This is a genomic window from Cupriavidus sp. GW822-FHT02D05 (genome assembly GCF_058802485.1).
Window position 1 is genome coordinate 1 of record NZ_JBXAOE010000012.1, and the last position, 227751, is coordinate 227751.

207 protein-coding genes, 3 pseudogenes and 1 riboswitch (1 of these 211 only partly in view) are annotated in these 227751 nt (G+C 63.9%); of the genes and pseudogenes, 84 read left to right on the plus strand and 126 right to left on the minus strand.

Annotated elements, in window-relative coordinates:
• The 3 genes and pseudogenes from AC1RQK_RS17110 to AC1RQK_RS17120 all read left to right on the plus strand — a co-directional run.
• A pseudogene (locus AC1RQK_RS17110) lies at nucleotides 1-180 on the plus strand (ABC transporter ATP-binding protein); the annotation flags it as partial.
• A gap of 10 nt (nucleotides 181-190) precedes the next feature.
• Nucleotides 191-1075, plus strand: coding sequence for a branched-chain amino acid ABC transporter permease (locus tag AC1RQK_RS17115; RefSeq protein ID WP_492373752.1), 885 nt, complete (start codon nucleotides 191-193; stop codon nucleotides 1073-1075).
• Nucleotides 1072-2121 carry a branched-chain amino acid ABC transporter permease gene (locus tag AC1RQK_RS17120; protein WP_492810005.1) on the plus strand — a complete coding sequence of 350 codons (1050 nt, stop codon included), beginning with the start codon at nucleotides 1072-1074 and terminating at the stop codon, nucleotides 2119-2121. The genes AC1RQK_RS17115 and AC1RQK_RS17120 overlap by 4 nt, the downstream gene beginning before the upstream one ends.
• Before the next feature lie 38 nt (nucleotides 2122-2159).
• Here AC1RQK_RS17120 and AC1RQK_RS17125 read toward each other — a convergent pair whose 3' ends face one another.
• The gene (locus tag AC1RQK_RS17125; RefSeq protein ID WP_492810007.1) at nucleotides 2160-3017 is read right to left on the minus strand and encodes an IclR family transcriptional regulator; all 858 of its coding nucleotides are present in this window, start codon (nucleotides 3015-3017) and stop codon (nucleotides 2160-2162) included.
• A gap of 102 nt (nucleotides 3018-3119) precedes the next feature.
• On the opposite strand from AC1RQK_RS17125, the gene AC1RQK_RS17130 reads away from it, so the two are divergent.
• The 6 genes from AC1RQK_RS17130 (at nucleotide 3120) to AC1RQK_RS17155 (ending at nucleotide 11879) form a co-directional block, all read left to right on the plus strand.
• Nucleotides 3120-4115 carry a tripartite tricarboxylate transporter substrate binding protein gene (locus tag AC1RQK_RS17130; RefSeq protein WP_492810009.1) on the plus strand — a complete coding sequence of 332 codons (996 nt, stop codon included), beginning with the start codon at nucleotides 3120-3122 and terminating at the stop codon, nucleotides 4113-4115.
• Nucleotides 4116-4137: 22 nt separating this feature from the next.
• Complete coding sequence (locus tag AC1RQK_RS17135) at nucleotides 4138-5718, plus strand: class I adenylate-forming enzyme family protein (RefSeq protein ID WP_492810011.1); 1581 nt, start codon at nucleotides 4138-4140, stop codon at nucleotides 5716-5718.
• Nucleotides 5715-6512, plus strand: a complete 798-nt coding sequence (locus AC1RQK_RS17140) for a citryl-CoA lyase (protein WP_492373747.1) — start codon at nucleotides 5715-5717, stop codon at nucleotides 6510-6512. Before AC1RQK_RS17135 ends, AC1RQK_RS17140 begins: the two co-directional genes overlap by 4 nt.
• Nucleotide 6513: 1 nt before the next feature.
• Nucleotides 6514-7368, plus strand: a complete 855-nt coding sequence (locus AC1RQK_RS17145) for an SDR family NAD(P)-dependent oxidoreductase (RefSeq protein WP_492810013.1) — start codon at nucleotides 6514-6516, stop codon at nucleotides 7366-7368.
• Between the two features lie 485 nt (nucleotides 7369-7853).
• Nucleotides 7854-9428: a methyl-accepting chemotaxis protein gene (locus AC1RQK_RS17150; RefSeq protein ID WP_492810015.1), complete on the plus strand. Its 1575-nt coding sequence runs from the start codon at nucleotides 7854-7856 to the stop codon at nucleotides 9426-9428.
• A 75-nt stretch (nucleotides 9429-9503) separates the two neighbouring features.
• Nucleotides 9504-11879 carry a DNA polymerase II gene (locus AC1RQK_RS17155; RefSeq protein WP_492810017.1) on the plus strand — a complete coding sequence of 792 codons (2376 nt, stop codon included), beginning with the start codon at nucleotides 9504-9506 and terminating at the stop codon, nucleotides 11877-11879.
• 9 nt (nucleotides 11880-11888) lie between these two features.
• Here the strand turns inward: AC1RQK_RS17155 and AC1RQK_RS17160 are convergent, their stop codons facing one another.
• The 10 genes from AC1RQK_RS17160 to AC1RQK_RS17205 all read right to left on the minus strand — a co-directional run bounded on the left by AC1RQK_RS17160 (nucleotide 11889) and on the right by AC1RQK_RS17205 (nucleotide 21372).
• A complete protein-coding gene (locus tag AC1RQK_RS17160) occupies nucleotides 11889-12890 on the minus strand; it encodes an NADP-dependent oxidoreductase (RefSeq protein WP_492810324.1) in 1002 nt (333 codons plus the stop codon).
• A gap of 57 nt (nucleotides 12891-12947) precedes the next feature.
• The gene (locus AC1RQK_RS17165; protein WP_492373743.1) at nucleotides 12948-13757 is read right to left on the minus strand and encodes an oxidoreductase; all 810 of its coding nucleotides are present in this window, start codon (nucleotides 13755-13757) and stop codon (nucleotides 12948-12950) included.
• A 139-nt stretch (nucleotides 13758-13896) separates the two neighbouring features.
• Nucleotides 13897-14505, minus strand: coding sequence for a TetR/AcrR family transcriptional regulator (locus AC1RQK_RS17170; RefSeq protein WP_492810326.1), 609 nt, complete (start codon nucleotides 14503-14505; stop codon nucleotides 13897-13899).
• Nucleotides 14506-14669: 164 nt separating this feature from the next.
• On the minus strand, nucleotides 14670-15680 hold the full coding sequence (locus tag AC1RQK_RS17175) for a Bug family tripartite tricarboxylate transporter substrate binding protein (RefSeq protein WP_492810019.1): 1011 nt from the start codon (nucleotides 15678-15680) through the stop codon (nucleotides 14670-14672).
• A gap of 86 nt (nucleotides 15681-15766) precedes the next feature.
• Entirely contained in the window at nucleotides 15767-16624 is an 858-nt protein-coding gene (locus tag AC1RQK_RS17180; RefSeq protein WP_492810021.1) for an SDR family NAD(P)-dependent oxidoreductase, read from the minus strand.
• Nucleotides 16617-17159 carry a carboxymuconolactone decarboxylase family protein gene (locus AC1RQK_RS17185; protein WP_492373740.1) on the minus strand — a complete coding sequence of 181 codons (543 nt, stop codon included), beginning with the start codon at nucleotides 17157-17159 and terminating at the stop codon, nucleotides 16617-16619. Before AC1RQK_RS17185 ends, AC1RQK_RS17180 begins: the two co-directional genes overlap by 8 nt.
• 74 nt (nucleotides 17160-17233) lie before the next feature.
• Complete coding sequence (locus AC1RQK_RS17190; protein WP_492810023.1) at nucleotides 17234-18010, minus strand: citryl-CoA lyase; 777 nt, start codon at nucleotides 18008-18010, stop codon at nucleotides 17234-17236.
• Entirely contained in the window at nucleotides 18007-18726 is a 720-nt protein-coding gene (locus tag AC1RQK_RS17195; protein WP_492373738.1) for an SDR family NAD(P)-dependent oxidoreductase, read from the minus strand. The genes AC1RQK_RS17190 and AC1RQK_RS17195 overlap by 4 nt, the downstream gene beginning before the upstream one ends.
• Nucleotides 18723-20279, minus strand: coding sequence for an AMP-binding protein (locus AC1RQK_RS17200; protein ID WP_492373737.1), 1557 nt, complete (start codon nucleotides 20277-20279; stop codon nucleotides 18723-18725). The genes AC1RQK_RS17195 and AC1RQK_RS17200 overlap by 4 nt, the downstream gene beginning before the upstream one ends.
• A gap of 85 nt (nucleotides 20280-20364) precedes the next feature.
• Nucleotides 20365-21372, minus strand: coding sequence for a Bug family tripartite tricarboxylate transporter substrate binding protein (locus AC1RQK_RS17205; protein ID WP_492810026.1), 1008 nt, complete (start codon nucleotides 21370-21372; stop codon nucleotides 20365-20367).
• A 290-nt stretch (nucleotides 21373-21662) separates the two neighbouring features.
• On the opposite strand from AC1RQK_RS17205, the gene AC1RQK_RS17210 reads away from it, so the two are divergent.
• Nucleotides 21663-22682 (plus strand): LacI family DNA-binding transcriptional regulator, encoded by a 1020-nt coding sequence (locus AC1RQK_RS17210; RefSeq protein WP_492373735.1) that lies wholly within the window; start codon nucleotides 21663-21665, stop codon nucleotides 22680-22682.
• Nucleotides 22683-22805: 123 nt separating this feature from the next.
• Here the strand turns inward: AC1RQK_RS17210 and AC1RQK_RS17215 are convergent, their stop codons facing one another.
• Together AC1RQK_RS17215 and AC1RQK_RS17220 are read right to left on the minus strand one after the other, a co-directional pair.
• Nucleotides 22806-23438: a LysE family translocator gene (locus AC1RQK_RS17215; RefSeq protein ID WP_492373734.1), complete on the minus strand. Its 633-nt coding sequence runs from the start codon at nucleotides 23436-23438 to the stop codon at nucleotides 22806-22808.
• A 20-nt stretch (nucleotides 23439-23458) separates the two neighbouring features.
• Nucleotides 23459-23542, minus strand: a riboswitch (ZMP/ZTP riboswitch).
• A gap of 129 nt (nucleotides 23543-23671) precedes the next feature.
• Nucleotides 23672-24625, minus strand: coding sequence for a LysR family transcriptional regulator (locus AC1RQK_RS17220; RefSeq protein ID WP_492810328.1), 954 nt, complete (start codon nucleotides 24623-24625; stop codon nucleotides 23672-23674).
• 320 nt (nucleotides 24626-24945) lie between these two features.
• Here AC1RQK_RS17220 and AC1RQK_RS17225 point away from each other — a divergent pair, with 320 nt between their 5' ends.
• A complete protein-coding gene (locus tag AC1RQK_RS17225) occupies nucleotides 24946-25341 on the plus strand; it encodes a nuclear transport factor 2 family protein (protein WP_492373733.1) in 396 nt (131 codons plus the stop codon).
• A 45-nt stretch (nucleotides 25342-25386) separates the two neighbouring features.
• Here AC1RQK_RS17225 and AC1RQK_RS17230 read toward each other — a convergent pair whose 3' ends face one another.
• Entirely contained in the window at nucleotides 25387-25884 is a 498-nt protein-coding gene (locus tag AC1RQK_RS17230; protein WP_492810029.1) for a VOC family protein, read from the minus strand.
• Between the two features lie 64 nt (nucleotides 25885-25948).
• A complete protein-coding gene (locus AC1RQK_RS17235) occupies nucleotides 25949-26833 on the minus strand; it encodes a LysR family transcriptional regulator (RefSeq protein ID WP_492810031.1) in 885 nt (294 codons plus the stop codon).
• Nucleotides 26834-26984: 151 nt separating this feature from the next.
• Here AC1RQK_RS17235 and AC1RQK_RS17240 point away from each other — a divergent pair, with 151 nt between their 5' ends.
• Nucleotides 26985-28016: an NAD(P)H-quinone oxidoreductase gene (locus AC1RQK_RS17240; RefSeq protein ID WP_492810033.1), complete on the plus strand. Its 1032-nt coding sequence runs from the start codon at nucleotides 26985-26987 to the stop codon at nucleotides 28014-28016.
• Between the two features lie 149 nt (nucleotides 28017-28165).
• Here the strand turns inward: AC1RQK_RS17240 and AC1RQK_RS17245 are convergent, their stop codons facing one another.
• The 19 genes and pseudogenes from AC1RQK_RS17245 to AC1RQK_RS17335 all read right to left on the minus strand — a co-directional run bounded on the left by AC1RQK_RS17245 (nucleotide 28166) and on the right by AC1RQK_RS17335 (nucleotide 49235).
• The gene (locus tag AC1RQK_RS17245) at nucleotides 28166-28399 is read right to left on the minus strand and encodes an aldo/keto reductase (RefSeq protein WP_492810330.1); all 234 of its coding nucleotides are present in this window, start codon (nucleotides 28397-28399) and stop codon (nucleotides 28166-28168) included.
• Nucleotides 28374-28691 (minus strand): annotated as a pseudogene (locus AC1RQK_RS17250) (aldo/keto reductase); the annotation flags it as partial. The pseudogene AC1RQK_RS17250 and the gene AC1RQK_RS17245, both read right to left, overlap by 26 nt.
• 66 nt (nucleotides 28692-28757) lie before the next feature.
• Nucleotides 28758-30161 (minus strand): MATE family efflux transporter, encoded by a 1404-nt coding sequence (locus AC1RQK_RS17255; RefSeq protein ID WP_492810035.1) that lies wholly within the window; start codon nucleotides 30159-30161, stop codon nucleotides 28758-28760.
• A gap of 150 nt (nucleotides 30162-30311) precedes the next feature.
• Nucleotides 30312-32276, minus strand: a complete 1965-nt coding sequence (locus AC1RQK_RS17260; RefSeq protein WP_492810037.1) for a sigma-54-dependent Fis family transcriptional regulator — start codon at nucleotides 32274-32276, stop codon at nucleotides 30312-30314.
• Between the two features lie 125 nt (nucleotides 32277-32401).
• A complete protein-coding gene (locus tag AC1RQK_RS17265; RefSeq protein ID WP_492810039.1) occupies nucleotides 32402-33976 on the minus strand; it encodes a GMC family oxidoreductase in 1575 nt (524 codons plus the stop codon).
• Nucleotides 33977-34055: 79 nt separating this feature from the next.
• Nucleotides 34056-34640 carry a gluconate 2-dehydrogenase subunit 3 family protein gene (locus tag AC1RQK_RS17270; RefSeq protein ID WP_492810041.1) on the minus strand — a complete coding sequence of 195 codons (585 nt, stop codon included), beginning with the start codon at nucleotides 34638-34640 and terminating at the stop codon, nucleotides 34056-34058.
• Between the two features lie 136 nt (nucleotides 34641-34776).
• Nucleotides 34777-35559: a lipoyl protein ligase domain-containing protein gene (locus AC1RQK_RS17275; protein WP_492810043.1), complete on the minus strand. Its 783-nt coding sequence runs from the start codon at nucleotides 35557-35559 to the stop codon at nucleotides 34777-34779.
• Entirely contained in the window at nucleotides 35556-36293 is a 738-nt protein-coding gene (locus AC1RQK_RS17280; RefSeq protein ID WP_492373723.1) for a 2-oxo acid dehydrogenase subunit E2, read from the minus strand. The genes AC1RQK_RS17275 and AC1RQK_RS17280 overlap by 4 nt, the downstream gene beginning before the upstream one ends.
• Nucleotides 36290-36541 (minus strand): lipoyl domain-containing protein, encoded by a 252-nt coding sequence (locus tag AC1RQK_RS17285; RefSeq protein WP_276264419.1) that lies wholly within the window; start codon nucleotides 36539-36541, stop codon nucleotides 36290-36292. The genes AC1RQK_RS17280 and AC1RQK_RS17285 overlap by 4 nt, the downstream gene beginning before the upstream one ends.
• Nucleotides 36538-37611 carry an alpha-ketoacid dehydrogenase subunit beta gene (locus AC1RQK_RS17290; protein WP_492810046.1) on the minus strand — a complete coding sequence of 358 codons (1074 nt, stop codon included), beginning with the start codon at nucleotides 37609-37611 and terminating at the stop codon, nucleotides 36538-36540. Before AC1RQK_RS17290 ends, AC1RQK_RS17285 begins: the two co-directional genes overlap by 4 nt.
• A gap of 13 nt (nucleotides 37612-37624) precedes the next feature.
• On the minus strand, nucleotides 37625-38653 hold the full coding sequence (locus AC1RQK_RS17295) for a thiamine pyrophosphate-dependent dehydrogenase E1 component subunit alpha (protein ID WP_492810048.1): 1029 nt from the start codon (nucleotides 38651-38653) through the stop codon (nucleotides 37625-37627).
• Nucleotides 38654-38961: 308 nt separating this feature from the next.
• Complete coding sequence (locus tag AC1RQK_RS17300; RefSeq protein ID WP_492810050.1) at nucleotides 38962-40110, minus strand: hypothetical protein; 1149 nt, start codon at nucleotides 40108-40110, stop codon at nucleotides 38962-38964.
• 184 nt (nucleotides 40111-40294) lie between these two features.
• Nucleotides 40295-41368 (minus strand): 2,3-butanediol dehydrogenase, encoded by a 1074-nt coding sequence (locus AC1RQK_RS17305; RefSeq protein ID WP_416050472.1) that lies wholly within the window; start codon nucleotides 41366-41368, stop codon nucleotides 40295-40297.
• Nucleotides 41369-41712: 344 nt separating this feature from the next.
• Nucleotides 41713-43746: a sigma-54-dependent Fis family transcriptional regulator gene (locus AC1RQK_RS17310; protein ID WP_492810052.1), complete on the minus strand. Its 2034-nt coding sequence runs from the start codon at nucleotides 43744-43746 to the stop codon at nucleotides 41713-41715.
• Nucleotides 43747-44009: 263 nt separating this feature from the next.
• The gene (locus AC1RQK_RS17315; protein WP_492810054.1) at nucleotides 44010-44723 is read right to left on the minus strand and encodes an orotate phosphoribosyltransferase; all 714 of its coding nucleotides are present in this window, start codon (nucleotides 44721-44723) and stop codon (nucleotides 44010-44012) included.
• An 80-nt stretch (nucleotides 44724-44803) separates the two neighbouring features.
• Nucleotides 44804-46057, minus strand: coding sequence for a Zn-dependent hydrolase (locus AC1RQK_RS17320; RefSeq protein ID WP_492810056.1), 1254 nt, complete (start codon nucleotides 46055-46057; stop codon nucleotides 44804-44806).
• A 73-nt stretch (nucleotides 46058-46130) separates the two neighbouring features.
• The gene (locus AC1RQK_RS17325; RefSeq protein WP_492810058.1) at nucleotides 46131-47081 is read right to left on the minus strand and encodes a dihydroorotate dehydrogenase; all 951 of its coding nucleotides are present in this window, start codon (nucleotides 47079-47081) and stop codon (nucleotides 46131-46133) included.
• Nucleotides 47074-47922, minus strand: coding sequence for a dihydroorotate dehydrogenase electron transfer subunit (locus AC1RQK_RS17330; protein ID WP_492810060.1), 849 nt, complete (start codon nucleotides 47920-47922; stop codon nucleotides 47074-47076). The genes AC1RQK_RS17325 and AC1RQK_RS17330 overlap by 8 nt, the downstream gene beginning before the upstream one ends.
• A gap of 53 nt (nucleotides 47923-47975) precedes the next feature.
• Nucleotides 47976-49235, minus strand: a complete 1260-nt coding sequence (locus AC1RQK_RS17335) for an MFS transporter (RefSeq protein ID WP_492810062.1) — start codon at nucleotides 49233-49235, stop codon at nucleotides 47976-47978.
• A gap of 431 nt (nucleotides 49236-49666) precedes the next feature.
• On the opposite strand from AC1RQK_RS17335, the gene AC1RQK_RS17340 reads away from it, so the two are divergent.
• Nucleotides 49667-50365, plus strand: coding sequence for a TetR/AcrR family transcriptional regulator (locus tag AC1RQK_RS17340; RefSeq protein WP_477132673.1), 699 nt, complete (start codon nucleotides 49667-49669; stop codon nucleotides 50363-50365).
• A gap of 66 nt (nucleotides 50366-50431) precedes the next feature.
• On the opposite strand, the gene AC1RQK_RS17345 is transcribed toward AC1RQK_RS17340, so the two are convergent.
• The 3 genes from AC1RQK_RS17345 to AC1RQK_RS17355 form a co-directional block, all read right to left on the minus strand.
• Nucleotides 50432-51853, minus strand: coding sequence for a carotenoid oxygenase family protein (locus tag AC1RQK_RS17345; RefSeq protein ID WP_492810064.1), 1422 nt, complete (start codon nucleotides 51851-51853; stop codon nucleotides 50432-50434).
• 240 nt (nucleotides 51854-52093) lie between these two features.
• Nucleotides 52094-52687 (minus strand): G/U mismatch-specific DNA glycosylase, encoded by a 594-nt coding sequence (mug, locus tag AC1RQK_RS17350; protein ID WP_492810066.1) that lies wholly within the window; start codon nucleotides 52685-52687, stop codon nucleotides 52094-52096.
• A 13-nt stretch (nucleotides 52688-52700) separates the two neighbouring features.
• Nucleotides 52701-53690 carry an SLAC1 anion channel family protein gene (locus AC1RQK_RS17355; RefSeq protein WP_492810068.1) on the minus strand — a complete coding sequence of 330 codons (990 nt, stop codon included), beginning with the start codon at nucleotides 53688-53690 and terminating at the stop codon, nucleotides 52701-52703.
• Between the two features lie 174 nt (nucleotides 53691-53864).
• Here AC1RQK_RS17355 and AC1RQK_RS17360 point away from each other — a divergent pair, with 174 nt between their 5' ends.
• Nucleotides 53865-54773, plus strand: coding sequence for a LysR family transcriptional regulator (locus AC1RQK_RS17360; RefSeq protein ID WP_492810070.1), 909 nt, complete (start codon nucleotides 53865-53867; stop codon nucleotides 54771-54773).
• Nucleotides 54774-55211: 438 nt separating this feature from the next.
• Here AC1RQK_RS17360 and AC1RQK_RS17365 read toward each other — a convergent pair whose 3' ends face one another.
• A complete protein-coding gene (locus AC1RQK_RS17365) occupies nucleotides 55212-56114 on the minus strand; it encodes a LysR family transcriptional regulator (RefSeq protein WP_492810072.1) in 903 nt (300 codons plus the stop codon).
• 260 nt (nucleotides 56115-56374) lie between these two features.
• Between AC1RQK_RS17365 and AC1RQK_RS17370 the strand changes: the two genes are divergently transcribed.
• The 5 genes from AC1RQK_RS17370 (at nucleotide 56375) to AC1RQK_RS17390 (ending at nucleotide 61369) form a co-directional block, all read left to right on the plus strand.
• Entirely contained in the window at nucleotides 56375-57514 is a 1140-nt protein-coding gene (locus AC1RQK_RS17370) for an alpha-hydroxy acid oxidase (protein ID WP_492810073.1), read from the plus strand.
• 62 nt (nucleotides 57515-57576) lie between these two features.
• Entirely contained in the window at nucleotides 57577-58254 is a 678-nt protein-coding gene (locus AC1RQK_RS17375) for an RraA family protein (RefSeq protein ID WP_492810075.1), read from the plus strand.
• Entirely contained in the window at nucleotides 58251-59318 is a 1068-nt protein-coding gene (locus tag AC1RQK_RS17380) for a hydroxyacid dehydrogenase (protein ID WP_492810077.1), read from the plus strand. Before AC1RQK_RS17375 ends, AC1RQK_RS17380 begins: the two co-directional genes overlap by 4 nt.
• A gap of 66 nt (nucleotides 59319-59384) precedes the next feature.
• Nucleotides 59385-60395: a tripartite tricarboxylate transporter substrate binding protein gene (locus tag AC1RQK_RS17385; RefSeq protein ID WP_492810079.1), complete on the plus strand. Its 1011-nt coding sequence runs from the start codon at nucleotides 59385-59387 to the stop codon at nucleotides 60393-60395.
• Complete coding sequence (locus tag AC1RQK_RS17390) at nucleotides 60380-61369, plus strand: Bug family tripartite tricarboxylate transporter substrate binding protein (RefSeq protein WP_492810081.1); 990 nt, start codon at nucleotides 60380-60382, stop codon at nucleotides 61367-61369. The genes AC1RQK_RS17385 and AC1RQK_RS17390 overlap by 16 nt, the downstream gene beginning before the upstream one ends.
• A 252-nt stretch (nucleotides 61370-61621) precedes the next feature.
• Here the strand turns inward: AC1RQK_RS17390 and AC1RQK_RS17395 are convergent, their stop codons facing one another.
• Both AC1RQK_RS17395 and AC1RQK_RS17400 read right to left on the minus strand, forming a co-directional pair.
• Nucleotides 61622-62380 (minus strand): DUF4434 domain-containing protein, encoded by a 759-nt coding sequence (locus AC1RQK_RS17395; protein ID WP_492810083.1) that lies wholly within the window; start codon nucleotides 62378-62380, stop codon nucleotides 61622-61624.
• A gap of 197 nt (nucleotides 62381-62577) precedes the next feature.
• A complete protein-coding gene (locus tag AC1RQK_RS17400; protein WP_492373704.1) occupies nucleotides 62578-63174 on the minus strand; it encodes a helix-turn-helix domain-containing protein in 597 nt (198 codons plus the stop codon).
• Between the two features lie 88 nt (nucleotides 63175-63262).
• On the opposite strand from AC1RQK_RS17400, the gene kbl reads away from it, so the two are divergent.
• The 5 genes from kbl (at nucleotide 63263) to AC1RQK_RS17425 (ending at nucleotide 69160) form a co-directional block, all read left to right on the plus strand.
• The gene (gene kbl / locus AC1RQK_RS17405; RefSeq protein WP_492373703.1) at nucleotides 63263-64465 is read left to right on the plus strand and encodes a glycine C-acetyltransferase; all 1203 of its coding nucleotides are present in this window, start codon (nucleotides 63263-63265) and stop codon (nucleotides 64463-64465) included.
• Nucleotides 64462-65436: an NAD-dependent epimerase/dehydratase family protein gene (locus AC1RQK_RS17410; protein ID WP_492373702.1), complete on the plus strand. Its 975-nt coding sequence runs from the start codon at nucleotides 64462-64464 to the stop codon at nucleotides 65434-65436. The genes kbl and AC1RQK_RS17410 overlap by 4 nt, the downstream gene beginning before the upstream one ends.
• Before the next feature lie 474 nt (nucleotides 65437-65910).
• Nucleotides 65911-67329 carry an amino acid permease gene (locus AC1RQK_RS17415; protein WP_492373701.1) on the plus strand — a complete coding sequence of 473 codons (1419 nt, stop codon included), beginning with the start codon at nucleotides 65911-65913 and terminating at the stop codon, nucleotides 67327-67329.
• A 221-nt stretch (nucleotides 67330-67550) separates the two neighbouring features.
• Nucleotides 67551-68108: a sugar O-acetyltransferase gene (locus AC1RQK_RS17420; protein ID WP_492810086.1), complete on the plus strand. Its 558-nt coding sequence runs from the start codon at nucleotides 67551-67553 to the stop codon at nucleotides 68106-68108.
• Nucleotides 68109-68671: 563 nt separating this feature from the next.
• On the plus strand, nucleotides 68672-69160 hold the full coding sequence (locus tag AC1RQK_RS17425; RefSeq protein ID WP_492810088.1) for a GNAT family N-acetyltransferase: 489 nt from the start codon (nucleotides 68672-68674) through the stop codon (nucleotides 69158-69160).
• Between the two features lie 144 nt (nucleotides 69161-69304).
• Here the strand turns inward: AC1RQK_RS17425 and AC1RQK_RS17430 are convergent, their stop codons facing one another.
• On the minus strand, nucleotides 69305-69442 hold the full coding sequence (locus tag AC1RQK_RS17430) for a zinc-binding dehydrogenase (protein WP_492810332.1): 138 nt from the start codon (nucleotides 69440-69442) through the stop codon (nucleotides 69305-69307).
• A gap of 72 nt (nucleotides 69443-69514) precedes the next feature.
• Complete coding sequence (locus AC1RQK_RS17435; protein ID WP_492810090.1) at nucleotides 69515-70408, minus strand: LysR substrate-binding domain-containing protein; 894 nt, start codon at nucleotides 70406-70408, stop codon at nucleotides 69515-69517.
• Between the two features lie 159 nt (nucleotides 70409-70567).
• Here AC1RQK_RS17435 and argH point away from each other — a divergent pair, with 159 nt between their 5' ends.
• Entirely contained in the window at nucleotides 70568-72091 is a 1524-nt protein-coding gene (gene argH, locus AC1RQK_RS17440; RefSeq protein ID WP_492810092.1) for an argininosuccinate lyase, read from the plus strand.
• A gap of 31 nt (nucleotides 72092-72122) precedes the next feature.
• Entirely contained in the window at nucleotides 72123-73085 is a 963-nt protein-coding gene (locus tag AC1RQK_RS17445; RefSeq protein ID WP_492810094.1) for a Bug family tripartite tricarboxylate transporter substrate binding protein, read from the plus strand.
• Nucleotides 73086-73128: 43 nt separating this feature from the next.
• On the opposite strand, the gene AC1RQK_RS17450 is transcribed toward AC1RQK_RS17445, so the two are convergent.
• From AC1RQK_RS17450 to AC1RQK_RS17490, 9 genes are all read right to left on the minus strand, one after another.
• Complete coding sequence (locus AC1RQK_RS17450; RefSeq protein WP_492373696.1) at nucleotides 73129-73944, minus strand: shikimate dehydrogenase family protein; 816 nt, start codon at nucleotides 73942-73944, stop codon at nucleotides 73129-73131.
• A 36-nt stretch (nucleotides 73945-73980) separates the two neighbouring features.
• Nucleotides 73981-74958: a 2-hydroxyacid dehydrogenase gene (locus tag AC1RQK_RS17455; protein WP_492810096.1), complete on the minus strand. Its 978-nt coding sequence runs from the start codon at nucleotides 74956-74958 to the stop codon at nucleotides 73981-73983.
• A gap of 20 nt (nucleotides 74959-74978) precedes the next feature.
• The gene (locus tag AC1RQK_RS17460) at nucleotides 74979-75923 is read right to left on the minus strand and encodes a sugar kinase (RefSeq protein WP_492810098.1); all 945 of its coding nucleotides are present in this window, start codon (nucleotides 75921-75923) and stop codon (nucleotides 74979-74981) included.
• A complete protein-coding gene (locus tag AC1RQK_RS17465; RefSeq protein WP_492810100.1) occupies nucleotides 75920-76708 on the minus strand; it encodes a sugar phosphate isomerase/epimerase family protein in 789 nt (262 codons plus the stop codon). Before AC1RQK_RS17465 ends, AC1RQK_RS17460 begins: the two co-directional genes overlap by 4 nt.
• Nucleotides 76705-77439: an amino acid ABC transporter ATP-binding protein gene (locus tag AC1RQK_RS17470; protein ID WP_492810102.1), complete on the minus strand. Its 735-nt coding sequence runs from the start codon at nucleotides 77437-77439 to the stop codon at nucleotides 76705-76707. The genes AC1RQK_RS17465 and AC1RQK_RS17470 overlap by 4 nt, the downstream gene beginning before the upstream one ends.
• Nucleotides 77426-78076, minus strand: a complete 651-nt coding sequence (locus AC1RQK_RS17475) for an amino acid ABC transporter permease (RefSeq protein ID WP_150985829.1) — start codon at nucleotides 78074-78076, stop codon at nucleotides 77426-77428. The genes AC1RQK_RS17470 and AC1RQK_RS17475 overlap by 14 nt, the downstream gene beginning before the upstream one ends.
• Nucleotides 78073-78831, minus strand: a complete 759-nt coding sequence (locus AC1RQK_RS17480) for an amino acid ABC transporter permease (RefSeq protein ID WP_492373691.1) — start codon at nucleotides 78829-78831, stop codon at nucleotides 78073-78075. The genes AC1RQK_RS17475 and AC1RQK_RS17480 overlap by 4 nt, the downstream gene beginning before the upstream one ends.
• A gap of 55 nt (nucleotides 78832-78886) precedes the next feature.
• The gene (locus AC1RQK_RS17485) at nucleotides 78887-79690 is read right to left on the minus strand and encodes a transporter substrate-binding domain-containing protein (protein ID WP_183033517.1); all 804 of its coding nucleotides are present in this window, start codon (nucleotides 79688-79690) and stop codon (nucleotides 78887-78889) included.
• A 215-nt stretch (nucleotides 79691-79905) separates the two neighbouring features.
• Nucleotides 79906-80961 (minus strand): LacI family DNA-binding transcriptional regulator, encoded by a 1056-nt coding sequence (locus tag AC1RQK_RS17490; protein ID WP_492374928.1) that lies wholly within the window; start codon nucleotides 80959-80961, stop codon nucleotides 79906-79908.
• A 247-nt stretch (nucleotides 80962-81208) separates the two neighbouring features.
• Here AC1RQK_RS17490 and AC1RQK_RS17495 point away from each other — a divergent pair, with 247 nt between their 5' ends.
• Nucleotides 81209-82222 carry a serine hydrolase domain-containing protein gene (locus AC1RQK_RS17495; RefSeq protein ID WP_492810104.1) on the plus strand — a complete coding sequence of 338 codons (1014 nt, stop codon included), beginning with the start codon at nucleotides 81209-81211 and terminating at the stop codon, nucleotides 82220-82222.
• Here the strand turns inward: AC1RQK_RS17495 and AC1RQK_RS17500 are convergent.
• Nucleotides 82212-83132: a sterol desaturase family protein gene (locus AC1RQK_RS17500; RefSeq protein ID WP_492374931.1), complete on the minus strand. Its 921-nt coding sequence runs from the start codon at nucleotides 83130-83132 to the stop codon at nucleotides 82212-82214. The genes AC1RQK_RS17495 and AC1RQK_RS17500 overlap by 11 nt on opposite strands.
• Before the next feature lie 264 nt (nucleotides 83133-83396).
• Between AC1RQK_RS17500 and AC1RQK_RS17505 the strand changes: the two are divergent.
• From AC1RQK_RS17505 to AC1RQK_RS17525, 5 genes and pseudogenes are all read left to right on the plus strand, one after another.
• Nucleotides 83397-84353: pseudogene (locus tag AC1RQK_RS17505) on the plus strand (hypothetical protein).
• Between the two features lie 99 nt (nucleotides 84354-84452).
• Nucleotides 84453-84746, plus strand: a complete 294-nt coding sequence (locus AC1RQK_RS17510) for an EF-hand domain-containing protein (protein WP_492374933.1) — start codon at nucleotides 84453-84455, stop codon at nucleotides 84744-84746.
• Between the two features lie 46 nt (nucleotides 84747-84792).
• Complete coding sequence (locus tag AC1RQK_RS17515) at nucleotides 84793-85506, plus strand: response regulator (protein ID WP_492810107.1); 714 nt, start codon at nucleotides 84793-84795, stop codon at nucleotides 85504-85506.
• Nucleotides 85506-86897, plus strand: coding sequence for an ATP-binding protein (locus tag AC1RQK_RS17520; RefSeq protein WP_492810334.1), 1392 nt, complete (start codon nucleotides 85506-85508; stop codon nucleotides 86895-86897). The genes AC1RQK_RS17515 and AC1RQK_RS17520 overlap by 1 nt, the downstream gene beginning before the upstream one ends.
• A 235-nt stretch (nucleotides 86898-87132) precedes the next feature.
• Nucleotides 87133-87900 (plus strand): DUF4410 domain-containing protein, encoded by a 768-nt coding sequence (locus tag AC1RQK_RS17525; RefSeq protein WP_492810109.1) that lies wholly within the window; start codon nucleotides 87133-87135, stop codon nucleotides 87898-87900.
• A gap of 54 nt (nucleotides 87901-87954) precedes the next feature.
• Here AC1RQK_RS17525 and AC1RQK_RS17530 read toward each other — a convergent pair whose 3' ends face one another.
• The 4 genes from AC1RQK_RS17530 to AC1RQK_RS17545 form a co-directional block, all read right to left on the minus strand.
• On the minus strand, nucleotides 87955-88950 hold the full coding sequence (locus AC1RQK_RS17530) for an AraC family transcriptional regulator (RefSeq protein WP_492374935.1): 996 nt from the start codon (nucleotides 88948-88950) through the stop codon (nucleotides 87955-87957).
• A gap of 308 nt (nucleotides 88951-89258) precedes the next feature.
• Nucleotides 89259-89819 carry a peptidoglycan L,D-endopeptidase MepK gene (gene mepK, locus AC1RQK_RS17535; RefSeq protein WP_492374936.1) on the minus strand — a complete coding sequence of 187 codons (561 nt, stop codon included), beginning with the start codon at nucleotides 89817-89819 and terminating at the stop codon, nucleotides 89259-89261.
• Nucleotides 89820-89848: 29 nt separating this feature from the next.
• On the minus strand, nucleotides 89849-91465 hold the full coding sequence (locus tag AC1RQK_RS17540) for a L,D-transpeptidase family protein (RefSeq protein ID WP_492810112.1): 1617 nt from the start codon (nucleotides 91463-91465) through the stop codon (nucleotides 89849-89851).
• An 82-nt stretch (nucleotides 91466-91547) separates the two neighbouring features.
• Nucleotides 91548-92003 carry a universal stress protein gene (locus AC1RQK_RS17545; RefSeq protein ID WP_492810114.1) on the minus strand — a complete coding sequence of 152 codons (456 nt, stop codon included), beginning with the start codon at nucleotides 92001-92003 and terminating at the stop codon, nucleotides 91548-91550.
• Between the two features lie 274 nt (nucleotides 92004-92277).
• Between AC1RQK_RS17545 and AC1RQK_RS17550 the strand changes: the two genes are divergently transcribed.
• Genes AC1RQK_RS17550 through AC1RQK_RS17560 form a run of 3 tightly spaced genes read left to right on the plus strand, consistent with a single transcriptional unit; the run spans nucleotide 92278 to nucleotide 93924 of the window.
• Nucleotides 92278-92778, plus strand: coding sequence for a universal stress protein (locus AC1RQK_RS17550; protein WP_492374939.1), 501 nt, complete (start codon nucleotides 92278-92280; stop codon nucleotides 92776-92778).
• Nucleotides 92775-93383 carry a lipid-binding SYLF domain-containing protein gene (locus AC1RQK_RS17555; protein ID WP_492374940.1) on the plus strand — a complete coding sequence of 203 codons (609 nt, stop codon included), beginning with the start codon at nucleotides 92775-92777 and terminating at the stop codon, nucleotides 93381-93383. Before AC1RQK_RS17550 ends, AC1RQK_RS17555 begins: the two co-directional genes overlap by 4 nt.
• A 10-nt stretch (nucleotides 93384-93393) precedes the next feature.
• Nucleotides 93394-93924 carry a flavodoxin family protein gene (locus AC1RQK_RS17560; protein WP_492374941.1) on the plus strand — a complete coding sequence of 177 codons (531 nt, stop codon included), beginning with the start codon at nucleotides 93394-93396 and terminating at the stop codon, nucleotides 93922-93924.
• Nucleotides 93925-93949: 25 nt separating this feature from the next.
• Here AC1RQK_RS17560 and AC1RQK_RS17565 read toward each other — a convergent pair whose 3' ends face one another.
• Nucleotides 93950-95545 (minus strand): bifunctional aminoglycoside phosphotransferase/ATP-binding protein, encoded by a 1596-nt coding sequence (locus AC1RQK_RS17565; RefSeq protein ID WP_492810117.1) that lies wholly within the window; start codon nucleotides 95543-95545, stop codon nucleotides 93950-93952.
• A 204-nt stretch (nucleotides 95546-95749) separates the two neighbouring features.
• Between AC1RQK_RS17565 and AC1RQK_RS17570 the strand changes: the two genes are divergently transcribed.
• The gene (locus AC1RQK_RS17570; protein ID WP_492374943.1) at nucleotides 95750-96004 is read left to right on the plus strand and encodes a hypothetical protein; all 255 of its coding nucleotides are present in this window, start codon (nucleotides 95750-95752) and stop codon (nucleotides 96002-96004) included.
• On the opposite strand, the gene AC1RQK_RS17575 is transcribed toward AC1RQK_RS17570, so the two are convergent.
• From AC1RQK_RS17575 to AC1RQK_RS17585, 3 genes are all read right to left on the minus strand, one after another.
• Entirely contained in the window at nucleotides 96001-96282 is a 282-nt protein-coding gene (locus AC1RQK_RS17575; RefSeq protein WP_174425406.1) for a DUF1488 family protein, read from the minus strand. The genes AC1RQK_RS17570 and AC1RQK_RS17575 overlap by 4 nt on opposite strands.
• Before the next feature lie 279 nt (nucleotides 96283-96561).
• Nucleotides 96562-97362, minus strand: a complete 801-nt coding sequence (locus AC1RQK_RS17580; protein ID WP_492374944.1) for a helix-turn-helix domain-containing protein — start codon at nucleotides 97360-97362, stop codon at nucleotides 96562-96564.
• A gap of 114 nt (nucleotides 97363-97476) precedes the next feature.
• Nucleotides 97477-97908 carry a response regulator gene (locus AC1RQK_RS17585; RefSeq protein WP_492810119.1) on the minus strand — a complete coding sequence of 144 codons (432 nt, stop codon included), beginning with the start codon at nucleotides 97906-97908 and terminating at the stop codon, nucleotides 97477-97479.
• A gap of 273 nt (nucleotides 97909-98181) precedes the next feature.
• Here AC1RQK_RS17585 and AC1RQK_RS17590 point away from each other — a divergent pair, with 273 nt between their 5' ends.
• The 4 genes from AC1RQK_RS17590 to AC1RQK_RS17605 all read left to right on the plus strand — a co-directional run bounded on the left by AC1RQK_RS17590 (nucleotide 98182) and on the right by AC1RQK_RS17605 (nucleotide 102532).
• Nucleotides 98182-99555 (plus strand): PAS domain-containing sensor histidine kinase, encoded by a 1374-nt coding sequence (locus AC1RQK_RS17590; RefSeq protein WP_492810121.1) that lies wholly within the window; start codon nucleotides 98182-98184, stop codon nucleotides 99553-99555.
• Complete coding sequence (locus tag AC1RQK_RS17595) at nucleotides 99552-100196, plus strand: response regulator (protein WP_492810123.1); 645 nt, start codon at nucleotides 99552-99554, stop codon at nucleotides 100194-100196. Before AC1RQK_RS17590 ends, AC1RQK_RS17595 begins: the two co-directional genes overlap by 4 nt.
• 129 nt (nucleotides 100197-100325) lie before the next feature.
• Nucleotides 100326-101162 carry a universal stress protein gene (locus AC1RQK_RS17600; protein ID WP_492810125.1) on the plus strand — a complete coding sequence of 279 codons (837 nt, stop codon included), beginning with the start codon at nucleotides 100326-100328 and terminating at the stop codon, nucleotides 101160-101162.
• An 11-nt stretch (nucleotides 101163-101173) separates the two neighbouring features.
• A complete protein-coding gene (locus AC1RQK_RS17605) occupies nucleotides 101174-102532 on the plus strand; it encodes an MBL fold metallo-hydrolase RNA specificity domain-containing protein (protein ID WP_492810127.1) in 1359 nt (452 codons plus the stop codon).
• Between the two features lie 149 nt (nucleotides 102533-102681).
• On the opposite strand, the gene AC1RQK_RS17610 is transcribed toward AC1RQK_RS17605, so the two are convergent.
• Genes AC1RQK_RS17610 through AC1RQK_RS17640 form a run of 7 tightly spaced genes read right to left on the minus strand, consistent with a single transcriptional unit; the run spans nucleotide 102682 to nucleotide 110185 of the window.
• A complete protein-coding gene (locus AC1RQK_RS17610; RefSeq protein WP_492810129.1) occupies nucleotides 102682-104514 on the minus strand; it encodes an FAD-dependent oxidoreductase in 1833 nt (610 codons plus the stop codon).
• A complete protein-coding gene (locus tag AC1RQK_RS17615) occupies nucleotides 104423-104887 on the minus strand; it encodes a Zn-ribbon domain-containing OB-fold protein (protein ID WP_492810131.1) in 465 nt (154 codons plus the stop codon). The genes AC1RQK_RS17610 and AC1RQK_RS17615 overlap by 92 nt, the downstream gene beginning before the upstream one ends.
• Nucleotides 104884-106068, minus strand: coding sequence for a thiolase C-terminal domain-containing protein (locus tag AC1RQK_RS17620; protein WP_492810133.1), 1185 nt, complete (start codon nucleotides 106066-106068; stop codon nucleotides 104884-104886). The genes AC1RQK_RS17615 and AC1RQK_RS17620 overlap by 4 nt, the downstream gene beginning before the upstream one ends.
• Nucleotides 106069-106117: 49 nt before the next feature.
• Nucleotides 106118-107086, minus strand: a complete 969-nt coding sequence (locus AC1RQK_RS17625) for a Bug family tripartite tricarboxylate transporter substrate binding protein (RefSeq protein ID WP_492810135.1) — start codon at nucleotides 107084-107086, stop codon at nucleotides 106118-106120.
• 39 nt (nucleotides 107087-107125) lie between these two features.
• On the minus strand, nucleotides 107126-107848 hold the full coding sequence (locus AC1RQK_RS17630; protein ID WP_492810137.1) for a FadR/GntR family transcriptional regulator: 723 nt from the start codon (nucleotides 107846-107848) through the stop codon (nucleotides 107126-107128).
• 39 nt (nucleotides 107849-107887) lie between these two features.
• Nucleotides 107888-108847 (minus strand): PDR/VanB family oxidoreductase, encoded by a 960-nt coding sequence (locus tag AC1RQK_RS17635; protein ID WP_492810139.1) that lies wholly within the window; start codon nucleotides 108845-108847, stop codon nucleotides 107888-107890.
• 21 nt (nucleotides 108848-108868) lie between these two features.
• Entirely contained in the window at nucleotides 108869-110185 is a 1317-nt protein-coding gene (locus AC1RQK_RS17640) for a Rieske 2Fe-2S domain-containing protein (protein WP_492810141.1), read from the minus strand.
• Nucleotides 110186-110552: 367 nt separating this feature from the next.
• Here AC1RQK_RS17640 and AC1RQK_RS17645 point away from each other — a divergent pair, with 367 nt between their 5' ends.
• From AC1RQK_RS17645 to AC1RQK_RS17660, 4 genes are all read left to right on the plus strand, one after another.
• Nucleotides 110553-111818, plus strand: coding sequence for a CaiB/BaiF CoA transferase family protein (locus AC1RQK_RS17645; protein ID WP_492810143.1), 1266 nt, complete (start codon nucleotides 110553-110555; stop codon nucleotides 111816-111818).
• Nucleotides 111819-111836: 18 nt separating this feature from the next.
• Nucleotides 111837-113030, plus strand: coding sequence for a thiolase family protein (locus tag AC1RQK_RS17650; protein WP_492810145.1), 1194 nt, complete (start codon nucleotides 111837-111839; stop codon nucleotides 113028-113030).
• The gene (locus tag AC1RQK_RS17655; RefSeq protein WP_492810147.1) at nucleotides 113027-113452 is read left to right on the plus strand and encodes a Zn-ribbon domain-containing OB-fold protein; all 426 of its coding nucleotides are present in this window, start codon (nucleotides 113027-113029) and stop codon (nucleotides 113450-113452) included. The genes AC1RQK_RS17650 and AC1RQK_RS17655 overlap by 4 nt, the downstream gene beginning before the upstream one ends.
• Nucleotides 113453-113551: 99 nt before the next feature.
• Nucleotides 113552-114706, plus strand: coding sequence for an acyl-CoA dehydrogenase family protein (locus tag AC1RQK_RS17660; protein WP_492810149.1), 1155 nt, complete (start codon nucleotides 113552-113554; stop codon nucleotides 114704-114706).
• A gap of 196 nt (nucleotides 114707-114902) precedes the next feature.
• On the opposite strand, the gene AC1RQK_RS17665 is transcribed toward AC1RQK_RS17660, so the two are convergent.
• Nucleotides 114903-115376: a MaoC/PaaZ C-terminal domain-containing protein gene (locus AC1RQK_RS17665; protein WP_492810151.1), complete on the minus strand. Its 474-nt coding sequence runs from the start codon at nucleotides 115374-115376 to the stop codon at nucleotides 114903-114905.
• A gap of 3 nt (nucleotides 115377-115379) precedes the next feature.
• The gene (locus AC1RQK_RS17670; RefSeq protein ID WP_492810153.1) at nucleotides 115380-115958 is read right to left on the minus strand and encodes a DUF2889 domain-containing protein; all 579 of its coding nucleotides are present in this window, start codon (nucleotides 115956-115958) and stop codon (nucleotides 115380-115382) included.
• Between the two features lie 216 nt (nucleotides 115959-116174).
• On the opposite strand from AC1RQK_RS17670, the gene AC1RQK_RS17675 reads away from it, so the two are divergent.
• From AC1RQK_RS17675 to AC1RQK_RS17685, 3 genes are all read left to right on the plus strand, one after another.
• The gene (locus tag AC1RQK_RS17675; RefSeq protein ID WP_492810155.1) at nucleotides 116175-117296 is read left to right on the plus strand and encodes a CaiB/BaiF CoA transferase family protein; all 1122 of its coding nucleotides are present in this window, start codon (nucleotides 116175-116177) and stop codon (nucleotides 117294-117296) included.
• Nucleotides 117297-117388: 92 nt separating this feature from the next.
• Nucleotides 117389-118366: an NAD(P)H-dependent flavin oxidoreductase gene (locus tag AC1RQK_RS17680; protein ID WP_492810157.1), complete on the plus strand. Its 978-nt coding sequence runs from the start codon at nucleotides 117389-117391 to the stop codon at nucleotides 118364-118366.
• A 59-nt stretch (nucleotides 118367-118425) separates the two neighbouring features.
• Nucleotides 118426-119115 carry a nitroreductase gene (locus AC1RQK_RS17685; protein WP_492810159.1) on the plus strand — a complete coding sequence of 230 codons (690 nt, stop codon included), beginning with the start codon at nucleotides 118426-118428 and terminating at the stop codon, nucleotides 119113-119115.
• On the opposite strand, the gene AC1RQK_RS17690 is transcribed toward AC1RQK_RS17685, so the two are convergent.
• Nucleotides 119116-119925, minus strand: a complete 810-nt coding sequence (locus AC1RQK_RS17690) for a FadR/GntR family transcriptional regulator (protein ID WP_492810161.1) — start codon at nucleotides 119923-119925, stop codon at nucleotides 119116-119118.
• 49 nt (nucleotides 119926-119974) lie between these two features.
• A complete protein-coding gene (locus AC1RQK_RS17695; protein ID WP_492810163.1) occupies nucleotides 119975-120766 on the minus strand; it encodes a FadR/GntR family transcriptional regulator in 792 nt (263 codons plus the stop codon).
• A gap of 209 nt (nucleotides 120767-120975) precedes the next feature.
• On the opposite strand from AC1RQK_RS17695, the gene AC1RQK_RS17700 reads away from it, so the two are divergent.
• The 13 genes from AC1RQK_RS17700 (at nucleotide 120976) to AC1RQK_RS17760 (ending at nucleotide 135262) form a co-directional block, all read left to right on the plus strand.
• Nucleotides 120976-122136, plus strand: a complete 1161-nt coding sequence (locus AC1RQK_RS17700) for an acyl-CoA dehydrogenase family protein (RefSeq protein ID WP_492810165.1) — start codon at nucleotides 120976-120978, stop codon at nucleotides 122134-122136.
• Between the two features lie 10 nt (nucleotides 122137-122146).
• Entirely contained in the window at nucleotides 122147-123286 is a 1140-nt protein-coding gene (locus tag AC1RQK_RS17705; RefSeq protein ID WP_492810167.1) for an acyl-CoA dehydrogenase family protein, read from the plus strand.
• A gap of 32 nt (nucleotides 123287-123318) precedes the next feature.
• Nucleotides 123319-124848: an acyl-CoA synthetase gene (locus tag AC1RQK_RS17710; RefSeq protein ID WP_492810169.1), complete on the plus strand. Its 1530-nt coding sequence runs from the start codon at nucleotides 123319-123321 to the stop codon at nucleotides 124846-124848.
• Between the two features lie 369 nt (nucleotides 124849-125217).
• Nucleotides 125218-125991, plus strand: a complete 774-nt coding sequence (locus AC1RQK_RS17715) for an SDR family NAD(P)-dependent oxidoreductase (RefSeq protein ID WP_492810171.1) — start codon at nucleotides 125218-125220, stop codon at nucleotides 125989-125991.
• 2 nt (nucleotides 125992-125993) lie between these two features.
• The gene (locus AC1RQK_RS17720) at nucleotides 125994-126776 is read left to right on the plus strand and encodes a phosphotransferase (protein WP_492810173.1); all 783 of its coding nucleotides are present in this window, start codon (nucleotides 125994-125996) and stop codon (nucleotides 126774-126776) included.
• A 36-nt stretch (nucleotides 126777-126812) separates the two neighbouring features.
• Nucleotides 126813-127634, plus strand: coding sequence for an enoyl-CoA hydratase/isomerase family protein (locus AC1RQK_RS17725; protein ID WP_492810175.1), 822 nt, complete (start codon nucleotides 126813-126815; stop codon nucleotides 127632-127634).
• Nucleotides 127627-128505 (plus strand): MaoC/PaaZ C-terminal domain-containing protein, encoded by an 879-nt coding sequence (locus AC1RQK_RS17730; protein WP_492810177.1) that lies wholly within the window; start codon nucleotides 127627-127629, stop codon nucleotides 128503-128505. The genes AC1RQK_RS17725 and AC1RQK_RS17730 overlap by 8 nt, the downstream gene beginning before the upstream one ends.
• Before the next feature lie 76 nt (nucleotides 128506-128581).
• Nucleotides 128582-129331 carry an electron transfer flavoprotein subunit beta/FixA family protein gene (locus tag AC1RQK_RS17735; protein WP_492810179.1) on the plus strand — a complete coding sequence of 250 codons (750 nt, stop codon included), beginning with the start codon at nucleotides 128582-128584 and terminating at the stop codon, nucleotides 129329-129331.
• Nucleotides 129332-129348: 17 nt separating this feature from the next.
• Nucleotides 129349-130281, plus strand: coding sequence for an electron transfer flavoprotein subunit alpha/FixB family protein (locus tag AC1RQK_RS17740; protein WP_492810181.1), 933 nt, complete (start codon nucleotides 129349-129351; stop codon nucleotides 130279-130281).
• A gap of 426 nt (nucleotides 130282-130707) precedes the next feature.
• Nucleotides 130708-131694 (plus strand): PDR/VanB family oxidoreductase, encoded by a 987-nt coding sequence (locus AC1RQK_RS17745; protein WP_492810183.1) that lies wholly within the window; start codon nucleotides 130708-130710, stop codon nucleotides 131692-131694.
• Between the two features lie 25 nt (nucleotides 131695-131719).
• Nucleotides 131720-133003, plus strand: coding sequence for a cytochrome P450 (locus AC1RQK_RS17750; protein ID WP_492810185.1), 1284 nt, complete (start codon nucleotides 131720-131722; stop codon nucleotides 133001-133003).
• An 8-nt stretch (nucleotides 133004-133011) separates the two neighbouring features.
• The gene (locus AC1RQK_RS17755; RefSeq protein WP_492810187.1) at nucleotides 133012-134433 is read left to right on the plus strand and encodes an aldehyde dehydrogenase family protein; all 1422 of its coding nucleotides are present in this window, start codon (nucleotides 133012-133014) and stop codon (nucleotides 134431-134433) included.
• Between the two features lie 34 nt (nucleotides 134434-134467).
• On the plus strand, nucleotides 134468-135262 hold the full coding sequence (locus AC1RQK_RS17760; RefSeq protein ID WP_492810189.1) for an SDR family NAD(P)-dependent oxidoreductase: 795 nt from the start codon (nucleotides 134468-134470) through the stop codon (nucleotides 135260-135262).
• Here AC1RQK_RS17760 and AC1RQK_RS17765 read toward each other — a convergent pair.
• The 3 genes from AC1RQK_RS17765 to AC1RQK_RS17775 form a co-directional block, all read right to left on the minus strand.
• On the minus strand, nucleotides 135259-136272 hold the full coding sequence (locus tag AC1RQK_RS17765) for an AraC family transcriptional regulator (RefSeq protein ID WP_492810191.1): 1014 nt from the start codon (nucleotides 136270-136272) through the stop codon (nucleotides 135259-135261). The two genes, AC1RQK_RS17760 and AC1RQK_RS17765, sit on opposite strands and share 4 nt — an antisense overlap.
• Before the next feature lie 199 nt (nucleotides 136273-136471).
• The gene (locus AC1RQK_RS17770) at nucleotides 136472-136978 is read right to left on the minus strand and encodes a hypothetical protein (RefSeq protein ID WP_492810193.1); all 507 of its coding nucleotides are present in this window, start codon (nucleotides 136976-136978) and stop codon (nucleotides 136472-136474) included.
• A 208-nt stretch (nucleotides 136979-137186) separates the two neighbouring features.
• Nucleotides 137187-137555: a hypothetical protein gene (locus AC1RQK_RS17775; protein ID WP_492810195.1), complete on the minus strand. Its 369-nt coding sequence runs from the start codon at nucleotides 137553-137555 to the stop codon at nucleotides 137187-137189.
• 298 nt (nucleotides 137556-137853) lie between these two features.
• Between AC1RQK_RS17775 and AC1RQK_RS17780 the strand changes: the two genes are divergently transcribed.
• Complete coding sequence (locus tag AC1RQK_RS17780; RefSeq protein WP_492810197.1) at nucleotides 137854-138969, plus strand: porin; 1116 nt, start codon at nucleotides 137854-137856, stop codon at nucleotides 138967-138969.
• Between the two features lie 125 nt (nucleotides 138970-139094).
• On the opposite strand, the gene AC1RQK_RS17785 is transcribed toward AC1RQK_RS17780, so the two are convergent.
• The 8 genes from AC1RQK_RS17785 to AC1RQK_RS17820 all read right to left on the minus strand — a co-directional run bounded on the left by AC1RQK_RS17785 (nucleotide 139095) and on the right by AC1RQK_RS17820 (nucleotide 146180).
• A complete protein-coding gene (locus AC1RQK_RS17785; RefSeq protein WP_492810199.1) occupies nucleotides 139095-139373 on the minus strand; it encodes a tripartite tricarboxylate transporter substrate-binding protein in 279 nt (92 codons plus the stop codon).
• An 87-nt stretch (nucleotides 139374-139460) separates the two neighbouring features.
• Entirely contained in the window at nucleotides 139461-140258 is a 798-nt protein-coding gene (locus AC1RQK_RS17790) for an enoyl-CoA hydratase/isomerase family protein (protein WP_492810201.1), read from the minus strand.
• A gap of 10 nt (nucleotides 140259-140268) precedes the next feature.
• Nucleotides 140269-140670: a Zn-ribbon domain-containing OB-fold protein gene (locus tag AC1RQK_RS17795; RefSeq protein WP_492810203.1), complete on the minus strand. Its 402-nt coding sequence runs from the start codon at nucleotides 140668-140670 to the stop codon at nucleotides 140269-140271.
• 3 nt (nucleotides 140671-140673) lie between these two features.
• Nucleotides 140674-141849, minus strand: coding sequence for a thiolase family protein (locus AC1RQK_RS17800; RefSeq protein ID WP_492810205.1), 1176 nt, complete (start codon nucleotides 141847-141849; stop codon nucleotides 140674-140676).
• A 196-nt stretch (nucleotides 141850-142045) separates the two neighbouring features.
• Nucleotides 142046-143035 carry a Bug family tripartite tricarboxylate transporter substrate binding protein gene (locus tag AC1RQK_RS17805; protein WP_492810207.1) on the minus strand — a complete coding sequence of 330 codons (990 nt, stop codon included), beginning with the start codon at nucleotides 143033-143035 and terminating at the stop codon, nucleotides 142046-142048.
• Nucleotides 143036-143158: 123 nt separating this feature from the next.
• Nucleotides 143159-143500 carry an NIPSNAP family protein gene (locus AC1RQK_RS17810; protein WP_492810209.1) on the minus strand — a complete coding sequence of 114 codons (342 nt, stop codon included), beginning with the start codon at nucleotides 143498-143500 and terminating at the stop codon, nucleotides 143159-143161.
• Nucleotides 143497-145200 (minus strand): FAD-dependent oxidoreductase, encoded by a 1704-nt coding sequence (locus tag AC1RQK_RS17815; RefSeq protein WP_492810211.1) that lies wholly within the window; start codon nucleotides 145198-145200, stop codon nucleotides 143497-143499. The genes AC1RQK_RS17810 and AC1RQK_RS17815 overlap by 4 nt, the downstream gene beginning before the upstream one ends.
• 14 nt (nucleotides 145201-145214) lie before the next feature.
• Complete coding sequence (locus AC1RQK_RS17820) at nucleotides 145215-146180, minus strand: Bug family tripartite tricarboxylate transporter substrate binding protein (protein WP_492810213.1); 966 nt, start codon at nucleotides 146178-146180, stop codon at nucleotides 145215-145217.
• A gap of 367 nt (nucleotides 146181-146547) precedes the next feature.
• Between AC1RQK_RS17820 and AC1RQK_RS17825 the strand changes: the two genes are divergently transcribed.
• Nucleotides 146548-147726, plus strand: a complete 1179-nt coding sequence (locus AC1RQK_RS17825) for a 4-hydroxybenzoate 3-monooxygenase (protein WP_492810215.1) — start codon at nucleotides 146548-146550, stop codon at nucleotides 147724-147726.
• 40 nt (nucleotides 147727-147766) lie between these two features.
• Here the strand turns inward: AC1RQK_RS17825 and AC1RQK_RS17830 are convergent, their stop codons facing one another.
• On the minus strand, nucleotides 147767-148582 hold the full coding sequence (locus tag AC1RQK_RS17830; RefSeq protein ID WP_492810217.1) for a glutathione S-transferase family protein: 816 nt from the start codon (nucleotides 148580-148582) through the stop codon (nucleotides 147767-147769).
• Nucleotides 148583-148657: 75 nt separating this feature from the next.
• The gene (locus AC1RQK_RS17835) at nucleotides 148658-149410 is read right to left on the minus strand and encodes an SDR family oxidoreductase (RefSeq protein ID WP_416047273.1); all 753 of its coding nucleotides are present in this window, start codon (nucleotides 149408-149410) and stop codon (nucleotides 148658-148660) included.
• A gap of 127 nt (nucleotides 149411-149537) precedes the next feature.
• Between AC1RQK_RS17835 and AC1RQK_RS17840 the strand changes: the two genes are divergently transcribed.
• Entirely contained in the window at nucleotides 149538-150446 is a 909-nt protein-coding gene (locus AC1RQK_RS17840; RefSeq protein WP_492810219.1) for a LysR family transcriptional regulator, read from the plus strand.
• A gap of 48 nt (nucleotides 150447-150494) precedes the next feature.
• On the opposite strand, the gene AC1RQK_RS17845 is transcribed toward AC1RQK_RS17840, so the two are convergent.
• Entirely contained in the window at nucleotides 150495-150632 is a 138-nt protein-coding gene (locus AC1RQK_RS17845; RefSeq protein WP_492810221.1) for a hypothetical protein, read from the minus strand.
• A gap of 154 nt (nucleotides 150633-150786) precedes the next feature.
• Entirely contained in the window at nucleotides 150787-151275 is a 489-nt protein-coding gene (locus AC1RQK_RS17850; protein WP_492810223.1) for a phasin family protein, read from the minus strand.
• A gap of 306 nt (nucleotides 151276-151581) precedes the next feature.
• On the opposite strand from AC1RQK_RS17850, the gene AC1RQK_RS17855 reads away from it, so the two are divergent.
• Nucleotides 151582-152865, plus strand: coding sequence for an MgtC/SapB family protein (locus tag AC1RQK_RS17855; protein WP_492810225.1), 1284 nt, complete (start codon nucleotides 151582-151584; stop codon nucleotides 152863-152865).
• Nucleotides 152866-152909: 44 nt separating this feature from the next.
• Here the strand turns inward: AC1RQK_RS17855 and AC1RQK_RS17860 are convergent, their stop codons facing one another.
• The 4 genes from AC1RQK_RS17860 to AC1RQK_RS17875 form a co-directional block, all read right to left on the minus strand.
• On the minus strand, nucleotides 152910-155210 hold the full coding sequence (locus AC1RQK_RS17860; RefSeq protein ID WP_492810227.1) for a heavy metal translocating P-type ATPase: 2301 nt from the start codon (nucleotides 155208-155210) through the stop codon (nucleotides 152910-152912).
• Between the two features lie 51 nt (nucleotides 155211-155261).
• Nucleotides 155262-155597: an ElaB/YgaM/YqjD family protein gene (locus tag AC1RQK_RS17865; RefSeq protein ID WP_492374953.1), complete on the minus strand. Its 336-nt coding sequence runs from the start codon at nucleotides 155595-155597 to the stop codon at nucleotides 155262-155264.
• A 148-nt stretch (nucleotides 155598-155745) separates the two neighbouring features.
• Nucleotides 155746-156522, minus strand: a complete 777-nt coding sequence (locus AC1RQK_RS17870) for a COG4705 family protein (protein ID WP_492810229.1) — start codon at nucleotides 156520-156522, stop codon at nucleotides 155746-155748.
• 221 nt (nucleotides 156523-156743) lie between these two features.
• Nucleotides 156744-157235 (minus strand): flavodoxin family protein, encoded by a 492-nt coding sequence (locus AC1RQK_RS17875; RefSeq protein WP_416048444.1) that lies wholly within the window; start codon nucleotides 157233-157235, stop codon nucleotides 156744-156746.
• 311 nt (nucleotides 157236-157546) lie between these two features.
• On the opposite strand from AC1RQK_RS17875, the gene AC1RQK_RS17880 reads away from it, so the two are divergent.
• Entirely contained in the window at nucleotides 157547-158179 is a 633-nt protein-coding gene (locus AC1RQK_RS17880) for an acyloxyacyl hydrolase (protein ID WP_492810231.1), read from the plus strand.
• A gap of 266 nt (nucleotides 158180-158445) precedes the next feature.
• On the opposite strand, the gene AC1RQK_RS17885 is transcribed toward AC1RQK_RS17880, so the two are convergent.
• The 19 genes from AC1RQK_RS17885 to AC1RQK_RS17975 form a co-directional block, all read right to left on the minus strand.
• Complete coding sequence (locus AC1RQK_RS17885) at nucleotides 158446-158604, minus strand: hypothetical protein (protein WP_492810233.1); 159 nt, start codon at nucleotides 158602-158604, stop codon at nucleotides 158446-158448.
• A 94-nt stretch (nucleotides 158605-158698) separates the two neighbouring features.
• Nucleotides 158699-159982 carry a PDZ domain-containing protein gene (locus AC1RQK_RS17890; RefSeq protein ID WP_492810235.1) on the minus strand — a complete coding sequence of 428 codons (1284 nt, stop codon included), beginning with the start codon at nucleotides 159980-159982 and terminating at the stop codon, nucleotides 158699-158701.
• Between the two features lie 186 nt (nucleotides 159983-160168).
• The gene (locus AC1RQK_RS17895; RefSeq protein ID WP_492810237.1) at nucleotides 160169-161473 is read right to left on the minus strand and encodes an amidohydrolase; all 1305 of its coding nucleotides are present in this window, start codon (nucleotides 161471-161473) and stop codon (nucleotides 160169-160171) included.
• A gap of 212 nt (nucleotides 161474-161685) precedes the next feature.
• Entirely contained in the window at nucleotides 161686-164880 is a 3195-nt protein-coding gene (locus AC1RQK_RS17900) for an autotransporter outer membrane beta-barrel domain-containing protein (RefSeq protein WP_492810239.1), read from the minus strand.
• 386 nt (nucleotides 164881-165266) lie between these two features.
• Nucleotides 165267-166061, minus strand: coding sequence for a hypothetical protein (locus AC1RQK_RS17905; protein ID WP_492810241.1), 795 nt, complete (start codon nucleotides 166059-166061; stop codon nucleotides 165267-165269).
• Nucleotides 166062-166699: 638 nt separating this feature from the next.
• Nucleotides 166700-167578 carry a hypothetical protein gene (locus AC1RQK_RS17910; RefSeq protein WP_492810243.1) on the minus strand — a complete coding sequence of 293 codons (879 nt, stop codon included), beginning with the start codon at nucleotides 167576-167578 and terminating at the stop codon, nucleotides 166700-166702.
• A gap of 169 nt (nucleotides 167579-167747) precedes the next feature.
• Nucleotides 167748-169730, minus strand: a complete 1983-nt coding sequence (locus tag AC1RQK_RS17915; protein ID WP_492810245.1) for a two-partner secretion domain-containing protein — start codon at nucleotides 169728-169730, stop codon at nucleotides 167748-167750.
• 375 nt (nucleotides 169731-170105) lie between these two features.
• A complete protein-coding gene (locus AC1RQK_RS17920) occupies nucleotides 170106-171791 on the minus strand; it encodes a ShlB/FhaC/HecB family hemolysin secretion/activation protein (protein WP_492810247.1) in 1686 nt (561 codons plus the stop codon).
• 361 nt (nucleotides 171792-172152) lie between these two features.
• Nucleotides 172153-173127, minus strand: coding sequence for a fimbrial protein (locus AC1RQK_RS17925; protein ID WP_492810249.1), 975 nt, complete (start codon nucleotides 173125-173127; stop codon nucleotides 172153-172155).
• A 434-nt stretch (nucleotides 173128-173561) separates the two neighbouring features.
• Nucleotides 173562-174560, minus strand: a complete 999-nt coding sequence (locus AC1RQK_RS17930; protein ID WP_492810251.1) for a fimbrial protein — start codon at nucleotides 174558-174560, stop codon at nucleotides 173562-173564.
• A gap of 255 nt (nucleotides 174561-174815) precedes the next feature.
• Nucleotides 174816-175163: a hypothetical protein gene (locus AC1RQK_RS17935; RefSeq protein WP_492810253.1), complete on the minus strand. Its 348-nt coding sequence runs from the start codon at nucleotides 175161-175163 to the stop codon at nucleotides 174816-174818.
• Nucleotides 175164-175250: 87 nt separating this feature from the next.
• Nucleotides 175251-176285, minus strand: coding sequence for a fimbrial protein (locus AC1RQK_RS17940; RefSeq protein WP_492810255.1), 1035 nt, complete (start codon nucleotides 176283-176285; stop codon nucleotides 175251-175253).
• An 84-nt stretch (nucleotides 176286-176369) separates the two neighbouring features.
• Nucleotides 176370-177482, minus strand: coding sequence for a fimbrial protein (locus tag AC1RQK_RS17945; protein WP_492810257.1), 1113 nt, complete (start codon nucleotides 177480-177482; stop codon nucleotides 176370-176372).
• An 82-nt stretch (nucleotides 177483-177564) separates the two neighbouring features.
• Nucleotides 177565-178668 (minus strand): fimbrial protein, encoded by a 1104-nt coding sequence (locus AC1RQK_RS17950; RefSeq protein WP_492810259.1) that lies wholly within the window; start codon nucleotides 178666-178668, stop codon nucleotides 177565-177567.
• A 221-nt stretch (nucleotides 178669-178889) separates the two neighbouring features.
• Nucleotides 178890-181514: a fimbria/pilus outer membrane usher protein gene (locus tag AC1RQK_RS17955; protein ID WP_492810261.1), complete on the minus strand. Its 2625-nt coding sequence runs from the start codon at nucleotides 181512-181514 to the stop codon at nucleotides 178890-178892.
• Nucleotides 181515-181691: 177 nt separating this feature from the next.
• Nucleotides 181692-182438: a fimbrial biogenesis chaperone gene (locus AC1RQK_RS17960; protein ID WP_492810263.1), complete on the minus strand. Its 747-nt coding sequence runs from the start codon at nucleotides 182436-182438 to the stop codon at nucleotides 181692-181694.
• Between the two features lie 146 nt (nucleotides 182439-182584).
• Complete coding sequence (locus tag AC1RQK_RS17965) at nucleotides 182585-183136, minus strand: fimbrial protein (RefSeq protein ID WP_492376523.1); 552 nt, start codon at nucleotides 183134-183136, stop codon at nucleotides 182585-182587.
• A 234-nt stretch (nucleotides 183137-183370) separates the two neighbouring features.
• The gene (locus AC1RQK_RS17970; protein ID WP_492376524.1) at nucleotides 183371-184027 is read right to left on the minus strand and encodes a response regulator; all 657 of its coding nucleotides are present in this window, start codon (nucleotides 184025-184027) and stop codon (nucleotides 183371-183373) included.
• Nucleotides 184028-184672: 645 nt separating this feature from the next.
• Nucleotides 184673-185827 carry an EAL domain-containing response regulator gene (locus AC1RQK_RS17975; protein WP_492375079.1) on the minus strand — a complete coding sequence of 385 codons (1155 nt, stop codon included), beginning with the start codon at nucleotides 185825-185827 and terminating at the stop codon, nucleotides 184673-184675.
• A gap of 435 nt (nucleotides 185828-186262) precedes the next feature.
• Between AC1RQK_RS17975 and AC1RQK_RS17980 the strand changes: the two genes are divergently transcribed.
• Nucleotides 186263-186940 carry a response regulator gene (locus tag AC1RQK_RS17980; RefSeq protein WP_492810266.1) on the plus strand — a complete coding sequence of 226 codons (678 nt, stop codon included), beginning with the start codon at nucleotides 186263-186265 and terminating at the stop codon, nucleotides 186938-186940.
• Nucleotides 186941-187369: 429 nt separating this feature from the next.
• Here AC1RQK_RS17980 and AC1RQK_RS17985 read toward each other — a convergent pair whose 3' ends face one another.
• Nucleotides 187370-187495 carry a hypothetical protein gene (locus tag AC1RQK_RS17985; protein WP_492375077.1) on the minus strand — a complete coding sequence of 42 codons (126 nt, stop codon included), beginning with the start codon at nucleotides 187493-187495 and terminating at the stop codon, nucleotides 187370-187372.
• Between the two features lie 208 nt (nucleotides 187496-187703).
• Entirely contained in the window at nucleotides 187704-187910 is a 207-nt protein-coding gene (locus AC1RQK_RS17990) for a hypothetical protein (RefSeq protein ID WP_492375076.1), read from the minus strand.
• A gap of 414 nt (nucleotides 187911-188324) precedes the next feature.
• Here AC1RQK_RS17990 and AC1RQK_RS17995 point away from each other — a divergent pair, with 414 nt between their 5' ends.
• From AC1RQK_RS17995 to AC1RQK_RS18010, 4 genes are all read left to right on the plus strand, one after another.
• Nucleotides 188325-190049 (plus strand): hybrid sensor histidine kinase/response regulator, encoded by a 1725-nt coding sequence (locus AC1RQK_RS17995; protein WP_492810337.1) that lies wholly within the window; start codon nucleotides 188325-188327, stop codon nucleotides 190047-190049.
• A 240-nt stretch (nucleotides 190050-190289) separates the two neighbouring features.
• A complete protein-coding gene (locus tag AC1RQK_RS18000) occupies nucleotides 190290-190682 on the plus strand; it encodes an RT0821/Lpp0805 family surface protein (RefSeq protein ID WP_150985900.1) in 393 nt (130 codons plus the stop codon).
• Nucleotides 190683-190727: 45 nt separating this feature from the next.
• On the plus strand, nucleotides 190728-191027 hold the full coding sequence (locus tag AC1RQK_RS18005) for an SMR family transporter (RefSeq protein ID WP_492810339.1): 300 nt from the start codon (nucleotides 190728-190730) through the stop codon (nucleotides 191025-191027).
• Between the two features lie 219 nt (nucleotides 191028-191246).
• Complete coding sequence (locus tag AC1RQK_RS18010; protein WP_492810269.1) at nucleotides 191247-191591, plus strand: DUF2950 family protein; 345 nt, start codon at nucleotides 191247-191249, stop codon at nucleotides 191589-191591.
• 380 nt (nucleotides 191592-191971) lie between these two features.
• On the opposite strand, the gene AC1RQK_RS18015 is transcribed toward AC1RQK_RS18010, so the two are convergent.
• The gene (locus AC1RQK_RS18015) at nucleotides 191972-192280 is read right to left on the minus strand and encodes a hypothetical protein (RefSeq protein ID WP_492810271.1); all 309 of its coding nucleotides are present in this window, start codon (nucleotides 192278-192280) and stop codon (nucleotides 191972-191974) included.
• On the opposite strand from AC1RQK_RS18015, the gene AC1RQK_RS18020 reads away from it, so the two are divergent.
• Nucleotides 192280-193704, plus strand: coding sequence for an aminotransferase-like domain-containing protein (locus AC1RQK_RS18020; RefSeq protein ID WP_492375074.1), 1425 nt, complete (start codon nucleotides 192280-192282; stop codon nucleotides 193702-193704). The genes AC1RQK_RS18015 and AC1RQK_RS18020 overlap by 1 nt on opposite strands.
• 74 nt (nucleotides 193705-193778) lie before the next feature.
• Here AC1RQK_RS18020 and AC1RQK_RS18025 read toward each other — a convergent pair whose 3' ends face one another.
• From AC1RQK_RS18025 to fdhD, 4 genes are all read right to left on the minus strand, one after another.
• On the minus strand, nucleotides 193779-194036 hold the full coding sequence (locus tag AC1RQK_RS18025) for a MoaD/ThiS family protein (protein WP_416048496.1): 258 nt from the start codon (nucleotides 194034-194036) through the stop codon (nucleotides 193779-193781).
• 43 nt (nucleotides 194037-194079) lie between these two features.
• Nucleotides 194080-194658, minus strand: a complete 579-nt coding sequence (locus AC1RQK_RS18030) for a molybdenum cofactor biosynthesis protein MoaE (protein ID WP_492810341.1) — start codon at nucleotides 194656-194658, stop codon at nucleotides 194080-194082.
• Between the two features lie 46 nt (nucleotides 194659-194704).
• The gene (gene moaA / locus AC1RQK_RS18035) at nucleotides 194705-195763 is read right to left on the minus strand and encodes a GTP 3',8-cyclase MoaA (protein WP_492810343.1); all 1059 of its coding nucleotides are present in this window, start codon (nucleotides 195761-195763) and stop codon (nucleotides 194705-194707) included.
• A 283-nt stretch (nucleotides 195764-196046) separates the two neighbouring features.
• Nucleotides 196047-196916: a formate dehydrogenase accessory sulfurtransferase FdhD gene (fdhD, locus tag AC1RQK_RS18040; protein ID WP_492810274.1), complete on the minus strand. Its 870-nt coding sequence runs from the start codon at nucleotides 196914-196916 to the stop codon at nucleotides 196047-196049.
• A gap of 481 nt (nucleotides 196917-197397) precedes the next feature.
• Between fdhD and AC1RQK_RS18045 the strand changes: the two genes are divergently transcribed.
• The 3 genes from AC1RQK_RS18045 (at nucleotide 197398) to AC1RQK_RS18055 (ending at nucleotide 200856) form a co-directional block, all read left to right on the plus strand.
• The gene (locus AC1RQK_RS18045; RefSeq protein WP_492810276.1) at nucleotides 197398-198798 is read left to right on the plus strand and encodes a cytochrome ubiquinol oxidase subunit I; all 1401 of its coding nucleotides are present in this window, start codon (nucleotides 197398-197400) and stop codon (nucleotides 198796-198798) included.
• A gap of 4 nt (nucleotides 198799-198802) precedes the next feature.
• On the plus strand, nucleotides 198803-199810 hold the full coding sequence (gene cydB, locus AC1RQK_RS18050; protein ID WP_492375081.1) for a cytochrome d ubiquinol oxidase subunit II: 1008 nt from the start codon (nucleotides 198803-198805) through the stop codon (nucleotides 199808-199810).
• A gap of 125 nt (nucleotides 199811-199935) precedes the next feature.
• Entirely contained in the window at nucleotides 199936-200856 is a 921-nt protein-coding gene (locus AC1RQK_RS18055; protein WP_492810278.1) for a bestrophin family protein, read from the plus strand.
• Between the two features lie 90 nt (nucleotides 200857-200946).
• Here AC1RQK_RS18055 and AC1RQK_RS18060 read toward each other — a convergent pair whose 3' ends face one another.
• Nucleotides 200947-202005, minus strand: a complete 1059-nt coding sequence (locus AC1RQK_RS18060) for a Dyp-type peroxidase (protein ID WP_492810280.1) — start codon at nucleotides 202003-202005, stop codon at nucleotides 200947-200949.
• Between the two features lie 205 nt (nucleotides 202006-202210).
• On the opposite strand from AC1RQK_RS18060, the gene AC1RQK_RS18065 reads away from it, so the two are divergent.
• Nucleotides 202211-202366 carry a DUF2474 family protein gene (locus tag AC1RQK_RS18065; protein WP_416048501.1) on the plus strand — a complete coding sequence of 52 codons (156 nt, stop codon included), beginning with the start codon at nucleotides 202211-202213 and terminating at the stop codon, nucleotides 202364-202366.
• 97 nt (nucleotides 202367-202463) lie between these two features.
• Nucleotides 202464-202661 carry a hypothetical protein gene (locus tag AC1RQK_RS18070; RefSeq protein WP_492375067.1) on the plus strand — a complete coding sequence of 66 codons (198 nt, stop codon included), beginning with the start codon at nucleotides 202464-202466 and terminating at the stop codon, nucleotides 202659-202661.
• An 83-nt stretch (nucleotides 202662-202744) separates the two neighbouring features.
• Here AC1RQK_RS18070 and AC1RQK_RS18075 read toward each other — a convergent pair whose 3' ends face one another.
• Nucleotides 202745-203551 carry a family 1 encapsulin nanocompartment shell protein gene (locus AC1RQK_RS18075; RefSeq protein ID WP_492810283.1) on the minus strand — a complete coding sequence of 269 codons (807 nt, stop codon included), beginning with the start codon at nucleotides 203549-203551 and terminating at the stop codon, nucleotides 202745-202747.
• Nucleotides 203552-204137: 586 nt separating this feature from the next.
• Here AC1RQK_RS18075 and AC1RQK_RS18080 point away from each other — a divergent pair.
• Both AC1RQK_RS18080 and AC1RQK_RS18085 read left to right on the plus strand, forming a co-directional pair.
• Nucleotides 204138-206918 carry an ATP-dependent Clp protease ATP-binding subunit gene (locus tag AC1RQK_RS18080; protein WP_492810285.1) on the plus strand — a complete coding sequence of 927 codons (2781 nt, stop codon included), beginning with the start codon at nucleotides 204138-204140 and terminating at the stop codon, nucleotides 206916-206918.
• Nucleotides 206919-206990: 72 nt separating this feature from the next.
• Nucleotides 206991-209267, plus strand: coding sequence for an FdhF/YdeP family oxidoreductase (locus AC1RQK_RS18085; protein WP_492810287.1), 2277 nt, complete (start codon nucleotides 206991-206993; stop codon nucleotides 209265-209267).
• A gap of 40 nt (nucleotides 209268-209307) precedes the next feature.
• Here the strand turns inward: AC1RQK_RS18085 and AC1RQK_RS18090 are convergent, their stop codons facing one another.
• Entirely contained in the window at nucleotides 209308-210195 is an 888-nt protein-coding gene (locus AC1RQK_RS18090) for an isocitrate lyase/PEP mutase family protein (protein ID WP_492375063.1), read from the minus strand.
• A gap of 51 nt (nucleotides 210196-210246) precedes the next feature.
• Here AC1RQK_RS18090 and prpR point away from each other — a divergent pair, with 51 nt between their 5' ends.
• Nucleotides 210247-212346, plus strand: coding sequence for a propionate catabolism operon regulatory protein PrpR (gene prpR / locus AC1RQK_RS18095; protein ID WP_492810290.1), 2100 nt, complete (start codon nucleotides 210247-210249; stop codon nucleotides 212344-212346).
• A 33-nt stretch (nucleotides 212347-212379) separates the two neighbouring features.
• Here the strand turns inward: prpR and AC1RQK_RS18100 are convergent, their stop codons facing one another.
• The 5 genes from AC1RQK_RS18100 to AC1RQK_RS18120 all read right to left on the minus strand — a co-directional run bounded on the left by AC1RQK_RS18100 (nucleotide 212380) and on the right by AC1RQK_RS18120 (nucleotide 220076).
• Nucleotides 212380-213921, minus strand: a complete 1542-nt coding sequence (locus tag AC1RQK_RS18100; RefSeq protein WP_492810292.1) for an efflux transporter outer membrane subunit — start codon at nucleotides 213919-213921, stop codon at nucleotides 212380-212382.
• A gap of 6 nt (nucleotides 213922-213927) precedes the next feature.
• Nucleotides 213928-215055, minus strand: a complete 1128-nt coding sequence (locus tag AC1RQK_RS18105) for an ABC transporter permease (RefSeq protein ID WP_492810294.1) — start codon at nucleotides 215053-215055, stop codon at nucleotides 213928-213930.
• A gap of 15 nt (nucleotides 215056-215070) precedes the next feature.
• Nucleotides 215071-217851 (minus strand): ribosome-associated ATPase/putative transporter RbbA, encoded by a 2781-nt coding sequence (gene rbbA / locus AC1RQK_RS18110; RefSeq protein WP_492810296.1) that lies wholly within the window; start codon nucleotides 217849-217851, stop codon nucleotides 215071-215073.
• Nucleotides 217852-217855: 4 nt separating this feature from the next.
• Complete coding sequence (locus tag AC1RQK_RS18115; RefSeq protein ID WP_492375059.1) at nucleotides 217856-218842, minus strand: HlyD family secretion protein; 987 nt, start codon at nucleotides 218840-218842, stop codon at nucleotides 217856-217858.
• A 226-nt stretch (nucleotides 218843-219068) separates the two neighbouring features.
• A complete protein-coding gene (locus AC1RQK_RS18120) occupies nucleotides 219069-220076 on the minus strand; it encodes a zinc-dependent alcohol dehydrogenase family protein (RefSeq protein WP_492810345.1) in 1008 nt (335 codons plus the stop codon).
• Between the two features lie 197 nt (nucleotides 220077-220273).
• Here AC1RQK_RS18120 and AC1RQK_RS18125 point away from each other — a divergent pair, with 197 nt between their 5' ends.
• The 4 genes from AC1RQK_RS18125 to AC1RQK_RS18140 all read left to right on the plus strand — a co-directional run bounded on the left by AC1RQK_RS18125 (nucleotide 220274) and on the right by AC1RQK_RS18140 (nucleotide 223141).
• Nucleotides 220274-221104 carry a universal stress protein gene (locus AC1RQK_RS18125; protein WP_492810298.1) on the plus strand — a complete coding sequence of 277 codons (831 nt, stop codon included), beginning with the start codon at nucleotides 220274-220276 and terminating at the stop codon, nucleotides 221102-221104.
• 276 nt (nucleotides 221105-221380) lie between these two features.
• A complete protein-coding gene (locus AC1RQK_RS18130; RefSeq protein WP_492375057.1) occupies nucleotides 221381-221761 on the plus strand; it encodes a TraR/DksA family transcriptional regulator in 381 nt (126 codons plus the stop codon).
• A gap of 83 nt (nucleotides 221762-221844) precedes the next feature.
• Nucleotides 221845-222348, plus strand: a complete 504-nt coding sequence (locus tag AC1RQK_RS18135) for a BCAM0308 family protein (protein WP_492810301.1) — start codon at nucleotides 221845-221847, stop codon at nucleotides 222346-222348.
• Nucleotides 222349-222478: 130 nt separating this feature from the next.
• The gene (locus AC1RQK_RS18140; RefSeq protein ID WP_492375055.1) at nucleotides 222479-223141 is read left to right on the plus strand and encodes a phosphoribosyltransferase; all 663 of its coding nucleotides are present in this window, start codon (nucleotides 222479-222481) and stop codon (nucleotides 223139-223141) included.
• 101 nt (nucleotides 223142-223242) lie between these two features.
• On the opposite strand, the gene AC1RQK_RS18145 is transcribed toward AC1RQK_RS18140, so the two are convergent.
• The gene (locus AC1RQK_RS18145; protein WP_492810303.1) at nucleotides 223243-225972 is read right to left on the minus strand and encodes a bifunctional acetate--CoA ligase family protein/GNAT family N-acetyltransferase; all 2730 of its coding nucleotides are present in this window, start codon (nucleotides 225970-225972) and stop codon (nucleotides 223243-223245) included.
• A 379-nt stretch (nucleotides 225973-226351) separates the two neighbouring features.
• Between AC1RQK_RS18145 and AC1RQK_RS18150 the strand changes: the two genes are divergently transcribed.
• A complete protein-coding gene (locus tag AC1RQK_RS18150; protein WP_043346129.1) occupies nucleotides 226352-226774 on the plus strand; it encodes an Hsp20/alpha crystallin family protein in 423 nt (140 codons plus the stop codon).
• 320 nt (nucleotides 226775-227094) lie between these two features.
• Here the strand turns inward: AC1RQK_RS18150 and AC1RQK_RS18155 are convergent, their stop codons facing one another.
• On the minus strand, nucleotides 227095-227751 hold the end of the coding sequence (locus AC1RQK_RS18155; protein ID WP_492810306.1) for a PHA/PHB synthase family protein. The gene runs 1119 nt beyond the window's last position; the window shows 657 of its 1776 coding nt (coding positions 1120-1776); its start codon lies beyond the right edge, outside the window; the stop codon is at nucleotides 227095-227097.

Sequence of the window (227751 nt, forward strand, 5' to 3'; positions counted from 1 at the left end):
ATGATCCTGATGCTCAAGAAAAAGGGCTACACGGTGGTGATGGTGGAGCAGAACTTCCGCTTTGCCGCGCCGCTGGCGGACCGCTTTTATGTGATGGAACACGGCACGATCGTCGAGCGCTTCGCGGCTGCGGAGCTGCAGGCCAAGATGCCGGTGCTGAACGCGTTGCTGGGGGTATGAGGACCGCTTTATGACGATACTGAATTTTCCCCTTTCCGCCTTGCTGTCCCAACTGCTACTGGGGTTGGTCAACGGTGCCTTCTACGCGATGTTGAGCCTTGGCCTTGCGGTCATCTTCGGGCTGCTCAATGTCATCAACTTCGCCCACGGGGCGCTGTTCATGCTCGGCGCGGTGCTGGCCTGGATGGGCATGGAGTACGCCGGGCTCAACTACTGGGCGATGCTCGTGCTCTCGCCGCTGGCGGTGGCGCTGATCGGCATCGTGATCGAGCGCACCCTGCTGCGCTGGATCTACAAGCTCGATCATATCTACGGCTTGCTGCTGACGCTGGGCATCACGCTGGTGATCGAGGGCATCTTGCGCTCGGTGTACGGCGTGTCGGGCCTGCCTTACTCGGCGCCGCAGGCGCTGGGCGGCGCTACCAACCTGGGCTTCATGATGTTGCCGAATTACCGCGCCTGGGTGGTGGTGGCGTCGCTGACGGTGTGCTTCTCCACCTGGTACCTGATCGAGAAGACCAAGCTGGGCGCCTACCTGCGCGCCGGCACCGAGAACCCCAAGATGGTCGAGGCATTCGGCGTCAACGTGCCGCTGATGGTGACGCTGACGTATGGCTTTGGCGTGGCGCTGGCGGCGTTTGCCGGCGTGCTGGCGGCGCCGGTGATCCAGGTCTCGCCGCTGATGGGGCAGAACCTGATCATCATCGTGTTCGCGGTGGTGGTGATCGGCGGGATGGGATCGATCATGGGCGCGATCCTGACCGGTCTCGGCCTGGGCGTGATCGAGGGATTGACCAAGATGTTCTACCCAGAGGCCTCGGCCACGGTGGTGTTCCTCATCATGGCAATCGTGTTGATGTTGCGCCCGTCGGGGCTGTTTGGAAGGAGTCAATGATGGGAACGATGGGAACGATGGGCCGGTCAGCCAGGAATGCGTGGTACGGATTGCTGCTGGCAGCGCTGGTGCTGGCGCCGATGGCCGGGGCGTATCCGGTGTTCGTGCTCAAGGTGCTGTGCTTCGCGCTGTTTGCGTGCGCCTTCAACCTGCTGGTCGGCTATACCGGGTTGCTGTCGTTCGGCCATGCGGCCTTCTTCGGCGGCGCCGGCTATGCAGCGGGCCATGCCATGAAAGTGTGGGGCGTCACGCCGGAAGCGGGCATGGTGCTGGGGACGCTGGCCGGCGGCCTGACCGGCTATGTGGTGGGGTCGCTGGCGATCCGGCGGCAAGGCATCTATTTCTCGATGATCACGCTGGCGCTGGCGCAGATGCTGTTTTTTGTCTGCCTGCAGGCGCCTGCCACGGGCGGCGAAGACGGCCTGCAGGCGATTCCGCGCGGAAAGCTGTTCGGCGTGCTGCCGCTGGCCGACGACCTGACGCTGTACTACGTGGCGCTGGTGGTCATCGTGGCGGCGTTCGCGCTGATCGTGCGCACGGTGCATTCCCCGTTTGGCCAGATCTTGAGGGCAATCAAGGAGAACGAGCCGCGCACCATCTCGCTGGGCTACGACACCGACCGCTACAAGCTGATGGCGTTCGTGCTGTCCGCCGCGCTGTCGGGGCTGGCCGGGTCGATCAAGGCGCTGGTGCTGGGCTTTGCCACGCTCACCGACGTGCACTGGTCGATGTCCGGCGCGGTGATCCTGATGACGCTGGTGGGTGGGCTGGGCACGCTATCCGGCCCGCTGGCCGGCGCCTTTGTGGTGGTGGCGCTGGAAACCAGGCTGGGCGCAATCGGCAATTTTTTGGCTTCCGTCACGGGCATCGCGTGGTTCGGCGCACTGGGCGAGTCGGTCACCATGGTGACGGGCGTCATCTTTATCGCCTGTGTCCTGCTGTTCCGCCGGGGCCTTGTGGGCCAGCTTGAACGGCTTGCCGGTAGCCAGGTGTTCAGCCGAAGGCTGCGCGCGCCGCGCGCCGCGCCTAGCCTGAAGCCCGATTAGCAACGCGTCCCCCCTCGCTTACAGCCCCTCACAGCCCTTCACAATCCCTTGGGCAGCAACGCCGCCAGCGATTCCCGCATGGCCCGCGCAATCAGTTGCTGCCGCTCGCGCGGCATGCGGGCCAGCGTGGAGGCCACGCTGATGCCCGCCACCGGTTCGCCGTCCGTGCTGTGCACCGCCATGCCCACGGCCAGCACGCCGCTGGTGGCGTGATTGCCGATCACGGACCAGCCGCGCTCGCGCGTGGCGCGCACCAGGATGTTCATGCGCTCGGGCGTCATGCCGCCGTAGTGGCCCAGCGCCGCGGCGTTGGCGGCGATGCATTGCGCCACGTCGTCTGGCGGCAGCGCCGCCAGCAGGGCCAGCCCGGCGGCGCCGACGCCCAGCGGCTGGCGCGTACCGACCTGGATCACGAGGATTTGCACCGGATGCGTCCCGACATGGCGCGCGATGCAGTGCGAGATCGCGCCTTCGCGCACGACGGCGAACGCGGCATCCCCGCAAGCGGCACTCACGCGCGCCAGCACTGGCTGTAGCCGCGCCGCCAGGCCATCGGTGGCGTGCGGCTGCGCAAGCGCCGACAGGCGCGGCCCCGCCACGTAGCGAAAGCGCCCACGCTGTGCCACATAGCCGCTTTCCATCAAGGTAGCCAGCAGCCGGTAGACCGTGGCGCGCTCCAGCGCCGCGATGCGGCACAGGTCGACCACGCGCAGGCCTTCGCGGCCGCTGGCCAGCACCGCATCCAGCAATTGCAGGCCGCGCCGCAGCGTGCGGCTGCCGCCGTCTTCAGTGGCCTGCGCAGCATCGGCAGCGTCGGGAAGGGGGCTGAGGGCTGCCTTGCCTTTGGCGGAAACGTCCGGCAGGCGGACGTTTTGATTGGCGGAGCGGGCAGGCATGGGGAAGAATTTCTCGGTCGATGGAAGCCACCCGCAGTATGCCGCAGCGCGGCCAGAAGGGGGCCAGCGACGGCATTGCACTGCCAAAACAGGAGACAAACCATGACCTTGCATCATGCACCGCGCCGGCGCCTGCTGGCGTTCGCGGCGGCCCTCAGCCTGGCGGGCGGCCTTGCGCTGCCGCTTCATGCCCAGCCCACCGCCTGGCCCACCAAGCCCATCAAGCTTGTGGTCGGCTACGCCGCCGGCGGCGCCACGGACGTGATCGCGCGCATCATCGCGCTCAAGCTGGGCGAGCAGCTGGGCCAGCCGATGGTGGTGGACAACCGGGCGGGCGCCAACAGTAACGTGGGCGCCGAAGTGGTGGCCAAGTCGGCGCCCGATGGCTACACGCTCTACGTCTACACCATCGCCAACACCATCAACGCGTCGCTGTACGACAAGCTTGGCTACGACCCACAAAAGGACTTCGAGCCCATCGGGCTGATCGCCAGGATTCCCAACATCCTGGTGGTGAACCCCAAGCTGCCGGTGAAAACCCTGGCCGACTACATCCGCTTTGCCAAGGCGTCGCAGGACGGCATCACCTTTGCCTCGTCGGGCAGCGGCTCGTCCATCCACCTGTCGGGCGAGATGTTCAAGATGCAGGCCCGGCTGAACATGCTGCACATCCCGTATCGAGGCAGCGCGCCGGCGGTGACCGACCTGCTGGGCGGGCAGGTCCAATCGATGTTCGACAACACGCCTTCGGCGCTGCCGCACGTGAAGGCGGGGCGGCTGCGCGCCATTGCCATCACCAGCGCCCAGCGCTCGCCGCTGCTGCCCGAGGTGCCGACCGTTGCCGAGTCGGGCTTTCCCGGCTTTGACGTGCAATCGTGGTTCAGCCTGGCCGCGCCCGCCGGCACGCCGCGGCCGGTGATCGAGCGCCTGAACTCGGCCCTCAACAAGGTGCTGGCCGCGCCCGACGTGCGCCAGCGCTTGCAGGATCTGGCGGCCACCCCCGAGCCCGGCTCGCCAGAGCAATCGCGCCGCCTGATCGCGGCGGAAACCAAGCGCTGGCACGACGTGGTGAAACAGTCCGGCGCCAAGGCCGAATAAGAAACAAGGAGCGTTGCCTACCATGTACCCGATCGATTTCTTCTGGCGCGCCGCGGCGCGCTGGCCCGGCAACATCGCGATCGACGCCCCCGAAGGCGCGATCCGCTACGACGCGCTGGCCGCCCAGGTGGCCGCGCTGGCCACGGCGCTCAATGCGCTCGATGACACCCTGCAGAGCCGCGTGGGCATTTGCGCGAAGAACAGCGCCGAGCACATCGTCGCGCTCCTGGCGGTGCTGGCCTGCGGCAAGGTCTGGGTGCCGCTGAATCCCAAGAGCACCCGGCCGGAGATCCGCCGCATCATCGACGCCACCGAGCCCTCCATCCTGGTGCTCGATACGGCCTGCGCCGGCCTGCTGGAGGGCGCGGCCGGCGCGCGCATCTATAGCGGCTCGCCGCCGCCCGGGGAGAGATCGGTGGCCGCGCTGATCGCGCAGCATGCCGGCGCATCGCGCCCGGCCTTTGCGCTGCCGGAGGATGCCACGCAGGCGATCAAGTTCACCGGCGGCACCACCGGCTTGCCCAAGGGCGTGATGCAGCCGTACCGCGCCTGGATGACCAACGTCTCCAACCAGATCCACGCCTGGGGCTTTGACGAGCACGAGCGCTACATCGTGGCCGCGCCGATCACGCATGGCACGTCGACCTACCTGTTGCCCATCCTGGCGCAGGGCGGCTGCCACGTGGTGCTGGCCGAGGCCGGCGCCGAGGCGGTGCGCACGGCGTTTCGCGAGCGCGGCGGCACCGTGTGCTTCATGCCGCCAACGCTGATCTACATGCTGATGGCGCTGCCCGGCGCCGCGCGCGCGGACTTCCCCTGCCTGCGCCGCCTGATCTACGGCGGCGCGCCGATGCCGCCCGAGAAGATCCGCGAGGTGCGCGCCTTTTTCGGCCCCGTGCTGGGCACCACCTACGGGCAGACCGAGGCGCCGCAGAGCCTGACCGTGATGCGCCCCGCGGATTTCGAGGACGAGCGCAACTGGGCCGCCGTGGGCCTGCCCACCTGGTTCAGCGACGTGGCCATCATGGCCCCGGACGGCCGCCTGCTGCCCCCGGGCGAGGTCGGCGAGGTGGTCGCGCGCGGCGACCTGGTGATGAGCGGCTACTGGCGCCTGCCGGAGAAATCCGCCGAGACGCTGGTGGACGGCTGGCTGCACACGGGCGACCGCGGCCTGATCGACGAACGCGGCTACCTGTACCTCAAGGACCGGCTCAAGGACATGGTCATCACCGGCGGCTTCAACGTCTATCCGGTGGATGTGGAGAACGCGCTGGGCCAGCACCCGGCGGTGCACGAATGCACGGTGTTCGGCGTGCCCGACGAAAAATGGGGCGAGGCGGTGCAGGCCGCCGTGCAGCTGCGCCCCGGCCAGCATGCCACCGAAGGCGAGCTGATTGCCTTTGTGCGCGAGCGCCTGGGCCCCGTGCAAACGCCCAAGCGCGTCCACTTCCATGCGAGCCTGCCGCGCTCCGCCGTGGGCAAGGTGCTCAAGACCGCCGTGCGCGAACGCGCCATCGCTCCCGAAGCCGCTTCGGTCCCATCGGTCCCATCGGTCCCATCGGCCCCGACCCCTTCCAACGAATCTACTGCGAACCCATCATGACTTCCTCCGCTTCCTCCAAGCCCGTCACCCGCCTTTGCACCCACACCCTCACCAGCCTGCATTACCGCGACGCGGACCTGGTCGAGGACCTGATGGGCAAGAAGACCTTCACCGAGGTCATGCTCATGCAGATCCTGGGCCGCGAGCCGCGCCCGGTGGACCTGCGCATCACCGACGTGGTGCTGATCGTGCTGATGGAGCACGGCCTCACGCCCAGCGCCATCGCCACGCGGCTGATCTACATGAGCGCGCCCGAGAACCTGCAGGGCGCCGTATCCGCGGGCCTGCTGGCCGTGGGCAGCTCCTTCGTGGGCACCATGGAGAACTGCGCGCAACTGCTCGACCGCATCGGCGCGGCCGCCGATCCCGATGCCGAGGCCATGGAGATCGCGCGCCACTACAAGTCCATCAAGAGCCATGTGCCCGGCTTTGGCCACCACCTGCACAAGCCGGTGGACCCGCGCGCCTACAAGCTGCTGGAAATGGGCCGCGCCGAGCCCGACCTGGCTGGTGACAAGATCCGGGCGCTGGAGCGCCTGTCCAGCGCGGTGGATGCCGTGGCCGGCCGGCCCATCACCATCAACGCCACCGGCGCGGTGGCCGCCTTGCTGGGTGAGCTGGGCGTACCCACGGCCGTGATGCGCGGCTTTGCCGTGATCTCGCGCGCGGCCGGGCTGGTAGCGCATATCGTGGAGGAGCAGCAAAGCCCTTCGGGCCGCTTTATCTGGGACACCATCGAACACGCGATTCCTTACGTGGGCGAAGGCGGGCACCGGCCAGGGGAGGGCGCGTGACATGACGAATCTATCGAACGCAGGCGACAGCGCGGCGGCGGCACGCCCGCCCGGGTTGCCGCTCGATCTTTCGGGCCGCACGGTTTTTGTCGCCGGCGCGGGCTCTGCGGGGCCGGGCTGGAGCATCGGCCGCGCGGCCAGCGTGACCTACGCGCGCCTGGGCGCGCAGGTTTGCGTGGTGGACCGTGACGCGGCCTCGGCCGAGGAAACCACGGCGCTGATCCGGGCCGAGGGCGGCATCGCCGAGACTTTCACGGGCGATGTGTCCGTGGAGGCCGAAGTGGTGCGGCTCTTTGCCGCGGCGCGCGGGCGCTTCGGCATGGTGGACGTGCTGCATCACAACGTGGGCATTGGCAAGACCGGTGGCCCGATGGAAACCACCGCGGACGACCTGGACCGCATCCACGCCGTCAACGTGCGCAGCCTGCTGCTGGCCAGTCAGCAGGTGCTGCCCGACATGATGGCGCGCGGGCGCGGCGCCATCATCGCCATCTCGTCGGTGGCCGGCATGCGCTACGTGGGCTATCCGCACCTGGCCTACAGCGTGACCAAGGCCGCCGTGACGCAGTTCACGCGCATGCTGGCGCAACAATATGCGCCACATGGCGTGCGCGCCAACACCGTGGTGCCGGGGCTGATCGACACGCCGCGCATCGCTACCACGGTGGCGAAGATGTTCTCCGGCACCAGCCTGGACGAGGCGCGCCGTGCGCGCGCCGCGCAAGTGCCGATGGGCCGCATGGGCAGCGCATGGGACGTGGCCCACGCCTGCGCCTTCCTCGCCTCCGATGCGGCGGCCTATATCACCGGCACGGAGCTCGTGGTGGATGGCGGCATCACCGGGAAATTCGTGTGACACGCAATCCGTCGTCCCATGTGCAGTAGTTGCTTGGAGGCCGTTTCAAAATGAAGCGAAGCGGTTCTGGCTAGGCGCGCGGCCGCAGACAGTACAACTGGTACGGCAAGGCCGCGCAACGACGTCAGAATCTTTTTGAAATGGCCTCTTAAAAGAAAGGATGGCCGGCTAGCCATATCCGCAGCGCGGATATTCGCGCAGCGCCATTGCGCGAGGGCCTAAAGAGTCACTAAACCTTGCCGATATGTACCCATCGGCATGAAGAACGCCGGCATTTCTTGCCGGCACGAGCCGATGTCTTCCTCCCGAAGCCGACGCTCGATCGGTTGCCACGACAAGCGAAGATCAGGCATCCGTGCAGGCGGCGTTGCCACGCAGCCGCCTGCCGGTCTCACGCTTGCCTTTTCGGGATGGCTCTGGCCGATGACCTCTTGCATTCCTCCTTTCTTTTTCCAGGACGACGGACAAACATGCGTTTCAGTGACATGAAAATATCAACCCGCCTTACTGCCGGATTCGGCATTCTGGTTCTGTTGATCGCCTTCATGGGCGGCACATCGATCATCAAGATTCATACCGTGGAAAATGCATTGCACACGGTATTAAGTGACCACTACAGAAAAATAGCGGATCTCAATGACATTGAGGGAAACCTGAACCAGGTCGCGCGCTCGCTGCGCAATATGGTGATCATGACGGTGGCGACGGATATCGAGAAGGAACGTGAACTGACCGCCGCCACGCTAAAGACCATTGCCGCCCAATGGGCCCGGCTAGAGACCAAGATCACCTCTGACAAGGGTCGGGCCGAGCTGGCCAAGGTGAAAGAAGCGCGCGGTGCGTACGGTGCCCTGCAGGACAAGTTCCTCGGGCTGGTGGCGGCAGGCAATGCCGACGAGGCCAGGAACATGCTGCTGGGCGAGTTGCGCCCGGCCCAGCTGGCCTATTTCGCCGCGGTGGAAGGCCTGATCCAGCATCAGGACAAACTCATGGAAACGTCCACCAGCGAGGCCATCGACGCCGTCGAGCGCATGAAGGCCACGATCTGGGCTTCGGGTGCCGTCGCGCTGCTGGTCGCTGTTTGCATGGCCACATGGATCATCCGCGCCATCACCCGGCCAATCAATCAGGCCGTGCGGGTGTCGGCGGCCGTGGCCGCGGGCGACCTGAGCCTGCAGTTCGATGCCAGCGGCAACAATGAAACCGCCAGGCTGATGCGCGCGCTGAAGGACATGCAGGCTAAACTGGTGCGCGTGATCGCCAACGTGCGCGAGAACGCCGAAGGCGTTGCCAGCGCGAGCCAGCAGATTGCCGATGGCAACCGCGACCTGTCCGGCCGTACCGAGGAGCAGGCCAGCGCGCTTGAGCAGACCGCAGCCTCGATGGAGGAGCTCAGCTCCACGGTCAGGCAGAACGCCGCCAACGCGCTGCAGGCCAATCAGTTCGCCATTGGCGCCACCACGGTGGCGCGCAAGGGCGGCGACGTGGTCGGGCAGGTGGTGGGCACCATGAAGGACATCAACGACAGCTCGCGCAAGATCGCCGACATCATCGGCGTGATCGACAGCATCGCGTTCCAGACCAACATCCTGGCGCTGAACGCCGCCGTGGAGGCCGCGCGCGCCGGTGAGCAGGGGCGTGGCTTTGCCGTGGTGGCGGGCGAGGTGCGCAACCTTGCGCAGCGCAGTGCCGAGGCGGCCAAGGAGATCAAGACGCTGATCACCGCCAGCGTGGAGCGCGTGGAGCAGGGCACGGCCATGGTGGATCATGCCGGCGCCACCATGACGGAGATCGTCGCGGCGATCAAGCGCGTGACCGACATCATGGGCGAGATCAGCGCAGCCAGCACGGAGCAGAGCGCGGGCGTGGCGCAGATCGAAACCGCCATGAGCCAGATGGACCAGGCCACCCAGCAGAACGCCGCGCTGGTGGAGGAAAGCTCGGCGGCGGCGGAAAGCCTGCATGCGCGGGCACGGCAACTGGTGCAGGCGGTGGCCGTGTTCAAGCTCCATCAGGAGCGTGGCGGGCATGGCGCGCCATCCGGCCTGACCGGGGCTTGAATGGGGCCTGGGCGGGGCCCGACTGGCCAAGGACCAGTAAAATAGCCGGCCAGGGTGGGTTTTCAAAGGCGGCAGGTGGCTCAACGACAACAGGGTTTTCTTCTGACTCGGCACTGGCGGGATACGGCCGCCGGGACGGAAGTCGAGTTCTGGCTGGCAACCGACAGTGGCCCTCGCCATATCCGCCTGGCGCACCAGCCCTCGGTGGCATTTATCCCGGCTGAGCAGCGCGAGACCGCCGAGGCGGTCTTGCGCGGCGAGCGCAACGTGGCGTTGCGCGAACTCCCGCTCGCGGATTTCCATCGCCGCCCGGTGCTGGGCCTGTACTGCCAGCACTACCGCCAGCTCACCAAGCTGGAAAAACTGCTGAAGGAAGCCGGCGTCAGCGTCTACGAGGCCGACATCCGCCCCCCGGAGCGCTACCTGATGGAGCGCTTCATCACCGCGCCCGTCTGGTTTGCCGGCGAGGCCAACGCGGCCCACGGCGGAGGCACCCTGCTCAACAGCCAGATGAAGCCAGGGCCAGCCTATCGGCCCACGCTGAAGCTGGTGTCGCTGGACATCGAGACCACCGCCCACGGCGACCTGTACTCGATCGCGCTGGAAGGCTGCGGCCAGCGCCAGGTGTATATGCTCGGCCCGCCCAACGGCGACGACAGCGCGGTCGACTTTGACCTGGAGTACTGCGCCAGCCACCCGCTGATGCTGCAAAAGCTGAACCAATGGCTTGCCCAGCACGATCCCGATGCCATCATCGGCTGGAACGTGGTGCAGTTCGACCTGCGCGTGCTGCAGAAGCATGCGGATCGCTATCAAGTCCCGCTGCTGTTTGGCCGGGGCGGCAATGTGCTGGAGTGGCGCGAGCACGGCTTCAAGGAGAACCATTTCTTTGCCTCCGCCGCCGGCCGCCTGATCATCGACGGTATCGAAGCGCTGCGGTCCGCTACCTGGAACTTCCCGTCCTTCAGCCTGGAGAACGTGGCGCAGACGCTGCTAGGCGAGGGCAAGTCCATCGACAACCCGTATCAGCGGATGGCGGAGATCGACCGCCGCTTTGCCGAAGACAAGCCCGCGCTGGCGCGCTACAACCTCAAGGACTGCGAGCTGGTGACCCGGATCTTTGCCAAGACCGAGTTGCTGACCTTCCTGCTGGAGCGGGCCGCCGTCACGGGATTGCCGGCGGACCGCAGCGGCGGCAGCGTGGCCGCCTTCACGCACCTGTACATGCCGCTGATGCATCGCCAGGGCTATGTCGCCCCGAACCTGGGCGAGGTTCCGGACGGGGCCAGCCCCGGCGGCTTTGTCATGGATTCGCAGCCCGGGCTGTACGATTCGGTGCTGGTGCTGGACTACAAGAGCCTGTACCCGTCCATCATCCGCACCTTCCTGATCGATCCGCTCGGGCTGGTGGAAGGGCTGCAGGATCCGTCCGACGAAAGCTCGGTGCCGGGATTTCGCGGCGCGCGCTTTTCGCGCACCCGGCATTGCCTGCCGGCCATCGTCAAGCAGATCTGGCAAGGCCGGGAAGCGGCCAAGCGCGAAGGCAACAAGCCCTTGTCGCAGGCCCTGAAGATCATCATGAATGCGTTCTACGGGGTGCTAGGGTCCAGCGTCTGCCGCTTTTTCGACCCACGCCTGGCGTCGTCGATCACCATGCGCGGGCACGAGATCATGCACCGCACGCGCGAGCTGATCGAGGCGCAGGGCTACCAGGTGATCTATGGCGATACCGATTCGACCTTTGTCTGGCTGAAGCAGCCGCATGCCGAGGAAGACGCCGACAGGATTGGCCGCATGCTTGTCCAGCAAGTGAACCAGTGGTGGCAGCAGCATCTGCAACAACAGTACGGCCTGGAGAGCGCGCTGGAGTTGCAGTACGAGACCCACTACCGCCGCTTCCTGATGCCCACCGTGCGCGGCGCCGAGCAGGGCAGCAAGAAGCGCTACGCGGGGCTGGTCGCCAAGGCGGACGGCAGTGAGGAGATGGTCTACAAGGGCCTGGAAACGGTACGCACGGACTGGACACCGCTGGCCCAGCAGTTCCAGCAAGCGCTTTATCAGCGCGTGTTCAAGAAGCAGCCGTACCGGGAATATGTGCAGGACTACGTCCGCCGCACCATGAGCGGCGAGTTCGACGCGCAACTGGTCTACCGCAAGCGCTTGCGCCGCACGCTCGAAGACTATCAGCGCAACGTGCCGCCGCACGTGCGCGCGGCACGCATCGCGGACGAGTTCAACCGCAAGGAAGGCCGTCCGCTGCAATACCAGAACGGCGGCTGGATCAGCTATGTGATGACGGTGGCCGGCCCGGAGCCCCTGGAAACCCGGCGCTCGCCCATCGACTACGACCACTACCTGACGCGCCAGCTGCAGCCGGTGGCCGACGCCATCCTGCCCTTCCTGGGCGATGCGTTCGAGACGCTGGTGACGGGGCAGAAGGCGTTGTTTTGATGGCGCCTTCTATCGGATCTTGATGACAACCTTGCCCTTTGCACGTCCTGTTTCGACGTAGGCCAACGCCTCTTTGGTCGACGCGAACGGAAAAACCCGATCGATCACGGGCTTTATCGCACCTGCGTCGATGAGCCTGGCGATCTGGCCTAGCTGGTCTCCGTTAGCACGCATGAAAACAAATGAATAGCTGACGCCACGGCGTTTCGCGGCTTTCCTGATGCGATGGCTCAGAAAGCGCATTGCTGCTTTCAGGAACCAAGAGGCGCCCATCTCTTTCGCAAAATCGGGATCAGGCGGACCGGCGATCCCGATGAGTTTGCCACCCGGCTTGAGCACTCGCAGCGACTTCTCGAGCCCTTTTCCGCCCTGCGTATCCAGTACCACGTCATAGTCCTTCAGGATGGCCGCAAAGTCGTCTTTCGTGTAATCGATGACGATATCCGCACCGAGGCGCTTCACCAGTGCGATATTGCGCGCGCTCGTTGTCGTCGCGACCGTTGCGCCTACATGCTTCGCCAGTTGAATGGCAAAGGTGCCAACGCCGCCCGAGCCAGCATGTATGAGCACTTTCTGCCCTTTCCTGAGTTGCCCTTTTTCGATCAGCGCCTGCCAGGCAGTCAATCCCACCAACGGAATTGAAGCCGCTTCCTCCATCGTGAGTGCCGTGGGCTTGAGGGCCACGCCATCCTCTTTGATCGCGATGCATTCCGCGAAAGTGCCGATGCGGTCCTTGTGTGGTCGCGCATAGACCTCATCGCCCGGTTTGAATCGTTGTACGCGCGATCCGACGCGGACAACAACCCCGGCCAGATCGTTGCCCAAAATCAATGGCAGACGATAGGGCAGAATCAATTTGAACTCGCCGTCCCTGATCTTGGCATCGAGAGGGTTCACGCCAGCGGCGTGAATCTGGATCAATACGTCGTCCTCGCGCACCTCCGGGACCGGCATATCGCCAGCGCGTACGCCATGTTTGCGTCCATATCGATCGACGACGAATGCCTTCATCATGGTTCCTTGTCAGTTTCTCGTTGCGTCAAGTTGTTTCACGGGCAGTAACGCCGTCTACGTTGCGAGCCGCAGATCTTTGCGAATACCGGCGTCTACCATGTTCGCAGGCGCAAATCTGCGTAGCAATCGCAGGCGGCCGGCGAGTCCACCAGCTGCATAGCGGAGTTTCGGACGCGCCGCGATGGCGGCCTGCAGTACGGTCTCGGCCACAACCTCAGGACCGTCAGCGCCCTCGACCACCTCCTTCACTCGCCTATCCACGGCCGAGCGCACCTCGCGGTAGGTGTCGAGAGGGGCGTCGGGCGCCATGAAGTTCGCGTCAAAAGGCGTCTTGATATAGGCCGGCTCAATGACCGATACCCGGATGCCCATCGTGCGCAACTCATGGTCGAGCGATTCCGAGTAGCCTGCGACCGCGTGCTTGGTGGCGGAGTACAGCGCCATGTAGGGCATGGGCAAGAAACCCAGCACAGAGCCGATGTTGATGATGCGGCCGCTACCTTGTTGCCGCATATGGGGCAACACGGCACGCGTCATGCGGATGATCCCGAAGAAGTTCGTATCGAAGATCGCGCGGGCCTGGTCAATCGAACTCTCTTCCGCAGCAGCGGGGGCGACACCGAAGCCAGCGTTGTTGACCAGCAGGTCGATGCGGCCGTGCAGGCGCAGTACTTCCTTGACGGCGGCTTCGACCGATGCTTCGCTGGTCACGTCAAGTGGCAGCATCTCGAACGTCCGCGGTCCGGCTTGCGCACCGCGCCGGCTGGTGCCGTAGACCTTGTATCCGGCCTTCGCAAGCCGCTTTGCCGTGGCTTCGCCGATTCCCGACGAGGCGCCCGTAACGAGCGCTATCTTGGTTTCCATGCTGTCCTTCCGATATTGAGGGATGTTTTACGTGGTTGGTCGGGCGTTCATTTTGCAAAAATATGATGATCATCATATTTTGGATCCAACGAAAACTGGCACCGGCACCGGCACCGGCACCGGCACCGGGCCGGCAGATTTACGCGTCGGTGGGCGCGAGTTTCTTCAATGCGGCTTCAAGAAAACTTTCCGACAGCTTGGGGTCGTCCACGGCACGCGCCAGCACCATGGTGCCAACCATGGTGGCAACTGTCATCAGTGCCTGTTCGTGCGCACCCGGCTGGCCCCAATCGGGCAATTGGCGCGCAACGACATCGATCATCTCCTTGATGCGGCGGGTGGCTGCGCGCCGCACGACCGGCGCCTGGCGCGGCATCTCCGAGCCGAGGGCGGAGACAGGGCAACCAGTCTCCATGTCTTCACAATGTGCTTTCGACAAATAGGCGCGCACCATCGCCGGCAATGCTTGATCTGGCGGCACGGAGGCGGCGATATGCTCCGACAAGGCCACGGCTTCAGCACCGGCGCGGTCAGCGGCTTCGGCAAGCAGTACCTCGCGCGATGGAAAATGGGCGTAGAAGCCGCCATGCGTCAGGCCGGCCTCCTTCATGATGTCGGCCACTCCTGTGCCGTCGTAGCCACTGCGCCGAATCGCGCGCGCGGCGACCTCGACGATGCGCTCGTGCGTGAGTTCCTTGCGGCTCACGGTCTTGCGATTGATTGACGGCTTCTTCATGACGACCATCATATAACATTTCGCCGCCATTTGCTGCACGGAGCCATGTCGATGGAGATCAAGGCGCCCCCCCCAGGCAGCGCTGAGCAGTGCAACTGTCAGTTCGGCTACATGAGGGTGCGCTATCGTGGCTTGATGAAGCGCACGCAGCAACGACCCTGCTGACGATAGGCCTCTCAGTCCAAGCTGATGCCGTTTATCTTGGCGATGCTTTGCCAGAGGGACAGGTCGGTACGTACCGTCTGGGCAAACTGCTCCGCGCTTTTCAATGGCGGATCGACCAGGTTCAGTTGGACGAACCGGTCACGCAACTCCGGGGCGGACAGCGTGTTCAGGATCTCCCGGTGCACGGCCGCTACCACGCCGGCTGGCGTACCACGCGGGGCGAACACACCATACCAGGCATCTGTATCGAAACGATAGCCTTGTTCGGTCATGGTCGGCAGGTCCGGCAACGCCGGTCCCCTGTGCGATCCGGTGATGGCGATGCCGCGCAGCTTTCCGGTCTTGATCAGCGGCACCGAACTGGTGGCGTCGACGAAGGCCACCTTCACCAGCCCGCCCTGCATGTCCTGGTAGATCTGGCCGATCGTCTTGTAGGGCACATGCCGGATGTCGAGTCCTTCTTTCCGCTTGAGGTACTCCATCACGAGCTGCCCGGTGGAGCCCGGGCCCCAGGTGGCGTAGTCGTACTTGCCGGGATTCGCCTTGACGAGGGCAACGAACTCCTTCAGGTTGCGCGCGGGAAAATCCGGCGAGGCGACCAGATGGATGCCCCCTGAGAAAATTTGTGCCACGGCCACAAGGTCACGCGTCACATCGAATGGCAGCTTGTGCAGCAGGGCCTGGCTTATGACGGTGGAAGACGAACTGGCAAATAGCAAGGTGTAGCCGTCAGCGGGTGCCTTGGCCACCGCGTCGACGCCGATGACGCCATTGGCGCCAGGCCGGTTGTCGACCACGACGGGCTGGCCCAGCGTGCGCGACAAGCGCTCGGCAAAGATCCGCGCAATGGTGTCGGGCCCACTGCCGCCGGCGCTGGGCAGGATCAGGCGAACCGGTCGCGCTGGCCACGGCTGCGCGCTCGCCGGCGCCGCGCCGAGCGCAAGGCCCAGCGCCATGCCGAGGGTGGGTGCCAGGGCCAGGAATCGTCCGAGTCCCAACGTGTTCCAGCTAATCCGCATCATGTTTGTCTCCTGCATATTGTTGTGATGGCGGGCCTGGCCATGGTACGGCCCAGGCCCGCTTGACCTGTACAACGCCGCGCCAGCCGTCAGGCTGCGGCGCGCACGGCGCCGATCGACAGGCCGCCATCGACGATGAGCATCTGCCCGTTGACATAGGAGGACTCGGTGCTGACCAGGTAGAGCGCGGCGTGCGCAACCTCCCAGCCTGTGCCCTGCCGGCCGAACGGCAGCGGGCGGGCTGCGCGCGAGGGCCGGGCGCGCGAGGCGTCGCGGCCCATCGGCGTGTCGATCAGTCCTGGTGCCAGCACATTCGCACGCAAGCCGCTGGGCTGGCCGGCGAATGCCACCGCGCGGCCCAGCGCGGTCAAGGCCGCCTTGGACGTCTCGTAGGCCGGCAGGCCGCTCAGCGGAGAGATCGCCGCCGTGGAGGCCACGAACACAATGGCGCTGCCAGCGGGCATGACGGCGGCGGCCTCCTGGGCGCAGAACATCGGGGCGCGCAGGTTGATGTCCTGGACCCGGTCCCAGTCGTCGGGCGTCTCCGCGCCGAAGCGATTCTGGTTGCCGATCCCGACGTTGACCACCAGGCCATCGAGCCCGCCCAGCGCGGCCACGGCCTGGGCCACCATGCGCGAGATTTGCGCGGGGTCCGAAACGTCGGCCTGGACGGGTATCGCGCGGCCGTTCTCGCGCAGGATCAGGTCGACCGTGTCCTGCGCGGCGCCGGCATCCATATCTGCGCATGCCACGGCGGCGCCCTCGCGGGCGAACAGGATCGACATGGCACGGCCATTGCCTACCGATGGCACCGGATCGACGGTATGGCGCTGGCCCGCGCCTACCACCAGGATGCGGCGCCCGGCGAGCCGGCCGTCACGGCGCGGCACGCCAAGCGCGGGTGCAAACAGTTGTTGGTCCGGACGGCTTTCCAGGGATTCAGTCATGACGCAGCTCCAGCTTTTCCAGCGGCGGGTTTTCGATATCGACTTCGAGGTTTTCCAGCAGGCGCGACACCAGCATGTAGAAGCCGATGGTCGCCAGCAGCTCGACCATCATCTGTTCGTCCAGGGCCGCCGCAACCTTGGCGTAGAGCTGCGCCGGTGCCTTGACGTCATGCACCACGGCATCGGTGAATGCGATGGCAAGGCGCTCGAGTTCGCTGAAGTCGCCGTTGGCATCCGGCTTGAGCACGGCATCGATTTTTTCTTCCGGCACACCGGCGGCGCGCGCCACACGCCGGTGCTGATGCACTTCGTAACTGGCGCCGCTGAGCGCGCCCACCCGCAGGATGACCAGCTCGCGCAGCGTGGGCGGCAGCGAGGCCTGCGTGAGAATGGCGCGGCCAAGACCGAGGAAGCCGAGCGCGATCTCCGGCGCATGCGGCAGGATCCTGTACAGGTTGAGGGCGGGACGCCCGCGCAGTTGCTCGCCAAGGCGGCCGGGCACGTTGTCCACATCGAAGTAAGGTAGTCTGGCCATATTGTGTTGTCTCCGTTTCCTGCCGCGCGGCAGGTGAGGTCGTGGTGGGAATAGTGCAAATAGGGGTTGGCCGCTCACGGCAGCACGTTGCGCGGGTCTTGTCGCAAGACCAGGTTCCATACCTGTTGGCCGACCGGCCGCTCGCGTTCCTCGATCAGGTGGGCGACCAGTCCCGCGCAGCGTCCGATCAGTGCCAGTCCCCGGCCGAACAGCGGGTCCAGCCCCATCTCGGCGAGGATGGCGCCGATGGCGCCAGCGGCGTTGAGCGGCAGGGCGCCGCGCTTGCCGTCGCCGCAGGCGTCGCCGAGCGCCAGGGCAAGACGACAGTACTTGCCGTGGAAGCCATTCGCGCTCGCGGTCTCCATCAGGACCGGCACGCGCGGATCACCTTGCGCGTGTATTGGATGGCCGACGCCAGGTATCGGCCTGCCGGCTGACCGGCAGGCGGCGACGATGCGCCGGGCATGCTCTGCAATGGTGGCTGCGTCGGCATCGGCCGCCAGCGACGCACCTTCTTGCAGCAGTAATTCCGCCATGTTCTGCACGGTGCCGAGGAAGCGTTCGCCGGCGCCAAGCAAGCCCGCGGCGACCGCGCCTTGCAAGGATTCCGGCGCGCCCAGCCAGGTCATGCGGGCGCTGATCGCGCTTGGCGTCAGCCCGTGATCGACCGCGGTCACCAGCAGTGTGTCAATCATCCGCGCCTGCGCCGCGCTGGGCCTGCGGCCGAGCGCAGCCAGGCAGAGCGTCTGAACGAAATCCAGCTTGCCGATCACCTCGGTGGCCAGGTCGAGTCCGCGCAGCGTGATGCGATCGGGCGTGGTGTAGCCGATCTCGGTGCGGATGCCATTCATGCGCTCAGCCCCACGGTGATGCCGCCGCAGACGTGCAGCACCTGTCCGGTGACGAAGGACGCGCGTTCGTCGAGAAAGAACTCGACGGCGTGAACAATATCCTCCGGCTTGCCGAGCCGCCCGACCGGCACGCCGTTCACGATGCGCTGCGTCAGCGCATCCTGGGCCGGGTTGACGGAGCCGAACGCCGCCGTGGCGATGGGCCCCGGCGCGACGGCGTTGACGGTGATGCCGTGCGCCGCCAGTTCCAGCGCCCAGGTACGCGTCATGGCGTTCAGGGCGCCCTTGCTGGCCGAATACGCCGTGCGCAGTTCCTTGCCCAGCGCGGCACGGCTGGAGATATTGACGATGCGGCCGTGGCGCGCCTTTCGCATGGCAGGCACCAACGCCTGGGTGCATTGCAGCGCGGCGCGGACATTGACGGCGATTTGCCTGTCGAAGTCGTCAAGGCCGGTTTCCTCCACGCTCGCCGCCCGCAGGGTCGCCACATTGTTGACGAGGGCAGTGAAGGCATAGCGGGCCGATGCCTCCCCGAGCGCGGCGGCGAGTTGCGCCGGCTCGGCCATGTCGACTTTGACAAAATGCGTCACACCGGCCTCGGGAGGTGCCACCCGATCGAAGTTCACTACCGTGTGGCCGCGCGCGCGCAGCGTCTTGCACAGGGCCCAGCCGATGCCGCCGGATCCGCCGGTTACCAGGATATCTGTTGGTGTCATGATGAGAGAGGCTCCTTGCCTTGAGGGTTGTTGCTGGCATGGTTGCTTGCACTGGCGGCGAGCCGGGTCTTGACCTCGAGCTTCGAGACCTTGCCGTTGGCCGTGAGCGGAAGGGTTTCCACAAAATGAATGCGCTTTGGTGCCTGCACCGAACCCAGGCGTTCCTTGACGAATGCTTGCAACTCGGCAGCGTTGGGTGTGGCGCCGGGATGCAGTTGCACGGCCGCATGCACGGCCTCGCCCCAGCGCGGGTCGTCCATGCCGAGCACGGCGCAGCGGCACACTGCGGGATGGGCGCCGAGCGCGTTCTCCACGTCGCTGGGGTACACGTTGAAGCCACCCGTGATGATGACGTCGCGCAACCGGTCTTTCAGGTACAGGTAGCCTTGCGCGTCCAGGTAGCCACCGTCGCCCGTATGCAGCCAGCCATCGGCCAGTGCTTCGGCGGTCTTGCCGGGCTGGCGCCAGTAGCCGGACATGACGAGGTCGCCGCGCACCACGATCTCGCCGGATTCGCCAGCCGGCAGCAGCTTGCCGTCGCGCCCCATGATGGCGAGTTCGGTCAGGCAGGTGGCGCGGCCGACGCTGCCGTGGCGGGCGGGATCGCGCAATTCGCCAGCGGGCAGGAAGGCAATGATGCCGGGGGCCTCGGTTTGCCCGAACGAGGTCTCCAGGGTGCCAAAAACATCAATGGCCTGGGCAATCCGGTCTGCGCGCATCGGCGCTGCCGCATAGATCAGGTGCCGCAGCGCGGACCAGTCCCGTTCGCGCACGCCGGGCTCGTCCAGTAAATCGTAGATCAGCGTGGGCGGCATGAACACCGCGGTGATGCGCTCGCGCTCCAACTGATCGAGCAGGGCGCGCGGCCTGGTCGAATCCGCCAGCACGATGGTGCCGCCACGTGCGAACACGGGTAGCAGGAACGTGGATGTGCCGTGGGTGATGGAGGCCACGGCGAGATAGCGCTCGTCATCGCGCAGCTGCATCGCGGTGAGGATGGAAACCACCGTGGTGTTCCAGGACCGCAGCGACTGCATCACCCCCTTGGGCGCACCGGTAGTGCCGCCGGTGAACTTGATGGCCTGCGTTTCGCCAAGCTCGCGCTGCGTGCGTAGCGGGACGCGGCCGCGCCAGGCACACAGTAGCGCGGCGATGCTGTCCGGGCCGGATGCCTGCGGCCCGCAGGTGATCACGCGGGTGCCAAGTGTGGTCGTGCCGGATTGGCCGTGGCTGCTGTCTTCCACCACCAGGATGGACGGCTCGGTGAAGTCGACGATGCGGGCCCGTTCGTGGACCGAGGCGCGTGGATTCAGTGGCACCCAGCACTTGCCGGCGGCCAGCGTAGCCAGCAGCGCCAACACATGCTGCACGCTATTGCCGGCGCAAATGCCTACGCGCGATCCGGACACGGGGTCCAGCGCCTGGAACGCCGCTGCGAGCGCCAGTACCTTCTGCGTCAGTTCGCCGTAGGTCAGCGATTCACCGGCTGCCTGCAAGGCGATGCGTGCCGGCGTGGCGCTGGCGGTCCTCAGCAGATGGTCGATTGGTTGCATGCTTTCTTCCGTTGCGTCTCGTGGATTCCGTTGATTCCGTTGATTCCGTTGATTCCGTTCATTCCGTTCATTCCGTTCATTCCGTTCATTCCGCCCGCGCTCCCGATACCTTTACGATCCTTGCCCATTTGCTCATCTCCTCATCGACGAATCTGGTAAATTCCGCCGCGCTCATCGGCCGGCTGCCTGCATTCCCGTTGGTGCCGAGGTCGGTGCTGGTGTCGGCGCCCATTTCGGCGTAACGCTTGCGCAGCGTGGCGCTTGTCACAGCCTGGCCAACCGCGGCATTGAGCCGGTTCACAATGTCGGGTGGCGTATGCGCCGGCGCGAAGATGCCGCTCCAGTTGCCCACGAAGTAGCCCGGCACGCCGGCTTCGGCAACAGTCGGCACATCCGGGAGCGCGGGCGAGCGATGCGCCGAGGTCACGGCAAGCGGGCGTACCAGGCCCTTGGCGATCAACGGCAACGAGGTGGGCAGGTTGTCGAACATCAACTGCACCCGCCCGCCCATCAGGTCGGTCTGTGCAGGCGAGCCGCCGCGGTAGGGCACGTGCGTCAGTTGCGTACCGGTCATATGCTCAAAGAGTTCGCCGGACATATGAATGCTGCTGCCATTGCCGGACGAGCCCATCATCAACTGGCCCGGGTTGCGCTTGGCCAGCGCGATCAACTCCTTCACATTGCGTGCCGGCAACGTCGGGTTGACGACCAATACATTGGCACCGGAGGAGACCAGGGCCACAGGCTGGAAGTCCTTCTTTGGGTCGTAGGGCAGGTTGGCGTATAGCGTCGGGTTGATGCCGTGGGTGCCGATCGTGCCCAGCAGCAAGGTGTAGCCGTCCGCCGGTGCATTGGCGACGGCGGCCGCGCCGATGTTTCCGCCCGCACCGGCGCGGTTCTCCACCAGCACCGGCTGCCCGAGGCTTTGCGTGAGCTGCTGGCTGAGCAGCCGTCCGAAAATGTCCGCAGTGCCACCGGGCGGGAACGGCACTACCAGGCGAATTGGCCGTGAGGGATAGGTTTCGGCCAGTACCGGCCCCGCCGTGTGCAGGGCGAGCGCGGCCGCGACCGCACAGATCAGTCTGTGAAGCATGGGATGTCTCCGTTGTCGTTGTGATTGCCAGCGGCATGCTCCGGACGGAGCCGCGCCAGGCTTACTGCGCTTCGCCTGGCCTGCCGCTCAGGGATCCACACGTGGCCTCGCCCGTAAAGTCGGCGCCAGGGGGGGCGGCGAGAGGGCGCGAAGGACGGTCTTGCTGCATGGGATAGTTTGGCGCTGTCTGGGTTAGGTGAGCGGAAATGTGAAAACGATTTCCGTTTGTGCTAACTTAGCAGGCAACAAATTTGGCGTCCAACTGTGGAACGTTTTCATTAGGGAAGACCATGACGCAAAGGATTTCCGTCAGGGATGTGGCTGAGGCGGCGGGGGTTTCCATTGGCAGCGTGTCGCGGGTGCTGAACGGCACCGGCTATGCCAGCCAGGCGCTGCGAGCCCGGGTGCATGCGGCTGTGGAGGCACTGAACTATGAACCCAGCTTTGCCGCCCGCCACCTGCGCACCGGGCGTAGCAAGACGGTCGGCTACCTGGTTTCGAACATCGGCAACCCGCTGCTGGCGGCGCATTTCAGCGAAGTCGAGAAGCATATGCAGGCCGCCGGGTACTCCATGTTGGTCGGCAATACACTGGACCAGCCACGGCGCGACCGCGAACTGGTTGCGCTGTTCGAGACCCGCCGGCTAGAGGGCATCATTGCCGCGCCGAGCCTGGAGAGCGCGGACCCCGCCGACAGCCTGTTCAGCGGCTGCAGCTTACCGGTGGTGATTCTGGATCGGGAAACGCCGCTACCAATGGACGCGGTCTATTTGGACCATCGTAGCGGTGTGAAGCAGGCAATGGCGTATCTGATTTCATTGGGTCACCGCCGTATCGCGTTGTTCGGGCCCGGCGAGCACATTCGTCCAGGGCGCGAAAAGCTGCTCGGCTACCGGGATGCCCTTGCGGAGGCAGGTTTGGTGTTCGACCCGGCACTAGTCTGTATGTCACGCTCGGCGATCGATTCGTCACGCACCCAAATGGCGACCATGCTCGCTCTTTCCGCACCCCCCACTGCAATCATCGGCCTAGGAACGCGCCTGCTCTCCGGAGCCATTTATGTTGCGCGCAAGGCGGGGCTGGATATTCCCAGAGACCTTTCGGTGATCGGCATCGGTACGCCGGAGACGCTAGAGTTGATGTATCCCCCGCTAACCACGCTACGCTTTGACATCGAGCGTGCCGCGCAGGCCGCCGCACATCTGATGCTTGACCGCTTGGCCGGGGAGGGGGGGAGGCAACCGCGTAGCGTGAATGTGCCGCTTGACCTGGTTCTGGGTGAGTCGTGCGCCCCGGCAGCGCCCAGGTAGGCCAGTGGGCTGCACATGCGCCAGTTCGACGCTCGGGGCACCTTCCTGCAGGTTCACGATGGCCTGCTCAGGGCCACGGACGTTGGCCGCCGGCTGATGCGCCGGCGTATTGGCAAGGTGTTGCTATTTCTTGGATTCGTATGCCATCCGCACCGCCAGACCTGTCAGAACGCTTCCCATCAGCCAGCGCTGCACCAATAGCCACTGCGGGCGTCCTGACAGGAAGGTAGAGATCGATCCGGCCGTCACGATGATCAGTGCATTCACAGCGAGGCTGATCGAAATCTGAACGCCGCCGAGCGCCAGCGACTGGGTAAGAACGCTGCCGTGTCCTTCCGTAATAAATTGGGGAAGCAGAGACAGATACATGACGGCGATTTTTGGATTCGCCAGGTTGGTGATAAACCCCATGCTGAAGAGCTTCCTTGGGGTATCGACCGGCAGGTCGCGTACTGCAAATGCGGACCGTCCGCCCGGTTTGACCGCTTGCCAGGCAAGATATAGAAGGTACAAAGCGCCGCCAAAGCGAAGCGTATCGTAGGCGTAAGGTACCGCAAATACGAAGGCCGTAATTCCGAATGCCGCGCAGAGCATGTAGAACACAAAGCCCAGAGCAACGCCGCCCAATGAAATGAGGCCTGCGCGTCTACCTTGGCAAATTGAGCGGGAAATTAGATAAATCATGTTCGGCCCCGGCGTTAAAACCATTCCCAACGCCACAAGAGCAAACATGAGCAACTGTGCAAAATCAGGCATAACCCATCTCCAAGGATAGTAGGTAATGCCCAGGCGCGCGGCGGCTAGCAACCTCACGCTCCCCGATAGTGCCCTATCTGTATGCGCCAGTCACATGAGTGCAGAAATCATAGCACAGGAGAAAATACTTTAGGCTCGGAGGCGCCGTGGTCTTGCGCTGACAGACAACCAGCCAACCTGGGACGATCACTGGCGTCCGTCGGACTGAGATCGGCCATCGAAGAAAGAGGAAATTACCTTCTGCGGTGCCCGGATGATTCCCCATCCACAGACGTCTCTGCGCTCCACTGCGCCGCGGTGAGTCTGGAGATGAAGAAATCGGCCAACGCACTCACCTTCGCGGGCCGCGCGCGGGCAGTGGGCGTGACGAAATACAAACCACCTTCAGGCAAGCGCCAATCGGTCAAAACGGGCTCGAGCTGTTTGTCCCGGAAATACTGCGTCGCGACAAACTCAGGAAGCTCGGTGATGGCAAGTCCAGCGAGGACCGTGGGCAGCAATGCCTCCACGCTCGTTCCTCGCAACGCTCCGGTTGGTGTGACGGTGCATTCCTCGCCACTTTCATGGGTAAATCGCCAGACGTCGCGCTTACTCCTGTTGGTGTAGGTAAGGCACTGGTGGGCGCCAAGGTCTTGCGGGTGCTGAGGATGGTCATGGTGAGACAGATAGGCTGGAGATGCCACGACAAATCGCCGCACAGGTGCAATGAGACGTGCGACGAGTGACGAGTCTTCCATGATGGCGATGCGCAGGGCGGCGTCAAAGCCATCGCCAATCAGATCAGTCTGTGCGTCCGTGAGATGAAGTTCGACGGAAATATCCGGATAGGTCCGAAAGAACTCGGGCAACAGCGGAGCCACCCAGCGAGCACCAAAGGAGAGCGGCGCCGCGAGCTTTACGAGACCACGTGGCCGGCTTGACGTCTCACGTGCGAAATCCTCCGCTTCCTCAGCCTCCGCGTAGATTCTCGCCGCTCGCTCGGCAAGCGTGTGGCCATAGTCCGTGAGTGCAAGTCGTCGGGAGGTGCGGTTGAACAGTCGACCTCCCAGCCGTTCTTCAAGACGGGTAACGGCCCTGGAGACCGTGGCGACCGAGACCCCCATGGCAGTTGCCGCCGCAGCGAACGAGCCTTCTTCGGCAACTTTCGCGAACATCGCGAGCCCTTCGAAATCCGGTAGTTTTGACATCGACAATCCTGCAACGATGGTTTTCATTCATTTCTATTTCGAAAATTAGCATGACGTCATAGATTTGTCTCGTCGCACCACTCGTCGCACTTACTCGTCGCACCACGCCACCCAGGAGATAGATCATGGTACGCAGACTCGAAGGACAGTTAGCCGTCATCACCGCCGTCACGAAGACCTTGGTCCTCGCTCAGTAGCGCGGCACCACATCCCGCATCTTCCTGAAGCAGCTGCTACAGGAAATGGACATGCAAGAGACTTAAGAGATTTCCACCCCATGCGACCGCAAAGGTCCACAGTCATCGATTAAGGAGTGTGTTATGAATGACCGTACCCATGAACTGCTTGATCGCAACCTCCAGGAGGTCTTCGGCGAAGGCGACGCAGCGCGTCGTCGCGCGGCGATCGAGGCGCTCTATACCGAGGACTGCGTGCTCTACGTGCCTACGGGTGTATTCGTTGGGCACGACGCTCTCGACAAATTCGCGGGGGATCTTCGCGCGACGCACCCGCACTATGCTTACACACCGCACGGTAAGCCTCAGGCTCTCCACAACGCCGGTCGTCTGGCTTGGGGTTCTGGCCCGCGCGGCGAAGCCCCCGACTATACGGGCTGGGATGTGATCCTCGTTCGTGACGAGAAAATCGCGGCGCTCTATGTCTTCCTCGATTCCGTTCCCAACGTGCCGGCACTTCCGGAGGTAACCGTGCCATGATCGCGTTCGCGTCGCCCACAAGGGCGACGCCGGGGACACGCTCCGTCAACTTGCGGATAGGTTTTGGCCCAGCCGTGCCGCTTCTATCGCGGCGATATTGATCTTTCTCATGGTCATCATCGCGTCAAACGCGCGCCTGGCCGCAGCGGGATCGGGGTCGGATATTGCCGCGGTGAGAGCGCGCGGGGTGATCTGCCATGACAAGCCCCACCGGTCCTTGCACCAGCCGCATGTGCTTTCCTGGCCGCCGTTGCCGATGATCGCGTTCCACAAGCGGTCGGTTTCGGCCTGGTCGTCCGTCGCGATTTGAAAAGAGAATGCCTCGTTGTGCTTGAAATACGGGCCGCCGTTCAGCCCAAGGCAGGGGATGCCGGCGACGGTGAACTCAACCGTCAGGACATCGCCCTGCTTGCCGCCAGGATAGTCGCCCGGTGCGCGGTGGACAGCGCCGACAGCGCTGTCGGGGAACGTCTGCGCATAGAAGTTTGCGGCGTCAACGGCGCCACCTTCGTACCACAGACAGATCGTGTTCTTGCTGGTCATTTCGCATCTCCTGACAAGTTGGCCACCTGCATCCGCGCAGCAGTCGCAGCTACGTCGTGCGTGACTATTTTGTGGGGGTTGTGTGATCTTCGAACGCGGCGACGATGCCGTCAATCATTGCTGTGATGCGCGCGGTATGCCGAAGGTCTTGATGCGTGACGAGCCAGATTTCGTAGACCGCCCCACGTGCGGGTTCCGGCCCTATCTGCACGAGGCCGTCGTGTTCAGCCAGATGGATCGGAAGCTCACCGATGCCGAGGCCGGCCTTTACCGCGGTACGCAGCATGAGGCTGGAATTGAAGGTCGATACGATGCGCCCCGCGTGTATCGGTTCGCCAGCAAGCGTCGGTGATCGATTCCCGGTCCAGTTTCCCTGATAGGCAACGAGATCGTGGCCCGCGAAGGCGGAGCCCGCGGCGGGCTTGCCGTGCTGGTCGAGATATGCCTTCGATGCAAAGAGCGCCATGGGCCAGCGAGCCAGGCGCCGCGCGACAAGATCGGGATTATCCGGCCTGACTGAGCGGACCGCGATATCCGCTTCACGCTTTGCCAGACTTAGCATGCGCGTCGACGTGTCCAGCAGGACGCGCACTTCGGGATGCGCAGCATGCAGGCGTTCGATGGCCGGAAGCAGGAATTCGAGCGCAATCAAGTCGGTGCTGGTGACTCTTACGTCCCCCGCAAGCCGTGTATCCGTGCCTTGCGTTCGTCTGACGAGTTCGTGTGCGGCGTGTTCCATTTTTTCCGCCGATCTCAGCGCGGCCTCGCCTGCGGCGGTCAACGCGTAACCGTCAGAGGTGCGCAGGAAGAGCGTTGCACGTAGGGCGTGCTCTAGTGCCGCAATCCGTCTGCCGACCGTCGCCTGATCAAGGTTGAGCGTCCTGGCCGCGCCACGGAGCGTTTTTTCGCGCTCCACCGCGAGAAACACTCGCGCGTCATCCCAGTTCATCGTGCCGCCCTCCTGATGCAAATTTGCATCTGACAACACGAATAATGCTGCACATATTCATCAGCGTCGAGGCCTAGACTGAACGCCAGAGTTCCTCGTTCCATGATCCGCCCGGATCAATCGAGGCTCATCTATACAAGGAGTGCCATCCATGCCTGCTTCAACTTATCGTGTGCCGTCGTCCATGACGGCCATTGAGATCAAACAGCCCGGCGGTCCTGAGGTGCTGGTGCCGACTACGCGCGCGGTGCCGGTGCCGGCCACCGATCAGGTTCTGATCCGCATCCACGCGGCTGCCGTGAACGGTCCAGACGTTTTCCAGCGCAAAGGGCTCTATGATCCGCCCCCCGGCGCTTCGGACATTCCGGGGCTGGAAGTGGCAGGTCAAGTGGTTGCCGTTGGCGCCGACGTGTCCCAATTCCGGATCGGCGAACTGGTGTGTGCATTGATTCCTGGTGGTGGCTACGCAGAATATGCGGTCGCGCACGCCTGCAACACGATGCATATCCCCAAAGGCCTGACGTTGGTGGAAGCGGGGGCCATGCCCGAAACGTTGATGACGGTATGGCTGAACCTGTTCCAGCGCGGCAAGCTGGTTGCCGGCGAATCGGTGTTGATCCATGGCGGCGCGTCAGGTATCGGTACCACGGCGACCATGCTGGCGAAGGCATTCGGCGCTGCGCAAATCATCACGACAGTTGGCTCGCAGGCACATCGCGAGGCCAGCCTGGCGCTAGGCGCAGACCTCGCGATAGATTACCGCGAGGACGATTTCGTCGCCGAGGCGCAGCGGTTTACCGATGGAAGAGGTGTCGACGTGATCCTCGACATCATTGCCGGCGACTACGTGGCTAGAAACTATGACGCCGCAGCCATGGACGGACGGATCCTCCAGGTGGGCGTGATCAAGGGGCCGGCGAAGGATCTCAACGTCTTGCCGATGTTGACGAAACGTCTGACGCATATGGGTTCGACATTGCGATCGCGCACATCCGCGGACAAGGCGGCCATCATCGATGAACTCGAGCGGCAGGTCTGGCCGCACATCGAGAGCGGCAGGATCAAGCCGGTTGTCTACAAGACCTTTGCGCTTGTCGACGCTCGCGGCGCTCACGAGCTGATCGATTCCGGCACACACTTTGGAAAGATTGTCCTTACGACAGGTGCCGATCTCATTGGCTGAAGCCTGGCTTGCCGGTTTCGTGATCGACGTGAAGAAAAAGCAGCACTTCTAAAGGTCACGGACGTCTCACGATCTGCTCGGCGATCGGCCGGAGCCTGTTCGAGAACGCACGGAGGTGGGTCGCGCCACTTGCAAGCGCTAGCGCCTGTTCATCGCAAATCGTCGAAGTCTCCTGGCGCCAGCGTGAGGGCTGCTGCGCGCACGTTTTCCTCGAGGTGATCGATGGATCGAGTGCCGGGGATGGGCAGCATGACCGGCGATTTCGCGAGTAGCCATGCAATAGACAGGGCCGCATGCGTGAGGCCGTGACGCGTGGCGACCTGCTTCCCCTTGAGCGCCCGCAGGCCGCACCGACACGATGGGCGTGATGCTGCGTGCCAGATCGAGCTGCGCGACCGTCACGTTCGAGATGCCGATATGGCGGATCTTTCCTACGCGCTGCAAGTCAGCCAGGGCTCCGACCGACTCGGCAAATGGCACGTTCGGGTCAGGCGCATGGAGTTGATACAAATCGATGCGCTCCAGCCGCAAGCGCTGCAAACTGCCTTCGACCGCGGCCCGCAAATGGTCGGGGCGGCCATCCCGAACCCAGGAGCGGCGATCTGGCCGCACCAAGCCGCCTTTCGTGGCAATGACCAGGTCCGAAGGATAGGGATACAACGCCTGCGAGATCAAAGATCAAACTGCCGGCAGCCACCCCGAGGCGGGATGCCAGGCACCGAAGTCCGGTGATGTTCGACATCACGCCAGGCGGCTGGCCTCGATGCGCGGGAACACCCGCGCCAGCGTGACGCCGCGCGCGGCCATGAACAGCAGCAGCGCCGCCCATAAGCCATCGTTGCCGAACGGGCCGGCCAGCGCAAGCGCCGCCACCATGAACGCCGCGAACGACAAGGCCATCGAGTGCATCAGGTCGCGCGTGCTGGTGGCGCCGATAAACACGCCATCAAGCAAGAAGCCCCACACGGAAACCAGCGGCAGGGCAACCGCCCACGGCAGGTAGCGTACCGCCGCGTCGTGGACTGTCCGCTGGTCGGTCAGGCGGGCGATGATCCATTCTCCGGCGCAGGCATACACCAGGGAGAAGCACAGCGCCCCCACCGCGCCCCAGATCATCGTGACCCGGACCGCGCGGCGCAAGGCGTGCCGGTCCCGGGTGCCGATGGCGGCGCCCACCAGTGCCTCGGCCGCATGCGCGAAGCCATCGAGCGCGTACGCCATGAAGGTCTGGAAGTTGAGCAGCAGGGCGTTGGCCGCCAGGATCACGTCGCCTTGCCGGGCGCCCGCATGGGCGAACCAGCCGAAGCTGGCCACCAGGCAGAGCGTGCGGATGAAGATGTCGCGGTTGAGGGCGACCAGCCGCTTCAGTTCGTGCGCGTCGGCGACCACCGCCCAGCGCAGGGGCGGCAAGCCGTGCGGGCGCAGCCGCCAGAGCAGCGCGGCGCCCAGCACGAAGCCGCACGCATCGGCGGTGGAGGTGGCGGCGCCGATCCCCGCGATGCCCCAGTCGAACACATAAACGTAGAGCAGCACCGAGGCAATGTTCACCGCATTGATGAAGAGCTGGATGAGCAGGCCCAGGCGCACGCGCTGGCAGCCCAGCAGGTAGCCGAGCACCACGTAATTGCACAACGCAAAAGGCGCCGCCCAGATCCGCGCATGGCTGTAGACCCGCGCGTGATGCTGGAGTGTGTCGCTGCCGCCGATCAGGCCCAGCGCGCCGTGGATCAAGGGCATCTGCACGGCCAGCACGCCGAGCCCGATGACGGTGGCCAGCATCAGGGCGCGTGCCAGGGTGGCGCGCAGCGCCGCGCCGTCCTGGGCGCCATACGCTTGCGCGACGAGCCCGGTGGTACCCATGCGCAGGAAGCCGAAGCCCCAGAACACAAAGCTGAAGAACAGGCCGCCGGCGGCTACGCCGCCCAGGTAGGCCGGGTCCGGCAGGTGGCCGGCAACGGCGGTATCGACCACACCCAGGATCGGCTGGGTCAGGTTGGCCAGGATGATCGGGAACGCCAGCGCCAGCACGCGGCGGTGCCAGTGCGACGCGGGGAGGGCCGGCGGTGCGCTGGAAGCGCTGCCGCTGGCGGGTGACGCGACTGAAGCGGATGAAGCGGCTGAGAGGGGACTATCGGCGTCTGGCACGTTGTGCAGCAAGGGCTGGGTGTTTGGGGTCGACCGACATTATGGTCGATCCACTGCCTTGCTGCCTCGCCGGTGAACAGGAACGATGCCGCTCACCCACGCCGTACGTGCCGGGGATCAGGCGTTCACGGTGCTTCCATGGCCGAAGCCTTATTGCTGGTTGGGGGCGACAATGCCGTAGCGCTCCATTTGACGGTAGACCGTGGCGCGCGCGATACCCAGGTCAACGGCAACCTGCGTAATACGCCACTTGTTACGCCGCAGGGCAGCCAGCAAGGCCTCGCGTTCGTTGCCGGGCAGCGGCGCCGCCTCCGGGCGCGCATCCGGCCGGTTTTCCTGCGTGCTATCGAGGATCTCCGGCGGCAGCGCCTCAGTGTCGATCAATCCGTGGTCGCTCATGGCCAGCGCAAAGCGCAGCACATTGCGCAGCTGCCGGACATTGCCCTGCCAGGAATAGGCCCGCAGCAGGGCCAGCGCGGCGGGCGCCAGCACGGCCTGCATATCCAGCTGCCGGCCCTCTTCCTCGGCGATGCGCGCGATCAGGTAGTCCTTGTCGTGCCGCTCGCGCAGCGCCGGCAGGTGCAAGGTGGCTCCACACAGGCGGTAGTAGAGGTCTTCGCGGAAGCACTGCTCGGCGATCAACTGGCGCAGGTCGCGGTGCGAGGCGGCGACTACGCGCAGGTCCACCGGGACGGGTTTCTCCGCGCCCAGCGGCATCACCTCGCGCTCGGACAGCACGCGCAGCAGCCGGCTCTGCAGGTGCAGCGGCATGTCGCCGATCTCGTCGAGGAAGAGGGTGCCGCCGTCCGACTGCGCGATCAGGCCACGCATGCCTTTGCTGCGTGCGCCGGTGAAGGTGCCGGCCGTGTAGCCGAACAGCTCGCTCTCGATCAGCGATTCGGGAATGGCCGCGCAGTTGACCGCGATGAAGGCTTTGCCGCGGCGCTCGCTGGCGGCGTGCAGCGCCTTGGCCAGGACTTCCTTGCCGGTGCCGGTCTCGCCGTGCACCAGGATATTGAGCGGCTTGTTGGCAAGGCGCTTGGCCTGCAGGATCAGGCGCTGCATCTGCGGGTCGCCCGCGCCGAGCGCGTCCAGCGCGGCGCTGGCTTGCGCGCTCGGCAGCGCGGGCTGGGCGCCGGGAGAGCAGGGCCGGCCCGGTGCCCCGCGCGGGGCGATCGCGGTGGCGTAGTACAGGCCGTGGTCATGGGTGCGCACGGCGGTGCGCTCGGACGACATGCCGGCGCGCGCGATGCGCCAGAGCTCGCTCATGTCCTCGCGCAAGACTTCGGTCAGCAGGTGGCCGCGCACATCCTGCGGCTTGCCGCCGCAGTGCCCTTCGGCGGCGTCGGCCAGCCGCAGCCTGCGCCGGCCGCCGCTGTTGATGCCCCGGATGACGCCGTCGGCGTCGAAGGCGACCATGATCTCGCTGTCCACGTCCACCAGCGACCAGGTCGAGCCCAGCCGCAGGATCCATTGGTCGCGGAAGTAGCGCAGGAAATTGGCATCCTCGATCATCTGCGCGTACATGGTGGTCATCTGCAGCGCCAGGTGCTGTCCCTCGCGCGGTGCCGGGGCGCTTAGCGCGGAGACGTCGAGCACGCCCAGGAAGCCGCCGGTGGGATCGAACAGCGGTGCGCTGTTGCACGTGAGCGAGATGTGGGACACGTCGAAGTGGTCGGTCTGGTGGCAGGTCACCGGCGCCTGCTCGACGATGCAGGTGCCGACCGCGCAGGTGCCGGCGCGCGGCTCGCTCCAGTCCGCGCCGAGGTAGAGCCCGGCGTGCTTGAGCTCCTGCTCCCAGTGGTCGTTGCCGATGAAGTCCACGGTCACGCCATGGGCGTCGGTGAGCAGCAGCACGCAATCCAGGGCGGACACACGCTTGTAGAGCTGCTCCATGCCGGTACGCGCCACGCCGAGAAAGTCCTCGATCTGGTCCTTGTGTTCGCGCAGGCGCTGCGCTTCCACGATATAGGCGGGCACCGGCCGGCTCGGGTCGAGGCCATAGTCATTGAAGCAGCGCAGCCAGGAGCGCTCGATGGTGCCGTCGGCCGCGCCGGGCTGCCGCGAAAAGGCAAGCAGGCGCTCGATATGTGCCCGGTGTGCTTGTTGCAGCACGGTTGTCTCCTTGGCCGGTTCATGTGGTGGGCTGGCCGGGGCAATCGGATGCCCGGCGCAGCGCTGGCTCTACGCTAATCGATTTGGCCGCCCCCCGCAATGCGGCGGGCGGCCATCCGGCCGGCTCAGAGTTCGCGCCGTTGCAGCGCGCCGGCAATGTACCCGGCCTGGCGGATCGCCAGCGCCACGATGGTCAGGGTGGGGTTGGACGCCGAGCTGGAGGCGAACTGGCTGCCGTCGGAGACGAACAGGTTGGGGATATCGTGGCTCTGGCCCCAGCGGTTGACCACGCCGTCGCTGGCCTTGGCGCTCATGCGGTTGGTGCCCATGTTGTGGCTGGCGGGATAGGGCGGCATGTCGATCACGCGCGTGGCGCCGACCGCTTCCGACATCTTGCGGAACTGGGCTAGCCCGTGGGCGCGGATGGCGGCGTCGTTGGCGTGGTCGGTCTTGCTCACGATCGGCACCGGCAGGCCGTACTGGTCCTTCTGCGTGGCATGCAGGGTAATGCTGTTGCGTTCCTGCGCCAGATCTTCGCCGCAGACCCAGACGCAGCTCATGTGGTCGTACATTTCCAGCGCCGAGGCGACGTCGCGGCCCCAGCCGCCCGGCTTCATGAACGCGGCGGTGAAGGGCAGGCCAAGCGCCAGCCCTTCCAGGTGATAGCCGCCGAAGAAGCCGCGTTGGGTGTTGAGCCGGGCTTCGTCCGAGACCACCGCCGCCAGCGCGGTGCCGCGGTACATATAGACCGGCTTGCGGTGGATCGCCACGGCCGCCGCGGTGGTGTGGTTGAGGTAGTTGCGGCCAACCTGGCCGGAGGAATTGGCGAGACCCTGCGGGAACTTGCTGCTGGCCGAATTCAGCAGCAGGCGCGGCGACTCGATCGAGTTGCCGGCCACGCAGACGATGCGCGCGCGCTGGAACTGGCGCCGGCCGCGCTCGTCCACGTAGAGCACGCCGGTGACCTTGCCGGCGGCGTCGTGCTCGATCTGCAGCACCATGGATTGCGGCCGCAATTCTGCTTTGCCGGTGGCCACGGCGCGCGGCACCTCGGTGTAGAGCGTGGACCATTTGGCGCCGATCTTGCATCCCTGCATGCAGAAGCCGATCTGCATGCAACCCGGGCGCCCATCGTAGGGCTGCGAGTTGACCGCCATGGGCCGCACGATTTCCTTGTAGCCGATCTTGCGCGCGCCCGCCGCCAGCACCTTGTAGTGGTTGTTCTCGGGCAGGGCCGGCAGGCCGGAGGCGGCGGTGGTGGTCACGCCCATCTTCTTTTCGGCGAGGTCATAGAACGGCGCGAGCTCGTCGTAGGTGATGGGCCAGTCGATCAGGTTGGCGTCCTTCACGGCGCCATAGGTGCTGCGGTTGTGGAAGTCGTGCGGCATGAAGCGCAGCGCCACCCCGGACCAGTGCACCGTGGAGCCGCCCACACCCTTGACGATCCAGGCCGGCAGGTTGGGGTAGGTCTTGGTGTGATGCCAGCCGCCGGCCGAGATGCGCTTGTCCAGCCACGAGATCTTGTTGAACATTTCCCACTCGTCATTCTCGAAATCGGCTTGCGTAAAGTGCTTGCCGGCTTCGAGGATCACGCTGCGTACGCCGCGCTGGGCCAGTTCGTTGGCGAGCGTGCCGCCGCCCGCGCCGGAACCGATGATGACGACCACGCTGTCGTCTTTGAGGTCGAACTTCGTTGCCATGCTTGTCTCCATGCGCCGCTCCGGGGGGATTGCCGTAGCCCGGGCGGCCTCTTGTCGGGGGAATGCCGGTGCCGGCGGCTCAGAGCCAGTCGATATCGTCGAAGCCGCGGTGCAGGTAGCCGCCTTTCTCCCAGGACGAACCCTCGTAGCCCAGGAGGGGCCAGACCGCTTTGTTGTTGTAGAGGCCCGTGACCAGTTCGCCGCGCACTTTCTCGAAGAAGGGCGTGGCCTCGATGGCCTGCAGCAGTGCCACGCGATCGGTCTCCTTGGCGATTTCGCCATAAGGGCGGCCGAAGCGCTCGCGCGCCGAGGCATCCAGCGCGGCAACGCCCTGCTGCAGCAGAGTGCGCGTTGCCTTGTTGCCGGCGGCGGACTTCTCCAGCGGGACGATGGCGTCGACGTAGTAGCGGTCGGACAGTTTGTCGTGGGGAAAGATATCGCGTGACATGGCCACCAGCGTGCGCGCGGTGGCCGGGCCGAGCGCGCGCAAGGAGGCCGTCATGGCTTCGCGCGGCGGCTGGGCCAGCGCCGCCGGTACCACCGCCACGCCGATGGCGGCAAGGCCGCCGCCGCGCAGGAAGCCCCGGCGTGAAACGGTGGGCTGCTTGGGCAGGGTACGCATGGTGGTGCCGGCGCCAAGGCCGGCAGGCTGTGGGGATTTCATTGGTTTTGTCTCCAGTTTTTTGTGGGAGCGCGGTGCGGGCGTTGTCCGCCCCCCCGGCTCGGTGCATGGCATTGCTTGTCGCCGGTCGCCGCCGCCTCCCGCTGCTTTGTCGCGGCTTGTCGGGGCGGCGCCCCGTTCAGCACGGGCTGGGCACGGCGCGCAGCGCGCCGCAGGCCGGTGCCGGGCGCGCCCTGGGGCGGGGTTGGCCGGGTTCGGCGCGCTCGCCAAGCACGTCGATCAGCATGTGGTGCAGCCGTTCGGCCAGCACCGTGGCCATGAGCGGCGCGCCCAGTTGCTCTGCACAGGACGTGGTGCAGGCGCGCAGGCGGTCGGTATCGGCGGGATCGCCGCCGAGCGCGCCGCACAGCAGCGGCCATTCGGGCGGCGCAATCAGAGTGCCCGAGGTCAGCAGCACGCCGGTACGCCGTCGCACCTGTGCCAGGCCGACGATCTTGCGCTGGCCCACCACGACTTCCCAGGGCGAGAGCCCGCCGAAGCAGGCCCACTTCAGCGCATCCGCCGGCGGGGCCAGCCGCGCTTCCTCCGGCGGCACCGCATAGGCCGCGATGCCGAGGTCCCGCAGCAGCCCGGCGTGCAGCACGCCCAGCCAGCGGTAGCTCGACACCGTACCGGTGCCGACCAGGGCGTGGCCCGCCGGCAGCACGATCGAGGCCGACAGCATCCACGGGCCGGTCAGCACGGCGCCGCCGCCCGAATCCCGCTGCGCAAACGGGGTGGTGCAGCCTGCCAGGCGCTCGCGCAGGGACGCCTGCGCGCAGCCCAGCACGATGCCCGGCGCGGCGTAGGTCCACAGGCGCACGGCCGGGCGCAGCACCGGCTCCGCCAGGCGGGCCCGGTTCCAGGCTTGCTCTTCGGCGCAGCTCGCGCCGCTGGCGAGGAAGGCGGGGGCGAGCATCATAGGCCTTCCACGGTTTCCAGCCGCGTCTTGAGGTCGGTCAGGAAGCGCGCTGCCGGATAGCCGTCCACCGCGCGGTGGTCGAAGACCAGGTGCAGGCCCATCATTGGCGCCACCGCGATCCAGTCGTCCTTGACCACGGCCCGCTTGGCCACCCGCGTCACGCCGAGGATGGCGGCCTGCGGCACATTGAGGATGGGGGTGAAGCTGTCGATGCCGGTCGAGCCCAGGTTGGTCACGGTGAAGGTGCCGCGCTGGTAGGCGCCGGCCGGCAGCGTGCCGGCGCGCGCGCCGGCGGCCAGGGCGCGGCTCTCGGCAGCGATCTGCGCCACCGACCTGGTGTCCACGTCGCGCAGCACCGGCACCATCAGGCCTTCGTCAAGGCTGACCGCGAGGCCGAGGTTGATGTTCGGCATCAGCTCGATCTCCTTTTCCAGCACGCGCGCGTTCAGGCGCGGGTGCTGGCGCAGGGTCAGCGCCACGGCGCGCAGCACGAAGGCTGTGAGCGTGATCTTGCATTCGGGCCCCAGGTTCTGCTGCATGGTGTGGCGCGCCAGTTCCAGCAGGGTCACGTCCACCTCGACCGAGTGCGCCACGCGCGGCACGGCCCAGCCCGCGCTCATATTGCGCGCGATGGCGCCACGCATGCCCGTCAGCGGCACCGTGACGCGCTCGGCGGCGCTGGCCGCCGCCGTAGCCGGCGGGCCGCTCAGGACGCAAGCAAGGCTGTGACTCATGATCTCGGCTCCAGCCGGGCGAGCACGGCGCCGCGCCCGAAGGTGTCCTGCGCCGCCACTGCCAGCGCGGCGACGATGCCGTCGGCGGGCGCGACGATCTCATGCGTGGTCTTGACCAGCTCGGCCACGCCCAGCGGCTGGCCCGCGCTGACCGCGTCGCCGGGCTTGACCAGCCACTCCTGCAACAGGGCTTCGGTGCCGTCTTCCACGTCCTGCCAGACGGTGTCGGCCATCGTTACGTCGGTCATGCTGCTTCTCGCTTCAATTGATAGGAAAGAGGACGGTCCTGCACCAGGGCGCGCACCTGCGCGGCAATGGTGTCGACCTGCGGAATCACGTATTGCTCGAGCGGGCGCGAGAAGGGGATGGGCACGTCGGGCACGGCCAGGCGCCGCACCGGCGCGCGCAGCGCCACGCTATCGAGGTTCTCCGCCACGATCGCGGCGATCTCGCCGGACAGGCCGAAGCTCAGGTAATCCTCGTCCGCCACCAGCAGGCGGCCGGTCTTGGCGACCGAGCGCAGTACCGTCTCGCGGTCGAGCGGGACGATGGTGCGCAGGTCGATCACTTCCACGTCGATGCCCTCGGCCGCCAGTTGCTCGGCGGCCAGCAGCGATTTCTGCACCATCTGCGAGAGCGTGACGATGGTCGCGTCGCGGCCGCTGCGCGCCACCCGCGCCTGGCCGAAGGGAATGGCGTAGGCCTCCTCGGGGACGGCATTGGTGCTGCCCTCGAAGTAGGACATCCACGACAAGCCCATGATGCCCTTGTGGTAGCAGAACACCACCGGGTTGTCGTCGCGGATGGCCTGGATCATCAGGCCCTTGGCGTCGTAGGCGTTGGACGGCACCACCACCTTCATGCCCGGCATGTGGGCAAAGCTGGCGTACAGGCATTGCGAATGCTGGGCGGCATCGTTGTAGCCCCCGCCGATGCCGGTCATCACCACCGCCGGCAGGCCCACGCGCCCGCCGGACATATAGGTGTTCTTGGCGAGATGGTTGTAGATCTGGTCGAAGCACACCCCGAAGAAATCCACGAACATCAGTTCCGCGATCGGGCGCAGCCCTTGCGCGGCGGCGCCGATGGCCGCGCCCATGAAGGCGGTTTCCGAGATCGGCGTATCCATGATGCGATCGGGCCCGAAGCGGTCCAGCAGGCCGGTGGTGGCGCTGAAGATGCCGCCGTACTTGCCGATATCCTCGCCCATCACGAAGACGCGCGAGTCGCGCTCCATTTCCTGGCCGATGGCTTCGGCGATGGCCTGGGCCATGGTGAGCGTGCGCGTGCCCTGGGGCGCGCTTTGTGCGGTTTGCATGCGGGTCTCCTGTTTATGCTGGTGCGAGGTCTTGCTGGACGAAGACGTGTTGCAGCGCTTCTGCGGGCGCGGGGTAGGGGCTGTTGCGGCCAAACTCATAAGCGGCCTCGATGCGGGCCGAGATGGTCTGGCGCAAGGCGGCCTCGGCGCCGTCGTCTAGCAGGCCGCTGGCGCGCAGCGTGGCGCCCAGGGCGTGGATCGGATCGGCGCTGCGCAGGGTCTTGGCTTCGTCGCGCGGGCGATAGGTTTCCGGGTCGCCCTGGAAGTGGCCGAGATAGCGGTCGGTCTTGACTTCGATCAGCGTGGGGCCTTCGCCGCGCCGCGCCCGTGCCACGGCCTCGCCGGCAGCGCGGTACACCGCGACGGCGTCGTTGTGATCCACCAGCACGCCCGGCATGCCATAGCCGGCGGCGCGCACGTCATTGGAAGGTACCGAGGTGGAGGCGGACTTCTCCACCGAGATGCCGTACTTGTTGTCCTCGCAGACGAACACCACCGGCAGCTTCCACAGCGCGGCCAGGTTGAGCGATTCATGGAACGAGCCCTGGTTGGCCGCGCCTTCGCCGAAGAAGGACACGGCTACCCAGTCCTTGCCCAGCTTGCGCGCCGCCAGCGCGGCGCCGCAGGCCTGCGGCGAACTCGCGCCGACGATGCCGCTGCAGGAGAACTTGGTTTCGGGATGGAACAGGTGCATATGGCCGCCCTTGCCGCGCCCGAGCCCGGTGGCCTTGCCGAACATCTCGGCGGTCATGGCATCGAGCGGCACGCCCTTGGCGATGGCGAAGTGGTGCGAGCGGTGCGCGCCGACCACGGTGTCCTCCGGCCGCAAGTGCGCGCATACGCCCACCGCCACCGGCTCCTGCCCGGCTGCGAGATGCATCTCGCCGGGCACCGGGCCGGCGCCGATGTCGAAGGCCAGGCCTTTCTGGATCTTCGGCGGCAGCTTGCCTTCGAGGTAGACCTTGGCCATGGTCTCTTCGTATTGCCGGATCTCGATCATCTTCTCGTACATCCACAGAAGATGGCTTGGGGTGGGTTCCATTCGGGGTCTCCTCTTGCTTTCGTTTCAGCGGCCGGCTGCGGTGCCGGACCAGCCTGAATTGCAAGAGTGGTGCCAGCGCGGGCGGGAAGCCCCGCGCCCGGCCCGCGGCTTCCCGCCAGGCCTTGCCGCAGGCCGGATACGCGTGGGGAGGGCCGGCCTGGCGCCAGGCCCGCGGCAGGCATCTGTCGCGCCGGGCGGCGAGACAGATGTCGCATCGGGCGGGACATCTGTCGCCGTCGGAGGCGGCTTTTCCGCAGGCAAGGCGCGCGAGGGGGGCGGAGTGCCGGCCAAGCCTTGCGGCAGGCAGATCAGCCGTTCTTCTTCGAAAGACCGTAGAACTCGAAATAGACGGCGTAGATCAGCATGACGTAGTTGAGCAGGTCGACCCAGGTAAGCGGATCGCCGCCAAAGCCGGGGACGATCTCCGCTTCATGCAGCACGGCGCCGGCAAACCATCGCGTATAGGCAAAAAAGGAGATCAGTCCAAGGCCCCAGCAGGATGCCGCGCGTATGGCCCGGTTCGTGCCGACACCGAACCGGGTCGGCCAGTTGCCGGCAACGTTGGCCCAGAAGATCAGCCAGAAGGCAATCCATACGCCTAGCTGCGCGGGCCAGCTTGGAAGCATCGCGCCGATTTTTTCAACGGCGCCGGGCGGGATGAGGACCCATCTGAGCAACGCCAGATGCACGGCATAGAGCGCAGTGCCCAGCAAGAAGTTGCCGGTCAGCGCGGCGAGCGCCATATGGCTTTTCCGGGCCAGCCTGTTCCACGGCCAGTTGTCGAAGATCAGGAATGTCGTCAGCCACGCCACGATGACGGAATAGAACCAGCCGATCGCCACCGGCAACGGCAGCAGGGTCGCATGCGGCGCGGTGGTGGCCGACACGCTGGGATAGATAAGCAGGAAATAGCCCAGGCCCGTGAGGCAACAGCCGGCGGCGATTTGAGCAAGGCCGTTAGCCGCGGGGCTCAGGCCGCTGTCGGACCATGGCCATCCGGCCATGCCTGTCGCCAGTATGCCGAAGCCGTAGAAGCCGATCAGCACGATCAGGCCGGCCGCGCCGTAGCCGGCGCCGTTGATGGCGCTGAATGCCGGATCCAGTGCGCCGTAGCCATGGACCAGCGCGGCGGGCACGGCGAAGGAGAGCGCCAGCGTCACGACCGTGGCGGCGCAGCCGCGCACGGGCTGCTTCAGCGCTGAGAATCCCGCCATGCCGAAGTTGAAGCCGATGAAGACCAGCACCAGGATGCCCCAGAAGAGGTACATGCCAAATGGCTGGGGGGCGTATTTCCAGACGGCCTGGGCAGGGTCGGCGAACAGGCGCCATACGCCAAGGCTGATGCCGTGCACGATCAGGAAGACGGCCACGGAGAATGCCAATGGCCGCAGCGCTAATCCGGCAGGCGCGAGCGCTGGTGTGTCTTGAGCTTCGATATGGGGGCTGAGGGGTTCCATGACCGGCATGTCCAGTACGATGAAGGCCCGGCACGCGAGGCGCGCGCTGGCCGCTGCGCGACGCTGCATCGCGTGAGGCCCGCATGCCGGTGGGATGGGAGGGTGGCCGCGTTGGTCAACGCGGCGCGTTGGAATGAGCGGCCGTCAAGCCGTCAAGCCGTTAAGTCGTCAAGCTGTCCGGCGCTCAGGCCGCCAGGCTGGCAACCGGCTGGACGATGATCTTGACGTTGCCATCCTTGTTGTTGACGAGTTCTTCGAAGCCGTGCGACACAATGTCGGCGAGGGAGATCCGCCCGGTGATGAGCGGCTGCACGTCGATGCGGCCATCGGCGATAAAGCGGATCACGTCGGCGAATTCGCCGTTATAGGCGAGCGATCCGATGATTTCCTTTTCCGTCGATACGATCTCGAAGAAATTGAACGCGCTGGGCTCTTCGAAGATGCCCACCATCACGCATTTCCCGGCCTTGCGGATCACGTCGATGGCAAGCTTCGCCGTGGCCTTGTTGCCGATGCACTCGAAGGACACATCCGCGCCATAGCCGCCGGTCAGCGCCTTGACCTCCGCGATCGCGTCGCATTCCTTGGGATCGATGACGACGTTGGCGCCAACCTCCAGCGCCTTCTTCTTGCGCGCCGACGACATTTCGAGCGCGATGATGCGGCCTGCGCCCGCCGCCTTCGCGCACATGATCGTGCACAGGCCGATGGTGCCGGCGCCGACCACCACAACCGTCTGGCCGACGATGTTGCCGGCTTTCTTCACGGCATGCAGCCCTACCGCCAGCGGTTCGATCAGTGCCCCCGCCTCGGTGGGGAAGTTCTCCGGCAGCTTGTAGAGCAGCTCCGCCGGCACGTTGACGTATTCCGCGAATGCGCCGTTGTTCATCAGGCCGGTGAATGCGAGACTCTCGCAGATGTTGTACAGGCCATGGGTGCAGTAATAGCATTTTCCGCAATGCTGGCAGGCATCCGCGGTGACGCGTTCGCCGACCTTGAAACCGGTCACGCCTGCGCCCAGTTCCGCGATCTCGCCACTGAACTCGTGGCCCAGAATGCACTGCCCCTTCAGTCCGGTGAGCGGGTGGGGATGGTCCACCGGGATAAAGACCGGGCCCGCGACATATTCATGCAGGTCCGACCCGCAGATGCCGCACCAATGCACGCGGATCTTTACCCATCCTTCGGCGGGCTTGTCCGGGACGCGTACCTCCTCGACGCGGACATCGTGGCGACCCCGCCATACGGCGGCCTTCATGCTGGGCTGATGCACCGAACCTTCGTTGCTCACGGTTGTGTCTCCATCGTAGTTGTGGGGAATCGACGAAGGACCATGCGGGTGCCGCGGATCAGTGTGTGGCGTGGCCTTCGTGCAGGAAGGAAATCGCATGAACCATGCCAGAGAGGACGGCGGACGAGGGCGGATGCCGAAGGTGCTGCGCGCGCTGCGGCGCAGCGTGGGCAGGGCGCAGGCGCAGGCAGGGTGAAGCGTGGGCCGCGCGGGGTTATTGCTGCGATACAGCACGACGCCGGCGAGGGCCCGGCAAGCTACGGCGCGGCCCGCGTGAGACGGCCCGGCTCGATCCGGTGAGACACCGTGCCTCAGTCCGCCTCGTCCGCCGGAGACCAGGGCACCGACGCCGGCAAGGACGCCGAACCCGGGTAGACAATGCCGTATCTGGCCATCTTGCGGTAGATGGTCGCGCGGCTCATGCCCAGTGCCTTGGCGGTTTCCTTGACGCGCCAGTGGTGGCAGGCGAGCATCTGCGCGATGTGCTCCCGTTCGAGAAGCTCGCCGGGGCGCAGGCCGGCACTATCGGATGCCTGCGCGGTGACTGGCGGGCTCGCGGGCTGCGGCGCCGCTGGTGCGGCATCGGCCGGGCAGCGCAGATAGTCGGGAAGATCTTCGGCAACAATGACGCCTTGGGCCGCGGCCAGCGCGCATGCGTACCGTAATGCCATGCGCAGCTGCCGTACGTTGCCGGGCCAGCGATAGCGGCGGATGCATGCCATTGCCTCCTCGGACAGCGCGGACCGGGTGCCGTGCGCCTGGGCTTCATCCGCCAGGAAGAAGTCGACGAGCTCGCCAAGGTCGGTGCGATCGCGCAGGGGAGGCAGCCGGAACACGGCGCCAGTCAGGCGATAGTAGAGGTCTTCCCGGAAGGTGCCTTCGGAGACCATGCGCGCAAGGTCCCTGTGGGTGGCGCAGATCAGGTTGATATCGACCCGCACCGATTGCTCGGAACCCAGCGGCACCAGCTCGTTCTCAGCCAGCACGCGGAGCAGCCTGGTCTGCAGCGGCAAAGCCATGTCGCCGATCTCGTCCAGGAACAAAGTGCCTGCGTGCGCCTGGAGTATCTTTCCCTTGAGCCCCTTGCGCTTTGCGCCGGTGAACGCGCCTTCCGCGTAGCCGAACAGCTCGCTTTCGATCAGCGTATCCGGGATGGCCGCACAGTTGACGGCGACAAACGGCTGCGACGCGCGCAGCGAACCACGATGCACGGCGAGCGCGAACGCCTCCTTGCCTGTTCCCGTCTCGCCTTGCAGCAGCACGGGAATACGCCGGTCGATGATCTGGAGCGCGCGGGCGAGATGCGACGAGACCTGTGGGTCGCCGGTGACCAGACGATCGCTGGCGATGGCACGGGCCGCGGGCTCGGCGTGGCCGGTGGCCGGGTGTCCCGGCGACAGCGATAGCGTGCGCAAGGCTTGGCGTGGCGGGCGAAGTCTAGCGAAAAAGCGGTCCCCGCCACGGGTCAGGCGCAACGGGAACATCTCCAGGCCGCTGTTCAGGTCGATGACCTGTCCGGCATTGAGATCGAACAGATGCTGGACGTTCGCCGGAATCGCGGTGTATAGCGTGCTCAGCATGCTCCTTGTCTGCCGGTTCATCGATGCGATGTTTCCGGCATCGTCGAACGCAATCAGCAGTTCGGGGTGCAGGCTCAGGTAGTCCTGGCTGCGGTGCAGGTACAGGGTCCACAGGTGGCCGGTATCGTGGAGCAGGTAAGCGTTCTCGATCATCTCCGCCGCCTGGCATACCCAGGCGTAGATCAGTTCCTGCGAATCCCGGTTTTCACTGTTTCGCACGGCCGATACGTCCAGCACGCCGGTGAGTTCGCCGGCTGGCGAGATAATGGGTGCGGCGGTACAGGTCAGGCAGGTGAACGCTGCCCTGAAGTGATCCTCGGTGTGGACGGTGATGGGTTCCTTGTCGGCCAGCACGCAGGCCACCCCGCTGGTTCCCTCGGCGTCCTCCGTGAAATAGCGGCCGTGATACAGGCCGTGCTGCCGATATTCCTTGCGGCGGTCTTCCTGCCCACGAAAATCGATCAGGGCGCCGTCGGCGTCGGCCACCAGCACGCAATAGCCCGCCTTGCCGACGACGCCGTGCAAGCGCTCCACCACCGGGCTCGAGAAGCGCAGCAGGGCCTCGGCGCGATTGCGCCTGTCTTTCAGCTCCGTCGCACTGATGACGCGCGGGCCGGACGTATTTCCCGGATCCAGCTGAAAGGTATTGAGCGAGCGGGTCCAGGAGCGAAACAGGCGCGCCTGCGCCGCCGCTTCATGGAATGACGCATTGTCGACCACGGATGAAACGCGTCGTGCGTGTTGCAGTGCATATGATTGCGTCATGCCAGCTTCCTCAACATGCGTCACTCCAATGGCAAGGTGCGTCAGCGTTCGATAGGTCGCCGTGGCTGCGTTGTATGCCACTATCTCGCGGCACCGGTCAGCGTGCCGCGTCTTTTTAGCACATCCCGAACCGGCGCTCACATTGCAGTGCAGCACGGGAGGCGCGCCAGACGCGATTCGTACCTTGCGCAAGGCGGGACCCGAATCTCTCCCAGCGCCTTCCTTGGCGCCGACGAATCCGGCAACCAGATCCCGCTTGCGCGTTACGCCTTGCAGGGCAATGTCGTCGTTGCCGTCTCGCCCGCCCCGATGCCGCCGTGGTCCCGCGACCATCGGGCCGGGTCGGCCAGAAAATGCTGCAGTTCGTCAATGCCGCGGCTGTCCACGTCGCCGCTGTCACGCGCGGCTTGCAGGATGTCCTGCCAGTTCGCGAGGGAATGGATCTTGGCCTGCCAGGGGGCGAGGATGCGCTCGGTGGGGAACGTGCCGTAGTCGAGCACCACGAAGATGTCCGTCACCACGGCGCCGGCGGCTGCCAGCGCCTCGCAGAAGATCCGCTTGGAGCGCGCCGCGGCCATCATGTCGTCCACCAGCAGCACGCGGTCGCCGGCGTTGACGGCCCCCTCGATCTGCGAGGCGGGCCCCAGTCCCTTGGCTTCCTTGCGCACATAGAGCAGCGGGAGGGCCAGGGCTTCGGCCATCCAGGCGCCAAATGCGATGCCGCTCGATTCGGCGCCGACCACGGCATCGATGCCGTCGATCCGGTTGCGTTCCCGCAGCAGCGTCAAGCCGCGCTGGATCAGCGCCTTGCGCAGTGCCGGAAACGAGATCAGCCGGCGGCAGTCGATATAGACCGGGCTGGCCCAGCCGGAGGGCAGCCGGAACGGCTCGTCCGTGCGGAATTTCACGCAGCCGGCATCCAGCAGGGCCTGGCCTACCGACAAGGACAGGTCGGGTTGAGGGCGTAGTTGAGACATGCAGGGCTCCAATGCTCCAGTGCTTTTGTGCTTTTGTGCTTTTGTGCTTCAGTGCTTCAGTGTTTGTGCTTGGCCGCGGCTCAGAGGCTCGCGATGGTGTCGTCCAGCACCTGCACGCCAAGCAGGAAATCATCGATGTCCATGGCCTCGTGCGGGTTGTGCGAGCCGTGCTCGTTGCGCACGAAGAGCATACCGGTGGGGATGCCGGCGTTGGCGAACAGCGATGCATCGTGCCCGGCGCCGCTCGGCACCTGCTCAACCGGGAGGTCACGTTGCCGGCATGCCTGCGTGAGCAGTTCGCAGACCCTGCCGTCCATGGTGGCCGGGGCCGATTCGATGCGGCGGTCGATCTCGAACCGCACGCCGCGGTCGCGCGAGATGGCCTTGCATTCCGTGCGCAGCAGTTGATAGAAGCCTTCCAGCGTTTCCACGCTCTTGCTGCGCGCCTCGAAGCTGAAATTCACCATGCCGGGGATGCGGGAGATCGAATGCGCCTCCGGGCTGGTGCTGACCATGCCGGTGGTGACGACCAGGTCGATGCCGCGCTCCAGCAGCACACGCCAGTGCTCGTCCAGCCGCGTGATCAGGTCGGCCACGGCAAACATGGCGTCCTTGCGCAGCCACCGTGGCACCGCGCCGGAGTGGCCTGCCTCGCCGATGCACTGGATCCGGTTGTGCCGCACATTGCCGCGGATGCCGGGCACCACCGCCACCGGCAAGCCGCGCGCGACCATCACCGGGCCTTGCTCGATATGCAGTTCCAGGTAGGCATGGATCTTGGCTTTGTCGAGCAGCGGCGCCTGCGCGCGGATCGCCTCGACATCGGCGCCGGCGGCTGTCATGCAGGCCGCCAGCGACTCGCCGGAATGACGGTGCGCCAGCGCCAGGTCGTCGGCGCTGAGCTTGCCCAGCAGCGCGCCCGAACCCATGTACGCCTTGCCGAACCAGGCACTTTCCTCGCCCCGGAAGCCCACTACCTGCAGCGGCACGCGCGAGTGCCGGCCGGACTGCTTTTGCCGGAGCTGGCAGAGCAGGCCAGCGACGATTCCCGCCAGCCCGTCGAAGTTGCCGCCTTGCGGGACGGAGTCCAGGTGGGAGCCGACCCACGTAGCGGGCGCGCCCGCGTCGGCTTGCGGCAGGCGGAAGACGAGATTGGCGGCGCGGTCGGCCTGCGCTTGCAGGCCGTGGCGCAGCGCGAAGTCCCGCAGGTAGGCCGCCGCCGCGGTCTCGCCCGCGCCGTAGCTGTCGCGGGTCACGCCAACGCCATCGGACGACAGCTCGCGTATGTCCTTGAAGAGCTGTTCGGCGACCGGCTTGAGTTCCAGAATTTCCATGGCACGTTTGTTGATCGTTGCAGTGACGCGCCGGCGGCATGCGCCGGCGCGAGCGGTCTTTTGCGGATGGCGCTCAGCCGGATTGCTGCGCGAAGCGCAGCCAGCGGTCGCTTAAGTGCGGGTCGAGCCGGACCTGGCCCACCAGGTCGCGCAGCGCCCCGGTGCCGGTTTCCTGGCAATAGTCCTGCAGCCCGTCGATGATCTTTTGCATGACGCCGGGGTCCCGGAAGGACGCCGTGCCGACCTGGACGGCGGCGGCGCCGGCGAGCATGAACTCGACGGCATCCTCGGCGTTCTGGATGCCGCCGCAGCCGATGATGGGGATGCGCACGGCGCGATGGCACTGGTGCACCAGCCGCAGGGCAATCGGCTTGATGGCCGGGCCGGACAGGCCGCCCATGACATTGCCCAGCTTGGGCTTGCGGGTACGCACGTCGATGGCCATGCCCAGCACCGTGTTGCCCATGACGATGGCGTCGGCGCCGGCGTCTTCCGCCGCCCGGGCCACGGCCGCGATGTGGCTGGCGTTGGGCGTGAGCTTGACCCAGACGGGGTGGCGCGTGCGCCGGCGGATGGCGCAGACCGCCTTGTAGGTGGTCTCGGGCAGCATGGCGAAGGCCATGCCGTCGGCTTCCAGGTTGGGGCACGAGATATTGGCCTCGATGGCGGCAACCTCGGGCAAGGACATCTGCTCGCACGCCAGGGCGAACGCCTGCGCGGTATCGGCGGAGATCGACACCACCACCGGCGTGTTGTAGCGCGTGTAAGGCGGCAGCACGCATTCGCGGTAATAGTCGAGCCCCTTGCTCGGGATGCCGATGGCGTTCAGCATGCCGCCATAGGCCTCGGCTACCCGTGGCGTGGGGTTGCCGGCCCGGGAGCTGGGGGAGACGCTCTTGATCACCAGCGCGCCAAGCTGGTTGAGGTCCAGCGCTTCGCGGTACTCGATGGCGAAGCAGCCGGAGGCGGGCATGACCGGGTTGCGCAGCGTCAAGTCGCCAACCCGAACGGTGAGATCAGCCAAACTCCACCTCCCCGACCACTTCACGAATGGAAAACACCGGGCCTTCCCGGCAGACCCGCAGGAATTGCTTGTCGCCATCGCAATCGAACAGCCGCACGCAGGACAGGCACACGCCCATGCCGCAGGCCATGCGCTGCTCCATGGCGACTTCGCCCACCACCTCGGGATGGCCGGCCAGCACGCGCTGCAGCAGCATCAGCAGGCGGTGCGAGCCGCAGGTGTAGACCGCATCCGGGCGCTGCTGCCCGATCAGGCCGCGCATGAGTACCTCCGTGGCCTCCACCGACGAGGAGCCATCGGCATCGAACACGCTATGCACTTGGGCGTTGGCTCCGCGCAGGAATTCGTGCTCCATCAGGTCGTCGCGGGTGCGGGCCGACATCACCGCGGTGATGGCGGCGCCAGCTTCGGCTGCCTGCTGGATCAGCGGCGCCATGGTGGCCAGGCCCACGCCGCGCGCCACCACCAGGATCCGCTTGAAATCCGGCCTGAAGGTGAAGGTGTTGCCGAGCGGGCCGACGATCTCCATGTGGCCATCCACCGGCAGGCTGGCCATGGCGCGCGTGCCCACGCCGGTCACGTTGTAGAGGAACTCGATGCGGCCGGCTTCCGGCCCCGCGCCATAGACGCTCATGGGGCGCAGCAGGAACGGCTGTTCCGTGTCGGTGGTAGGGCAGCGCAGCTGGTAGAACTGCCCGGGCTTCGTGATCCTGGCAATGGGCGCATCCGCTTCGAGGCGGATGTGCTTGTAGCGCTGGTTGACCCACGAATGTTCGACCACGCGGCAGCGATAGGACGCTACCGTGGCGGTGCTGTCCGGGCTGCACAAGGTTGCAGGCATGATGACTCCTGAGTCCTGACTAATGCGGTACGGGGCGATGCAATGCGCGCCGCTTATTCCAGCTCGACGCCCTTGAGCTCGGGGATGAGGAAGATCGTGGCGATCATGTCCAGCACGTAGATGCTGGCCAGGAGGGCAATGGCCACCTGGAAGGAATAGGCTGCGGCAAGGGCCCCGACCACGATGGGCCCGAAGCCGCCCACGCCACGCCCGATGTTGAACAGGACGTTTTGCGCGGTGGCGCGCGCCGCGGTGGGATAGGCTTCCGAGATCAGCGCGCCGTAGCCGCCGATCATGCCGTTGACGAACAGGCCCATGACCGCGCCGGCCCAGAGCATGGTGACGGGGTCGGACATCTGCGCATACGCGATCACCATCGCCACCGCGCCAGCCTGGAAGATCAGGAAGCTGGGCTTGCGCCCGATGCGGTCGGCCAGCTGGCCAAACACGTAGACGCCGACCATCATCCCCACGATGGTGACCGAGGTCCACATGGCGGACTTGGTCAGCGAGAAGCCCAGGGCTTTGGACAAATAGGTCGGCAGCCAGATCATGATGCCGTAGTAGCCAAAGTTCTGGACCGAGCACAGGATCACGATGCCGAGGCTGGTTCGCGTGGTGCGGCCATCGGCCACCAGCAGCTTGAACGCGCTCGGCTTGTTCTTGTCCTGGGCCTCGGCATGGCGCACGAACACTTCCGGCTCATGCAGCCGGTTGCGCACGAACCAGGCCACCAGCGCCGGCACCACGCCCAGCAGGAACATGCCGCGCCAGCCGATATGCGGCAGCAGCAGCGGCGTCAGCAAGGACGCCAGCAGCACGCCGCTCTGCCAGCCCAGCGCCACGTACGACGACACCCGCGCGCGCTTGCTGGCGGGCCAGGCTTCCGCGGCCAGCGCCATGCCGATGCCGAACTCGCCACCCAGGCCGATGCCGGCGATGGTGCGGTAGGCCAGCAAATCCCAGAAGCCCTGTGCGAACGCACACAGGCCGGTGAAGACCGCAAACAGCACAATGGTCCAGGTGAGCACGCGCACGCGCCCGTAACGATCGCTCAGCGCGCCGAAGAGGATGCCGCCGGCAACCGCGCCGATCAGCGTCCACGTCACCAGGGCACCGGACTGTCCGGTGCTCAGGCTCAAGGCCACGCTGATGGCGGGCAGCATGAAACCGAGGATGAGCAGGTCGAACCCATCCATCGCGTAACCGATGGCCGAGCCGGCCAGCGCCTTCCAGGCGTAGGGCGAGGCCCGGTCGGTTCGTAGGGGCGGGGCGTCGGACGTGGGGACCGATGCGCGAGCGTTGGCTTCCATGGGGCGTTCCTCTGTGCCTTTGTTGAGCATGTGCGCCGGCCGGCGGGCTGTGTCGTCGACGGGTAGCGCCTTCTGGTTCACTTGTTGCGCGGGTTAGCGCTGCTGCCGGCTGGCCCGGGTTGCGGGACACCGCAGGCAAGCCAAAATCTGTCTCAATTTGTAGACTACATGGAGAAAAAATAACCGGATGGATCGGGCTGCAGGCACTACGCTGCAAATAGCCTTTGCCATTCGGCATCTGTCTTATTTTTTAGATTACACGTGAGAAATCGCGTTTGCAAGGGATTTTTAGGGGCCTGGCGGCACGCAGGATTGCGGCCCGTGGGCACCTCGCGCTGGTCCGCAGCAGCCGTGGCGGCACAATTGTCTAATTATTGAGAAAACCATGGGCATTCATGCCGCGGTGCAGGCATTTGATAAACTCCGCTTCCATGAAAAAACCAGCAACAGCACGCGGCGACGCCCCGGTAAAGCAGGGCCAGTCCCAAGGTGGAACCACCAAGCCGGAAGGGCAATGGCACCATGGCGACCTGCGCGCTTCGCTGATCGCGTGGGGCACCCATCTGCTCGATACCGAGGGGATCGCGGGCATGAGCATGCGCACGGCAGCCAAGTTGGCCGGGGTCTCGCCGGGCGCGCCGGCCTATCACTTCAAGGACAGGAACGGGCTGCTGGCCGCCATCGCGGCCCAGGCGTTTCGCGACCTGGTGGCGTATCGCCGACAGAGCGTGGAGAACATCGACCCTGCCGATGCGGCAGGGCGGCTGCGGGCGATCATGCTCGCCTACGTGGCGTTCGCCCAGGCGCATCCCGCGCGGTTTCACCTGATGTTCGGGCCGGAGATCGCGGACCGGGAGCAGTATCCGGAGCTGGCGGAGGCGGGCGCTGCCTCGTTCCAGGTGCTGCGCAGCGCCATCGGGCCCGTACTGCAGGCGCCAGGCGTCGGCGAGCTCAGCGAGGAACAACTGGCTTTCTCCGTGTGGGCCGCCACCCACGGCCTGGCCACGCTGACCATCGACCGCCGCCGCCTGCCTGTGGCCTCCACGCACAAGCCCACGGCCGAGCAGATGGCCGATGTTGTCGTGCAGTTCTGCCTGGCGGCGTTGCGGGGATCGGCAACGCCGCGCTAGGCCGGGGGCCTTGCCCGGTCAGTCCACCAGCACCTTGCGCTGCGTGCATCGCAGCATGCATCCGCCTCAGTCGGCGGGACGCCAGTTGCCATGGAAGCCGGCGGGCACGCGATGCGACAGGTGCACCAGCGCCACCGGCCCCTGCGCCAGCGCCTGCGCGTTGAAGATGGCCATATCGCTGCGGTTCTCCGCGGCGCGCCAGATCACGGACAGCAGCCAGCCGTCGCCCTCGTCGGCATCCGCATGGCGCGGGACAAACACGGGTTCGCCGCATTTGTCGCCGGCCGGCGGCTGGTACTGCGCGACCTGCCCGGTGGCCAAGTCGATATGCGCCAGGCCGCTGCGCAGGCTGTCGCCTTTGGTGGAGGCGGAGATATCGCCGCTGCAGTAATAGCCGTGCCGGTAGGGCAGCATGGCAAAGCGCTCGTCCAGGCGCGGAAACTCGCCCGGCGTATCGCATAGCGGCTGCTCGCGATACGCGCCGGATTTCCCCGCCAGGTCGAAGGTCCAGCGCACCAGGCTGGCCACGGGTGCGCCGTTGGAGAGTGGGCGTCCGTCCGGCCCGGGGAACAGCGGCGGAACGTCGTACTTCATCATGTCGCAGACGATGCCGCCGTGCGGCGCGTCGAAGGCGTTCATCGGATGGAAGACGTAGCACGGATCGCCGGTGAACCAGCGCACGTCCGCCGCGGTGCCGTCGCGCGGCAGGATGCCGATGTGCGTGCCTTTGTCCGGTTCCCACGCATAGGCCGGCTGGGCGTTGGTGGCGCGCTCCATCGACCCCGTCAGCGGGAAGATGGGAAACAGGATGTGGGTGCGCGTCACCATGAAGTCATGGACCATGCTCGGGAACGGCGCGACGATATGCACGGAGCGCAGCAGCTTGCCCTGGCTGTCTGCCACATGCAGCATCAGGTCCGGTGTGAACGGGCCGCGGGCCCCATAGCCGAAGAAGACCATTTCGCCGTTGACCGGGTCGATCTTGGGGTGCGCGGTCATGGGCCCGGAAAATTTCTCATCGAAGGTCTGGTAGCCGCGCGGCGCCAGTGATACCGGGTCCACTTCGAATGGCATATGCGCTTCTTCCAGCGCCAGCAGGCGGGCGCCATGCCAGACCACGTTGGTATTGGCCACGGTGGAGTTCAGCTCAAGCAGCCTGGGGTCCGTCAGGTGCCGGCTTGCCAGCGAGCCCGACAAGCCTTCGCCGTTCTCGTTTTCCATGACCCATTTCGGTGTGCGGATCCAGCGGTTGCGGTAGGACACGCGGCCCTTCTCGAAATGAAACGCGTGCAGCATGCCATCGCCCGAGAACCAATGATATTTGCCGCGCGGCGCGAACTGCGGATTCGGCCCGTTGCGGTAATAGGTGCCGCGCAGCCCGGCGGGCACTTCGCCGGTGACCGGCAGGTTGGGCGCGTCGCACTCGGCGTGCAGCGGCGCGAAGTAGCCGGACAAATAGGGCTCATTGGTGGGGAAGGCGATGGCCATGGGTGCTGTCTCCGATCTGTTGGTTTTGCGTCGCGCCTGCCAGGCGGCGCGATCGATCCTTTTTTAACTATGCAGTGATCAGTTGTGGACTCTAGCAGGCGAACCATGACGCTGCAAGGAGGTTTTACGCGAGTGGAGGGGGACGGCAGTTGGCGGCACGCGGCGGCCGCGTGGTGGGGAGCAAGGGGGCGAGACGGCCACCGCGACCCCGAGGTTTTCCGCTGTCCTGTGTTTTGCGGTCTATCGCGCAAACAAGGCTTTCGGCGAGGCATGCGCAAGGTACAACGCGCTATAAGCCCCAACGAGGTCATCGAGGCTGAACGAGCGGTTCAACCCGCTCGGATTTGGAAGGATCCACACAGTCGACCCACCCAACATCGCGTTCTGGCGTCCCCATAAGACCTGCCGCTGACCTGAAATGGCTGCGTATGCGGCCTTCCCCAGGAAGGCGATACAGGTGGGGCGGTGAAGTTCGATTTTCTTCAGCAACGCCGATGTCGATGCATGAAATTCATGCGGTGAAAGCTGATCGGCCCGCGCGGTAGGCCGGGCAACGGCCGTTGTCAATCCGCATCGATGGGCGAGCAGGTCCCGGTCGTTTTCGGGGCGTATCAGCACTGGCGTGAAACCCGCCAGATGCAAGACTCGCCAAAAGCGGTTGCCATGGCCTTCAAAGTGGTGGCCGCTTGCCGCCGCTCTCATGCCGGGATTGATGCCACAAAAAACGACTGCCAAACCTTCCGATATCACGTCCGGTAGCGGTGGCGGTGGCGGTGGCGACGGCGCACCGCCTGTCGGGTCGGAGAATATGCGCGGGTCCTGAACTTCGGTCATGTCGGTTGCCGTTTCAACCGCCGAGCAGCTTACCGTTCAGGAGGATGTGCAGCGTTTTGACAAAGAGAACCCCAATCGCGAGGGTCAGCATGGCGAGCAGGATGATGGCAATCGCCTTCACGGGCCAGGCCTGGACGAACATCGCGTATTTCAGCGACGCAATCGCCAGCGCTGCCATTGGAAAGCTGATTGCCCACCAACCCGAAGCGAACGGCATTCCCCTGCGAAACACCTTGGGTGCGAGCGTGAGGAATACAAAGAGACCGAAGTAGAACAGCAACCCGGAGAAGGTGTCGACCTGCTGCGTAAAGTTGGTGTAGGCAAGAAAGCCCACTTCGAACGGCGCCATCAGGATCAGCAGGGAAGGGACCATGCTGGCGGGCAGCGGCTCGTGGTGAATCATGCGCGACATGATCATCGTAAAGAACAAGAGGGCAATCATCGTTCCCACGGCCAGCGCGAACAAGTTGACTTCATGCGCCCACGGCATTGGCATGGTCCCGCCGGCAACGGCGATATCCAATGTGGCCACACCCGGGATGAACCAGGCGGGAACGGCGTGCGCAGCGTCGATCTTTCCCCGCAGCAGCCGGCCCGCAATCGCGAAGCAGAGCGCAAGCGTGAAAATGGTACCCACCGTCCACATGACTTCGGCAAGCGTCTGGCTCAGTGGCGCAACGACCGAGGAAAGCAGCAGGATGGCGATCGTGATCGTGCCGAAGAAATTGCCGGCGACGGGATGCCGGTACTCGGCGACGACCGCCTCAGGATGTTTGAGCGCCTTGACGAGATAGCCCGCGCCCAGCACGACGAACACCACCAGGGCGAGGATGCCGGCTGCATCGGAGATCAGCGGACTCACCCCGAACTCGTGGCTGGCCTGGCGCCACGCAATGGACAGTCCGGCAATGCCCATGACCGACGCAAACAGGTTGACGGGCAAATTTCTGATCGAAGCGGTTGTCCGCAAGGACTGCGGATGGGGACTCGAAAGCGTTGACACAGCACATTCTCCAGATTCTTGGGGACCTGAGACGTGGCGGCCCAGAGCAGCCAATCGAGCAGCCTCAAATCGTTCGCCGCCTCGTTTGTCGGGGAGGTGTGGCCGATACTATGCGCTTCCACGCATAAAGATAATCTGCCATTATTGAGAATCATCCTCCCAAAAACTGAGAACATGGCCGATCGCTTCGAATCCATGTCGATCCTGGTGGCCGTGGTCGAAGCAGGCAGTTTTTCTGCTGCGGCGCGCCAACTCAAGATGCCGCTCGCAACGGTGAGCCGCAAGGTCGCAGACCTGGAGTCGCACCTGAATACGCGACTCCTGCATCGCTCCACCCGACAGCTTTCCCTCACCGAAGCCGGGCAAGCATATGTTGCCGCATGCCGGCGCATTCTCGAGGAAGTGGGGGAGGCGGAGCGTGCAGCTTCGGGGGAGTATGCGGCGCCCAAAGGCGAGATCGTCATCACCGCACCCCTGGTCTTCGGACGCCTGCACGTTTTGCCCGTGGTCGCGGATTTCCTCAAGACTTATCCGGACATCGATGTGCGGATGGTGCTGACCGACCGCGTGGTGCCGCTTCTTGAAGAGCACGTCGATGTCGCATTGCGGGTTGCCGAACTGCCCGACAGCAGTTTCGTCGCGGCACGGATTGGCACGGTGCGCCGGGTGGTGTGCGCAAGCCCGGCCTACTTCGCCGAACACGGCATGCCGACGAGCCCCCTTGAGCTCACCGCGCATGCATGCATCACGTTCGAACGGATGACATCCCGGCAGGTTTGGACCTTCATGTCGGGCAAGTCGGAGATCGCGGTGCCCGTCCGTTCGCGGCTTGCCGTCAGCACTGCCGAAGCCGCGGTCGATGCGGCAGTGGCCGGCGTCGGGATCACGCGCGTGGTGTCTTATCAGATGGCGAGCGCGTTGCTCGCCGGCGCGCTCAAGATCGTGCTCGCACCGTTCGAGCCGGCGCCGTGGCCCATCAGCCTTGTTCACACCGGACAGGGCATCCTGCCGCTGAAGCTGCGCGCTTTCCTTGATTTCGCCGCGCCGCGCTTGAAGGCTCGGGTGGTGGAGGTCGAAGTCTGACGTTTGCAGGCCGAGGGTGCGAGCGTCGCAAGTCGGTTGTGGGTTCAACCGGTCAAAGCAACGGATTGATGGAATCGTTCATCCGGTGTATTGAAGTTTGGTGTCTTTCGGGGACGGCTCATTGAGCCGCCTCGCTACGGCTTCCTTGCGGCCGCCCGGGTTCACTGCCGTATCCGGCCGAACTAGGCCCATTCGATTCCCGATAGCGGGCGTAGCTCGCTCAGGCAGCATCGCTCTATCCGCGGTTTCCTTCCTTGAGGTTTGTCCGACGCCTGCCCGCCAGTTCCGCAGCAGGCTCGAAGGCCTGCGCGCAAGGGCAGGCATCGGACAACCCTTAACAGTTTCGGCTATGCCACCCACCATCTCAACACGGCTGAACTGGGGCGTCAGGGTACCTTGGCCGACCGGATCTCCATAACAAACGACGATCTAAGGCGCCTAGACCAGACAACGTGGCGCTTGGAAATCAATTACGACCTTGATAATGTCACGCATGGCGGTGATCACCACGCGGGCGTCATCGCGACGCCATTGCACGGCATAGTGCAGCGGCTCCAGCGCATCGCTGCCCGGCAGGATCTTCAACACGCCGCGCGCCGCAAGCGCCTGGGCCCATTGCTCGGGCATGAACGCAAAGCCAAGCCCTTCAGCGACCATGCCGGCGACCGCGCCCCAGCTATTGCACATGAGCCGCCGGTTCACCATCAGCCCCCGGCACGCCAGCCATTGATCGAGGACCCGCGTACCGCCCGCGCCCACCGGCAAGGTCAGCAGCACATGCTCGCAAATCAATGTCTGAGGATCTTCTGTGCCGGCCTCATCAAGAAACGACTGACTGGCCACCCACGCGAAATCTACCTGACTGATCCGCTCGGCCGCAAGGCTGCTGCGCGTGGAGGGGCCAGCCAGCACCGCCAAGTCCAGTTCGCCATCGTGCAGACGCTGCTCGAGCACCTGGCCGATATCGACATAAGGCTCCAGCAGCAGACCAGGATGGCGGGTCGATACTTCGCGCACCAGCTTCGGCAGCCATGTCAGGCCGCTCAGCTCGCCCAGCCCGACGCGGCAACGTCCCATCAGCCCGTGGCGCTGCCCGGCCGATTGCTCCAGCTCTGCGGCAGCGCGCAGCAGTTCACGAATTTGCGGCAGCATCTGCTCTCCCTGCGCGGTCAACTCTGCGCGCCTGCCGCTCCGGTCGAATAACTGCACGCCCAGCGATGCTTCGAACTCGGCCACCCGCTTGGACAGTGACGACACCGACAGGTGCACCCGCTCCGCAGCCACGGAGAAGTTGACGCAGGTGGCGGCCCAGTAAAACGCTTCCAGTTGCTTGAGAGTCATGGGGTGGCGGCCGGCAGTCGCTGTGAATGTTTCCAAAAAGCGAAATTATACCTTCGTTATTTTTCGCTTTTCTCGTTGGGTCGTGATTGCTAGATTTGGCGCGAGACCACAGCGTTCCGTCCCCCTTGAACATGTCAGTTGCCCCCCACAATGGCGCCCCACAGGCCACAGCACACAACCCGGAATCCGCCCGGGGCGCATCCGCTGCGCCGCAGCAAGTTGCTTCGGCTGCACGTGATATCGCATGGCTGAGAAGGCGGGTGTTGGCGCTGAACGACTTCGAAGCACTCGCGAATCGCCGCTTGCCCAGACCGCTGTACGCCTACGTGAGCGGTGCGGTCGAAGACAGTGTTTCACTGGCGCAGAACCGGAGCGCGTTTGAAGAGATCGCGCTGCGGCCGCGCGTGCTGGCCGGTGTGGCCACGCGCGACCTCGGCATCGAACTGTTTGGGCGGCGCTATGGTGCACCGTTCGGCATTGCGCCGATGGGCATCTCCGCGTTGTTCGCCTATCGCGGCGACATTGTGCTGGCACGGGCCGCCCGGCACGCCGCAGTGCCGGCCATCATGAGCGGTTCTTCGCTGATCCGGCTGGAAGAGGTCATGCAAGCAGAGCCAGGCACATGGTTCCAGGCCTATTTGCCAGGCGATATGGCGCAGATCGACGGGCTGTTGTCGCGTGTCCAGTCGGCTCGCGTGGAGACGCTGGTGATCACGGTCGATACGCCGGTGGCCGGCAATCGCGAGAACAATCTGCGCGCGGGCTTCTCCACACCGTTTCGGCCAAGCCTCGCACTGGCCTGGCAAGGCGTCACGCACCCGCGCTGGCTGCTTGGCACCTTCACGCGCACACTGGCGCGGCATGGGGTGCCGCATTTCGAGAACGCCTACGCCCATCGCGGCGCACCGATCTTGTCGTCTAATGTCGAGCGGGATTTTTCCGATCGGGCGCATTTCACGTGGGCTCACCTTGACACGATCCGGCGTCGCTGGAAGGGCCCGCTCGTGGTAAAGGGCATCCTGACTGCCGAAGACGCGCTGCTGGCACGCCAGTACGGCGTGGACGGCATCATTGTTTCGAACCACGGCGGCCGGCAGCTCGATGGCGCCATCGCGCCAATCCGTGCCCTGCCGGAAATCGTCGACGCCGTGCCAAACCTGCCCGTGATGCTCGACAGCGGCGTGCGCCGTGGCACCGACGTGATCAAGGCGCTCGCGCTCGGCGCGCGCTGCGTGTTCGTCGGGCGCCCGTTCGCCTATGCGGCGACGGTGGCGTCCGTCGCGGGCGTGTCGCACGGCATCGCACTGATGCAGGCCGAGATCTCGCGCGACATGGCCATGCTCGGACTGAGCCGCGTGGCGGATATCGGCCCGGCCTGCATCCGGCGCGCACCGGTATGAGCACCATCCCTCCACCCCAATTCCAACACGCCGACGCACTGGCCAACACAGGAGACATCCCGATGACTACGCCTCACGGCTTCCGAATTCACGCCCGGCCCGAGCCCACTGTCGGCAACGCGCTGCTCGAGCGTTTCAAGCGCTTTCCAGTGGCCAATGTCAGCGATGCCATGAGCCGGACCGTCGGCACCACGCAGTTGCGCCCTTTCCATCGCCGCGAAGGCCCGTTGGTGGGCCGCGCGCTGACCGTCCGCACGCGCCCCGGCGACAACCTGATGGTGCACAAAGCCATCGACATCTCGGAGCCTGGCGATGTGATCGTGGTGGACGCCGGCGGGGCCGGACCCAATGCCATCATCGGCGAGATCATGTTGGCGCTGGCGATGGCGCGCGGCGCGGCGGGCTTTGTGATCGACGGCCTGATCCGCGACAGCGACACCATCGGCAAGGAGCCGCTCCCCGTCTATGCGCGCGGCGTGTCGCATCGCGGCCCCTACAAGGATGGCCCTGGCGAGCTGCACATCCCGGTCTGCATCGACGGCATGGTTGTGCGCCCGGGCGACCTGGTCATCGGCGATGGCGACGGCCTGCTGGTGGTGCCCGCTGAGGAAGCCGAATTGATCGCCGCGCGCGTGGAAGAGGTGCAACGCACCGAGGCTGCCGTGCTCGAATCGATCTCGCAAGGCCGCGCTGACCGTAGCTGGGTGGAGTGTTCGCTGCGCGACAAGGGGGTACTTTGAGCGCACCCACACTCCCCAGGCACGCGAACCATCTGGTGGTGCGGTTCGACTATTGGCTGGATCCGTCCTTCGACCGCATCGTCGGCGACGCGCCCGGCGTCACGCTGCACACCTGCGCACGCGAAGGCGCCGATGATGCAGCCTGGGCGCAACTGAGCCGGGCGCAGGTCTACCAGATCACGGCGGCCAAGGACGAAATCCCGCGCCGCTGGTTCGTCGACACGGACCTGCTGTCGCGCTGCCCGGCCTTGCTGGCGGTGTCGTCCAGCGGCTCGGGCTGCGACACCATCGACATCGACGCCTGCACCGCTGCCGGCGTGGCGGTGATGAACCAGGCCGGCGGCAACGCCGACTCGGTGGCCGAGATGACGCTGGGCCTGATGCTGGCCGTGCTGCGCCGCATTACCGAGTCCGACCGGCGCATGCGCACGGACACCACCGTGAGCCGTGAGGACCTGATGGGGCACGAGCTGCGCGGTCGCACGCTCGGGCTCGTGGGTGTGGGACACGCCGGACGCAGGGCGGCGGCCTTGGGTCGGGCTTTCGGCATGCGCGTCATCGGCTGCGATCCAGCCTTCGACACGGAGGAAATGGCCGCACGCGGCGCGCAACGGGTGAGCTTCGACGAATTGCTGCGCACCGCCGACGTGGTATCGCTGCACTGCCCGCGCGATGCCACCACGCTGGGCATGATGGACGCCGCCGCGTTTGCCGCGATGCGGCCCGGCTGCATCTTCATCAGCACGGCCCGCGGGGGCATCCACGACGAGCACGCGCTGTACGCGGCGCTGGCAAGCGGCCAACTCGCCGGGGCGGGGCTCGACGTGTGGGACCAGGAGCCGCCGCCGCACGACCATCCGCTGCTTGCGCTGGAGAACGTGGTCGCTACGTTCCACACGGCAGGCGTCACGCATGAGGCCCGCCGCAGGAACGCCACGCTGGCCGCCACGCAAATCGTTGAGCTGCTGGCGATTGGTGCCCGGCCCGAGCGCCTGGTGAACCCCGAGGTGTGGCCGCGCGCGCGCCAGCGTATCGAGGCCGCACTACGGGCGGCGATGGGCTAGGCCCGACCGACGCAACGTTTGAACTAAAAATACGTCACCCCTGGAGGGCTGGCGAGGAGACACAACATGCATCGAACTCCCGATTTTCGGCTTCGGCACCTGCCCCTGCGCCTGGCTGCCGCATTTGCTCTCGCTGTCGGTACAGTCGGCGCCGCCATCCCCGGCGCGGCCCATGCCGAGGCGCCCTATCCGAACCGCCCGATCGAAATGATCGTGGCCTACGCGCCTGGCGGCGGCACCGACCTGGTCGCACGATTGCTGGCCCGGCATCTGGAAAAACAGCTCGGCGCCACCATCGTGGTCCAGAACAAGCCTGGCGCCGGCGGTGCCATCGGCTTTGCGGAACTGGCGCGCGCCACCCCCGACGGCTACACGATCGGCTTCATCAACACGCCGAACCTGCTGACGATTCCGATCGAGCGGAAAACCACGTTCACGTGGAGGAGCTATGACCTGATCGGCAATCTCGTGGACGATCCGGGCGGCTTCACCGTGAACAACAGCAATGCCATTGATTCGCTGGCGTCGCTGGTGACGTACGCTAAGTCAAATCCGGGCCATGTGACCGTGGGCACCACCGGGGTGGGTTCGGACGACCACCTTGCGATGCTGCTGTTCGAGAAGGCGTCGGGCGTGAAACTGACCCATGTGGGCTACAAGGGCGCCGGAGAAGTCCGCGCGGCCCTGGCCAGCCAGCAGATCACTATCGGCGCCATCAACGTGGGCGAAGCGCTGGCGTTCCAGAAGGGCGGCACGCCGATCAGGTTCCTGGGACAGATGAGCATGACACGTGCCGTGCTTGCGCCAAACGTCCCCACGTTCCGCGAGCAGGGCTTCAACATCGAACTGGCCTCGCTGCGCGGCCTGGCCGCACCGAAAGGCTTGCCGGAGCCGGTGCGCAAGAAGCTTGTCGACGCCATGGCACGCGTGGCCGCCGATTCGCAGTTCCGCCAGCAGGCCGACGCCATGTATGCCCCGCTGCGCTATCTGGCGCCCGCTGCGTATGCCTCCGAACTCGAACGCGGCGATGCAGGCTTCCGCCAACTCTGGAAGGAGATGCCATGGCAGGAAAAGTAAGCTGGCTGGCGGCGCTGGCAGTCGGCGCCGTCCTGGTCTCATCCGCTTTGGTATCCGCGTCGGTATCCGCACAGGCGCCGCTGCTGCCGGGGCCGGTCACGATGATCGTGGGCTGGCCCGCAGGCGGCCCGTCCGACGCCGTGGCGCGGCTGGCGGCGGCGCACATGTCGAAGGCGCTGGGACAGACGATCCTGATTGACAACCGCGCTGGTGCGGGTGGCAATATCGGTACCGACGTAGCTGCCCGCGCGCGGCCCGACGGCAGCACCATCATGCTGGCCACCGTGGCTTCGCATGGCCTGAACTCCGCACTCTACAGCCGGTTGAACCACGACCCGCTCAAGGACTTCTCGCCGATCGGGCTGATCACCACGTCGCCAAGCGTGCTGCTGGTACCGCGCGACTCGCCGCTGCGCTCGGTGCGCGACCTGATCGACAAGGCACGCGCCCAGCCCGGCCAGTTGAACTACGGCTCCGGCGGCGTCGGCTCGAGCCAGCACCTGGCGGGAGCCGTCTTCAGGAAACTCGCAGGCGTGGACATCGCGCACATCCCCTTCAAGGGCACAGCGCCCGCCATGACGGACCTGATGGCCGGCCGCGTCGACTTCGTCATCACCACGGGCGCGCTGCCCTTCATCCGCTCCGGCAAGGTCCGTGCGCTGGCCGTGGCCGCGCACCAGCGCCTGCCCGCGCTGCCCGATGTACCTACCTTCGACGAAGCCGGGCTGAAGGGCTTCTACACTGATTCCTGGTACGGACTGGTAGCGCCGGCCGGCACACCCCGTCTCACGCTGGAGCGGCTCAATGAATCCCTGACGCAGGCGCTACGCGACCCGGCCCTGCAACGGCAGTTCGCCGAACAGGGTTCGCTGCCGGTTAAGCCGATGGGCGTGGACGAGTTCTGGACTTTCGTGAAGAAACAGATGCCGACAGCAGCGGAACAGGTCCGGATTTCGGGGGCGAAGGCGGAGTAGGGCGGCGATGCGGAACCTTGCCTCTTCCGCGCCACGCCTACCATGCGTCTGCGATTGACGGATGATGACAAGCATCAGGGTGCCCGTACATTACTCATCGAGCTTTCAAAGTATGCAGCTCATATCCCCATCCTATTGCCAGTACCTAAGGGGCGCGAATTCAGCCAATGCAGACAGGATTTTCCACAGTCGCACTGCGCAAAGCCAGTCGGTTTGATTTAAGCCCAAGGCTGATTTTTGCACCATCGGTGCCTATTCACTGAGTTCGCGCCAGGTTTCCAGAAGTTGCTTTGCTTGAGCTTTGAAGGTGGTGGCGTCCTGGGAAGGCAGTTCTTGGAACAGCTCCACGATGAGGTCGAACGATGTCTCGCGGGTGCGCAGCAGCGCGAGCAACGGCGCTAGCGCCTGGTAGTTGTCCAGGCCGTTGACCCCGACGCCGTCCTGGATCATCGGGCGAATCACCACCTGGTCGAGTATGACGGCCCATAGCTCCTCCAGTGTGCCGGAAGAGGGCAAGCGGCTGTAGTAGGTGGAAATGGCCGGCTGCGGGGTGAGGCCTGCCGATGTGGCGGAGGCGATGGATTGCAGCCAGGGCACCAACAGGGCTTGCCGCTGCGGCGTGCCCCAGTTGTGCTGCTCCAGTTCGTAGGGAATGTACCAGCCGCTGAAATTGTTCCGCCTCGGCCATTTGGCCTGCTCGGCATAGGCCACGCTGCGTGCGCGAGTCTGGGCGAGAAAGCGCGGCAGCGTGGCGGCGTCAGGCGCGCCCAGTGCTTGCCACCAGCGCTCATCGTAGGGCAGTCCGAGCCGGATGCCCAGGCCGAGCTGGCCGCTATCGTCGAACAGGAAGTCCGGCAGCGCCTCGGGGATTTGCCAGGGCCGCTCGCCATCCACCGCGGCCCACTGGATCACGATCTCGGCGCAGCCCAGGGCGCGCACGGCCTTCAGGCGCTGGTGCCATTCCGCCTGCCCGAGTCGGCTTCTCCAGCGCGGCAAACTTTGCCACCGCATTTCGCGAGCAGTTCAACCTCACGCCAAGGGCATTCCGGCATTCGGTGCAGGGCTACGTGCAGCCGTTGAGCGCGTAGTGCGCTGTGCCGGCCGTGCTAGCCCCGGCGCGATCACGCTCACCGCTGCTGTTCTTCGTCGAGGTCGGTGCACTGATCAATGTGGCTAGCGTGATCCTGTCGACTTCCGATGAACGGCTGTCATTGGGCGTACTCAACGACCAGCAATGCCGTGGCCATGGTTTTTCCAGGATTCGAAATGGCATGCTGAACATCCGCCGGATAGCGCGCGGACTCGCCGTGCCGGACTTTCTTCTCACTGGGGCCGGATTGAACGGTGACGCAGCCGCTCATTACGGACAGATGTTCCTTCGAACCACTCTCATGCGGCTCGGATGCGAGTACGCCGCCAGGATGGATCGACAGCTCATACCATTCCACCCGGCTCGCAAGGTCCACCGGGCCGAGAATCTTCAACTCGCATTTGCCATCCGGGCTTCTGATCACCGGGATCGAGTGAGCAGGAATGACCGTTACGGTTGGTGTCGGTTTGTCGGCCTGCCCGCCGGAGAGGAACTCGGCCAGGCCAATCCCCAAGGCGTTCGCCAATCGCCACAAGACCGCTACCGTGGGATTGGCGAGATTCCGCTCAACCTGCGAAAGCATCGATTTGGATACGCCAGCACGCCGGGAAAGCTCGTCGAGAGAGAGCTTGCGTGCCTGGCGAAGCAATTGCAGCCTGGCTCCAATGACGGGGGGGCCTTCTGCGAACGCCTCCGCCGGGGGGACTTGTGCCATGAAATGAGATCCTGTAAAGTGAACAGAACGTTCGATATACAGAACACGTTCGGTTTATCGATCATCCTCAGTTTACAGGAGCACCGCTGTGCCGACAACAGACGCATTCTACGCAGCCATCCGCCAGGAGCTCGAGTCCATTGAACAAGCCGGTCTGTTCAAGACCGAGCGTGTCATCGCCTCTCCCCAGGGCAGCCTTATCAGGACTACCGATGGGAAGGAAGTCATCAACCTGTGCGCTAACAACTACCTGGGCCTCTCGTCCCATCCGGAGGTCGTGGAGGCTGCGCATCGCGCGCTCGGCGAGCGTGGTTTTGGCTTGAGCTCCGTTCGGTTCATTTGTGGTACGCAAGACCTGCACAAGGCGCTCGAGGCGCGTCTCGCGAGCTTTCTCGGCACCGAGGACACGATCCTCTACGGCTCGGCCTTCGACGCGAACGGGGGGCTGTTCGAGACGCTCCTTGGTCCGCACGACGCTGTCATCAGCGACGAACTGAACCACGCGTCCATCATCGATGGCATCCGGCTCTGTAAAGCCAAGCGTTTCCGCTACAAGAACAATGACCTTGAGGATCTTCGCGAGCAGTTGAAGGCGGCCGATGCCGCAGGCGCACGTTTCAAGCTCGTCTTTACCGATGGCGTATTCTCGATGGATGGCACGATTGCCCGGCTCGACGAGATCCGCGAGATCTGCGACGAGTTCGGGGCGCTCCTCGGGATTGACGAGTGCCATGCCACCGGCTTCCTTGGGCAGCGCGGCCGCGGCTCTCACGAACACCGTGGGATCTTCGGAAAGGTCGACATCATCACCGGAACGCTCGGCAAAGCGCTTGGCGGCGCCTCGGGTGGCTTTACGAGTGGGCGAAAAGAAGTCGTGGCGTTGCTGCGCCAGCGCTCCCGGCCTTATCTTTTCTCGAACACGGTGGCGCCGTGCATCGTGGGGGCGACACTCAAGGTGCTCGACCTGCTCGAAGCCGATACCACGTTGCGAGACAAGCTCGAGCGCAATGCGCGGTACTTCCGCGGCAAGCTCGGCACGCTGGGTTTCGACGTGAAGCTCGGCGACCACCCCATCATTCCCGTCATGGTGTATGACGCGGAAAAGGCGCAGCGACTGTCCCGGCGTCTGCTGGAGCTGGGCGTCTATGTCATCGGTTTCTTCTATCCCGTGGTCCCCAAGGGGCAGGCACGCATCCGCGTACAGATCAGCGCCTTGCACGACAGCGCCGAGCTGGACCAGGCGTTGGAGGCGTTCGAGATCGCAGGCAAGGAACTGGGGATCATTCAATGACAAAGCCAGCCAGGGTTCTGATCATTGGCGCCAACGGCCAATTGGGAACAGAGTTGGCGTCGGCGCTGGCCGATCGCTATGGCAAGCAGAATGTCGTCACGAGCGACATGGTGCCGCACGGCCGCCACCCGCATCTCACGCATGAAATGCTCGACGTAACCGATCGGGCGCAACTCCGCGATGTCATCGAGCGGCATGGGATCACCCAGATCTATCACTTGGCAGCCGCATTGTCGGCAACCGGAGAGAAGTCGCCCACATGGGCGTGGCAACTCAACATGAACGGCCTGCTGAACGTGCTGGAGGCTGCGCGTCACCAGAAGCTCGACAAAGTATTCTGGCCCAGTTCGATTGCGGCATTCGGCCCGACAACGCCGCCGGACGCCACACCCCAAAGCACCATCATGGAGCCCAAGACCGTCTACGGCATCTCCAAGCTGGCGGGCGAAGGATGGTGCCGTTGGTACTTTGAGAACCATGGCGTGGATGTCCGGAGCGTGCGGTATCCAGGATTGATTTCCTACAAGACGCCTCCAGGTGGCGGAACCACGGACTACGCAATCGATATCTTCCATTCGGCGCTCAGGGCGCAACCCTATGCCTGCTTCCTGGAGAAAGATGAAGCCCTGCCAATGATGTACATGCCGGACGCCGTTCGCGCGACCATCGAGCTGATGGAGGCGCCCGGCGCCAGCATCTCCGAGCGGGGAAGCTACAACCTTGCGGGCTTGAGCTTCACGCCTGGCGATATCGCGAGCGAGATCCGGCGGCATTGCCCGGGGTTCGATGTCAGGTACGAGCCTGATTTCCGTCAGGAAATTGCCGGTGGCTGGCCCGACTCTATCGACGACTCGGTAGCCAGGCGGGATTGGAACTGGAGACCTGAATTCGGCCTCAAGGAGATGGTGGCCGACATGCTGAAAAACCTGGCAACGCTGAACCAGGGTAGCGCCTTGGAATGCGTGAGCTGAGACCGGGTTGGCGCAGCAGGTAAAGCCAGGAACCCGGGCGCCGGCCGGCCTCGCGGCATGACAGCAGGCTGCGCGAAGGTCGTTGCACGGTAGCGCGGGAAACGTATTGACAGGGTCGAGACCCAGTGATAGAAGATCGCCTCGATTTCGGACGCTGGGATGCGTTGTCGGGGAATGAAGGCGATCAGGACGATGCGCGATGCCGCGCGGGCGATAGACAAGGCGCGCAGCGCCGGCCGCATCGATCCGAATAACGATTACCAGAGGAGACAACTCATGATCACGGCTGCAAATCCAGCAATCCGACTTTCCGGCCGCGAGGGCCGGCTTCGACATCGGAGGGTTCATGCTGGCGCACTACCGGCGCGAAGCCGGGCAACCCGTATCCGGAAGGTCATTGCGCGCCGGAACCAATTCACGGGTGAGAGCCGTGCGGGTGCTGACAAGCGTTCGCGGGTCTGAGAGGAGATCAATATGACTGACGTAAGGAAACTGCTCGACGAAGAGCGGGCCCACGAGGAGAAGGATCTCCATCGCGGGCTCAAGGACCGGCACATCCAGATGATTGCCATCGGCGGCGCCATCGGTGTCGGACTGTTTCTGGGAGCAGGGCGCGCGATCGCCATCGCCGGCCCGGGACTGATGCTGAGTTATGCCATCGGCGGCGTGGCGATCTTCTTCATCATGCGCGCGCTGGGCGAGCTGCTGCTGTACCGCCCGGTGACAGGATCCTTTGCAACCTACGCCGAGGAGTTTGTCGGCCCCTTTGCCGGCTTCGCCACCGGCTGGTCGTACTGGTTCATGTGGGTGGTCACCGGGATGGCCGAGATCACCGCGGTCGCAGTCTACGTGCACTACTGGTTCCCGGACGTGCCGCAGTGGATACCGGCGCTGGCCACCCTGGCGGTGCTGTACCTGGTGAATTGCATCGCGGTCGCGGTATTCGGCGAGCTGGAATTCTGGTTCGCGCTGATCAAGGTGGTGACCATCATCGCCATGATCGTGATCGGGCTGGCGATCATCTTCTTCGGTGTGACACCGCTCGGCCCGACGGCCAGCTTCTCGAACCTGTGGACGCATGGCGGCTTCATGCCGTTCGGGACGCTCGGCGTGGTGCTGACCTTGCAGATCGTCATGTTCGCCTACCAGGGCGTGGAACTGATCGGTGTCACCGCGGGGGAGGCGCAGAATCCCGAGAAGGTGTTGCCGCATGCGACCAACGGCGTCGTCTGGCGCATCCTGATCTTCTACGTTGGCGCGCTGATCGTCATGATGGCGCTGGTGCCCTGGAATGAACTGAAGCCCGGCGTCAGCCCCTTCGTCTACGTGTTCGAGAGGATCGGCATTCCGGGGGCGGCCGCGATCGTCAATCTGGTCGTCATCACGGCGGCAGCCTCGTCTTGCAACAGCGGCATCTTCAGCACCGGGCGCATGCTGTACACGCTGGCGCAGTTTGGCCAGGCGCCGCGCGCCTTCGGCAGGGTCAGCAGCAAGCATGTGCCGTCCACCGCCATCACGTTCTCGGCCGTGCTGATGGGCATCGGCGTGCTGCTCAACTACATCGTGCCGGAGCAGGTCTTCGTCTGGGTCACCAGCATTTCGCTGGTCGGTTCGCTGTGGACCTGGTCGATCATCATGATTGCCCACCTCGGCTATCGCAAGGCAATCGCCGCCGGCCGGGTCAAGGCGGTGGACTTTCGCATGCCTGGCGCGCCTTATGCCAACTGGCTGGTGGTCGCCTTCATGATCGCGGTTGCGGCGCTGCTGTCGCTCGATCCGGGTACCCGGGTGGCGCTCTACGTGGCACCTGTGTGGTTCGCGCTGCTCGGCATCGGCTATCGGCTCACCAAATCGCGTGCGCCGCTTGAGGGGCATGTCCGAAAGTCGGCTTGATCACTGTCCCGCGCGCTGCCGGTGCTCCTACGCGGCGGCGCGCAGCGCCGGACCCCGACCGGTCGAATCCGCAGTTGACTACGGAAGCTCGGAGCTGAGTCGGCGCGATCGAGCGTTGGCCGGCGACGAACTTCCGGGTTCGGCCAGGTACGGTCGATCGACAGAGAGGGCTAGATCGTCGACAATCAGACCGACCGCTTGGCTATCGAAGGAAGGAACGAATGGCGAATGATGAGCGCACCAAAATAATTTCCAGGAGAACGCCGGAATCAGCGGCCATGTCAGCAAACATCAAACGAGCGATGGCGATCACCGCCACTCTCAACCGGTTAACATTCAACGATGCGGATGCAGTCCGTGCCTTGTTCAGCGATCTCATCGGCAAGAAGGTGGACGCCAACTTTTTATTGATACCACCGTTCTACACAACCGGCGGAGTCGATATCAGTATCGGGCGCAATGTCTTCGTCAATCAGAATTGCACTTTCTATGACCTTGGCGGACTCGACATTGCCGACGATGTGATGATTGGGCCGAACGTGAGCATCATCACGTCTGGCCATCCCATTGAACCTTCCCAGCGGCATAACGGCGTAATCGCAAAGCCCATCGTGATTGAGAGAAACGTCTGGATCGCAGCCGGCGCGACCATTATCGGTGGCGTAACCGTAGGCGAGAACTCGGTTGTGGCAGCAGGATCGGTAGTCACCAAGGACGTCCCTCCGAATACTCTTGTCGGTGGAAATCCGGCGCGGGTTATTCGTTCGATTGCTGACTAAGGGAACATCTGCAAAGGGGCGGCTACTCGCCGAAGCCGGGTTATGAAGGTCCGCTCTTGAGAAAGGCGACTGCCCCTTGTGGGTCGAATTCGGCCCCATTCCTGCACATGGGAGAGTCGAGACGACCCGGGTGACCGTAACCGTATAGTTCAAGGGATCGGTCCGACGGCTGAATGCCGCCGATGGCGTTGAGACACTCCGTAGACCCGGCTCCCGGCGAGATTTCAGGAGGGGAGAACCCCGAACCGACGATCGTTCAACACGGGCCGATCTGAGAGGTTGGCAACCGGCAGGCCCGGTCTGCTCAGCGGGTAGATTGGGTTTTCAACACGATCGGCCAGGAGCGGACCCTGACATTGACAATCCGCAAAGCGTCCACCATTATCCGGGGATGCCCCACATACGCCAGATGAACATGATGTGCTTCTCCATGACCGCCTTCGGCGGGCCATGAAGTCGTACGCATCCAGGATTCAGCGTATGACTCGAAGCCCCGCCAACAATGACGGGGCTTTTTAGTTCTCCGTCACTGATGGCCATGAACCGATGGCCATGAACGGAGAATGGAAATGCTGGAGATTCGACGAGCCAGGCGAAGCGATGCGCAGGCGGCATTCGATATTCGCCGTCTGGCGATACTTGATCAATGCGGCACCGCCTATAGCCCGGAGCAGGTCCAGGCGTGGACAGACGTACCGCTCACGGAGTGGTATAGGGACCTGGTGGAAAATCACTTTCATCTGGTCTGCATCCAGGGGGATCCCGTCGCCACAGGCATGCTCGACCTTGCAAAGAGAGAGTTGGGGGCAATCTTTGTCCACCCCGACTTCATGCAACGCGGCGTAGGTATGAAGATGGTGACCCACCTCGAATGCCTGGCGCGCCAGGCCGAGTTAACTGAGATCAATATCGAGGCCACGTTGAACGCCGCCGCTTTTTACCGGCGATGTGGTTTCATCGGTGATAAGCCGTCTATCTACCAATCCCCCTCGGGACTTCGGCTGGCCTGCATGCCCATGGTGAAGAAGCTTGCGTTGGCCCCTTCCGAATGACTTCTTCGGGTTGGGGATTCAACCGGTGGATCGACCGGTTGAATCCTCAGCCGCTCTCCGGACCTTCGGCAGGTGGAGACCAGCGGGCCGCAATGGAGACCCGCGCGGATTCTCGGCGCCGCAAGCGCCTATCCAGTGCCGCCTTTAACCAGCCAACGATAATACGGACTTCCCAATCTGCTGTCGTTGTTCGATCAGCGCATGTGCCCTCTTCACATTGTCAAAGCCATAGTGGCTTGCGATGGGCATATGGATTTTCCCCGGGGCGAGTGCCTCGAAAATGCCATCCGCACGCCGATGTACCGTCCCCGGATCGGGGCGGTTGGGGCCTTCTGGAAAACCACGGGTCCAAGATCAATCTATTGAATGTCTTAGGGCCTCGAAGCTACGGCGCACACAGTCTGTTAGCCGATTAGCCAGGAATCCCACTGGAAAATGGTCCGATGTCACGGCGTAGCTATTGAACGGAACCACTTCAGAAAAAGGGATCTCGGTAACATTTTGCATTCGAAGCGCTCGGGAATCTATCGGGCTTACGATAGACGAGCCAAGGCCCTTGCTAACCATCGTGCAAATTGTCGAGGCGTATGGCGTCTCGATGGAAAGATGCCTGAGGTCATTGGGGAAATGACGATCTATCTGGTTTCGGTTTGGGCTACCCATGGGCAGCGATATGAAGTGTTCATTTTCAAAATCGCGTGGATACACGACATCATGCGCGGCCAGCCTATGTGAACTATTGACAATTACCACACCCCGAGCGGTATTGATCAGTTCAAAATCCAGGCTCGGTAAATCAGTGATAATAGAGCAGAATCCAACATCACAAAAACCAGTCGCCGTCCATTTTGCGACGACATCGGACCGCCCCAGATTAACCACAATCGGTATGTCTGGAAATATAGCCCTGAAAATCTGAAGGGCGTCGGGCAACACGCAGTGTGCAATCGAGCCTACGGCGCCCACGCGGAGCAAGCCGGTCCCTCGGCGGCGAATCGAATCCGCGCTTTCCCCCAGAGACTCCAGGCCGAGAAATGCGCGTTCCACGTCGGCATAAAACGCCTCCGCTTCCGCCGTCGGGATCAGCCGCGTCCCGATTCGTTGGAACAGTGTGAACCCAACCGTCTGCTCCAGGAGCGAGATCCATCTACTGACATTCGGCTGAGAGGTGTGGAGGAGTCCGGCTGCCGTGGTCATCGAACGCGTCTTCATCACGGCCCTGAACGCCTCGACTTGCTTGAAGTTCATGTGAGGTCCTCAAAAGCACACATTTTGGCCGACCCGCTCCGGCCGCGTGCACCGGATCCTATCATATCAATTTTGTATGAATAGCAGTGAAACGCTGATTTGACGTATGGTCCGCCTCATTCCAAACTGGTCGTATCCTATTAACAGAGTGCTGCCATCATGGAATCGAAAGTTAGCCGTCGACTCAAACAACCTCCCGCGAAAGAGGTTATTGATTACATTTTCCAGCCCCGCACGACCAGGGAATTCTTCGCGAAAAATTTCGCGATTCTGACTCAAATCAATTTCTCTCACCTGTTGATGCTTAACGACCAAGGCATTCTCGACCGGGAGACGTCGATTCAACTGGCCAATGCTCTGATAAAGATGCAGGAGGACGGCCCCGAAGCGGTTGAGCTCGACGCAGCACGAGAAGATGCATATTTCAACTACGAAGCGCATCTGATTAGGCTGGTAGGTCAGGACATCGGTGGTCGCTTGCATACGGCACGCAGTCGCAACGATATGGGCGCCACCAACGATCGGATTCGCGCGCGCGATTTCATTCTACGCATCAGTCGGGCATTGACCGATGTCGCTGGCGCCGCGGCGGCGCAAGCGGAGAGGTTCGCCACCTATGTGATGCCTGGATACACGCACATGCAGGCTGCGCAGCCCATCACCTATGGGTTCTATCTGTCGGGACTGGTCGATGCCTGGTCCCGGGATATTGATCGCCTCATGCACGTCCTGGAAACGACAGACAATTGCCCGCTTGGCGCCTGTGCCTTGGCCGGCACCTCGTTCCCCATCGATCGGGCGTCGACCAGTTCGCTGCTGGGCTTCTCCCGGCCCATGGCGAACTCGCTGGACGGGGTTGCGTCACGCGACTTCGCATTGGAACTGAGCGCGGTGCTCTCGATCATGATGATCACTTGCAGCCGGATGGTGCAGGATTTCTACATCTGGTCGACGCCGGAGTTCGGATTCCTGTCGTTTCCCGACAGCATTGCCGGCACGTCCAGCATCATGCCGCAAAAGAAGAATCCGGTCGTTCTGGAGTATCTGCGGGGGAAGACATCCCATCTGATCGGACTGACGTCGGCCGCACTGACGACAGTCAAATCTACCCATTTTTCGCACTCGGGCGACAGTAGCCGGGAAAGCACGAGGACGTGCTGGGAGAGCTGCGAGGAAGCCGTAAAGGCTCTCGAACTGATGAAACTGCTTGTGGAACGCGTTGAGCCAAATCGGTTGCGCATGGCAGACCGTGCTGCGCAGGACTTCTCGGCTGTCACCGATCTGGCTGACCTGCTGGTCCGAAAAGCCGACCTCTCGTTCCGGGACGCGCATCACATCATTGGCGCTGTCGTTCGGCAAGCGCTTGACCAAGGAATCCCTGCTACGGGGATTACTGCCCAAATGATCGATGCCGCAGCGCTCGAACAGGTGGGGCGAAGGGCCTCACTATCGGAAGACGATATCGGCGAGTGCCTGGATCCGGTTCGCAACGTTGCCGCGCGCCGGTCGTATGGCGCGCCGGCTCCGGATGGCGTCCTCCAGCACATTGGCGAGCAAAAGCGCTCACTCAAAGAGAAGACAGATGCAATCGATGCGGTTGGTCACCGGCTCGTCGAAGCACAAACGTTGTTGGAACGACGTACCCGCGCGCTCGTTTCCGCTGAGTCCGACCAAGGCGTGTAGTTCCTACGCCTATTCACCGAGGAATCGAGCGATGTCCAAGTTCGTTGTAGTTCTCGCCTTTGCCATGGGTGTCGTTTCGGCAGCAAACGCTGAAACCTACCCGGACAAACCAATCAATCTCGTAGTGCCGTTCGCGCCCGGCGGCACCGTCAATCTCACAGCGCGCCTTCTTGCCACACGGATGTCAGAAGTGTTGGGGCAGCCGGTTGTTGTCGACAACAGGGCCGGGGCCGGAGGGAACATCGGAGCCGCCTACGTTGCGCGCGCGAAATCCGATGGCTATACGCTCTTGTACGCGACGCCGGCGAATCAAGTGATTCAGCCACTGCTATCCAAGAACCTGCCTTTCTCGCCGTCAAGAGATTTCAAGCCGGTCGCGCTATTTGCTACCGTCCCGAATGTGTTGGTGGTGTCAGAAAACACTCCTGCCAAGAATATGGCCGAATTGCTGCGGTATGCCAAGGCAAATCCCGGAAAGCTGAACATGGGATCGGCCGGGATGGGGTCGGCAAACCACATGGTCGGTGAACTGTTCATGCTCAGGACCGGCACGGCGTTCACCCATGTTCCCTACAAAGGTGCTGGCCCTGCTACTGCGGATCTCCTGGCAGGTCAGGTACAGGTGCTCTTTGTCAATCTTCCGACGGTGCAACCCTATATAAAACCGGGCAAGGTTCGCGTGCTAGCCATTGCGAGCAAGGAGCGAAGCCCGGCGATTCCTGACATTCCGACTTTCGACGAGTTGGGCATCAAGGATGCGAACACAGAATCGTGGTCTGCCCTGATGGCGCCGGCTAATACGAGTCCGCAGGTGATCAAGAAACTCCAGGACACCGTGATCTCGATTGCGAACGACAAGTCCACGACCCAGCAATTGGCTGCTCAGGGCGCACGCCCTTTGCCAGGCACGGCTGCCGACCTCCAGAAGCTGATCAACGAAGACACCAAACGTTGGACTGAAGTCATTCAGCATGCGAAGGTCCAGATTGACTAGCCGGTAACGGCGTGAGTCAGAGGCAGTTGCGAGCAGTGGGCGGCTAGGACAGGCGTGCGATCTCCTCCAGCAGTGCCGCCTCCATCGCTTCGATCGGCGCGCGTGCGCAGCCGGTATAGAACTCGACCTGGGCGCAAGCCTGGTGCAGCATCATGCGCGTGCCGTCGATGGTGCGGCAGCCAAGCGCGGCGGCATCGCGGATCAGCTTGCTCCTGACCGGGATAAAGGCAGCGTCCATGACGATCAGGTGGGCGGCGAGCTGCCCGGCGACGGGGTTGACATCGGGTGCGCGAAAGCCGGCGGCCGTCGCGTTGGCGAGCATGTCGAAGTCTGCCGCCCGGAAGTCGGACAACGCGCCGCCAAAGCGCAGGCCAAGCGAGGCGGCCAGTTCCTCGCCGCGCGCCGCGGTGCGGTTGAATAGGGTCACGGCGGCGCCGGCCTCGCGCAATCCATAGGCCATGGCACGCGCCGCGCCTCCGGCGCCCAGCAGCGCGATGCGCTTGCCTGGCAGCTCGGTCACCTCCTGGAAGGCGCGTACGGCGCCGATGCAATCGGTGTTGTAGCCGGTCAGCACGCCATCGACATTGTTGATGGTATTGACCGCGCCGATGGCGCGCGCGGTCTCGTCGAGGTGGTCGAGGTGGGGGATCACGGTCTGCTTGTGCGGCATCGATACATTCATGCCGCGCACGCCCAGCGCCCGGATCGATTGCACGGCGCCGGGCACGTCCTGCACGCCGAAGCAGACGAAGGTGTAGTCGATCTCCAGCGCCCGATAGGCCGCATTGTGGATACGCACATTGAAGGTGAAAGGCTCGCCCATGATCGAGCCGCACAGCGTGGGAATGGAACGGGGCATTGCGGATGGTCCTCGCGGGGAAGATTGAACGGTTGCCTAAGCAGCGATGGCTGCCAGATCGAAGCGCGCGGCGGGTGGCAGGCCGGCCAGCGCGTCCAGCAGATTGCGCGTGGCCAGTTCCGCCATGGCGCGGCGGGTTTCATGCGTGGCTGAGCCGATGTGGGGCAGGGCCGTCACCCGCGGATGGCAGCGCAGCGGCGAATCCTGCGGCAGCGGTTCGGTGGCAAAGACGTCGAGCCCGGCCGCGCGCAGGTGGCCGCTGTCGAGTGCCGCGAGCAGCGCGTCTTCCTGCACGATCTGGCCGCGGGCGCCGTTGACAAAGATGGCACCCGGTTTCATCAGTGCGAACTCGCGCTGCCCCATCAAGCCGCGCGTGCTCTCGGTCAGCGGCAGCGTGACCGCGACGATATCGGCGCGCCGCAAGGCGTCATCGAGTTCCGTGCGGGTGGCGCGCCCCACGAGATCGGGCGGTTCGGCGGCGGTCTCGTTGACGTAAAGCACCTCCATGCCGAAGCCAAGCGCCGCGCGGCGTGCCACCGCCTGCCCGATGCGCCCGAAACCGAGGATCGCCAGCGTCTTGCCATGCACGTCCCAGCCGAACAGGCTTTCACCGATATTGGCGGCCCAGCGGCCTTCGCGCACATGGGCGGCGAGCTCGACCAGGCGGCGGCTGGCCGCCATGATGAGCGCGAAGACGGTGTCGGCGGTGGTTTCGGTGAGTACGCCGGGCGTATGGCAGAGCGTAATGCCACGCCGGCGCAGGCAGGCGAGGTCATAGTTGTCGACCCCCACCGAAATGCTTGAGATCACTTCCAGCTGGCCGGCTTCGGCCAGTTCGGCCGCGCCTAGCTTGACGCTGGAGCCGATCAGGCCGTGCGCGTTTGCCAGCGCGGCGCGAAAGGCCGGCCGTTGCGCCGGCTGGCGCGGGTCGGCGACGATCACGTCATGCTCCGATTCGATCCGGGCGAGCAGGTCGGGCGGAATGGGACGGAACACCAGTACATTCTTGCGCATCGCAAATCCTTGCTGTGACTTCACAGGTTGCTGGCCGCCAGCAGGGCATGGGTCGGCAGGCCTTCGGTATCGCCGCGCACCTGCACCGCCCGCGCGCCGATCCATGCGCCGCGCCGGACGGCGTCGGCCACCGGCCGGCCTTCCAGCAGCGCGCTGATGACGCCCACGGCAAAGCCGTCTCCGGCGCCGACGGTGTCGATGACACGCTCGACGCTGAACGCCGGGACATGGCCGGTGCCGGCTTCGCCATCGAAGTAGGCGCCTTCCGCGCCCAGCTTCACGACTACCAGCCTGGCGCCGCGCCCACGGTAAAAGGCGGCGATGCGTTCGGGCTCGGCATGGCCGGTCAGGAAGCGGCCTTCCTCGATGCCGGGCAGCACCCAGTCGCACTGTTGGGCCAGGTCGTTCAATGTCTCGCGCATCAGCTCGGGCGTGGCCCACAACGCGGGGCGCAGATTGGGATCGAACGAGATCGTGCGGCCGGCAGCCCGCATGGTGGCGATGGCCTGGCGCGTGGCGGCCTGCGTGCCTTCGGCCAGCGCGGGAAACACGCCGGTGACGTGCAGGTGCCGTGAGCGCCGTAGCCACCGGTCGTCCAGATGCCCCGGGTTCATGCGGCTTGCGGCCGATCCGCGGCGGTGATATTCCACGGGCGGATCGCTGCCGTCGTCGACCCGTCCCTTGAACTGGAAGCCAGTGCGCTCGCCGGCCTCGCACACCACCTGACTGCAATCCACGCCTTCGCGCCGCATTTCGCCGAGCAGGTAGCGGGCCATCGAATCATCGCCGAGGCGGCTGGCCCATCCGACCCTCAGGCCCAGGCGCGACAGGCCGATGGCCACATTGGTCTCGGCGCCGGCGGTGCGCTTGTGGAAGGTCTGCACGCCTTCGAGCGGCCCGGCTTCACCGGCCACCAGCATCAGCATTGCCTCGCCCAGCGTCACCACGTCCAGATCGGGGCTCATGCGGGGATCTCCACCGAACGCAGCAGTTCGACATGGTTGCGCGTGACCTGTACCAGGTCTTCCCCTTGCAGCGGAAACTCAATGGCGCGCGCAACGCCGGCGGGCAGGCGGCGCAATACGCTGCGCCATGGCGCAGCCGATAGGTCCAGCGGCACCGCGATCCACTTGGCAGGCGTGCGCAGCACGCCTTTGCAATGCACGTAGCCCACCTGGGCGGCGAAGACCTGCGCGGCGTCGAGGGGATCTTCGCCCGTCCAGTGCCAGTTGCCCATATCGAAGGTCATCGGCACCGTCTTGCCGAGTGCCGTGGCACGCGCGAAGAAGTCGCGCAGCGGCGGTACGGTGCCGGCGCTGGCGGTCTGGTCGTTTTCCACGACGAGCTCGATGCCGCCGTGCCGCAGCCACGGGAGCAATCCTTCAAGTGCCGTGCCTTGGCTATAGCCACCCAGCGACATCTTGACCCGGCCGGCACCGAGCGCCAGCGCGGTCGTGAAGGCGCGATCGAGCGCGGCGAGGTCGAGGCTGCCGGTTTCGCTCCAGAGCCCCTCCGGGCTTGACCAGACCACGGCCAGCCCGTGCTGTTCGGCGACCTCGCGCTGTTCCCTGACTTCATCCTTGTGTCCGCGCTGGAGTTCGCCGCGGTATTCGACGCCGTCGGCCCCGGCCGCCGCGGCAATCCGCGCCAGTGCCGCCTGCCCGTCGCGTTGGGCCAGGTCCGCGCCATAGGCCGTGAGCGAGATCAGCACCGGCGGCTGCAAAGAACTACCTGCTTGCCGCTGGGTCATTTCAGGGCTCCCGCGCTGAGGAATTGCTGCAGTTCCGGTGTGCGCGGCTGCGCGAACAGCGCCTTTGACGGGCCCGCCTCGTGTACCTTGCCCTGGTGCATGAAGATGGTGGTATGGGCCATGCGGCGCGCGAACTCCATCTCATGCGTCACCAGCACCATGGTCATGCCGGAAGCGGCCAGGTTTTCCATGACGCGCAGCACCTCCGCCGTCAGCTCCGGATCGAGCGCGGAGGTCACTTCGTCGAACAGCATCACCTTGGGCTCCATCGCCAGCGAACGGGCGATGGCCACGCGCTGCTGCTGGCCGCCCGAGAGCTGCTCGGGGTAGCAGTCCTTCTTGTCCTGCAGGCCGACCTGGGCCAGCACCTGGTCGACGATGCCGTCGATCTTGCCCGTGGCCATCTTCTTGACGATGGCAGGCGCCAGCGCAATGTTCTCGCCCACCGTCAGGTGCGGAAAGAGGTTGTAGCTCTGGAACACCATGCCTACGTCGCGGCGCAGGTCGAGCAGCCGCTTCCTGTCGTGATCCAGCTTGTGCCCGGCGACCGTGATATTGCCGGCGTTGATGGTTTCCAGGCCGTTCAGGCAGCGCAGCATGGTGCTCTTGCCGGAGCCGCTGCGGCCGATGATGGCGACCACCTGGCCTGGCTCGATGGCAAACGACACGCCCTTCAGGACTTCGACGGGGCCATAGGATTTGTGCACGCCTTGTGCTTCAACGATGGGCATGGAGCCTCCTTTCCATGCGCCTGGCTGCCGAAGAAAGCGGGAAGCAAAGCGCGAAGTAGATAAGTGCGACGACGACGAAGACCGCGAAGGGCTGGAAGGTCGCGTTGTTGATCAGCTGGCCGGCGCGGGTGAGTTCGATGACGCCGATGATGGAAGTGATCGAGGTGTTCTTGACCAGCTGGACCGAGAAGCCCACCGTGGGCGGCAGGGCCAGCCGCACGGCCTGCGGCAGCACGACATGGCGCAGTTGCTGCCAGCGGGTGAGGGCGAGCGCCTCGCTGGCCTCCCACTGCCCTTGCGGCACGGCCTCGATGCAGCCCCGCCAGATCTCGCCAAGATAAGCGCTGGCGTAGATCGACATCGCCAGCATGGCCGCGACCATCGGCGACAGCTTGAGCCCGAGCACGGAGAGACCGTAGTAGCTCAGGAACAGCACGATCAGCACCGGCGTGCCTTGCACGATCTGGATATAGACCGTGCTGGCGAGGCGCAGCAGGGCGCTTCTGGAGGTCCGCCCCAGCGCCACCAGGAAGCCGGCCAGCGTGCCGCCGACGAAGGCCAGCAAGGTCACCCACAGCGTCCAGCGTGCTGCCAGGAGCAGGATTTCAAGATGATTCCAGGAGAACTCGGTGATCATTTCGCGCTCCCTGCAACAGCCGGCGTCAGCGCCGCATGCGCCAGGGGCGCAACGCGGGCAGTGCGCGCGGCCTTCCTGGCGCGCGCCACCACGCGGCGGCGCCTGAACACCAGATTGCCGATCAGGGCAAACATGGCGCGCAGCAGCAGTGCCAGCCCGATGTAGATGAACATGACGAGGATGTAGCTCTCGAAGGTGCGGAAGGTCTGCGAATCGACCTGGCTGGCGACCGCCGTGAGCTCTTCCACCGAGATCGCCGACACCACGCTCGAAGTCAGCATCATCAGCGTGAACTGGCTGGTCAGCGCCGGATAGACTTTCTCGAAGGCCGGCACCAGGGCGACGTGGCGGATCAACTGCCAGCGCGTCATGCCCAGCGCGGCGGCGGCTTCGAGCTGCGAGCGATGAACCGCCTGCAAGCCGGCCCGGATGATCTCGGTCGAGTAGGCGCCGAGGTTGACCGTCATGGCAATTACCGCGGCGGTGATGGCATCGATCTGCAGGCCGATGGTAGGCAAGCCGAAGAAGATGATGAAGAGCTGGATCAGGAAGGGCGTGTTGCGGATCGCCTCGACGTATACCCTGGCGGCGCGCTGGAGCCAGGGGCCGCCAAACGCTGCCGCGATGGCGCCGGCGGTACCGACCAGCGTGCCAAGCAGGATCGAGCCGAAGCTGAGCGCCAGCGTCATGGCCGCGCCGTCCGCAAAGCGGTCCAGCTGCGACAGCACCGGGCTCCATTCAAATTGATAGTTCATGCGGGTCTCCTGGCGCGCAGGCTGACGCCCGCGCGCAACGTCGGGCTTGCCGGGGTCAGAACGTTTGCAGCGCGGGCAGCGCCTTGCCGGTCCACTTCTGCGCAATGGCGTCGAGTTCGCCATTGAGCTTGACGTAGGAGATGGTGGTGTTGAGCCACTGGCGCAGCTCGAAAGCGTCCTTGCGCACGGCCATCGAGTTCGGTTGCACCGAGAACGCAAACTTGGCATCGAACTTGCCGGCGCCGCGTGCCTTCATGATCTCGTTGCCGGTGGTGCTGGGCAGGGCAATGGCTTCGACCTGGTTGCTGATCAGCGCCTGCGCACAGGTGGCGTCGTCCTCGAAGCGGACGATGCTCATGCCGGGCACCGCCAGGCGGGTCAGTGCCGTGTCTTGCGTGGTGCCGCGCGTCACGCCAACCTTCTTCTTTCCAAGCTCAGCCAGCTTGGCGTACTTGGCCGCGACCGGCGCGAAGATGGTCAGCTCGAACGCGCTGTAGGGCGAGCTGAACATGATGGCCCGCGCCCGCTCGGGCGTCGGCGCCAGGGTGGCGACGAGGAAATCGACCTTGCCGGCTTCCAGCGCCGGAATGCGGCTGGGAGAGGTGAGCGGCACGATATCGACCGGCACGCCGAGGTACTTGCCCAACAGGTTGGCGACGTCGACATCGTAGCCGGCGGGCTTGCCGGTGGCGTCCGTGGTGCCGAAGGGCGGCGCGCCCGTCACCACGCCGATGGTGACCTTGCCCCTCTTGACGATCTCGGCGACGGTCTGTGCCTGGACGCCGGCCGAGGCGCTGGCCAGGACCAGCAGCGTGAGCACGGGCGCGGCAATCTGGCGCAACAAGCGTTGGATAGTCATCAATGTCTCCTGCACGTTCTGTGGAATGCGTCGCTGGCGTCGCAGCGATCGGAAAGTACGGTTCTGAAACCGGTTTCAGGATTATAGGAAACCGGTTTCAGAACTCCAGCAGTGGAAACCCTTACGGGTGAAATTGGGGGATGGGGCGGGGGGCGGGGGAGAGGGTGGGCGCTCGTTACGCCCTCGCGTCGCCAGGAACCACTGTCGGGTTCCTGTCAGCCGCGGCGCGTCGACCCGCGCTTGACCAGGGTGCCAGGCAACAAGACCTGGCGCGGCGCAAGCTGCGCGCCTTGCAGCCGCTCGATCAGGCAGTTGGTGGCGGCGCGTCCGATATCGTCGGTCGGCTGGGAAATGGTGCTCAGGCCGGGGCCGACCAGGGCAGCCCATTCCGGATCATCGAACCCGATCAGGCCGAGGTCGGTGCCGAGCTGCCACCCCAGCCTAGCGGCGGCAGCGGCCACGCGCAGCGAGATCACCGCATTGGCCGCCAGCACGGCTACCGGCGCCTTGCCGGCGTCGCGGCGCAGGGCGCGCAGCGCTTCGTCCAGGGCGTCGTCGTCACCGGGACGGGCTTCGAACACGCTGCCGCCAAGCGAGTCGGCGTGTTCCGCGACGAAGTTCTGGAAGGCCCGGGCCCGCTCGTTGCGCGAACTGATGGCCTTGATCGGCTCGCTGATGAAGAGCAAGCGCCGGTAGCCGGCTTCGAGCAAGTGGCCGGCAGCCTCGTGGACCGCGGAAAGGTTATCCAGGGCCACCAGGTCGACTTCCGCGTCGCCGACCTTGCGGTCGACCAGCACGACCGGCTTGCCCAGTTGCGCGGCATCGGCAAGGGCGCCGGCGTCGTGGCCCAGCGTGTGCAGGATGAAGCCCTCGACCCGGTAAGCCGACAGCGAGCGAATGGCTTCGCGCTCCAGTTGCTCGTCATTGCCCAGGTTGAACAGCATCACCATATAGCCAGCGTCGCGGCAGGCCTTCTCCACACCACGCAGCACGGCCACCGAGAACGAGTTGGAAACGTCCGCCACCACCAGCCCGATCAGGCGCGACTTGCCGCGCTTGAGCGCTTGCGCCATGGGACTCGGGCTATAGCCCAGCGCGCGCACGGCTGCGGCCACGCGTGCCTCCACGTCGGCGGACAACTGCTCGCCGCCCCGGTTCAGGAAGCGCGATACCGTTGCTTTCGAGACACCCGCATGGTTGGCAACGTCCTGGATGGTGAGTTTCTCTGCGGGCTTCAGGTCGGACTTGGGTTGTGTCACAGCGCGTGGCATGGGAAGTTGGTCTCGGTGAAACCAGTTTCAGGATTATGCATCGTGCGTACCTGACTTGCCAGCACGCCGGCCTTCGCGCAGATCCGCCGGCTGGTGACGGGCATGCCGGTCGTGTTTGCGTCGCGCCGTTCGTCACGCAGAACGCGTATCCGCGCGAGGCGCTGGCCGAGGCGATCATGCGCTGTGCGGAAGAGGCCCGGGCCGCACCTGCGCGATAATGGCGGCCTTGCTATCGGAGTGAGGCAACATGGGCCATGGAACGCCGTCGCTGGACATGCGCCTTGCGCATCTGCTGAAGGACAAATCCGTCACAGGCGCCTGCCTGGCGCACGTGCGCGAGGACTCGGTCGAGGTGGCCGCCGCCGGCGTGAGGAACCAGGACACCGCCGAGCCGGTGGATGCCGGCACCGTGTTCGGCGCGGCATCGCTCACCAAGCCGATTGTCTCGTACGCCTTGCTGCAGCTTGTCGACGCCGGCGTGCTGGATCTTGACGAGCCGCTGTCGCGCTCGGCCCAGCCGATCGTGCCGGACGATGCGGCCTCGGCGCGCATCACCATGCGCCACGTGCTAACGCATACGTGTGGGCTGCAGAACCTGCGCGACAAGAATCCGCTGCGGCTGCACTTTGCTCCTGGCGCGTGGTTCAGCTACTCCAGCCTGGGGTTCATTTTTCTGCAGTCTGCCGTTGAGGCAAAAACAGGGGAAACCCTGGAAGCGATCCTGCGGCGCCTGGTGTTCGAGCCACTCGGGATGCGCTCGTCGAGCCTGGAGTGGCAGGATCGGTTCCTCGCGAATGCGGCCAACCCGCATGAGGCGGCGCAGCGGCTAGACGTGCATCGCCCGCCCGCGGCGAGCGCCTCCTATTCGCTGCAAACCACGGCCGGCGACTACGGCGCTTTTGTTGCCGCCGTGCTTCGGGGCGATGGGCTCAGTGCCTCGACCTGGCAACAATGGCTGACGGCGAGCGTCATGGTGCCAAAAGGAGAAATCGTCTACCTCGATGGCGCGCCGGCTGCCACGGAGCCGGACATCGGCTGGGGGCTGGGGTGGGGCGTCGAGCCCAGCCGGGGCACGTTCTTCCAGTGGGGCAAGATGCAAGGCGTGAGGGCATTCGTGATGGGCAGCACCGAGCAGCGCGCGGGCGTCGTGCTGCTCACCAACAGCAACACAGGCTTGCGGCTGATGGAGGATGCCACCCGCGCGGCGCTGCCCGGAGAACACCCTGCGGTTCGTTGGCTAGCGCACGGGGTCAGCGAGTAGACACAGGCCGTGGCGCGGCGCAGTGGCGCCGGCGCAGGTTCTCCGTGGTCTCGCCAGTGCCGTCCGCGCGCCAGCCGGGCGGCAGCATCACGTAACGGATGGCGGTCCATGCATTGCCCGCCGACGCGATATCCCGCGCGAGGCTGACCCAGTGCTCGAACTGATTGACGAGCGGGTTGCGCGTGCGCGTCGGGGTTACCAGGCCGTAACGGCACGGTTCGTCGGCGCGTTCCTCGACGTAGGTGCCGAACAGGCGATCGAAGACGATCAGCACGCCGCCGTAGTTGGCATCCAGGTAATCGGCATTCGACGCGTGGTGCACGCGATGCGCCGACGGCGTGTTGAACACGTATTCGAGCCAGCCGAGCTTGGGCATCCACGTGTTGTGCAGCCAGAACTGATACAGCAGGTTGAACATCAGCGTGGCGAGCACGACCTCAGGGCGCACGCCAAGCCAGACGAGCGGCGCGAAGAACATCGCCGAGCCGCTCAGCTTGCTGGTCCAGCCAAGCCGATAGGCAGACGACAGCGTCAACTGGTTCGGCGAGTGATGCACCGCATGCGTGGCCCAGAAAAAACGGATGCGATGCGACGCGCGGTGATACCAGTAGTAGCAGAACTCCTGGCCGACAAACAGCAGCAGCGCCATCAGCGCGCTGTTGATCGTGACGGTAAAGAGGCGATGATCCCAGGCGAAGGCGAAGATCGGCGTTGCCAGCGAGAGCGGCAGCAGCGCGAACAGCTTGCCGCCCACCAGGTCGGCCAGCGACAGCCATGTTTCATTCCAGTCAAACGGCGCGGCGCTGTGGCGCAGCGTTCGGGTGAGCACGAACGCCTCGATCAGCGAGACGGCGACGATGAACGACGTGGCTAGCGCGACATAGAGCGCGATGTTTCCAGTGGTATGCATGATGGGCGCGGGACAGGTTGGGGTGGGGCGCGTCGTCTGCGGCAGTGACCGCCGTCGCGTCGGGTGAGGCCACTGTAGTGGGCGGCCGCCGCCAGAACCAGACGGAAACTATGTCGCCCGATGTCAGCCGATCCGTCTGCCCGGCCGGTGTAACACCGCGACATGTTTTCCATGGCGAATGTTTCGCACCCTCGTCCTATAGTTCGTCCCGTTGCCAGGCCGCAGTGCGTGACCTGACCCGAACCCGAACCTGAAGGACATCCCATGAAACGCCATCACGTTGTCACAGCGGCCGCCTCGCTGATCCTCCTCGCCAGCACCCCGGCCTTCGCTGGCTGGTCGGGCCACGGCACGGCCTACACGCCGCACGGCGTCTACAACGGCGCGCATGCCGGTTCATGCGCAGGCGCAAGCTGTTCGCACGCCGATGGCGTCGCCGGCCCCTACGGCGGGATCGCGACGAATACCGGCACGGTGACCCGTACCGCGCCGGGGCAGTTCTCCAACTCGGGCACGGCGACCGGGCCCAACGGCCGCTCGGTACAGCACGCTGGCGACACCAGTTGCGCCGGCGGCACCTGCTCGCACACGGGCAACCTCACCGGGCCAAATGGCCAGACCGCCTCCACGGCGGGCAGAGTGACGCGTGACGCGCCGGGCCAGTATTCATCGTCGGGCACGATCACCGGCTCGAACGGCAACACGGTCAGCCACGCGGCATCGACCACCTGCGCCGGCGCGACGTGCGCCCGTTCGGGGACGGTGACCGGCGCGGAAGGCGGCACCGTCACCCACTCTGGCACCGCGACGCGCGTGGCGCCGGGTGTCGTGACGACGGGCGGCGGCACCACGGTGGTACACGGCGGCACGGTGACGACCGCAGGCACGGTCACGACCGGCGGCACGGTGACCACCGTGGGCGCCACCGTGGCGGTTGGCACCGCGCCGGTGGTCGTCACCCCCGCGCCGGTGGCGTATGTGCCGCCGCCTCCGGTGGCCTATGTGCAGCCCACGCCTGTCTAGCTGCCGCCCGCGCAGCCCCCGAAGGCGGTCTACGTCGCCCCGCCGGCGCCCAAGGTGGTGGTGGTTGCGCCGCCGCCCCCGCCGCGGGTTGTGTATGTCGCGCCGCGTGCCGTCTACGTGGCACGGGCGCCGCGTGCGGCGGTCATGGTGCCCGGACATTGGGTGGGCCGCGTCTGGGTGCCTGCGCACTGGGCCTGACGGCCATCAGCCCTATCTGATTGTTCCGAATTGTTCCGGATCGATGCGGATCGATTACCCCCGCCGGCATCGAATGTCGGCTACACCACGGAGAACACCATGAAGCAGATGATCGCGGTTTTGATTTTGTGTATTGTTTCTGCAGGCGCATCGGCGCAGAGCGTCGCGCCACCAGCGGGTGGCAGCGCGCGGGTGGAACGTGCGATGCAGCAATTGCAGATGCGCTTCGCCAATGCCAACACGACGCGCGACGGCAAGCTGACCCGGGAACAAGCGGCGGCGGGCATGCCGATGGTCGCCAGCCATTTCGACGAGATCGACACGCAGCAGGCCGGATACGTCACGTTGGCGCAGATCGAGGGGTTCATGAGACAGAAGGCAATGGCCCGCTGACCACCGCTGATCACAGGCGATTCGCGTTCCTTGCCGGAGACGCGCCATGGAGCAGGTGAACAGGATTATCGTGCTCGATGATGAGGCCGAGCTGCGCAACATGCTGCAACGGTTCCTGACCGGGCACGGCTTCCAGGTGCGCGCGGTCGCCGATGGCAAGCGGCTTGACCGCTACCTGCAGCGCGAGCCGTACGACCTGCTCGTGCTGGACCTGATGATGGAACCGGAAGATGGCCTGGCCATTTGCCGCCGGCTGCGCGCCGAAGGGCAGACGCTGCCCATCCTGATGCTGACCGCCAAGGGCGATCCGGTCGACAGGGTGGTCGGGCTTGAGACCGGCGCCGACGACTATCTCGCCAAGCCATTCCTCCCGGACGAACTGGTGGCACGGATCCGCGCACTGCTGCGCCGGCAGAAGATGGCGGCTGGAGATCCGACCGTGACCTCGCAGACCTTGCGCTTCGGCGATTTCGCATTCGATGTTGGCAAGCAGACGCTGGAGCGCGGCGGTGAGCCGGTCGAAGTGCACTCCGCGCAGATGCTGCTGCTGCACGCGCTAGGGTCGTCGCCAAACCGCCCGGTGAGCCGCGAGAACCTGCTGGCGCGCGCCCGCGGCCGCGACCATGACGCCCTTGACCGCAGCATCGACGTACAGATCCTGCGGCTGCGCCAGATCGTCGAAGACAATCCGTCCAAGCCGCGCTTCATCAAGACCGTGTGGGGCGTCGGCTACATGCTGGTCGCCGGCGTCGGGCCGTGATGCGGCTCGCGCTGCCCCGCTCGCTGCTCGCGCGCAACATCGCCCTGCTGGTGGCGCTCGTGGCGCTGACCCAGGTCAGCGCGCTCACCGTGTTGCTGCATTTCGTGCAGCGCCCGCACATCGAGCGTGCGGCGATCATCTTTTCCGACTACGTGAAGACGCTCGACCGCGTCTTTGCCGCCATGCCGCCCGAGCAGGGCCGCGCGGCGGCCGCACGGCTCGGGGGGCAGGCGCAGCCGCCGGAGCAAGGCGTAGAGGCGCCGCATGCCAGTGCGCTCCACTTCTTTCGCACTTACCAGCGCGACGTCTTCATGGAGGCATTGCAGCGCTATCTGCCGCCGGACATGGCGGTGCGATGGCAGACGGGCAAAGGCGGGAGGGAGGGGGAAGGGGAGCAACTCTGGATTCGCGTACACGTGGATGGCGCGCCCCAATGGATCGCCTTGCCGATGACCGAAGACGCGCAGGCGAGCGGCGTCACCACCGCGCTGGCGCTGTCGGCGGCCTTCGCGTTGCTCGCGGCGCTCACGGGTTACCTGATCCAGCTGCACATCAACCGTCCGCTGCAGGATCTGGCGCGCGCGGCACGCCACGTCAGCGCCGGCGGAGCCCCCGTGCCTCTGCCCACCAGCGGGCCGACGGAAATCGCCCAGGTAAGCAGCGCGTTCAACCAGATGACGCAGGCATTGCAGCAGGCGGAGGCCACACGCGCGCTGATGCTGGCCGGCGTGTCGCATGATATCCGCACGCCGCTCACCAAGCTGCGTCTGGCGATGGCCATGGCAATGCCACGCGGAGCCGCCGATCAGTTCGTGGCATCGGCGCAGGGCTATCTCGATCAGATCGACACGATCCTCCAGCAGTTCATGGACTACGCGGGCAGTGGCGAACGCGAGGTGCCGCAGCCTGGCGACCTCAATGCGCTCGTTAGCCAGCTCGCCGCGGATTATGCCGGGCTCGGGCACGAGTTCGAGCTTTCGCTCGGCAGCGTGCCGGCGCTTTCGTTCCGGCCGGTGAGCCTGATGCGGCTGCTGATGAACCTGATGCACAACGCGGTCGTCTACGGACGAACCGGCTTGTTCGTGCGCACCTGGGCCGAGGGCGATATGGCCTACGCCGCCGTGTGCGACCGGGGCAGCGGCATCAGCGCGCAGGAGCTGGAGCAGCTCAAGGCGCCCTTTAGCCGTGGCAGCAACGCGCGCGGCCATTCGGGCGGCACCGGCCTGGGCCTGGCGATCGTGGAGCGCATTGCGCGCCTGCACGGCGGCTCCTTGCAGTTCCGCGCCCGCGAGGGCGGGGGGCTGGAAGCGGTTGTGGCGTTGCCGCTGCACCGGCCATCGGCCTCAGGCGAAGCCGCGCATTCCATACGCCCGGGCTCGACGCAAGCATGACATCGTGCGACATATTTCCTGCATGGCGCGCGCAGCCGGTTCCTCCCATACTTGCGTCTGCGGGTTGCGGCTCACACCGATAGCAGATGCGCCGCACGCAAGCAGGCGTGATCTCCGATGGTTTCTGATCCTGTGGATCGCATGATTGTCGGCGACATCTTCTCGGCAGATTTTCGGCAATCGGCGGCAATTTTTCGGCAATTGGCGCCGCGATGGTGCCGATGACAGGAACAACATGCAGACTTCATACCCACTCCTAAAGCACAACGCCACGCGTCTGGCGATGACGGCATTGGCGGCAGGATCGCTCTTGATGGCGGGCTGCGCCTGGGGCGTCACCGGCGTGACTCAGGCCAGCGCCATGCCTCAGGCACAGGTGCAGGCGGACATCATTTATGTGCAAGCCTTCGATGCCAGCCCGGATCAGGTGAAACTGGACAGCGGCATGGCGCAGAAGCTCAAGACGATGGTCACCGGCAGGTCCGCGGCCAGCGAGCAGAGCCAGGCGGCGTGCGAAGCGAGCGAGCAGGTGTCCGATGAAATCGTGCGCCAGCTGCAGTCCCAGGGACTGCGCGCGGTACGCGCGGACGGCCCCGCGCCCGCGCAAAGCAACGCGCTGATCGTCGAGGGAAGCATCCAGAAGATCGACGAGGGCAAGCGTCGGCGCCGCTTGCTGATCGGCCTTGGCGCAGGCAAGAGCGAGGTCGGCGCGTCGGTCCAGATCCTGTACAAGCCGGCGGACGGTGCGCCCATGCCGCTGCAGAGTTTCGCGGCCGAGGCCAACAGCGGCCACATGCCGGGCGTGGCTGAAACCGCCGGCGTCGGTGCCGCCGCCGGCCATCTCGCGATGTCCGCCGCGGCCGGCGCGGGCTTGCATGGCGTGTCCGAGGTCAAGCGCGACAGTATCTCCGCGGATGCCAGGCGCCTGGGCGATTCGATCGCGAAACAGGTCGTGGCGGCGAATGCCGCAAACGGGTGGATGTCGGCGGTGCCAGTGGAGTGACGGGGCGAGAGGTGGCGAGAGGGGCAGTGCCTTGAACGGATTCCTACCGGATTCCTACCTCAATCCCGCCGCGCGCCAGGGCGCATGGCGCTGTAGCCTTGCCTGTTCGCGCTGTAGCAGCGGGGCATAGCTGTGCAATTCCTGCGGCGCGATGTCGTAGGCGCGGCGAAAGGCGCGCGTAAAGCTCGATGCATTGTTGAAACCGAGCCCTGAGGCAATGTCCTGCACCGCCATGTCAGGAAAGCGCACCAGTTCATCGGCCGCCGCCCGCAGCCTGCGGCTGCGGATATAAGCGGCCAGGCCACCTTCATGCATGAATAGGCGGTACACGCTGGCGCGCGACAGATGCAGCGATTGCAGCACGCTGTCAGGGCTCAGGTCGGGGTCATGCAGATTGGCCTCGACATAGCGCCGCACCTGTCCGTACACCGCCGCCCGCACCGCTGCGCGGGCGTTGCCGGAGAGCCCCGCGTGCCGGCTGAACGCGGCGGCCAGCAGTTCGATCGCGGTGCGAAATGCCCGGTCTGCTTCCTCTTTGCACAGGCCTACGATTTGTCGATTCAGTGCCACCAGATGCGAGATCAGCACCCGCATCAGCGGTGTGGTGGCCTCAACCAGGCGGCCATGCAGCGAGGCGGCATCGGGGAAGGCCATTTCCACCAAGGCGCGCGGCACGAAAAACAGCAGCATGCGGCCATGAAAACTCCGGATGGTGCACGGCTGGTCCATGTCCAGCGCGAGGATGCTTGGCACGCCGTGCCACTGCGGCGCGTTCAGCCCTGGCTTGCCGCCCAGGAATTGGGCGGGCGCGCCTTCCAGGAACACGCTGAAGGTAATGTCGCGAATGTTCTCTGTCGACACGCGCCCCAACGAGCGCTCGGCCAGATTGGGGCTGGTGCGGATGTCGAAGAAGCTCAGATCGTCGATGGAGTAGCGAGACAGCGAGGCTTCGAACGTCTGCTCGCCTTGCGCCGTGGCAGGCCGGATATCGTAGACCGGGCTCATCCGCTCCTGCCAGGCCAGCAAGCTCTGGCGGGCGTCGCCTTGCACGCTGAAACTGCTGTGCGCGATGCCGGGCGCTAGCACGGGCGGCTCTGGAGGCAACAACAACCGGCTTAGCGGCATGCGCGCGGGCAAGAGATTGTTCGTGCAGGGGTGCGCATGGCTGATTTCCTTCCAGATATGCCCGCCCGGTGCCGGGGGATTGTCGATTGAGCGCTAGCCCACCCCGTGCGGGCTAATATGCGGCCAAGAGCATAACTTGTCCGGGCCGCCCAGGCTAGGGGGGCCGCCGATGGGGAAAACCCGGATGCGAGAGCTTGGCCGGAACCTGCCGATGGTCTTCAACGGTGCCTTGCCTACCAATCCCGCACCCGGCCCGTATCCGCATGCACGAACTGCTCCTGCGGATAGAAGCCCACGCCGCCGGCGCGCAGCGAGAGCGCGGCGTCGCGCAGGTCGGACAGCGCAACGCCGGGCAGGCGGATATCGATGGCTTTGCCGTCCATATGCAGGCTATGGCTGGCCACGCCGCCACCGCGCGTCTTGCGCAGCCGCGCATTGGTGGCGGGGCTGCGATAGCCGGAGATGACCTGGAAGGGGGCCGCGCAGCACAGCGTTTGCCTCAGGCGGTAAAGCAGCGCGAACAGTTGCGGATCGATCACGCCGACCTGGCCCGAGTAGTGATCGCGCAGGAAGCGATTGAGCGCGGCCAGTGACTCGGGCACGAACTGATCGCCGACGGCGTAGACCAAGGCGATGCGCTCGCCGGTGTGGGTGTGCTCGAAGGACAAGCTGCGGGCATCGGGCAAGCTCGCCAGCGCGGACCGGGCCGGCAACGGCAGCAGCGTGCCAGCCAGCACAAGCCCGCCGGCGTGCCGCAGGAACAGGCGGCGAGGATCGCTGGGCGGTTTGGTCATCGAAAGCACTCCCCTTTGGTGCAATTGCCCTATCTTGCCTGCGTGCTGGCCAAGGCGGAAGCCCGCAGGCGGGCGGACCGTTGCCGCAGCGCCTCGTCAAGCACGCGGTCCAGCCCATAGATATCCGGGAAGAAGTAGACGCGAGCGTCAGCCTTGACGATGGCCGTGCCGTAGGCAAGCACCACCGGCAAGGGCTGGCGCAGCCGCAGCGTGCTGGATTCTCCCTTCTCCATGGCCTCGCGGATGCGCGCCTCGGTCCAGCCGGGCGTGTCCTGCAGCACGAAGCCAGCCAGCGCCTCCGGCGCCTCGACACGGATGCAGCCGTGGCTCAGGTCGCGCCGGTCCCGCGCGAACAGTTGCGGGGTGGGCGTGTGATGCAGGTAGATGTTCTCGTTGTTGGGGAAGACGAACTTGATGTCGCCAAGCGCATTCATCGGCCCCGGGCGTTGCCGTATGCGCAGCTGGCCGCGCTGGACGGCATCCAGGCTGGCAGCCGACAGGGTGGTGATCACCTTGCCGTCGCCAGTGACGAACTCGAAGCCTTGCCGCTCGAAGTAGCCGGGATCGCGGCGCAGCCGGGGCACGGTTTCCGCGCGCGCGATGGACGGCGGCACGTTCCAGTAAGGACTGAACTCGATGAAGCGCATGTCCTCCTTGAACAGCGGCGTGCGCGTATCGAGCGCCTTGCCCACGATCACCTTCATTTCCGCCTTGACCTGGATGGCGCCGCCGTGGATTTCGTAGGCGCGCAACACGAACTCCGGCACGTTGACCACGATCATGCGCGGGCCCTCCAGCAGGGGCGTCCAGCGCAGGCGCTCCAGCGTCAGTTCGATCTGCCGTATGCGGCCGGCGAGCGGCGCGTTCAGTTGCGCGAACGTGCCCGCGCCGATGGCGCCATCCGCCTCCAGCCCGTGGCGGACCTGGAACGCCTTGATGCCCTCCACCAGTTCGTCTTGATAGCGTTCCGGGACTGGCGTGGCGGCGGGCAAGTCGCCTAGCGCGATCAGGCGCTGCGCCAGCACCGGCAGCCCGGCGTAGGCCTGCCCGGGCGCCAGCTTCCTGCCAGGCAGCGGCGGCAGCGGTGCCTGCCAGGCCGGGTGGCCTGCCAGCGCGCGGTAGCGTGAAAGCGCCGCGCGCAAGCTTGCGTAGAGCGGGAACGACGGCGCCGCCTGCCGGACTGCCTCGGGCAGGTCCTGCCCGGCGATGGCTGCGCGCAGGAGGCGCGACGGATCGAACTGCCGGTCCGGCGCCGGGGCAAATTTCTCGTGGATCGTGCCGGGATCGACCCGGCCGCCGTGCAGGTCGGCAAGATAGCGCTGCATCGCCGCTGTCAGCCTCTCGTCAAGCGAGGCGGCGGCTTCGGGCGCCAACGGCGGCCCGTCCGCGGCCTGGCCCAGCGCGCGGCGCAGGCCGTCGGCATCATAATCGCGGGGTTCCAGCCCGTCGGCCGTGGCGCCGTCGAGGATGCCGGCGGCCTGCCAGGCCTGGGCATTGGGATGGCCCTGAGAAAACCAGAGCGCTGCTGGCGCTGCCTGTGTGGCCAGCGCGAGCCCATGGCAACTCAAGGCCCATGCGGCCAGCAGGCCGGCCAGGACCCGGGGCGCGGCCACGCCGTTGCGTCGGATCCGGGAGGCGCCTCGCATCAATCCGCCCGCCGCCGGCATGATTCCCGTCGTTCAGCGCATCGTTCAGCGCATCGTTCAACGCGTCGTTCCCGGGGCGTCCTCATTCCTGGATCTCGCTGCGCACCATCAGCACCGGCTTGTTGCTCTTGTGCACCACGCCTTCGGACACGCTGCCCATGACCAGGCGCCGGAAGCCGCGGCGGCCGTGCGTGCCGATCACGATCAGGTCCGCATTCCAGCGGTCGGCTTGCTCCACGATCGTGGTGGAGATCTGCCCGGGGGAAACGGGCTTCTCGAGGATCAGCGTCGAATGCGGGATGCCGGCATCCGCCAGGCGCGTGGCGGCCGCTGCCAGCGCATCGCGTCCCGCGGCCAGGATGCCTTCCATCAGTTTGCGCGGGTCGTAGCTGCCCGCAGTGAAGAAGATATCGTTGTCGTCCGCCACGAAGAGCACCTTTACCTCGCTGCCGGTCGCCTTGGCCACCGTGATGGCCTGGCTCAGCGCAAGGTCCGAAGAGCGGCTGCCGTCCACCGCGAGCAATATTCTCTGGTACATGGTCCGTGCCTCCTGGCTGGATGTCGCCATGTTGCAATGTCGATAGGAAAGCGCGCATGGGAGCGGCCTCCATTAGCAGCTTAGAGGGCTGGGCACGGGGCGTATTGATGCACGTCAAGCGGCCTGGCGATGCGCGCAAGGCGCAGAAACGACCCGTTGCCCGGGAAAGCAGCGAATGCCATGATCTACATCAACACCGCGCTTGCCCGGGCGTACAAACTGGAAGCGTCGGCTGCAAGCTGCGGCGCCTGTCTTTTTTATCGGGAGGTACAAGATGTACAGCAAGATCCTGGTTGCCGTGGATGGCAGCGAGTCCGCCGATCGGGCGCTGGAGGAGGCTCTGCGCCTGGCCGCGGCGATGCACTCGGAACTCACCGTGGTGCATGTGATCGATAACAGCTACCTCAGGTACGAGGTCGGCTACATCGACCTGACAGACCTGCGTGCCGGCCTGCTCGAAGGCGGGCAGATCCTGCTGGACGAAGCCAAAGCCAAGGCGGCGGCAGCGCAGGTGTCATGCAAGACGCTGATGGTGGATGAAGCCCTGGCGCTGGGCGACGTGGCCAATGCGATCGAGCAGGTGGCGCAGCAGACCGGGGCGGAGTTGCTGGTGCTGGGCACGCACGGTCGGCGCGGCGTGCGGCGCCTGCTGATGGGCAGCGTCGCCGAAGCGCTGGTCCGGCAATGCCGCCAGCCGGTACTGCTGGTGCACGCGCCACAGGCTGAGCCGAGCGCCGGCGCAAAGCCGGCATCAGGCGCGCCGGTGAGGCCATGACCTCCACGTTGCCGGCTGCCGCCAGGCGGCGGCGCCTGGCATGCCGGGCGCTCGCCGCGGCTGCCGTGCTGTGCTGCACAGCAGGCTTGCCGGCGGCCGCGTGGGCGGGTTCAGCCGCCGACAAGCGCGTGCTGGATGCCGACGAGCTCGATGCACGCTGCGAAGCCGTGCTGGCGCGCCTGACTGCGCGCAACCCCGGCGCGCGGGCCCTGCTGGACAAGGCCAGCGGCGTGCTGGTCTTTCCCGATGTGCTCGCTGGCGGCGCGGTGGCGGGCGTGGAGCAGGGCGACGGCATGATGCATGGCGCAGGCGGGGACAAGGCCTACTACCGGCTGATTGGCGCCTCGCTCGGGGCGCAGGCGGGCATGGCATCCAGGGCCGTGGTGCTGGTGTTCCTGACCGGGCAGGCGCTGGAACGCTTCCGTGCCAGCCAGGGCTGGACCGTGGGCGTGGACGGGTCGGTGTCCGTCCTGAGCCTGGGCATCGGTGCCAGCGTGGATAGCAATACCGTGCGGGGCGATATTGTGGGCTTCGTGCTGACCAACGGCGGCATCATGATCAGCCTGTCGCTGGTCGGCACGCGGATAACCCGGATCGAGAGCTGAGGAGCCATCGATGGAAAAGATCCTGATCGTTTATTACTCGCGCACCGGCACGGCGCGCCAGGCCGCGGAAGAACTGGCGGCGCAATCCGGCTGGCCGCTGGCGGAAGTCGGCGACCAGGCCAGCCGCGCCGGCTTGCTGGGCGATGCGCGCTGCGTGCTGGATATCTTGTTGCAGCGGCATGTAGGCTACCGCTACGCCGGCCCGGCGCTGGACGATTGCCAGCGGCTTGTCATCGTCGCGCCCATCTGGGTCGGCCACCTGGCTGCGCCCATGCGCAGCTTCCTGCGCGACCACATGCCGCTGGCCTGCAAGACGTCGGTGATCTGCGTGATGGCCCGGCAAGGCGCTTTCAGGGCGGCAGAGGAGATCGCCCGCCTGGCCACGGAGCCGCCGTCGCCGGTACTGGCGCTGCGCCAGGCCGATGTGGCCAGCGGGGCGGCAATGCAGGCCCTGCGCGCGTTTGCCGAGCAGGTGGAAGCCGCCAACGGCCGCAGCGGCGCCGCGCAGCGGCCAGCATGGCTATCGCCCAAGGAAGCCTGAGGGGGCAAGTTTCCACGAACCGCCATCAGCCGGACAGGACGGTCTCGCCTATGCGCACCACATGGCGCCATTCATCGCTGCCCAATGGCTCCTGCGCGCGCCGCTGCCACTCCAGCACCTGGAGGTCCGCCTCTGAAGGGTCGCCGCCCTGGCGCGCGCGTGTGACGATCCGTTCGCGCAGGGTGGCCAGGCCGGCATTGCAGTCGACGATGGAAAAGGCAGCGCCCCGGCGCGCGGCCAGCGACGCGAAGCGCCGCCGCTCGGCGCGCGCGAGGAAGGTCGCATCGGCAATCATGGGGAATCCGGCGCCACTGCCTAGCCGGCAGATTGCCAGCAGCCGCCGGTAGACGCGGGCAGTGCGTTGCGCCGTGTAAAGGTCGCCGTGCGCGGCCGGATCGCCAGGTGCATCGGCAAACTGATCGCCCAGTTGATCGCCCAGTTGATCACCACGTTTATCGCCACGTTGATGGCCATGTGCAAGCGCAAGGCGCTTGCGCTCCACATCGGCGCGCACGCGCACCATGGCCGCGGCCAGCGCGAGCTGGTGGGCAACGGTGCTTTTGCCGCTGCCCGAGAGGCCATGCATGATAGTGATCGCACCCGGATTGCGCGTCAGCGCGGCGCTGGCCAGCGCGAGCAGATCGTTGCAGCGCATCTGCGCCGCCGCCATTTCCGCGGCGGTGCCGGTTCCCGCCGCGCTGCGCTGGTGGGCCCGCTCGAGCAGCACGCGGGCGCGCACCACGGCGCGCAGCGCCGTGTAGAACGGCAATATCGCCAGGCCGGCATAGTCGCCGCTGCACTCCAGATAGGTATTGATCAGCCAGTAGGCCAGGTCTTGCCGGCTGGCATGGAGCAGATCCATGAAAACAAAGGCGGTATCGCTGATGGTGTCGATCCAGCGTAGCCCGGCATCGAACTCCAGGCAATCGAATGGCGTGGGCTCGCCGTCGATCAAGGCGATGTTGCCAAGGTGCAGGTCGCCGTGGCACTCCCTGACATGGCCGCTTGCCAGCCGCTTGGCAAATGCCGGTTGCAGCGCCACGGCCCGCTCGCGCAGCAGCGCCGCCACGTGTGCCGCCGCGTCGGTGCCCGAGGCGAGGGCGGCAACGCCCGCCATGGCTTGTTGCGCCACCGCTGCGATCCGTGCCGGTGTGCCATGCCCCGTGCCGCCGCTGGCGACCGGCGCGGCCAGGTGGATCGCGGCAAGCCGGCGGGCCAGCGTCTCGACATGGGTGCCGGTTAGCCGGTTCGTCTGTGCCATCGCGCAGAACAGGTCTTGCTGGCGGAAGCGGCGCATCTTTACCGCGTACTCCAGCGCTTGGCCAGTACCACCTACCCGGACCTCCCCGGGGCCGGGTCCCCCCACGATCGGCACCACGCCGAGGTAGAGCGCCGCCGCCATCCTGCGATTCAGTTCGAGTTCGGCCTGGCAATCCGCCTTGCGGGCGGCCAGCGTGCCGAAGTCGACGAAGTCCAGGCGCACGGGCTTGCGCACCTTGTAGGCAAAGGGTCCGGCAAGGAAGACTTGCGAGATGTGCGTCTCGATGAGGCTGACCTTGCCCACCGGATGCCGGTAAGCCGCGGGTCGCATCAACGCTTGCGTGAGTGCCGCCGGTTCCATGCCGCGCTCTCCCAGGTGCCTGTCTCCCCGATCGGGCAGGTCATGTACCCATGCTATGCGCGTGCCCGGAAGTTAGCTTGATGCGGATCAAGCCGAGTGGCAACCACGCGCCTATATTGAAGCGGAACGAGGATTCGGCGCGGCAGGCCACGGGCGTGACAAGCCGGTGCCCGCAAGCGCCGGCAACCGGAGGCGGCGATGAAGATGACAGTTCCCCACCAAGGTGCCACGGGCGGCTGCGTGCGCCGGCGCGGCCTTGCGGCTTGCCTGGCGGCCATGCTTTGCGCTGGCTGCGCGCCGGGACCGGAGTGGTGGCGGCCGCCCAGGCCCAAGGCCGACTCGGTCGCGCCTGCCGCCTCGATGCATGCCTGGAATGCCATGCGCCTGTCCGATCCGTTGCTGGCAATCGGTGCCGTTGCCATCGAGGCGCCGCGCCAGCCGGCGCCCAGCCAGGTCTAGAGCGCGAAACGGAAATGACCGCTGTGCAGCACGATGTGGTGAGCCGCGGTCATTTCAAACAGCTGCTGCGCCACGCATTCGATATCCTCGCGGTGCCCTTCGAAGGCTTGGATGAGGTCGTCCGGCCGGTACGAACGCGCACCGAAGTGGTCTTCCAGTGCCTCCGCCGTGATCGCGTAGCTGGCCGGGATGCCGTCGACGCTGGCAGCGCACTCGAGACAGAGATCGGCCGGGCGATACGAGGGGATGGTTTTTGCAAAGACGATCTTGATGGTCATGGCATCGACCCCCGGGAAGAGAAACAAGGAAGGTGCAAACAGGACGGCGCAAAAAGGCAGGCGCAATGAAGTGCAAGGCGGAGCACGGAAAAGGTGAGCGCCGCGGGCACGCCGCGGCAGCTTTCTGCCAGTCTAGGCACTACGTTTGCAGCCGCAAGCCGAACCGTGCGCGTTTCCTGATCAACGTCAAGCCAACGTCAACCAGGCGCGCAAGATGGCGGGCCACGCGCTCACTGCTTCCACAAGGCTGGCAGGGGCGGCTTGCGCAACGGCGCCCGCCTAGATGCGGTCCAGCGCGTCAAGATCCAGCAAGGTCACGCGTTTGCCCTTGACCTCGATGAGGCCGTCGCGCTGGAAGCGCGACAAGGTGCGGCTGACGGTCTCGAGCTTCATGCCCAGGTAGCTGCCGATTTCTTCGCGCGTCATGCGCAGCGCGAGGTCGCGCCGGGAGTAGCCGCGCGCATGCTGGCGCGCCGAGATATTGAGCAGGAATGCCGCCACGCGCTGCTCCGCGCACAAGCTGGCGAGCAGCAGCATCACGCCCGATTCGCGCACGATCTCGCTGCTTAGCATGCGGTGCACGTGCTGCTGCAGCGAGCGCATTTCGCGGCAGAGCGCTTCTAGCAGATGGAAGGGAATGACGCACACCGCGCTGTCTTCCAGGGCGATGGCGTCGCAGGCGTGGTGCTCCGTGCAGATGCCATCCAGCCCGAGCGTCTCGCCGGTGAGGAAGAAGCCGCTGACCTGCTCGCAGCCGTTCTGGTGCGCCAACACCGTCTTGAACGATCCGGAACGCAGCGCGTAGATGCTCTGAAAGGCGTCGCCGGCCCGGTAGAGCGCTTCGCCGCGCCGGACCATGCGCCAGTTGTGGATCACGGTATCGAGCCTGGAGCGATCCGCATCGTTCAGGTTGCCGCCCATGCAGATGGCGCGCATGGCGCAGCTTGAGCAATTTGCCTTATGGGACACCGTGGCCGGCGGGGTGGGTTCCAGGGGCAGGAAATCCAGCAATTGGGGGCTGTGAAAGGCCTGGGGCATCGCCGCAGGCGCTTTCGCTTGCTGTTGCAGGTACGCTGACATGGCTGATTCCTTTGTCTCTGGTCTCTGGTCTCTTATCTCTTGCCCCTGGCCGCCCGGACTGGCCCCTGCTGTCGGGCGCGTTTGCCGCCGATGCCGGGCAAAGGCCTGCGCGCACTATGCCGCGGCGTGTTCCGGTGCCGCCGCCCGAGCGGTTATCTTCTGCGCCGCAAGGCGCAGCAGGGTGCTGCGCAACGCGTCGAATTCCATGGTCTTGTCGAAAAAGTACGACGCGCCGGCCCGCAGGCAAGCACTGCGCATTGGCGGCGCCGGGCAGTTGCTCAGGACGACCACGGTCGCCTGGCGGCGCATTCTTCGCAGGCCCTGCAGTGCGCTCAGCCCCGATCGGCCATACCTGCTCAGGCTGAGGATGACAATGTCGGGCAGCAGGATCTGCGCGGCCAGCAGTGCGGCACGTGGCTCGCGGGCCAGCGCGAGCAGTTCCACTTCCTTGATCGATCTCAGCATCCTGGCCTGCCGCGCGCCGATCAGGGCGGAGTCCTCGAGCAGCAGGACGGTCAGGCGTTCAGGAAGCGTCATGGAATCCATGCAATCAAGTATGGCTTGCGCCGTGATGGGCAGAAAGCAGCGGTGGCTGAGAGTGGTGTCGGAAAAAGGCGGGTCCCTGTCAGGCAATCCTGACAAAGGCCATCGGCTATTCGGACGATGGTATCTGCTACGCCCACCTCGCTATATTGCGAACACATCACAGAGGGCGTGTGCATTTCACTCAAATCGCCTACCTTTACAAGAGAGCCTCCGGCGATCCTCGCGGGATCCACGCAGGACTTGCCACCCTTCGGGAGCACTTCGCGACCAGCCATGGCGACCAACGAGCCTCCTTCACCGAATTTGCCCTCCACGCCGAAGACATCGCTTCACGCCACGCTTGGCGAACTGGCAGCAGGCGGCGCCGTGCTCGTGCTCCTGCTGCTGCTGGCACTGTGGTTCATTACCGTGCTTGCCCCCCGGCCAGGCGGCCTGGCCGCGCCGATGCTCGGCGCCTGGGGCCTGGCGGTGGCCGTGATGCTCTCCCTGATGCTGGTGCGGCTGCGGCGGCTGCGGCGCGCGGGGGAAGACAACCTGGCGCGCATCCAGGACAGCGAGGCTCGCCTGGCAGGGATCATCCGTTCGTCGATGGAAGCGATCATCACGGTGGACGAAGCGCAGTGCATCGTGTTGTTCAATCCCACGGCGGAGCGTCTTTTTGGGTACACCGCCGCGCAGGTAACCGGCCACCCCCTGGCGGACCTGATTCCGGCGCGCTTTCGTGTGGCGCATGAGGCGCACGTGCGCCGGTTCGGCGTCACCGGGGTCACGGATCGGCAGATGGGCCAGCAGCGGGTACTGCATGCGCTACGCCAGGACGGCACGGAGTTCCCCATCGAGGCCTCCATCTCCCAGACGCAGGACGGCGCCGGCAAGCTGTTTACCGTCATCCTGCGGGACACCACGGAGCGGGTGAGGGTGGAGACGGCCTTGCGGCAGTCGCGCGAGGAGCTCCAGCAACTCTCCGACCGGGTCCAGGCGTCGCGGGAAGAGGAGCGCCGCCGTATCGCCCGCGAGTTGCACGACGACCTGGGCCAGCGCCTGAGCGCGCTGAAAATGGACCTGGCTATCCTCGCCAGCGACCTCAAGGACGCGGGAACGGCGCCTGCCTTGCTGGACCAGGCCGCCGCCATGCACCTGGTCGTCGACGAAACCGTGGCTTCGGTGCGGCGCATCGCCGCCGACCTGCGCCCGGCTTTGCTGGACGAGCTTGGCCTGATCCCGGCGATCGAATGGCTGGCAAAGGAGTTCTCCGCCCGCTACGGCGTCAATGTCATCACCCATGCCGCCGAGGAGGAAGACGTCGGCGAGCACGCGGCCACCGCGGTATTCCGTATCGTGCAGGAGGCGCTCAGCAATGTCGTGCAGCATGCCCAGGCTGACCGGGTCGATATCGAGCTGGTTCGCCAGGACGACCATTTTGAGCTGACCGTACGGGACAATGGCCGCGGCAATGCCGCCGCGCAGCCTGCCGGTGGCGAGCGGGTATCGCTGGGGCTGGTGGGGATCCGGGAGCGCGCACGGCTGCTTGGCGGCACCGTAGCGACAAGGCAAGCGCCTGGCGAGGGCTTCTGCCTGACCGTGCGCTTTCCGTTGGCCACGGCCATAGACACCGCCCCAACCGCGAGCGAGGAGGCAAGCCCGTGATTCCCGTGATGATTGCCGACGACCACGCCGTGATGCGCGACGGGCTGCGCCACATCCTGAGCCGCGCGGGCGGCTTCGAGGTGGTGGGTGAGGCGGTGGATGGCGCCGCCGTGCTGCAGATGGCGCGCGACTGCAAGGCCCGGGTCATCCTGCTGGACCTCTCCATGCCCGGGCGCAGCGGGCTGGAGCTGATCAGGCAATTGCGCGTGGAGCAGCCCGAGCTGCGTATTCTGGTGCTGACCATGCACGCCGAGGAGCAGTACGTGGTGCGTGCGTTCCGGGCCGGGGCGGCGGGCTACCTGACCAAGGAAAGCGCGGCCACGGAGCTGGTCAGCGCCATCGGCAAGGTCGCCGCGGGCGGCACCTACGTGAGCGCCGCGATGGGCGAGAAGCTGGCCAACAGCCTGCAGGACGAGCACCGCGGGGATCCCCACCTGCGCCTGTCGGACCGCGAGATGGAAGTCTACCGCCGCCTGGTGCTGGGCGAGCCGCTGACCGAGATCGCCGCCGCCTTGTGCGTCAGCGCCAAGACCGTGAGCACCTACAAGATGCGGCTGATGGAAAAGCTGCGGTTGCCCAGCGAGGCGGCACTGGTGCGCTATGCGATCCAGCATCGCCTGTTTGGCGAAGGCGATATCTAGCCCCCGCGCTTCCCGCACTTCCCGAGCTTCCTGCGCTTGATCTGGGACAAAGTGCGGCCGGCGCGCTGTGCCACCATGAACTGGACCGGGTCTGCCAGCAGGCATGCTCGCCAATACATGGAGCACATCATGGACTACCGGACCGTGCTGGTCGCGCTCGGAGCGGATCCCGACTGCGCATCTCGCGTCAGGATGGCTGCCGACCTGGCCGCCTCTTTTGGCGCGCATGTCACCGGCGTCAGCGCCACCGGCCTGCGCCTGGACCCGGTCCGGGGCGCGGGCGATGACGTTGCGCGGCATATGGCGGCGTCGCGCGGCAGGCTGCTGTCGCAGGCCACGCTGCAGGGCGAGATACTGAGCGGCACCATGGCGGCGCATGCGCCGGGCGTGCCGTTCTCGCACCGCGTGGTCGAGGAGGAGACCGGCTGGGTCCTGGCGCAGGAGGCCCGCGTAGCCGATCTGGCGGTGATGGCTCGGCCGGTGGCAACGCAGGAAGTGCCTTCCCTGGGCGCCGGGGCCGCCGAGTACGTGCTGCTCAACGCCGGGCGCCCAGTATTGCTGGTGCCGCAGGCGTTTCGCCGGCTGCATGGCGGGCACGTGGCGATCGCATGGGACGGGCAGCGCGAAGCGGCCCGGGCCGTGGCCGATGCCATGCCTTTGCTGCTGCGCGCCAGCCACGTCACCATCATCGGCGTCTGGGACGATCGCGGCGAACCGCGGGCAGACTCGGAGCCGGTGGCCGGCTTGCGGCATTACCTGCAGCGCCATGGCATCGTGGCCGGCGTGCGCAACGTGCAGAAGGCGGGGCCCGTCGCAGCCAGTCTGCTCGACGCGGTTGGCGCGCTGGGGGCCGACATGCTGGTGGCCGGGGGCTACGGGCACTCGCGCATGCGCGAACTAATCATGGGCGGCACCACGCGCACGTTGATGCATCACGCGCCGGTGCCTCTGCTGTTGTCGCATTGACGGAGCGCGCCATGCAGCTGCAATTTCTCGGCGCGACCGACACGGTCACGGGATCAAAGTATGTGCTCGACACCGGCCGCAGCCGCGTGATGGTGGACTGCGGGCTGTTCCAGGGCTACAAGGCGCTGCGCCTGCGCAACTGGGACCGCTTGCCGGTCGATCCGTCCACACTGGACGCGGTAGTGCTCACGCACGCGCATATCGACCATAGCGGATACCTGCCGCTGCTGGTGCGCAACGGCTTTCGGGGGCGGGTGTTCTGCACCATGGGCACCGCGCAGCTGTGCCAGATCCTGCTGCCCGACAGCGCCCACCTGGCGCAGGAGGACGCGCATTACGCCAACCGCAAGGGCTACTCGCGGCATCAGCCGGCGTTGCCGCTCTACGACGGCGCGGACGCCGTGCGCGCCTTGCGCCGGCTCGACCCGTTTCACTACGACACGCGGGTGCGGGTGACGCCCGACGTGGAGGCGGAATTTCATCGCGCCGGACATATCATCGGCTCGGCCATCGTGACGCTGCACGTGGATGGCAAACGGATCGTGTTTTCCGGCGACCTGGGACGCCAGCAGGACATCGTGATGCGCGCCCCGGAAGTCCTTCGCGAAGCGGATCACTTGCTGGTCGAGTCCACTTACGGCGACCGCGCCCATCCCACGGATGATCCGCTCGACACGCTCGGCGAGGTCGTCAGCCGCACCATCGGCCGCGGCGGCAGCGTGGTGATTCCCGCGTTTGCCGTCGGGCGCACCCAGGCGCTGTTGTACTGCCTCTACAAGCTGCGCGAGCAAAACCGCATTCCCCAGGTGCCGGTCTACCTCAACAGCCCGATGGCGATCGACGCCACCACGATCTTCGCCCTGCACCCGGACGAACTGCGGATCGACCGCGCGGCCTGCGCGGCGGCCTGCCATATCGCCATCCTGATCCAGAGCATGCAGCAGTCCATGTGGCTCAACCGTGACCGCGCGCCCAAGATCATCCTGGCCGGCAGCGGCATGGCAACCGGCGGGCGGGTGGTGCATCACCTGGAGACCTATGGGCAGGATGCGCGCAATACGATATTGCTCTCGGGCTTCCAGGCCGCCGGTACCCGCGGCGCGGCGCTGGCCTCGGGCATGCGTGAACTGCGCATCCATGGCAGGCCGGTTGCGATCCAGGCCTCGGTGGAGCAGATCACTTCGCTCTCGGCCCATGCCGATGCCGATGAGCTGATGACGTGGCTTGGCGGCTTCGGCAGCCCGCCCCGGCAGACCTTCGTGGTGCATGGCGAGCCGTGCGCGAGCGACGCCCTGCGCCAGCGGATCGAGCGGGAGCTGCGCTGGGCGGTCACGATGCCGGAGTATCTTCGTTCGTACGCGCTGGATTAGGCAGGCATGGCAAGCGGTGGCCGGCGGCATCCCCGCCGGCGTCTCGGCGGCCTTTCAGCGGCATCTCAGCCGGCATGGATGGCCCGCTTCTGTGTAGCGAGCGCAGGCGACTTTGACTGGTGCAGCGTCAGGAATACCGTCCAATTATCTTATCTCAGTGCGCCAGTTGCCATTGGCGCACGATCGAACCGCTTCGGCTGCAACGATTTTCGGTGGGCATGGATGCCGACGCGATACCCGAAAACGATGGCGGGCCCCAAGGTGGCGCCCGGCCCCGGATAGGCGCCCTTCAGGACCGACGCCATGTCGTTGCCGCATGCGTAAAGCCCTTCGATGGGCTGATCCCGCGCGTCCAGTACGCGGGCATCGTTGTCCGTACGAAGTCCCGTGCAACTCGCCGCGTCGGCGGGGAACACCTGGACGGCGTAGAAGGGCGCGACCTGGACGGGACCCAGGCACGGATTAGGCTCCTGGTTCGCGTCGCCGTTGAAGCGGGAAACAGTACTCTCGCCTTTACCAAACGCGCTATCCCTGCCCATTGCCACGTCGGCGTTGTACAACTTCACGGTTTCCGTCAGCCCGGACGGGCTCACGCCAATCTTCTCCGCCAGCTCTCCGAGCGTTGTTGCACGACTCAGATAACCCGAACGTATGAACGGACGAAGATCGCGGCAATGCGGCGGGACAACGCCGACGCCATACTTCCGCACGAAATTGTGGTCGCAAATGAGATAGGTGGGCAGGTTCGACTTCATCGCATAGCCGGAGCCCAACATACCTTCCACGAAATGGTGATAGGAAGCCCCTTCATTGACGAACCGCGTGCCCGCAGCGTTGACGGCAATGAGCCCGGGCTTTGCCCGATCCAGATACAGATGGGGAAACAGCCTCCAGCCGCCCTGTTCATCCGGAACCCGGGAGACTGGTTGCCAAAGAAAGTCGCTGGCGTGGCGTTCGAGCGTGGCACCCACGCCTTGGGCAGCCATCAATGCGTCGCCGCGGACCGCTGAGGGGGTCAGTGACTCAAACGTCGAGGAAGGCAGGTTGGCCCGCAGCGTCGCGTTGTGCCCGATGCCGCCCGTCGCCAGCACGATGCCGTGCTTCGCACCGATCCGCATGGTCTGGCTATTGCACCGGACGACGACACCCGAGACACGGCCATCAGCTTTCTCGATCGACAGAAGTCGGGTGTCAAAGCGGATGGCCACGCCTGCCTTTCTCAGTGCATAAAGCATCTGGCCTACCAGCGCATTGCCCATTACAAGACGAGTCCCCCGGCGGTACGTGAGCAGGTCTCGGGTATAACGCAGTACGAGCTCCATCGAGCGTCGGAATGCGGCCCATGACCGGTACCGATTCAGCAGTGCAGCGACATCCGCCTTGTTGACCATCATGCCGTTGAGGACGAGAAAGTCTTGAAGCGGTGGACGCACCCGGTCAAAGTCATGCCCGAGTTTTCGCCCGTCGAACTCCGTTGGGGAGAGCGCTCTGCCGTAGACAGCGGCGCCTGGTTGATCCAGATAGTCGGGATGCTGGCCCGAACTGACGAATGCCAATCCGCATTGGCTCTCGAGGAAGTCGATGGCCGGATTGGCGCTCTCCAGGAACGCTTGCCGCCTCCCGAGACGGTCATCGGCGCCAATCAAGGCGTCTAGGTACTGGGCGCCGGCGGCGACGCTGTCCCCGAACCCGGCTTGTTGACCGTGACAATTGCCGGGAAGCCATAGCGTCCCGGCAGACGTCGCGGTAGTTCCGCCCACCTGGTGCGTCGCTTCGCAAATCAGCACGCTGAGCCCGAGATGGGCTGCGGTCAGGGCCGCGGTCATCCCGCCGGCACCGGCACCGCATACTACGAGATCGTAGTTAGACATAGTTGCAGAACTATCCAGTCTACTTTGACGACGCAAGCTGCCATTGCAGCAAGGAGAAGGGTGGGTTGGCGCGGGGGTGATGTTCGAAGACGCCGACCACTTCAGCGCCAATCACCACATCTTGCAGCGGATCTCCGAGGAGGTTGCCGACAATGCGTACATTGCCGGCGTCCGGGAGTTCGACCAGAACAGCAAGGTAGGGAGGACTTCCGTTCAGTGCGTCGTGGGAAGCGTGCCAAACGCGCTCCCAGCTATAGATCCTCCCTCGTGCTTCGACCTCTTGCCATCCGGGGTCAAACTGTAGGCATTGATGACACAGCCACTCCGGACCGAACTGCCATGTCTTGCAATGCTGGCAACGCTGAACCATCAACCGTCCTTCGTGCAGGCCATTCCAGAAGGGAGCAGAGAGGCCGTCCGATTCGGCTATCGGAATGGGCAGGCCTGGTGGCAGGTATGGGGTGTCTACGGTTCGAATCGTCATTGCGCAGCCTCCTCGGACGCCAGCAGCAAGTTACTGACGGGGGATACCATCGGGCCTCCAATCACGAGAGCAACGTCGTTCCTCGGAGCCTGGTTGCACGACGTACCTCGAATCTGTCGAACGGCCTCGAGCACTAGCTCGAAGCCGTGCATGTAACACTCGGCAAGATTTCCACCACTGGTATTAAGGGGCAGTTTTCCCGATGGAGCGATGAGGTTGTCGAGTGTCAGAAACTCGTTTGCCTCGCCGGGCTTGAAGAAGCCGTGTTCTGCCAGCGCCATCACGACGCCACCCGTGAAGTTCTCGTAGCTCTGGACAACGCCAACGTCGCTCGGTCCAATGCCCGCCATCCTGAAGAGGTCAGGCGCCACCGTGTCGAAGCTCGCACTGCCATACAAAGGGGAGTTGTGTGGGATGGCGCCAGTGCGGTGCCCGGAGCCAGAGGCGGCGCCAAGGACGTAGGCCGCCTTTCCGGGAAACTCTTTTGCACGCTCGGCTGACACCAGGATCAGAGCAGCGGCGCCGTCATTCTCCATGCAGCAGTCGAAGAGGTGAAACGGTTCGGCGATCCATCGCGATTGGTCGTACTTCTCTTTGCTGAGCGGTTTGCCATACATCACGGCCCTGGGATTCGACTGGGCGTGATGGTAGGAAGCCAGTGCAATTGCGCGCAACGCTTCCTGGCGAACGCCGTGATCGTGCATATATCGCTGCACGCGCATCGCGAATCGTTGCGGGGGCGCCAAGACACCGTACGGCATGAGGTACGCCTTCTCCCCAGAAATTGTATCGATCCCGGTCGTCCGGCCAAATCGTCCGAACTGTCCCTGAGCGAGCGAACGGAAAACGACGACGCAATCTGCGAGGCCGGCTTGAATCGAGGCGGCGCCATTAGCTACTGCGCCACAGCATCCTCCACCTCCACCGCCCCATTGCATTGTGGTCGCCCGTAGCCTTGGAAGACCAAGAGCCGCGGCAATGCGTGAAGGGTCGTTCCTGTCATCGCTAAATGACGAGAATCCGTCAATCTCGCGCGGGTTAATTCCGGCATCCTGGCAGGCGGCCAAAATGGCCTGAAGCGCAAGTTTGAACTCGCTGTCAGGGGATTTTCCGTGGCGGTAGTACTGACTTTCGCCAATGCCGACGACCGCGACTTGCCCTTTCAGGGTGCGACGACTCATTGCGGGTACTCCCGGGCGACGTTATGTTGGAGGGGGGGCATATTCGGAGTCAGAGGCGGATGTTGTACTTTTTGATGACGGGATTCCATTGACCGACTTCGTCCTGAATCAGTTTCTGCAGGTCGTCACCGCTACCACTGCGCGGTTCCACCTTTCTATCGGTGAGGATCTTGCGGACTTCCGGCTCAGCCACTGCTTTTGCAATGGCATCGCGCAGCTTCCGCTGGACTTCAGCGGGTGTGCCCTTGGGGACCAGGACGCCAAACCACGCTTGGCTCCTGAATCCGGGTACGTTTTCGGCGATGGCAGGCAAACCAGGGACGATGTTGCTGCGTGCCGGGCTGGCTATGGCGAGGTAGCGGACCTTTCCCGAGCCGACCAGTGCTGCGCCGTCAAGGCCTGTTACGAACGCCGCTTGGATCTGGCCGCCGACAAAGGCGGCCATTAGCGGCGCACCGCCGCTGTAGGGGATGTGCTGAAGCTTTAGTCCCGCCATCTCGTTGAAGTATTCGCTGGTCAGGTGTGACAGCGAACCGTTACCGACAGATCCAATATTCATGGAGGCGCCTTGCTGGTGGGCGAGCGTGAGGAACTCCTTCATCGAGTGAGCTGGGCTGTCGGCAGGCACGGCGAGAAACATTGGCGTGATTGCGACTGTGGAGATGGGCTGGAAGTCCTGAAGCGGGTTGTAGGGCACCTTTCGCATCAGTTGCACGACTGCGTTCGGCCCGGTGTTGCCGAATACGAGCGTGTATCCGTCAGGGGCCGACCGTGCGACAAGGTCCACCCCAATGGCGCCGCCGGCTCCCGGCTTATTCTCGACCACAACCGGCTGCCCCAGAATCTCGCTCATCGGCTTTTGGATGACGCGAGCCAACTGGTCAGTGCTCCCACCGGCGGCATAAGGGACGATGAGGCGGATAGGCTTGTCCGGGTATTCCTTGGCGAGAGCCAAGGAACATGAGACAAGCAGGGAGAGGGCGAGCGTTGCACTTAGGTGTGGTAGCCGGGGGCGCATGGTGTGTCTCCTTAGGTGCGGCTCAGTTGGCCGCTCGAGTCATCTGTCCAGGTAGCTGGACCAGTAGTTTGTCGCTCGATCCATATGACGAAAGATCAAGCGTTCTGCCTTCTGAATGTCTCGGTTGCGAATGTGCTCCAGCATCTGGTGGTGCTCGAGCGCCGAAGCTTGTCCTTGTGCACGGTCTTCAAATAAGACAGTCCGGCGCCGCGCCGTAAAGCGATAGAACGCATTAAGGGTTCTAACGAGCACCGAGTTGTGCGCCGCATCGACAATGGCAATATGGAAGTCGGTATCTTCCTCGGCGATGTTCCGACCCTCGGACAGGGCAGCATCGGTTCGCCCAAGGATGTCCTCCATTCGCGACAGATCACCGTCAGTCCGACGCTGGCATGCCAGACTCACGGCTAAGAGTTCTAGATGCGCGCGGACCTCCATCGTTTCGGCAACTTCGGTGGGCGAAGGTGTTGCGCCCATATCTGTCAGCAGAACCAAGGCCTCGAAACTACTGTCGCGCGACATGTGGCGCAGATAGATGCCAGAATTCGGCCTCGATTCAACGACCCGCAGCGCCACCAAAGTCGCCAGGGCTTCGCGGACCGAGTTGCGCGCCACGCCCAGGCGCTCCGCCAGGTCGCGCTCCGAAGGGAGTCGATCGCCAGGTTGCAGGCGGCGGTCCTGCAAGTAGGCAAGGATGCCTGCGATAACGCCTGAGCCACCTGTTGCGCGTGATTCAGCTGTTGCTTCCGCTGCGTGAGGCATTATGTTTTCCTGCGAGGCGCTAGCCATTTCAATCAATGCTCAAAGGTCCAGAACGAGTGTCTTTGACCGGGCACCCGAGCAACACACCATCAATGACTGGTTGGCCTGCTTTTCGTCATCGCTAAGGAAATCGTCCCGATGATCTGCTTTACCTTCGATGATTGTGGTCCGGCAGCTACCGCAAACGCCGCTGCAGCACGAATAGGGCACCGCAACACCGTTATCGAGCAGTACGTCCAAAATGGTCTTTCCAGCTTCGACACGCAACGCCTTCCCGCTTTGGCGCAGCACGACTTCGAAGCCGCCATCCGTCGCGGCATCCTGCGAGGCTGAAAATCTTTCGTAATGGACTGTCGCAGGGTCCCTGGCCTCGGTGACGGACAAGAAGTCGTCGATCATTCGAGTGGGGCCGCAACAGTACAAATGGGTGCCGGCGGACAGCGTAGCTACAGCATCGCTGATGCTGAGGCGAGGGCCAGATTCGGAATCATGGAAGTGGTGTACCCGCCCGCGGCCGGCATCGATTCTCTTAAGCTCGTCCGCGAATGCCGTCTCTTTTGGGGAGCGGCTCGCGTACATGAGTGCCCAGTCATAGCCAAGCGCGTCGAGCCTGCGAATCATGGACATGACCGGGGTAATGCCGATTCCGCCGGCAAAAAAGACGGCCTTGGATGCGCGCTCGTCGAGAGGGAAGTCGTTCCGAGGAGTCGATGCTCGAATCGTGTCTCCGACGCGCAGCCTGTCATGGGCCCATCGCGACCCGCCGCGACCGTTAGGCTCGCGCTGCACGGCGACCCGGTAGTAGACAGGATCTTGGGACGCCGCATTCGCGAGCGAATAGCTGCGTACCATTCCTGGCTGCAGGTGGAGATCGATATGGGCGCCGGGATGAAAGCCCGGCAAGGGCTTGTCATCTGCGGAAACAAAGTCAAACGAAGCGATTCTTTCGGCTTCGAACGTGATTCGCTTCAGACGAATCTCAATCAACGAGGCACTCATGCTTACTCTCAGATCGACGCGTTAGGGCGTGTAACCAAAGTCTTTGCCGGGTTCCGCGCGCATAACTTCGGCGCCGAGCTTCATCCAGTCACCGTCCTTCGGAATGGTCAACGACACAGCGCGCCAGCGGAATGACGCCGGGGCATTTGCCGAAGGAGGAATCTCGTTAGCATTGGCGAGCTTTTTCACCGCTTCGAGCAGCACGCGTCGGGTGCGTGCGACACCGCTGTCGCTGGTTCCCAAGTGTTCCTTGCTGCGGTCGAAGATCGGTGCAACGCCGGACTGACATGCTGCATCCTGGATCCACAGACCAGGCATGCCGGAGTTGTACGTCTGCACCTGGAGTTGATAGTCGAACTGATAGGCGTTGCCCCGGTTGTACTGGCTCCAGTACGTGTGGTACGGCGCGGTCACCGGGCGCTTCTCGAACGCAGCATCGGAATGGTGGCCCGTCTCCCGGCCCTTATGTCCGTCCTGGAACAGTTTCCGGGTCTTCTCGTAGAAGGGCTGGGAAGGGTGGTACGAGAACATCAGGCAAAGAGTGTGCTCGTCATCGATGGGAACCCACGCGTGGCCGCTCAGTTCGGGGAACTGAGACTGTGGGGGCACAAGCGTCCAGAACGGCATGAGGAACTGATTGACGCGGACATAGTTGTCACCATCCGCGGTCTTCCGACGTGCGCCAATGCTGACGCCGGCATCGTGCTGGATACATTCGAAGGTCGGACTCAAGTCTTGAGCCTGCTTCCATTGGTTGATCACGCCTCCGTCAACGCGGCCATGGAGGATGGCCGCGTGCGCCGAGTCGATTTCACCTTCCAAGGCCTGGAGCCAATTGCACTCCTGGACGCGCATGGAAACGGCGACCTGTTCCTCAGGCACCATGTTCCACTCCATGTCCGGGAGTTCCGGCGCCGCGTTGGCGTCGGCGCCCATATACGCCCACAGGATGCCGTTGCGCTCCTTCACTGGATAGGCCTTGATCTTCATGCGGCTGCACATCGGACTGTCGGCAGGCTCGCATGGCATTTCCTTGCACTGACCGCTGACATCGAACTTCCAGCCGTGATAGACGCAACGCAGACCTTCGTCCTCGTTGCGACCGAAGACCATCGGCGCACCGCGATGCGGGCAGGCATGGTCGACCAATCCCACCTTGCCGGCGCTATCTCTGAATGCCACCAGATCTTCGCCCAGTAGCCGGACCCGATACGGCTGGCCGCCAGGAGTGACGTCCGAGCCCTTGAGAAACGGAATCCAGTACAGCCGCATAAGCGCGCCCATAACCGTACCTGGACCGACGCGTACCAGCAGTTCGTTGTCTTCGCGAGAAAGCATGTGATATTCCTGTAATTGGTTCAACCAATTTGGTAGAACCAATTGTATTTCGCGGAGACCTCCGTGTAATCCGGGATAACCCTAGGGCGGCCTGCTGTTCTGTGCGGAACGCCGCGTGTCCGTGCGAGCGGACCGCCTTTCTCGCGTCTTGCTATGCCGCGTCGAACAAGACGAGTGCTGATACCCATTGACTATCCGCAGTCCATCTCACTAGAATAGTTTGGTAGAACCATTAAACGGACCAACCAAAGCGAAGCCGAGATGTGCGGGCAGTGCGGCGGCCCGTGGATGGCGGCCCTGCAGCGCTGTCTGTGGGCGGGACAAATTTGAAGCGGCAGAAGAGCGGCTGCTTGAGGAGGAGATAGACGTGTTTGACCAGGATCGGGTTGAGTCTTTGCCGCAACATGCGGCAGCGACTGCGAAAGGAAAGGGCGTCCTGGATGGCGTTCGTGTCGTTGATTTCACCCACTTTGTCGCTGGGCCGCTGGCGACGATGACGATGGCTGACTTTGGTGCCGACGTCATCAAGGTGGAAGCGCCCGTGAAGGGGGATGATTTCCGGTACTACCCGCCAATGGACCCGGAAATTCCGGCGCAGGGTGCCCCCTATCTGTGGACCAACCGCAATAAGCGCAGCATCGGCATCGACATGAAGTCGCCGGAGGGCCTTGCGCTCGCGAAGGCCCTGATTGCCGAAGCCGACGTCTTGGTTGAGAACTTCTCAACAGGCGTCATGGAACGCTTCGGTTTGGACTACGAGACCTGCCGCGCACTCAACCCTCGCTTGATTTACTGCTCGGTCTCGGCGTATGGCCGGACCGGCCCGTATGCGGATCGTCTGGGATTTGACCCGATCGCCCAAGCCGAAAGTGGGTTCATCTCAATGAATGGCTACTCGGACCGTCAGGGGGTCCGAACCGGCGCCGCGGTGATGGATATCAGCACCGCGATGATGGCCACGAACGCGATTCTGCTCGCACTGTTGGGTCGTGAGAAGGATGGGGAGGGGCAGTTTGTCGAAGTCGCACTCTTCGATACAGCCATTCTGATGACCGGGTTCGCGGCGATGCAGCATCTGACCACCGGTTACGAGCCTCAACGTAACGGGAATACCAGCCCTGACACGTGTCCCTCTGGCGTTTTTCACTGCCAGGACGTGCCGTTTTACATCAACTGCGGCAACGACGGGATCTTTGTCCGGCTGTTCGAACAGGTGCTCGAGCGCCCAGACATCGCTCATGACCCTGTCCTGTCGAAGCGGGCCAATCGTCTGGAACGACGCGATGAGCTTTTCGAGCTCATGGGAGAAGAGTTCGGCAAGCATCCGTGGGCCTATTGGCAGCCGAAGCTCCGTGCCGCTGGGGTCCCGAGTGGCCAAGTCAAAACGCTTGCGCAGGCACTCTCGTCGGACGAAGCCGCATCGCGGAACCTGGTAAGCCGGATCGAGCATCCGGTGAAAGGGTGGATTCCGAACATCTCCACGCCGCTCAGGCTTAGCCGCACGCCTGCGCGCGCAGCGAAGGCCGCGCCTGCTGTCGGCGCTGACACTGAGCAGGTGCTCAAGGATGTGCTCAAGCTCAATGACCACCAAATTGCTGAACTCACCGCCTCCGGGGCGTTTGGTGCGAAGTAAGACGTCTCAGCCACGCATATGACCAGAAACGTAGCCATTATTGGCGCCAGTGCTATTCCGGTGGGGCGCCATCAGACCGCGGATGACGCGGCGCTCCAGACCTTGGAGCACGAAATCATGACTCGCCTCGTCGTGGAGGCAGTGAAAGATGCGGGCGTCGACAAGCAGGATATTCAGAGCCTGGTGTTTACGCTTCCGCGTCCCTACACGCGTCAGAAGTACTTCCACACCTTCCTGATGGGCCAGCTCCGGTTGTCTTGCCGTGGCAACGTCATGGAGGTGATGGGCAATGGCATGACAGCGGCCTTGGCGTTCGATCAGGCTTGCAACGACATCATGCTGGGCAGGTCCGAAGTGTCGCTTGCGCTCGGCATCAACATGGAAAGCGCGGTTTCCGCCGCGGAGCACATGATGAGCAGCATGCGGACGACTGGGGATGTCGACTTTCACACGTCGGCCGGCTTTACACCCATTGCCTGGTACGCGATGGACGCCATGCGCTATATGCACGAACACGGTGCCACGAAGGAGCAGCTCTGCTCGGTGGCGGTAAAGAATCGCTTTCACTCGACCATGAATCCGCTGGCGCAATATCGCAAGCCGGTGACGCTGGAGGAGGTCGTCCAGCAGCGTCCCATCGTCGAACCACTCGGGCTCTACGACGTGCCGCCGCGTGGTGACGGTGCCGCCTGCCTGGTGCTCGCAAGCGAGGAAGTCGCGCGCGAGATTGGGCGGCCCTATGTACTTGTCAAGGGGCGCGGATTCTTCCATGACGGCAGCCATCAGATCAGCGACGTCCCGAATGACATGATCGCTTTCGAGTCTGCCAGGCAGGCCGCCACCACGGCCTACGAGCAAGCCGGCATCAGCGCGAAGGACATCGACGTCGCTGAGCTATACGCGCCTTGCACGATTGTTGAGGTGCTGGTGAGCGAGGCAATTGGGCTCATTGCCAAGGGCCAAGGGGCGCGGGCAGCGTTCGATGGCGAGACACGTCTTGGCGGCCGAATTCCCGTCTCGACCTCCGGCGGCCTGACGTCGCGCGGCCACCCGGCGTATGTCACGTCGCTCTACAACTACGTGGAACTGGCTGAGCAGTTGCGTGGACGGGCCGGGGCACGCCAGGTCAAGAACGCACAGTTTGGCCTGGCTACCGGCGAACTCGGCAACTACAACGCGGCCATGATTCACGTTATGGAGGCTAAGCAATGACCCTCGAAACACTGATTGTCGACGGCGAGCGTGCGTATCCGCCACGGGAATCCGAATTCACCAAGGAATTCTGGTCGGCGCTAGCAGCCGGCCGCTGGGTGACCACGCAATGCTGCGATTGCGGCAAGACAACTTTCCCACCAAAGCTTGTGTGCCCCCACTGCTGGTCGACCGAGATGGAGTGGAAGGCTTTCGGTACGCGGGGCACTTTGTACTCGTGGACGCGTATTCATGCCGCTCCCGCGGTGTTCGCTGCGGAGTCCCCTTATGCATGCGGGATCGTTGATCTTGACTGTGGGATACGTTTGGCATGTCGACTGGTGGAAGACCACGACGTGCCTTTGCAGATTGGCCAGGCGGTCGAGATGGTGGTTTTGCAGTACAAGGACGGTCCTCTGTTCGCAGCACGGCCCATCAGGTAATTAACTTTCTTAACCAGCATCAACTTTGGGTCATCCCGGTTTAGCCGCAAAAACGGTGGCCCATGCTGTTGCAAAACTCATAGTAGTTAGGAGATAACAATGTCGTTGATCAACACTGTCGGGCTGACTGAAGACCAGCGCATGATGCGCGAAGGCGTCCTGGATCTGCTCAACCGGGTTCTGCCGTGGGAAAAAGTCCGGAAGATGGACGAAGCTCGTGAATTCCCGATCGAGGCCTATGAAGCTCTGGCGGACGCGGGCTACATCGGGTTGTTCTATCCGGAACACCTCGGCGGCATGGGCGGCTCGTACCGCGACATCACTGTTCTGCTCGAGACGCTAGGGTACTACTACACTGGTATTGCCCAAGCGATTACGACGTCGGCGGTCTATGCGGGTATGCATATCGCGAAGTTCGGTACCCCTGAGCTGCAGCAAGAACTGATTCCGAAGATTATTTCCGGAAAGGCGAAGCTGGCACTTTGCATGTCCGAGCCTGGTACGGGCTCCGACGTGGCGGGGCTCAAGACCTACGCCGAGCCGACCGGCGACGAATACATCCTGAATGGCAACAAGGTTTGGATTACCTGCGGCCATGTGGCAGACTATTTCGTCGTCATCACGCGTACCGACCGTGAGGGCGGCCGCCATCAAGGTATCAGCACGCTGCTGGTCGATGCGAAGGCGCCAGGGGTTACCGTGCGCCCGTTGCAGATGCTGGGCCGCCGCACGACCCATGCAAATGAGGTCTTCTTCGACAATGTCCGCGTGCCGGCCAAGAATCTGTTTGGTGGCGAGGGTCGCGCTTGGAAGAACATCATGAGCTGCCTGGGTCTTGAACGCCTTGGCCTGGCTGCCATTTCGGCGGGTCACTGCTTTAAGATCACCGAGTATGCCCGAGACTACGCGAAGGAACGCGTGCAGTTCGGTAAGCCGATTTCCGACTTCCAGGTCATCCAGCACAAGCTTGCAGACATGCTCATTCTGTCGGAAACGGCGCGCCAGGTGGTGTACCGTGCTGCCGATGTGCTCGACGCCGGCCAGGCCGCGGTGAATGAAGCGTCGATCGCCAAAATCGTGGCTAGTGAAAATAACTTCAAGTGCGCGGACATCGGGATGCAGATCATGGCGGGTGCCGGATACTCGATGGAGTACGACATGCAGATGTTCTTCCGTGATTCCCGTGTGGGCCCCATCGGCGGCGGAACCAACGAGATTCAGCGCAACATCCTTGCAAAGCAAATGGACCTGTAATCACAGGCCCGGCGCAAGAAAGGACGCGAAAGCGTCCTTTCTTGCTTTCCAGGGGGCGGTGTCTTTGTGGCTCAATGCAGCCGCTGCCCGGAGGGATAGTTGAACGAGTCAAAGAAAGGTGGGGGCGAACTGGTGTTCGTTCCCCCACGTAGAAAGCCCGTCGGCCGATTGTCTATGGCAGGCGGGTGCAATCGGATTACTGCGGGCGCAGACGATACAGCAACGTCGTAATCATGGAGTGGACGACTTCGCCGCGTTGATTCTTGACCTTTCGGTCGAACGTCACGATGCCGGAAGTACCCTTGCTCGACATCTTCTTCTCAATGGGGGTAATCACGACGTGGATGGTGTCGCCGTGCTTGACGGGCAGATGCATGCGCCATTGGTCGTTGCCCAGCATGGCAATGATGGTGCCGTCATTGATGCCGCTGAGGCATTGGAGGCCACCTGCGATGGCTAGTACCAGTGGACCATGGGCAATTGGTTCTCCGTAGGACTGGGTCTTGCAGAACTCATGGTCGATATGGGGTGCATTGTGGTCACCGGACAGGCAGGCAAAGTTGACAATGTCAGTCAGTGTCACCGTGCGACGCGAGGTGATAATGGTCTTCCCGATCTCGAAGTCTTCGAAGTACATGCCGCGGGGCTTGCGTTCTTCAATTTCAGACATGACTCATTCCTTACCCGGCTCTGCACCGGCAGTATCGTTAGGTTGATAAAACTGAGGGAGGTGTTCTCGCACCACCGGGCCATCGATTCGCCAGGACCGGCACTGGTTAAGGTAGTGGGGGCGGGCGCCATTCAATGGATCCTCACCCCTGTGTTTGCGTTGTTGGGCTTGCCAGGTCAGAATGGCTTGGAACGCCGCCGTGGCCATGTTCACCAGCAGCTCTCGCAGATGTGTGCAGCTTTCGGTGCCACCCAGACGTTCATTGATCGTATGTCGCCAGCCGTATCCCATGCGCACGCCTACCATCGTCGCCAGACTTTTCTCAATCTCTCGGCATACGCGGAAGGGGACGGCCTTCATACGACTCACTATGTCTCGCACCGTCAGATCCTCGTCTACGACGAGTGCAATCAGCATGTGATGTACGGGGGTTCCCGCTGGAAGGTCGCCTTGCTCCGCCACTACCGTGTCGTAGCTACGGAAGTCCCGCATTTCTCCTTCGATCTCCCACAGCCCGTCACCGCGCCGGTAGCACCGGTAGTGCACTTGGCGCGTGTGCAGCAAAACTCGCTCGTTATTCATGGGGCGCCTGCTCTGGTTTTAATGGTTGAGCCATTGTATAGTTTCATCAAGGGTGGGTGCAATGGGCTTTGGTTGCTCAATCGTCAAGGCATCGTCTGGCTGGCCGAGCGTGGTGGGCGCGATGTACGTCCAACAGCCTGGGCATGGGCGACGCTCGTGCTACTCGAGCATTGGATGTTCAGGGCTCGCCACCATCGTTGAACCATTGGAGACTTCATGAACCAAGAGAGCACTTCGTCCACTTCGGGCCCACTTGCTGGATTGCGGGTGATTGAAATGGCTGGCATCGGCCCTGGACCATTCGCGTGCATGCTCCTATCTGACATGGGTGCGGAGGTGGTCAGGATTGACCGGAGCGATGCCAAATTGGGAGACCAGTTCGACATCGTTGGCCGTGGCCGCAAGACGGTACTCTTGGACCTCAAGAACCAGGCTGATGTTGAGACGGTGCTGGACCTCGTTTCAGAAGCGGATGTCTTGGTAGAAGGATTTCGCCCGGGTGTCATGGAGCGGCTGGGTCTAGGTCCTGCGGACACTCAGAAGCGTAATCCGAAGCTTGTGTATGGCCGTATGACCGGTTGGGGGCAGGACGGGCCGCTAGCCCACGCAGCTGGCCACGATATCAACTACATTGCCATTTCGGGCGCGCTCGCCGGCATTGGTGAGGCCGGGCGGGCGCCGGTTCCGCCTCTGAACCTGGTAGGTGACTATGGCGGGGGGAGCCTATATCTCGTCGTCGGAATTCTGGCAGCGGTACTGGAAGCGCGACGATCGGGCAGGGGGCAGGTGGTGGATGCAGCCATCTGCGATGGCGCGGTATCGCTCACGAGCCTGTTTCATACCCAACTTCTGCGTGGGCACTACGTCGAGAAGAAGGCCAGTAACATGCTCGACGGGGGTGCGCCTTACTACAAGTCTTACGAGACGTCTGATGGCGCCTACATCTCGGTGGGTCCCATTGAGCCAAAGTTCTTTGTATTGCTCTGCGAAAAACTGGGCGTGCCTGCCGAACTGCACAAGTCACAGAACGATCGGGCAAAGTGGCCGGCGTTCGAAGCCCACTTTGCCGAGACATTTCGCACGAGGACGCGCGCTCACTGGTGCGAACTTCTCGAGGGCACGGATGCGTGCTTTGCCCCAGTTCTGACGCTGAGCGAAGCCGGTCAGCATCCGCATCTTCAGCACAGAAACGCCTTCGTCTCGGTTGGCGGCGTCCAGCAACCGGCACCCGCCCCGCGCTTTTCTCGCACGCCTGGTGCCGTCCAGGGACCCGCTCCCAAAGATGCAGTCAAGCCAGCCGGCTTGCTTGAAGCTTGGCGGGAATCTTCGCGTACCTAAGCGACATGCGGCTTTGCACTGAGCGCCTGGCTCATAGGTGGGAAGGCCGCACGGGAAACACATAGAGGCGACGACCCGCCGAAAGGTTCATCATGAAAACACGCGTTACAGAGTTGCTGGGCACTGCCTATCCAATCATCCAAGGGGGCATGCAGTGGGTTGGGCGCGCCGAGCTAGCCTCCGCAGTCTCCAACGCAGGTGGCCTCGGCGTCCTGACAGGACTTACCCAGCCCACCCCCGAAGCGTTGCATCGCGAGATCTGCCGTTGTCGTGATATGACGGACAACCCGTTCGGCGTCAACATGACGATCTTTCCGACCATCAAGCCGCCGCCGTACGCGGAGTACATCGACGCCATTATCGAGAACGGTGTCGGTGTGGTGGAGACTGCCGGAAACAAAGCCCTCGAGTACCTTCCCCGGCTTAAAGCCGCGGGCGTGAAGGTTATCCATAAGTGCGTGGCAGTCCGCCATGCGCTCACTGCGGAACGTCTCGGCGTGGATGCTATCAGCATGGATGGTTTCGAATGCGCGGGTCATCCTGGTGAGGATGATATTCCGGGGATGGTGCTAATACCGATCGCTGCCCGACAACTCCAGGTGCCCGTCATTGCCTCCGGTGGCATTGCCGACGGGCGCGGTATGGCGGCGGCGCTGGCATTGGGTGCCCATGGGGTGAACATGGGGACGCGCTTTTGCGCAACGCGTGAAGCGCCTATACATGACAACATCAAGCAACGCCTTCTGGCTGCCAGCGAACGCGATACCAATCTAGTCTTCCGAACGCTGAAGAATACGGCGCGGGTGTTGAAGAACGCGGTCTCGGATCAGGTTGTGGCGACAGAACGGCGCCCAGGTGGCTGCGAGTTTGAAGATATCCGCGAACTTGTCGCCGGCGCGCGCGGGAAAGCGGCCTTGCAAGAGGGCGATCCGGATGGCGGGATTGTGACCGCCGGCATGGTGGTCGGGTTGATTCACGACATCCCAAGCTGTGCAGAATTGCTTGAGCGGATGGTTGCTGAATGCCGCGAGAGCCTGACGAGCGCGAGCGAGCTAGCCCTCGCACGATAGTCTGAGATGAATTGAGGCCGAGGACCCTCGGTCCCGGGCTGTGTTTGGAGAACTGGATAATGAGCAATCGAGAAGAGCAGGCAAGCGCCGTTTTGGAGCATCTTCTGTCGTCGCGGCATAGCTGCCGTGCCTTTCTGCCCGAGGAGGTCCCGCAGGACGTGGTCGAGCGCATTGTCTCGCTCGCGCAGCGGACCGCGTCATGGTGTAACGCCCAGCCGTGGCAGGTAGTCATTACCCGAGGTGCCGCTACCGAGCGCTTTCGGGAGGCGATGCTCGCGCCGTCGGCGGAAGACGACAAGCGCCCGGACTTCGAGTGGCCTCGAGAGTATCGCGGAGTCTATCAGGAGCGCCGCCGGGAATGCGGTCTCGCGCTATACGACGCCGTTGGGGTTGCGCGCGGTGACCGCGCGGCTTCTGCCAGGCAGGCTCGCGAGAATATGCGGTTGTTCGGTGCCCCGCACGTTGCCATTGTGACCAGCGACGACGCCCTATCTACTTACGGTGCTGTCGACTGCGGCGGCTATGTGGCCAACTTCATATTGGCCGCGACCAGTCTGGGCGTTGCCACAATTGCGCAGGCTGCGCTAGCCTCTCGTCCAGAACGAGTGCGTGACTGTCTCAGTCTGCCGCCGGACCGGCGCATTGTCTGTGGGATTTCTTTTGGCTTTCCCGACACTCGTCATCCGGCGAACAGCTTCCGAACCAGTCGCGCGGATCTCAGTTCGACGATAAAGTGGCTTGACGCCTAATCATGTGCTCTTTCGCGGCGCTGGACGCTGCGATCGGGACTTCGGCGCCTCCTCTTTCCCGGTAACGAGGGAGAGGTAGGCTTGCTGGAGTCGCTTGAGACTGGCCTCCATCTCTGCCACGGCGGCATCGGCGTCCTTCGCGTGCATGTGTTTCATGAAACGCTTTCGGGACGGCAACACGAAGGTGTTCTCATATTCGCCAATGCTATTGACGAACTTGGCCAATACGGCCAGTAGCCCATCCATCATGATGACCATGATGGGGTTGCCCGACATTCTGGCAAGCATGCGATGGAAATCGAAATGAAGCTCAGCGCGACGGGGGAAGTCACCTTCTGCTGAGGCTCGTGTTGCTTCGTCGATATTCTGTTGCAATGCTGCCAGGTCGTCGGCCGTTGCCCGACTGCAAGCCTCGCGGACGATGACGGACTCAAGCCAGATACGAGCCTGGGTGAGCTGATCTGGCGTGATGGACCCGACGTGGTACAAGTCCATAAGGCTGTTCGTGATAGCGAGGCCCGAGCCTTCGCTGATGAATGCGCCGCCGCTAGCACCCTTCTGGAGCCTCACCAGTCCAGCATGCTCGAGGGAACGGAGCGCTTCTCGCAGGGTATTGCGGGACACACCGAATTGCACGGCCAGAGCTCGCTCCGCCGGCAATCGGCTGCCCACCTTGAGTCTGCCCTCTGCAAGTTCCGCGCGAATCTGATCTGCGATCTCTTCGAAAGCTCTGGCTGAGCGCACGGCCTCAAAGCGAAGTCCCGTGGTGCCAGTGGGAACATCGGCGGATTTCAACGTAGAAGTGGTCATGGGCTTGCTAACTTAGTCGATTTACTGCGGCGGCGCGAGGCGGATGTGGTCAGGCGGCGATCTTCCGCTTGCGTGCAGGCTTCTTGCTCTCGCTTTCCAGGTACTCGCTGACGTGCCGCAGGTGAGTCGTCATTGCCTGGCAAGCCCCCACGGCATCACGCTGCCGCAAACTCGCCATTACCTTGCGACGTACCTGCATGATGTCCCGTCGCGGCTCTGGCGCAATCTGTGCCAGCAGCTTCCGAATGATTTCCGACAGCGCATCGACCATCAATACGATGACAGCGTTGTGTGTGGCCTGAGCGATGAGCCGGTAGAACTCGATCACGGACTTCGTATTCCGCGAGCCACCACCATGACGGAACAGCTCGGTGTGATACGTCACGTCGGCCTCGATTGCGTCCAGCTCTTCCTCGGTAGCGCGCTCGCACGCCAAGCGAAGGGCCACCGTCATCAGCTCGATGCGAGCTTCTGTAACGTTCGCAATCGAAACCTGGCCGAGCGACACCAAGTCCTGGACTGTCTGTGTCAGCCCGGTCGTCGTGCTACCACTACGGATGAAGAAGCCCCCGTTGATGCCGGTACGGGCTTCGACAACACCCGCGGCTTCCAGACTACGCAATGCTTCGCGTACTGCGCTGCGGCTCACGTTGAACTGCTCGGCCAACTGGAGTTCGCCGGGGAGCCGGTCGCCGGGGCGCAGGTCGCCGCTTGCGAGTTGTTGGCGGATTTGATCGCTGACCGCCTCGAATGCTCGCCTCGTGCGCACGCGCTTGAAGATGGGACCCGCCGGGTTCTCTTCCGGTTGGCTTGGTACGGCAGGTTTCATTTTCGTCGGCATTTTTATGTGTCTTGCATTGGATCAACCTCTGCACCTATGGTACCAGAGAGTGGGTGCTTAGTAAGCCACTCGAAGGGTTCCTCCACTTCTGTGTTGCGCCGCGGCGCTGCGGCGATCCCGGTCACAATCTGCTTGCCTTAAGTACAATGGTTGAACCAAAATAACACACGTGTTCGCACGGCGCGAATTTACGTTGGAGGAGCAAGAGAATGGATCTACGACTGTCGCCTGCAGAGCAGGCGTTTCGTGCGGAGGTGCGAGCCTTCATCGCAGACAGACTGCCCTCGGAAATGCGCGCGCGCTTGCGCGCTGGGCACCCGCCGCGGAAAGAAGACACCGTGAAGTGGCAGCGCATCCTCAATGAAAGAGGTTGGGCCGCACCGCACTGGCCGAAGAAGTATGGTGGCGCGGAACTGGGGCAAATGGAGCGTCTCATCTTGATGGACGAGTTGTACCGCGCACCTGCTCCGCTGCCGCAAGTGTTCAATGTGACGATGCTTGGACCGGTGTTGATGCGTTATGGAACTCCGGAACAATGCCAGCATTTCTTGCCCAAGCTTGCCAATCTTGATCTGTGGTTCTGCCAAGGCTTTTCAGAGCCAGGGTCCGGTTCGGACTTGGCTTCGTTGCGTACTGCAGCGAAGCGTGATGGTGATCATTACGTGGTTAGCGGGCAAAAAATCTGGACCACGACTGCCCACTGGGCTGACTGGATTTTTGCGCTCGTTCGGACCGACCCCGAGGCTCGCAAGCAAGAGGGCATTTCCTTCCTGCTCATTGACCTGAAGTCGCCTGGCATCACGGTACGCCCGATTCTTTCCATCGACGGCGATCATCATCTGAACGAAGTCTTTTTCGACGACGTGCGTGTCCCGGTGGCCAATCTCGTCGGTGAAGAAAACAGGGGGTGGGACTGCGCCAAGTTCCTCTTGGGCAACGAGCGCACGGGGATTGCGAACGTCGGCTTGTGCCGTGAGCGGCTGGATTTTGCACGTGAGGTGGCGAGCAAAACCCCTCAGGGTTCGGGAAAACTCCTTGACGATCCGAAGCTGCGCACGGAATTCGCAGCGCTGGATGCGGAGATCCGGGCACTGGAGGTAACAAACTGGCGCTTCCTGCTGACACCGAGCGCTCAGGCGGAACTGCCCGTATTTGCGTCCGTTCTCAAGTTGAAGGGGGTCGAGCTGCAGCAGGAAATTAACGCGCTCCTGGCTCGCCTCGCTGGTCCGTTGGGCGTGGAGAAACGGGGCAAGGACGATTTGGTGTACGGCCCGCTTGCTCCCCGCTACTTCTACTCGCGTGCCGCCAGCATCTACGGTGGTACCAGCGAGGTGCAAAAAGACATCCTGGCCAAAGCCATTGTGGGATAGGGAGACAAACGTGAATTTCGAGTTGAACGAGGATCAACGGGCCGTACAGGACAGCCTCCGACGGTTGCTTGCGGACCGTTATGTATTCGAGAGTCGTCGTGTTGTTGCCGAGAGTGGCAAGGGGCACGACGAGGAAACCTGGGCCGGATTGTCCGAGCTGGGCCTTACCGCGCTGCTGGTGCCGGAAACGCTGGACGGCTTTGGCTGTGGGGCGGTCGATCTCTTACCGCTGATGCAGGAACTGGGCGCAGTGCTGTGCCTGGAGCCGCTCCTCGCAGCCAACGTGCTGCCTGTCACTGCTTTGAAGATCTTTGATGCCGAGGAGTGCTCAAAAGATGCGCTCCGAGAGTTGGCAACGGGCGAGCGCAAGCTTGCGTGGGCGCATGAAGAAGCCGCGCGGCGCCACGCGCCTTGGTGGATCGAGACCACCGCCTCGGAAGAGGGTGGGAAATGGATTCTGAACGGGCGTAAAGTCAATGTACTGGGTGTCGGCCAGCCGGACCAGTACATTGTGAGCGCACGAGTCCGAGGCTCGCCCGCGGATCCTGACGGTTGTGCGCTGTTTTTCGTCGAGGCCCGAGAGGCGGGGCTGGACGTGCGTGGCTTCCGGCTGGTGGACGACACGTCGGCGAGTGAGCTCGTGCTTCGCGGGGTGGCAGCAACGCCCATCGGCGACCCAATGGATGGCCGACGTGCCCTCCAGGCGATTGACAGCGCCGTGTCCATCGGCATCGCGGCGAGCTGCGCCGATATGGTCGGGGCGGCGAGCGCTGCATTCCGGCTGGCAGTCGACTACCTGAACACTCGCAAGCAATTCGGCCGGTTGATTGGCGAGAACCAGGCCTTGCGCCATCGGGCCTCCGAGATGCTTGTCAGTCTGGAGCTGGCAAAAAGCATGGCGATGGCCGCAGCGGTGGCCGTTGATGACCCTGACTCGGAAGGCGCCGCACTGGATTCGCACCGCGCCAAACTCTCCGTGGCCAAGCATGCCCGGGCCGTGGCACATGGCGCGATTCAATTGCACGGCGGCATCGGCATGACCGAGGAATACGCAGTTGGTCACTACCTGCGCCGTATCCATGTGATGGACCAACTCTTCGGCGACGGCGACGCGCATGCATCGAAGTTGGCGTCGTTGATTCACGCATAGTAAAAGACTGAAACGAACGGAGTGAGACAAAAATGAGCGAAGCTACCATCTACCTGGATGGACGTCCCAAGGCCCGCGAAGCGGTGTTGCAGCAGGCGCTGCGTGCCGCGACCGGTTTTGACCAGATGGGGATCAAGGAAGGCGACACCGTCGGCTTGCTGCTGCGCAACGACTTCGCATTCTTCGAAGTGCAGCAGGCTGCAGCAGCAATTGGGGCATATTCGGTACCGTTGAACTGGCATGGCAAGGCCGAAGAACTGCTGTATGTCCTCAACGACTCAAAGCCGAAGACCCTGGTTGCTCATGCTGACTTGCTGGAGCCGCTGCGGGAGCAAATTCCGGCGGGCATTAAGGTGTTTGTGGTCCCGACCCCGCCGGAAGTGCAGGCCCGCTACAAGATCAAGGATGAGCTGACGCAGCCTCGAGAAGGGGACACCTCGTGGGAGGCATGGTGTAGCCAGTTTGCGCCGTGGGAGCAGCCTGCCAAGCGCGGGCGCGCCACGATGATCTACACGTCGGGCACGACCGGTCACCCTAAAGGGGTCAAGCGTGATCCGGCGACACCCGAGCAGGCCCAGGCCTATGTGAAGCTGATTGAGCGTGTCTACGGCTTGACGCCGGGCGTGCGCTCACTAGTCACCGGGCCGCTGTACCACGCATCGCCGAATGCATACGGACGACAAGCCATACTGGCTTCCGAGGTGCTTGTGCTCCAGTCGAAGTTCGACCCGGAAGAAACGCTGGCGGCCATCGACAAGTACCGCATCACCAATGCGGTCATGGTTCCGACCATGTTCGTCCGCATTCTGAAGCTCCCCAAGGAAGTCCGCGACCGTTACGATGTGAGTTCGCTGAAATGGGTGACGCATACTGGTGCACCGTGCCCGCGGGAAGTCAAACAGGCGCTCATGGAGTGGTGGGGCCCCATCATCTATGAAACATACGGCGGCACTGAGGTTGGCACGGCAACACTGGCGACGCCGGACGACTGGCTGAATCATCCTGGCACGGTCGGCGTGCCCACGCCAAGTACACAGATCGCGTTCTATGGTGAGGATGGAGCGCCGGTGGAAGACGGATCCCCGGGCGAGATCTACATGCGCGTACCGGCCTACGCGGATTTCACCTATCTGAACCACGAAGAGAAGAGGAAGAGCGTCGAGCGAAATGGTCTCATCAGTGTCGGCGATGTCGGCTATCTAAAAGACGGCAGGCTGTATCTGTGCGACCGGCGTTCGGATATGGTCATCTCTGGAGGCACCAACATCTATCCGGCCGAGATTGAGATGGTGCTTACGCAATGTCCGGGCGTTCATGATTGCGCGGTCTTCGGGATCCCCGATGAGGACTTTGGGGAATCGCTGGCTGCCGCCGTGGAACTCATGCCTGGTGTCGAACTCAGTGCAGCCGAAATTCAGAAATACCTCGAGTCGCACCTAGCTAAATACAAGGTCCCTAAGCGCATCGACTTTCACGCATCCCTGCCGCGGGAGGATAGCGGGAAGCTCTTCAAGCGGCGACTGCGGGATCCCTTCTGGCAGGCGGTCGGCAGAAAGATCTGAGCCTAGGCCGGCCCGGCTCAAACGGGACGGTTTCGCTGGCCCTTTCGTGTCGCGGGAGCTCCCTTTCGGTCGGGGGGCTCCTTTTGTCGATTACGCATTGGCTCGTAAAACTTCCGCCTGTCGAAGAGCCGAGATTTCCTCCTCACTGAAACCCCATTCCAGCAGCACGGAGCGGTCCAAAGAATGGTTGTGAGTGCGTCAGAACTTATCAATGGTTCTGCCAAAAAGCAAACGGAGCCTGTTCCAGGACACAGAGCATGGGACGGAGAGGGCGCAATCCACGTGACGCGACGCGTCGGACAGCGAAATCCCGTTGACGCGGCTACGCCATCGAAATATCATTGGTTCAACCAAACAAAGGAGACTGAGATGTCGCAGATTGTGTCGTTGGAAGGCCGCACCATTATCGTGACCGGCGCCGCCCAAGGCATTGGTAAGGCCGTCGTCGAGCTCGGCGTCGAGTTGGGTGCAAACGTCGTTGCCGTCGACCTCAACGGAGAGGGCCTGAATGCAGCCCTGGCGTCGTTGCCGGCGGAGCGCGTGATGGCGGTAGCCGGGAGTGTCGCGGACTCTGCGCTCGCGACCCGTGCGGTCTGCGACGCAGTTTCGCGATTCGGTGCCGTGCACGGTCTCGTCAACAATGCGGGCATCATTCGTCCGGCAATGATCGACAAGATGACCGACCAGCAGTGGCAGGATGTCATCGACGTACACCTTACCGGTTCCTTCTACTGGACGCGAGCGGTTGGGCAACATATGGTCGCGCGATCCAAGGACGGCGACAAGTCCGGAGGCTCTGTGGTAAATATTTCCTCGGATGCGGGTCGAAAGGGCTCCATTGGTCAAATCAACTACTCGGCGGCAAAGGCAGGTCTGCTGGGTATGACGATGACCGCTGCACGGGAATGGGGGCGCTACAACGTCCGTGCCAACTCGGTCTGCTTCGGCGTGGTCGAAACACCCATGACCGAGGTTGTCCGCGGCGAGAAGTTCCGCGACAACATGCTCGCCCAGATTCCTCTGGGCCGCTGGTCGACGCCGGAGGAAGTCGTCAAAACGGTGTGCTTCCTGCTTTCTGACGGCTCGAGCTATGTCACGGGCCAGCATCTCGGTGTCAACGGCGGGTTCCACATCAGCCTTTGATCATGACGTCCGGCGATATCCTCGTCACCGACCCGAATGCTGTCGATCGCCTGGCGACCTACGTTCGGGAGCGTGTCGCGCCATTTACTGGCGCGCTGGAGCTTTCGCGGGTGCAAGGCGGGCAATCCAGCCCGACCTACATCGTGGAGGCGGGTAGCAGGCGTTACGTGCTGAGGCGGAAGCCATCCGGCACGATTCTGCCGTCAGCCCATGCCTTCGAGCGCGAATTTCGGGTCATGCAGCGTCTGGTGGACACGGACGTGCCGGTTCCCCAGGTTCGCGTACTTTGCGAGGATGTCGCCGTCATAGGGAGTGCCTTCTACGTGATGGATTATGTGGAGGGAAGAATCTTCGACGACCAGACCATTCCTGAATTATCCCCGACCGAGACCCGAATCATTGCCGTCCTGGATTGGGAATTGTCCACGCTCGGGGACTCGCTGGCTGATTTGGCGTACCACTGCATGACCTGGCACCTTGGCCTCGGGACCCATCGCACCCTTGCGGGTGTCGATGTCGGGCCTCTCGGAATCCCTACCGAGCGCGAATACGTGGCGATGTATTGCAAGAACGCTGGGCTGGACGAAAGCGAAGGGATCTCGCGTTGGAACTTCTATCTGGCATTCAACATGTTTCGCCTTGCGGCAATCCAGCAAGGGGTGGCGCGTCGGGCGTTGGAAGGGAATGCGGCCAATGGCAACGCGCCAAAGGTAGCCGACCGGGTAACCGCCACCGCGCAGACCGCGCTGTTGATGGCGGAGCTGGACGGTCTCCGGCGCACGTAAAGATAGGTTGCCGGTTTCACTTTGGTGAGGATCAGTATGAGCGACAGTGAAGATGTCAAGCTGACATATGAAGGCGGGGTGGCCATTGTCACCCTAAACCGGCCGCGTGCCAAAAATGCGCTGGTGCCTGCCATGGCGGATGCCATGACGCAGATGTTCCGATGGTTTCGTTCGGATCCGCGGGTACGCGCAGTGCTGCTGACGGGCGCAGGAAGCGATTTCTGCTCCGGCGGCGACGTCAAGGGGATGGGGAGCGCAAGCCAGCGGAATCCGGAGGAGCGCCGTGAGGGGCTGAATGCTTACAGGGATCTCGTCCTGGCCATATCGTCTCTCGACAAGCCCGTTATTGCGGCAGTCGACGGCGTCGCGTATGGCGGTGGACTGAGCCTTGCACTCCTGGCGGACATCGTTATCTGCTCATATCGCGCCAGGATGTCGGTTGCCTTTCATCGTGTCGGCCTCGTACCAGACAACGGGGCCTGGTACACGTTGCCGCGCATTGTTGGGCTCCAGCGTGCGAAGGAGCTAGTGTTCTCTGCACGGGAATTCCACGCAGACGAGGCGAAAGAGATGGGGCTGGCCATGGAAGTGGTGGCCCCGGAAAGACTGATGGCGCGCGCACTGGAGCTTGCGCGCAGTTTCGAAGGTGCCTCAGCCACAGCGGTGAGCCTGTCCAAGCAGGCTCTACAGAAGTCGCTGCAATGCGACCTGGAGACCATGCTGAATCTGGAGGCCGCAGGCCAGGCCATCGCCGGTGGCAGTGACTACGCACGTGAATCGGTTCGTCGGTTTGCGGCCAAAGAGCCAGCGCAATTCCGTTGGCCTGCGTTGCCAAAAAGTGAGTACACGCATGATTGACTACGATAAGACCAAAGCCTGGCAGTCGGGCGATGTTCAGCACCACTACACTGAGAAAGATAGCATTCTCTATGCACTCGGCTTGGGGATCGGCGCCGATCCGCTGGACGCGCGACAACTGCAGTTCGTCTACGAGAAGAATCTCGTCACCTTGCCGACGATGGCGGCAGTTCTTGCCTCGCCGGGTTCCTGGATGCGTGACCGCAAAGAGCTCGGAATCGACTTCCTCAAGCTGGTTCATGGTGAGCAGGGCGTGACGTTGCACAAGCCCCTTCCTGCCTCCGGCTCCCTGATCGGACGCAGTCGCGTGGTACGGATCGTGGACAAGGGCGAAGGGAAAGGCGCAGTGCTGCACGTCGAGAAAACTTTGCATGACGCAGCGACTGGCGAGCAGTTTGCGACAACGGAACAAGTGCTCTTCCTGCGCGGCGACGGTGGATTCTCCAAGAACGGAGGCGGGGACGAAGCCGCGCCTGCCTCGCCGTCAACGCCCGAGACTGCGCCCGAAGTTACGGTGGAGCTGCCGACGCGACAGGACGCGGCGGTACTTTATCGCCTGTCTGGTGACCTGAATCCGCTGCACATCGACCCTGCCGTCGCCGCGAAGGCGGGCTTTGCGCGCCCCATCTTGCACGGGCTGGCAACCTACGGCAACGCGTGTCACGGCATCGTCAAGGCCTTCTGTGGGTATGACGCGAGCCTGCTCCAATCCATTCGCGCGCGTCTCACCTCACCGGTGTATCCCGGAGAAACTCTCTTGCTCGATTGTTGGAAAACCTCGAATTCCGAAGTGGCATTCCGTGCGCGGCTGAAGGAGCGAGATGTCATTGTCCTCGCGAATGGCAGGGCCGTGCTGGCGGGTCGCGCATAAGGAACGACTCCCCGTGGCATAGATGGAAGCGAGCGGGGCCGTCACACAAGTTAAACGAAGTCTGATAGGTGAAGCAGTGAAGATACTTGTCGCAGTGAAGCGAGTGGTGGACTCCAACGTCAAGGTCCGCGTGAAGTCGGATGGTTCGGGCGTCGACTTGGCCAACATCAAGATGAGTGCCAATCCCTTTGATGAGATCGCAGTCGAGGAAGCCGTGCGTCTGAAAGAGGCGGGGGTGGCGACGGAAGTGGTCGCGGTTTCTTGCGGAACGTCGCAGTGCCAGGAAACCCTGCGTACCGCGATGGCCATCGGTGCCGACCGCGGCATCCTGGTGGAATCGAATGAAGACCTGCAGCCGCTGGCCGTGGCCAAGCTGCTCAAGGCGCTGATCGACAAGGAACAGCCGAGCCTGGTGATCCTGGGCAAGCAGGCCATCGACGACGACTCGAACCAGACCGGCCAGATGGTGGCCGCACTGGCCGGGCTGCCGCAAGCCACGTTCGCCTCGAAGGTGGTGGTTGCTGACGGCAAGGCGTCGGTCACGCGGGAAGTGGATGGCGGTCTGGAAACCGTGTCGGTCAAGCTGCCGGCCGTGGTGACCACCGACCTGCGCCTGAACGAGCCGCGCTACGTGACGCTGCCGAACATCATGAAGGCCAAGAAGAAGCCGCTGGAAACCGTCAAGCCGGAAGACCTCGGTGTCGACGTGAAGCCGCGCCTGTCCACCGTCAAGGTCGTCGAGCCTGCCAAGCGCAGCGCCGGCGTGATGGTGCCGGACGTTGCCACGCTGGTGCAAAAGCTGAAGTCTGAAGCCAAGGTTATCTGAGCGCGGGGAGATAGAACATGACTGCACTTGTCATTGCTGAACACGACAATCAATCGATCAAGGCCGCCACGCTGAACGCCGTGACGGCAGCCGCCCAGTGCGGCGGCGATGTCCACGTGCTGGTGGCCGGCTCGAACGCCAAGGCCGCTGCCGACGCCGCCGCGAAGATCGCCGGCGTGGCGAAGGTGCTGCTGGCCGATGCGCCGTACTTTGCCGACAGCCTGGCCGAGAACGTCGCCGAGCAGATCCTGGCCATCGCCAGCGACTACTCGCATATCGTCGCGCCGGCCACCGCCTCGGGCAAGAACATCCTGCCGCGCGTGGCTGCCCAGCTCGATGTGGCGCAACTGTCGGACATCACCAAGGTCGATTCGCCCGACACGTTCGAGCGTCCGATCTACGCCGGCAACGCGATCGCCACGGTCAAGTCGGCCGACAAGATCAAGGTGATCACCGTGCGCGGCACGGCGTTCGACCAGGCTGCGGCTGAGGGCGGCTCGGCCAGCGTGGAAACGCTGCCGGCGGTTGCCGACGCGGGCCTGTCGCAATTTGTGTCGCGCGAGCTGACCAAGAGCGACCGTCCGGAGCTGACCGCCGCCAAGATCATCGTCTCGGGTGGCCGCGGCGTGGGGTCGGGCGAGAACTACACCAAGGTGCTGACGCCGCTGGCCGACAAGCTGGGCGCTGCGCTGGGTGCATCGCGCGCGGCAGTCGACGCCGGCTTCGTGCCGAACGACTATCAGGTAGGCCAGACCGGCAAGATCGTCGCGCCGCAGCTGTACATCGCCGTCGGTATCTCGGGCGCGATCCAGCATCTGGCCGGCATGAAGGATTCCAAGGTGATCGTGGCGATCAACAAGGACGCCGAAGCCCCGATCTTCTCGGTGGCGGATTACGGCCTGGTGGGAGACCTGAACACCGTGGTTCCCGAGCTGGTGGGGGCACTCTAACGTGTTTGGTTGACGGCGTCCCGCGCGTTGCCGCAGGGACCTGTCTGCAATTGTTTTCGGGTGGTGACTTCAACCAGCTTTCTCCTGCTGGCTTACAGCGGCGCTGAACGGCGCCGCTTTTCTTTTGCTCGGCGAGCCCTGTTAGGCGTGCGCTTCTATGTCGAGGAAGTTTGGGTTGTCGTCAATCCAGGCCCCTGTCGCTTCGGGATGGATATTCGGACGATGTCTTCGAGTCGCTACGTGTCGACTTGATAGGTGATCCACAAGAAACAAGAGTCGATCGGCATCGCGCGGCGTTAGGCATTTCGGTCAGCAAAGTTGACCAAATCGGTCATCGCCGTCTCCCGCTAAGAACTCTAAGCTATCTCCACGCATTTTCCGGCCTCATCGGGCCAAGGTCGGAAGCGAAATCGGATGGAGACAAAGATGAACGACATTGTAGGTGAGACACCCTTCCTCGAGCTAAGGCTTGCAGCAAGGCGGCAGGAAGCGGAAGGCATTGTGTCCTTTGAGTTGATGCATCCGGATGGAGCGCCACTGCCGGCCTTTGAAGCTGGCGCGCATATCCTGGTAGACGTTGCACCTGGTGTATCGCGCGCGTACTCCCTGTGCAACGATCCAGCCGAGCGACATCGCTATCTCATTGCGGTCCTACGTACGGAAGATTCACGGGGCGGATCCGTCGGCATGCATCAAGCGATCCAGCCCGGCCAACTGGTCAGGGTCAGCTTCCCCCGTAATGAATTCGAATTGCTACCGGGCGAAGGCCGGACACTGCTTATCGCCGGCGGAATCGGGATTACACCGCTACTGGCGATGGCTGAGACGCTGGCAAACGCCAATCGAGAGTTTGAACTCCATTACTGTACACGTGAGGCGGCGAAAACGGCCTTTACGGCCCGGATAAAGACCCGATTTTCGGCGCGTACCCGCTTCTATCACGATCTGCCACCGGAAGCACCGCCATTCGACGCGCGCAAGGTATTGCAGCAGCGGGGCCCCGATGACCAGGTGTACGTCTGCGGTCCGTCGGGATTTATCGACCACATCCTGTCGACGGCGGCAGCGCTCGGATGGGACAAGCGCCAGCTACATCGGGAGTTCTTCGCTCCGCCCACCACACAGCCCGACGCCCTGGCCGATGAGACTGCCTTCGATCTGATTCTGTCCTCATCGGGGAAGAAGGTGCACGTGCCTTGTGGGGTGAGCGCCGCGGCAGCACTGCTGGAGGCGGGCATCTCCCTCTCGATGTCCTGCGAGCAAGGAATTTGCGGCACCTGCGCGACCACGGTTCTCGATGGAGTGCCCGAGCATCGCGACCACTATTTGACCGATGAAGATAAGGCTCGCAACGACTGCTTTATGCCGTGCCGCTCGCGCGCCAGAACCCCAGAGCTGTTGCTGGACCTTTGACCACATTGAGGGGACGAGAATGGAAATGCAGAACATCGACAAGGAACTCGCAAGCCACGAGCTTTATGCCGATCCAGAGCGGATGCATGAGCTGTTTGCTCAGGTGAGACGGGAGGATCCCTTGCACTGGACGGCTGCGCCCAGTCATCCGCCGTTCTGGGCGGTGACAAAACAGTCCGACATTGTCGAAATTGGGAAACATCCCGATGTCTTCATCGCGTCGCCAAAGAGCTTTATCCTCGATGACGTGGAGCTTCGGATCCGCAATGAGGAGACGGCCAACACCAACGGGAAGCTCGTCCGAACGATGATTCATATGGACGAGCCCGACCACAAGAAGTATCGAGGCCTCACGCAGTCCTATTTCATGCCCGCAAGCATCAAGCGACTCGACTCGATCATTCAGGAACGCGCTCGCGCGCTGGTGGACAGACTGCTCCAGAAACAGGGTGCGTGCGAGTTTTGCAGCGAGATTGCGGTCTGGTATCCGCTGCAGATTGTCATGACACTGCTGGCGGTACCTGAGGAGGATCACGCATACCTGCTTCGGCTGACGCAGCAATTCCTGGCACCCAAGGATCCGACGCTTCGGCGCGACGGAGCCGATACAAATGGCAAGAGCGCCGTCGCCAAGGAGTACTTCTCCTACTTCGGAAAGATGCTTGGCGAGCGGCGCGCGGCCCCGCTCAGGGAAGACTTGGGCTCGCTGATCGCGCATGCGACGGTAGATGGCCAGCCGCTGCCCCTAATGGAAGCGGTCTCCTACTACGTCATCCTTGCGACGGCGGGGCATGACACTACGAGTTCGTCCATGGGCAGCGGCCTTTACTACCTCCTGAAACAGCCGGGAGAGATGGAGCGTCTTCGTGCACATCCCGAACTGATGCAGACGGCGGTGGAGGAAATGTTCCGCCACGGTAGCCCTGTCAAGCATTTTGTTCGCACGGCGACACGAGATTTCGAGCTGCGAGGCAAGACGATTCGGGCAGGGGAGGAGGTCGCCTTGTTCTATCACAGTGCGAATTTCGACGAAGAGGTTTTTGACGATCCTCGCTGTTTTCGCATCGATCGCTCCCCCAACAAGCATGTGGGATTCGGATTCGGGATTCACGCCTGCCTGGGCCAAAATCTCGCGAGGGCCAGCATGCGTGCCTTCTTTACCGAACTGCTGACGCGCACGGAGCGTATCGAAGTTGTTGGCGATCCTGAATTCATCGCTAGCAACCAGGTTGGTGGTCTGAAAACACTGAACATCCGTGTTACGCCTGCGCGCGCGATCACGCCCTCACACGGAGAAATTGCTGCATGAGCGCCCAAATGGATACCCTGCACCCCTTCACGCTGACTATCGGCGGCAAGTCCGCCAGTACGGCGCGCTCGATTGATGTAATTGATCCGGCCACTGGCGAGGTGTTTGCAAAAGCGCCGGATTGCGAGCCAGAACTGCTTGATGCCGCAGTTCGGGCGGCGCGCGCAGCCCAGCCCGCATGGGCGGCGTTGCCATGGTCGACGCGCCAGGCGTATTTGACGAGGATTGCAGCAGTCTATGTCACACACCAGGACGAGCTGGCGAGACTGCTAACGCGAGAGCAAGGTAAGCCCCTGGCACGCGCCAAGGCCGAAGTGGCGAACGCCGCTTACTGGTTCTCGGAGCTTGCACGGATGAACCTTCCTGATGTGGTGATCCAAGACAACCCTCAAGCCTACGTCTTGACCCGGCGCGTGCCGATGGGTGTCGTGGGCGCCATGGTGCCCTGGAACTATCCGGTCGTCCTTGCCGCGTGGAAGATTGCGCCGGCGCTGCTGACCGGCAATACGCTTGTCCTCAAACCGTCGCCATTCACGCCCCTGGTGACCCTGCGTCTTGGAGAACTACTGCGCGATGTGCTGCCGCCCGGTGTGTTCAATGTCGTCAGTGGTGGGGACGAACTGGGCCCATGGATGTCGGCACATGCGGGCTTCGACAAGCTCTCCTTCACAGGCTCGACGGCAACGGGCAGGCGCGTCATGGCGAGCGCGGCCGGAAGCCTCAAACGGCTGACTCTGGAACTTGGCGGCAATGACGCCGCGATTGTCATGCCAGACGTCGATATCGAGACCGTGGCGGAAAGGCTGTTCTGGGGAGCTTTCGTCAATAGCGGACAGATCTGCATTGCCGCAAAGCGCGTGTATATCCACGACTCCATCTACGACCGTATGGCAGAGGCATTCGTCCGTCTGGCCGAGAAGACACCGATGGGGCCCGGCGAGCGAGACGGCATTGAGCTCGGGCCAGTACAGAACATCCGGCAATTTGAGCGTCTCGAAGGCTTGCTTCAGGACTGCAAGGACAACCATCTCAGGTTCCTGGCCGGCGGCGACGTTGTGAGCGGGCCTGGGTACTTCATCCCAGTGACGCTGGTGGACAACCCGCCAGATGATGCGCGGATCGTCAAGGAGGAGCCATTTGGTCCAATCCTGCCGCTGCTGAAGTTCAGTAGTGTTGCCGAGGTGGTGGCCCGCGCCAATGCGTCGGAGTACGGCCTGGCAGGCTCGGTATGGTGCCGCGACGAGACGGTGGCCCTCGAGATCGCTAGCCAGTTGCAGACGGGAACGGTCTGGATCAACCAGATACAGGCGGTCACGCCTCACACCCCAATGGCCGGACACAAGCAATCCGGGGCGGGTGTCGAGAATGGGGAGGAAGGACTGGCGGGATATACGTTGCCGCAGACGCTTTCGGTCAAACGTGCGAACTGAAACTCGCTGATGAATACATATTGAGAAGATAGCTATGCAACTTCAGAACAAAGTCATTTTGGTAACTGGCGCCGCAAGTGGCATCGGCCGGCAAACGTCCCTGACCTTGGGTGCAGCGGGCGCCAAAGTGTTTGCCACCGACCTCAACCACGACGGCGCGGAAAAGACCGCGGCGATGATTCGCGCCGCTGGCGGCATCGCGACTGGCCTGCTGCACGACGTCACGGAAGAGGGTGCATGGCGGCGCGTCATTCAGTGCATTGAAGAGACAGAGGACCGGCTTGATGGCTTGGTCAACAGCGCCGGGCTCATGGTGGTGCGCCCGTTCCTTGAGACCGATTTTTCCCTGTACCGTCGGCAGCAGGCGATCAACGTTGACAGTGTCTGGCTTGGCTCCCAAGCGTCCTACTCGCTTCTTTCGAAGACGGCGTCCGAATATGGGAGCGCCTCCATTGTCAACCTTTGCTCGATCCTCGGGCAGAAGGGAGGCGGGATGCACGCGGCGTACTGCACCTCGAAGGGGGCGGTACGCCTGATGAGCAAAGCCTTGGCGATCGAGTTCGGTAAAGCCCGGATCCGCGTCAACTCCGTTCATCCCGGGCTGGTGGAGACCCCGCTCGGTATGGGAGCGATGCAGGACATGATCAGTCATGGAGTTCCGCTGGCGTCTGCAGGTGCCGCGGCAGACATCGTCGCGCAAAAGACGCCACTGGGTCGGTGGGCCCAGCCGACGGATGTGGCTAACCTCATCTCGTTCCTCTGCGCGGAGGAATCGCAGTTCATTAGCGGTACCGAACTGACTGTCGATGGCGGGTACAGCGCCTCCTAGTCCGCGCGGCCCGAGTCTTGACGTCGGTACTGAACCGGTGTCAGGCCGGTGGAGCGTCGGAATGCACGGTGAAATGCACTAGGCTCGGAGAAGCCCAAGCGGATGCCGATTTCGGCTACGGTCAGCCTGGATTGGTCGAGCAGACGAATGGCCGCGTCGCGACGCACCCCATCGATAATCGCCCGGAAGCTTTGTCCTTCCTGGAAGAGCTTTCGGCGCAATCCCTTGTCGGTGAGTCCCATGGTTGCCGCCAACTCTGCCGAAGTCGGTAGCCGTGCTACGTCCCACTGGTAGAGACGCTTCCTTACCTGTATCGCAACGGGCATATCTTCGGAGTACAGCGCCATTCTCCGCGCGGGCCAGTGCAGCAGGAAAGACCGGAGGCCCCGAAGATCGGTGACGACGCGGTCATCGAGATGGCTCGCATCAAACGTGATCCGGCTCTTGTTACCGGGGCATACGGGCGCCTGAAAGAGCGCAGATACTGCAGTGCCGTCCAGAAAGTACTGTCGAAGAGACACCTCGTGGATCGCGATGGGTCTTTGGACCAGCCATGACATCAGGCCGATGGCGCCATACAGCAAGATCAAATGGCCGGTGGAGCGATATGTTCCGGCGGGACTGTTGTCCACAATTTCCAAGCAGGCCACCTCGCCTTTTGTACGCAGACGCGGCGAGAATTCGTCGATGGCGAGCCGGTACAGACTGCAACCCACGCGCAACGCGTCGCCGAGGGATGGGCTGAGAAGCATCTGCCGAGCGACAAGCAAAAACGTCCCAGGGCGCACCGCCCGTGAGCACACGCCCATCATTTCGTCGCGCAATGCACGCTGCAAACGTCGCATGACTCGTGCGAATTGAAGCAGTGAGACGTCTTGAGTCGCATTGCCCTGTAGCGTTGTCGGCAACCCGTATTGACGAAGCAGCGTGTCAATGTCGTGGCCTCTTGCCTGCGCAGGATAGAGAAGGACGAGCAAGTAGAGCAGTGGGATGCCTTCCTGCGTTTCCACGCCCGCTAAGTTTCTGTGCTGTTGCATTATCGGACCTACGTCGCACGCTTTTGAACATCGGCTTGGCATCGGTCCACCCTAGAGCGTTTGACCGACGCCGATTTCGTAGGAAAGATGGATGGCCGGTGGATGTTCCCCCGTCCGCGTCCAGGCGTCTGCCGGTACCAAGGACGTGTCCAATCCCACGGCCGTTCCTTCATTACTCGAAACGCTCGTTACGTTCAGCCTTGTGGACAAGCAGGGGTGGCGGGCTGAAACGTTCGCCGAATCGCTTCGCGAGCTCCGCGGCGCGTTCAGCGCACCGGCGGGTGCCAGTCATGTTCACGAACTGAATGACGCCACCGGTCCAGCGGGGGAAGCCGATGCCGAGGATGGAACCGATGTTGGCGTCGCGCGTTGTCTCGATAACGCCTTCCTCCATAATGCGGATTGCTTCAATGGCCTGGATGTAGAGAATCCGGTCGCGCAGATCCTCCAGCGAGAACTCGACGTCTGCCTTACCAAACTCCTGGGTGAGGCCCGACCAAAGGTGCTTCGGTTTGTTCTTGCGGTATTCGTAGAATCCGCCGCCGCCAGCCCTGCCGGGGCGGTTCAAGCCCTCGGCCATGCGCGAAATGACCGCCCAGCCTGGGTGCGAGGGCATGGTCTTGCCCAAGGCAGCCAAGTCTTGCTCGGTCTGCTTCTTGACGGACAAACTGAGCGCCATCGATGTCTCGTCCATGACGGCTAGGGGGGGCCGACCGGCATTCCGACACTGAGCGCCGCGTTTTCGATGACCGCCGCTGGGACTCCCTCCGACAGCATGGAGGGCCACCGAACCTCTGACGTTCAACGCAATGCTCTCGGATGTCGTTATCCATTTAGGCACAAAACAACTCCTGAAAACGTTTAGGGAAAGGCGCACGCGCCATGCTTCATGTCGAACGCCTGACGACCATCCAGAACACATAGCGGAATAGCTGGCTCTGTCTGCCGACTTCTTGGATCAGAGACTGAATCATGGCATTCGGCCAACGGATCGACAGTTCACTGCCCGCCGCCATTAACAGCACCGACGATTGAAAATCCCCTTCCGAGACTGACTCGTCCACGGCGGAAACCAGTAGGGCGCGACGCTGCGTCTGCGTCAGGGTTGGGGAGGCGCTGATGATTGACCTAGTCAGCGTACGCAGGTCTTTGAGCAGGGAAGACCGTGTTTCTTTGTTCGCTTCCGCGGGCAGGCCCACTTCTGAGGCCAGAAATCGGATCTCGTGCTTGATGGAGGCGTGGTCAAGTTCATTCATGGCGTCGGGGCTTAAGCAAGCTAAGGGTGGCAATACTGAGATGGCGATTGGGGCACCGAGAGGGGTAAGGGGCGAGCCCTGATGTGCCAACGCGGGCGCGCGACGCACCAACTCACCCCCTCATAATAGCAGTGGTTGAACCAATGAGAACATCGATCGGGTTTTCCACTATACCTATGGTTCAACCAATGCTATTTAATCCGTCGAAGCGAACGGACGGCATCAGACAAGTCCAGCGCCTGAAGCTCTTAGCGAGGCATTGCTCGCGAGATGACGAAAGAGAACCGGAGGAGACAAGGTGAAGAAAACGATGCTTGCTCTGACAGCCGTTGGGTTGTCCGGGGCTGCGTGGCATGCCAATGCCAGTGTGACCCTGTATGGCGTCATTGACTCGAATATCGAGTATGTGAACAAGCTTACGAATACCAGTGGTGTATCCGGCAGCGCCTTGCGCAATAGCGGCGGGGGCTTTGCAAGCAATCGCTGGGGCATGCGTGGAACGGAAGATCTCGGCGGCGGCCTCAAGGCGGTGTTTACTGTGGAAGGTGGCTTCTCCACCGATACGGGCACGCAATTTAACGCCGCCAAGCTCTATGACCGGCAGACATTCGTGGGCCTGAGCAGCGCGACCTATGGCACGCTGACGTTCGGTCGGCAGTACAGCACCCTGTTTCGTGGCCTGGCCAACTATTCCCCCACCGCGTACGCGCCGATGTACGAGCCGTTGGGGCTGCTCATCGGGATGAACCTGCGCAACGACAACAGTCTGAACTATCTCATTGAGCGGGGCGCGATTTCGGCGCGTGCGCACTGGACGTTCGGCAACGGGGTCTTTGGGGCGGGCGAGACTCCGGGGCAGTTCCGCGCAAACGCAGGCTACGGCGCGTCCCTGGAGTACTCGCCTGGCAACTTTGGCATGTCGGTCGCGTATGACCAGTTTTATCCCACGCTGACGGCGCTCGGCGACACGGGCATCGGGAACTTCCGTAAGGCCGCGATTGCGGCTGGCTACAACATGGGTCCGATTCGGCTGTCTGGTGGCTATCGCTGGGGGCGCAACGAGTTTTCGAACGGCTCGGTGGCGTTTCGAGACGATTTCCTCTGGTTTGGTATCAACTATCAGGCCGCCCCGAAAGTCAATTTGACGCTGGCCTACTACTACGACAAGCTGCACACCATTCGCGCCCAGTACAACGGCGCAGAAGTCGATCGCAACAGCCCCTATCAGGTTAGCTTCATGGCGAGCTACGACTTCTCGAAACGGACCAATGTCTATCTGACGACCGCATACGCCAAGAACGCTGCCTTGGCATTCGGCGGGATAGCAACCACTGCCACCAGCGGCAGCTACCTGCTCGGTGCGGGCAAGAGCAGCCAGGTGGGGGCGGCCATTGGTATCCGCCACATCTTCTGAATCGCGTTTCGAATTCATGCTTTGGGGCGCCGTGAGGCGCCCTTTTTTTTTGCTCGTCGTAAGCGGATGCTCGTGCCCGCCGCACCTTTAGGCACTGTCGCGGCAGGATGGCGCCTAATGACGAATTAGTCGACGCGGATCGCGCTCGCCTGTTTGATGGCTAGCCATTCCGCATGCGATTTGCGCATGAGCGCGCCGAATTGCTCGGGTGACAGGGGAGGTGCGACTTCGAGACCATTGTCGAGCATCTGGCGTTGGAATTCGGGCGAACTCGAGGCGCTTGTGATGGCCGCATGCAATTGCTCGACAATGGCCTTCGGCGTTCCCGCGGGCGCAAAGCAGCGGTTGTCCCTCGCGTTGCGGGATGTGATCGGACGGATTTTCTTAGCCGGGAGGCCACCCAAGTCGCAGGCATTGCTCCCCTGCGTAAGTGAGCGATATGGGTGGGATGGTGCCTGGCGCGCAGCCCCGTGGGCCTGCGCGCTCGGCGATCACGTTGAGGCAGGCGGGACGCCGCGGAAGGGCGGCGTGCGTTTGGCCAACATGGCATCGATGGCGATCCGAGGCTCGGGCGCGGAAAAAGCGGCGGCCTGGCTTGCAGCCTCCAGACTGAACATCGACTGCTGGTCAACATCCAAGGACGCATTCAGGGCGTCTTTGGTCAAAGCCAGAGCCGCCGGGGCGGCGTGCGTCAGGCTTTCCGCGATATCGCGCACCCGGTCTTCCAGGGCGTCGCTCGGCTGAACTTCCATGACAAGGCCCATTCGCTGCGCTTCGTCTGCGCAAAGCTCCCGGGTCGAGAACATCAACGCCTTCGCGCGTTGCAGACCCACGGCCCGCGGCAACAGGTACAGCGCACCCAAATCTGGTACGAGGCCCAATCGCAAATACGCCATGGAGAATCGGGCGCGCGGGGTGGCAATGACCATGTCTGCCGCCAGCGCCAGCGCAAAGCCTGCGCCGAAGGCTGGACCATCCACTGCAGCGATCACTGGTTTTCCCAGGCTCAACATGTCGTGAATGAAGCGCAGACCTTCCTTGATGCGATGTTGCCAGTATGCCGGACCTGAATCGACATGTTCACGCAACAACTGCAAGTTGCCGCCGGCGCAAAACGAGCCCGGTTCACTGATCAGGACGAGTGCACGAATCTCCGAGTCGCTGCGGGCGCGCTCGAGGACCGAGATCAGTTCGGAACGCAACTCCGCGTCAAATGGGTTGTGCTTTTTGGATCGGGTCAGCCGGATCCATCCGACGCGGTTGATGACTTCGAAGGCGAGAGTTTCCATGAGGGGCTCGCTATACCGGGGTGAACATTGGGATGACGGCATCGTCGCCCTCGGCCGGTTTGAAGCAAACCTTGACGCGTTGGCCGATTGTCAGGGTGTCCAGGTCGCAATCGACGATGTTAGTGAGCATTGTTGGCCCTTCGTCGAGTGTGACGTAGGCAATGGCGTAGGGCGTGGGGCCAGCCTTGCGGGTAACGCTCACGCTGTAGATGGTTCCTTGTCCGGACAGGCCTTCCCACTCGGTGTCACCCTGACAGAAGGGGCACAGCGCGCGGGGGTACCAATGCAGCTTGCTGCAGGACTTGCATCGTTTCGTGCTCAGAACACCTTCCCGAGCAAGGCGCCAGTAGTGCTCGGTACTGGCGTCAGTCAGCGGAGGCGAAAGCGGGCGTTCAACGTAGGGGGTGCTCATTGCTCATTCCCTTTCCAGAATTAATGTTGCGCTGCCATGCCGCGATCCGAGCAGACCGCCCGTACCTTGTGCGAGGGCCAGGCCGCAATTGGCTACCTGGACCTTCGGGTGGGCCTCACCGCGGAGTTGCCGGACAGCTTCGATGACCTTGGTAATGCCGCCACGATTGGCAGGATGGTTGTTGCACAGGCCGCCGCCATCCGTGTTGAACGGGAGCTTGCCTACCCCAGAGATGAGGTTGCCGTCCGCCACAAAGTTGCCACCTTCGCCTTTCTTGCAGAATCCGAGGTCTTCCAGTTGCATTAGGACCGTGATTGTGAAGCTGTCATAGATGGAGGCGTACTGGATGTCTGATGGCCTGACGCCTGCCTCTTCGAACGCGGCGGGTCCGGAGATGGCCGCCCCGGACCAGGTCAAGTCGACATTGCCGCCTAGTTGGCCTTTGATCGTTTCGCCTGCGCCCAGTACGTTGACGATGGGCCGTTGCAGTCGTCGGGCGATCTCCGGTCGTGCCACGACGAGCGCACCACCGCCGTCGCTGACCACGCAGCAATCCAGTTTATGGAGAGGATCGGCGATCAACGGGGATGCGAGAACGTCTTCCACCGTCACCGGTTCTCGCAGCATCGCATGGGGGTTGTGCTGTGCATGGGCTGCTGCGGCCACCTTGATCCAAGCGAGTTGCTCGGAAGTGGTGCCAAATTCGTACATATGCCGTGCGGCTGCCAGGGCATACATGTTGACCGTCACGGGCGCATACGGCATTTCCCACGGCACGTCTGGCGTAGACGCGGTGACGAGTCGCGCGCCAACGCCGACGCCGCTCGCCCCTTCAGTACGAGGGCGCCCGGCGAGCGTAATGAGTGCGACATTGCACTTGCCGGCAGCAATCGCCTGCGCGGCGTGCGATACGTGAATCAGGTAGGCGGAGCCACCTGTATCCGTGGTGTCTACGTAGCGAAGATGCGTCAGGCCCAAGTAGTCGGCCATGCTGTTTGCCCCCAGTCCGGGGGCATCGCCGGCGCAGAAATAGCCGTCCACGTCTTGAAGGGTCAGCCCGGCGTCCTCGAGCGCGCCTTTCGCGCATTCGGCGTGCAACTGGGCGACGGTCTTGTCTGGTGCTTTGCGTGTGGGGTGCTCGTAAGCGCCCACAATGCATGCCTTGCCTTTGATGGTCATGTTTGCTCCGTTTGGATCTGTCTCCACATCGATAATATCATTGGTTCAACCATATGCAATAGAGGGGAGGGGCGAACAATGGCGGGGGCGAGGCAAGCGCACGAAGATGGATGCGAAGGTGGTGGAGCTGGAAAGACAAAGAGCCCGGCGGAACGAACGATCCGCTGGGCTCTTGCGGCCGGAAGCCGGCGTGTGGCTAGTCTAGCTTGATGTTGTTGTCGAGAACGATCTTGCCCCAGCGTTTGATATCGCTCGCAATGAGTTCCGAAAACTGAGCGCTGGTCGTGACGGTCGGCTCGAATCCCATTTCGAGGATCTTCCTCTGAACGTCGGGCAGGGCGACGACACGTCGAATTTCCTGGCTAAACTTCTCGACGATCGCCGCAGGCGTACCAGCTGGCAGGAAGATGCCGCCCCATCCCGGGATGTTGATGTCAGGATATCCCGCTTCCGCGAAGGTGGGGACGTCGGGAAAGGTCTTGAGCCGCTTCGTGCTCGCGACGGCCAATAGTCGAACCTTTCCGCCACTCATTTGATGCGCGTAGAGTCCTACCGATCCGTAAGCCAGTTCAATATTGCCGCCAACGAGATCCGTGAAGGCAGGGGATTCCCCCTTGTAGGCGACATGCTTGATCTTCACGCCTGCGAGGTGGTTCAAGCCCTCGCCGATAATATGCCCCCCGGAACCCATGCCGTAGCTGCCGAAGCTGAATTTGTCCGGTTGCGCCTTGGCGAGTTTGATGATGCTCGCCAGATCCGTGGCGGGCAGCTTCGTGCTCGACGCCAACGCAACGGGCAACCAGGCGACTTGGGACACGGGGATCAGGTCGCTCGCCTTGTACGGCGGGTTGGGCTGGAGCACGAGGTTCTGCACGAAGCCGCTCACGGTAAGTAGCGCCGTATAGCCATCTGCCGGCGACCTGGCCACGGCACTGGTGGCCAGCATCGTGTTTGCGCCCGGCTTCGAATCGACAACGATTTGTTGTCCCCAGGCCTTGCTCATGTGTTCGCCGAGGATGCGTGCCATGAGGTCCAGGTTTCCGCCGGCGGCGGTCGGCACGACCAAGCGGATGGGCTTGGTCGGAAAGTCCTTGGACTGCGCCATGACCGTCGTGCTTGCGCTGACGAACAAGGCGCCCACCGTAGCGGTGAGAATCCTGCGCTGCCTGTGGGGTTGGGTTGCCATCGTTGTCTCCGTTTTGTTCATTATTGCGGGCTGCGAGGCCGGAAGCCGGTAAGGTGTCGGCAGGCGTGACACGTCGTCCAGCGGCCTGTCTGTTCAAGCAAAATCAGCCCCATCGCCTCCCGCTCACTGCGTGGATGGGAGCTGTGGGATATCCGTCATCCGGATTAGCCGTGTTTCCTGTGCCGTGATGAGGTGACCGGATGCCGCGAGATATTCCCCAAAGCGAGGGTGGCTATCTCGGGCCCGGCACCGGTTCTCGTAGTCGGTGAGGTCCTCGTAAGCCCACAGATGGATGAACTGGTTCTGCGGGCCCACCATGCTGGTGTAAAACCCTAGCGGATGCCCGAGGGTCTCCATCAGAATCGGCATGGCGAGCCGGTGGAAGACGTCGAGGAACTCCGGCAACTTTCGCAGGGCAATGGTGTAGACCCGATGGTCCACAAGGACTCTCTTCCTGGTGGTCACGCCGCCCCCGCCTGCTTGGCGATGTGCTTGCCAGTGATGTAAGCGAAGGTCATGTTGGGTCCGTGGGTAATGCCCGCGCCGGGATAGTTGCCGCCCATCATGCTTGCACGGTCGTTTCCGACGGCGTAGAGCCCCGGGATCGGTGCCCCATCTTTCTTGAGCACTTCGCCTACAACGCTTGTGGTCAACCCGTCAAAGGTTCCGAGGTCGCCCATGACCAGCTTGATGGCGTAGAACGGTGCCTTCTTTATGGGGGCGACACAGGGGTTCGGCTTGTGATCCGGGTCGCCCAGGAATCGATTGAACGAAGTCGTTCCTCGGCCGAATTCAGGATCTTGTCCGGCTTCGGCTGACTTGTTGTACCCGTGGACGGTCTGGACTAGGCCGGCAGCATCGATGCCTGTTGCGCGCGCCAGGTCCTCCAGCGTGTCGCCACGGAAGAGGTAGCCATTTCGGATAAATTTTCCGATCGGCATCGGCGCGGGTTTCACATAGCCTAGCCCATATTTGCCGAGAGTCTCTCGATCGCAGACGAGCCACATGGCCGTCTCTTTGAGGTTTTCGCAGGCTTTGATCATCGCGGAGCCCACGTCGTGATACGAATTGGACTCGTTGGTGAACCGCCCCCCGTGGCTCAGCACACCAATGACGCCGGGCTTGTAGCGATCCAGCAAGTGGGGGAATACGCCAATCTCGCCATTGCCGAAATCGACTTTGGTCACGGGCATCCAAGCTGCGGGCGACGTGTATCGGATGTCAGCGTGGCCGCCTGCCGTTTCGGCCATGGCCACCCCGTCACCTGTATTGCCCTTCGGCGTTGGCGAAAGGTGTTGATGGCCGCGGCGCAGATGGGGATACGCGGCGCCGATCCGTTTGAGGTCGTGCGGAAATCCTCCACATGCGAGTACGACGCCGTGACGCGCCATGAACGACTTCTCGCCATCCCTGGTCTTTGCAACAACGCCCATTACGCGGTCTCCCTGACTGATCAGCTGAGACGCGGGGGTATCTGTCAGGATAGGGATGCCCAGGTCCAGGGCAGACTTGGCGAGACGGGCGGCCAGTGCATTGCCACTCGTTACATGTATCGCTCGCCGGTAAATCGCGATTTCCTTGACGTGATTCGCGAGACGCCATGCCACATAGAGGAAAGACCGGAAAGACTTGGTGGCGCGGAAGAAGTGCTTGAGGTCAGCGTTGGACGAGTTGAACATCATCCCCATGAAGGTGATGGTCTTCAAAGGTGGCTTGAGTCTCGGCATATCCTTGCCAAGCCCCCTGATGTCAAAGGGGGCAGCAAGGATGGATCTTCCGACATCGACGCCGCCGGGAGCAATCGGATGATAGTCCGGGTACAGCGTCGGTACGAACTTCATGTCTGTCTCGCGTTCAAAGAAATTGACCATTTCCGGGCCGGCTTCAATGAACGCCTTCGCGACGGCCTCGTCGTAGAAGGTGCCTGTTTCGCTGCGCAGGAACTCCTGAACCGCTTCGATCGAATCTTTGGGGTTTTGCTTCAAGCCATGATGGGTGAGAGGCACCCACAGGACGCCACCTGACAGGGCGGTCGTGCCGCCAAAGACAGGTTCCTTCTCCAGTACCACGACATTCATGCCCTGTTTGCGCGCGGTAATGGCGCAAGCCAGGCCTGCGGCGCCGGAGCCAATGACGACCAGGTCGTATGCGAGTTGTTCAGACATAGCGCGATGACAGACTATTCAGCTTGGATGTTGTACTTGGTGATGATGTCCTGCCATTGCGCGGTTTCCTTTTTCAGAATCGCAGCGAAGGCGGCAGACGAAGAGGGCTGTGCTTGGGCCCCGGTCTTGATCAGCCAGTCCTGAACGCCCTCGTCGGCCATCACCGTGGCAATGGCGCTATTGACCTTCTGCACGATCGCGTCCGGTGTGCCGGCGGGCGCCAGCAGTCCGAACCAGGCTTCCGCGGTAAAGCCGGGGACAGCCTGGTTGATGGTGGGAACGCCCGGCACAACAGGCGATGGCTTCTCGGTACCAACCCCGAGCATCGTGAGCCCACCCGGGCCTACTTGCGAGAGCATGGTCGGCGACGGGGTCGTGAGCAGCATGTCCACCTCCCCGGCTTTTGCGGCGAAGGTCGTGCCGGCTTCCCCCTTGTAGGGGATATGGTCGACTTTGATGCCCGCCATCTGGCCAAATCGGACAGTCGCGAGGTGACCATAGGAAACGGTGCCGGCAGACGCATAGCGAACGCCGTTAGGCTGCTTGCGGGCGTACTGGAGAAATTCCCGCAGGTTCTTTGCCGGGACAGCTTTGTTCGCGACCAGCACCAAGGGCACGGACGTCACGGTACCAACCGGGGTGAAATCCTTAAGCGGGTTGTATCCAGATTTCTTGTAAAGCAGCGGGGCGATCAGCAGCCCATTGTTGGCGTACAGGAAGGTGTAGCCATCGGGCTTTGCGCGGGCGACGGCCATGGCTGCGATACCGCCAGATGCCCCGGCCTTGTTGTCCACCACGACGGGCTGCCCCAGGAGTTTTGACAGCGGTTCCTGGATCTTCCGGACCTGGATGTCGCTGGTGCCTCCCGCAGGGTAGGGCACAACGATAGTAATCGGGCGCGAGGGGTAGGGGTCCTGTGCGATCGCATTGCCCGCGAGGAACGCACATGCCGCCATCAGGGGCAACTTCAGGTATCGCATGTTGTCTCCATCCTTGTCATTGTTCAATGGTTGGTCCATTGATTATATCGACCGATGCGGTATCCATGTCAAGGCAAACTGAAGGTGGGGTAAGCCCTGAGTGGAGGAGCGCTGCTGCGGTGAGGGGAGGTGTTATGTTAGTGAATGCCCCCAATCTATCTGGCATCGTAATCACATTTCATGCGCACGGCGGCGGATCGACACACATACCGCACCCTCGAGTTTTATCGTTCATTCATAATGGTCGTACCATTGACATTTCGGCGTTGCGGCTGCTACGCTGAGTGAGGATGAAGTGGGGACGCGATGCATAGCCTCCCACATCAATATGGCTTTTAATGCACTAATTGCCGGGGTGGAGACGATCTTGCGTACTCAGGTTGGAATCATTGGTGCAGGTCCGGCGGGCCTGCTGCTGTCGCACCTTTTGCACCTTAAGGGCATCGACTCGGTTGTGATTGAGTCACGCACCCGTGACGAGATCGAATCGACCATCCGGGCTGGTGTGCTCGAGCAGGGGACCATGGACTTGCTGCAGGAAGTGGGGCTGGGAACGCGGATGGTGGCGGAGGGTGCTCTTCACCGTGGGTTCGAGCTGGCTTTCGAAGGTGAGCGGCATCGTATTGATCTGACCGATTTGACCGGTCATGCCATTACGGTCTACGCGCAGCACGAGGTTATCAAAGACCTGGTCGCGGCGCGCGTCGCCGCCGGCGGAAAGCCGGTGTTTGGCGTGTCGAACACGTCCCTGCACGACATCGAATCGACGAAGCCTTCCATCCGCTATGAAAAGGATGGCGATACTTGCGAGATCCACTGCGATTTCGTGATCGGCTGTGATGGCTCGCAGGGGCCCAGCCGCCAGGCCATTCCTGAGGCTGTACGTAAGGACCACCAGCGACTCTATCCGTTTGGCTGGTTTGGAATTCTCGTTGAGGCGCCCCCTTCGAGCGATGAACTCATCTACGCGCGACATGACCGCGGCTTCGCGCTCATCAGCACGCGATCCCCAACGGTTCAGCGCATGTATTTCCAGTGCGATCCCAAAGATTCAGTTGACAACTGGTCCGACGACCGAATCTGGTCCGAGCTGCACGCACGACTGGACCAGGCCGATGGCTGGCGAGTGACGGAAGGTCGTATCTTCCAGAAGAACATCGTGGGGATGCGCAGCTTTGTCTCCAACGTCATGCAGCATGGCCGGCTGTTCCTCGCGGGTGACTCCGCTCATATCGTTCCCCCGACCGGCGCCAAGGGAATGAACCTGGCCGTCAACGATGTGAAGATCTTGGCCGAAGGACTTGATAGCTTCTACAAGCACGGCACGGAGGACAAACTGAACACCTACACGGCCACTGCGCTTCAGCGCATTTGGCGGGCTGAGCACTTTTCTTGGTGGATGACCAGCATGCTGCATCGGTTTGATGACGCGAGCCCGTTTGATCAGCAGCTTCAAGTATCGGAGCTACGATACGTGACGTCGTCCCGAGCCGGCGCCACAGCGCTAGCCGAGAACTATGTAGGGATGGTTGGCCTGAGCCACTAAGTTGGTGCGACGGTGCACAACAAGGGCCTAGCGCTGCGATTCAAGTAAGACGGATCGCGATTTCGTTGAGGTGGCGCAGCGCGGGTAGAGGACCTGGCCCTGTCCGTATTTCAAGGGGCGCGGGGACTCGGGATGAGTGAAAACAAGATTTCCGCCAAAGACGACGTCCCCGATAGAATTGAGCGCAAGGCCCAAGCTCGTCTGCCTGGTTGCCCAGCCGCGAAGCGGTAGACGGTATTCGCGCGTACCGCAGGGCACTGCGAGATAGCCGGTCTCGCCGCTGCGTTCGGCCAATGAGCGCAGTGCCGGAGCGAAGACCGTCGAAGATCTGATGCGCGACCGTCCCGTCGATGATTCCGAAGTAGCGGAAGAGCGGGGCGTAAACCGCATCGACCATGCCAAAGGCCGCGCCCGCGAAAAACGGCCCCATGCCCATTTCTGACTCCAGCTTGCCGAGCCGTTCGCGAAATGCGGTGCGCTTGGCATCGGCAGTCCCAGAGTCGCGAGCGTGGAGGAACTGCCAAGCTTCGGCGAAGGTCTGGGTGGCAAACTCGATCCACGCCCGGTGTCGGGCGCGAGACAGCGCGTCAGCGGGGTACATCGCCGCGCCGCCCTGCGTTTCGTCAAGGTACTCGCAAATGACCACGCTTTCGAACAAGATCGCGTCCTCCACGTTGGCCTGTCGCACCTTGAGTACCGGCACCTTGCCTGTCGGCGAAAGTGCCAGGAACCAGTCTGGCTTGGCTGACAGATCGACGTTTATCCGATCGAATTCGACGCCCTTCTCAAGAAGCACGATTGCGGCGCGCTGGACGAATGGGCACAGTGGATGACTTATTAGCGTGAGTGTGTTCATTGTGTCTTGTGGCCCTGGATGGTTTATCAAACAGAAACCGCGGCACAGAATTCGCCCAATTCTTGGGCGACGCGCTTAACCATTCAGCAAGCGGCCGCCGTCAACGACGATTTCAGAGCCGACCGTCCAGCGCGACTCGTCGGAAGCCAGATACAGCACGGCTTTGGCCACCTCGTCGGACGTACCGAAGCGCCCAAGCGGAATGCTTGCCGCAATCTCTTTGTTGAGCTGCTCGCGATACGCGTCCGGAATCCCGAGCTTGTCGTACAACGGAGTCTCGACCGGTCCGGGGCTCACTGCGTTGACACGGATGCCGCGGCCCAGCAATTCAGTCGAAAGCGTCTTCGACATGTTCAGGAAGGCGGACTTCGTGGCGGCATACACGGACGAGCGGTCCGCGCCGGCATGCGCGCTCACGGAGGTGGTCAGTACGACTGACGCAGGATTTGCGAAGACCGGGAGCAGTGCCTGCATCAGGAAGTAGGGACCTTTGACGTTGATGTCGAAAGAACGGTCGAACATCTCCTCTGTCCACTCTTCGATAGGCAGCCAGACGGATACGCCGGCATTGAGGAAGGCAACGTCCAATTGCCCGTAGTGGTCCTTGATGGCTTGTGCCAGTTCTTTTTGTGCTCCAACGCTGGCCGAGTCAGCGCGCAGCACCAGAACTTCTGGGCCCAGTTCGGCTTGTGCCTTTGCAATCGTATCGGGATTGACGCCAGTGACGATCACGCGGGCGCCTTCCGCCAGAAACTGCTTTGCCGTTTCCAGCCCGATGCCACTGGTGCCGCCAGTGATGAGGGTACGTTTACCTTGCAAGCGCGACATTTGAATTCTCCGGTGAATGACGACCACCGCGGTCGACAAGGAGAAATATGCGCTCATGCAGAAATCTAGATAAGATTGTCTATTCGTATATAATTCATGCAAAATCAGCATGAATTGAGGTGAAGGCGTGGATCGATTCCTTTTGATGACATGCTTCGCGCGTGCCGTAGAAACCGGGAGCTTTTCGGCGGCAGGGCGCGATCTAGGGCTGGGGCAACCCAATGTCAGCCGTTATGTGGCGGCTCTGGAGGATCACTTGCAGACGCGCTTGCTCCATCGGTCTACGCGAAAGCTATCTTTGACGCCGGAGGGCGAACGCTACTATGCGGACATCCGGGGCATCCTGGATGCGGTGGATGAATCCGAATCATCCTTCAGGAACAACGTCGAGCCATCGGGGCTCTTGCGCGTAGCCTGCCCTACGGCTCTCGCATACGCGTTTGTGTTGCCGCATGTGCCGACCTTTTTGGAGCGCTACCCCCAATTGATCTTGGATCTTCAACTCAATGATCGATACGTGGACTTGGTCAATGAAGGGACCGAACTCGCCATTCGCATCGGACACCTGGAGGACAGTACCTTGCGCGCCCGGCGTCTTGGCTGGTACGACCGAGTCTTCGTCGCCAGCAAGGACTACCTGGCCAAACGCGGAGTTCCGCAGATCCCAGATGACCTGCGCGACCACGATTGCGTCATCTACACCCTGCTGTCGTCCGGGGCGACCTGGCGATTCCGGGACGCGGACATCCCGGTTTCCGGCAGGCTTAGAGTCAACTCGCCCGACGCCGTGAGTGCCGCGGTCACGGCAGGCTTGGGCGTGGCACATGGACCTGCGTGGCTGTTTGAGGGCGGGCTGAACAGCGGTCGATTGCAGTTCATTCTGACGGACCATGCGGCTCCGCCCGTCCCGGTGCAGATGGTTTATGTGGCCAACAGACTGCTTCCCACGCGGGCTATCGTGTTCATGGATTTTATGGCTGACGTGTTTTCGAGGATTCCTGCCTTGAACGGCAACACCCCTTTGCCGAATCGATAAGTGTCTCGCGGGTCATGCCCCATGCTTCCCTGTCACGTCACTCGCCGTTCAAGCTCCCGTCAATGGGGGTTTGTATTTCAGGAGCAGCTTGAATTCCCCGTTACGCACCATCTTATCCAGCGGGTTGACGCTGGCGGCGCTGATGCGCACCAGCACGTCACGCGGCGCGGCGCTGGCCTCGGGCATGCGTGAACTGCGCATCCATGGCAAGCATGGTTGCGATCCAGGCCTCGGTGGAGCAGATCACTTTTAGGCGGGCATGGCAAGCGGTGGCCGGCGGCATCCCCGCCGGCGTCTCAGCGGCACTTCAGTGGTGCTTCAGTGGCGTCTCAGCAATATCTCAGCCGGCATGAGCGGCGCGCTTGTGCGTAGCGGCGCCGGTGCTGGCGGCGGTCCCATCCAGGGTGGCCGCCGCCTGGCTGAACTTTTCGAACATAGCCTGCACTTGCGTGGGCAGCGAGGCGGTGCTCCCGGCCTGCTGCAGCGCCGCGGCCTGGCAGCGCTGCCAGGTCTCTCCGGCTTCCCGCAGTTGTTCCACCATGGCGGTCTGGTTGTGAATGGCGAGATTCATCCAGGCTTGCATCCGCTGTGCGTAATGCTCGGCCTGGTTGCGCAGGAAGGTCGCCGGCAGGGTGGCGAGCGTGGCGAAGTCGCCGGCATTCGCCAGCTGCGCGCCTGCCTCGTGCAAGGTCTTGATATCCTTGCGTACCGCGTCGAGCTGTAGTTCGAGAAACCGCTGCCGGCTCTCCTGCATCAGGGTCAGCGCGCGCAGGCCCGCCTCGCAATTGGCGGTGAAGCATGCGAGGGGGACGTCGGTCTGGTCTGTCATGGTGAGTCTCCTGGATGCGCGCGGTAACGCGATAGTGCGGTAATGCGCGTGGATTGCTGCTGAGCCGCCAACTGATGTCAACGGTCAGGGCGGGCCCGTTCTACCGAACCCGTTTTACCGGGCATGTCTCACGCAAGTCGCGCGACCACGGCAAATCACGGTTTCGCCCATCAGATGATTCTAGAAGCGTGCCGCCGGCGCTTGTTGATCCGCATCAAGCTTGCGGCACATCAAGCCGGTTGCGCAGGCATGGGCCAGACTGAATGCAATGGTGCCGGTAAGCTGGACCGTTTCCTGGGGGATAGCATGGATCACACGGTCGTGGCATTTAGCGTCGCGCTCGGGATCGGTCTTGCGATCGGGCTGGAGCGGGAGCGCAGCCAGGCGGCGGAAGGTGCCGAGGCGCCGGCTGGCCTGCGCACGTTTGCCATTGCCAGCGTCAGCGGCGCGCTGGGCGCGTTCTTGCCCAACGCCGGGTTGTTGCCAGCGGTCCTGCTGGCGATTGCCGGGCTGGCAGCCCTGGGCTACCGCCACACCGCGGCCAGGGATCCCGGCATGACCACGGAGATGGCGTTGCTGTGCACGGTCTTGCTCGGCGCGCTGGCGGTCACGCATCCGGCGCTTGCCGCCGGGATTGCCACTGTCCTTGCGATCCTGCTGCACGGCAAGGCAACCCTGCACGGCCTGGTGCGCAACGCGCTGAGCCGGCAGGAGCTGAGCGATGCCTTGATGCTGGCGGTGGCGGCGCTGGTGATCTGGCCTTTGCTGCCCGACCGCTACATGGGCCCGTTCGACGCCTGGAACCCGCGCACGCTCTGGCTGGTGGCGATGCTGGTGATGCTGATGGGCGCTGCCGGGCATATTGCCACGCGGTTGTTCGGCGAGCGGGTAGGCCTGCCGGTGACCGGCCTGTTCGGTGGCTTCGTCTCCAGCGCGGCGACCATCGGCTCGATGGCGGCGATGGTGCGCAAGGCACCCGGCCTACGCGATGCGGCCGTGGCGGCCGCGCTGCTTTCCAGCGTGGCCACGTTCGTGCAGATGCTGCTGTTGCTGGCGGCGACCAGCGCGGCAGCGCTGCGGGCATTGGCATTGCCCCTCGCGGCCGGACTGACGGCAATGGGCCTCTATGCCGGCGCCTGGCTCTGGCTGGCAGCGCGCAGGCCAGCCGCGCAGGATGGTGCGCAAGAAGGCCCACAGGACGGCGCACAGGACGGCGCACAACTGGCGGGCCCCTCGCTGGACTGGCGCGTGGCGGCAGGGTTCGTGCTGCTCATGGCCTTGCTCTTGCTGGCCAATGGCGCCACGCGAGCATGGTCCGGGCCCGGGATGCTGATGATGGTGGCCGTGGCCGGCGGGTTTGCCGATGCGCATGCCGCAACCGTGTCGGTTGCCGCGCAGGTAGCGGCGGGGCGCATGTCGGCAGAGGCGGCTGTGTGGCCGGTGCTGGCGGCCTTTTCCGCCAATACCGCTACCAAGATCGTGCTGGCTGCCGCGGGCGGGCGTGCCTTTGCGTTGCGTGTCGGTGCGGGGCTTGTGCTGGCTGCCGCAGTGACCTGGGCCGCAGCGCTCGCGCTGGTGTCGTTGCGCTGATGCCGGCCCGGGCACGCTATGCAGCGTGTGCAGCGGGCAGATCGTCAGGCGTCCCCCAGCGCGTGGTACAGCTCGTCCTCCTGCGCGAAATGCAGGCGCAGGATCGCGTTGAGTTCATAGAGCAGGCGCCGGACTTCCTGCGCGCTTTCCAGGTCGATGCCGTCCGCGGGCTGGTCCGCGGCGATGCGCTCCAGCATGCCGACCAGGTGGAAGATCTCGCGATGCCCGCCGCTGAGCGCGGCCAGCGGGTCCTGGCCGCCGAGGCGCCGCGCGAGTTCCGGATACAGGTCGGCGTCGTCGTGGATCTCGTGCGCGAGCAATTGCTCGCGCAGTGCCTGGTTGAGCGCCGCCAGTTCGGCTGCGGCGGCTTGGCCGGGGAGGCTGGCCACGCGATCCGCCATCGATCTCACCTGGTCGAGCACCTGCCCCAGTTCGCTATGCTCGGTCTTCAGTTTGGTGGCCTCGGCCGCCGTGATGTGTGCGGGCTGCCATTCAGGCCCAGGCTTGCGTGCCCGCAGCGCGTTGAGGATCACAACGACGTCGATCAGTTCTTGTAGCAGCGCGCCCGCCACTGGCGGCAGGTAGCCGAATGAGGCCGCCATCATGGCCGCCAGCGACAGCGCCATGCCCGCCACCACGCTTTGCACGGCGATGCGGCGCGTGCGCCGGGCGATCTGCATCGCCTCGGCCAGGCGGTCCAGGCGGTCGACCAGCAGTACCACGTCCGCAGCCTGCGCCGACGCGGCCGCGCCTGCCGCGCCCATTGCCACGCCGACGTCGGCGGCGGCCAGCGCGGGCGCGTCGTTGACGCCGTCGCCAACCATGATGACTGTGTCGTTGCGCTGCGCCTCGCGGATTGCCGCGAGCTTTTGCGCGGGCGACTGCTGGGCGCGCACTTGCGTCACGCCCAGCATCGCGCCTGTCATCTGCGCGACGTCGTCGCGGTCGCCGGTCAGCATCACCATGCGCAGGATGCCGGCCTGCCTGAGCAGCCTGAGCGCGCGCGGCGTGTCAAGCCGGATCTGGTCCGCAAGCTGCAGCGCGCCGCGCATGGCGCCATCGACGCCAAGAAAGACGGCCGACGCGCCCTCATGGCCCATGCGCCGCACCCATGCCGTGCTCCACGGCGTGGGTGCGCTCGCGCTGGCCACGTGCGCCAGGGAGCCGATGGTGACCACATGCCCGCCGATCCTGCCGCGCAGGCCGGCGCCGGGATCCTCGGCGACCTCGCCCGGCAACGCCAGCGCCAGGCCGCGCTCGCGCGCCGTGGCGACCAGCGCGCGGGAACTGGCATGCACCGAGGCCTGTGCCAGCGAAGCTGCCAGGCGAAGCACTTCGTCCTGCGCGTGTCCTGGCGCCGCCTCGATGGCCGAGACGCGGGCCTGGCCCGTGGTCAGGGTTCCGGTCTTGTCGAAAAACAGCACGCGGCACTGCGCCAGCCGCTCCAGTGCGCCGCCGCTCTTGACCAGGATGCCCCGGCTGGCAGCGCGCGACATGCCGCAGACGATGGCCACCGGCACGGCCAGGATCAGCGGGCAGGGGGTAGCCACCACCAGCACCGCCAGTGCCCGGTGCGCATCGCCGGTCATGATCCAGGCCGCGCCGGCCACGGCCAGCGCCAGCGGCACCAGCAGCAGGGCGTAGCGGTCGGCCAGGCGCATGGACGGGCTGCGGCTTTGCTGCGCCTCCATCACAAGGCGGACAATGCCCGAGTAGGTACTTTGCGCCGCCGTGGCGCCAGCGAGCATCTCGAACGGCGCGCCGGCATTGACCACGCCGCTGCGCAGTGGCTCGCCCGGCGCGCAGCGCTGCGGCATGGCCTCGCCGGTCAGGGTGGATTCATCCAGTTCGGCAGCCTGGAGCAGCGTCCCATCGGCTGGCACCACTTCGCCCGCGCGTACCAGCAGCCGGTCGCCGGGGTGCACAAGCTCCAGCGGTACCGGGCGCCATTCGCCGCCTTCGAAGCGGCTGGCTTCGCGCGGCGCGTGGCGCAGCAGCGCGCTCATCTCGCTGGCGGCGCGCGCTTGCGCATAGTTCTCCAGTGCGCGTCCGCTGGCCAGCATCAGGGCAATCACAGCGGCGGCAAAGTGCTCGCCCAGCCACCACGCGAAGCCGATGGCCAGCAGGGCCAGGACATCCACGCCGGCCTTGCGGTGCCACGCCGCGAGCACGGTACTGGCGGCCAGGGCAATCAGCACCGGCAGAACACCGATCAGCCACACGGTGCGCGCGAGCGCCGCCGATTCGAACCAGTACAGCAGCGATCCCGCGCTCAGCGTGAGCGCGCAGGTCGCCAGCAGCCCGAGATTGAGCCAGCGGTGGTAGCGAGGCTGCACAGGCGCCATATTGCCTTCGATCCGCCATCAATCCGCCATCAATCCGCTATCGATCGGGCATCAATCCCGGCGCGAGACCGACATGGCGACAAGCACCCCGCATACGGCGGCAACCGCCGCGGCCGCGCCCAGCGCACGCCATGGGTGCGCCTGCACGTACGCTTCTCCCGCATCGGCCAGATCGCGCACCTGGCCGCGGCCTTGCGCCTGCAGCTCGCGCAGGCGCAGCTGCAGCGCCTCCAGCCGCACCTTGAACTGTTCGCGGGCCTGGCCGGCTTGCTCGCCGGTCAAGGCGGCGGCGTCGCGCAGCAATGCCTGCACATCGGCTAGCAAGACGTTGACATCGCGCTGTAGCGCGGCGCGGTGTACGGAAAATACGGATCTGACGTCGTTCATGGCGCACTCCTGGCGGGTGGAAACGATGAAGGTACGGCGGGATGAAGCTAAGCCACACACCACTATAGGTTCGGCGCCGGTCTGGCGGTTGATCGACATCAAGCCGCCATCAAGCCGGCAGCAAGCAAGCGGATGCGGGGTCCGGCCACTAGTGCCGGGCCCGGGCCGCGGCCCGCTGCGGCATCAGCAGCAGGCAAAGCGCCATGAAGCCCAGCAGCGCTGCCGAAGCACTGAAGCGACCCAGTGCCAGCCCGCCGGATTGCAGGGGTTTGTCGAGGAAGTCGCCCACCACCGCCCCGAGCGGGCGCGTCAGGATAAAGGCCGCCCAGAACAGCAGGGTGCGTGAGATCCGCGTGCGGTAGTAGGCCAGGGCTAGCAATGCCAGCAGCGAGCCGAAGATCGCCATGCCGCCCACGTAACCCATCCCGGCCGTGTCGGCGGTCCAGTCTCCCAGCGCCGTGCCAAGCGTCTGCGAGAACATGATGGTGACCCAGTAGCACAGCTCGGCGCGCGGCGAATGCACGCTGTCGACCGAGACCGTGCCAAGCCAGCGATACCACAACGCCAGCGACAGCAGCAACAGCAGCGCCAGCAACGTGGATCCCCCGGCGTAGCCGATGCCGAGCGAGCGGTCCGCGAAGTCCGCCAAGGTCGTGCCGACCGTGGTGGTGGCCACGATGGTGGCCCAGTACAGCAGCGGCTGGAAGCGCGTGGCGCGAACCTGGGCGTAGACCACCACCAGGAACACCGCCGCAAAGATCGCTGTGCTGACCAGGTAGCCCAGTCCCATCGTCATGGACAGCGCATCGCCGCCGGTCTCTCCGAGCGTGGTCGCGGCGATCTTGATCAGCCAGAATGCCAGTGTGACTTCCGGCACTTTGCTGGCCGCTGCGGCGCTGGCCTCGTGGCTGGGGCGTGCTGTCATGTTGAACTCCTTCGACGTTAGGCTTGGTGCGGCGGACTCCTGCCACCGCAAGGATTGCCAGATACTAGTTCGCGCGGGATTAAGGCAGCATTAAGGCCGTGTTGCGGCGCAACGGGCGGGGCGGAGGACGAAAGTTGACTATCAGCCGCTGGCGCGTGGTGGCGGGAGGCTTATCGCGCCAAGCCCGAACGTGACAATCCCGAATGTGACGGGTTTCGACGTCAGAAGACGCCAAGCGCAAGACCTGCCGCCAAGCCAGCGCCCAGCTCGGCACAGTGCGCCAGGTCCTCGGCGCCGATCTCCTTGTGTGCCAGAATGCGTTCGGGCGTCTGTGCATGGGTGCAGACGATCAGGCCCGGCGCCACACACTTGAGCCGCCAGCCGGTAGCGATGCGTTCGACCTGGCGCAGCGCGTTCTGCCCGTCGCTGCCGGCACAGATCATGGCCGCGTACGGGCGGCCGTTCACACGGTCAAGCGCCGCGTAGTAGCAGCGATCAAAGAAGTCCTTCATCAGCCCGGACATCGCAGCCAGGTTCTCCGGCGTCGCGAACAGATAGCCGTCGGCCGCCAGCACATCGTCCGGACCGGTCTCGGCCGCCCGCTGCAGCCTGACCGCGATGTCAGGCTGCATACGCGCCGCGTCGGCTGCCGCCTCGGCCATCTGCTTTGTTCCCCCGGTCATCGTGTGGTAGACGATCAGCAGCGTCTTCATTTGTTCCTACTCGCCATCCGCCGGTACGCCGGTACATTGCGCACTCTAGCACGCCCCAAACACCGGCTAGCCGAGGAAAAGCCGCGGTCCAGCCCTGAGAGCAACTTCGCGCGTGCCGGTGCGCCGCTTGATAGTCGGCTTCACGCCTGTTCCGTCCACGTCGTTCCAAATCTGGGACGCTGATATGCGCTAGCGGTATCTATTCGGTCGCTTGTGCCGAACGCATAATTCGGGGTTTTCGCGCGAAGTCCAGCCAGGAGGGGCGGCGGGCCGGGGAATTGTTCGCCATGCCGATGGAATCCTCTTGACTTGTGTTCACTTCCAACGCGATCAAGGTGTCACCAACAACAAGAATTCATCTTCACAAGGCTTTTGTCATGCTTCGATCTGTCTTCTCCTTCGTCCTGATTTCCAGTGCGTTTGCCAGCGCCGCCGCGCTTGCCGCGCCCGCCAGCGAGGATGCCGCGTGGTTCGAGCCGGTTCGTCTTGGGGCAGCACTGGGTGCGGGCGGCGAGGCCTCGATCGCACGCGTGGAGGCGCGATGGAACCTGAAGACCGACCTTTGGGCGACGAGCTCGCGGTCAGTCCGTGTTCGCCTGGGTCTCGAAGCTTCCGTGGGTGGTTGGAATCCACATGGCAGCAATAGCAACCTCATGGGCGATGTGGGCTTTACACCCATCTTCCGGGTTCAGGGTGCCGGCCGCTCGGGGCCCTTCGCCGAGGTTGGCGCCGGCGTGCACCTGCTGTCGCGCACGCGCATCTCGGACTCAAAAGTATTCTCGACGGCGTTCCAGTTCGGCGATCGCATTGCCGCCGGCTACCGGTTTGGCGACGCGATCGACTCGGAACTGGGGGTGCGCTTCCAGCACTATTCCAACGCTGGCATCAAGGAGCCGAACCCCGGTATCAACTTCTACATGCTTCAGTACTCGGCCCGCTTCTAAAAGGGATTCATCCGACTTTCGTGTGGGTCGATGCATCGCTGGGCTAAATCCAGCGCTGCCGTAGCTCCCCTCTCCCGCATTGCGGGAGAGGGGTTGGGGGAGAGGGCGGGCCTGCGCAAGAGCGAGGCGCATGACGTTGAGCGAGCGCCCGCCCTCTCCCCCGGCCCCTCTCCCATTTCATGGGAGAGGGGAGCAAACCAGCGTATTGCTTCCCGCCACTTACCCACGCGAAAGTCTGAAGAACCCTAAAAGGCTTGCGCCCGGGCTCAGGCGGGCGCGATGCCGTAGCGGCGGCCAATGCGCAGCAACAGCGCGTCGAGTTCCTGAAGGATCGGTCTGCGGTCGTCGGCCGGCCATACCAGTGCCGATGGCATGGCTGGCAGGTCGATCTCGACAAACTCTCGACAAACGCGACCCGGCACCATGCGCGCCAGCCGCTCCTGCGGCACGCACAGCAGGCGCTGGTCCCGTCCGCCGTGATCGGGGCGTGGCCATCGAGTGCGAGCAATAGATCCTCCGTTAGTCTGCTTCGACCACGATCGCCTTGCGCTCGACATTCAGTTCCAGACGCTGCGTTTCGCGCTCGATGCCCAGCCTCACAGAAGTCGCCGCCTGACCTCGAATCAGATCCGTGATCTGGGTGAGCGACATCGCGGAGGTCAACCGGTCGTCGACCGTCGTGATCCGGTCGCCTGGTTTCACGCCGGCGAGTTCAGCCGGCGCGCCGGGAATTACAGCGTGCACGAGCGCACCCGTGCTATTCAGCGGCGTGGCGATGACGATACCGATGCCGACGAGCGATTGCGTCGCAGCCGGCAGTTTCAGCCACTTACCCGGCATGGCGGGATAACAGTCGGTGCACTGCAGCGAACCGTCACGCTCGCGCTGGAAGTGAAACGTCGGCTTCTCCGCCGATGCACATCCTTCGGCCCGCATCGTATCGAACAACGCCAAGCCCTGTTCGTTCTGGCACGCGCCCATCGTATTGAACATCATCGGCAACGGCGGGTCGGCCAGGATGCCGAACGACACATACGCGATGTCGCCCTTCACCACGATCGCCGGCTGAGCTGGCTCGCGAAGTTGCCCTTTGCGCCACGCGGCCCATGCGGTCTTCAGATCCGGATAGGATGCGGGTACGTAGGTGCCGTTGAGCGGACCGCCCGGATTTGCCGGGCGCTGCCGCAGTCCGGGCGGCACGATGATGCTCGGAAGGTACTGCGGCGCCGCGTCCTCGCTGCGCAATTGACCGTCTCTGAATGTCAGCATGAACAGTTTGCCGGCACGTTCGGCGAGCCCCTGTCCGGCTCCATTGAAATCCGCGACTACGTCATAGGCGGGCACCTTGACCGGCTGTCCTTTGCTGTCGACGAATCTCGTCAGATTGTCTTTGCGCACTTGGATCAAGCCGATGGTGTTCAGCGTTTCGGTTCGGACGCTCTGGTAGATGAAGGGCAGCACGAGCTTGCCCGTGTTCGCGTCAAGCACGCCGTATTGCGAGCCGAGCCGGGCCTTGGCCAGGCCCGGGAACTCGATGTCCAGACGGTCGTAGCCGGTGTCATTGAGCGGCTTGCCGTTCTTGTAGAGGTAGTACTTGCCGTCGCGCTTGGTCACCTGCGAGGCGACTGCGGCCGCCGTGGCGTCGGCCGATTCGCTTGCTGCCAACGCGGGTGACGCGATCAGCATCTGGGATAGCAGTGCAAGGACTGCGGCCAAGATCGGCTTGCTGCCGCGCCGTGCGGCCTTGCGCGACGTGTGCACGGCACGGTGAGGCGTGGCACCGCTGATTATTGTCGATTGCATTGGTTCGTCCTTTCTGATGGCTGATGATCGTCGCGACCGAAGATGGCCTGACGCCAGCCGCGCGGCTGCAAGCTGGTTCGCCCAGCACCTGGGCAAGCCGGCGCAAGGGCGATGATCCTCAGGCAGATAGCAGGCCGACGGGAGCATCGCACGGCAAGGCGCGTTCAAGGCGCGTTCAGGGCGCGTTCAGGGCGCGGGGAGCAGGCTAAGCACGGCCAGGCTCATGGCGGTGACACCGGTCTTGATCGACGGCTCGGGCACCGGGGCGAAGTAGGGCGAGTGATTGAACACCAGGGGCTTGCCGCCGCGCTTGCTTGCGGCCGAGACGTCTTCTGGGTCGAGCACACCCACAAGGAAGAACATCGAAGGCACGCCCTCGCCGCCGTATTCCGCGAAATCCTCACTGGTCGTGAGCGGCCGCGTACGGGCCACCTTGTCCTTGCCCAGGCCCGCCTGCAACGCGGCCTCGACGCGTGCGACCACCGTCTCGCTGTTCACCACGCCGAGGCCATTGTCGGTAATCGTGATCTCCGGTTCAGGGGCGGCGGCCGCGCTTGCCGATGCCCGCGCAACGCGCCGTACCCCGTCGACGAGCAATTCCCGGACCCCGGAATCGTAAGCGCGGATGGTGCCGCGCAAGACCGCGCTGTCGGGAATGATGTTGCCCGAGCTTCCTGCCTGGAGCGCGCCGACGGTAATCACGCCGAATGCCATCGGATCCTTTTCCCGGCTCGTCACGGCCTGCACATCCGTGACGAATCGCGCGGCAATGATGACCGGGTCCAGCGCCTTGTTGGGTGCGGAGCCGTGTCCGCCACGGCCTTTGAAGAGGATCTCGAACGAGCTGGCGGCAGACGTCATCGGGCCCACGCTGTAACTGATCGTGCCGTAAGGCCGGGGATCCGTGTGCAAGGCAAGCGCGGTGTCGGGCTTGGGAAAGCGCTTGAACAGCCCGTCGGCCAGCATGGCCCTGGCGCCGGCGCCGATCTCTTCAGCCGGCTGCGCCACGAACATCAGGGTGCCGCGCCACTGGCCCTTCATGGCGACCAGGGCACGCGCGGCGCCTACCCAGGTCGCCATGTGCAAGTCGTGGCCGCAACTATGCGCAACAAAGCTCTCGCGCCCGTTCCACGTGGTGACTGCCTTGCTGGCATAGGGCAGAGAGGTTTTCTCCTCCATGGGGAGGCCATCCATGTCGGTGCGCACCATGATGGTCGGGCCCGGGCCGTTGCGGTACAGGGCCACCACGCCGGTCTTTCCCACGTTCTCGGTCACCTCGAAGCCGAGCGCGCGCATCTCCCCGGCGAGCCGCGATGCGGTGCGGGTCTCGGCGAATGCAAGCTCGGGGTGCGCGTGCAGATCCTTGTACAAGGCGTCCAGCTCGGGATACATGGTTGCCACCAGGCCGTTCAGCTGGGTGGCTCGTCCGGCGCCAGGCTCGCTGGGCTGCGCCAATGTTCCGGCACCGGCATTGACTGCGGCAAGCAGCATGGCGGCCGCCGCCGCACGGCGAGCCAACGTGCGTCTTTGTTGCACTTTCTTCTGGGCTTTTTCTTGCACCTGGGATTCTCCTTTCTTCCTGATGTCAGAGCCGGGGATACGAAACCTCACCAAGCCTCACGAAACCACGCGCAACCACGCGCAACCACGCGTTGGCATCCTGGCCCGATATGGGCTTGGGTACGGGGCTGTGGTCACTGTGGTCACCAGCTGTACCGGTAGCCCATGCTGACCGTCCACGGGTTGTCCAGCCTGGCGCCGCTTGCGTACCCGTAGTCGGCGTACAGGCGGTGGTTCGTGCCCAGTGACGCGGCAACGCCCACGCCCAGCTCGGCAAGGCCGCCGGACAGGTCGGTCCGGGTAGCCACGCCGTTGGTGCGTACCGTGCTCTTGCCGTCAAGCTCCTGCGACAGGCTCAGCTTGACGTAGGGCTGCACGGTGCCGCCATTGGCCAATGCAATGCTGCGGCCGAGCAGGGAGCCAACGCGCAAACGCATCGAATTGCCGCTGTCGGCATCGACCTGCAGACCGTTGCTGGCGCGGTAGCTGGCGCCGCTGGCGCGGAGCATCGACAGCTCCACCTGCGGCTCGACGAACCAGCCCAAGCCGAACGGCACCTGGCGGCCGGCTTCCACCGACACGCCGATGGCGTTCTGGTGGGAATCGGCCTTCACCGACTGGCCGTCGGTCGCCACCACCGCGAAGTTCTGCTGGATTTTGTTTGCCTTGAACACGCCGTCGACGTACCAGCCGGCATCGGCCAGCCAGGTGGCATAGCCGCCGAAGTGGTAGCTATCGGCGCCGCCCGTGCCTTCGTCACGAAAACGGCGGTCGGTCGAGCTATATCCGGTCATGCCGCCGACGTACCAACGCCCGCCTTCGACCGGCAGGGACTTGTCGACGCCGACCTGCAGGCCGCCCACGGTCTGCTCGAACGAGCGGCCGCCGCGGTTGTCGAGCTTCTGGCGCTCGCCGAAACCCCGCATCCAGACGCCACCTTCGTTCTTGCCCTGGCGCAACTCACCCATCCGCCTGGCCAGCGTGCCTTTTTCGGCGTACCAGATCGCGTGCGCGGTGCCGGCGCTGGACGTATTGATGGCGGCGTTGGCGGCTGTGGACAGGTCTTCGGGGCCAGGCGGCGCAATCTCGGACTGCCCTGGCGGCGCCACCGCTTCCGGCGACAGCTCGCCGCTGTTGACGAGGCTCCAGTCGGTGGCGCGCCCGCCGACCGTATCGCTGCTTTTCAGCGCGTAGCGATAGGTGCCGGCATCTACCAATTGATCGCGGTTGGCGAGCGTGAACGACCCCGGGCCGCCTTCGGTCTGAATGATCCTCAGGGACCCGCCGCCGGCCATCGGCTCGGCGCCGCTGTTGGCCACCAGCACGCGGTGATCGCCAGAGACGGTGCCGCCGACGCGCAGCAGGTCGCCCTGGCCGGCGCCCAGGTCGGTGCGCATTTCGAACAGGCCGCCGCCGCTGAGGTTGCCGGTCACGTCCAGCACCTTGAACGCGCTGCCCGGGGTGGCAAATGACACCGTGCCCGCATTGTCCAGGCGCGCCACCGCCGAGTTGCCGCGCACGCGCCAGGTGCTGCTGCCGTCGATGCTCAGCGTGTCCACCATCCGCCCGGCGTTGTTGTGCAGGGCGCCGGTCAGCACGGAGTGGTCGCGCAGGCTCACGCTGGCCGACCCGCTGTCGAGCACCACGTCGCCCTCCAGGTGGCTGCGCTGCGCGTTGAGCTGCACATCGCGTGCGGCAACCACATCGCCGTCTGGCGAGGAGGGGCGCCGTTCGTCCACGTACAGCAAGGCGCCATCGCCGCTGCTGGATTTGCCGATGATCGTGGTGTCGACCAGGTTCGCAGTGAGGCCGCTGCCTTCGACCGTGATGCCATTGCCGTTCGCGGCCTCGATATGGCTGTTGCGGATCGATATCGTGTTGTCGACGCCGGGCGTGTTCGAGTAGGCCAGGATGCCATTGGCGCCTGTGCCGCTGGTGCGTATGTCGACGCCGTCCAGGCTGACCTGCGCGCCCTGGCGGCCCATCATCAGCCCGTGGGAACCGTCACCAACGGTGCGCACGATGGTACCTGTCGCATCCAGGCGCGCGGCGTTGGCGAGCAGGCCGTAGGCGGTGTGGCCGTGGGTGGTGACCGAGCCACCTTCGAGCACGACGTTGGACCCGGGCAGGCGCGAGACCACGCCGATGGCAGCGTTGCCGAAGGTCTCGACTGCGACGCCGCGCGCGGTGGTCGTCGCGCTGCTGCCGCTGCCGCTATAGAGTTCGGAGACGTAGATACCGTGCCCGCTTTCGCCACGCGTGGTGATCGAGCCGCCGTCCATGGTGACTGTGCCCGCCCGGTTTTCCACGCCCACGCCTTTTTCCCCGCTCATCCTGATGGAGACGTCCTTGGCCACCACAACGCTCTCGCTCGGAACCCGGATGCCGGCGACGTTCGAACCATTGCTGCTGATCTGCACGCGTTCCAGCCTGGCATGGACGCCATCAGCGTTTGCATCGATGCCGGAACCCGTCTCGGCATGCACCACCACATCGCGCAAATCGGCTGTGGACGGGGTGAATTCCGCTCCGCCGGCCCTGGTGAGATACACGCCATCGCGATACGCGTCGATGGTGCCATTGGAGAACGAGACGCTGCCGCCGGACGCGTGAATGCCAGTGCCGCGGACCGAGACGATGTCGGTGTTGGTGGCGGTCACGGTACCGCGGTCGACACTGATGCCTTTGCCGCCCCAATGCGTGGTGGCGGTGGCATTGAGCTTTGCCTGATCCAGGACGACGCTGGCACCATCCGCTGCGTGGACTGCCGAGGCGCCATCGCCAAGGACGGTGATTTGCGTTTTGTGGGCGGTAATCACGGCGTCCGTGCCCGCTGCATTCAGGCCATGGGCTTCGTCACCCTGGGTGGAAACCGAGCCGCCTGTCATCTCGACGCGCCCGCCGTCGATGGCGTGCACGCCGTGGGAATATTGACCCTCGGTCTTTATCCGCGTGTCGTTCAGGGTCGCCGTGCTGCCCGCATCGCGCACGACCAAGGCATTGGCCTCGAAGCTGCCCAGTGCGGTGAGGTTGCTGTCGGACAGTGCCAGGGTGCCGCCGGCGCTGACGCTGACGCCCTGCGCGCCGACGCTCGTGCCCGCGATGCCGGACTGGATGCTCACGCCGTTGCCCGAGAGGGCGTTGTTGGCGCCGCTGATGTTGACCGCCGTGCCGGCGCCCGCATGCGTGACCGTGTCACCGGGAACGAGCACCCGCGTTTCTCCATCGGGTGTGGAAAGATCGATGCTGGGGTAAGCCGTCGCCGCCGTGGCCAGTTGAATGCCCGGGAACAGCAGTGTCAGGATGGCGACGGAAATTCGAGTTGGTTGCAGTTTCATGGAGGAGTGTCCGGCTTGCTCCACCCCCAATACCAAATGCACCAGACCTGAATCGGCTAATGAAAATAATGAAGCGCGTATGGCAGCGTTGAAGGGGAGCGTTGAAAGAGTTTGATTCGCCGGTCCATTCTAGAGACGCGTTCACCAGATTTGAATCAGACAAGTACGAAAAGCAGGGTGCTTAACGCCACGGCGCGCGCTCCAGGCACGGCGCATTGCTCGACCGAAAGCGAAATCGACAGCGAAATCGCAGCGGGCGCCTGGAAAAGCCGATGTCGGGATGCTGGCCGGGAGCGACACGCGTTTCGCCTGGCGCGCGGCCAGTCTCTGTGCCACGGCGAGCGGGGCGGAGCCGATGAAATCGGCGCAAGTGGAAGGCCGCAGCCTCACTCGTCGATCAGCCGGGAGTGCTCATGCAACGTGATATGCGAGTCGGGCGGCAGATAGGCCACGGCGCTCGGGCGCGAGCTGGCGTTGTACGCCGGCACAGCCAGCCTGTAGCCGGCGCTGTAGCTCGCGTTATTGTCCGCGTTACTGTCCGCGCTATCGCCCGCGTCATAGGCTGCCGGCGCCCTGGCGCTGTGCGCGGCCATTTGCCTGGCAGGAACCGGCTCGGCATACGAATGCCTGCGGGCTACGGTGTGCTCGACCGCAGCGGCGATGGGGCTGGTGGCGGCGCGGGTGGCTGTGCCGTTGCTTGCGCTGATGGCTGTGCTGTTGGCTTTGCTGGTGGTTGCGTCTTCAGCCAGCAAAGGGGCGGGCAGAGGCGCCGCAGGCGCGGGCGAGTCAACCGCCGCAGCCACGGCAGCCACGGCTTCCGGCCGCTCGGCCACAGCGGCTTGCAGCCCGGCATCTGCTGCTGGCGATCGCGCAGGCGAGGACTCGGGCATGGACACAGGCTTGAATGCGGGCAAGGGTGCAGGCAAGGGCGCGGGAGCGGGGCCTGTCAACGACGCCGCCAACAGCCACGCCGCCGCCGCGGCCGTGCCGCAGCCCACCGTGCCGGCAGCCAGCCCGCGCAGCCGCGCGCGGCGCAACGCCCGCGCCTGGGTGGGGGCCGTGGCCGCAAGATGCACTTTGACGGCCTCGGCACGGTACGCAGCAAGCGTATCGCGTATATCGAAGCGCGTGCCCCATGGTGGCGGCACATCGAGTTGGGAAGGAATAACGGAATCAGGCAAGGCTCACCTCTGCAGCGCAAAAGCGACGCAACACCGCCGGTCGATCCGGGCGAAGCTGGTCAAAGGGCAATACTAGCATTGCTGATATGAGTCGAAAATCGGACAAGTCTGATTCTGCGCAACGCCAGGCCCGGCTCTCGAATTCCGCGCGCTGTACCTCGAAGCACGCGTGGACTGAGGATGTGGCATCTTTGGCGGGCTTAGTCATTTCGGACTTATCCGATTGATCGCGCCATGAAATTCAGACTTATCCGATTTCCTGAACCGTGAAACCTCGTTAGACTTTTGTTTGTCGGCATACCCCTATGTGCCGATGATCGACCTTTGCAGAGTGGGTACCCCCCTCCAACCCGCAATCGCGCCCCAGGCTGTTATCCCCGTGGCAGCCTGGGTTTTTTTACTGGCGCGAAGAAGGGCGGCTATGTCAGCTCCGGATTGCAGCATGGGAGAGCTGAAGCGGCAAGGGTGACGGTATTGCTCAAGGATCGGTCCGACGGCTGAGTTCGGCCATGAACCACCAGCCGGCGACCTTGCCCAGCGCCCCTTGAGCGTGAGCTCCGTTGTCAATAACGGTTCTTCAAGCGTAGCAATCGATCCCGGAGACGTCCGCTCTCGCTTAACACCGGGACATACCGCGATCAGTCTGGGGGACCGATCTCCTCGAACCAATCCATCGCCCGTTCTCTGGCTTCCCCGGAGGAAGTGGAAAGTATCGCGAGCAGGTCGCGATGTGCTTCGTTTACCTTTTTATCCTGGGACAAAAGGCCATCGAAGTACGATGCGATCAAGACATAGTCCAGATCAAGTTGATGGTTGAGCTCCTTCCCTGCCGCGGCGACGTTCCCCCCATTTCTTATCGTGATCAGGCAGTGCCTTGCCAGCAGATAATTGTATCGGAGGTACATCGGCTTCCGGGCGATGAAGCGGAGTGCGTCAATTTCCTCCATGCCGTGATCTTTCTTAAGCATCTTCAAAAAGAAGATCTCAGACATCACCTGAACGAAGGCGAGAAAGCGTGGCCAACTCAGATTTGGACTTCGGATGGAAGCGATGAGCTTAGGCCTCAGGCCTTGATGCAATACTTCCAGAAGTTGCTCGGTGCGGAGTCTGGCATTGGCTGCATCCAGATCTTTGCCCAGGAGAGACGCTCTTGCGTCGCTGAATCTCTTTTGAATGCTATCGTTGGCCTTATCGTTCTCGTCTTTTGCGAGATCCGTTATCAGATTGCCAACTAAACTCGTGAACTCGGAAGATAGGATTCCATCCGGGGTGGAAGGGCAACGCGAGTTCAACTCCGTATTGGATATCTCACCCACGCTGAAAGAAACCGCCACCTGATCGATGTGCGGGGAGAACACCTGCAATGCCAGTTTCATGGTCAACCGACAGTCCTCGTGCTTGCACATCTCAACCAGGGCGACATCTGGAATGACAAACCTGGACTCGGCTTCCGCTCGGATTTTCGCGGCAAAGTCAGGGCATTGCAGGACGTTCATGTCCACGACATAGGTTTTCATAGAAATTCTCTCTGATCGGCGTCAACGCACGCCTGCCGCAGCGGGCGCTCCTCACGCTGGTCATGATGGACTGCGGAATCAAGATGGCGGCGAAAGGCGGGCGCCGTCCCGGCGCCCGCCTTTCCTTCTCTCATCCGCGCCGCGTTATGCGACGGATGTCTTCAGCAGGTCAGTACCAGCGCGTATTCCAGCTGATGGGCGTCGCTTGCCACCAGGGGTTGGCTACGGGCACCTGCACGGTCCAGGTCTGCTGCACGGGCCAGGCCTGCTGTACGGGCCAGACCTGCTGTGCTGGCCAGACCTGCTGCGCCTGCCAGACTTGCTGCCCGGGCCAGACCTGCGCGGGCTTGGCTTGCTGCACGGGCTTGGCCGGCTCAACGGGCTTGGCTTGCTCAACCGGCTTGGTCGGCTCAACGGGCTTGGCCTGCTCCACCGGCTTGGTCGGCTCAACGGGCTTAGCCTGCTCCACCGGCTTGGTCGGCGCCACGGGCTTCGCCTGCTCCACGGGCTTGGACGGCTCTACGGGCTTGACCTGCGCCACCAGCGGGGCCTGCTCAATGGTCCCGGAGTTGGAGTAGATCATCGACTGCACCTTCACCTTGCCCTCTTTGGCGGACAAGCGGTTCACGTTGGTGAACGTGAGGCTGGAGAAGTCGAGGTTGCCGTGCTCGCTGGACAGCGTGCCTTCGTTCCTGGCGGTCGTTGTATTGACCGAAAGATTCTGGCTCGCGGTGATCTTGCCGGAGTTCGTGAACGTCGTCGCCTTCACCTTGGTGGTGCCAGTCGCGCTGGCGAGCGTACCGTTGTTACTGGTGGCTACGGCATCCACGTTGAGGTTGCCGGCGTTGGAACGGATCACGCCATCGTTAGTCAGGGTGGCAGCCTTGAGCGAAAGGTCCCGCTCCGATTCCATCGTGCCGTCAGCGCCATTGGTCATGGTGGAAGTATCGGCCGTCAGCGTGCCGCTGGCCTTGATGGTCTTCGTGTTGCGCAGCGTGGCCGTGTTCAGCTTGATGTCACCGTCCGACGTGATGGTCCCGTCATTGATCAGCACCGCCGACTTGAACGAGACGCCGGATTTGCCGCTGATTGCGCCGGCATTGTCCACGCTGTTCGAACGGATATCGGTGGCGCCCGCCGCCAGCAGTTGCGCGCCGGCCCGTACGCTGATCTTGTCCTCGGTGGCCTTCCCGGCGACGACGAAGCCAGGGGCGACTTCGGCGCTGGCGGTTTCGCCGCCAGCCTTGTCGTCGCTGGCCTTCCCACCGCCCTGATCCGCCGTCGTGATGACCAGGCCGGTCTTCTCGATCTTCAGGTCGCCGGTGAGCGCCTGCACCTTGCCTGCGATGTTCACGCCGGCGCCACCTTCGGTGCTGCGCAGCGAAATGGCGTTCGCGTACATGCCGCCGAGCGCGGCCACGTCGATGGCGTGCACCGGCACGTGATCGGTCCCCTTGGTTTGCTCGGCATCGATACGGTCGCCGTCATAGGCGATATCGTTGCGGCCCGCCACGGCGCGGATCAGGTCCTTGGCACGGACCGCCGCGTCGATCTTCATGGAACGCGACAGCAGGTCGACCTTGTCCACCGTGCTGGCATCGAACCCCCTGCCGGTGATGGCGATGTCGCCGCCGGCCACCGTGAAGCCGGACACGGAGCCGCCGCTGGTGAGCGTCGGCGTGCCCGTGGTCAGCGTGACGCGCGAAGCGTTCAGCACGCTGCCGCCATCGACGGAGATGCCGTTCGGGTTGGCGACGATCAGCGCGGCGCGCTGCCCGGCGATTTCCGTCGTGCCGTTGAGCATGGTGCGGGAATTGCCGACCACCTCGTTCAGGATGACGCCGGCGGCGCCATTGGCGAGCGCGGCATTGCCCGCGACATTGCCGCCGATCTGCGTGGCAGCGCCGTTGGCGCTGTTGTTGAGCACCAGGCCATTGGCGCCCACGTTGTAGTTCTGGAACTGGTTGTGCGATACGCCGGCGGCGTTCGGCGCGTTGATCTGCACGAGCGGCACGCCATTGGCGGTCGCGCCGATAGCCGGGCCGCCAGGCGCCGCGCTGATCTGTGCGGATGCCATGGAGGCGTGAAGCGCTGGGACGGCCAGCAACAGGGCGCTCAGCAAGGTGCTGCAGCGGGGCGGGCGGGCAATCATGGATGTCTTTTTCATCATTTGGACCATGGTAAGTAAAGTGAGAGACGGCAGGCCGCCGGCATACGGAGATCTGTGCCGATTTGGGGGCGGGCATGCCGGGTCAGGGTGTTGGAGATTCAGTAATGGCTGTGGTTGGCTTCCTCCTTCAGGTTGTGGATCAAGGCAATTTCCGTTCATCCGGCATTGGTGTGGGTACTGCATGCGGGCTGGAGTTGCCGGAAGAAAAACGCTGTTTTGCTCCCCTCTCCCATGAAGTGGGAGAGGGGAGCTACGGCGGCGCGGGATTCAGCCCGGCGGTGAATCGACTCACACGACACACGACACACGACACACGACTAACAACACACAAAACCCGACACCCCGACGAACCCAATGTCAAAGCTTCATCGATAGCTGCACGGCCACCGTTACCCGCGCGGCCTCGAACCCGGCCGGCTTGGCCACCGGCATGCCGACCGACACGTCGTAGCCAACCTTGCCGTACTCGCCCCGCACCCCGAGTGCCGCGCCAACCAGCGTTCGCCCGGCGAGCTCGCGCGTCACGCTGCCACCCACGGCGCCCGCGTCGGCCGCCACATAGGCTTCCTGTCCGGTGTTCCCGATCGCCACCGCGACTTCATTGCGCAGCACCCATCCGCTTTGTCCCACCAAAGTGCGCGAGCCATCGAAGCCGCGCACGCTGTACCGGCTGCCGATCGAAAGCATCTCGGTTGCTGGGATCGCATTCGGCGCTGCCTGCGCATTCATGCTGGCGCGATAGCCAAAGCGTTGCCTGCCGACGGAGAAGGGCGCGTCGACGCTCGCGTTGGCGCTGAGGATGCTGTAGCGGCCACTCCATTGCGTTCTGCCGCTCACATAGCCGCTGTTGGCCGACCACGCGGGAATGCTCCCGCGCAGGCCGAGCCCGCCGGTGAACGTCATGCGGCGCGCGCGTTGATAGTGGGCGTAGCTGAGGGTGTAGCCGGTGATGTCGCGCGTCTGCACGCCGATCGGCCAATCGCTGAGCCGGACGTCGTCCGAGCGCCGCGACAGCTTGGCGCGCACCGTGCCCTTCATGGTGCCGGTACGGTAAGCCACGTGGCTGGCACCTACCTCGAACGTGCGCGTGCGGCCCGTGTAGGGCAGGTTGCCGGCGCTGGTGGCGATCGTCTGCAGGAAGTCATACTGGTTCGCGCCCAGCCAGAAGGAGCCATAGCCATACGGCACCGTCCATTGCAGGCCCATCGCGCGCGATCCGACGCTACGGTTGCCGAAGTGCGCGTCGTTGTTGTAGGTGGCGATGAGCTGGTCGTACAGCCGCAGGGGGGAATCCACCACCAGGACGCCGCCGAGCTGGTTCTTGCCGGTCGCGTCGATGCCCGAGTTGTCGGCGGTGACGATGGCCCGCCAGCGGCGCACCTCGGGCGCATGGTGAATGGCGAGATCGGTCTGGCCAAATTCCTTGCCCGGCTCCAGCACCATCCGTACCGATGCGTCGCCGGCCACGGTGCGGATGTTTTCCAGTGTCTGGTCGAGATCGCGCAGATTGAGCACGTCGCCTTCGGCCATCGGCATCGCCATCTGGCGGCGGCCCGGCGCGTCGCCGGTCTCGGCGATGCTGCCGATGCGCCCTGGCACAAGCTCGATCTCCAGCTTGCCGGCGCGCAAGTCTTGCTGGCCGATGAGCACTTGCGTGGTGACGTAGCCGCGCTCGATGAGCAGGTAGCGCAGATGGTCGCGCAGGCGGGTGATGCCCTCGGACCCGATGCACACGTCCTGCACCTGGACGGCGCGCACCAGCCATGCGAACGCCTCGGCGTTCTTCCACTCAAGGCGCGAGATAGCGAAGCACGGCGACTCGGCGGGAAAGACGAGTGTCGCGTGCGGGGACGCTTCGCTGCCCGACAGCACCGGCGACGCGGACGAGGCGCGCGTCAGTGCCTCGTCAACCTGCCGCGCCTGGCGGCGTGTCGTTTCGGTGGTCTCGGCGGCCGCATGCGGTGTCAGTGACTGTGCGGTGGCCGCGGGGGCCCGAAGCAGGAGCAGCGCAACTGCGCCGCCGATAATATGGATGGATTTCATGTTGCCCATGCTGCGCGCGTTGCCTGGAACACAGGCGCAGGTTTGTTGCAAAAACGCTAGCCCGCCAATGCCTGAGCCGCTTGATGGGCCAGGGTGGCAGTCGCTGTGTGTTGCGTTTGGTGTCTTGTGTCGCGCGTGCGTGTCGTGCATCGCGCGTCGCTGCTGTCGTTAGCGAAGTAACAGGATTCTGAGTGTGATTCTGAGTGTCTTGGGCAGGGAAGACAATCGGACAAGTTTGAAAATGCGGCGGAATTTGCAAGAAAACCCGGCGCGGCAGCACGGGCGGATTCGATCACGCCTTCAAACAGCGGCATGCCCGTCGCCGCGACGGCGTGCGGCATGCGGAGTGGACAGTGCGCTCCTACTGGTAATCCACCAGCACGGACATCATGCCGGAAATCGTGCCGGGCGTGACCGTGGCTTCGGTTTGAATGTAGCGCGCGTTCATCGGGATCGTGTACGAGCCGCCGGTCGAGCTGTTATAGGCGCTGAGCGCAAACCGTTGATTGAAGGTCGCGGGCGTGCTGTTCGTGCCAGTGATCTGGATCGCCACGCCCTTCGCCGTCGAGCCGCCGGCGACCGGCAGCGCGCCGGCGAGGGCGGGCAGCGGGCCTCCGATCGGGGTGAGCGTGTAACCGACGCGCGCGAAGCCGGGCGGGCAGTTGTTGAAGCGAAGGTCGAACCCCTTCGTGCCCGACTGGTCGCCGGTCGATCCCACGCCCTTGAACTTGTACAAGACCATGGAGGGCAGCGCGACGCTTTGATCCGGCGTCGCGCAGGTGCCGTTGACCAGCCTGACGGTGGCCGCCAGCCTAATTGCGAGACCATTGCTCGTCGGAGTGCAGTTGGTGCTGCCGGGCAAGCACAAATAGTAATAGGACGGGTCGCTGGCCATGCCCGCGAGGCTGCCGGCCGACAACGGGCGGCTGTCGCGCAGCAGTTGCACTTCGAGTGGCGAATTGACGATGAGGAAGTTGCTACCGTTGCTGGAGAAATCGGTGACGGGCTGGCCGTTGACCAGCAGGCGAGTCGAGATGCCCGATACGTTGGTCGTGACTAGCGGTCCGGGTGCAGTGGTAGACCCGCCATTCGGATAAATGGCTAGCCTGGAAACCTGGCACGACGATGCCACGCCGCAGAGTTGACTCAACGGAATCGTATAGCGACTGATGACGGTGCCTGTTGGCAAGCTGTTCGGCAGGTTAAGCGTGGATCCGAACGCAGTGACAATGGTGAGCGCGAGTGCTTTCGGCGAAATCGACACGACAACGGCAAGAACGATTGCCGGGATCAGTCGCGCAGCGAGACCGCGCAGGATTTGATGAAACTGTTGCATAGCAGATATTTTCCTTGCCCTTTCCGTCAACGAGGGAAATCGTTGTTCTCCCATTTTTCGGATCAAGCATGGCGTGGTCGGGACGCGCGGGCTTGATCTCGGATGCTATCGGGATTGCAGGCCATTTAAAATCGGACGAGTACTAAAATGCGTGCCGCCGGCGTGAATACGCTTCGTCCTGATACGGTCGCCGTCATAGGCGAAAGGCGCGAGATAGCGAAACACGGCGACTCGGCGGGAAAGGCGAGTGTCGCGTGCGGGGACGCTTCGCTGCCCGACAGCACCGGCGACGCGGACGAGGCGCGCGTCAGCGCCTCGTCAACCTGCCGCGCCTGGCGGCGTGTCGTTTCGGTGGTCTCGGCGGCCGCATGCGGTGTCAGTGACTGCGCGGCATGCCCGTCGCCGCGACGGCATGCTGCGCGCACAGTGCGCGCCTACTGGTAATCCACCAGCACGGACATCATGCCGGAAATCGTGCCGGGCGTGACCGTTGCTTCGGTTTGAATGTAGCGCGCGTTCATCGGGATCGTGTACGAGCCGCCGGTCGAGCTGTTATAGGCGCTGAGCGCAAACCGTTGATTGAAGGTCGCGGGCGTGCTGTTCGTGCCAGTGATCTGGATCGCCACGCCCTTCGCCGTCGAGCCGCCGGCGACCGGCAGCGCGCCGGCGAGGGCGGGCAGCGGGCCTCCGATCGGGGTGAGCGTGTAACCGACGCGCGCGAAGCCGGGCGGGCAGTTGTTGAAGCGAAGGTCGAACCCCTTCGTGCCCGACTGGTCGCCGGTCGATCCTACGCCCTTGAACTTGTACAAGACCATCGAGGGCAGCGCGACGCTTTGATCCGGCGTCGCGCAGGTGCCGTTGACCAGCCTGACGGTGGCCGCCAGAGCGATCGCGAGACCGGTATCGTAAGAGGTGCAGATTTTGCCAGTGGTTGACCAATCATGGCGCAGGCACACATAGAAATAGGACGGGTTGCCGCCTTGCTGGCCCGCCAGGCTGCCGGCCAACAGCGGGCGGTTGTCGCGCACCAGTTGCACTTCGAGTGGCGACTTGACCATGAGATCGTTGCCAGGACTGGCGTTGACGTTGAACCCGGTGACGGGCTGGCCGTTGACCAGCAGCTGAGCCGAGATCCCCGATACGTTGGTCTGGATTAGCGGTCCGGGGTTGGTTGCACCCCCGCCGTTCGGCCAGAGCGATATCGAATCAACCGGGCACCGCGCCTGGCTGCAGAGTTGACTCAACGGAATCGTGTAGCGACTGACCACGGTGCCTGCTGGCAAGCTGTTCGGCAGGTTGAGCGTTGTTCCGAACGCCGTCATCTGAGAGAGCGTAGCCGCCGCTTTCGGCGAAAACGACACGAAAACGACAAGAACAATTGCCGGGATCAGTCGCGCAGCGAGACCGCGCAGGATTTGATGGAACTGTTGCATAGCAGAAATTTTCCTTGCCCCTTCTGTAAACGAGGGAAACTGTTGTGCTCCCATTTTTCGGATCATGCATTGCGTGGACGGGACGCACGCGCTTGATCTCGGATGCTATCGGGATTGCAGGCCATTTAAAATTGGACGCGTACTAAAACGCGTGCCGCCGACGTGAATACGCTGCGTCCTTGGCGTGTCGAGGGCAAGATGCTCCCGATCGATGACCCGCCGCGCCTGTCAGCCGGGCCCATGCGCGATCAACCGTCAGCGAGGCAGCGGGCCAGTGTGATTGAGCTGGCGATAGGCAAATTGCAGGCTCCAGGGCGCGTAGACGTAGTGCAGCGCTCGCCCCACGGCGGTGCCGGCGGCTTGCGGGCGGCCTCCATCGCGCACCCTGTCGCCCGACGCGTTGCCCAACTCCAGTGTGACCAGGACCAATAGCGCCGCCTTGATGTCGGAGTAGCGGTCGCGTGGCAGGAGCCCGGCCACGATGTTCCGGGCCATGTCCTGCTTCTGCGGCGGCAGGCTTGCCAGGGACGCGGTCGCCAGCGCGCAGTATCCGCTGCCCTTCGAGGCAAGCTGCCATAACTGCCATGAGTGCGAAGAGCGCATCTGAAAGTCCTTAAGTCGTTGCGAAGTCGTTGCGAACCGGAAACCGGAAATCGGGAGGGCGCGGCAGCGTGCCCGCCTGCCGCGCGGTTACTGGTAGCTCATCGTGAACGTGGCGTAGCTTTTTGCCTCGCCGGGTGTCACGGTAGAGGCGGTCTGGATGTAGCGCGCCTTGAACGGGATCGTCACCGGCACATTGCCGAACTGCCCGATGAACCACTGGTTCGGATTGTTGCTCTGTGAGGAATCGGGGCCATAACTGACCAGGCTGTTATCGGTGCCGCGCAGTACCTGAATGCCGACGCCCTTTGCCTTGGAGTCACGCGACAGGGACAGCAGGTTGCTTCGGTTCGACCAGTTGGTGCCGTCCGTCATCGTGAAATACATGCGCGTGGACGTTCCCTGCGTGCCCCCCGAGCACTGCAGCCGAATCTCGAACGGCTGCTCGTCGGTGGTCGTGCCGACGCCCTTGAACGCGCGGATCGGAATCTGGCCGAGCGGCACCGAGATGGACGGCGTCATCACCCTGCATGCGGGGACCTGCGGCCTGATGGGGAGCGAACCATTGATGAAGACACGCCGGATGACGAAGCCGTGATCGACCGCGGTAGTCGTGCCGATTTCGCCCGACAGTGACCCGCCCGCCGTGATCGGGCCGGTCTTGACCAGTTCCACCTTGAAATCCCCGCCTCCCACGTAGTAGCCCGCCTCCTTTGCAACATGGGTCTGTTGCGGCCACCATCCGGTCCATCCTCCGTCAATGCGCACACCGATCCCGGAAACGCCGGTGGCATAAGTATTAAAGGCCCCTGGAGCCCCTTTTCCCTCGTATTTGACCGTGCCAATCAGGGATGTGCAGGTAAGGTCGCCACTGGGCCCGGTTGCCGTCCCCTTTTCGGAAAAAAGAACCGTCCCGTCTGGAACCGTGGGGTCAAACGAGGAGGGCGACCAGGCGGGGAGCCTGACCTCGAGATACTCGACAGGTCCGACCCCCCTGGCGATGATCGAGCAGCTCGCCAGTGCCTCCGAAACAGGAAGGGCAAACGCTGCGGTGCAGCCAACTCCAAGTATTGCCCGGCGACACCGCACGGCGCTTTTCTGAACAACGCGATGCTGTCGTGGCATCTTGATTCTCCTTATGACGTTTTGCTAACGGCCAGCCGGGAGGGCGGCCGGGCATGGCATGAAGTGCGAGGCAATCGGCTGGCGCTACTGGTACGAGAACGTAATCGTGCTGAGCGCACTCACGGTACCCGGCTTGATCGTCTCTTCCGTCTTGATATAGCGCGCTTCGAAGGGCACCTTGATGACACTAGCGGATGTCCCGGATTTACCGACCAGCCACTGATTGGTATTGCCTTTGGCCGATGAATCCGGCCCAAAATTCAATGGACTGGTCGTGCCTTGCTTCATGATTTGAATGCCCAGGCCAGATGCCGTCGAATTCTTTGCCAGGCTAAGGACATTACCGGTATTCGCGGGATTGGTCGCATCCGTCAACGTTGCATAGACACTGAGGTTCGCATCGCATTGGAGCCCCAACGAAAACGGCGTCGATTTGGCGGCAGAGACATCGCCTACCGCTTTCAGGCTATACGTCACCAACTGCGGCATAACGACCGTGTTGGTCGCGCCGGACGTGATCGTGCATGTTCTTGCCGTAACGGCAATGCTCAATGCGGCCAGACTTGCCGCCTGCCTATTCGACACGACAGCTCCACCCAGCGTGGCGATGATGGTCAGGATGTTTTTGGCCGGGGCACTATAGGTTCCCGTTTCGATAGCACCCGTTACGACGAGAGTCACCCGGTGGTGGTAACCCCAAGCGCCAGAGCCGGGGGGGCCGGGTGGAAGCACAGTTGGCCCAGCCCCAATAGGGTCATAAGGCGTGTTGGCATTTGCCGTTTCCAGTGCATAACCTATTCCGGGAATTCCGGTTTCAAATACAGCAGCGCTGCCCCTCTCGGCCTTAAACGTCAAACCCGGAACTACTTTCCCGAGCGGCGTTACGATGATTTCATCGAAATTGCAATCGCTGGTTCTGCTGACACTGTGACGGGCGTATCCGGCAGTCGATGACGGAAACTGAATCCCCGAGGCCACCGAATCTCGAACAGTGCTGAGCGAGGGCGGAAGTTTTGCCGATGCCTGACTGGTCGGTGTAGTGGTCGTACAAGCAGCAAACGCTGATTCAGAAAAAAACATGACGCCCAGGATTAGAGCGCGCGAAGTCATTTTAAATAGCATAATAAATCCCTTTGCCAGATGCGCGGTGGATCCACCAAAGTATTCCAATGCCAGCCGAACATCGGAATACGCCATCGGGTGCATGTTTCCATCTCACCGTGCGGGCCGCCTGTGCGTCCGAAAAATCCATCGCATCTCTATCAAAATCTGATTTGCACTACTGGTACGAGAACGTAATCGTGCTGCGCGCGCTGACCGAGCCAGGCTTGATGACCGGAAGGGTCTTCACATATTTGGCAACGATGGGAACGTTGAGGGTGCCGCCCGACGCCGACGAGCTGCCGACATACCACTGGTTGGTGTTTCCCTTCGCCGATGAATCCGGGCCGAGTCCCAGCGCTGTCGTTTCACCCGGCCGGAACATTTGAATGCCCACGCCGGTCGCGGTGGAATTGCCGGATAACGTCAGTGTATTGCTGGTATTGGCCGGATTCGACGCGTCCGTGAGTGTTGCGTGCAGCCCCACATTGGGATCGCAATTCACCGTGATGGAGAAGGATGCCGATGCATTCGACACCGCGCCGACCGAATTCAGGCTGTTTAATACCAGGGTGGGCAACGCGACAGCATTGGTCGCTCCGGATGTCACCTTGCATCCACGCGTCGTCACGTTGAGCGTTCCTGCACCCGTAAAATATCCGTTCCGAGTAACACTGGTGCCATTTCCGAAGCTCGCCGTCATTCCTGACACCGCCGTTTTTGAAATGGTGTACCTTCCCGTGGCAAGGCGTCCTGTCGCAACCAAGCTGACCCGATGGTGAACAGCCTGCCAACTCGAAGATCCGGAAAATATCACCGTTTTCCCGGGCTTAGCCGGGTTCCATGGTCCGTTAGGCGCTAAACTCCAGCCCAAGGCATAGCCAATTCCAGGCACCTCTGTTTCATAGACGGGATAAGTCTGACCGCCATCCGTATAAGTCACCCCGCTAACCACTTTCCCATACGGCTCGAGCGTTATGCTTTTGATATACTTCTCATCGCATTCAGGACCATATCTTAAATCGAAAACCCATACTGAATTAGGCGTCGTCGATGGAAAGAGATTACCTGGCAGGATATTGTCCGCCGAATCACTAAGGCTGGCTGGTAAATTTACAGAAAGCCCTTCATAGACGTTTCGAACACAGCCGTGCGCGGAGTTTGGAAGAAATGTCGCAGCTAGCGTCAGGGTACCAAGGCATGCCATCAAATACCGACGCAGGATCGGTGTATTGATATGAATATTGATATGTTTGTTGATATAGCTGGTAAGATTTTTCATCGCTGTTCCAACATGATATGTTGTTTGTATTTCGCAATTTGTTTTTCAATTACTAATTTAATTTTTTTCGCGCTGCATCAAATGCAGATGCGGCCCAGCGAGGCCAATTCCACCAACTCATCAGGGTCGATATCGTATGTCTTTGAAGATTGATGGATCCCTAAGATCTCGCTGCGCGCGTAGCCCCCCACATCGCGCAGCGTCCTGCTCGTCCGAACCTCTTAGCGATTCGGCCGGTTCACCGCATAGGACGGCCTTTCTGCTCCGTCCGCGCAAGCCGCATCGATGCGCTGCAGCGGCTGCAGCCCCTTCTCCTTCTTCCGCTCCGGCAGCTTGTACGGGACATGGCACACCGCCGATTTGTCCTTGCCCCATTTGACGGTCAGCTCGCCCTGCGACTCCAGGCCGCGCGCGAAGATCTTGCCCATCTGGCCCACCGAGCCGACCTCTTTGCCTTGCTCGTTGAGCACGGTTGCGCCAAAGGGCAGCGGCGAGCCGTCCGGCCGCCGGGACCGGATCAGGGCGGAACGCCCGGACTCCGTGGCAAATTTCAGCAGCGGGACGGATCCCGCCAGCGGCGCCACGCGCTGGCTGGTCTCCTTGAGCTCGACATCGGTCGACAAGCCCTTCGGATCCAGCTCGATCATGTTCATATTGAACGGCGTGAGGTACGGCACGATGGCGTAGCCCCGGCTGTCCACCCGCACGCCCGACGCATTGGTCACGCGCGCACCGGCCGCTTCCGGCGCTTCGACGATCGCGAACGTCTCCGACAGCGGCTGCGACAGCGTGATCCCGCCGCTATGCGCGACCATGGCGCCGCGCGCCGACACGGAGGCCTGCTGGTAATCCGCGCCGCCGCTGACACTGGCGCTGAGCTCGGCGACCGGCGCGCGATACATCACGTTGGCGCCGCCATTGGTCGTCGAGCTGCCGTCGCCGGACGCGTGATTGGCGTTCAGGCCGTAGGAGAAATTGTTGTCCAGGCCGGCCGAACCGGAGAGCGACGATTGCAGCTGGGTTTTCCCGTTGCTGTCGTGCACCATGTTGCCCGACAGCGTCACGGGGGTCTTGCGGCCCAGCGGAATCGTCACGCCGACGTAGTACTGCGTGCTCATGCCGCCGTTCGGGCTGCGCTGGCGTGTCGCCGAAACGCTGTAGGAAATATTCTTGTAGGCATTGCTGTAGCCCACCGAATAATTCACGTCCGAACCGCTGCGGTTCCAGTACGTTGCCGTGGAGGCGGTCGCGCTGAGGTTGCCGCCGCGCTCGCCCAGGCGCTGGTTGAGCGTCAGCGATGCACGATTGCGCTGCCGCCATACCGTGTCGATCGAGTTGCCGCGTTCGGCCTGCTCGCGTGCGAGCATGGCGTCATTGAGGCCGAAGTACCCGGCTGTCGAATAGCGGTAAGCCGCAATCGAAACGTTGGTGCCGGTCTGCACCACGTTCTTCGCATAGCTCACCCGCACGCTGGAGCCGTCGAACCGCTTCACGCCCGGAATCAAGGTGCGTGCCTGCGTGATGTCGGCGCCCATGGCGCCGAACGAGGTGTTCAGCACGCCGCCGCCCATCACGGACACGTAGCCTTCGGCCACGGTGATGCCGCCATAGCCGGTCAGCAGGTTGGTGAAGCCGCGCTGCCAGGTGGCCTGGGTGAAGAGGGGATTCTTCGAGCTCTGCTGATTGCGCACCGTTCCCGCCACCACGCTGTAGCGGTTGGTGCCGGGGCGCAGCGACAGCGGCACGGCCGCATACGGCACGGAGAACGAATGCACGATGCCGTCCGCTTCCGTGACGGAAACGTTCAGGTCGCCGCCGTACCCGGTCGGGTAAAGATCGTCGATTTCGAACGCGCCCGGTGCCACCGTGGTTTCGTAGAGCTTGACGCCGTTCTGCGAAATCGTGACCTTTGCATTGCTCTTGGCCACGCCACGCACCACCGGCGCGTAGCCGCGCAACGAATCCGGCAGCATCCGGTCGTCCGTGTAGACGCGCACCCCGCGGAACTGGGTGGAATCGAACAGCTCGCCCGAAGTATAGGATTCGCCGATGACGAGTTGCGACGACAGCGACGGCAGGCTCCGCTGCACATAGGTTGCAACGTTCTGGTACTTTTGCCGCCCCTTGTCATCCCAGTTGTACGACCCGTCGTGGCGGAAATGCCAGGCCCCCAGGTTGAAACCCGTGTTCAGGCCGAGGTATCCCTGTGTCTGGGTGCTGCTGCCCTGGTTCTTGGTGCTGTAGACGTTGAGGTTGTAGCCGAGCATCCCGACGGGGACGCCCTGATCCCATTGATCCGGGCTCACGTACCCGCGCGGGTTACGCACGAGCGAAACCTGCGGAATGCTGAGCGTGAGCCGTTGTTCGCTGAAATCGAAGCTGCTGCTCGCGTCCGCAATGGCTTGCCCGAGACGAACGCAGGCACCGGGCTCGGCGAGCGAGACCTTCACATGGTGAGGCAGCTTGCCGAGATTGACACCGGCCTGCTTCAGCAGCGCTTCGCTGAAGCAGGGCTGGGCATCGGCCGTGCCGGGCACGGCCTTGAACGGAACGCTGGCGCGCCCGGCCCAGTTCTGCTCGACATAAAGGTCGACGCTGTACGTGCCAGGCTGGACCACGTTGGCGCGCTGGAACTTCGACAGGTCAACGGTGCCGGCGCTGTTGTTGAGAAAGCCGCCCTCGAACTCGACCTGCGCGACATGCAGCGGCTCCGGTGCCTCCGGTGTTCCGCCGTCCGCGTGCGCGTTGCTCTGCCAGCCGGCCAGGCTGGTCAGCAGCAATGCGCATATTGGCCGCAGCTGCGGCATGTGACCAATATCGGAATTCGGACGCTGAATCGGCGGCATACAAAACACTCCGGGAGTGAGACTTCAGGCGATCATGGATCGGACCACGACATCGAATCCAGGGTCCGATCTTGCCGCCCGACATGCGTACGTGGCGCACGGGCGCGCAACGCTGATTGATGGGAGATTTCTGTGCCCCCAGCAGTGGGGCGGGTGACGACGTGCTGACCGGCCAGGCTACTGCCGCAGGTCGGTGACGACGGGCATCTGGGTATTCTTGCTGCCGCCCCAATCGTCGATGCTGTTGAACTCGACTGTCGCTGGCGCGGTGGGCATCGATTCCAGCCCCTTGACCGGGAAGGTCTGCGACGCGCCGGGCAGCACATGGCCCATGCCGGCATCGAGTGTCGTCCCACCCATCTTCAACTGGACGCTGCCAAGGCTGACGACATAAGGGGTCGGGTTGACGGTTTTCAGGACATACTGGTGCTCGCCTGCGCCCCTGGTGAGCTGCCATTTGAGCTGGGCGGGGGCTTCCTCGGCTCTGCCGGGCAGGCCGGTCGGCCGGTACATCAGTTTGATCCGTGTGCGAAAGGCGACCTGGAGCAGGTTGCGCTCATCCTCGGCGCTCGGCTTCGGGGGAACGTCCAGCACGTTGAGCCAGAACAGCGTTTCCTTGTCAGTCGCCATCGGCTCGTTGGTATGGATCACACGCAGGGTCTGGCCTTTGCCCGGCTCGACCCGGAACATGGTCGGCATGAGCGTGAACGGCACGTCGATCTTGTCCGGCACTTCATTTTCATTGCCGTTGCCCTTGTCGATCCAGGCCTGAACCAGCGAAGGGAGCTTGCCATCGTTCGTGAGCTTGATGGTCATCTCGCGCTCTTCGGCGGGAAAGACCAGGCGGGTTCCTGACACCACGACCGTGGCATTGGCCGTTGTCGCGATCGATGCGGAAACAATCGATGCCGACGCGATCGCCATCGCGCTCAACAACTTCGGAATGCTGTGTCTCATCTTGACTGTCCTTTGAGTTATACCTCCTGTCGCAAGCCGCCGACCCGTTCAGGCCGGGCGGCTTGCAAAGCTGGTACGATCAATCCCTGGAAATCAGGGACCCGTCTTCGCGCTTAGGGATACATCAGGGTGTATTGCACGAACGAGTTCGCGGTACCCGCCGTTGCCACGCCAGTTGCCGTGTATTCGGCGGCGTAGGTCATCTTCGCGGCACCGCTGGTGGCATCGATGTCCACGATCTGCGAGTTCTGGTCGGCGCTGGCTGCACCCACCTTGATCGGCTTGAACTGATCGTTCAGCAGGCTGATTTCCACGTTGCCTGCGGCGTCGGCGCCTTGCAGCTTCAGACGGCCGGTGTCGGCGTTGACGCTCGTGCCGGGTTCGAAGGTAACCGAGACCTTGGTCGGTGCATCCTTGGCGACGCTGCAGCCCGTCAGCGCGAGGACGAACGGCGTACGGCCCGCAGTGGCGCCAGCCTTGGACAGCGCGCTGGTGCTCGCGCGCGGCAGCGCCACGGTCAGGTCGTTGGTGCCGGCGTTGATCTTGCAGGTGGAGGCGATCACGTTGCCGGTGAAGTTGATCGTGCCGTCGGCGGCTTGCGCCGAACCGGCTGCGGTCATCAGGCCAGCCGTTGCCAGGGTGATTGCCAGAATTTTCGTTTTCATTTTCAAGTTTCCTCTCGGAGGTTGTTAAAAGTAAGTTGCAAAGGTTGCTTGAAATGCGTGGCCACTCAGCAATATCGCGAGCGAACGGCTTTGCATTCATGCAAGGGTCGAGGCTGCACACTCGTTCATGAGTGATTACCTCGGTACTGAGTGGCTCACAGCCGGTACTGTGGGCGACCCGGTATCAGGGAAGCCAGCCAGAAGATGGCGGGGTGCCGCTGCGAATGCAGTTCATCAATGCTGGCTATGACTAATGTCATTGCCATACTTGATGAGATCAACATTGCTCTTTATGCCGAGCTTTCGCATGGCGCTCATCTTTTGGCAGCTGATTGTCTGCTTGCCCTTCTTGAGAAGGACTGCGATTTCACCGACGGTCAAGCCCGATATATAGAGGCGCATTACCTCGGTTTCTCGGGCCGAGAGCGGTTGTGACCGATCGATGCTGGACTGCAAGCAAGCTAGCGCCAGGCGGACCCGTGGAGAAATATATTCCCCGCCTGAAGCGCTGACATGAATGGCAGTGATTACCTCGGTTGCATCATCATGCCGACCCACGATGGCGGAGACGCCAAGGGCCAGAACAGACTTGATGATGGCGGGCTGCTTGTATCTGGTCAGTACAACAATTTTCACGTTTGGGTGAAGCCGGCGGAGGCGGGATAAATAAGACAGCCCATCGCCGGATTCTCCACCACGAATGGAGTAGTTGGTTACAACAACATCACAACTGATGTCGGACAAAGTGCTGAAGAGTTCAGCTGACGATTCACATGACGCCAGGACATTTATCGTCGGAATTGAATTTAGTGCGCATTTCAAGCCATCCAGTATCAATGGAGTGTCGTCGGCTATCACCACGTTTATATTTAATCTACGCATATTAACCATGGCCCCTTTGTTTGCTGATTGTCTGGTTATCCCCTATAGCGATGGTGGCGTGTGGAGTTGCAATATGTGTATCTTCTACGATTCTTCGTCCCAGATACATAGGACATGTACGAAATTTTCAGGGCTTAATAGGACAAGTCCTAATTTTTACAATTGTTGACACTTTTCATCCCCAGGGTCACAGGCGGGAATTCCATCAATTTTTCATCTGCGGCCCGGCATCTCCGGCGACGTCAGGGCGCGCTGTGGCGCGGGTTTCGGGGTGGCAGCCAGTGTTGCGGACGCTACATAACAGCGCGCAGGTGGCCGTCTTGCCGGGCTTGTGTTTGGCCGTGCCCAACGGGCTGGTGCTTGAGCGAGGCGCCAGGATGGCTGGCAGGGCGCCAGCGGCGAGGCGTTCAGGGCGGTTCATGAGGCAAGGCCTTGTTGTGGCCGATGCGAGCCGGGAGGCGGTCAGCAAGGGCGGGAGGGCGGGGAGCGCGGTTGCCTATATGGCGGCAGCCAGGAAAACGGCAGCGCTAAAGGAGAGGGCGCGCCACGGATCGCCACGAATCACAACGAATCACCACGATCCGTTTCCAGGCAAAGGTCAAAACGACGACAGGTGACCGTAATTGACGGTCGACGGCGGCGCCATGCGCCGGATCAGCTTGCGGAGAAGAAGCGTGGGACGGCGTCTTGCTGGATGGCGGGCGATATCAGGAAGCCTTGCGCCCTGTGGCAGCCAAGCTCCTGGAGAAGCCGCCGTTGGGCTTCGGTCTCCACGCCTTCTGCCACCACGGTCAGGCCCATCTTGCGCCCAAGCTGCACCACGCTTGAAAGGGCGGCACGGAAGGCGTCGATCATGATGGCGTCCTTGACCATGGACCGGTCCAGCTTCAGCTCCGTGAAGGGCGTCGCCACCAGTCGGTAGAACGAGCTGAAACCGCTGCTGAAATCATCCTGGGCCAGGCCAAAGCCGTGCATGCGCAAGCGGCATGCGCCAGCGTAGTAGTTGCTTTCCTGCGTTTCCATGGAGTCTTCGGTCAACTCGAAGCAGATGCGCCGTGGATCGCCCTTGGCCGCTTTTACCTGCGCATGCAACCGATCGGGAAGATCCGGGTCATCCAGCAGCCTGGTCGTGAGGTTCACGGAGACGGCAATATCGTGGCCGCAGGCCTTCCAGTCTTGCTGGGCGGCGAGCGTCTGTGCCAGCATGGCCTGCAGCAAACGGTCCTCAAGCCCCTCGCGCTCGATGGCGGGCAGGAAGGCGCCGGGCAGCAGGAGCCCGAATTCCGGGTGTTCCCAACGCACCAGCGCCTCCGCGGCATGGCCCAGGTCGTCGACCAGCGCGTACTTCGGCTGGAACCAGGCTTGCATTTCGCCGTTTTCCATGGCGGCGATCAGGGCGTCGCGGTGAAAATCCGGGGTGTTGCCGGGGCGGGCGGGACGGACACGCTTCACGCTCTCGCCATACGCGCCAAGCGCCGCATGCACGCCTTGCTGGGTGAGCGGCTTCGGCAACGTTGCCATCACCGCGATGCCCCGCGACTCAGCGACCTTGCGGGCGCCCACCAGTATCGGCCGCGGCGCGGTGCTGGTGATGACCAGCGCCGGTGCGAACGCGGACGTAGGCAGGCTCTGGATGATCTGGATGCCGTCAACGCCGGCCACATTGAGGCCGGTGACAACCAGGTCGAAAGGGCATTCGCCCAGGCGCTGCAAGGCTTTGGCTCCATCGGTGTAGCCTTCCACATGATGGTCGCCCTGACAGGCGAACATCTGCATCGTGGTGGAGAGATGCAGCGGAGTCTCTTCCACGACCAGGATGCGATGACGGCTCGCATTGCCCGGAACCGCGGGCTTATCGTGGGTGCGCGCGCCGCAACCATGCAATGGCGTGCCATGGAGTTGGGCTTGATGCAGAGCGAGGGTGCTGAGAGATCCTTTCATACCGACAGGATAAAAGGATGGCAGGCATTACTAAATAGGACGAGTCTGATTCTGCAGGTCAGAGTGAAAGAAATCGACGCGTCAGCCATGCCCGGCTGGCAAGTGAGGGGGCAAAGGCACGGATCGTATACCATGGATATGGTCTACTTCGCACTTATAGGCGGAAAAGTGATCGAAGAGTATCATTGCGGCCGGGGTTGAAACCCCTGGCGCCGTGTGTACCAAGAACGGTACGTGGCGACGTTGCGCTGTTTGCCATTCGTACCATGGGGTCTTGTGCAATTTTCTACAAGCGTGGGCTTGATGGATGACTTTCATTTGCGTGTCATGGTGGCGGACGATCACCCAGTCACGTTGCTCGGCATTGCCCATTCGCTGCAGGGGGCCGGCGGCATCGAGGTAACCGGCACAGCCTCGAATTCCACGGAGCTGGTCGATGCGCTCGGCAAGCAGCCGTGCGACGTGCTGGTGCTCGACTATGTCATGCCGGACGGTAAGTACGGCGACGGACAGGCACTCATCTCGATGATCTTGCGGCGGTACCCCGAGGTGCGCATCGTGACCATCACCATGGTGGACGATCCCGCGGTGCTGCGCGCCATCCAGACGCTTGGCGTGACCTGCATACTGAGCAAGTCCGATGCCATGGCGCATATCGTCACCGCCGTGCATGCCGCCTATACCGGTGGGCAATACGTGTCGCCCACCGTTGCGTCCTTGCTCGAAGACCAGGAGGACCCGGGCGCCACGCGCAAGCTGAGTGCCCGGGAGGCGGAAATCGTGAGATTGTTCCGGGCGGGCTACAAGGTGGGCGAGATTGCTGCCCAGCTGCATCGCAGCAAGCAAACCATCAGCGCGCAAAAGGTTGCGGCAATGAAAAAGCTTGGGGTCACGCGCGACGCGGACCTGATCCGCTACAGCGGCAACGAGACGCAGCCGGAGCCGCAGCCGGAGCCGGAAGACGGCCAACAGGAAGCGTGACGCCGGGCTGTGCGCCTGATAGGTCCAACAGAAGCAGAATGATGTCAACGTCGCCGTGAAACTGAAGCCCCTTGTCAGGCACCGCATTTCCCGCGGCCGCCGCGACTTCAATCCAGAGCTGATGAAGCGGTATCAGCTCACCCTGCTGTACGGCGGTGGTGCCGCACTATCGGCTTTCATCCTGCTGTGCTCGGTGCTGGCCGTGTGGATGGCGGCCAGTGACTACAATGCGGCCGCGCGCGCGGGCTTTCTGACGCAGCAATCCAGGCTCCTGGTCAGCATGACGGGGGCCAGCGCGGTCCTGAAGCGGGGCACGGGCTATGCGGAAGGCGTGTGGGACCGCCATGCGCTGCCGTCGCCAGCCTTGCGTGAACAGTACCTTTCCAATCATGGCCAGTTGCGGATCATTCAGGATTCGGGCCGCCGGGTCTATGCCGTGACCACCGAGGTCAGCGACGCCCGGCCCGCTGCGAGCTTCTTGCCGCTTCTGGCAATGGTGGAGAAGCAGCTCAAATCCAGTGTCGTGCTGACGCGCACGCCCGAGCTTTCCGCCAACACCTATTTCCTTTCAGTACAGGGGGATTTCCTGGCCACGCTGCTCCGGTCGGGAAGCGGCTACGCGGTACCGGTGTCCCGCCTGCCCGATGCGCTCCGATTGTTCAAGGAGGCTTGGCCAGACGTCGTCAGCCTCACGCAGGCCGCGGTGGAGCATCCCGAAGCCACGCCGGCGGACGTGATCTGGATGGCGCCGCAATTCGATCCGCTATCGGGTGAACTGGTGGTCCGCTTCGCACAGTTCCTGTTCGACAGCGATAGGAGGCCGCTCGCCGTCGTCGTTGCCAACAGGCGTCCAGGCCGGTTCCTGAATGGCCTGCAGAATCCGGTCGATGGGGGCGAGTTCGCCATTCTCGACGGGCACGGCAAGGTGCTGTTGACGCCTGACGCCGAGCGCAGCGACTTCATCAACCATGTGGCTGCCACGCATACCGCCGCGGCGCGGCCGGGCGTGCAACAGGCCTTCAGGGACGGCGTCTTCAAGATCAGTGAGCGCCTGCCAGGGACGGACTGGACCCTCGTTTATGCTTACACGCCTTACACCATCCTGGCCGGCCTGAAGTATCGCCTGCTGACGATCAGCGCCCTTGCCTTGGTGGGATGGTTGGCGTTGTGGGTCCGCATTGTCATCTACCGCCGCAAGATCCTCATTCCGGGCTACCGGCGCGCAGTGCGCCTGAAGGAGAGCCAGAAGCTCAACCGCGCGCTGATCCATACCGCACCGGTGGGCCTTAGCCTGCTTGCGCAGGCCGATGGCCGTGTGATCGTGGGCAACAACGTGATGGCGCGGTATGCCGAGCAGGTTGGCGCGCCGCCGCTGAGCCAGCGCATGTGGGAGCTCTATCGGCGCGCGTCGGAGGCGCGTCCGGGCCGTCCGAACAGGAACCGGCCGTTGATCGGCCAGGAGCTGACCCTTGGGACGGACACGCAAGCCTTGACGCATCTGCTGGTGAACTTCACCCATGTCAAGTATCGCGGGGAGGCGGCGCTGCTTTGCGCGTTGCACGACATCAGCGCGCAGAAGAAGACGGAGCAAAAGCTCAGGGAGGCGCGCCAGGCGGCGGACCAGGCCAACAAGGCCAAGTCCACGTTCCTTGCCATCATGAGCCACGAGATCCGTACGCCGCTGAATGCGATGATCGGCTGCCTGGAGCTGATGGGGCGCTCGCCATTGTCTGCCGGCCAGCGGCGAAGGCTGGAGATCGTCGAGTCGTCGTCCGCTTCGCTGCTTCGCATCATCAATGACGTGCTGGACGTGTCCAAGGTGGAAGCGGGGCAGCTGACGTTCGAATCCATTCCTTTGCGTTGCGACCAGCTGCTGCAGAATGTGCGCGACACGTTTGCGCCGCTTGCGGAGGCCAAGGGCCTGGCGCTGGCTTGTGAAATCTCGCCCGGTGCCGCCGGCTACTTTCTTGGCGATCCGACCCGGATCCGGCAGGTGATTGCCAACCTGGTCAGCAACGCGATCAAGTTCACGGAATCCGGCCAAGTGGTAGTCCGCGCCGCCTTTGTGCAGGACAACGAGACATCTGTCGTGCAGTTCGAGATTGCGGATACCGGTATCGGGATAGATCCAGCTGTCGTGCCAACCCTGTTCGCGCTCTACACGCAGGCTGACAGTTCCATCCATCGACGTTACGGCGGCACTGGCCTCGGGCTGCCGCTGTGCCAGCGCATCGTAGAGGCAGCGCAAGGCCATATTTCGGTCAGCTCCACGCCGGGGCAGGGCAGCACCTTCACGGTCAGGTGGCCATTGCAACGCACGGAGGCGCCTGCCCAAGTCGCACAGGCCGGGAGAGCGGCGACAGCCAAGGCATCGGACGCCGCCAGCGGGGTGGAGTCCGGTGATGGCGAGCGGCCCATCCAGGTGCTTGTCGCGGAAGACCACCCGGCAACCCGTGCCATGCTGGCCGACCAGCTCGAGCAACTCGGCTTTGACGCGACGATTGTCGAGCATGGCGGGAAGGCATTGGAGGCGCTTGCGCAAAGGCAATACGACATCGTGCTGACGGACATCGGTATGCCGGTGATGGATGGCTATGCCTTGGCATCGGCCATCCGGCAGCAATATCCAGGCTTGCCCGTCGTCGCGATGAGCGCGCATAGCACACCGGAACAGGCGCAGCGCAGTCTGGAATCGTCCATTTCCACGGTGCTGGTCAAGCCCTTGCCGCTCGCGGTGCTGGGGCGCGTTCTGCGCTCGCATGCTGGCCGCAGCGCGCCAAAGGAATCCGATAGCGACAAGACATTGCCCGAGTTGCCGGAATTGCCGGAATTGCCGATCACCCCGCAGATCTGTGAGGCGATGCACTCCGCCACGCGGGAGACGATGGCGGCCATGACAGATGCTTTGCGGGCGGGCAACGCCGACGCCGTCCTCAATGCACTGCACTCGCTGAGCGGAGGCTTCGCACTGGTGGGAAATGCGACCCTGGCGGAACTATGCAACGGCCTGCAGCAGTTGGTCAGGAGCGAGGGGCTCGAGAGCTTCCAGGGGCTATGGCCGGCGTTCCAGCAGGAAATCGAGGATGCGCTGGGGGAGTTGAAGGCCTGACGGCGGTCATCGCGGCGGCTTGCGAATGCGGCCGCGGCAAATCGGCTCGCCACGAGCCGCGGCAGAATCCCCCTTGCGGGGATGCAGGCTAGCGCTCGGAATACGCACTCGATCATGCGTGGCTATTGCGCTACCATAGGCAGCTTTTTCATGTTCTGCAAAGAGCTGGCGGCCTAGTCGACAGACGTTTGCCGGGTCATGTTCCCCGCTCTTTCAGCGACCCACTTAAGGATACCTTTCATGTCGCTTCGCCTGTTTCTCCGACGCGCGCTGCTCTGCGCCGTCACGCTTGTTCCTGCCGCGCCGGCTCTCGCATACTTCGACTCGTTCATCCATGGCACCGTGATCGGGAGCATGAGCCAGAAGGAAGCGGCCGCACTATACAAGACGGTCAGCAAGACGCTGGACGATGGCGCCGACGGTGCGGTGGTGCCGTGGACCTACCCGGCGTCGGGAAAACGCAAGCCAATCGAGGGAAATCTGACGCCGATGAACGGCAAGACCGATAAAGGCCAGTCCTGCCGCCAACTGAAGCTTCAGTTGAAACGCGCGGACCAGGAAGACAACTGGACCGGCTGGTTCTGCAAGCAGGGCGACGGGCGCTGGCGCTCGCGCAAGCTCAGCGACGGTTGAGCACCTGTCTGGCTCGGCATCCGCAATGGCGCCGTCTGGCATTTCATTGGCGATTCGGCTGCGATTGATATCGTGGCAAATATGATGCTGGAGAAATCCGATGGATTTCGAAAGGCTTGGTGGGGAGTTGGCGCAATCCTGCTCCTTTGGGCAGCTTTCCTCTTACTGGGCCAGGCCATCAAGAGCATGGATATCGCCGTCGCCTATGCAATGTGGGGCGCCATCGGCATCCTGGGAACCGCAGTTTGCGGCCGGCTACTTTTCGGGCACCGCTTGAAGCCGATCGGATGGATAGGGATCGCCTTTGTGATCGTGGCCGTAGTCGTTCTCTCATTGGTCGAATAGCGGCTGCGCAAATAGCGCGAGTGCGACAGCTCCAGCACATAGCGCACCGGGCGGTCCAGGGCACGCAGTCCGGTGGGCGCCCGCCAGCGGGCATGCAAATTACCTTGTGACGAGATGAATTCTCTCGCTTGCACTATCCATGGGCGTGGCGCAGGCACCAAAGCGGCGGGAAAGCAACGGGAAAAGTGGGGCAATCTCCGCAAGATGTTCTAGAACAACGTGAACGTCAACAACCGGCGCAAGACCGACGGGTTGTACTGGCCCGCCGACTCCGATGCCGAAAAAAGCCCGCTGGGGCCGGATGCGCTGGTGATGGGCCCCGATACGCCCGCCGCCGAAGCATTCCATGGCTGCCACTACCGCATCGTTACGCCTGGCAAAGGCAGCGAGGCAAAATACGTGTTCCTGGCGTGCCCGGTGGCGTACGGCAAGACCGGCACGCAGACCTTCGCGCTCGACAGCAGCGGCACCTTGTACCAGCGCGATCTTGGCGCCGGCACAACCTCACGGGCCAAGGCCATGAGCGTGTTCGCGCCGGACGCAGGCTGGGAGAAGGTGGAGTAGGGCTGAAGCGGGCACTCCTTGACCCGCTCCCTCGTGTCGGGCGAGCGCTTAATCCGGACCACGCCGGACCACAACCTGGCCCTGAACCCAGCACCGGATCCGCTTCTTCTTGCACGCGCTGCCGATCCTTGGCGCCAACGCCGGACAGGCACACTGGCCCTTGCCAGAAGAAGTGCCGATCAAGACATGCTGCGCTAAACGCGCTGCCTCGATTTTCGCGCTCAAAGTGCTCGCCGGCTGCGGCGAAACCAAATAACTTCCCTTCCGCATAGCTTGTCACGTGGCGATCTAAGCACCGCATCGCGATGTGAAGTACAGCTTTCCATATCTCGCGCCTAGACTGCAACTGTGTTCTATTTCGACGCACGCATGTGTGCTTCTTATGAATACAGCTTCGCCCCTACTATTCCTTCCAACAAAATCACGCGTGGCCAGTTCCAGTCCCCAAGGCTCGCTGACGCGCATTCATTGGAGCTACCGTCGTGAGAGACGAAGCAGGGAAGATAAGCGAAGTCCGCCCCCACCTTGTCGCTGGGTCGCACCCCGGACGAATCGACATCATTGCGCTGCCCGGCATCAGCGCCATCAGATTTGACACATGCTGTTCGGCCGCGCAGTTGCAATCGGACGATCAAGATTTCCGCCACCGCGATGCGCTTGGCGGTGACCCGGTTGGAAGGAGCGTCCATTGAAGCTCTACGAGAAGTTCGCCGATGATATCGAGCGGCTGATCCAGCAGGGTGTCTACCGCCATGGCGAACGATTGCCTTCCGTACGGCAGGCTAGCCAGCAGCACCGGATCAGTATCACCACGGTACTTCATGCTTACCTGCTGCTGGAAAGCCGCGGCCTGCTGGTGAGCCGGCCGCAGTCCGGTTACTTCGTCGACCTGCAGCGCGGAAGCGACGAGCGGCAAATGCAAGAATTGCGAGCCTCGAAGCCGATCGCCATGTCTGCCTCGGTGGACGTCAGCCGGCTGGTGCTTTCGACGTTGCGCTCGATCGGCGCCGGCGATGCCGTACCGCTCGGCTCACCGTACCCGGATCCCGTTATGTTCCCGTTCGAGAAGCTGAACCGGTATGCCTATATGTCGGGCCGCGAAAAGACGCTCTGGAACGTGACGAACGCGCTTCCGCCCGGCAATCCGCGCCTGGTCCGGCAGATCGCGCGCCGCTACCTTGAGAACGGCATGCCGGTCGACCCGAACGAGATCATCGTCACCGTCGGCGCGACCGAGGCGATCAATATCTGCCTTCAGGCAGTGGCAAAGCCAGGGGACGTGATTGCCGTCGAGTCGCCAACGTTCTACGCCATGCTGCACGCGATCGAGCGCATGGGCATGAAGGCGATCGAGGTGTCGACGCATCCCGAATACGGCATCGATATTGCTGCTCTGGCAGGGATCGTGAAGTCGCAGCCGATCGCGGCCTGCATGGTCATGCCCAACTTCCAGAATCCGCTTGGCTTCCAGATGCCGGATGAGCGCAAGCGGGAACTCGTCGAGTTACTGACGAGAGCGGACATTCCGGTCATCGAGAATGCCGTGTACAACGAGCTGTACTTCGGCGACACGCATCCCAGCACGTTGAAGACCTATGACCGCAAGGGCATCGTTTTGCATTGTTCGTCGTTTTCGAAGAGCCTGACGGCAGCCTATCGCATTGGCTGGGCGCTGCCAGGCCGCTACCGCGATCAGGTCGAGAAGCTCAAGTTCCTGAATACCCTGGCAACGCCGACGATTCCGCAGCTTGCCATCGCGGAGTATCTCGAGCGTGACGGCTTCGAGCATCATCTGCGGAGGATTCGCAAGGCCTACGCGCAGCAGGCCAACCTGATGCGCGCCATGGTTTCCCGCTTCTTTCCGGAGGGAACGCGCATGTCCAGCCCGGCCGGCGGCTACGTGCTCTGGATCGAGCTACCCGCGAAGGTCGACGCCATGCAGCTCTATCAGCTAGCGCTAGACCGCGGCATCACGATCGGGCCAGGGTATATGTTCTCGAACTCCGGCAGCTACCGGAATTTTATCCGCCTCAACTACAGCAGCCCGTGGTCGAGTCGGATCGAGGAAGCGGTGATCGAGGTCGGCAAGCTCGTCGCGATGTGTGCCCGCTGACGGAAGGCGGGTGGGGCGATACCGGGGTGACCCTGCGTCCAGGGCCCTGCCGTCAGGCATCGGTCTGGCATCGATCAGCCGCCCGTGACAGGCGGAAAGAACGCGATCTCGCTGTCCTCGCGCACCACGAAGGCGCCATCGACCAGTTCCAGGTTGACAGCGGCCCGTACCGGCCGGTGGGTCTGCAACGCTTGCGCCGAGCGTGCGTCTCGCGATGCGAGCGTTTCCCTGATGCCCTCTACGGTGATCCCGGGCGCATGGATATCGACGATCTCTTGCGTGACGCCAAGATGTTCACGAATGCTGGCGAAGTACCTGATGGTGAGTTTCATGTGCGCTGTCCTGTTTTCGGTTTCTGGCTGGATGGGCGGGGGGTCAGCCCCAGCGGTTCACAGCCAGCTCGTCTCGTGCCTTGGATTCGACCCATTCCGCTGTGCCGTCGCGTCGGATCTCTTTTTTCCAGAAGGGCGCGTAGGTCTTGAGGAAATCCATCAGGAACTCGCATGCATCGAACGCTGCCTCACGATGCTGAGATGCGACGATGACAAGGACCACCGGATTGCCGAGCGCGATACGACCGATCCGATGCACGATCTTCACGGCATCCAGTCGCCACCGCGCGTTTGCCTCCTCGATGATGCTCCATAGTGCCCGTTCGGTCATCCCTGGATAGTGTTCGATCTCGAGCGCCGCAACATCGTCGGCGTCACCGAACTGGCGCACGACCCCCAGGAAATTCACAACCGCACCGACATTGGGATTGCGCATGATGGGATCGATCTGCGCTGCGAAGTCGATCGGCTGGTGCTGCACGCGCACCTCGAAGCCGGCGGCGATGGCACGCTGCGCAAAGTCCGCGCTCTCCGTGCTCTGCGCGTCGTCCTCGGCGCGGGCCTCACTGCCCGTGCCGGGTGCGTCGTCGGCTGTCATCTTTGGATGGAACGTTGATGTCATTGTTGTTCTCCAGGTATCGGCTTGCTTCGTACCCACTGGTGAAGATTCAACCCCCGACGAGCGACATGCGGACAGTCGGGTAACGCTGACTCTGCCCGTTGCTGCGGGCCGTTGCGCGCAGCTCGGAATAGCGGTCGGCGCGGCCGGTCCACTGGTGACGGATCGCCTGCGCCAGCTGTGCCTCCGACGCGCTCTCCGACAGCCAGGGTTTGAGGCTGGTCCCTTGACTGGCGAACAGGCAGGTATAGAGCTGGCCGTCAGCCGAAACGCGCGCACGTGAGCACGATCCGCAGAACGGCTGCGATACGCTTGCGATGAAACCCACCTCGCCGCCGCCGTCCGTGTGACGGTAGCGGAGCGCGGTGCTCGATCCCGGCCCTGGCTCGACGGGGGTCAGGGGAAACTCGGCTTCGACCCTATCCCGGGTCTGCCGAGCCGTGAGCACCGCGGCATCGGACCAGAAGTCGGCCCCGCCGACGTCCATATATTCGATGAATCGCACCACCACGCCAGTGCCTTTGAACAGGCGCACGAGTGGGAGGATCTGGCTTTCGTTTACGCCCCGCTGCACCACCGCGTTGACCTTGACCGGCGCAAGCCCGGCGGCGGACGCGGCCTCGATGCCGTCCAGGACGCGCGACACAGGCACGTCGGCGTCGCTCATACGCCGAAATACGGCGTCTTCTACCGCGTCGAGACTGACGGTCACGCGGCTCAGGCCGGCGTCCTTGAGCGCGCGGGCCTTGGCGGCGAGCAGCGTGCCGTTTGTCGTTATCGCGATTTCCAACGGCTTGCCAGACACGGTCGTCAGCTTCGCAAGCTGCTCCACCAGTGCTTCCAGGCCGCGCCGCAGCAGTGGCTCGCCCCCGGTAATGCGGATCTTCTCGACACCGAGCGACGTGAATGCTTTTGCGATCTTGACCATCTGCGTGAACGACAGACGGTCGGCCGATGGCATGAATGCGTAGTCGGCAGGGAAGACCTCCCGTGGCATGCAGTACGTACAGCGAAAGTTGCACTGGTCGATGACCGAGAGGCGCAGATCGCGCAGCGGGCGACCGAGCCGGTCAAGCACATCGGCATCGGCATCGACGTCAGCCGATATGCGGGTGTCGGCAAAGAGGGAGGCAACGTTCTGCTTGATGGCGCTCACGATCTATCCGGTGGCATGCGAGGCGAGACTGTGGAAGGGTCGGTCTCCGGCATCTGTCTTGAGGCTTCGGGCCGGAGGGCGAGCGCGGCCGGTCTGCCAATGCGGCTGGCCTGGACTCAGCATAAGCCGGACCCGGGCGGGGTCGCGCATACAGTTCGCCGAGGATCCGAAGAGTACAGTTACGCATCGCAAAGCTCGAGAATGGCCTGCGGGAAGCGTATCGGCGCATGGCCCTTCATCGCATCCCGTGCTGTCTGCTCGGCGCCATGGCATCGATTGCCGCGTCGCAGGCCGCAGGCGTGTACTCCACGAAGCCGTCGCCACGGCAGAAGCAGAGCAGCCGGATCCCCGCCTGGCGCGCGATGTCGATCGCGAGGGTCGTGGGAGCCGAGATTGTCGCGATCATCGGGATATGGAGGCGCGCGGCCTTGCGCACAAGCTCGTAGCTGGCGCGGCTGGAAAGCAGAACGAAGCCGGCGCGCGTGTCTGCCTTGCTTCGTGCAAGCTGGCCAATCAGCTTGTCGAGTGCGTTGTGCCTGCCGACGTCCTCGAAGACCTCGAGCACGGCACCGTCCCTGGCGCACCAAGCCGCGGCATGGACGCCCCCCGTCTTGCGCATGAGCATCTGGTGCTCGGGCAACTCGCGAGTGGCGCGCCAGACGGCTTCGGTGCCGATGTCAGCCGCCGAGCCCGCGTGAAGAATGCGCGCCGGCTCCAGGTCCAGCAGCGCGATGCTCTCGATTCCGCAGACGCCGCACCCCGAACGCCCGGCGAGTGATCGCCGCCTTCCTTTCAGGGTGGCGAACGCCTCTTGGGAAATTGTCAGCCTCACTTCCGCGCTGCCGGCATGGAAGAGCACTTCCATATCGAATACGTCGGAGGCGCGCTCGACAATCCCTTCGCTGAGCGAGAAGCCCAGCGCGAATACTTCCAGATGGATGGGCGTGGCCATCATCACGGCGTGCGAGATGCCATTGAACACCAGCGCAACGGGCAGTTCTTCCGCAACGTGATCCGAGATCGGAAACTCGTCGCCGTGCCTGTGGCGTATCACCGTGCACTCGACGCTACCGGTTCGATCCATGACGGACGGGCATTGCAACATTGGGGACCCCTTGAAGGCATTAATTCAGCAGTTCAGAACATTCGTGAGTACGGCATGCCGCATGCCGTGGGCAGTCCGCGTCAAGCCTGACAGTTGGATTTATATGCGCCGCCGCGCCAAATCGCTAGAGCACAGATCCGATGGCCGCTGCTGTTGCTGCAAGCTGTATGCGAACGCCACGACTTCGGTCAGGCAGAACACAGTTTGCATGCTATCGCGATGCGCACCCGGTTTTCGGGCACAGCTCAATACGAATCGACGGAACACAGTTCTCGTGCAGCGACATTCGTTTGCATGCCCTCTCAAAACTGCACTATCGTCGTATCCAGATTTGATGCCCTCGCGCTCCGGTGTGTCTCCGGTTAGCCGGTTCGGCGTGCCCCCCTCCGGCCTCGCGCGATCCGGAAGGGCCATCTTCGATTTGAATCGCGCGGTCCTGGCTGATGCCGTGGACCCTTCCTTCCAGGTGCAAGTGAGAATCATGGAAATCTTCGATGCCTTACATCTTGCCAGGCTGCAGTTTGCCTTCACCGTTTCATTCCATATCGTCTTTCCAGCGATCAGCATCGGCATGGCGAGTTTCCTCACCGTGCTGGAATGGCGCTGGCTGGCGACGGGGGATAGCAGCTACAAGGATATGTTCCTGTTCTGGTCGAAGGTATTCGCGGTCAGTTTCGGCATGGGCGTGGTTTCCGGCGTTGTAATGGCCTACGAGTTCGGCACGAACTGGAGCGGGTTCTCGCAGGTTGCGGGCAACATCACGGGACCGCTGCTGACGTATGAGGTACTGACGGCCTTCTTCCTCGAGGCAGGCTTTCTCGGCGTGATGTTGTTCGGTTGGCAGCGGGTGAGTGCTCGCGCGCACTTCTTCGCGACACTGATGGTTGCCTTGGGTACGCTCATTTCCACATTCTGGATCCTGGCGTCAAACAGCTTCATGCATACCCCGCAAGGATTCGCCATGGAGAACGGCCGCATTGTCCCTGTCGATTGGCTGAAGGTGGTGTTCAACCCGTCCTTTCCCTATCGCCTCGCGCACATGACAATCGCGGCGTTCATCGTGGCGGGATTCATGGTCGCCGCGTGCGGCGCCTGGCATTTGTTGCAGGGGCGGCGCGATGTGCCGGTCAAGCGCAGCTTCTCGATGGCGTTGTGGATCCTGCTGCTGGTAACACCGGTCCAGATCGTCGTGGGTGACGCGCATGGCCTCAACACGCGCGAGTATCAGCCGGCCAAGATCGCAGCGATCGAAGGTCTTTGGGAAACGGAGAAGGGCGGCACGGCGCTCAATCTGTTCGGTCTTCCCGACATGGAGTCGGAAGAGACACACTACGCGCTGAAGGTCCCTCATCTCGGCAGCCTGATCCTGACGCACAGCTGGGATGGCGAGATTCGTGGCCTGAAGGCATTTCCGCGGCAGGACCGGCCATACTCGCCGATCCTGTTCTGGACGTTCCGGATCATGGCGGGACTCGGCATGCTGATGCTGTTGACCGCGCTGCTCGGCCTGCTGCTGAGAAAGCGTGGCCGCCTCTACGAAACGCGCTGGTATCAGTGGCTTGTGCTGTGCATGGGGCCATCCGGGCTGATCGCACTGCTGGCGGGCTGGATCACGACCGAGGTCGGCCGACAACCCTGGACCGTGTACGGCGTGCTGCGCACGGAAGATTCCGTCTCTCCGATCAGCGCCCAGCTTGCCGGGGTTTCCTTGCTGATTTTCGTCATCGTTTACTTCCTGGTCTTCGGGATGGGCGTCTACTACATGATGAAGCTGATGACGCGCGGACCGGTGCTGAACTCGCATGCCGCCGCCTTGCTCAAGCACCCAGGATTGCGTAGTCGCGCACTGGCCGCACCCTCGGATGCGCTGGAAGGAGAATGATTCCATGTCAATCGATCTGCCCGTGATCTGGGCCGCCATCATCGGCCTCGGCGTTTTTATCTATGTGATGCTGGATGGATTCGATCTTGGCATTGGCCTCCTGTTTCCATTCTTCGAAGCCAAGGGAGACCGGCAAGTGATGCTCAATACCGTCGCGCCGGTCTGGGACGGGAACGAGACCTTCCTGGTGCTCGGGGGCGCCGGGCTGTACGGCGCCTTCCCGGTCGTCTACGCGACGCTGCTGCCGGCGAACTACCTGCCGCTGATCCTGATGGTCGTCGGCCTGATCTTCCGGGGCGCGGCATTCGAGCTGCGGGCGAAGGCAAAGCGGACGCAGCATCTGTGGGATCTCGCCTTTATTGGCGGCTCCGCGCTGGCGTCCTTCTGCCAGGGGATCGTGCTCGGTTCGCTCCTGCAGGGGATCAGGATCGTCGACGGCCGTTTTGCCGGAGGACCGTTCGACTGGCTCTCGCCATTCAGTGTGTTCTGCGGCATCGGCGTTCTCCTTACCTACGCCGCGCTGGGCTGCGGATGGCTGATCCTGAAGACGGACGGTGAACTGCAGCGCAAGATGCGGCTGCTGATGCGGCCTCTGGTGTGCGTGCTGCTGGGTGCCATCGCGATCGTCAGCCTTTGGACGGTACTGGGATTGCCGGCGGTGGCCCATCGCTGGTTCGGCAGCGGCAACCTTGGCTGGTTCCTGCCGGTGCCTGTCCTGGTGCTGGCCTGTGCATGGGGCATCTTCCGCGCAGTCCGGCTGCGGCACGAAGCGACCCCCTTTCTCCTGACGCTTGCGCTGTGCTTTCTCGGCTATAGCGGCTTGATCATCAGCATCTGGCCGAACATTCTTCCGCCGTCGCTGACGATCTGGGAAGCGTCTTCCAGCCCGTCCAGCCAGCTCTTCGCGCTGGTTGGCACCGTCATTGTGCTACCGGTCATCCTGGTCTACAACGCACTCCAATACCGGGTATTCCGGGGCAAGGTGCGCGAGGGCGATGCCGGCTATCACTGACCCATGCCAGATACCGGTCGCGCCGGCGTTCCGGTCCTTTGCCGGACTGCGTGGCCGCACCGCAGTTCGCTCCCGCTAGCCCTGGAGCATCCCCCACCCGCAGCAATGCCGGAGAAGAAGACGCCATGATTGTGAGGCCGAGACAAAACTGGTTCCTGATGCTGTTCGTCTGGAACGGTTCGGTATTGCAAACCATCATTCCCCAACTTGTTTTCATGGGGGCTGTCAGCAGCCTGGCCGTGTTTACCCATGGAAAGGTGTTTGGCGAGAAGATCCCCCTCAATACGGCGCCATTCACGCTGTTCGGCCTGGCGTTGGCCATCTTTCTCGCGTTCCGGAACAACGCGAGCTACGACCGTTTCAACGAGGCTCGCCACCTGTGGGGCAACCTGCTGATCGCATCGCGCTCGCTCACTTCGCAGATGCTCTGCTATCTGCCAGAACATCTGGAGGCGGTGGATCGCACCCGACTCGCCAATACGCTGATCGCGTTCATCTATGCGCTTAAGCATCGGTTGCGCGCGACCGACCCGACAGAGGACCTGCGCCGCTTCCTCGGCCCTGAGCAAATGGCGGCGTTGCATGGGAAGTCCTACACGCCGACGGCCTTGCTGAATGACCTTCGCCGCGGCCTCGCCCGCTACCAGGGACAAGTCGCTGGAGCCGACACCACGCGCTGGATACTCGACACCCAGATCAACGAGTTGGGTAAGGCGCTTGGGGGATGCGAGCGGCTCGTCTCCACGCCGATTCCGTTTGCCTATAACGTGCTGCTGCATCGCACGGTCTACGCCTACTGCGTGCTGCTTCCGTTTGGCCTGGTCGACTCGACGGAGTTCTTCACGCCATTGCTATGCGTCTTCATCTCCTACACGCTGATTGCGCTGGAGGCGATCGCAAGTGAAGTCGCCGAGCCATTCGGACTAGCACCGAACGCGCTGGCGCTCGATGCCATGACGCGCAATATCGAGCGGTCGATTCTCGAGCTTTGCGATCGCGAGCTACCGGCGGAAACGGTAGCGGTCCGGCCTTATCAATTCACATAGCCGATCTTCCCGATTGGCAAGAGTCAGCAGGAGTCAGCAGGAGTCAACAGGAGTCAACAGGTGCCGAGCATGCCAACGAGGTCAACCCGGTCAATCGGCTTGCGATGCCGCTTTGAGCGAACCAATCATCAGGGAACCGTCCTGGCGCTGCGCCTGCGACGACAAAGGGGAGCCGTGACCACCGCTATCCGCTTGATTGGCATTCGGGCGACGCTCGGTAAGGTCTTCCAGCAGCGTGGCCGATGGAATGAAGAACAGGCCGCCGGTGACTGCCCTGCTGAAGTCCAGCAGCCTGTCATAGTTTCCAGGCGGCCGCCCGACGAACATGTTCTCAAGCATCTGCTCCAGCGGCTTGGGCGAGCGGGCATACCCGATGAAGAACGTGCCAAACTCGCCTTTGCCTGGCTGTCCAAAAGGCATGTTGTCGCGCAGGATCTTCACCTCCTCCCCGTCTTCCTCAAGCGTGGTGAGCGAACTATGCGACGACGACGGCTTGACCGCTGCATCGAGCTCGATGTCCGACAGCTTCGTGCGGCCGATGATTCGCTCTTGCGCCTCGACGGAGAGGTTATTCCATCCAGCCATGTCATGCAGGTACTTTTGCACCATCACGTAGCTGCCCCCGGCGAACGAGGAGTCCTCATCGCCAATGATCGTGAAGCGGATGGACTCGGTGCCCGTCGGGTTCTCGGTGCCATCGACAAAGCCGACCATGCTGCGCATGTCGAAGTAGCGAAAGCCATGTACTTCGTCAACCACCGACACGGCCGCGCCAAGCCGGCTCATCAACTGAGTTGCGAGTTCGAAGCACAGGTCCATCTGGTCGGCGCGAATGTGCAAGAGCAGGTCACCCGGCGTCGCCATGGCGCGGCGATCGCCGGCACCGAATTCGCGAAAGGCGTGCAAGCTGGCGGGACGGGGGTCTCCGAACAGTCTGTCCCAGGCATCCGAACCAAATCCGCAGACGCACGAGAGGTTGCCACCGGGGACTCGCTTTCCCACGGCACGAACGAGGGCGCCGATATCCGCGCACAATTCACGCACGGTATCCGCGCTGTTCTCGCCCGCGGACAGGACCGCGACGATGAAGATCGCGCTACGGGTGATCGGACTACATACGGCTTGCTGCTCGGGGATGATGTTTGCCATGTTGACGAGTGTCTTCCAGGACGAGTTTCAAGAATGGTGGAATGATAAATGACTGTTATGACTGTTATGACTGTTCGCGATAGCCGGACCGCTGTCTATCCTATCATTCAAAGGTGCCAATGCTGGGTGGATGGCCCACTTGTCTCGCGGGAAGGTTAAGTTCGCCGAACGCAAGCGTTGCTGGTCACTCCGGAGGATCAAAGAGATGAACAACTTGCTCAATCGGGCTTCAAGGTGGCGCAGCCGCTGGAGCCAGTTATTTTGGCTAGTCGGGCTCTGGGCCGCCGGCGTGCTTTCAGTCGCTTTGGTCGCGGCACTCATCCGGCTCGCGATGGGGGCCATTGGATTCAGGTCTCATTGAATACAAGGATGGACCCTGTGTTCATCGATCGGCGGTGTCTGTTGACGCGTGTGGCCTGGCCAAGGCAGGCCCTTGCGTTTTAGTGGGGAGCCCGAACATGCAGGAATTTGACTTTTACATCCATCTCAAGAAGCCGACGCTGGGACTCTACGTGTTGAAGGGGGCAGGCCTGCCCGACCTCCAGGATGCAAGTCAGTGGCAGCTCGAGGGGCATGTCTGGCAGAGCGAGCTGCCGCCCGGACTCCTGAAGGAACTGCAAGCCAACGGCCACGCGTTTCAAGAGCTGGGCGGGTGAGCATGCTCGCGGTCCCGCCATGTGGCGGCGGTGGCCACTGCCATCAGATGGTCGACAGGCATACGCGCCGCTCGGCGGGTCATCTACCGCCCCGAACGTCCAAGCACGACGGCCGCCTCGGCGGTCAGCATGAGAAAGGTGAGCGTTTCCTGAAAATACAATCGAACGGTGGCGTCGGTATGGTCAAGGTACCCAATGGATACGTCCTGGCCGATGTGCAGTTCGAAATCGCCGCCCCGCTCGGTGAGCACCATGCCGCCGTCCATCGCTGGCGCCCAGATGATGTCGCCGTCCACAAGCTGGCGAATGTCGCGTAGAACGGGATATCCGTTGTCAGTGGCCCCGCTCACGGCCGTGAATGGCTTGTCGCCCAGAAGTAGCCTGTAGGGCCCATCGACACCAGCACGGCGCAACTGGTCTACGGCCTGCGCCACCGCGGCCGGATATCCGCCGATATCGGGTGGAAGGTCCAGCGCGGCATGGCTGGCACCCTGAGAGATCCCCTGGATCCCGGCCGCCACATAGCCTTCGAAGACAATGTGATCCTCGGCCTGTGCGAGTTTGCGCGCCGCATCTTTCAGTGGCTGCAGGTCGGGATTGTTCGACCCACGTTCGACGCCATCCATCTCCTGGCGCGACAGCGCAAACGGGACCCGTAGTTCCACCAGCGCCCGCACATCGCGTTGGACCGCTTCGATGCCGTCGCCCGGCGGTGCGATTTCCCGCAGTTGGCCAGTGCCAACCGCTGAGAATTCGAGACCCTTCGGTCCAATCAGATCGACAACACGCCGAGCTGCGAAGTAGCGTTTGAGGGTGCGAGATGCTTCCTGCTCAATCTGCTCCCAAGCACCTTCGGAGATTGGCGCCAACTGCCGATGGAGATTGTTCATTTGAAGGCTTCCTTTGACTGGCCGCTACGCATCGTATCGTCATGCCGTCTTCGTTGCATGTCTGGTGTTCGATTCTTTCAACCGCGACCTCCTGGGTGCCGGTCGAGCGCGTCGTTGCGTCGTTGCGTCGTTGCGTCGTTGCGTCGTTGCTCGAGCATTCTCAATGAACGTCACGGACCGGGCAAGAGCACAGCAAGGCTTCTGCCGCATCGTATTGTGCAAGCCGATCCCACTGTGCTCTAAACGGTGCTCGCTGCCACGCCCGGAATCAGGAACAGCGCCGCCGCACCATTCAATTTCATCCGATTTCCCTCACCGAACAGACGGAAAAGAGGGAGAGCACAGTCGACGCGCACCGATCGTTATCAACTGTATCTTTGCGCCGGCTTGGCGATCAGCTATGTTAGCCACAGGCTGATCTCACTGCGACGAAGTCGGAAACTTGCCAAGACAGGGGCAGAAGAATCAGTCAACAGCTGGATGATTCCAGTGGCCTCTCGGCCTCGCAACGCCAGAACAGCCCGGCTGCCATGCTGCATCCGATTCGAACAGTCTGAACGCTTCGACCAACAAGGATCCTCACGCCATGCCAGACCTCTGCGATATCTGTAATGCACGCCCCGCGGTTGCCCGTGTCACCGTGATGGAGAACGGCGAGCGCAGGACGCTCTCAATCTGTGACTATCACTACCGGCAGATGTTGCGGCACCAGAACATGCTGAACCCGTTCGACTCCCTGTTGAGCGGAGCAAGCGGGCTGTCCCATCTGTTTGGGGGCATGGGCGGCGAGCCTGGCGATGCGGGCTCGTTCTCCGCCGAGGTGCCGCGCGAATCCGTCGATGCCACGGACGCCTTCAGCGAGCAGACGCTAGAACTGTTGCAGCGCGCGGCAGAAAAGGCGCACGAGTTGCACCGCGCCGAGCTCGACACGGAGCATCTCCTGTACGTGCTTGCCGACAACGACATTGCTGGCGCACTGCTCAAGGAGCTCAAAATATCGGCGCAGGACATCAAGACCTACATCGACGAGCACGCGCGCACTGGGGAAGCGGCCCCCGACGCGCCGCTCGACCGGATGACGATCTCGCCGCGTTTGAAGAAGGCCTTTCAGTTTGCCTTCCAGGCGTCGCATGAGCTGGGCCACTCGTACGTCGGGCCCGAGCATCTGCTGATCGGCCTTGCCGCGGTACCCGAGAGCATCGCGGGAGCCCTGCTCAAGAAGTATGGCGTGACACCGGAAGGCTTGCGCCAGAAGGTCGTCAAGGTGGTGGGCAAGGGCGCGGAGGATGGCCGCATCGAAGGCGGCACAGGCACGCCTAACCTGGACAAGTTCGGCCGCGATCTCACCGCCATGGCGCGTCAGGGCAAGCTCGATCCGGTGCTGGGCCGCGCGCAGGAAATCGAGAGCACGATCGAGGTGCTGGCCCGGCGCAAGAAGAACAATCCCGTGCTGATCGGCGAGCCGGGCGTCGGCAAGACAGCCATCGTGGAAGGACTCGCGCAGCGGATCGTCAACGGCGACGTGCCGGAGGTGCTGCGCGACAAGCGGCTCGTCGAAGTGAATATCAACGCGATGGTTGCGGGAGCGAAGTACCGCGGCGAATTCGAGGAGCGCGCGCAAAAGCTGATCGAGGAGGTCACCGCGAAGCAGGACTCGTTGATCCTGTTCGTGGACGAGTTGCACACGATCGTCGGGGCCGGTCAGGGCGGGGGCGAGGGCGGCCTCGACATCGCCAATGTGCTCAAGCCTGCGCTGGCGCGCGGCGAGCTCAGCCTGATCGGCGCAACGACACTGAATGAATACCAGAAGTACATCGAGAAGGACGCGGCACTCGAGCGGCGCTTTCAACCGGTGCTTGTGCCGGAGCCGAGCGTCGAGCAGACCATCGTGATCCTGCGCGGCTTGCGTGACAAGCTGGAGGCACATCACCAGGTGACCTTCTCCGACGATGCTTTTGTCGCGGCGGCCGAGTTCGCGGATCGCTACATCACGTCGCGCTTCCTGCCCGACAAGGCGATCGACCTGATCGACCAGGCCGCGGCACGGGTGCGAATCGGTGCGACATCCCGTCCGGCCGCGATCCAGGAACTGGAAGCGGAAGCCGCGCAGCTCAAGCGCGAGCAGGACTATGCGTCGTCGCGCAAGCGCTTCGACGAGGCGAAGCGCTTCGAGGAGCGCATCGGCGAGAAGCAGAAGCAGCTCGACGAGGCGATGGAGGCGTGGCAGCGAAAGACAGGCTCGGAGACGCTCGAGGTGACGGTGGCAACAGTGGCTGAGGTGGTGTCTCGCCTCACTGGCATTCCGGTCGCGGAGCTCACGCAGGCAGAGCGGCAGAAGCTCCTTGCCATGGAGGCGAAGCTGCGCGAGCGGGTGGTTGGCCAGGAAGATGCGGTGGTCGCGGTGAGCGATGCGGTACGTCTGTCGCGCGCGGGCCTCGGCCAGACGCACAGGCCGATCGCGACCTTGCTGTTCCTGGGACCCACCGGCGTGGGCAAGACGGAGCTGGCGAAGGCTTTGGCCGAAACCGTGTTTGGCGACGAGCAGGCGATCATCCGCATCGACATGTCCGAGTATATGGAGCGCCACGCGGTAGCGCGCCTGATCGGCGCGCCACCGGGCTACGTGGGCTACGAAGAGGGCGGCCAGCTGACCGAGCGCGTGCGGCGGCGTCCTTACAGCGTGATCTTGCTTGACGAGATCGAGAAAGCGCACCCCGACGTCTACAACGTGCTGCTGCAGGTGTTTGACGACGGGCGGCTCACCGACGGCAAAGGCCGCGTGGTCGACTTCAGCAACACGATCCTGATCGCTACCAGCAACCTCGGGGCCTCCATCATCATGGAGAACCTGGCGCGGCCCGAGGCCGCGCGCAAACCTGACAAGGCAGTCCGCGAGGCGCTAATGGACGTGCTGAAGGGGCACTTCCGTCCAGAGTTCCTGAACCGGATCGACGAGATCATCGTGTTCAACGCACTGGCCAAGGAGAATATCCGCGCGATCGTGCACATCCAGCTCGATCGCATCGTGCGTACCGCGGCAGCACAGGACATCACGCTCAGCTTTGGCGAGGCGCTCGTCGACCATCTGGTCGACGTCGGCTACCAGCCCGAGTTCGGCGCACGCGAACTGAAGCGCCAGATTCGCCAGATCATCGAAACGCGTCTCGCGAAGGAGATTCTCGGTGACGCGCTGAAGTCGGGCGACAGCGCCACGATCGACTACGACAACGACAGCGGCGACATACGGTTCGACAAGCTCCCGGCCGAGCCCAAGGCAAAGGACATCCCGCCTTCCGATGGAACCACGTCGAAGGACGCGGATCCGGATCGTCGTGCCGGATCAAGGCCGAAGAAGTCGGCCGCATAGTCGTAGACAGCGAGGCGCGTCAAATCGGCTCGATTGCGTAGCGCCACAGTTTTCATCCATGGAGTTCATCAAATGACCAATCGACGCGAAGTGCCCGGCATCAGGGAATACGACGGCCCTGCTGGCGGCTGGGGAGCGCTGCGAGCGACGGCCCAGGCCATCCGGCTGCAGATGGAAACCATCAAGGCCCCGATCACGCTGCTTCGGACCAATCAGCCGGACGGCTTCGATTGCCCGGGTTGCGCCTGGCCCGACAAGGAGCACCGCTCCAACTTCCAGTTCTGCGAGAACGGCGCGAAGGCCGTCACGTGGGAGGCGACGACCAAGCGCGTGCGCCCGGAGTTTTTTGCAAACAACACCGTGTCATCGCTGCTGCAGCGGTCGGATTTCGAGCTGGAGGACATGGGCCGGCTGACGCATCCGCTCGTGTACGATCGCGCCACGGATACGTTCCGCGCTGTCGAGTGGGAGGAGGCGTTCGGCCGGATCGGGCAGATCCTGCGCGGCTTGCCGCCAGACCAGGTGGAGTTCTACACGTCCGGCAGGGCGTCGAACGAGGCCGCCTACCTGTACCAGCTCTTTGTGCGGGAGTACGGCACGAACAATTTCCCTGACTGCTCGAACATGTGTCACGAGCCGACCAGTGTCGGGCTGCCACAATCGATCGGCATCGGCAAAGGCACGGTATCGCTTGACGACTTCGATAAGTGCGATCTCATCATCGCGATCGGCCACAACCCGGGCACGAATCATCCGCGGATGATGGGCACGCTGCACGAGGCATCACGGCGCAATGTGCCCATCATCGTTTTCAATCCGCTGCGCGAACGCGCCCTGGAGCGCTTCGCCGATCCGCAGAACTGGCTTGAGATGGCCACCTACGGCTCGACCCGGATCGCCTCGACCTATTTCCAGGTCAACGCCGGCGGCGACGCGGCCGCACTCAAGGGCATCATGAAGTCGCTGATGGCGATGGAGGCGGAACAGGGCAACGTGCTTGACCGTGAATTCATCGCCGCGCATACGACCGGCTTCGACGCCTTCGCCGCGGATCTGGAGGCCACGACATGGGAGGACATCGAAAAGGCGAGCGGACTATTGCAAGCCGATCTCGAACAGGTGGCCATTGCCTATGCGAAGTCGAACGCCGTGATTGTCACGTACGGCATGGGCGTCACCCAGCATAACAAGGGCACGGCCAATGTCCGCCTGATCGCCGACCTGCTGCTGTTGCGGGGTAACTTCGGCAAGCCTGGCGCTGGCATATGCCCGCTGCGCGGGCACTCCAACGTCCAGGGAAACCGCACGGTCGGCATCACGGAGAAGCCGTCGGAGGACTTCCTCAAGCGGCTCGAAGGCGTCTTCGGCTTCCAGCTTCCCCGCGAACACGGCCACGACGCCGTTAATGCCATGGAAGCGATGATCCATGGATCCTCGAAGGCCTTGATCTGCCTGGGCGGGAATTTCGCCGTGGCACTTCCGGATCCCGAGCAATCCTTTCCGGCGATGGCAAAGCTCGACCTGAGCGTGCACGTCGGCACCAAGCTTAATCGCACGCACCTCCTGGTGGCGAAGGAAACCTACATCTTCCCGTGCCTTGGCCGTACCGAGCTCGATGTGCAGCAAAGCGGGCCGCAATCGATCACGGTGGAAGACTCGATGTCCATGGTCCACGCATCGGCCGGCAAGCTTGCTCCTGCATCCGAGCAGTTGCGCTCGGAGCCGGCCATCGTTGCCGGCATCGCGCACGCAACCTTGCCGGACAGCAAGGTGCCTTGGCTGGAGCTGATTGCCGACTACGACAAGATCCGTGACCTGATCGACAGGACCGTCCCGGGGTTCGAAGCCTTCAATGAACGCATCCGCACGCCGGGCGGATTCCGCCTTCCATTGCCGCCGACCGAGCGCAAGTGGCTGACGCCCTCGGGAAAGGCCGAGTTCTCCGTGTACGGCGGCGTGCACGAGGATGCCGTGGTTCTCGGGGGTGAGAACGTGCTGCGCCTGATCACGATCCGTAGCCATGACCAGTACAACACCACGATCTACGCTCTGGATGATCGCTATCGTGGTGTGTTCGGGCGCCGCGACGTCCTGTTCATGAACGAGGCTGACCTGACGTCGCATGGACTGGAACACGGAGACCTGGTCGACATCGAAACCATCGTCTCGGACAGGCCGCTGCGGCTCAAGAACATCACGGCGATCGCCTACAGCATCGCGCGGGGATCGGTGGCTGCTTACTATCCGGAGGCGAACGTACTGGTGCCGCTCGATTACATCGACAAGGAGAGCGGCACGCCGTCATACAAATCCATTCCCGTTCGCGTGACACGTGCGGCTGGCAATTGAAATTGACGATGGATGCGCCGGGCATTGCCTGGCGCCGATGCTATTCCTCGCCCGCCTTGTATTGCTGCTCGAGGCGGTCGAACAGCACCTTGTTCACCAGTCGCTGGCGTTCGCTGAACGATGCGACCAGCGACGGATCCTCGTCCAGCCGCCCGCTGTCGCGCAGCACGGTCAGCGCCTGCTGCATGCCGTGGACCGCGCCTTGTAGCGCCGCGTTCGCGTACAGCACGATGCCATAGCCCAGTTTGCCGAGTTCGTCGCGCGGCAGGGTCGGCGTTTTGCCGCCGATCACGACATTGATCAGTTGGGGTGTATCGAACAGCGCGGGCAGGCGCTGGATATCGGCGAGCGACTCGGTCGCCTCGATAAAGAGAACATCCGCGCCGGCCTCGACGAAACGATGGCCGCGCTCGATCGCGGCTTCGATGCCGTGCCCGGCGCAGGCGTCGGTGCGGCCCACGATCAGCAGGTTGCTGTCTTCCCGCGCATCGACGGCCGCGTGAAGCTTGCCAATCATCTCGCTGGTCGAAATCACCGCCTTTCCGGCAAAGTGGCCGCATTTCTTTGGCAGCACCTGATCCTCGATCTGGATGGCGTCGGCACCTGCGCGCTCAAGCGTGCGCACCGCGTGGCGGACGTTCAGCGCATTGCCGAAGCCCGTGTCCGCGTCCACGATCAGCGGCAGGTCGACGGCATCGCGCACGCGGGCCGTATGCTCGGCGATATCCTGCAGCCCGATAAAGGCCAGATCGGGCAGCCCGAACGACATATTGGTCACGCCTGCACCCGTCAGGTAGAGCGCCTCGAAGCCGGCGTCCTCGATGATGCGGGCACTTAGCGCGTTGAACGCGCCGGGCACCAGCAGGCCCCTGCGCTCGTCGACCTTGCGGCGCAATGCCGCGCGGCGGATGGCTGAATGAGATGACATGGCACTTACCTCTGGACTTTGAATAATGGAGACACCCTTTCAGCACAATCCATGCCAACGGCTGGCTTTTTCATATCTCCCGACAAATCAATAACTTACGCGCGCGCTCCAGCGAATGATTCGTGCGAGAATGTTCCTTCATTTTTTGGAACGTTTCGCGAAACGTTTCGTGGAACATCCCACTCCAGCAGGAGGAAACCTTTCGTGCCGACGCTCTCTCCATTCACTTCCGTTTCGCGGCACGACGCGCATCGGCCCGGCATTGCCCTGGTCAGCATCAGCCGCCTGCAAGCGTTGTGCGAAACCGTGGCGCCGCGCTACAGCGACCGGGCGAAGATACTTGCGGTACGAGAAGGGTATGGCGCCGCGGTCGCCGCGCTGCAGGCATACGTCGACGCGGGCACCGTGGATGTCGTGCTTGCGGCGGGCTCGAACGGGGCCTATCTGCGCGATCACCTGAGCGTGCCCGTGGTGATGGTCAAGGTAAACGGCTTTGACGTGCTCAGCGCGATCGCGCAAGCCGCTTCGGCCTGGCCGGGAGAGCGGATCGGGCTCGTCCTGCATGAGACGGTTTCGCATGAGCTTGACGATCTGCGGGCCTGGTTGAAGGTGGATCTGCTCCAACGCGCCTATCGCTCGATCGACGAGGTACGGACCGCGGTCGCATCGCTTGCCGCGCAGGGTTGCACTGTCATCATCGGACCCGGCATGGCGTGCGACTTCGCACAGCAGGCCGGCCTCGAAAGCGTGTTCCTGTACTCCCTTGGGGCGGTCGAGGAAGCCTTCGAGCGCTCTATCGAGCTGGCAAGGGTCAGCCGGCACAAGGAGTCGAAGCGCGTGCGCTTGAACACCATCGTGGCGCACCTGCGCGATGGCGTGGCAGCGTTCGACGACGCCGGGCAGCTCGAAGCCGTCAATCCCGCCATGGTCGGCCTGCTCGGGCTGGCTGGCGACAAGGATATCCCGCGTCAGCTGACGGCTGCGGTGGGGCCCTTCCTGCGCGAATCCATCAGCACCGAAGGCCCGCTGGAAGAACGGATCGCGCGCATCGGCGGGCGGGCGCTGATCGTGACCTGCCTGCCCATCGTCGAGCATGGCCTGCGTACCGGCTCGGTGGTGACGGTGCAGGACGCGCAGGCCGCGCAGCGCATCGACCGGTCATTGCGGACCACCCAGCGCCCGACGCAGCTGGTCGCACGGCACAGCCTGGACGACCTGAGCGGCAGCTCCGCCGTGCTGGACAGGGTGCGGCGCCTCGCCCGTGCCGGCGCGGCGCATGACGCGACCATACTGCTGACGGGCGAGAGCGGGACAGGCAAGGAGTTGGTCGCGCAGGGCATTCACAACGCGAGCGGCCGCCGCGGCAACCCCTTCGTCGCCTTCAATTGCGCGGCCTTGCCGGAAGGCCTGATAGAGAGTGAACTGTTCGGGCATGAAGAGGGTGCGTTCACGGGCGCGCGGCGCGGAGGCAGGCCTGGATTGTTCGAGACCGCCCACACCGGGACGATTTTCCTCGATGAGATCGGGGAGATGCCGGCGGCCCTGCAAAGCCGGCTGTTGCGCGTATTGCAGGAACGCGAGGTCATGAAGCTAGGCTCTGGGCGCGCCACGCCGATCGATGTGCGCGTCATCGCGGCGACGCACCGGGACCTGCACGCCCTGGTGGCAAAGGGCCTGTTTCGCGCAGACCTTTACTTCCGGCTGAACCTGCTGCAGATCGCGCTTCCGGCGTTGCGCGAGCGGCGCAGCGATATACCGGAACTGGCGCGCCACCTGGTCAAGCGGAGCATCGCGCAATATGGCTTGCCGGACGAAGTCATGGCGCGTGCGCTGGAACTGCTGGCCCCCCTGTTCCACGGATACGCATGGCCGGGCAACGTGCGCGAACTGGAAAATCTGCTGACCCGCGCGGCGATCTACCTTGGCGATCCCCAGGCCGGATCCATGCAGGAGATTCGCGCTGTCTTTCCCGAATTCGAGCGAATGCGCCCGGAGCCGCCGGCGCTTGGCAGCGATGCACAGCGGCTTGCGCTGACCCGCGCCGACGTACTGCTTGCGCTCGAACAAGCCGGCGGCAACCGCGCCGAAGCCAGCAGGCAACTGGGGATCGGGCGCACCACGCTGTGGCGGATGCTGAAAACGGGAGGGTAGGCGGATTCCGCGCCGGACGCGCATGCATCAAGCTCAATGCCGGGCTGACTCCGGATCGCCCGGCCATTCTCCGCCGAGCGCCCGATACAGCTGCACGGCGGCCAGCGCCTGCGCCGTTTGCGTCTGGATCAGTTCGTCCGCCCGCTGCAGCGCGCCGACGCGCGCGTCCAGCACATCCTGCAGCGTGCGCTGTCCGCCTTCGTAGAGGCGCGTGGCGTTCTGGCTGTTGCGCTGCGCGGTGGCGACCACGTCGGCCAGCCGGGCGCCGCGCTGGTCCAGGCTGCTGCGCTGGCTGTAGGCGTTATCCACTTCCTCCAGCGTGCGCAGTACCGTCTGGTTGTATTCGGCCTGCGCGGCCTGCAGGCGGGCGTCGCCAGCATCGATGCCGGCCTGGACGCGGCCCGCGGTGAAGATCGGCAACTGCACGCCAACGCCCACCAGCCCGCCGGTGCCGCTCAGCGCCGGCAGCCCGTCCACGTGCAGGCGCCCGTCCTGGCCGAGGAAAGTCAGGTAAAACCGGGGAAACCGTTCCGCCTTGGCGCTGCCGAGCCTGGCAGCCTGCGCGCGTACCAGCGCGGCCATGGCGCGCACATCCGGGCGCCGCTCGATCACGTCCGACGGCACCTGCCCGGCGGGCGGCGACGGCACGAAGAACGCGGGCGGCGGCGAAAGCGCCGCCGCGGCCTGCGGCACCTGGCCGGCGAGCACCGCAAGGCGGCGTTCCCGCATCGAGATCTGGCTCGTCAGCACCGGGCGCTGCGCCTGCAACGCGCCAAGCTGTTCGTTCACGCGGTCGACATCGTAGGACAGCGCCTGTCCGGCCGCATAGCGCGCGCGGGTATAGCTCAGCAACTGAGCGACGATTTCCGTGCTCCGGTCCAGTTGCTGCAGGCGGCGCTGCAGGCCGCGCGCCGCCAGGTAGTTCTCGGCCACGTCGGCGGCGATCACCAGGCGCGTGCCGCGCAGGCGCTCTTGCGCGCTGAGGGCAACGGCCGCTGCGGCTTGCGCGTCGCTGCGGCGGGCGCCGAAGACGTCGACCTCCCAGGCCACGGTCAGTCCGGCAAGATGGCCGTCCAGGCCGGGCGAGGTATCCGGCAGGCCCGGGGGGCTGCGCAAGTCGGCCACGCCGCGCGCCGCGCGCGCCTGCGCCGACAGCGTCGGGTAGAGCGCCGATTCCGCAACCTGCCCGATCGCGCGTGCCTCCGCCACGCGCGCCTGGGCCACGCGCAGATCGAGATTGGCCGCCAGCGCCTCGGTCACGCGCTGCGTCAGTTGCGGGTCGTTCCAGTTCTGCCACCACTGCGCCAGGTCCTGCGCCGCGGCCGGCGTGCCCTCGGCGGGGGCTTCGCTGAACGCGGCCGGCGCCGCGATACTGTCGGGCACGGCGACGTCGACCGTGGTGCAGCCGGCCAGGCCGGCCGCGGCGATGCTTGCGATGCCTGCAATGAGGCCGGCGAGGATGCCGCGTCGTGGATAGGTACTCAAGGCGGAAATCCGTTGGGTGGGCGGGCTGGAGGAAAGGCGGGCGTGGTAAGGGTGGTAAGCGTGGTAAGCGTGGTAAGTGTGGTCAGGCATGGCGGTCTATCCTTGCTGCGCCAGCATGGAGCGGAACCGTGTCAGCGCCAGGGCCAGGAAGATCCCGCCCGCGGCTGTGACGCCGAGCAACTGCGGCCACACCACATCCACGCCCGCGCCGCGGAACAGGATGGCCTGCGTGAGCGTGACGAACTGGGTGGTCGGCAGGAACTGCACCGCGTGCTGCATGGCCTGCGGCATGCTCTGCACCGGCGTGGCGGCGCCGGACAGCAGGTAGGCAACGGCATAGGTCGGCACCGCCAGCAAACCAAACTGCGGCATTGCCGGCGCGACGGTCGCCAGCCACATGCCGAGCGCCGTCACCGCGAACAGGTAGAGCGCGGTGCTCAGCGCAAAGAGCCCCATCGAACCGGTCAGCGGCACATCCAGCCACAGATGCACCACCAGCCACAGCGACAGCAGGGACGCCAGGAAGATCACCGCGCCATTGGCCAGGATCTTCGCCACCGCGATCTCGCTGGCGCGCACCGGCATCACCAGCAAGTGCTCGATGGTGCCGTGCTCGCGCTCGCGGATCACCGCCGCGCCTACCAGGATGATGGCCAGCACCGTGATATTCACCACGATCTGCATGGTCGACGTGAACCAGTGCGACTCCGTATTGGGATTGAACAGCACCGTGCTCTGCGCACGCACGGGCAGCTGCGCCTCGATGCCCCGCGCGTGCAGGAACTCAAGCGCCTCACGCGTGAAGATCTGCTGCAGGTAGCTGGCCCCCAGGCCCGCCTGGGTCATCGCGGTGGCATCGACCAGCACCTGCACCGCCGGCGTTCTTCCCGCCAGCACGTCGGCTTCGAAGCGCGGCGGGATCTCGATGGCGAAGATGTAGCGCCCCCGGTCCAGCTCCGCATCGACGGCGTGCCGGTCCACATCCACCGGCGTCTTGAAATACGGCGGCCGGATCGCATCGCGCAGGCGGCGCGAGAGCTCGGAGTGGTCGGCATCCACGATGGCCACCGATGCATTCGACACCTCGGCCTTGATGCCCTTGGCGACCGAATGCACGGCCAGCGTAAAGGCAAAGACGATCAGTGCCATCAGCGTCACATCGCTGAACAGGCTGCGCAACTCCTTGCCGCACAGCCTGGCCACGTTCTTGCACCATTGATTCATCGCGGCATCTCCCGGCTACGCTTCCTGCTTGCGCAGAAGCAGACGCGCGCCCGCCAGGTACAGCAGCGCGAAACCCAGCAAGGCCAGGTACATGGTGCCGAAGCTGCCCACGCCAAGCCCCTTGGTAAAACTGCCAAGGCTGACCAGCTGGAACCACGACGACGGAAAACCCAGGCCGATCCAGTAGCTGCTGCCCGTCAGCGTCGACACCGGATACAGCAGGCCGGAGAAGTTGACCGACGGAATCAGGCACAGGATCGCGGTGCCGAAGATGGCCGCCACCTGCGAACGCACGAAGGTCGACATCAGCAGCCCGAGCGCGGTGGCCGCCAGCACGAACAGCACGGCGCCGATCGACAAGGCGAGGAAGGATCCCTTCAGCGGCACCTGCAGCAGCACGATGGCCAGCGCCACCAGGGTCAGGTAGCTGATCATCGCCAGCCCCACGTAGGGCAGTTGCTTGCCGATCAGGTACTCGCCCACGCTGGCCGGGGAGGCGTAGAGGTTGGTGATCGACCCCATCTCCTTCTCCCGCACCACGCCGAGCGCGGTCAGCATGGTCGGGATCAGGATCAGCGCCAGCATGATGATGCCGGGCGTGATCGCGTAGATGCTGCGGAACTCCTGGTTGTAGATAAAGCGGGTCTCGATCGACACCGGCAGCGCGGCCGGGCGCTCCGGCTGCGCGCGCATCTGCGCATTGGCGTAGGCCAGCAGCACGCCACTCACATAGGCGCGCGTGGTGGCGCCCGGGAACGGGCTGGACCCGTCGACGCGGAATGCGAGCTCCGGCTGGCGCCCGGCCAGCAGGTCGCGCTCGAAGCCGGGCGGCAGCTCGACGATCAGCATATCGGCCGCGGCGCGCAGGCGCCGGTCCGCGTCCGCCTCGCTGTGCACGCCATCGGTCTGCACAAAGTAGCGCGAGCCGGAGAACTGCTCCACCAGCTCGCGGCTGGCATGGCTCTGGTCGCGGTCCAGCACGGCGAAGCGCACGTTCTCCACATCGAAGGACACGCTCCACGCCGCGGCGCACAGCAGCACGATCGGGCCAAGGATGGCGAATGCCAGCCGGAGCCGGTCGCGCGCCAGCTCCATGGCCTCGCGCCTGGCGAACGCCCAGGTCCGCGCCAGCCGCGAGCCGCCGGCATGCGCGGCTGGCCTGCCGACCGGCGCGGGGGGCGGGGCGGGTTGCGCGGGCGCAGCCGCCGCAGCCGAAGCAGCGGCGACCGCGGCGGCTGCGCCGTTCTCCGGGGTTTCCGCCTGCTCCAGGTAGCTGACGAACGCATCCTCCAGCGTCCGCGCGCCGCAGCTTTCCCGCAGCGCGTCCGGGCTGCCCACCGCCAGCACGCGGCCGCGGTGCATGAAGGAGATGCGGTCGCAGCGCGCCGCCTCGTTCATGAAGTGCGTGGAAACGAAGATCGTGACGCGCTGCTGGCGCGACAGCTGGACCAGATGGCGCCAGAACATGTCGCGCGCGCCGGGGTCCACGCCGGAGGTGGGCTCGTCGAGGATCAGCACTTCCGGATGGTGCAGGCAGGCCGCAGCCAGCTGCAGGCGCTGGCGGATGCCGAGCGACAGGGCGGCGGGCCGCGCATCGGCATGCTGGTCCAGCTCGAAATCGAGCAGGGCCTGCCCGACCGCCTTTTGCGCGCGCTCGCCCTCCATCCGGTAGAGCCTGGCATGCAGGTCCAGGTTCTGCCGTACCGTCAGTTCCTCGTACAGCGAGAACGCCTGCGACATATAGCCCACCCGCATGCGGGTACGCATATCGCCGGCGTCGATGGTCTGGCCGAGCAGGCGCGCGGTGCCGCTGGTGGCATCCAGCAGCCCGGTCAGCATCTTCATGGTGGTGGTCTTGCCGCAGCCATTGGAGCCGAGAAAGCCGAAGATCTCGCTGCGCTCGATGCGAAAGCTCACATTGTCCACGGCGGTAAAGGCACCGAAGCGCCGCGTCAGCCCCTCGGCCTCGATGGCGGGTTCGTCGCCATCCGGCGGGCGGGGCGGGATCACCAGTCCCGTGGCATCGCCGCGCCGGGCCGCCGGCAGCAGCGAGATATAGGCCTGCTCCAGGTCGCCGGTGCCCGCGCGCGCCAGCACATCGGCGGTACGGTCGCACACCAGCACCTTGCCTGCATCCATGGCCACCAGATGCTCGAAGCGCTGCGCCTCCTCGATATACGCGGTGGCAACGATCACCGTCATATTGCTGTGCTCGGCGCGCAGGTCCTCCACCAGGGTCCAGAACTGCCGCCGCGACAGCGGGTCCACCCCCGTGGTGGGCTCGTCGAGAATCAGCAGGTCCGGGTTGTGGACCAGTGCGCAGCACAGGCCCAGCTTCTGCTTCATGCCGCCCGAGAGCTTGCCCGCCGGACGGTCCGGGAAAGGCGCCAGGCCGGTGGCCGCGAGCAGGCGCTCGATGCGCTGGCGCCGCTGCGTGCCGCCCAGGCCGAACAGCCGGGCAAAGAAGTCCACGTTCTCGTAGACCGACAGCGTCGGGTACAGGTTGCGTCCCAGCCCCTGCGGCATGAACGCCACGCGCGGCAACAGCGCCTCGCGCGCTTGCCGGTCACGCAAGTCCGCGCCCAGCACGGTGGCATGGCCCTGTTGGATACGCTTGACGCCTGCAATCACGCCGAGCAGCGTCGATTTACCGACGCCATCGGGGCCGATCAGGCCGATGGTGGCATTGCCGGGCAGCGTGAGCGACACATTGTCCAGCGCCACGCTGGCGCCGTAGCGGTGCGACAAGCCATCGATCCGGATGGCCGCGGCACCGTCGGGGTGCGGACTCGGCATGGCGTCAGGCCGGCTGCGGGGGCAGCGTCAGCGCGGCGGGCCAGGGCTGCCTGGCATCCAGGCGCACAAAGCCATCGCCCGTCATGCCGGCCTTCAGTTTGGCCGCGTAGCGCTGGGCGACCTCGGGCGCCAGCTGCAGCTTGACGCGATACATCAGCTTGGCCCGCTCGGCATCGGTCTCGACATACTTGGGGGTGAACTGCGCCTCGCTGGCCACAAAGCTGACGCGGGCCGGGATCGGTTCGTCCTTCATTGCGTCCAGCACGATGCGCGCCTCGTCGCCGATAGCCAGCTTGCCGGCAGCACCCGCGGGCAGGAACACCGTGAAATACATATCGGCCAGGTTCAGCAGCGACGCCACGCGGCCGCCCGCCGGCAGCACCGTGCCGACCTCGATCACGCGATACTCCACACGCCCGGCCACCGGGGCACGGATGGTTGCCTCATCCTGCAGGATCTTCAGGCGGGCAATCTGGGCATCGGCCTCCGCGATCGCCGCGTTAGCCTCGCCAAGCGCGGCGCGCGCGCCGGTCACGCCCGCGCTCTCGCCATCCAGGCCAAGCTGCCGGCGATCGCGCTCGACGGCAGAAATCTGGCGGTCCTGGTAGAGCTTGACCGCCTCGGTCAACTCCAGCCGCGCCAACCGCTGGCGGCTCGCGCGCCCCTCGATCTCCGCCTGCGCGCGCGACGCCGCCTGCACGGCACGCTCGCGGGCTGCGGTGGCAAGGCTGAGTTGAGTCAATAATTCGGCGTCATCCTGCCGGGCCACCACGGCGCCCGCAGCCAGGGCATCGCCCTCGCGAACCGGCAGATCGATGACGCGGCCCGGATACTTCACCGCCACGTCGAGGCGGCCGATCTCCATGCGCCCATTGCTGTGGGCCACATCCGCCGGCCACGGGTCGCGCTGGCTGCCAAGCCACCACACGGCGGCTCCAATGGCGCCAGCAACGAACAATACCGCTATACCCCAGCCTGGTTTGAGTTTCATCGGCTACCTGTGCACCTGTGCGCTGAATGATGGAATGCCGCCGGGCGCTCCAGGGGGTTCAGGGTGTCGGGCAAAGGGGGGAAGGGGAGACGACAAAGACAGACCTTGATCCGCGGGGCGACGGCGTAGGGTCCAATGCTATCCGGCGGGGTGGGGCGTGGACTTGATCTAGCGCAAGTTGGTGCCGAAGGGGGCACTTTTTGGAGGGGGAGTTCTAATTAGGCGATTAAGCGATGCGCAGTACCGCCGCGCCGGCCAGGCGGCCCGCGCGCAGGTCGGCCAGCGCGGCATTGGCCTGCTCCAGCGGATAGACCGTGGTGGTGGTGCGCAGCGGCGTGGCCTGGGCGATCCGCATCAGTTCCAGCCCGTCGTCGCGCGTGAGGTTGGCCACCGACACGATCGACCGCTCCTCCCAGAGCAGGCGATAGGGGAAGGCCGGAATATCGCTCATGTGGATGCCACCGCAAACCACGGTGCCGCCCTTGGCGACGGCTTGCAGCGCCATCGGCACCAGCGCACCCACCGGCGCGAAGATCAGCGCGGCATCGAGCGGCTGCGGTGCGGGCTGGTCGCTTGGACCGGCCCAGCACGCCCCGGTGTCACGCGCGAACTGGCAGGCGGCGGTGTCGCCGGGGCGCGTGAAGGCAAAGATCTCGCGCTGCTGGGCGACGGCGATCTGCGTCACCAGGTGGGCCGCGGCGCCAAATCCGTAAATGCCGATAGACCGGACCTTGCGGGCGTCCCCCGCCATGCGCAGCGTGCGGTAGCCAATCAGGCCCGCACACAGCAAGGGCGCCGCATGCTCGTCGTCGTAGTGCTCCGGGATGGGGAAGCAAAAGCGGCTGTCGGCCACTACGTACTCGGCGTAGCCGCCGTCGCGCGTATAGCCGGTGAACTGCGGCGTATCGCACAGGTTTTCGCGACGCGCCGCGCAATAGCCACAGTGCCCGCAGGTCTGCCCGAGCCACGGCACGCCGACCCGGTCGCCCGGGGCAAGGCCCGTCACGCCTGCGCCACAGGACTCGACCCTGCCAACGATTTCGTGTCCGGGAATGAGGGCGGCTTTCGGGTGCGCGAGTTCGCCGTCGACAATGTGCAGGTCGGTGCGGCAGACGCCGCAGGTGCTCACCGCGATACGCACTTCGCCTGGGCCGGGGTCTGGCACGGGGACGCGCGCCAGGCGCAAGGCCGGCCCGGTGCCGTCGAAAATCATGGCGCGCATCGTCTCGTGCATGGTGACGTCCTCGGCGGTGCCCAGCATTTAGCCTAGGTCACGCTGACGGTTGCCGCTTGATCCGTATCCATGGCGTACGCGAGGCGCCAGCCCCTGTGCAGAAGGTATCGGCTTGACCTGAGTCAATAGCCACGTCCAAACGCTTCCTAGACTGGATTCAGGCTCCCAAACCCAAACCTAAACCGCACAGGAATGTTATGGAATACGCCAGCATCATGGTCCACCTGGACACCAGCCCACGTGCGCTGGACCGGCTTGAAATCGCTGCCCGGCTCGCCGTGGCGCGCCATGCCCGGCTGATCGGGCTGTTTGCCGGCTTTATGCCAGATGTCGCCTGGTTTTACCTGATGGAGGGTGCCGCGACCTATATCAACGAGGACCGCCAGCGGCGCAGTGAGGCGCGCGAGGCGGTGCACCGGCGCTTCCTGGCGGCAACGCAGGAGCTGGGGATCGAAACCGAGTGGCGGGCAGTGGATGGCGATCCGTTGATGATGGCGCTGCGCGAAGTGCGCGAGGCCGACCTTGTGGTTGCCGGGCAATACGATCCGGCCGACCCAGACAGCTTTGTCGCGACCCAGTTCCTGGAAACCCTCATCCTCGACGGTGGCAGGCCGGTTCTTGTCATTCCATTCGCAGGCCAGTTCGCTGTCCCCGGCGCACGTGTCATGGTGGCTTGGAACGGCGGACGCGAGGCCACGCGCGCCTTGCACGACGCCATGCCCTTGATCTGCGGCGGGCAGGCCAAGGTGCTTTGCGCGCAAGGTACCGGCGCGCGGCCCGATGCGAGCCTGCCGGGCCATGCCATGGCCGCGTTGGCAAGCCATGGCGTCCAGGCAGAGTTTGAACACTGCCAGGAAGGATCGGACATCGCCATCGGGGAAACCTTGCTCTCGCGCGCGGCGGATTTTGGCGCCGATCTGGTGGTGATGGGCGCCTACGGGCGCGGCCGCCTGCGCGAGTTGGTACTGGGTGGCGTCACCAGGGCTTTGCTGGACACCATGACGGTGCCCGTCCTGATGTCACACTAGTCACATCAACTGCCGGCATGGCGCGGGCGCGATATCCGCGCCCGCGCGCACCATGGCTGCGGCCGGCTCCGCGCATGGCCGGAAGTGAGATTGACGCAGATCATGCTAACCGGCAACCACCCACCTATATTGAAGCTTGAAGCGGAACGAGGGTTCAGCGCGCCACGCCGCAGGCACTTCGTGCCGGCGGCCCATCACTTGATCTGGCGCAAGCGGCCTGCCCGATGTCATCGCATCATGGATGTGGATCCACCTTGCCGCGCCCGGGAGTCGACGATGTCCGATTTAACGAAAGAGCAGCTCTCCAGCCTCGTCGCCTTGCTGGACAGCAGAGAGCAGAGAATCCGTGGCCAGATGGACGCCGCAGCCGTTTCCCGTACTGTGTCCGCCGAGCGCGAAGCGAGCGACGACGCGGATCTCGCTGAGCATGGCACCGAGGAGCGCATGGACGATGCCGTGGCCGAACACTACCGCATGGAACTGGCCGACATAGCGGTGGCGCGCAAGCGGATCGCCAGGCTCAGCTACGGCGTGTGCGTGGACTGCGGCGAGCCCATTCCTTATCCGCGCCTGCAAGCGTATCCCACGGCCAAACGCTGCACCCCGTGCCAGCGCAAGCACGAGCACATGTTCGGGGCGCCGAGCGGTATGCGATGAGCATGGGCGGGCTCGCCAGGTGAGTCCGCAATACTGCAGGCAGGCCGCGTGGGCGCTGCCCGATTCGATTTCAGGAGCCAGACATGAAAGTCCGTGAGCGTTCGAGCCAGGTCAGGCCGGCCCGTTGGGACCGGCTTCCCCAGGATCCCATCCACGATGCCTACAAGCAGCCGGAGCAGGCGCCCGCCATCGCTTCCTGTCCCGCTTGCCACGCGGTCCTCCTGAAAGGACGTTGGCAATGGCGGGCCGTGCCGCCCGGCGCCAAGGCGCTGATGTGCCCGGCCTGCCACCGCATCGCCGACCATGTGCCCGCGGCGCAGTTGACGCTGGATGGGGCGTTCCAGCGGGAGCACCGGGATGAGATTCTCGGGCTGGTGCGGCACCGCGAAGCCCTGATGAGAGAGAGTCATCCGATGGAGCGCATCATGGCGACGCAGACTCAGGAGGATCGCATCACCATCACGACCACGGGCTTTCACCTGGCACGCGATATCGGCTCTGCCGTGCATCATGCGTATCGTGGCAAGCTTGAAATCGACTATCCCGACGCCGACGAGACCCTCTATGTTCATTGGCACCGCGCTTGAGGACCGTCATGGCGCGCATTGGGGGCCGTCCAGTCTGACAGACACCTCGGCCTTACGGCGTCGATGGAAGTCGCTAGCCGGCTAGCCGGCTAGCCAGCTAGCTGGTCCCTCACCGGCAAAAGGTGATGTCATGACTTTCCAGGACAGGAACGAGGCCGCCGAGCGGCTAGCCGAAGCGCTCTCCGGGTACGGCGACGCCCATCCCCTTGTGCTGGCCATTCCACGGGGTGGCGTGCCGATGGGCAAGATACTCGCCGACCGGCTCGGCGGCGAACTGGACGTGGTCCTGGTCAGGAAGCTAGGGGCGCCATTCGACCGCGAGATGGCGGTCGGCGCGGTCGATGAAAGCGGCTGGGTCTACGTGACGCCCTACGCGGCACGAGTTGGCGCCGACTCCAGCTATCTCAACCAGGAGCGCAACGAACAGCTTGCATTGCTGCGCCGCCGCCGCAAGCAATACACGCCGGGGCGCGCCGCGCGTGCGCTGGACGGGCGCACGGTGATCGTGGTGGACGATGGGCTTGCCACGGGCGCCACCATGATTGCCGCATTGCATGCCGTGCGGCAGCAGCATCCTGCCCGGCTGGTATGCGCTGTGCCCGTGGCCGCGCCGGCTTCGCTCGCTGAGGTGCGGCGTTACGCGGACGAGGTGGTCTGCCTGCGATCGCCGGCCAATTTTTCCGCTGTCGGTGAGCATTATCGGGAGTTTCCGCAGGTTGAGGATGAGGAAGTGGTGGCTTGCCTGGAGGGCGATCCGGGGCAGCACGGGGTGGGGCGTTTGGCGGGACGGTAGTAGGGGTGGGCGTTCTGGAGGCGGTGCTTTTGGTCTTTTCCGGCTGCTGCCAGCCTCTGGCAGCCTGGCCAGTTAGGGAAAGGCGGGCGGCTAGCGCAATGTCATGGCCCATTGCCTGAGTTCGACCCCGTCAGCAAGAGGCGGAGTTCCACGCCGTCGCTGGCAGGCTGGCCAGTGCGCAGAACGTGGATACCGCTGCTTTCGGCGAGCCTGAGCATCGCCCTGTTGGTTGCCAGCGTGGTCCCGACCAGCTCCCGCGTGCCGCGTGCGCGGCAGTAGGCCACCATCTTGCCCAGCAGCAGGCTGCCGATGCCCTGGCGCTTGCAATCGGAGCGCACCGCCACGGCGAACTCAGCGCGCAGGTTGTCGGGGTCGGCTACGGCCCGCACTTCGCCCAGGATGGCCGGCTGCTCGCCGGTTGCCGCGCCGACGGCGACGAATGCCATCTCACGGGCGTAATCGATCTGGGTCATGCGTGCGAGCTGGCTGTGCGGCGGCTGGCGGATCATGCAGAAGAAGCGCATGCGGATGTCATCCGGGGTCATGGCGGCAAAGAAGGCCTGGTAGGCGGGCTCGTCTTCGGGATGCACCGGGCGCAATAGCAACGGTGCGCCGTGCCACGCCACGGTCTCCTCCAGTTCCTTGGGATAGGGCCGGATGGCAAGGCGGGCGGCGCCTGGCTGCGTAGCCGCCGCCACGCCGATGCGCGTGTCCAGGGCCAGCACGCCCGCGCCGTCGGCCAGCAGCGGATTGATATCGAGTTCGGTGATTTCCGGCAGGTCGCATAGCAGTTGCGACAGCCGGATCAGGACCTGGTATAGGGCGTCATGGCAGATCGGCGGCTGGTCCCGATAGCCTGCAAGCAGCTTCGCAACGCGCGTGCGGGCGACAAGATCCCTTGCCAGGTTGACATTCAGCGGCGGCAGGGCGATGGCACGGTCGGCGATGCACTCGGCGGCGGTACCCCCGTGTCCAAACAGCACCACAGGGCCAAACACCGGATCGGTGGTCGCGCCCAGGATCAATTCGAAAGCACCCGGCCGGCTGATCATGCGCTGGACCGTGAAGCCATCCAGGCGCGCCCCGGGCCGTTCGCTGCGAATGCGGGCTTCCATGTGCTCCAGGGCCTGCCGCACCTGGCCGGCAGACTGCAGGTCCAGCGCCACGCCACCGACATCGGACTTGTGCGTAATGTCCCGCGACAGAATCTTGGCGACAACCGGAAAGCCGACGCCTTCGGCAGCGGCGACGGCGGCATCGATGTCGGCAGCGGTCCGGGTTTCCACCACAGGGATGCCATAGGCGGTCAGGACCGTGCGGGCTTCGGGCTCAGTCAGCATCGAACGGCCGGTGGTGAGCGCGTCGCGGATGCACTGTCGCGCACGTTCGCTGTCGGGCTCGGCGCCGGCCGGAACCGATGGCGGCGTCTCCATCAGCAGTTCCTGGTTGTGGCGGTAGGCCACGGTCTGCAGGAAGCCGCGCACGGCCTGTTCCGGCGTGTCGTAGGTGGGAAGGCCCGCATGCCGGCAGATCTGGCGGGCGCGGGTCACCGAGTCGCCGCCGAGCCAGCTTGTGAAGACGGGGCGCGATACCGTCGACGGTATGGCCGGCGCAGTTGGCGTGATGGCGCTGGTGAGGGCAATGGCGATGTCGCTGCTTGGCACGATCGCCGTGGGCGCGTGGATCATCAGGATCGCATCGCTGCCGGGGTCCGCCGCAAGTCGCTTCAAGGTGTCGACGTAACGTTCGACGGGAGCGTCCCCAACGATGTCGATGGGATTCTCGCGCGACCAGGTGGGTGGCAAGGCCGCGTCCAGCAGCTTCAGCGTGGCGTCTCCCAGGGTGGCCAGATGGCCGCCGCCAAGAATCAAGGCATCGGTGGCCATCACGCCAGCGCCGCCGCCGTTGGTCATGATCGCCAGTCGATCGCCGGCGAGCGCTCGCGCGCGAGCGAGCGTTTCCACTGCGTCGAACATGTCTTCGGTGGTGCCCACGCGCAACATGCCGGCCCGGCGGATCGCCGCGTCGTAGATATCGTCGGCGCCTGCCAGGGCACCGGTATGCGAGGTTGCCGCTTTCGCGCCTTCTGGCACCCGGCCGGCCTTGATGATCAGCACTGGCTTGTTGCGGGCAGCCGCGCGCGCGGCGGACATGAACTTGCGCCCGGACCTGACCGCTTCCACATAGAGCAGGATCGCCTGGGTGCCCGGGTCGCTGCCGAGATAGTCGAGCACGTCCGCCACGTCGACGTCGGCGCTGTCCCCGAGCGAGACGAAGTGAGAAAAGCCGATCTGGCGCGATCTTGCCCAGTCCAGCACCGCCGTGGTCAGGGCGCCGGACTGCGAGACGAAGGCCAGCTTGCCGGGCAGGGGGGGCGCGTGCGCAAAGCTGGCGTTCAACCCCAGGCCTGGCACGAGCAGCCCCACGCAGTTGGGACCAAGGATGCGCAGCAGATATGGCCTGGCGGCGCCAAGCATTGCATCCTGCTGGGTTTGCCCGCCCGCGCCATCCGCTCGCGCCATGCCCGCGGTAAGGACCACGGCGGCCAGGGTGCCACGTTCGCCCAGTTCGGCGATCAGGCCCGGCACCGTATCGGGCGGCGTGCAGATCACTGCCAGTTCGGGCGCATCGGGCAGCGCGGCGACGCAGCGATAGCAAGGCCGACCTTCCAGCGCACGGTACTTTGGGTTCACCGCATACACCGGGCCGGCGAAGCCGCTGGCACGGAGGTTGGCAAACACGGTGGCCCCTACGCTGTGCGGTCGTGCGGACGCGCCGATCACCGCGACCGAGCGCGGATGAAACAGATGTTCCAGGTTACGAATACTCATCGTGCTCGGGGTCGTCGGGGTGGGAGGGGGCGCCAGTTCCGTATCCGGCTGCGAGGCGGGCTGCAAGGCGGGCTGCGCGTCAGGCCGGATGCGCCATCGCGTGGACGCCAATATGCCAGCATTGTTCAGCTTGGGGGCATCGGTCTTGATGCAGGACAAGGATGCTGCCGATCGGGCAGCAGAGGTATCAATGGACCGGGATTTCCAAAGCCTCTACTACCTGGCACCTGGCGCTGCGGGCCAGCCCCCGGCCCCCCCACGATCTCTCTCTGCCGGGCAACACCGCGCTTGATCTGGGACAAGATGCGGCAGGCGCGCTGTGCCACCATGAAGTGGCGGTCCGCTCCTCATGCGGGCCCTTCACTCCAAGGAGGCGACAATGAGCAATCTCAGGATTCACGATCCGCTGTCGATCGAACCGGTTGGGGACATGCTGCAAGGCATGTTGCGCGCGTTTCGCGGCAACTATGAAGGAGGATTCGCGTTCAAGGTCGATGTGACCGAGTCTGACAAGGCCTACAACGTGGTCGCCGAGATTCCCGGCGCCAGGAAGGAAGATATCGAGGTGTCCGTCGATCGCGGCACGGTGATGATCTCGGCCAAGGTGGAAAAGTCTTCCGAGCAGAAGGAAGGCGAACGTGTGATCCGGCGTGAGCGCTACAGTGGCTCGATGCAACGCGCCTTTACCCTGGACAGTTCCGTGGACGAAAGCAAGGTGGATGCCAGCTACGAGAACGGTGTCCTTCGGGTGGTACTGCCCAAGAAAGAAGCCTCGCCGCAACAGCGTGTGACGATCCGCTGACATGGTGTTTTCCGGGGCCGCCCACGGGCGTTAATACAGCCAACGCAGCCGATGCAGCCGATGCACAGAGCACATCATGGACCACCGGACCGTGCTGGTCGCGCTCGGCGTGGATCCCGACTGCGCATCCACGGCACTTCGTGGCGCATGTCGAGCCGGCTGCGAGCGCCCCCCGCGGCAATGGATCGAGCGAGAGTTGCTGCGGGATCCTGAGGCTGACCGGTGAACGGGGCGTCGACGCGGCCACATTGAGGCACCGGGCATGCAAGGGACCTTTGAGGCCGCGTTGCGTGTGCTCAAGCCGGGAGGCACGCTTATTCCTAGCCCTCCAGCACGTAGCTCCCGGGGGCGTCGGCGAGCGCGCCGTGCGCCGCGTCGCGCGCGGGGACCCGTCCAGTGGAGTGCGACGCCAGCCAGCCCTGCCAGCAGGGCCACCAGGATCCCTCATGCCGTTGCGCGGTCGAGAGGTAGCGTTCGGGGCTGTCATAGGTTGCTTGCGCCGCGCGCGTTTCCACCCGGTATCGGCGACCGGGATGCGAAGGGTCCGCCACGATGCCGGCATTGTGGCCGCCCGAGGTCAGCAGGAACGTCAACGGCGCCGACGTCAGCAGATGCAGCTTGTAGACCGAGCGCCAGGGCGAGACATGGTCATGCTTCGTGCCGACCGCGAAGATCGGCATGCCGATGTCCGACAGGGCGACGGGGCGGCCATCCACGCAATAGCGTCCTTCCGCCAGGTCGTTGTTGAGGAACAGCTTGTGCAGGCACTCCGAATGCATGCGAAAGGGCAGGCGGGTGACGTCCCGGTTCCACGACACCAGGTCGTTCGGGCGCAGCCGCTTGCCGAGCAGGTACTCGCTCATCATGCGGGACCAGACCAGGTCGCGCGAATGCAACATCTGGAAAGCGGCTGCCATCTGGGGACCGTCCAGGTAACCTTGCTGGCGCATCATCGCGTCCAGCGTGGACAAGGCGCT

Bases quoted from the DNA above. Each gene is read 5' to 3' on its own strand.
- AC1RQK_RS17115 (WP_492373752.1), top strand. From the start codon at position 191: ATGACGATACTGAATTTTCCCCTTTCCGCCTTGCTGTCCCAACTGCTA.
- AC1RQK_RS17120 (WP_492810005.1), top strand. From the start codon at position 1,072: ATGATGGGAACGATGGGAACGATGGGCCGGTCAGCCAGGAATGCGTGG.
- AC1RQK_RS17125 (WP_492810007.1), bottom strand. From the start codon at position 3,017: ATGCCTGCCCGCTCCGCCAATCAAAACGTCCGCCTGCCGGACGTTTCC.
- AC1RQK_RS17130 (WP_492810009.1), top strand. From the start codon at position 3,120: ATGACCTTGCATCATGCACCGCGCCGGCGCCTGCTGGCGTTCGCGGCG.
- AC1RQK_RS17135 (WP_492810011.1), top strand. From the start codon at position 4,138: ATGTACCCGATCGATTTCTTCTGGCGCGCCGCGGCGCGCTGGCCCGGC.
- AC1RQK_RS17140 (WP_492373747.1), top strand. From the start codon at position 5,715: ATGACTTCCTCCGCTTCCTCCAAGCCCGTCACCCGCCTTTGCACCCAC.
- AC1RQK_RS17145 (WP_492810013.1), top strand. From the start codon at position 6,514: ATGACGAATCTATCGAACGCAGGCGACAGCGCGGCGGCGGCACGCCCG.
- AC1RQK_RS17150 (WP_492810015.1), top strand. From the start codon at position 7,854: ATGAAAATATCAACCCGCCTTACTGCCGGATTCGGCATTCTGGTTCTG.
- AC1RQK_RS17160 (WP_492810324.1), bottom strand. From the start codon at position 12,890: ATGAAGGCATTCGTCGTCGATCGATATGGACGCAAACATGGCGTACGC.
- AC1RQK_RS17165 (WP_492373743.1), bottom strand. From the start codon at position 13,757: ATGGAAACCAAGATAGCGCTCGTTACGGGCGCCTCGTCGGGAATCGGC.
- AC1RQK_RS17170 (WP_492810326.1), bottom strand. From the start codon at position 14,505: ATGATGGTCGTCATGAAGAAGCCGTCAATCAATCGCAAGACCGTGAGC.
- AC1RQK_RS17175 (WP_492810019.1), bottom strand. From the start codon at position 15,680: ATGATGCGGATTAGCTGGAACACGTTGGGACTCGGACGATTCCTGGCC.
- AC1RQK_RS17180 (WP_492810021.1), bottom strand. From the start codon at position 16,624: ATGACTGAATCCCTGGAAAGCCGTCCGGACCAACAACTGTTTGCACCC.
- AC1RQK_RS17185 (WP_492373740.1), bottom strand. From the start codon at position 17,159: ATGGCCAGACTACCTTACTTCGATGTGGACAACGTGCCCGGCCGCCTT.
- AC1RQK_RS17190 (WP_492810023.1), bottom strand. From the start codon at position 18,010: ATGAATGGCATCCGCACCGAGATCGGCTACACCACGCCCGATCGCATC.
- AC1RQK_RS17195 (WP_492373738.1), bottom strand. From the start codon at position 18,726: ATGACACCAACAGATATCCTGGTAACCGGCGGATCCGGCGGCATCGGC.
- AC1RQK_RS17200 (WP_492373737.1), bottom strand. From the start codon at position 20,279: ATGCAACCAATCGACCATCTGCTGAGGACCGCCAGCGCCACGCCGGCA.
- AC1RQK_RS17205 (WP_492810026.1), bottom strand. From the start codon at position 21,372: ATGCTTCACAGACTGATCTGTGCGGTCGCGGCCGCGCTCGCCCTGCAC.
- AC1RQK_RS17210 (WP_492373735.1), top strand. From the start codon at position 21,663: ATGACGCAAAGGATTTCCGTCAGGGATGTGGCTGAGGCGGCGGGGGTT.
- AC1RQK_RS17215 (WP_492373734.1), bottom strand. From the start codon at position 23,438: ATGCCTGATTTTGCACAGTTGCTCATGTTTGCTCTTGTGGCGTTGGGA.
- AC1RQK_RS17220 (WP_492810328.1), bottom strand. From the start codon at position 24,625: ATGTCAAAACTACCGGATTTCGAAGGGCTCGCGATGTTCGCGAAAGTT.
- AC1RQK_RS17225 (WP_492373733.1), top strand. From the start codon at position 24,946: ATGAATGACCGTACCCATGAACTGCTTGATCGCAACCTCCAGGAGGTC.
- AC1RQK_RS17230 (WP_492810029.1), bottom strand. From the start codon at position 25,884: ATGACCAGCAAGAACACGATCTGTCTGTGGTACGAAGGTGGCGCCGTT.
- AC1RQK_RS17235 (WP_492810031.1), bottom strand. From the start codon at position 26,833: ATGAACTGGGATGACGCGCGAGTGTTTCTCGCGGTGGAGCGCGAAAAA.
- AC1RQK_RS17240 (WP_492810033.1), top strand. From the start codon at position 26,985: ATGCCTGCTTCAACTTATCGTGTGCCGTCGTCCATGACGGCCATTGAG.
- AC1RQK_RS17265 (WP_492810039.1), bottom strand. From the start codon at position 33,976: ATGGCAACGAAGTTCGACCTCAAAGACGACAGCGTGGTCGTCATCATC.
- AC1RQK_RS17270 (WP_492810041.1), bottom strand. From the start codon at position 34,640: ATGAAATCCCCACAGCCTGCCGGCCTTGGCGCCGGCACCACCATGCGT.
- AC1RQK_RS17275 (WP_492810043.1), bottom strand. From the start codon at position 35,559: ATGATGCTCGCCCCCGCCTTCCTCGCCAGCGGCGCGAGCTGCGCCGAA.
- AC1RQK_RS17280 (WP_492373723.1), bottom strand. From the start codon at position 36,293: ATGAGTCACAGCCTTGCTTGCGTCCTGAGCGGCCCGCCGGCTACGGCG.
- AC1RQK_RS17285 (WP_276264419.1), bottom strand. From the start codon at position 36,541: ATGACCGACGTAACGATGGCCGACACCGTCTGGCAGGACGTGGAAGAC.
- AC1RQK_RS17290 (WP_492810046.1), bottom strand. From the start codon at position 37,611: ATGCAAACCGCACAAAGCGCGCCCCAGGGCACGCGCACGCTCACCATG.
- AC1RQK_RS17295 (WP_492810048.1), bottom strand. From the start codon at position 38,653: ATGGAACCCACCCCAAGCCATCTTCTGTGGATGTACGAGAAGATGATC.
- AC1RQK_RS17300 (WP_492810050.1), bottom strand. From the start codon at position 40,110: ATGGAACCCCTCAGCCCCCATATCGAAGCTCAAGACACACCAGCGCTC.
- AC1RQK_RS17305 (WP_416050472.1), bottom strand. From the start codon at position 41,368: ATGAAGGCCGCCGTATGGCGGGGTCGCCACGATGTCCGCGTCGAGGAG.
- AC1RQK_RS17310 (WP_492810052.1), bottom strand. From the start codon at position 43,746: ATGACGCAATCATATGCACTGCAACACGCACGACGCGTTTCATCCGTG.
- AC1RQK_RS17315 (WP_492810054.1), bottom strand. From the start codon at position 44,723: ATGTCTCAACTACGCCCTCAACCCGACCTGTCCTTGTCGGTAGGCCAG.
- AC1RQK_RS17320 (WP_492810056.1), bottom strand. From the start codon at position 46,057: ATGGAAATTCTGGAACTCAAGCCGGTCGCCGAACAGCTCTTCAAGGAC.
- AC1RQK_RS17330 (WP_492810060.1), bottom strand. From the start codon at position 47,922: ATGCCTGCAACCTTGTGCAGCCCGGACAGCACCGCCACGGTAGCGTCC.
- AC1RQK_RS17335 (WP_492810062.1), bottom strand. From the start codon at position 49,235: ATGGAAGCCAACGCTCGCGCATCGGTCCCCACGTCCGACGCCCCGCCC.
- AC1RQK_RS17340 (WP_477132673.1), top strand. From the start codon at position 49,667: ATGAAAAAACCAGCAACAGCACGCGGCGACGCCCCGGTAAAGCAGGGC.
- AC1RQK_RS17345 (WP_492810064.1), bottom strand. From the start codon at position 51,853: ATGGCCATCGCCTTCCCCACCAATGAGCCCTATTTGTCCGGCTACTTC.
- mug (WP_492810066.1), bottom strand. From the start codon at position 52,687: ATGACCGAAGTTCAGGACCCGCGCATATTCTCCGACCCGACAGGCGGT.
- AC1RQK_RS17360 (WP_492810070.1), top strand. From the start codon at position 53,865: ATGGCCGATCGCTTCGAATCCATGTCGATCCTGGTGGCCGTGGTCGAA.
- AC1RQK_RS17365 (WP_492810072.1), bottom strand. From the start codon at position 56,114: ATGACTCTCAAGCAACTGGAAGCGTTTTACTGGGCCGCCACCTGCGTC.
- AC1RQK_RS17375 (WP_492810075.1), top strand. From the start codon at position 57,577: ATGACTACGCCTCACGGCTTCCGAATTCACGCCCGGCCCGAGCCCACT.
- AC1RQK_RS17385 (WP_492810079.1), top strand. From the start codon at position 59,385: ATGCATCGAACTCCCGATTTTCGGCTTCGGCACCTGCCCCTGCGCCTG.
- AC1RQK_RS17390 (WP_492810081.1), top strand. From the start codon at position 60,380: ATGGCAGGAAAAGTAAGCTGGCTGGCGGCGCTGGCAGTCGGCGCCGTC.
- AC1RQK_RS17395 (WP_492810083.1), bottom strand. From the start codon at position 62,380: ATGCGGTGGCAAAGTTTGCCGCGCTGGAGAAGCCGACTCGGGCAGGCG.
- AC1RQK_RS17400 (WP_492373704.1), bottom strand. From the start codon at position 63,174: ATGGCACAAGTCCCCCCGGCGGAGGCGTTCGCAGAAGGCCCCCCCGTC.
- AC1RQK_RS17410 (WP_492373702.1), top strand. From the start codon at position 64,462: ATGACAAAGCCAGCCAGGGTTCTGATCATTGGCGCCAACGGCCAATTG.
- AC1RQK_RS17415 (WP_492373701.1), top strand. From the start codon at position 65,911: ATGACTGACGTAAGGAAACTGCTCGACGAAGAGCGGGCCCACGAGGAG.
- AC1RQK_RS17420 (WP_492810086.1), top strand. From the start codon at position 67,551: ATGGCGAATGATGAGCGCACCAAAATAATTTCCAGGAGAACGCCGGAA.
- AC1RQK_RS17425 (WP_492810088.1), top strand. From the start codon at position 68,672: ATGGAAATGCTGGAGATTCGACGAGCCAGGCGAAGCGATGCGCAGGCG.
- AC1RQK_RS17435 (WP_492810090.1), bottom strand. From the start codon at position 70,408: ATGAACTTCAAGCAAGTCGAGGCGTTCAGGGCCGTGATGAAGACGCGT.
- argH (WP_492810092.1), top strand. From the start codon at position 70,568: ATGGAATCGAAAGTTAGCCGTCGACTCAAACAACCTCCCGCGAAAGAG.
- AC1RQK_RS17445 (WP_492810094.1), top strand. From the start codon at position 72,123: ATGTCCAAGTTCGTTGTAGTTCTCGCCTTTGCCATGGGTGTCGTTTCG.
- AC1RQK_RS17450 (WP_492373696.1), bottom strand. From the start codon at position 73,944: ATGCCCCGTTCCATTCCCACGCTGTGCGGCTCGATCATGGGCGAGCCT.
- AC1RQK_RS17455 (WP_492810096.1), bottom strand. From the start codon at position 74,958: ATGCGCAAGAATGTACTGGTGTTCCGTCCCATTCCGCCCGACCTGCTC.
- AC1RQK_RS17460 (WP_492810098.1), bottom strand. From the start codon at position 75,923: ATGAGCCCCGATCTGGACGTGGTGACGCTGGGCGAGGCAATGCTGATG.
- AC1RQK_RS17465 (WP_492810100.1), bottom strand. From the start codon at position 76,708: ATGACCCAGCGGCAAGCAGGTAGTTCTTTGCAGCCGCCGGTGCTGATC.
- AC1RQK_RS17470 (WP_492810102.1), bottom strand. From the start codon at position 77,439: ATGCCCATCGTTGAAGCACAAGGCGTGCACAAATCCTATGGCCCCGTC.
- AC1RQK_RS17475 (WP_150985829.1), bottom strand. From the start codon at position 78,076: ATGATCACCGAGTTCTCCTGGAATCATCTTGAAATCCTGCTCCTGGCA.
- AC1RQK_RS17480 (WP_492373691.1), bottom strand. From the start codon at position 78,831: ATGAACTATCAATTTGAATGGAGCCCGGTGCTGTCGCAGCTGGACCGC.
- AC1RQK_RS17485 (WP_183033517.1), bottom strand. From the start codon at position 79,690: ATGACTATCCAACGCTTGTTGCGCCAGATTGCCGCGCCCGTGCTCACG.
- AC1RQK_RS17490 (WP_492374928.1), bottom strand. From the start codon at position 80,961: ATGCCACGCGCTGTGACACAACCCAAGTCCGACCTGAAGCCCGCAGAG.
- AC1RQK_RS17495 (WP_492810104.1), top strand. From the start codon at position 81,209: ATGGGCCATGGAACGCCGTCGCTGGACATGCGCCTTGCGCATCTGCTG.
- AC1RQK_RS17500 (WP_492374931.1), bottom strand. From the start codon at position 83,132: ATGCATACCACTGGAAACATCGCGCTCTATGTCGCGCTAGCCACGTCG.
- AC1RQK_RS17510 (WP_492374933.1), top strand. From the start codon at position 84,453: ATGAAGCAGATGATCGCGGTTTTGATTTTGTGTATTGTTTCTGCAGGC.
- AC1RQK_RS17515 (WP_492810107.1), top strand. From the start codon at position 84,793: ATGGAGCAGGTGAACAGGATTATCGTGCTCGATGATGAGGCCGAGCTG.
- AC1RQK_RS17520 (WP_492810334.1), top strand. From the start codon at position 85,506: ATGCGGCTCGCGCTGCCCCGCTCGCTGCTCGCGCGCAACATCGCCCTG.
- AC1RQK_RS17525 (WP_492810109.1), top strand. From the start codon at position 87,133: ATGCAGACTTCATACCCACTCCTAAAGCACAACGCCACGCGTCTGGCG.
- mepK (WP_492374936.1), bottom strand. From the start codon at position 89,819: ATGACCAAACCGCCCAGCGATCCTCGCCGCCTGTTCCTGCGGCACGCC.
- AC1RQK_RS17540 (WP_492810112.1), bottom strand. From the start codon at position 91,465: ATGCGAGGCGCCTCCCGGATCCGACGCAACGGCGTGGCCGCGCCCCGG.
- AC1RQK_RS17545 (WP_492810114.1), bottom strand. From the start codon at position 92,003: ATGTACCAGAGAATATTGCTCGCGGTGGACGGCAGCCGCTCTTCGGAC.
- AC1RQK_RS17550 (WP_492374939.1), top strand. From the start codon at position 92,278: ATGTACAGCAAGATCCTGGTTGCCGTGGATGGCAGCGAGTCCGCCGAT.
- AC1RQK_RS17555 (WP_492374940.1), top strand. From the start codon at position 92,775: ATGACCTCCACGTTGCCGGCTGCCGCCAGGCGGCGGCGCCTGGCATGC.
- AC1RQK_RS17560 (WP_492374941.1), top strand. From the start codon at position 93,394: ATGGAAAAGATCCTGATCGTTTATTACTCGCGCACCGGCACGGCGCGC.
- AC1RQK_RS17565 (WP_492810117.1), bottom strand. From the start codon at position 95,545: ATGGAACCGGCGGCACTCACGCAAGCGTTGATGCGACCCGCGGCTTAC.
- AC1RQK_RS17570 (WP_492374943.1), top strand. From the start codon at position 95,750: ATGACAGTTCCCCACCAAGGTGCCACGGGCGGCTGCGTGCGCCGGCGC.
- AC1RQK_RS17575 (WP_174425406.1), bottom strand. From the start codon at position 96,282: ATGACCATCAAGATCGTCTTTGCAAAAACCATCCCCTCGTATCGCCCG.
- AC1RQK_RS17580 (WP_492374944.1), bottom strand. From the start codon at position 97,362: ATGTCAGCGTACCTGCAACAGCAAGCGAAAGCGCCTGCGGCGATGCCC.
- AC1RQK_RS17585 (WP_492810119.1), bottom strand. From the start codon at position 97,908: ATGGATTCCATGACGCTTCCTGAACGCCTGACCGTCCTGCTGCTCGAG.
- AC1RQK_RS17590 (WP_492810121.1), top strand. From the start codon at position 98,182: ATGGCGACCAACGAGCCTCCTTCACCGAATTTGCCCTCCACGCCGAAG.
- AC1RQK_RS17600 (WP_492810125.1), top strand. From the start codon at position 100,326: ATGGACTACCGGACCGTGCTGGTCGCGCTCGGAGCGGATCCCGACTGC.
- AC1RQK_RS17605 (WP_492810127.1), top strand. From the start codon at position 101,174: ATGCAGCTGCAATTTCTCGGCGCGACCGACACGGTCACGGGATCAAAG.
- AC1RQK_RS17615 (WP_492810131.1), bottom strand. From the start codon at position 104,887: ATGACGATTCGAACCGTAGACACCCCATACCTGCCACCAGGCCTGCCC.
- AC1RQK_RS17620 (WP_492810133.1), bottom strand. From the start codon at position 106,068: ATGAGTCGTCGCACCCTGAAAGGGCAAGTCGCGGTCGTCGGCATTGGC.
- AC1RQK_RS17625 (WP_492810135.1), bottom strand. From the start codon at position 107,086: ATGCGCCCCCGGCTACCACACCTAAGTGCAACGCTCGCCCTCTCCCTG.
- AC1RQK_RS17630 (WP_492810137.1), bottom strand. From the start codon at position 107,848: ATGCCTCACGCAGCGGAAGCAACAGCTGAATCACGCGCAACAGGTGGC.
- AC1RQK_RS17635 (WP_492810139.1), bottom strand. From the start codon at position 108,847: ATGAGTGCCTCGTTGATTGAGATTCGTCTGAAGCGAATCACGTTCGAA.
- AC1RQK_RS17640 (WP_492810141.1), bottom strand. From the start codon at position 110,185: ATGCTTTCTCGCGAAGACAACGAACTGCTGGTACGCGTCGGTCCAGGT.
- AC1RQK_RS17650 (WP_492810145.1), top strand. From the start codon at position 111,837: ATGACCAGAAACGTAGCCATTATTGGCGCCAGTGCTATTCCGGTGGGG.
- AC1RQK_RS17655 (WP_492810147.1), top strand. From the start codon at position 113,027: ATGACCCTCGAAACACTGATTGTCGACGGCGAGCGTGCGTATCCGCCA.
- AC1RQK_RS17660 (WP_492810149.1), top strand. From the start codon at position 113,552: ATGTCGTTGATCAACACTGTCGGGCTGACTGAAGACCAGCGCATGATG.
- AC1RQK_RS17665 (WP_492810151.1), bottom strand. From the start codon at position 115,376: ATGTCTGAAATTGAAGAACGCAAGCCCCGCGGCATGTACTTCGAAGAC.
- AC1RQK_RS17670 (WP_492810153.1), bottom strand. From the start codon at position 115,958: ATGAATAACGAGCGAGTTTTGCTGCACACGCGCCAAGTGCACTACCGG.
- AC1RQK_RS17675 (WP_492810155.1), top strand. From the start codon at position 116,175: ATGAACCAAGAGAGCACTTCGTCCACTTCGGGCCCACTTGCTGGATTG.
- AC1RQK_RS17680 (WP_492810157.1), top strand. From the start codon at position 117,389: ATGAAAACACGCGTTACAGAGTTGCTGGGCACTGCCTATCCAATCATC.
- AC1RQK_RS17685 (WP_492810159.1), top strand. From the start codon at position 118,426: ATGAGCAATCGAGAAGAGCAGGCAAGCGCCGTTTTGGAGCATCTTCTG.
- AC1RQK_RS17690 (WP_492810161.1), bottom strand. From the start codon at position 119,925: ATGACCACTTCTACGTTGAAATCCGCCGATGTTCCCACTGGCACCACG.
- AC1RQK_RS17695 (WP_492810163.1), bottom strand. From the start codon at position 120,766: ATGCCGACGAAAATGAAACCTGCCGTACCAAGCCAACCGGAAGAGAAC.
- AC1RQK_RS17700 (WP_492810165.1), top strand. From the start codon at position 120,976: ATGGATCTACGACTGTCGCCTGCAGAGCAGGCGTTTCGTGCGGAGGTG.
- AC1RQK_RS17710 (WP_492810169.1), top strand. From the start codon at position 123,319: ATGAGCGAAGCTACCATCTACCTGGATGGACGTCCCAAGGCCCGCGAA.
- AC1RQK_RS17715 (WP_492810171.1), top strand. From the start codon at position 125,218: ATGTCGCAGATTGTGTCGTTGGAAGGCCGCACCATTATCGTGACCGGC.
- AC1RQK_RS17720 (WP_492810173.1), top strand. From the start codon at position 125,994: ATGACGTCCGGCGATATCCTCGTCACCGACCCGAATGCTGTCGATCGC.
- AC1RQK_RS17725 (WP_492810175.1), top strand. From the start codon at position 126,813: ATGAGCGACAGTGAAGATGTCAAGCTGACATATGAAGGCGGGGTGGCC.
- AC1RQK_RS17730 (WP_492810177.1), top strand. From the start codon at position 127,627: ATGATTGACTACGATAAGACCAAAGCCTGGCAGTCGGGCGATGTTCAG.
- AC1RQK_RS17740 (WP_492810181.1), top strand. From the start codon at position 129,349: ATGACTGCACTTGTCATTGCTGAACACGACAATCAATCGATCAAGGCC.
- AC1RQK_RS17745 (WP_492810183.1), top strand. From the start codon at position 130,708: ATGAACGACATTGTAGGTGAGACACCCTTCCTCGAGCTAAGGCTTGCA.
- AC1RQK_RS17750 (WP_492810185.1), top strand. From the start codon at position 131,720: ATGCAGAACATCGACAAGGAACTCGCAAGCCACGAGCTTTATGCCGAT.
- AC1RQK_RS17755 (WP_492810187.1), top strand. From the start codon at position 133,012: ATGGATACCCTGCACCCCTTCACGCTGACTATCGGCGGCAAGTCCGCC.
- AC1RQK_RS17760 (WP_492810189.1), top strand. From the start codon at position 134,468: ATGCAACTTCAGAACAAAGTCATTTTGGTAACTGGCGCCGCAAGTGGC.
- AC1RQK_RS17770 (WP_492810193.1), bottom strand. From the start codon at position 136,978: ATGGCGCTCAGTTTGTCCGTCAAGAAGCAGACCGAGCAAGACTTGGCT.
- AC1RQK_RS17775 (WP_492810195.1), bottom strand. From the start codon at position 137,555: ATGAATGAACTTGACCACGCCTCCATCAAGCACGAGATCCGATTTCTG.
- AC1RQK_RS17790 (WP_492810201.1), bottom strand. From the start codon at position 140,258: ATGGAAACTCTCGCCTTCGAAGTCATCAACCGCGTCGGATGGATCCGG.
- AC1RQK_RS17795 (WP_492810203.1), bottom strand. From the start codon at position 140,670: ATGAGCACCCCCTACGTTGAACGCCCGCTTTCGCCTCCGCTGACTGAC.
- AC1RQK_RS17800 (WP_492810205.1), bottom strand. From the start codon at position 141,849: ATGACCATCAAAGGCAAGGCATGCATTGTGGGCGCTTACGAGCACCCC.
- AC1RQK_RS17805 (WP_492810207.1), bottom strand. From the start codon at position 143,035: ATGGCAACCCAACCCCACAGGCAGCGCAGGATTCTCACCGCTACGGTG.
- AC1RQK_RS17815 (WP_492810211.1), bottom strand. From the start codon at position 145,200: ATGTCTGAACAACTCGCATACGACCTGGTCGTCATTGGCTCCGGCGCC.
- AC1RQK_RS17820 (WP_492810213.1), bottom strand. From the start codon at position 146,180: ATGCGATACCTGAAGTTGCCCCTGATGGCGGCATGTGCGTTCCTCGCG.
- AC1RQK_RS17830 (WP_492810217.1), bottom strand. From the start codon at position 148,582: ATGAACACACTCACGCTAATAAGTCATCCACTGTGCCCATTCGTCCAG.
- AC1RQK_RS17835 (WP_416047273.1), bottom strand. From the start codon at position 149,410: ATGTCGCGCTTGCAAGGTAAACGTACCCTCATCACTGGCGGCACCAGT.
- AC1RQK_RS17845 (WP_492810221.1), bottom strand. From the start codon at position 150,632: ATGCCCGAGGCCAGCGCCGCGCCGCGTGACGTGCTGGTGCGCATCAGC.
- AC1RQK_RS17850 (WP_492810223.1), bottom strand. From the start codon at position 151,275: ATGACAGACCAGACCGACGTCCCCCTCGCATGCTTCACCGCCAATTGC.
- AC1RQK_RS17855 (WP_492810225.1), top strand. From the start codon at position 151,582: ATGGATCACACGGTCGTGGCATTTAGCGTCGCGCTCGGGATCGGTCTT.
- AC1RQK_RS17860 (WP_492810227.1), bottom strand. From the start codon at position 155,210: ATGGCGCCTGTGCAGCCTCGCTACCACCGCTGGCTCAATCTCGGGCTG.
- AC1RQK_RS17865 (WP_492374953.1), bottom strand. From the start codon at position 155,597: ATGAACGACGTCAGATCCGTATTTTCCGTACACCGCGCCGCGCTACAG.
- AC1RQK_RS17870 (WP_492810229.1), bottom strand. From the start codon at position 156,522: ATGACAGCACGCCCCAGCCACGAGGCCAGCGCCGCAGCGGCCAGCAAA.
- AC1RQK_RS17875 (WP_416048444.1), bottom strand. From the start codon at position 157,235: ATGAAGACGCTGCTGATCGTCTACCACACGATGACCGGGGGAACAAAG.
- AC1RQK_RS17885 (WP_492810233.1), bottom strand. From the start codon at position 158,604: ATGGTGCCGGGTCGCGTTTGTCGAGAGTTTGTCGAGATCGACCTGCCA.
- AC1RQK_RS17890 (WP_492810235.1), bottom strand. From the start codon at position 159,982: ATGCAATCGACAATAATCAGCGGTGCCACGCCTCACCGTGCCGTGCAC.
- AC1RQK_RS17895 (WP_492810237.1), bottom strand. From the start codon at position 161,473: ATGCTGCTTGCCGCAGTCAATGCCGGTGCCGGAACATTGGCGCAGCCC.
- AC1RQK_RS17900 (WP_492810239.1), bottom strand. From the start codon at position 164,880: ATGAAACTGCAACCAACTCGAATTTCCGTCGCCATCCTGACACTGCTG.
- AC1RQK_RS17910 (WP_492810243.1), bottom strand. From the start codon at position 167,578: ATGAAAACCTATGTCGTGGACATGAACGTCCTGCAATGCCCTGACTTT.
- AC1RQK_RS17915 (WP_492810245.1), bottom strand. From the start codon at position 169,730: ATGATTGCCCGCCCGCCCCGCTGCAGCACCTTGCTGAGCGCCCTGTTG.
- AC1RQK_RS17920 (WP_492810247.1), bottom strand. From the start codon at position 171,791: ATGAAATCCATCCATATTATCGGCGGCGCAGTTGCGCTGCTCCTGCTT.
- AC1RQK_RS17925 (WP_492810249.1), bottom strand. From the start codon at position 173,127: ATGCAACAGTTTCATCAAATCCTGCGCGGTCTCGCTGCGCGACTGATC.
- AC1RQK_RS17930 (WP_492810251.1), bottom strand. From the start codon at position 174,560: ATGCAACAGTTCCATCAAATCCTGCGCGGTCTCGCTGCGCGACTGATC.
- AC1RQK_RS17935 (WP_492810253.1), bottom strand. From the start codon at position 175,163: ATGCGCTCTTCGCACTCATGGCAGTTATGGCAGCTTGCCTCGAAGGGC.
- AC1RQK_RS17940 (WP_492810255.1), bottom strand. From the start codon at position 176,285: ATGCCACGACAGCATCGCGTTGTTCAGAAAAGCGCCGTGCGGTGTCGC.
- AC1RQK_RS17945 (WP_492810257.1), bottom strand. From the start codon at position 177,482: ATGGCGTATTCCGATGTTCGGCTGGCATTGGAATACTTTGGTGGATCC.
- AC1RQK_RS17950 (WP_492810259.1), bottom strand. From the start codon at position 178,668: ATGAAAAATCTTACCAGCTATATCAACAAACATATCAATATTCATATC.
- AC1RQK_RS17955 (WP_492810261.1), bottom strand. From the start codon at position 181,514: ATGCCGCCGATTCAGCGTCCGAATTCCGATATTGGTCACATGCCGCAG.
- AC1RQK_RS17960 (WP_492810263.1), bottom strand. From the start codon at position 182,438: ATGGCGATCGCGTCGGCATCGATTGTTTCCGCATCGATCGCGACAACG.
- AC1RQK_RS17965 (WP_492376523.1), bottom strand. From the start codon at position 183,136: ATGAAAACGAAAATTCTGGCAATCACCCTGGCAACGGCTGGCCTGATG.
- AC1RQK_RS17970 (WP_492376524.1), bottom strand. From the start codon at position 184,027: ATGGTTAATATGCGTAGATTAAATATAAACGTGGTGATAGCCGACGAC.
- AC1RQK_RS17980 (WP_492810266.1), top strand. From the start codon at position 186,263: ATGGATGACTTTCATTTGCGTGTCATGGTGGCGGACGATCACCCAGTC.
- AC1RQK_RS17990 (WP_492375076.1), bottom strand. From the start codon at position 187,910: ATGGTTGATGAAGTCGCTGCGCTCGGCGTCAGGCGTCAACAGCACCTT.
- AC1RQK_RS17995 (WP_492810337.1), top strand. From the start codon at position 188,325: ATGTGGGAGCTCTATCGGCGCGCGTCGGAGGCGCGTCCGGGCCGTCCG.
- AC1RQK_RS18000 (WP_150985900.1), top strand. From the start codon at position 190,290: ATGTCGCTTCGCCTGTTTCTCCGACGCGCGCTGCTCTGCGCCGTCACG.
- AC1RQK_RS18015 (WP_492810271.1), bottom strand. From the start codon at position 192,280: ATGGACGCTCCTTCCAACCGGGTCACCGCCAAGCGCATCGCGGTGGCG.
- AC1RQK_RS18025 (WP_416048496.1), bottom strand. From the start codon at position 194,036: ATGAAACTCACCATCAGGTACTTCGCCAGCATTCGTGAACATCTTGGC.
- AC1RQK_RS18030 (WP_492810341.1), bottom strand. From the start codon at position 194,658: ATGACATCAACGTTCCATCCAAAGATGACAGCCGACGACGCACCCGGC.
- fdhD (WP_492810274.1), bottom strand. From the start codon at position 196,916: ATGTTGCAATGCCCGTCCGTCATGGATCGAACCGGTAGCGTCGAGTGC.
- AC1RQK_RS18045 (WP_492810276.1), top strand. From the start codon at position 197,398: ATGGAAATCTTCGATGCCTTACATCTTGCCAGGCTGCAGTTTGCCTTC.
- cydB (WP_492375081.1), top strand. From the start codon at position 198,803: ATGTCAATCGATCTGCCCGTGATCTGGGCCGCCATCATCGGCCTCGGC.
- AC1RQK_RS18055 (WP_492810278.1), top strand. From the start codon at position 199,936: ATGATTGTGAGGCCGAGACAAAACTGGTTCCTGATGCTGTTCGTCTGG.
- AC1RQK_RS18060 (WP_492810280.1), bottom strand. From the start codon at position 202,005: ATGGCAAACATCATCCCCGAGCAGCAAGCCGTATGTAGTCCGATCACC.
- AC1RQK_RS18065 (WP_416048501.1), top strand. From the start codon at position 202,211: ATGAACAACTTGCTCAATCGGGCTTCAAGGTGGCGCAGCCGCTGGAGC.
- AC1RQK_RS18070 (WP_492375067.1), top strand. From the start codon at position 202,464: ATGCAGGAATTTGACTTTTACATCCATCTCAAGAAGCCGACGCTGGGA.
- AC1RQK_RS18075 (WP_492810283.1), bottom strand. From the start codon at position 203,551: ATGAACAATCTCCATCGGCAGTTGGCGCCAATCTCCGAAGGTGCTTGG.
- AC1RQK_RS18080 (WP_492810285.1), top strand. From the start codon at position 204,138: ATGCCAGACCTCTGCGATATCTGTAATGCACGCCCCGCGGTTGCCCGT.
- AC1RQK_RS18085 (WP_492810287.1), top strand. From the start codon at position 206,991: ATGACCAATCGACGCGAAGTGCCCGGCATCAGGGAATACGACGGCCCT.
- AC1RQK_RS18090 (WP_492375063.1), bottom strand. From the start codon at position 210,195: ATGTCATCTCATTCAGCCATCCGCCGCGCGGCATTGCGCCGCAAGGTC.
- prpR (WP_492810290.1), top strand. From the start codon at position 210,247: ATGCCAACGGCTGGCTTTTTCATATCTCCCGACAAATCAATAACTTAC.
- AC1RQK_RS18100 (WP_492810292.1), bottom strand. From the start codon at position 213,921: ATGCCTGACCACACTTACCACGCTTACCACGCTTACCACCCTTACCAC.
- AC1RQK_RS18105 (WP_492810294.1), bottom strand. From the start codon at position 215,055: ATGAATCAATGGTGCAAGAACGTGGCCAGGCTGTGCGGCAAGGAGTTG.
- rbbA (WP_492810296.1), bottom strand. From the start codon at position 217,851: ATGCCGAGTCCGCACCCCGACGGTGCCGCGGCCATCCGGATCGATGGC.
- AC1RQK_RS18115 (WP_492375059.1), bottom strand. From the start codon at position 218,842: ATGAAACTCAAACCAGGCTGGGGTATAGCGGTATTGTTCGTTGCTGGC.
- AC1RQK_RS18120 (WP_492810345.1), bottom strand. From the start codon at position 220,076: ATGCACGAGACGATGCGCGCCATGATTTTCGACGGCACCGGGCCGGCC.
- AC1RQK_RS18125 (WP_492810298.1), top strand. From the start codon at position 220,274: ATGGAATACGCCAGCATCATGGTCCACCTGGACACCAGCCCACGTGCG.
- AC1RQK_RS18130 (WP_492375057.1), top strand. From the start codon at position 221,381: ATGTCCGATTTAACGAAAGAGCAGCTCTCCAGCCTCGTCGCCTTGCTG.
- AC1RQK_RS18135 (WP_492810301.1), top strand. From the start codon at position 221,845: ATGAAAGTCCGTGAGCGTTCGAGCCAGGTCAGGCCGGCCCGTTGGGAC.
- AC1RQK_RS18140 (WP_492375055.1), top strand. From the start codon at position 222,479: ATGACTTTCCAGGACAGGAACGAGGCCGCCGAGCGGCTAGCCGAAGCG.
- AC1RQK_RS18145 (WP_492810303.1), bottom strand. From the start codon at position 225,972: ATGAGTATTCGTAACCTGGAACATCTGTTTCATCCGCGCTCGGTCGCG.
- AC1RQK_RS18150 (WP_043346129.1), top strand. From the start codon at position 226,352: ATGAGCAATCTCAGGATTCACGATCCGCTGTCGATCGAACCGGTTGGG.